Source organism: Dryocola clanedunensis subsp. sulfonylureivorans, assembly GCF_016756775.1.
GTDB lineage: Bacteria > Pseudomonadota > Gammaproteobacteria > Enterobacterales > Enterobacteriaceae > Dryocola > Dryocola clanedunensis.
Genome location: NZ_JAERMU010000001.1, coordinates 57672 through 287432 on the forward strand (window position 1 = coordinate 57672; position 229761 = coordinate 287432).

The 229761-nt window shown below is 54.3% G+C and carries 217 protein-coding genes, 3 tRNA genes, 4 pseudogenes and 1 riboswitch (2 of these 225 running past the window's edge); of the genes and pseudogenes, 97 read left to right on the forward strand and 127 right to left on the reverse strand.

What is annotated here, in order from left to right:
* The 4 genes in view from HYQ67_RS00230 to HYQ67_RS00245 are tightly spaced (at most 15 nt apart) and all read left to right on the forward strand, a layout consistent with a single transcriptional unit that may run on beyond the window.
* Positions 1-568: the 3' portion of an OPT/YSL family transporter gene (locus tag HYQ67_RS00230; protein ID WP_202300549.1), read on the forward strand. The gene continues 1070 nt to the left of window position 1, outside the view; only the last 568 of its 1638 coding nucleotides appear in the window; the start codon falls outside the window, past its left edge; the stop codon is at positions 566-568.
* 15 nt (positions 569-583) lie between these two features.
* A complete protein-coding gene (locus tag HYQ67_RS00235) occupies positions 584-1777 on the forward strand; it encodes an aminotransferase class V-fold PLP-dependent enzyme (protein ID WP_202300551.1) in 1194 nt (397 codons plus the stop codon).
* Positions 1774-2499: a dipeptidase PepE gene (gene pepE / locus HYQ67_RS00240; RefSeq protein ID WP_202300553.1), complete on the forward strand. Its 726-nt coding sequence runs from the start codon at positions 1774-1776 to the stop codon at positions 2497-2499. Before HYQ67_RS00235 ends, pepE begins: the two co-directional genes overlap by 4 nt.
* A gap of 1 nt (position 2500) precedes the next feature.
* Positions 2501-3469: a DUF1177 domain-containing protein gene (locus HYQ67_RS00245; RefSeq protein WP_202300555.1), complete on the forward strand. Its 969-nt coding sequence runs from the start codon at positions 2501-2503 to the stop codon at positions 3467-3469.
* Positions 3470-3555: 86 nt separating this feature from the next.
* Here the strand turns inward: HYQ67_RS00245 and HYQ67_RS00250 are convergent, their stop codons facing one another.
* Positions 3556-5028 carry a pyridoxal phosphate-dependent decarboxylase family protein gene (locus HYQ67_RS00250; RefSeq protein WP_202300557.1) on the reverse strand — a complete coding sequence of 491 codons (1473 nt, stop codon included), beginning with the start codon at positions 5026-5028 and terminating at the stop codon, positions 3556-3558.
* The gene (locus HYQ67_RS00255; protein ID WP_202301047.1) at positions 5028-6425 is read right to left on the reverse strand and encodes a diaminobutyrate--2-oxoglutarate transaminase; all 1398 of its coding nucleotides are present in this window, start codon (positions 6423-6425) and stop codon (positions 5028-5030) included. The genes HYQ67_RS00250 and HYQ67_RS00255 overlap by 1 nt, the downstream gene beginning before the upstream one ends.
* 787 nt (positions 6426-7212) lie before the next feature.
* On the opposite strand from HYQ67_RS00255, the gene HYQ67_RS00260 reads away from it, so the two are divergent.
* The 5 genes from HYQ67_RS00260 to HYQ67_RS00280 all read left to right on the forward strand — a co-directional run bounded on the left by HYQ67_RS00260 (position 7213) and on the right by HYQ67_RS00280 (position 14395).
* Positions 7213-7707, forward strand: a complete 495-nt coding sequence (locus HYQ67_RS00260; RefSeq protein ID WP_202300559.1) for an SH3 domain-containing protein — start codon at positions 7213-7215, stop codon at positions 7705-7707.
* 126 nt (positions 7708-7833) lie between these two features.
* Positions 7834-8784 carry a hypothetical protein gene (locus HYQ67_RS00265; protein WP_202300561.1) on the forward strand — a complete coding sequence of 317 codons (951 nt, stop codon included), beginning with the start codon at positions 7834-7836 and terminating at the stop codon, positions 8782-8784.
* A 36-nt stretch (positions 8785-8820) separates the two neighbouring features.
* Positions 8821-10194 carry a serine/threonine protein kinase gene (locus tag HYQ67_RS00270; protein ID WP_202300563.1) on the forward strand — a complete coding sequence of 458 codons (1374 nt, stop codon included), beginning with the start codon at positions 8821-8823 and terminating at the stop codon, positions 10192-10194.
* A 139-nt stretch (positions 10195-10333) separates the two neighbouring features.
* Positions 10334-12046, forward strand: a complete 1713-nt coding sequence (treA, locus tag HYQ67_RS00275; RefSeq protein WP_202300565.1) for an alpha,alpha-trehalase TreA — start codon at positions 10334-10336, stop codon at positions 12044-12046.
* Positions 12047-12217: 171 nt separating this feature from the next.
* On the forward strand, positions 12218-14395 hold the full coding sequence (locus tag HYQ67_RS00280) for a TonB-dependent siderophore receptor (protein ID WP_202300567.1): 2178 nt from the start codon (positions 12218-12220) through the stop codon (positions 14393-14395).
* Positions 14396-14410: 15 nt separating this feature from the next.
* Here the strand turns inward: HYQ67_RS00280 and HYQ67_RS00285 are convergent, their stop codons facing one another.
* The 4 genes from HYQ67_RS00285 to ebgR all read right to left on the reverse strand — a co-directional run bounded on the left by HYQ67_RS00285 (position 14411) and on the right by ebgR (position 20630).
* A complete protein-coding gene (locus tag HYQ67_RS00285; protein WP_202300569.1) occupies positions 14411-15910 on the reverse strand; it encodes an amino acid permease in 1500 nt (499 codons plus the stop codon).
* Between the two features lie 71 nt (positions 15911-15981).
* A complete protein-coding gene (locus tag HYQ67_RS00290) occupies positions 15982-16434 on the reverse strand; it encodes a beta-galactosidase subunit beta (protein WP_202300571.1) in 453 nt (150 codons plus the stop codon).
* Positions 16431-19481 (reverse strand): beta-galactosidase subunit alpha, encoded by a 3051-nt coding sequence (ebgA, locus tag HYQ67_RS00295; protein WP_202300573.1) that lies wholly within the window; start codon positions 19479-19481, stop codon positions 16431-16433. Before ebgA ends, HYQ67_RS00290 begins: the two co-directional genes overlap by 4 nt.
* A 174-nt stretch (positions 19482-19655) precedes the next feature.
* On the reverse strand, positions 19656-20630 hold the full coding sequence (gene ebgR, locus HYQ67_RS00300; RefSeq protein ID WP_202300575.1) for a transcriptional regulator EbgR: 975 nt from the start codon (positions 20628-20630) through the stop codon (positions 19656-19658).
* A 208-nt stretch (positions 20631-20838) separates the two neighbouring features.
* On the opposite strand from ebgR, the gene ygjJ reads away from it, so the two are divergent.
* Entirely contained in the window at positions 20839-21906 is a 1068-nt protein-coding gene (gene ygjJ / locus HYQ67_RS00305) for a protein YgjJ (protein ID WP_202300577.1), read from the forward strand.
* A gap of 9 nt (positions 21907-21915) precedes the next feature.
* On the forward strand, positions 21916-24285 hold the full coding sequence (gene ygjK / locus HYQ67_RS00310; protein ID WP_202300579.1) for an alpha-glucosidase: 2370 nt from the start codon (positions 21916-21918) through the stop codon (positions 24283-24285).
* Positions 24286-24421: 136 nt separating this feature from the next.
* Here ygjK and HYQ67_RS00315 read toward each other — a convergent pair whose 3' ends face one another.
* The gene (locus HYQ67_RS00315) at positions 24422-24673 is read right to left on the reverse strand and encodes a GlsB/YeaQ/YmgE family stress response membrane protein (RefSeq protein WP_202300581.1); all 252 of its coding nucleotides are present in this window, start codon (positions 24671-24673) and stop codon (positions 24422-24424) included.
* A 230-nt stretch (positions 24674-24903) separates the two neighbouring features.
* Here HYQ67_RS00315 and ycgR point away from each other — a divergent pair, with 230 nt between their 5' ends.
* Complete coding sequence (gene ycgR, locus HYQ67_RS00320) at positions 24904-25635, forward strand: flagellar brake protein YcgR (RefSeq protein WP_202300583.1); 732 nt, start codon at positions 24904-24906, stop codon at positions 25633-25635.
* Here ycgR and emtA read toward each other — a convergent pair whose 3' ends face one another.
* Positions 25636-26244 carry a membrane-bound lytic murein transglycosylase EmtA gene (gene emtA / locus HYQ67_RS00325; protein ID WP_202300585.1) on the reverse strand — a complete coding sequence of 203 codons (609 nt, stop codon included), beginning with the start codon at positions 26242-26244 and terminating at the stop codon, positions 25636-25638.
* Positions 26245-26361: 117 nt separating this feature from the next.
* Here emtA and ldcA point away from each other — a divergent pair, with 117 nt between their 5' ends.
* Together ldcA and HYQ67_RS00335 are read left to right on the forward strand one after the other, a co-directional pair.
* A complete protein-coding gene (gene ldcA / locus HYQ67_RS00330; RefSeq protein ID WP_202300587.1) occupies positions 26362-27273 on the forward strand; it encodes a muramoyltetrapeptide carboxypeptidase in 912 nt (303 codons plus the stop codon).
* 81 nt (positions 27274-27354) lie between these two features.
* Positions 27355-29076 (forward strand): annotated as a pseudogene (locus HYQ67_RS00335) (potassium/proton antiporter); the annotation flags it as partial.
* On the opposite strand, the pseudogene HYQ67_RS24335 reads toward HYQ67_RS00335, so the two are convergent.
* From HYQ67_RS24335 to HYQ67_RS00345, 3 genes and pseudogenes are all read right to left on the reverse strand, one after another.
* Positions 29032-29145, reverse strand: a pseudogene (locus tag HYQ67_RS24335) (hypothetical protein); the annotation flags it as partial. The pseudogenes HYQ67_RS00335 and HYQ67_RS24335 sit on opposite strands and share 45 nt — an antisense overlap.
* Before the next feature lie 54 nt (positions 29146-29199).
* Positions 29200-30270: a catabolic alanine racemase DadX gene (gene dadX, locus HYQ67_RS00340; protein WP_202300589.1), complete on the reverse strand. Its 1071-nt coding sequence runs from the start codon at positions 30268-30270 to the stop codon at positions 29200-29202.
* 29 nt (positions 30271-30299) lie between these two features.
* A complete protein-coding gene (locus HYQ67_RS00345) occupies positions 30300-31598 on the reverse strand; it encodes a D-amino acid dehydrogenase (protein WP_202300591.1) in 1299 nt (432 codons plus the stop codon).
* Positions 31599-31923: 325 nt separating this feature from the next.
* Between HYQ67_RS00345 and HYQ67_RS00350 the strand changes: the two genes are divergently transcribed.
* Positions 31924-33459 carry a SpoVR family protein gene (locus tag HYQ67_RS00350; protein WP_202300593.1) on the forward strand — a complete coding sequence of 512 codons (1536 nt, stop codon included), beginning with the start codon at positions 31924-31926 and terminating at the stop codon, positions 33457-33459.
* A 116-nt stretch (positions 33460-33575) separates the two neighbouring features.
* On the opposite strand, the gene fadR is transcribed toward HYQ67_RS00350, so the two are convergent.
* Positions 33576-34295: a fatty acid metabolism transcriptional regulator FadR gene (fadR, locus tag HYQ67_RS00355; protein ID WP_202300595.1), complete on the reverse strand. Its 720-nt coding sequence runs from the start codon at positions 34293-34295 to the stop codon at positions 33576-33578.
* Between the two features lie 224 nt (positions 34296-34519).
* On the opposite strand from fadR, the gene nhaB reads away from it, so the two are divergent.
* Together nhaB and dsbB are read left to right on the forward strand one after the other, a co-directional pair.
* Positions 34520-36085, forward strand: coding sequence for a Na(+)/H(+) antiporter NhaB (gene nhaB, locus HYQ67_RS00360; RefSeq protein ID WP_202300597.1), 1566 nt, complete (start codon positions 34520-34522; stop codon positions 36083-36085).
* 311 nt (positions 36086-36396) lie between these two features.
* Complete coding sequence (gene dsbB, locus HYQ67_RS00365) at positions 36397-36927, forward strand: disulfide bond formation protein DsbB (RefSeq protein WP_202300599.1); 531 nt, start codon at positions 36397-36399, stop codon at positions 36925-36927.
* 49 nt (positions 36928-36976) lie between these two features.
* On the opposite strand, the gene HYQ67_RS00370 is transcribed toward dsbB, so the two are convergent.
* The 6 genes from HYQ67_RS00370 to HYQ67_RS00390 all read right to left on the reverse strand — a co-directional run bounded on the left by HYQ67_RS00370 (position 36977) and on the right by HYQ67_RS00390 (position 40280).
* Positions 36977-37213, reverse strand: a complete 237-nt coding sequence (locus HYQ67_RS00370) for a putative hemolysin (RefSeq protein WP_202300601.1) — start codon at positions 37211-37213, stop codon at positions 36977-36979.
* A 73-nt stretch (positions 37214-37286) separates the two neighbouring features.
* The gene (gene ymcF, locus HYQ67_RS23925; protein WP_408626203.1) at positions 37287-37463 is read right to left on the reverse strand and encodes a cold shock small protein YmcF; all 177 of its coding nucleotides are present in this window, start codon (positions 37461-37463) and stop codon (positions 37287-37289) included.
* 95 nt (positions 37464-37558) lie between these two features.
* Complete coding sequence (ycgN, locus tag HYQ67_RS00375) at positions 37559-38005, reverse strand: cysteine cluster protein YcgN (RefSeq protein WP_202300603.1); 447 nt, start codon at positions 38003-38005, stop codon at positions 37559-37561.
* An 88-nt stretch (positions 38006-38093) separates the two neighbouring features.
* A complete protein-coding gene (locus HYQ67_RS00380) occupies positions 38094-38753 on the reverse strand; it encodes a fumarylacetoacetate hydrolase family protein (protein ID WP_202300605.1) in 660 nt (219 codons plus the stop codon).
* A 93-nt stretch (positions 38754-38846) separates the two neighbouring features.
* Positions 38847-39923: a lytic murein transglycosylase gene (locus HYQ67_RS00385; protein WP_202300607.1), complete on the reverse strand. Its 1077-nt coding sequence runs from the start codon at positions 39921-39923 to the stop codon at positions 38847-38849.
* An 81-nt stretch (positions 39924-40004) separates the two neighbouring features.
* Entirely contained in the window at positions 40005-40280 is a 276-nt protein-coding gene (locus tag HYQ67_RS00390; RefSeq protein WP_202301050.1) for a YcgL domain-containing protein, read from the reverse strand.
* A 127-nt stretch (positions 40281-40407) separates the two neighbouring features.
* On the opposite strand from HYQ67_RS00390, the gene minC reads away from it, so the two are divergent.
* Genes minC through minE form a run of 3 tightly spaced genes read left to right on the forward strand, consistent with a single transcriptional unit; the run spans position 40408 to position 42234 of the window.
* Positions 40408-41118: a septum site-determining protein MinC gene (gene minC / locus HYQ67_RS00395; RefSeq protein ID WP_202300609.1), complete on the forward strand. Its 711-nt coding sequence runs from the start codon at positions 40408-40410 to the stop codon at positions 41116-41118.
* A 24-nt stretch (positions 41119-41142) separates the two neighbouring features.
* On the forward strand, positions 41143-41955 hold the full coding sequence (minD, locus tag HYQ67_RS00400; protein WP_202300611.1) for a septum site-determining protein MinD: 813 nt from the start codon (positions 41143-41145) through the stop codon (positions 41953-41955).
* Between the two features lie 3 nt (positions 41956-41958).
* On the forward strand, positions 41959-42234 hold the full coding sequence (minE, locus tag HYQ67_RS00405) for a cell division topological specificity factor MinE (protein ID WP_202300613.1): 276 nt from the start codon (positions 41959-41961) through the stop codon (positions 42232-42234).
* A gap of 147 nt (positions 42235-42381) precedes the next feature.
* Here minE and rnd read toward each other — a convergent pair whose 3' ends face one another.
* From rnd to yoaA, 5 genes are all read right to left on the reverse strand, one after another.
* On the reverse strand, positions 42382-43503 hold the full coding sequence (rnd, locus tag HYQ67_RS00410) for a ribonuclease D (protein ID WP_202300615.1): 1122 nt from the start codon (positions 43501-43503) through the stop codon (positions 42382-42384).
* A 76-nt stretch (positions 43504-43579) separates the two neighbouring features.
* Positions 43580-45259, reverse strand: a complete 1680-nt coding sequence (gene fadD, locus HYQ67_RS00415) for a long-chain-fatty-acid--CoA ligase FadD (RefSeq protein ID WP_202300617.1) — start codon at positions 45257-45259, stop codon at positions 43580-43582.
* A gap of 203 nt (positions 45260-45462) precedes the next feature.
* Positions 45463-46059, reverse strand: a complete 597-nt coding sequence (locus HYQ67_RS00420; RefSeq protein ID WP_202300619.1) for a Slp family lipoprotein — start codon at positions 46057-46059, stop codon at positions 45463-45465.
* 45 nt (positions 46060-46104) lie between these two features.
* The gene (gene tsaB / locus HYQ67_RS00425; RefSeq protein WP_202300621.1) at positions 46105-46800 is read right to left on the reverse strand and encodes a tRNA (adenosine(37)-N6)-threonylcarbamoyltransferase complex dimerization subunit type 1 TsaB; all 696 of its coding nucleotides are present in this window, start codon (positions 46798-46800) and stop codon (positions 46105-46107) included.
* A gap of 82 nt (positions 46801-46882) precedes the next feature.
* Positions 46883-48793, reverse strand: coding sequence for a DNA repair helicase YoaA (gene yoaA, locus HYQ67_RS00430; protein ID WP_202300623.1), 1911 nt, complete (start codon positions 48791-48793; stop codon positions 46883-46885).
* A gap of 128 nt (positions 48794-48921) precedes the next feature.
* Here yoaA and HYQ67_RS00435 point away from each other — a divergent pair, with 128 nt between their 5' ends.
* Positions 48922-49266, forward strand: a complete 345-nt coding sequence (locus HYQ67_RS00435) for a RidA family protein (protein ID WP_202300625.1) — start codon at positions 48922-48924, stop codon at positions 49264-49266.
* An 88-nt stretch (positions 49267-49354) separates the two neighbouring features.
* Here the strand turns inward: HYQ67_RS00435 and HYQ67_RS00440 are convergent, their stop codons facing one another.
* The gene (locus HYQ67_RS00440) at positions 49355-49600 is read right to left on the reverse strand and encodes a YoaH family protein (protein WP_202300626.1); all 246 of its coding nucleotides are present in this window, start codon (positions 49598-49600) and stop codon (positions 49355-49357) included.
* An 82-nt stretch (positions 49601-49682) separates the two neighbouring features.
* On the opposite strand from HYQ67_RS00440, the gene pabB reads away from it, so the two are divergent.
* The 3 genes from pabB to sdaA all read left to right on the forward strand — a co-directional run bounded on the left by pabB (position 49683) and on the right by sdaA (position 53192).
* Complete coding sequence (gene pabB / locus HYQ67_RS00445; RefSeq protein ID WP_202300627.1) at positions 49683-51044, forward strand: aminodeoxychorismate synthase component 1; 1362 nt, start codon at positions 49683-49685, stop codon at positions 51042-51044.
* Between the two features lie 3 nt (positions 51045-51047).
* Entirely contained in the window at positions 51048-51626 is a 579-nt protein-coding gene (locus HYQ67_RS00450; RefSeq protein WP_202300628.1) for a CoA pyrophosphatase, read from the forward strand.
* Between the two features lie 201 nt (positions 51627-51827).
* The gene (gene sdaA, locus HYQ67_RS00455) at positions 51828-53192 is read left to right on the forward strand and encodes an L-serine ammonia-lyase (protein ID WP_202300629.1); all 1365 of its coding nucleotides are present in this window, start codon (positions 51828-51830) and stop codon (positions 53190-53192) included.
* Positions 53193-53312: 120 nt separating this feature from the next.
* Here sdaA and HYQ67_RS00460 read toward each other — a convergent pair whose 3' ends face one another.
* Positions 53313-54221 (reverse strand): LysR substrate-binding domain-containing protein, encoded by a 909-nt coding sequence (locus tag HYQ67_RS00460; RefSeq protein ID WP_202300630.1) that lies wholly within the window; start codon positions 54219-54221, stop codon positions 53313-53315.
* Positions 54222-54376: 155 nt separating this feature from the next.
* Here HYQ67_RS00460 and HYQ67_RS00465 point away from each other — a divergent pair, with 155 nt between their 5' ends.
* The 3 genes from HYQ67_RS00465 to HYQ67_RS00475 all read left to right on the forward strand — a co-directional run bounded on the left by HYQ67_RS00465 (position 54377) and on the right by HYQ67_RS00475 (position 58490).
* Positions 54377-55567, forward strand: coding sequence for an MFS transporter (locus tag HYQ67_RS00465; protein WP_202300631.1), 1191 nt, complete (start codon positions 54377-54379; stop codon positions 55565-55567).
* A gap of 11 nt (positions 55568-55578) precedes the next feature.
* Positions 55579-56763 carry an amidohydrolase gene (locus tag HYQ67_RS00470; RefSeq protein WP_431355422.1) on the forward strand — a complete coding sequence of 395 codons (1185 nt, stop codon included), beginning with the start codon at positions 55579-55581 and terminating at the stop codon, positions 56761-56763.
* Positions 56764-56891: 128 nt separating this feature from the next.
* Positions 56892-58490 carry an EAL domain-containing protein gene (locus HYQ67_RS00475; protein WP_202300632.1) on the forward strand — a complete coding sequence of 533 codons (1599 nt, stop codon included), beginning with the start codon at positions 56892-56894 and terminating at the stop codon, positions 58488-58490.
* Here the strand turns inward: HYQ67_RS00475 and yoaE are convergent, their stop codons facing one another.
* Complete coding sequence (yoaE, locus tag HYQ67_RS00480) at positions 58491-60050, reverse strand: CNNM family cation transport protein YoaE (protein WP_202300634.1); 1560 nt, start codon at positions 60048-60050, stop codon at positions 58491-58493.
* Between the two features lie 471 nt (positions 60051-60521).
* Here yoaE and manX point away from each other — a divergent pair, with 471 nt between their 5' ends.
* The 5 genes from manX to mntP all read left to right on the forward strand — a co-directional run bounded on the left by manX (position 60522) and on the right by mntP (position 64866).
* Positions 60522-61484, forward strand: a complete 963-nt coding sequence (gene manX, locus HYQ67_RS00485; protein WP_202300636.1) for a PTS mannose transporter subunit IIAB — start codon at positions 60522-60524, stop codon at positions 61482-61484.
* A 75-nt stretch (positions 61485-61559) separates the two neighbouring features.
* Positions 61560-62360, forward strand: coding sequence for a PTS mannose/fructose/sorbose transporter subunit IIC (locus tag HYQ67_RS00490; RefSeq protein ID WP_202300638.1), 801 nt, complete (start codon positions 61560-61562; stop codon positions 62358-62360).
* 12 nt (positions 62361-62372) lie between these two features.
* Positions 62373-63227, forward strand: coding sequence for a PTS mannose transporter subunit IID (locus HYQ67_RS00495; protein WP_202300640.1), 855 nt, complete (start codon positions 62373-62375; stop codon positions 63225-63227).
* Positions 63228-63452: 225 nt separating this feature from the next.
* Complete coding sequence (locus HYQ67_RS00500) at positions 63453-63911, forward strand: DUF986 family protein (protein WP_202300642.1); 459 nt, start codon at positions 63453-63455, stop codon at positions 63909-63911.
* Positions 63912-64108: 197 nt separating this feature from the next.
* Positions 64109-64290, forward strand: a riboswitch (yybP-ykoY riboswitch).
* A 9-nt stretch (positions 64291-64299) separates the two neighbouring features.
* Positions 64300-64866, forward strand: a complete 567-nt coding sequence (gene mntP, locus HYQ67_RS00505; RefSeq protein ID WP_202300644.1) for a manganese efflux pump MntP — start codon at positions 64300-64302, stop codon at positions 64864-64866.
* Here mntP and rlmA read toward each other — a convergent pair.
* From rlmA to mgrB, 7 genes are all read right to left on the reverse strand, one after another.
* Positions 64863-65675, reverse strand: a complete 813-nt coding sequence (gene rlmA, locus HYQ67_RS00510; RefSeq protein ID WP_202300646.1) for a 23S rRNA (guanine(745)-N(1))-methyltransferase — start codon at positions 65673-65675, stop codon at positions 64863-64865. The two genes, mntP and rlmA, sit on opposite strands and share 4 nt — an antisense overlap.
* An 87-nt stretch (positions 65676-65762) precedes the next feature.
* On the reverse strand, positions 65763-67484 hold the full coding sequence (gene ftsI, locus HYQ67_RS00515) for a peptidoglycan glycosyltransferase FtsI (protein WP_202300648.1): 1722 nt from the start codon (positions 67482-67484) through the stop codon (positions 65763-65765).
* Positions 67485-67714: 230 nt separating this feature from the next.
* Positions 67715-67924: a transcription antiterminator/RNA stability regulator CspE gene (cspE, locus tag HYQ67_RS00520; protein WP_001062678.1), complete on the reverse strand. Its 210-nt coding sequence runs from the start codon at positions 67922-67924 to the stop codon at positions 67715-67717.
* Positions 67925-67936: 12 nt separating this feature from the next.
* Entirely contained in the window at positions 67937-68080 is a 144-nt protein-coding gene (locus HYQ67_RS00525) for a DUF2627 domain-containing protein (RefSeq protein ID WP_202301054.1), read from the reverse strand.
* 534 nt (positions 68081-68614) lie between these two features.
* Positions 68615-69619 carry an MBL fold metallo-hydrolase gene (locus HYQ67_RS00530; protein WP_202300649.1) on the reverse strand — a complete coding sequence of 335 codons (1005 nt, stop codon included), beginning with the start codon at positions 69617-69619 and terminating at the stop codon, positions 68615-68617.
* 42 nt (positions 69620-69661) lie between these two features.
* Positions 69662-69946 carry a YebO family protein gene (locus tag HYQ67_RS00535; RefSeq protein ID WP_202300650.1) on the reverse strand — a complete coding sequence of 95 codons (285 nt, stop codon included), beginning with the start codon at positions 69944-69946 and terminating at the stop codon, positions 69662-69664.
* A gap of 73 nt (positions 69947-70019) precedes the next feature.
* Positions 70020-70163, reverse strand: coding sequence for a PhoP/PhoQ regulatory lipoprotein MgrB (mgrB, locus tag HYQ67_RS00540; RefSeq protein WP_202300651.1), 144 nt, complete (start codon positions 70161-70163; stop codon positions 70020-70022).
* A gap of 159 nt (positions 70164-70322) precedes the next feature.
* On the opposite strand from mgrB, the gene HYQ67_RS00545 reads away from it, so the two are divergent.
* Positions 70323-70562: a YobH family protein gene (locus HYQ67_RS00545; protein ID WP_202300652.1), complete on the forward strand. Its 240-nt coding sequence runs from the start codon at positions 70323-70325 to the stop codon at positions 70560-70562.
* Positions 70563-70631: 69 nt separating this feature from the next.
* Here HYQ67_RS00545 and kdgR read toward each other — a convergent pair whose 3' ends face one another.
* Positions 70632-71423, reverse strand: coding sequence for a DNA-binding transcriptional regulator KdgR (kdgR, locus tag HYQ67_RS00550; protein ID WP_202300653.1), 792 nt, complete (start codon positions 71421-71423; stop codon positions 70632-70634).
* Between the two features lie 177 nt (positions 71424-71600).
* Here kdgR and HYQ67_RS00555 point away from each other — a divergent pair, with 177 nt between their 5' ends.
* On the forward strand, positions 71601-72974 hold the full coding sequence (locus tag HYQ67_RS00555) for an MFS transporter (RefSeq protein ID WP_202300654.1): 1374 nt from the start codon (positions 71601-71603) through the stop codon (positions 72972-72974).
* A 205-nt stretch (positions 72975-73179) separates the two neighbouring features.
* Here HYQ67_RS00555 and htpX read toward each other — a convergent pair whose 3' ends face one another.
* The 4 genes from htpX to HYQ67_RS00575 all read right to left on the reverse strand — a co-directional run bounded on the left by htpX (position 73180) and on the right by HYQ67_RS00575 (position 77603).
* Positions 73180-74061 (reverse strand): protease HtpX, encoded by an 882-nt coding sequence (gene htpX, locus HYQ67_RS00560; RefSeq protein WP_202300655.1) that lies wholly within the window; start codon positions 74059-74061, stop codon positions 73180-73182.
* 194 nt (positions 74062-74255) lie between these two features.
* Positions 74256-76304 (reverse strand): carboxy terminal-processing peptidase, encoded by a 2049-nt coding sequence (gene prc / locus HYQ67_RS00565; protein WP_202300656.1) that lies wholly within the window; start codon positions 76302-76304, stop codon positions 74256-74258.
* Between the two features lie 19 nt (positions 76305-76323).
* Entirely contained in the window at positions 76324-77010 is a 687-nt protein-coding gene (gene proQ, locus HYQ67_RS00570) for an RNA chaperone ProQ (RefSeq protein WP_202300657.1), read from the reverse strand.
* Positions 77011-77114: 104 nt separating this feature from the next.
* Positions 77115-77603, reverse strand: coding sequence for a GAF domain-containing protein (locus HYQ67_RS00575; protein WP_202300658.1), 489 nt, complete (start codon positions 77601-77603; stop codon positions 77115-77117).
* A 168-nt stretch (positions 77604-77771) separates the two neighbouring features.
* Between HYQ67_RS00575 and yebS the strand changes: the two genes are divergently transcribed.
* The 5 genes from yebS to HYQ67_RS00600 all read left to right on the forward strand — a co-directional run bounded on the left by yebS (position 77772) and on the right by HYQ67_RS00600 (position 83952).
* Positions 77772-79016 (forward strand): membrane integrity lipid transport subunit YebS, encoded by a 1245-nt coding sequence (gene yebS, locus HYQ67_RS00580; protein ID WP_202300659.1) that lies wholly within the window; start codon positions 77772-77774, stop codon positions 79014-79016.
* Positions 78985-81618, forward strand: a complete 2634-nt coding sequence (locus HYQ67_RS00585; RefSeq protein ID WP_202300661.1) for a PqiB family protein — start codon at positions 78985-78987, stop codon at positions 81616-81618. Before yebS ends, HYQ67_RS00585 begins: the two co-directional genes overlap by 32 nt.
* A gap of 258 nt (positions 81619-81876) precedes the next feature.
* Positions 81877-83319, forward strand: coding sequence for a 16S rRNA (cytosine(1407)-C(5))-methyltransferase RsmF (rsmF, locus tag HYQ67_RS00590; protein ID WP_202300663.1), 1443 nt, complete (start codon positions 81877-81879; stop codon positions 83317-83319).
* A 110-nt stretch (positions 83320-83429) separates the two neighbouring features.
* The gene (locus HYQ67_RS00595; protein WP_202300664.1) at positions 83430-83669 is read left to right on the forward strand and encodes a YebV family protein; all 240 of its coding nucleotides are present in this window, start codon (positions 83430-83432) and stop codon (positions 83667-83669) included.
* 91 nt (positions 83670-83760) lie between these two features.
* Complete coding sequence (locus HYQ67_RS00600; RefSeq protein ID WP_202300665.1) at positions 83761-83952, forward strand: YdfD/YebW family protein; 192 nt, start codon at positions 83761-83763, stop codon at positions 83950-83952.
* Positions 83953-83955: 3 nt separating this feature from the next.
* On the opposite strand, the gene HYQ67_RS00605 is transcribed toward HYQ67_RS00600, so the two are convergent.
* The 9 genes from HYQ67_RS00605 to yobA all read right to left on the reverse strand — a co-directional run bounded on the left by HYQ67_RS00605 (position 83956) and on the right by yobA (position 90461).
* Entirely contained in the window at positions 83956-84600 is a 645-nt protein-coding gene (locus tag HYQ67_RS00605; RefSeq protein WP_202300666.1) for a metallophosphoesterase, read from the reverse strand.
* A 54-nt stretch (positions 84601-84654) separates the two neighbouring features.
* Positions 84655-85185, reverse strand: coding sequence for a GNAT family N-acetyltransferase (locus tag HYQ67_RS00610; protein ID WP_202300667.1), 531 nt, complete (start codon positions 85183-85185; stop codon positions 84655-84657).
* 177 nt (positions 85186-85362) lie between these two features.
* Complete coding sequence (locus HYQ67_RS00615) at positions 85363-85599, reverse strand: hypothetical protein (RefSeq protein WP_237391024.1); 237 nt, start codon at positions 85597-85599, stop codon at positions 85363-85365.
* Between the two features lie 248 nt (positions 85600-85847).
* Positions 85848-87338 carry a SulP family inorganic anion transporter gene (locus tag HYQ67_RS00620; RefSeq protein WP_202300668.1) on the reverse strand — a complete coding sequence of 497 codons (1491 nt, stop codon included), beginning with the start codon at positions 87336-87338 and terminating at the stop codon, positions 85848-85850.
* A 157-nt stretch (positions 87339-87495) separates the two neighbouring features.
* Positions 87496-87927 (reverse strand): glycine zipper 2TM domain-containing protein, encoded by a 432-nt coding sequence (locus tag HYQ67_RS00625; RefSeq protein WP_202300669.1) that lies wholly within the window; start codon positions 87925-87927, stop codon positions 87496-87498.
* Between the two features lie 79 nt (positions 87928-88006).
* Entirely contained in the window at positions 88007-88288 is a 282-nt protein-coding gene (locus tag HYQ67_RS00630; protein WP_202300670.1) for a hypothetical protein, read from the reverse strand.
* 550 nt (positions 88289-88838) lie between these two features.
* A complete protein-coding gene (locus HYQ67_RS00635) occupies positions 88839-89180 on the reverse strand; it encodes a YebY family protein (protein ID WP_202300672.1) in 342 nt (113 codons plus the stop codon).
* Between the two features lie 24 nt (positions 89181-89204).
* Entirely contained in the window at positions 89205-90080 is an 876-nt protein-coding gene (gene copD, locus HYQ67_RS00640) for a copper homeostasis membrane protein CopD (protein ID WP_202300674.1), read from the reverse strand.
* 6 nt (positions 90081-90086) lie between these two features.
* Positions 90087-90461 (reverse strand): CopC domain-containing protein YobA, encoded by a 375-nt coding sequence (gene yobA / locus HYQ67_RS00645; RefSeq protein WP_202300676.1) that lies wholly within the window; start codon positions 90459-90461, stop codon positions 90087-90089.
* A 150-nt stretch (positions 90462-90611) separates the two neighbouring features.
* Here yobA and HYQ67_RS00650 point away from each other — a divergent pair, with 150 nt between their 5' ends.
* From HYQ67_RS00650 to exoX, 3 genes are all read left to right on the forward strand, one after another.
* On the forward strand, positions 90612-90842 hold the full coding sequence (locus HYQ67_RS00650) for a DNA polymerase III subunit theta (protein WP_202300678.1): 231 nt from the start codon (positions 90612-90614) through the stop codon (positions 90840-90842).
* A 130-nt stretch (positions 90843-90972) separates the two neighbouring features.
* Entirely contained in the window at positions 90973-91707 is a 735-nt protein-coding gene (locus HYQ67_RS00655; protein ID WP_202300680.1) for a carbon-nitrogen hydrolase family protein, read from the forward strand.
* Between the two features lie 37 nt (positions 91708-91744).
* Positions 91745-92407, forward strand: a complete 663-nt coding sequence (gene exoX / locus HYQ67_RS00660; RefSeq protein ID WP_202300682.1) for an exodeoxyribonuclease X — start codon at positions 91745-91747, stop codon at positions 92405-92407.
* Positions 92408-92410: 3 nt separating this feature from the next.
* On the opposite strand, the gene ptrB is transcribed toward exoX, so the two are convergent.
* From ptrB to HYQ67_RS00680, 4 genes are all read right to left on the reverse strand, one after another.
* Positions 92411-94471, reverse strand: coding sequence for an oligopeptidase B (ptrB, locus tag HYQ67_RS00665; RefSeq protein ID WP_202301056.1), 2061 nt, complete (start codon positions 94469-94471; stop codon positions 92411-92413).
* A gap of 92 nt (positions 94472-94563) precedes the next feature.
* Positions 94564-95247: a tellurite resistance TerB family protein gene (locus HYQ67_RS00670; protein ID WP_202300685.1), complete on the reverse strand. Its 684-nt coding sequence runs from the start codon at positions 95245-95247 to the stop codon at positions 94564-94566.
* A 117-nt stretch (positions 95248-95364) separates the two neighbouring features.
* Positions 95365-95709 (reverse strand): protein YebF, encoded by a 345-nt coding sequence (yebF, locus tag HYQ67_RS00675; RefSeq protein ID WP_202300687.1) that lies wholly within the window; start codon positions 95707-95709, stop codon positions 95365-95367.
* Between the two features lie 73 nt (positions 95710-95782).
* Positions 95783-96142, reverse strand: coding sequence for a YebG family protein (locus HYQ67_RS00680; protein ID WP_202300688.1), 360 nt, complete (start codon positions 96140-96142; stop codon positions 95783-95785).
* Between the two features lie 137 nt (positions 96143-96279).
* Between HYQ67_RS00680 and purT the strand changes: the two genes are divergently transcribed.
* Complete coding sequence (purT, locus tag HYQ67_RS00685; RefSeq protein ID WP_202300690.1) at positions 96280-97458, forward strand: formate-dependent phosphoribosylglycinamide formyltransferase; 1179 nt, start codon at positions 96280-96282, stop codon at positions 97456-97458.
* Positions 97459-97508: 50 nt separating this feature from the next.
* On the opposite strand, the gene HYQ67_RS00690 is transcribed toward purT, so the two are convergent.
* The 3 genes from HYQ67_RS00690 to zwf all read right to left on the reverse strand — a co-directional run bounded on the left by HYQ67_RS00690 (position 97509) and on the right by zwf (position 101745).
* A complete protein-coding gene (locus HYQ67_RS00690; protein ID WP_202300691.1) occupies positions 97509-98150 on the reverse strand; it encodes a bifunctional 4-hydroxy-2-oxoglutarate aldolase/2-dehydro-3-deoxy-phosphogluconate aldolase in 642 nt (213 codons plus the stop codon).
* Between the two features lie 63 nt (positions 98151-98213).
* Positions 98214-100025, reverse strand: coding sequence for a phosphogluconate dehydratase (gene edd, locus HYQ67_RS00695; RefSeq protein WP_202300693.1), 1812 nt, complete (start codon positions 100023-100025; stop codon positions 98214-98216).
* Between the two features lie 244 nt (positions 100026-100269).
* Positions 100270-101745 carry a glucose-6-phosphate dehydrogenase gene (gene zwf, locus HYQ67_RS00700; RefSeq protein WP_202300695.1) on the reverse strand — a complete coding sequence of 492 codons (1476 nt, stop codon included), beginning with the start codon at positions 101743-101745 and terminating at the stop codon, positions 100270-100272.
* A 351-nt stretch (positions 101746-102096) separates the two neighbouring features.
* On the opposite strand from zwf, the gene HYQ67_RS00705 reads away from it, so the two are divergent.
* Both HYQ67_RS00705 and pyk read left to right on the forward strand, forming a co-directional pair.
* Complete coding sequence (locus HYQ67_RS00705) at positions 102097-102972, forward strand: MurR/RpiR family transcriptional regulator (RefSeq protein ID WP_202300697.1); 876 nt, start codon at positions 102097-102099, stop codon at positions 102970-102972.
* A gap of 132 nt (positions 102973-103104) precedes the next feature.
* Complete coding sequence (pyk, locus tag HYQ67_RS00710; protein ID WP_202300699.1) at positions 103105-104547, forward strand: pyruvate kinase; 1443 nt, start codon at positions 103105-103107, stop codon at positions 104545-104547.
* Positions 104548-104853: 306 nt separating this feature from the next.
* On the opposite strand, the gene lpxM is transcribed toward pyk, so the two are convergent.
* The 3 genes from lpxM to znuA form a co-directional block, all read right to left on the reverse strand.
* The gene (gene lpxM / locus HYQ67_RS00715) at positions 104854-105828 is read right to left on the reverse strand and encodes a lauroyl-Kdo(2)-lipid IV(A) myristoyltransferase (protein WP_202300701.1); all 975 of its coding nucleotides are present in this window, start codon (positions 105826-105828) and stop codon (positions 104854-104856) included.
* A gap of 130 nt (positions 105829-105958) precedes the next feature.
* Entirely contained in the window at positions 105959-107284 is a 1326-nt protein-coding gene (gene mepM / locus HYQ67_RS00720) for a murein DD-endopeptidase MepM (RefSeq protein ID WP_202300703.1), read from the reverse strand.
* A gap of 15 nt (positions 107285-107299) precedes the next feature.
* Positions 107300-108244, reverse strand: a complete 945-nt coding sequence (gene znuA / locus HYQ67_RS00725) for a zinc ABC transporter substrate-binding protein ZnuA (protein ID WP_202300705.1) — start codon at positions 108242-108244, stop codon at positions 107300-107302.
* Positions 108245-108323: 79 nt separating this feature from the next.
* Here znuA and znuC point away from each other — a divergent pair, with 79 nt between their 5' ends.
* The 6 genes from znuC to HYQ67_RS00755 all read left to right on the forward strand — a co-directional run bounded on the left by znuC (position 108324) and on the right by HYQ67_RS00755 (position 114125).
* On the forward strand, positions 108324-109079 hold the full coding sequence (gene znuC, locus HYQ67_RS00730) for a zinc ABC transporter ATP-binding protein ZnuC (RefSeq protein ID WP_202300707.1): 756 nt from the start codon (positions 108324-108326) through the stop codon (positions 109077-109079).
* A complete protein-coding gene (znuB, locus tag HYQ67_RS00735; RefSeq protein WP_202300709.1) occupies positions 109076-109861 on the forward strand; it encodes a zinc ABC transporter permease subunit ZnuB in 786 nt (261 codons plus the stop codon). Before znuC ends, znuB begins: the two co-directional genes overlap by 4 nt.
* A 315-nt stretch (positions 109862-110176) precedes the next feature.
* Entirely contained in the window at positions 110177-112864 is a 2688-nt protein-coding gene (hpdB, locus tag HYQ67_RS00740) for a 4-hydroxyphenylacetate decarboxylase large subunit (protein WP_202300711.1), read from the forward strand.
* A gap of 1 nt (position 112865) precedes the next feature.
* Positions 112866-113120 (forward strand): 4-hydroxyphenylacetate decarboxylase small subunit, encoded by a 255-nt coding sequence (gene hpdC / locus HYQ67_RS24340; protein WP_202300713.1) that lies wholly within the window; start codon positions 112866-112868, stop codon positions 113118-113120.
* Positions 113121-113186: 66 nt separating this feature from the next.
* Entirely contained in the window at positions 113187-113318 is a 132-nt protein-coding gene (locus HYQ67_RS00750) for a 4Fe-4S cluster-binding domain-containing protein (RefSeq protein WP_202300715.1), read from the forward strand.
* Positions 113319-113336: 18 nt separating this feature from the next.
* Positions 113337-114125, forward strand: a complete 789-nt coding sequence (locus HYQ67_RS00755; protein WP_202300716.1) for a glycyl-radical enzyme activating protein — start codon at positions 113337-113339, stop codon at positions 114123-114125.
* 45 nt (positions 114126-114170) lie between these two features.
* On the opposite strand, the gene ruvB is transcribed toward HYQ67_RS00755, so the two are convergent.
* The 6 genes from ruvB to aspS all read right to left on the reverse strand — a co-directional run bounded on the left by ruvB (position 114171) and on the right by aspS (position 119436).
* Positions 114171-115181 (reverse strand): Holliday junction branch migration DNA helicase RuvB, encoded by a 1011-nt coding sequence (gene ruvB / locus HYQ67_RS00760; RefSeq protein WP_202300717.1) that lies wholly within the window; start codon positions 115179-115181, stop codon positions 114171-114173.
* A 21-nt stretch (positions 115182-115202) separates the two neighbouring features.
* Positions 115203-115814: a Holliday junction branch migration protein RuvA gene (gene ruvA, locus HYQ67_RS00765; RefSeq protein ID WP_202300718.1), complete on the reverse strand. Its 612-nt coding sequence runs from the start codon at positions 115812-115814 to the stop codon at positions 115203-115205.
* Between the two features lie 72 nt (positions 115815-115886).
* On the reverse strand, positions 115887-116408 hold the full coding sequence (gene ruvC / locus HYQ67_RS00770) for a crossover junction endodeoxyribonuclease RuvC (protein ID WP_202300719.1): 522 nt from the start codon (positions 116406-116408) through the stop codon (positions 115887-115889).
* Between the two features lie 43 nt (positions 116409-116451).
* Positions 116452-117195, reverse strand: coding sequence for a YebC/PmpR family DNA-binding transcriptional regulator (locus tag HYQ67_RS00775; RefSeq protein WP_202300720.1), 744 nt, complete (start codon positions 117193-117195; stop codon positions 116452-116454).
* A 23-nt stretch (positions 117196-117218) separates the two neighbouring features.
* A complete protein-coding gene (gene nudB, locus HYQ67_RS00780) occupies positions 117219-117662 on the reverse strand; it encodes a dihydroneopterin triphosphate diphosphatase (RefSeq protein WP_202300721.1) in 444 nt (147 codons plus the stop codon).
* A 1-nt stretch (position 117663) separates the two neighbouring features.
* Positions 117664-119436, reverse strand: a complete 1773-nt coding sequence (aspS, locus tag HYQ67_RS00785) for an aspartate--tRNA ligase (protein WP_202300723.1) — start codon at positions 119434-119436, stop codon at positions 117664-117666.
* 286 nt (positions 119437-119722) lie between these two features.
* On the opposite strand from aspS, the gene HYQ67_RS00790 reads away from it, so the two are divergent.
* From HYQ67_RS00790 to cmoB, 5 genes are all read left to right on the forward strand, one after another.
* The gene (locus HYQ67_RS00790) at positions 119723-120289 is read left to right on the forward strand and encodes a hydrolase (RefSeq protein ID WP_202301058.1); all 567 of its coding nucleotides are present in this window, start codon (positions 119723-119725) and stop codon (positions 120287-120289) included.
* A gap of 130 nt (positions 120290-120419) precedes the next feature.
* The gene (locus HYQ67_RS00795; protein WP_202300725.1) at positions 120420-121238 is read left to right on the forward strand and encodes a DUF72 domain-containing protein; all 819 of its coding nucleotides are present in this window, start codon (positions 120420-120422) and stop codon (positions 121236-121238) included.
* Between the two features lie 68 nt (positions 121239-121306).
* The gene (locus tag HYQ67_RS00800) at positions 121307-121702 is read left to right on the forward strand and encodes an MAPEG family protein (protein WP_202300727.1); all 396 of its coding nucleotides are present in this window, start codon (positions 121307-121309) and stop codon (positions 121700-121702) included.
* Positions 121703-121740: 38 nt separating this feature from the next.
* Positions 121741-122484, forward strand: coding sequence for a carboxy-S-adenosyl-L-methionine synthase CmoA (gene cmoA / locus HYQ67_RS00805; RefSeq protein WP_202300728.1), 744 nt, complete (start codon positions 121741-121743; stop codon positions 122482-122484).
* On the forward strand, positions 122481-123452 hold the full coding sequence (gene cmoB, locus HYQ67_RS00810; RefSeq protein WP_202300729.1) for a tRNA 5-methoxyuridine(34)/uridine 5-oxyacetic acid(34) synthase CmoB: 972 nt from the start codon (positions 122481-122483) through the stop codon (positions 123450-123452). Before cmoA ends, cmoB begins: the two co-directional genes overlap by 4 nt.
* 39 nt (positions 123453-123491) lie before the next feature.
* Here the strand turns inward: cmoB and HYQ67_RS00815 are convergent, their stop codons facing one another.
* A complete protein-coding gene (locus HYQ67_RS00815; protein WP_202300730.1) occupies positions 123492-124910 on the reverse strand; it encodes a DUF1996 domain-containing protein in 1419 nt (472 codons plus the stop codon).
* Positions 124911-125088: 178 nt separating this feature from the next.
* Here HYQ67_RS00815 and HYQ67_RS00820 point away from each other — a divergent pair, with 178 nt between their 5' ends.
* Positions 125089-125784: an XRE family transcriptional regulator gene (locus HYQ67_RS00820; protein WP_202300731.1), complete on the forward strand. Its 696-nt coding sequence runs from the start codon at positions 125089-125091 to the stop codon at positions 125782-125784.
* A 114-nt stretch (positions 125785-125898) separates the two neighbouring features.
* Here HYQ67_RS00820 and cutC read toward each other — a convergent pair whose 3' ends face one another.
* Positions 125899-126654, reverse strand: coding sequence for a copper homeostasis protein CutC (gene cutC, locus HYQ67_RS00825; protein WP_202300732.1), 756 nt, complete (start codon positions 126652-126654; stop codon positions 125899-125901).
* Between the two features lie 90 nt (positions 126655-126744).
* Between cutC and HYQ67_RS00830 the strand changes: the two genes are divergently transcribed.
* Complete coding sequence (locus HYQ67_RS00830) at positions 126745-127884, forward strand: MalY/PatB family protein (protein ID WP_202300733.1); 1140 nt, start codon at positions 126745-126747, stop codon at positions 127882-127884.
* On the opposite strand, the gene HYQ67_RS00835 is transcribed toward HYQ67_RS00830, so the two are convergent.
* A complete protein-coding gene (locus tag HYQ67_RS00835; RefSeq protein ID WP_202300734.1) occupies positions 127879-128448 on the reverse strand; it encodes a VOC family protein in 570 nt (189 codons plus the stop codon). The two genes, HYQ67_RS00830 and HYQ67_RS00835, sit on opposite strands and share 6 nt — an antisense overlap.
* Before the next feature lie 247 nt (positions 128449-128695).
* Between HYQ67_RS00835 and argS the strand changes: the two genes are divergently transcribed.
* The 3 genes from argS (at position 128696) to torA (ending at position 134364) form a co-directional block, all read left to right on the forward strand.
* Positions 128696-130429, forward strand: a complete 1734-nt coding sequence (gene argS / locus HYQ67_RS00840) for an arginine--tRNA ligase (RefSeq protein ID WP_202300735.1) — start codon at positions 128696-128698, stop codon at positions 130427-130429.
* 297 nt (positions 130430-130726) lie between these two features.
* Positions 130727-131884 (forward strand): NapC/NirT family cytochrome c, encoded by a 1158-nt coding sequence (locus HYQ67_RS00845; protein ID WP_202300736.1) that lies wholly within the window; start codon positions 130727-130729, stop codon positions 131882-131884.
* Entirely contained in the window at positions 131884-134364 is a 2481-nt protein-coding gene (torA, locus tag HYQ67_RS00850; protein ID WP_202300738.1) for a trimethylamine-N-oxide reductase TorA, read from the forward strand. The genes HYQ67_RS00845 and torA overlap by 1 nt, the downstream gene beginning before the upstream one ends.
* Positions 134365-134421: 57 nt before the next feature.
* On the opposite strand, the gene lpxA is transcribed toward torA, so the two are convergent.
* The 3 genes from lpxA to HYQ67_RS00865 form a co-directional block, all read right to left on the reverse strand.
* Positions 134422-135213, reverse strand: a complete 792-nt coding sequence (lpxA, locus tag HYQ67_RS00855; protein WP_202300740.1) for an acyl-ACP--UDP-N-acetylglucosamine O-acyltransferase — start codon at positions 135211-135213, stop codon at positions 134422-134424.
* A gap of 224 nt (positions 135214-135437) precedes the next feature.
* Positions 135438-136577, reverse strand: coding sequence for a beta-galactosidase BglB (gene bglB / locus HYQ67_RS00860; RefSeq protein WP_202300742.1), 1140 nt, complete (start codon positions 136575-136577; stop codon positions 135438-135440).
* Positions 136577-138172: an MFS transporter gene (locus HYQ67_RS00865; RefSeq protein ID WP_202300744.1), complete on the reverse strand. Its 1596-nt coding sequence runs from the start codon at positions 138170-138172 to the stop codon at positions 136577-136579. The genes bglB and HYQ67_RS00865 overlap by 1 nt, the downstream gene beginning before the upstream one ends.
* Positions 138173-138637: 465 nt before the next feature.
* Between HYQ67_RS00865 and HYQ67_RS00870 the strand changes: the two genes are divergently transcribed.
* On the forward strand, positions 138638-138988 hold the full coding sequence (locus HYQ67_RS00870; RefSeq protein WP_202300746.1) for a type II toxin-antitoxin system RelE/ParE family toxin: 351 nt from the start codon (positions 138638-138640) through the stop codon (positions 138986-138988).
* A 1-nt stretch (position 138989) separates the two neighbouring features.
* Positions 138990-139289 (forward strand): helix-turn-helix domain-containing protein, encoded by a 300-nt coding sequence (locus tag HYQ67_RS00875; RefSeq protein ID WP_202300748.1) that lies wholly within the window; start codon positions 138990-138992, stop codon positions 139287-139289.
* Between the two features lie 13 nt (positions 139290-139302).
* On the opposite strand, the gene flhE is transcribed toward HYQ67_RS00875, so the two are convergent.
* The 4 genes from flhE to arsH form a co-directional block, all read right to left on the reverse strand.
* Positions 139303-139695 carry a flagellar protein FlhE gene (gene flhE / locus HYQ67_RS00880; RefSeq protein WP_202300750.1) on the reverse strand — a complete coding sequence of 131 codons (393 nt, stop codon included), beginning with the start codon at positions 139693-139695 and terminating at the stop codon, positions 139303-139305.
* The gene (flhA, locus tag HYQ67_RS00885; RefSeq protein ID WP_202300751.1) at positions 139695-141776 is read right to left on the reverse strand and encodes a flagellar biosynthesis protein FlhA; all 2082 of its coding nucleotides are present in this window, start codon (positions 141774-141776) and stop codon (positions 139695-139697) included. The genes flhE and flhA overlap by 1 nt, the downstream gene beginning before the upstream one ends.
* Positions 141769-142920, reverse strand: coding sequence for a flagellar biosynthesis protein FlhB (gene flhB, locus HYQ67_RS00890; protein WP_202300753.1), 1152 nt, complete (start codon positions 142918-142920; stop codon positions 141769-141771). The genes flhA and flhB overlap by 8 nt, the downstream gene beginning before the upstream one ends.
* Positions 142921-143304: 384 nt before the next feature.
* A complete protein-coding gene (arsH, locus tag HYQ67_RS00895) occupies positions 143305-144003 on the reverse strand; it encodes an arsenical resistance protein ArsH (protein WP_202300763.1) in 699 nt (232 codons plus the stop codon).
* A gap of 85 nt (positions 144004-144088) precedes the next feature.
* On the opposite strand from arsH, the gene HYQ67_RS00900 reads away from it, so the two are divergent.
* From HYQ67_RS00900 to arsC, 3 genes are read left to right on the forward strand one after another with little or no spacing between them, the layout of a single operon-like run.
* The gene (locus tag HYQ67_RS00900; protein WP_202300765.1) at positions 144089-144409 is read left to right on the forward strand and encodes a transcriptional regulator; all 321 of its coding nucleotides are present in this window, start codon (positions 144089-144091) and stop codon (positions 144407-144409) included.
* A gap of 43 nt (positions 144410-144452) precedes the next feature.
* A complete protein-coding gene (locus tag HYQ67_RS00905) occupies positions 144453-145742 on the forward strand; it encodes an arsenic transporter (RefSeq protein ID WP_202300767.1) in 1290 nt (429 codons plus the stop codon).
* A gap of 12 nt (positions 145743-145754) precedes the next feature.
* Positions 145755-146180, forward strand: a complete 426-nt coding sequence (gene arsC / locus HYQ67_RS00910) for a glutaredoxin-dependent arsenate reductase (protein WP_202300769.1) — start codon at positions 145755-145757, stop codon at positions 146178-146180.
* A 389-nt stretch (positions 146181-146569) separates the two neighbouring features.
* On the opposite strand, the gene HYQ67_RS00915 is transcribed toward arsC, so the two are convergent.
* A complete protein-coding gene (locus HYQ67_RS00915; protein ID WP_202300771.1) occupies positions 146570-147478 on the reverse strand; it encodes a LysR family transcriptional regulator in 909 nt (302 codons plus the stop codon).
* 128 nt (positions 147479-147606) lie between these two features.
* On the opposite strand from HYQ67_RS00915, the gene HYQ67_RS00920 reads away from it, so the two are divergent.
* The 6 genes from HYQ67_RS00920 (at position 147607) to HYQ67_RS00945 (ending at position 154049) form a co-directional block, all read left to right on the forward strand.
* Positions 147607-148917, forward strand: coding sequence for an MFS transporter (locus tag HYQ67_RS00920; RefSeq protein ID WP_202300773.1), 1311 nt, complete (start codon positions 147607-147609; stop codon positions 148915-148917).
* A gap of 14 nt (positions 148918-148931) precedes the next feature.
* Positions 148932-150020: a tartrate dehydrogenase gene (locus HYQ67_RS00925; RefSeq protein WP_202300775.1), complete on the forward strand. Its 1089-nt coding sequence runs from the start codon at positions 148932-148934 to the stop codon at positions 150018-150020.
* Positions 150021-150022: 2 nt separating this feature from the next.
* Positions 150023-151282, forward strand: a complete 1260-nt coding sequence (locus HYQ67_RS00930; protein ID WP_202300777.1) for a glycerate kinase type-2 family protein — start codon at positions 150023-150025, stop codon at positions 151280-151282.
* 349 nt (positions 151283-151631) lie between these two features.
* Positions 151632-152264 (forward strand): Vat family streptogramin A O-acetyltransferase, encoded by a 633-nt coding sequence (locus HYQ67_RS00935; RefSeq protein WP_202300779.1) that lies wholly within the window; start codon positions 151632-151634, stop codon positions 152262-152264.
* 153 nt (positions 152265-152417) lie between these two features.
* Positions 152418-153008, forward strand: coding sequence for a GrpB family protein (locus HYQ67_RS00940; protein ID WP_237391026.1), 591 nt, complete (start codon positions 152418-152420; stop codon positions 153006-153008).
* A gap of 213 nt (positions 153009-153221) precedes the next feature.
* Positions 153222-154049 (forward strand): aminoglycoside phosphotransferase family protein, encoded by an 828-nt coding sequence (locus tag HYQ67_RS00945; protein WP_202300781.1) that lies wholly within the window; start codon positions 153222-153224, stop codon positions 154047-154049.
* 185 nt (positions 154050-154234) lie between these two features.
* Here HYQ67_RS00945 and HYQ67_RS00950 read toward each other — a convergent pair whose 3' ends face one another.
* Together HYQ67_RS00950 and HYQ67_RS00955 are read right to left on the reverse strand one after the other, a co-directional pair.
* A complete protein-coding gene (locus HYQ67_RS00950; protein WP_115631906.1) occupies positions 154235-154735 on the reverse strand; it encodes a P-loop nucleotide/nucleoside kinase family protein in 501 nt (166 codons plus the stop codon).
* A gap of 233 nt (positions 154736-154968) precedes the next feature.
* On the reverse strand, positions 154969-155655 hold the full coding sequence (locus tag HYQ67_RS00955; protein ID WP_202300783.1) for a class I SAM-dependent methyltransferase: 687 nt from the start codon (positions 155653-155655) through the stop codon (positions 154969-154971).
* A gap of 245 nt (positions 155656-155900) precedes the next feature.
* Between HYQ67_RS00955 and HYQ67_RS00960 the strand changes: the two genes are divergently transcribed.
* The 4 genes from HYQ67_RS00960 to HYQ67_RS00975 all read left to right on the forward strand — a co-directional run bounded on the left by HYQ67_RS00960 (position 155901) and on the right by HYQ67_RS00975 (position 160404).
* On the forward strand, positions 155901-156689 hold the full coding sequence (locus HYQ67_RS00960) for an aminoglycoside phosphotransferase family protein (protein WP_202300785.1): 789 nt from the start codon (positions 155901-155903) through the stop codon (positions 156687-156689).
* Between the two features lie 307 nt (positions 156690-156996).
* Positions 156997-158034 (forward strand): extracellular solute-binding protein, encoded by a 1038-nt coding sequence (locus HYQ67_RS00965; protein WP_202301061.1) that lies wholly within the window; start codon positions 156997-156999, stop codon positions 158032-158034.
* Positions 158018-159706 (forward strand): ABC transporter permease, encoded by a 1689-nt coding sequence (locus HYQ67_RS00970; protein ID WP_202300787.1) that lies wholly within the window; start codon positions 158018-158020, stop codon positions 159704-159706. The genes HYQ67_RS00965 and HYQ67_RS00970 overlap by 17 nt, the downstream gene beginning before the upstream one ends.
* 11 nt (positions 159707-159717) lie before the next feature.
* Positions 159718-160404, forward strand: coding sequence for an ABC transporter ATP-binding protein (locus HYQ67_RS00975; protein WP_202300789.1), 687 nt, complete (start codon positions 159718-159720; stop codon positions 160402-160404).
* Between the two features lie 52 nt (positions 160405-160456).
* Here the strand turns inward: HYQ67_RS00975 and cheZ are convergent, their stop codons facing one another.
* The 7 genes from cheZ to HYQ67_RS01010 all read right to left on the reverse strand — a co-directional run bounded on the left by cheZ (position 160457) and on the right by HYQ67_RS01010 (position 168083).
* Positions 160457-161104 (reverse strand): protein phosphatase CheZ, encoded by a 648-nt coding sequence (cheZ, locus tag HYQ67_RS00980; RefSeq protein WP_431355423.1) that lies wholly within the window; start codon positions 161102-161104, stop codon positions 160457-160459.
* A 12-nt stretch (positions 161105-161116) separates the two neighbouring features.
* Positions 161117-161506: a chemotaxis response regulator CheY gene (gene cheY, locus HYQ67_RS00985; protein WP_202300790.1), complete on the reverse strand. Its 390-nt coding sequence runs from the start codon at positions 161504-161506 to the stop codon at positions 161117-161119.
* Positions 161507-161524: 18 nt separating this feature from the next.
* The gene (locus HYQ67_RS00990) at positions 161525-162574 is read right to left on the reverse strand and encodes a protein-glutamate methylesterase/protein-glutamine glutaminase (RefSeq protein ID WP_202300792.1); all 1050 of its coding nucleotides are present in this window, start codon (positions 162572-162574) and stop codon (positions 161525-161527) included.
* On the reverse strand, positions 162571-163437 hold the full coding sequence (cheR, locus tag HYQ67_RS00995) for a protein-glutamate O-methyltransferase CheR (RefSeq protein ID WP_202300793.1): 867 nt from the start codon (positions 163435-163437) through the stop codon (positions 162571-162573). Before cheR ends, HYQ67_RS00990 begins: the two co-directional genes overlap by 4 nt.
* 20 nt (positions 163438-163457) lie before the next feature.
* Positions 163458-165062 (reverse strand): methyl-accepting chemotaxis protein, encoded by a 1605-nt coding sequence (locus HYQ67_RS01000; protein WP_202300794.1) that lies wholly within the window; start codon positions 165060-165062, stop codon positions 163458-163460.
* Positions 165063-165116: 54 nt separating this feature from the next.
* Positions 165117-166793: a methyl-accepting chemotaxis protein gene (locus HYQ67_RS01005; protein WP_202300795.1), complete on the reverse strand. Its 1677-nt coding sequence runs from the start codon at positions 166791-166793 to the stop codon at positions 165117-165119.
* 123 nt (positions 166794-166916) lie between these two features.
* Positions 166917-168083, reverse strand: coding sequence for an aminotransferase class I/II-fold pyridoxal phosphate-dependent enzyme (locus HYQ67_RS01010; RefSeq protein WP_202300796.1), 1167 nt, complete (start codon positions 168081-168083; stop codon positions 166917-166919).
* Between the two features lie 135 nt (positions 168084-168218).
* Here HYQ67_RS01010 and HYQ67_RS01015 point away from each other — a divergent pair, with 135 nt between their 5' ends.
* The 5 genes from HYQ67_RS01015 to iadA are packed head-to-tail and all read left to right on the forward strand — an operon-like array spanning position 168219 to position 172870.
* Positions 168219-168467: a hypothetical protein gene (locus tag HYQ67_RS01015; protein ID WP_202300797.1), complete on the forward strand. Its 249-nt coding sequence runs from the start codon at positions 168219-168221 to the stop codon at positions 168465-168467.
* Positions 168464-170002, forward strand: a complete 1539-nt coding sequence (locus HYQ67_RS01020; RefSeq protein WP_202300798.1) for a sodium:solute symporter family protein — start codon at positions 168464-168466, stop codon at positions 170000-170002. The genes HYQ67_RS01015 and HYQ67_RS01020 overlap by 4 nt, the downstream gene beginning before the upstream one ends.
* 16 nt (positions 170003-170018) lie before the next feature.
* A complete protein-coding gene (locus tag HYQ67_RS01025) occupies positions 170019-170981 on the forward strand; it encodes a GntR family transcriptional regulator (protein WP_202300799.1) in 963 nt (320 codons plus the stop codon).
* Between the two features lie 13 nt (positions 170982-170994).
* Positions 170995-171696 (forward strand): creatininase family protein, encoded by a 702-nt coding sequence (locus HYQ67_RS01030; RefSeq protein ID WP_202300800.1) that lies wholly within the window; start codon positions 170995-170997, stop codon positions 171694-171696.
* Between the two features lies 1 nt (position 171697).
* Positions 171698-172870: a beta-aspartyl-peptidase gene (gene iadA, locus HYQ67_RS01035; RefSeq protein ID WP_237391027.1), complete on the forward strand. Its 1173-nt coding sequence runs from the start codon at positions 171698-171700 to the stop codon at positions 172868-172870.
* A gap of 59 nt (positions 172871-172929) precedes the next feature.
* Here the strand turns inward: iadA and HYQ67_RS01040 are convergent, their stop codons facing one another.
* From HYQ67_RS01040 to HYQ67_RS01060, 5 genes are all read right to left on the reverse strand, one after another.
* Complete coding sequence (locus HYQ67_RS01040; RefSeq protein WP_237391028.1) at positions 172930-173931, reverse strand: Csu type fimbrial protein; 1002 nt, start codon at positions 173929-173931, stop codon at positions 172930-172932.
* Positions 173931-176288, reverse strand: a complete 2358-nt coding sequence (locus HYQ67_RS01045; RefSeq protein ID WP_431355424.1) for a fimbria/pilus outer membrane usher protein — start codon at positions 176286-176288, stop codon at positions 173931-173933. Before HYQ67_RS01045 ends, HYQ67_RS01040 begins: the two co-directional genes overlap by 1 nt.
* Before the next feature lie 14 nt (positions 176289-176302).
* Positions 176303-177052, reverse strand: a complete 750-nt coding sequence (locus tag HYQ67_RS01050) for a fimbrial biogenesis chaperone (RefSeq protein WP_202300804.1) — start codon at positions 177050-177052, stop codon at positions 176303-176305.
* A gap of 14 nt (positions 177053-177066) precedes the next feature.
* A complete protein-coding gene (locus tag HYQ67_RS01055; protein ID WP_202301065.1) occupies positions 177067-177564 on the reverse strand; it encodes a Csu type fimbrial protein in 498 nt (165 codons plus the stop codon).
* Between the two features lie 86 nt (positions 177565-177650).
* A complete protein-coding gene (locus tag HYQ67_RS01060; protein ID WP_202300806.1) occupies positions 177651-178220 on the reverse strand; it encodes a Csu type fimbrial protein in 570 nt (189 codons plus the stop codon).
* Positions 178221-178628: 408 nt separating this feature from the next.
* Here HYQ67_RS01060 and HYQ67_RS01065 point away from each other — a divergent pair, with 408 nt between their 5' ends.
* The gene (locus HYQ67_RS01065) at positions 178629-179900 is read left to right on the forward strand and encodes a cation:dicarboxylate symporter family transporter (RefSeq protein WP_202300808.1); all 1272 of its coding nucleotides are present in this window, start codon (positions 178629-178631) and stop codon (positions 179898-179900) included.
* A 68-nt stretch (positions 179901-179968) separates the two neighbouring features.
* On the opposite strand, the gene cheW is transcribed toward HYQ67_RS01065, so the two are convergent.
* The 6 genes from cheW to flhD form a co-directional block, all read right to left on the reverse strand.
* Positions 179969-180475, reverse strand: a complete 507-nt coding sequence (cheW, locus tag HYQ67_RS01070) for a chemotaxis protein CheW (RefSeq protein ID WP_202300810.1) — start codon at positions 180473-180475, stop codon at positions 179969-179971.
* 16 nt (positions 180476-180491) lie between these two features.
* Complete coding sequence (gene cheA, locus HYQ67_RS01075; protein WP_202301066.1) at positions 180492-182486, reverse strand: chemotaxis protein CheA; 1995 nt, start codon at positions 182484-182486, stop codon at positions 180492-180494.
* Between the two features lie 10 nt (positions 182487-182496).
* Positions 182497-183429: a flagellar motor protein MotB gene (gene motB / locus HYQ67_RS01080; RefSeq protein ID WP_202300812.1), complete on the reverse strand. Its 933-nt coding sequence runs from the start codon at positions 183427-183429 to the stop codon at positions 182497-182499.
* Positions 183426-184313: a flagellar motor stator protein MotA gene (gene motA / locus HYQ67_RS01085; RefSeq protein ID WP_202300814.1), complete on the reverse strand. Its 888-nt coding sequence runs from the start codon at positions 184311-184313 to the stop codon at positions 183426-183428. The genes motB and motA overlap by 4 nt, the downstream gene beginning before the upstream one ends.
* Before the next feature lie 125 nt (positions 184314-184438).
* Positions 184439-185017, reverse strand: a complete 579-nt coding sequence (gene flhC / locus HYQ67_RS01090) for a flagellar transcriptional regulator FlhC (RefSeq protein WP_202300819.1) — start codon at positions 185015-185017, stop codon at positions 184439-184441.
* A gap of 4 nt (positions 185018-185021) precedes the next feature.
* Complete coding sequence (gene flhD / locus HYQ67_RS01095; RefSeq protein WP_202300821.1) at positions 185022-185372, reverse strand: flagellar transcriptional regulator FlhD; 351 nt, start codon at positions 185370-185372, stop codon at positions 185022-185024.
* Positions 185373-186186: 814 nt separating this feature from the next.
* Here flhD and uspC point away from each other — a divergent pair.
* Positions 186187-186609 carry a universal stress protein UspC gene (gene uspC, locus HYQ67_RS01100; RefSeq protein ID WP_202300823.1) on the forward strand — a complete coding sequence of 141 codons (423 nt, stop codon included), beginning with the start codon at positions 186187-186189 and terminating at the stop codon, positions 186607-186609.
* 89 nt (positions 186610-186698) lie between these two features.
* Here the strand turns inward: uspC and otsA are convergent, their stop codons facing one another.
* The 10 genes from otsA to HYQ67_RS01150 form a co-directional block, all read right to left on the reverse strand.
* On the reverse strand, positions 186699-188123 hold the full coding sequence (gene otsA, locus HYQ67_RS01105; RefSeq protein WP_202300824.1) for an alpha,alpha-trehalose-phosphate synthase: 1425 nt from the start codon (positions 188121-188123) through the stop codon (positions 186699-186701).
* Positions 188098-188904, reverse strand: a complete 807-nt coding sequence (gene otsB / locus HYQ67_RS01110) for a trehalose-phosphatase (protein WP_202300825.1) — start codon at positions 188902-188904, stop codon at positions 188098-188100. The genes otsA and otsB overlap by 26 nt, the downstream gene beginning before the upstream one ends.
* Before the next feature lie 177 nt (positions 188905-189081).
* Positions 189082-190080, reverse strand: coding sequence for an L-arabinose ABC transporter permease AraH (gene araH, locus HYQ67_RS01115; protein WP_202300826.1), 999 nt, complete (start codon positions 190078-190080; stop codon positions 189082-189084).
* A gap of 14 nt (positions 190081-190094) precedes the next feature.
* Entirely contained in the window at positions 190095-191609 is a 1515-nt protein-coding gene (araG, locus tag HYQ67_RS01120; protein ID WP_202300828.1) for an L-arabinose ABC transporter ATP-binding protein AraG, read from the reverse strand.
* Between the two features lie 68 nt (positions 191610-191677).
* Positions 191678-192667, reverse strand: coding sequence for an arabinose ABC transporter substrate-binding protein (locus HYQ67_RS01125; protein ID WP_202300834.1), 990 nt, complete (start codon positions 192665-192667; stop codon positions 191678-191680).
* A gap of 994 nt (positions 192668-193661) precedes the next feature.
* Entirely contained in the window at positions 193662-194165 is a 504-nt protein-coding gene (locus HYQ67_RS01130; RefSeq protein WP_202300836.1) for a cupin, read from the reverse strand.
* A 59-nt stretch (positions 194166-194224) separates the two neighbouring features.
* Positions 194225-194782: a DJ-1 family glyoxalase III gene (locus HYQ67_RS01135; RefSeq protein WP_202300838.1), complete on the reverse strand. Its 558-nt coding sequence runs from the start codon at positions 194780-194782 to the stop codon at positions 194225-194227.
* Positions 194783-194805: 23 nt separating this feature from the next.
* Positions 194806-195996 (reverse strand): glycoside hydrolase family 88 protein, encoded by a 1191-nt coding sequence (locus tag HYQ67_RS01140; RefSeq protein WP_202300839.1) that lies wholly within the window; start codon positions 195994-195996, stop codon positions 194806-194808.
* Between the two features lie 13 nt (positions 195997-196009).
* Entirely contained in the window at positions 196010-197290 is a 1281-nt protein-coding gene (locus HYQ67_RS01145) for an oligosaccharide MFS transporter (RefSeq protein WP_202300840.1), read from the reverse strand.
* Entirely contained in the window at positions 197287-199125 is a 1839-nt protein-coding gene (locus HYQ67_RS01150) for a DUF2264 domain-containing protein (RefSeq protein WP_202300841.1), read from the reverse strand. Before HYQ67_RS01150 ends, HYQ67_RS01145 begins: the two co-directional genes overlap by 4 nt.
* A gap of 228 nt (positions 199126-199353) precedes the next feature.
* On the opposite strand from HYQ67_RS01150, the gene HYQ67_RS01155 reads away from it, so the two are divergent.
* Together HYQ67_RS01155 and HYQ67_RS01160 are read left to right on the forward strand one after the other, a co-directional pair.
* On the forward strand, positions 199354-200208 hold the full coding sequence (locus tag HYQ67_RS01155) for an AraC family transcriptional regulator (protein WP_202300842.1): 855 nt from the start codon (positions 199354-199356) through the stop codon (positions 200206-200208).
* A 124-nt stretch (positions 200209-200332) separates the two neighbouring features.
* A complete protein-coding gene (locus HYQ67_RS01160) occupies positions 200333-201676 on the forward strand; it encodes an anaerobic C4-dicarboxylate transporter (RefSeq protein WP_202300843.1) in 1344 nt (447 codons plus the stop codon).
* Between the two features lie 66 nt (positions 201677-201742).
* Here HYQ67_RS01160 and HYQ67_RS01165 read toward each other — a convergent pair whose 3' ends face one another.
* Complete coding sequence (locus HYQ67_RS01165) at positions 201743-201994, reverse strand: DUF2766 family protein (RefSeq protein WP_202300844.1); 252 nt, start codon at positions 201992-201994, stop codon at positions 201743-201745.
* 206 nt (positions 201995-202200) lie between these two features.
* Between HYQ67_RS01165 and HYQ67_RS01170 the strand changes: the two genes are divergently transcribed.
* Complete coding sequence (locus tag HYQ67_RS01170) at positions 202201-202512, forward strand: type II toxin-antitoxin system RelE/ParE family toxin (RefSeq protein WP_202300845.1); 312 nt, start codon at positions 202201-202203, stop codon at positions 202510-202512.
* A complete protein-coding gene (gene nadS / locus HYQ67_RS01175; RefSeq protein ID WP_202300846.1) occupies positions 202513-202806 on the forward strand; it encodes a NadS family protein in 294 nt (97 codons plus the stop codon).
* 81 nt (positions 202807-202887) lie between these two features.
* Here nadS and azuC read toward each other — a convergent pair whose 3' ends face one another.
* The gene (gene azuC / locus HYQ67_RS01180) at positions 202888-202971 is read right to left on the reverse strand and encodes a stress response protein AzuC (RefSeq protein ID WP_004136622.1); all 84 of its coding nucleotides are present in this window, start codon (positions 202969-202971) and stop codon (positions 202888-202890) included.
* 214 nt (positions 202972-203185) lie between these two features.
* Between azuC and HYQ67_RS01185 the strand changes: the two genes are divergently transcribed.
* Entirely contained in the window at positions 203186-204604 is a 1419-nt protein-coding gene (locus HYQ67_RS01185; protein WP_202300847.1) for an MFS transporter, read from the forward strand.
* Between the two features lie 34 nt (positions 204605-204638).
* Here the strand turns inward: HYQ67_RS01185 and HYQ67_RS01190 are convergent, their stop codons facing one another.
* On the reverse strand, positions 204639-205277 hold the full coding sequence (locus HYQ67_RS01190) for an RpiB/LacA/LacB family sugar-phosphate isomerase (protein ID WP_202300849.1): 639 nt from the start codon (positions 205275-205277) through the stop codon (positions 204639-204641).
* A gap of 327 nt (positions 205278-205604) precedes the next feature.
* Between HYQ67_RS01190 and yecR the strand changes: the two genes are divergently transcribed.
* Positions 205605-205949 (forward strand): YecR family lipoprotein, encoded by a 345-nt coding sequence (yecR, locus tag HYQ67_RS01195; protein WP_202300851.1) that lies wholly within the window; start codon positions 205605-205607, stop codon positions 205947-205949.
* A gap of 184 nt (positions 205950-206133) precedes the next feature.
* Positions 206134-206631 (forward strand): non-heme ferritin, encoded by a 498-nt coding sequence (gene ftnA / locus HYQ67_RS01200; protein ID WP_202300853.1) that lies wholly within the window; start codon positions 206134-206136, stop codon positions 206629-206631.
* 57 nt (positions 206632-206688) lie between these two features.
* Here the strand turns inward: ftnA and HYQ67_RS01205 are convergent, their stop codons facing one another.
* From HYQ67_RS01205 to HYQ67_RS01230, 6 genes are all read right to left on the reverse strand, one after another.
* On the reverse strand, positions 206689-207267 hold the full coding sequence (locus HYQ67_RS01205; RefSeq protein ID WP_237391030.1) for a UPF0149 family protein: 579 nt from the start codon (positions 207265-207267) through the stop codon (positions 206689-206691).
* A gap of 110 nt (positions 207268-207377) precedes the next feature.
* Positions 207378-207908, reverse strand: coding sequence for a fimbrial protein (locus tag HYQ67_RS01210; protein ID WP_202300855.1), 531 nt, complete (start codon positions 207906-207908; stop codon positions 207378-207380).
* A gap of 10 nt (positions 207909-207918) precedes the next feature.
* Positions 207919-208905, reverse strand: a complete 987-nt coding sequence (locus tag HYQ67_RS01215) for a fimbrial protein (protein WP_202300857.1) — start codon at positions 208903-208905, stop codon at positions 207919-207921.
* 9 nt (positions 208906-208914) lie between these two features.
* The gene (locus tag HYQ67_RS01220; protein WP_237391031.1) at positions 208915-211503 is read right to left on the reverse strand and encodes a fimbria/pilus outer membrane usher protein; all 2589 of its coding nucleotides are present in this window, start codon (positions 211501-211503) and stop codon (positions 208915-208917) included.
* 143 nt (positions 211504-211646) lie between these two features.
* Positions 211647-212339: a fimbrial biogenesis chaperone gene (locus HYQ67_RS01225; protein ID WP_202300858.1), complete on the reverse strand. Its 693-nt coding sequence runs from the start codon at positions 212337-212339 to the stop codon at positions 211647-211649.
* Between the two features lie 94 nt (positions 212340-212433).
* Positions 212434-212958 (reverse strand): fimbrial protein, encoded by a 525-nt coding sequence (locus HYQ67_RS01230; RefSeq protein WP_202300859.1) that lies wholly within the window; start codon positions 212956-212958, stop codon positions 212434-212436.
* A 713-nt stretch (positions 212959-213671) separates the two neighbouring features.
* Here HYQ67_RS01230 and HYQ67_RS01235 point away from each other — a divergent pair.
* Positions 213672-213848: pseudogene (locus tag HYQ67_RS01235) on the forward strand (PDDEXK family nuclease); the annotation flags it as partial.
* Positions 213849-214117: 269 nt separating this feature from the next.
* Positions 214118-214541 (forward strand): annotated as a pseudogene (locus tag HYQ67_RS01240) (site-specific integrase); the annotation flags it as partial.
* Between the two features lie 63 nt (positions 214542-214604).
* Here HYQ67_RS01240 and HYQ67_RS01245 read toward each other — a convergent pair.
* The 6 genes from HYQ67_RS01245 to uvrY form a co-directional block, all read right to left on the reverse strand.
* Positions 214605-214690, reverse strand: a tRNA-Leu gene (locus tag HYQ67_RS01245).
* Positions 214691-214701: 11 nt separating this feature from the next.
* A tRNA-Cys gene (locus tag HYQ67_RS01250) sits at positions 214702-214775 on the reverse strand.
* A 51-nt stretch (positions 214776-214826) separates the two neighbouring features.
* A tRNA-Gly gene (locus HYQ67_RS01255) sits at positions 214827-214902 on the reverse strand.
* A gap of 159 nt (positions 214903-215061) precedes the next feature.
* On the reverse strand, positions 215062-215610 hold the full coding sequence (gene pgsA, locus HYQ67_RS01260) for a CDP-diacylglycerol--glycerol-3-phosphate 3-phosphatidyltransferase (RefSeq protein WP_202300860.1): 549 nt from the start codon (positions 215608-215610) through the stop codon (positions 215062-215064).
* Positions 215611-215668: 58 nt separating this feature from the next.
* Positions 215669-217501, reverse strand: coding sequence for an excinuclease ABC subunit UvrC (gene uvrC / locus HYQ67_RS01265; protein WP_202300861.1), 1833 nt, complete (start codon positions 217499-217501; stop codon positions 215669-215671).
* Positions 217494-218153, reverse strand: coding sequence for a UvrY/SirA/GacA family response regulator transcription factor (gene uvrY / locus HYQ67_RS01270; RefSeq protein ID WP_202300862.1), 660 nt, complete (start codon positions 218151-218153; stop codon positions 217494-217496). The genes uvrC and uvrY overlap by 8 nt, the downstream gene beginning before the upstream one ends.
* A gap of 477 nt (positions 218154-218630) precedes the next feature.
* Between uvrY and HYQ67_RS01275 the strand changes: the two genes are divergently transcribed.
* On the forward strand, positions 218631-218855 hold the full coding sequence (locus tag HYQ67_RS01275; protein WP_202300863.1) for a DUF2594 family protein: 225 nt from the start codon (positions 218631-218633) through the stop codon (positions 218853-218855).
* A 62-nt stretch (positions 218856-218917) separates the two neighbouring features.
* Here the strand turns inward: HYQ67_RS01275 and sdiA are convergent, their stop codons facing one another.
* From sdiA to HYQ67_RS01315, 8 genes are all read right to left on the reverse strand, one after another.
* On the reverse strand, positions 218918-219640 hold the full coding sequence (gene sdiA / locus HYQ67_RS01280) for a quorum-sensing transcriptional regulator SdiA (protein ID WP_202300864.1): 723 nt from the start codon (positions 219638-219640) through the stop codon (positions 218918-218920).
* A 228-nt stretch (positions 219641-219868) separates the two neighbouring features.
* Positions 219869-220621 (reverse strand): L-cystine ABC transporter ATP-binding protein TcyN, encoded by a 753-nt coding sequence (gene tcyN / locus HYQ67_RS01285; RefSeq protein WP_202300866.1) that lies wholly within the window; start codon positions 220619-220621, stop codon positions 219869-219871.
* Entirely contained in the window at positions 220618-221286 is a 669-nt protein-coding gene (gene tcyL, locus HYQ67_RS01290) for a cystine ABC transporter permease (protein ID WP_202300868.1), read from the reverse strand. The genes tcyN and tcyL overlap by 4 nt, the downstream gene beginning before the upstream one ends.
* Positions 221287-221367: 81 nt before the next feature.
* Entirely contained in the window at positions 221368-222354 is a 987-nt protein-coding gene (gene dcyD, locus HYQ67_RS01295; protein ID WP_202300870.1) for a D-cysteine desulfhydrase, read from the reverse strand.
* A 131-nt stretch (positions 222355-222485) separates the two neighbouring features.
* Entirely contained in the window at positions 222486-223286 is an 801-nt protein-coding gene (gene tcyJ, locus HYQ67_RS01300) for a cystine ABC transporter substrate-binding protein (protein WP_202300871.1), read from the reverse strand.
* 86 nt (positions 223287-223372) lie between these two features.
* Positions 223373-223924: a flagella biosynthesis regulatory protein FliZ gene (gene fliZ / locus HYQ67_RS01305; protein ID WP_202300873.1), complete on the reverse strand. Its 552-nt coding sequence runs from the start codon at positions 223922-223924 to the stop codon at positions 223373-223375.
* A 38-nt stretch (positions 223925-223962) separates the two neighbouring features.
* On the reverse strand, positions 223963-224682 hold the full coding sequence (locus HYQ67_RS01310; RefSeq protein WP_202300875.1) for an RNA polymerase sigma factor FliA: 720 nt from the start codon (positions 224680-224682) through the stop codon (positions 223963-223965).
* Positions 224683-225007: 325 nt separating this feature from the next.
* Positions 225008-226192: a FliC/FljB family flagellin gene (locus tag HYQ67_RS01315; RefSeq protein ID WP_202300877.1), complete on the reverse strand. Its 1185-nt coding sequence runs from the start codon at positions 226190-226192 to the stop codon at positions 225008-225010.
* 268 nt (positions 226193-226460) lie between these two features.
* Between HYQ67_RS01315 and fliD the strand changes: the two genes are divergently transcribed.
* The 4 genes from fliD to amyA all read left to right on the forward strand — a co-directional run.
* Positions 226461-227873, forward strand: coding sequence for a flagellar filament capping protein FliD (fliD, locus tag HYQ67_RS01320; protein ID WP_202300879.1), 1413 nt, complete (start codon positions 226461-226463; stop codon positions 227871-227873).
* Positions 227874-227890: 17 nt separating this feature from the next.
* The gene (fliS, locus tag HYQ67_RS01325; RefSeq protein ID WP_202300881.1) at positions 227891-228301 is read left to right on the forward strand and encodes a flagellar export chaperone FliS; all 411 of its coding nucleotides are present in this window, start codon (positions 227891-227893) and stop codon (positions 228299-228301) included.
* Positions 228301-228678 carry a flagella biosynthesis regulatory protein FliT gene (gene fliT, locus HYQ67_RS01330; RefSeq protein ID WP_202300883.1) on the forward strand — a complete coding sequence of 126 codons (378 nt, stop codon included), beginning with the start codon at positions 228301-228303 and terminating at the stop codon, positions 228676-228678. Before fliS ends, fliT begins: the two co-directional genes overlap by 1 nt.
* A gap of 94 nt (positions 228679-228772) precedes the next feature.
* Positions 228773-229761 carry the 5' portion of an alpha-amylase gene (gene amyA / locus HYQ67_RS01335; RefSeq protein WP_202300884.1) on the forward strand. It continues 499 nt past the right edge of the window, so only the first 989 of its 1488 coding nucleotides appear in the window; it begins with the start codon at positions 228773-228775; its stop codon lies beyond the right edge, outside the window.

Consider the following 229761-nt stretch of genomic DNA (forward strand, 5'->3'; position numbering starts at 1 on the left):
CGTGCTGGTTGGCTTTTGCACGGCCACTGGCCCGGCGTTTGCAGACATGGGCTTTGATTTAAAAACCGGGTTTATGGTTCGTGGCTACGGCAAAGATCCGCAGGCTGAAATTTACGGCCGCAAACAGCAGTATTTCGCCGCCATGACCGGATTTGCCTGCGCGATGATCGTCGTGGCGCTGGTTTATCCGTTCTATTTTTCGCAGGACAAAATCGTGCCCGCCTCCCGCCTCTACGCCGCCACCATCGAAGCTGGCCGCTCCACGGATATCGCCATGATGCTGATGCTCTGGGCTGTCCCCGGTGCGCTTTTGCAATGGATTGGCGGCGCACGTAACCAGATTGGCGTGCTCTTTTCCACCGGGCTGATGATCCACTATCCCATCGCTGGCTGGACGGTTCTTGCCGCCCTGGCCGTGCGCCTGGTGCTGGAGAAAATCTTCGCCGTCGGCAGCGACAGAATCTCCACGCTGGCCGGTGGCCTGATTGCAGGCGATGCGCTCAGCTCGGCGGCCACGGCACTGTTCCCGGCGGTAAAAGCGAAATTTCTGACACTCATTGGTCACTAACAGTAAGGACTGAACATGACAGACTGGGCAAAAATTTATCAGGACACCCGCGTATCGCAAAGCTACGCCTATTTTGATACCGGAGCCGCCGCTCCGCCTCCGGCACCGGTGATTGCGGCGGTTAACGACTATCTGAATAAAACGGCCGAGCTGGGGACCTATCTCCCTGCCTTTCGCAAAGCGGTGTACCAGGGTATTGAGGTCACGCGTCAGAAGCTGGCCGCATTTATAAATGCCTCTCCCACGGAGATTGCCTTTACTCGTAACGGTACGGAAGCCATCTGCCTTGCGGCGCGCGGTATCGACTGGCAGGAAGGCGATGAAATCATCCTGCCCGACACCGAAATGCTCAGCAACGTCTCCATCTGGCACCTGTTAGCGAAAGAAAAAAAGATCCGTCTCGTTTCCCTGAAGGCAAGCGCGGAGGGGGTGATTGACCCCCAGCAGGTGCGCAATCTCATCACGTCAAAAACGCGGATGATTAGCTTTGTTGCGCTTTCCAACGTCACGGGCGCGGTGCAATCCGTCGCGGAGATCTGCCAGATTGCCCGCCAGCAGGGTGTATTAAGCCACGTTAGCGCCTCACAGGCTCTGGGACTGCTGCGTGTCGACGTGCAGGCCTGGCAATGTGATTTTCTCTCTGCCTGCGGGCGTAAGGGGCTACGGGCTATTGAAGGCTCCGGCCTGCTTTACGTTCGCGAATCGCTGATTTCATCCCTCTCTCCTGCGCTGGTCGGGTGGTGGAACTCCAGTATGGATGAAGCGGGAAACGTGGTGCTCCCTGAAACCGCAAAGCGTTTTGAAGCCGGCTGCCCGAATGTGCCCGCCATTATCAGCATGGACAGCGCGCTTGATTACGCTAACGCTATCGGCATCAACGTCGTTGAGCAGCGCTGCCGCGAACTGACCCACTACGCGCTGGAAAAACTGGCGCAGATCCCCGGATTTGAAGCCTATGGCCCGGCAGACGCCTCCGGCAGGCTGGGAATCATTCCGTTCAATATCAGTGGTGTTAAACCCGACAAACTGACCGAATGGCTGGAAGCTCAGCACATCATTATTGAATCAGGTCACTTTATGGCGAGCGCCATTCTGAAAAACTATCAGATAGAAAAAATGGGCCGTATTTCCCTGCACTACTTTAATCAGTTCTCTGAAATCGACCGTCTTGCCCTTTGCATTACGCAATTTATCAAGGAGTCAGTATGAAAAAAGCATTGTTAATGAGCAGCTCCCGCATGGGAAACCGTGGCTATCTCGAACATGCAGATGAGCAGCTGCATACCCTGTTCCAGCAGCAGCCGCTGGAGGTGCTCTTCATCCCGTACGCCGCCGTGACCAACAGCTTTGATAAGTTTGAAGAGATTGTAAAACCGGCGTTCCAGCGTCTGGGTTACGGCCTGAAATCTATCCACCATTTCAGCGACCCGGTTGCCGCCGTTAAAAACGCGAAAGCAATTGCCGTGGGCGGGGGAAACACCTTTGCCCTGCTCAGCCGCCTGTATGACAGCAAAATTGTTGAGCTGATTTCACAGCGTGTGAACGGCGGTGAGCTGCCGTACGTAGGCTGGAGCGCGGGCAGCAACGTCGCCACGCCGACCATCCGTACCACTAACGACATGCCTATAGTACAGCCGCCAAGCTTTAACGCGCTGCGCCTCGTCCCCTTCCAGATGAACCCTCATTTTATCTCCGGCAAGCCAGCAGGCCATAACGGTGAAAGTCGCGAAGAGCGTCTGAACGAATTTTTAACGTTCAATAAAGGAGAAGAGCTGCTGGCGCTGTATGAAGGCTCCGCCCTCTATGTAGAAGGTGATAAGGGGACAATCCTCGGTGAGAAAGAGGGTCTGTGGTTCCACGCGCCCGACCAGATTGAAACCATCGCCCCAAACCAAAGCTTCGCCTTAGAGACGATCAAAGGAGTGAAATAATATGTCATCCAAATTTGTCAGCATGGTATACGAGGCGCTGGATAATCCGGCGGTCAATGGGGCAACCGTCGTTGCGCTGCTGGAGAGCCTGGGCGCTGCGGAAGAATATGCCAGTATTACCTCCACAGCGGTAAACTACGAACCGCCGGAAGATACCACGCAGATCTGCGACTTCATTAAAGTCGTGATCAAAGGGAAAACGGGCAAGAAGTCAGGCGGCAGCTCGCCGACCATGGGCATCATTGGCCGCCTGGGTGCGCAGCAGGCGCAGCCCGATCGTATGGGGATTGTTTCCGACGCGGACGGCTCCATCGTTGCGCTGGCCAGCGCGATGAAACTGCTGGATATGTCTGCCAAAGGCGCGCGTCTGGAAGGGGATGTGATTATTACGACCCATATCGCCACGCACGTTTCCATCACGCCGCACGATCCGGTGGACTTTATGGGCATGCCGGTGTCATCCACCACGATGAACAAATACGAGGTGGATGACGACATGGATGCCATTCTTTCCGTGGATACCTCTAAAGGCAACAGCATCATCAAGAAGCGCGGCATAGCGCTCTCCGCGACGGCGAAAGAAGGTTACATTCTGCGCGTCGCGCCGGACCTGGTGAGCCTGATGGAGCTGGCAACCGGTAATCCGGCGGTCACCTTTCCTGTCACCACCCAGGACATCACGCCTTACGACAACGGCATTTACCACTTCAACTCCATTATGCAGCCGCACGTTGCCACCACCGCCCCGGTTGTCGGCCTGGCGATTACGGCAAAATCCGTTGTTCCGGGATGCGATACAGGCGCGAGCTACGAAAGCGAACTGGTTGATGCCACGGTATTCAGCGTTGAGGTCGCTAAGCAGTTCACGTGGGGCAAAATTGCTTTCTACGATGAAACGGAGTACCAGAAGCTGCTCGATCTGTACGGCAGCATGGCGGTGCTACAGGGGGATGGCGCTGCGAATAAATAATGGCGGATGACGCTACGCCTGTCTGCCCTACGTAAAAGGGTTCTCGTAGGGCAGATAAGCGACTGCGCTATCCACCTTAATAAACGCTATGCCACCCTTACCTGCTGCGCTGTTTTCTCTACCAGCGCCAGCAGGGTTTTAATATCCCCCAACGTGACGGTTGGATTAAGCAGCGTCAGTTTCAGGCAGGTCACTCCGCCGTGCTCGGTAACCCCAACGTTGGCGCGGCCTGACTCCAGCAGCGCATCGCCAATTTTCTGATTGAGCAATCCCACCTCTGCATCCTTCTGTGCTCCGCGGTCAAGCGGGCGATAGCGGAACAGCACGCTTGCCAGCTGCGGCTGCATCACCAGTTCAAGGGCGGCCTGCTCATGGACATAGTGCGCTACGTCCTGCGCAAGGCTTACCCCGTGGTCGATGATAGCCGCATACTGTTTCTGGCCTAATGCTTCCAGGCCCATCCACAGCTTTAGCGCATCGAAGCGACGCGTGGTTTGTAACGACTTCGACACCAGGTTCGGCACGCCCTGCTCCTCATCAAATTCGGAGTTGAGGTACGCCGCCTGATAACGCATCAGCTCATAGTGGCGGGCTTCTTTTAACAGGAAGGCACCGCAGCTGATGGTCTGGAAGAACTGCTTGTGGAAGTCGAGCGTGATGGAGTCCACCAGCTCGATGCCGTCCAGATAGTCGCGATACTGCTCAGAAAGCAGCAGCGCACCGCCCCATGCCGCATCCACATGCACCCAGATATTGTTTTCGGCGGCCAGGCACGCGATATCGCGCAGGGGATCGATAGCGCCGGCATCCGTGGTGCCCGCCGTCGCCACAATGGCCATGACCTGCTCGCCGTTGGCCTTCGCCTGCTCCAGCTTCTGGGCAAGGTCGCTTACGTCCATGCGCGCGAAGCGGTCAGTTTTGACCAGCGTGACGGACTGGTAGCCCAGCCCCAGCAGCGCCATATTCTTCTGCACGGAGAAGTGGGCGTGCTCAGAACAGAACACTTTTATCTTTTTCAGGTTGCCGGTCAGTCCGTCCTGCTGGACGGAGTGCCCCTGGCGCGCAAAGAAAGCGTCGCGCGCCAGCATCAGCCCCATCAGATTACTTTGGGTACCGCCGCTGGTGAAAACGCCGGCATCGCCCGGCTGATAGCCAACCAGGGTGCGCAACCACTCCACCAGCTTCATCTCAATAATGGTGGCCGACGGGCTTTGATCCCAGGAGTCCATGCTCTGGTTGGTGGCGTTAATCAGCACTTCTGCGGCCTGGCCAATCACCAGGCTCGGGCAATGCAAATGCGCCACGCACTGCGGGTGGTGCACCGACAGGCTGTCTTTTAAAAAGTATTCAACGGCGCGTTCGATGGCGGCCTGGTTGCCCAGGCCCTGCGGGTTAAAGTCCAGCCGGATACGTTCGCGCAGTTCGGCAACGCTCTTGCCCTGATACATTTCAGGCTGCTTAAGCCACTGCACAACGGCTTCGCTGCTTTGTGCGATAGCCCGCTGATAGGCCTCAATGCTCTGCAGCGAGGAGGACAGAATTGGGTTTCCCTCAGACATTACGCGTACTCCATGCTTACAGACTTCACGCCCGCGCCGACCAGCGCCTGCTCAAATTTGCTGAGGAAAATTCCCAGCTCTTCATGGGTAATGAGCAAGGACGGCAGCAGACGCAGCACGCTACCGTGACGGCCGCCGCGCTCCAGAATCAGCCCGGCTTCAAAGCATTTTTTCTGCAACAGCGCTGAAAGCTCACCATCTGCCGGATAACAGCCCATATGATCCTGCGGCTCATTCGGCTTAACGATTTCAATACCAATCATTAAGCCCAGGCCACGTACCTGCCCGATAACCGGATAGCGCAGCTGGAGTTCACCAAGTTTCCCCTTCAGCCATTCGCCCTGCGCCGCGACCTTGCTGGCAACGTCGTTATCTTTCAGCAGCTGGAGCGTTTTAAGCCCGGTCGCCATTGCCAGCTGGTTGCCGCGGAATGTCCCGGTGTGGTGGCCCGGCTCCCAGGCGTCGAACGTCTTCTTGATGCCCAGTACCGCCAGCGGCAAACCTCCCCCCACGGCCTTGGACATCACGATAATATCTGGCTCAATGCCCGCGTGTTCGAAGGCAAAGAATTTGCCCGTACGCGCGAAGCCAGCCTGCACCTCATCCAGAATCAACAGGATGCCGTGCTCCTGAGTCACCTTGCGGATGCGTTGTAACCATTCGACCGGTGCCGGGTTGACGCCCCCCTCTCCCTGCACCGCTTCCAGGATCACCGCCGCAGGTTTGCGCACGCCGCTTTCAACGTCGTTTATCAGGTTTTCGAAATAGTAAGTCAGCGCTTTCACGCCAGCCTCACCGCCAATGCCCAGCGGACAACGGTACTGGTGCGGATAGGGCATGAACTGTACTTCCGGCATCATGCCGTTGATAGCTTCTTTTGGTGACAGGTTGCCGGTGACGGACAGCGCGCCGTGCGTCATGCCGTGGTAAGCGCCAGAGAAGCTAATAATCCCGCTTCTGCCGGTGACTTTTTTCGCGAGTTTTAAAGCCGCTTCTACCGCATCCGCGCCGCTTGGGCCGGTGAACTGCAGGCAGTACTCTTTCCCCTGGCCGGGTAATAAAGAGAGTAAGTAGGCGGAAAACTGGTCTTTCAGGGGGGTAGTCAGGTCCAGTGTATGTAACGGCAAGCCGCTGGTAAGGACATTTTGGATGCTTTGCAGTACGTCAGGGTGATTGTGGCCCAGCGCCAGCGTTCCCGCGCCGGCCAGACAGTCAAGATAGTGATTGTTCTCAACGTCGGTTATCCACACGCCTTCGGCTTTTGCTATAGCCAGCGGCAGCTTACGCGGATAACTCCTGACATTCGATTCATATTCAGCCTGTCTTGCTAAATAAGCCTCGTTGTTACCATTTAATGAATTTGCACCTAAAGTATCAATACGGACTTTATCCGTCATCATATCACTCCTACAACTGGGGTTATTTGTAGCGCCACAGTTGAATAATTGAAATAGAAAAGTAACGAGCATGGGAAAAACGCGGCCAATATAGAGCCTTTTCGCCCGTGGCTCAATCATTAATTTCACTCCGAAATGATTTATTTATTACTTAAAGATCAATGGATTAATTTGTTTTTGGCCTTTCGTGCTGCGATAAGACCCTTACGTGGCTATTAATTTCAAATGTAAAATTTTCTTCACGTAACCTGTTGCCTTGCGTAAGGTGAGCAATGTCTTAAGTCTGCATTTAATTATCAGACGATGACGTGGCGTTATCGGAACCTATATTTTAAACTTATTTAGCGAGGGGATAATAAAGCCAGCCTTTATAGTTTAAGGCGCTTTAATCTGGTGCCGTTATGAAATTCGAAACAGCGAAATTCTGAATTAAGAATATCCTCAGCTCAAATTTTTAAAAGTACTATAGATGGAATTTTCATCGCCGTGACCAGGCAGAGAACAAACCTTTTATCTAATTGATATTAAACAAGATAAAAACTGCACACGCCCAATAGCAGACATTTCAATCCTGACAAAACAGAGCATTTAAACAGCATTCATTTTGTCAGATTTCGGTTCAGTTGGATGACTGCCTCGTTTAATGTTGAAGCGACGTTATCTCACCATTGAATTGTTAATCAGGCTATGTAAAATCACCGCTACTATGTTTATTCTACAGGCTTAATTTTCTATCCCGGGTCAGGACTTCCCTGCCCAGACGATAAAATTTTCAGGGAAAGTCACGATGAAATTGCGAAATCTGTTAGCCCTTCTTGTCGTCACCAGCATTGTTGGCTGCAAAGCCCCGGCTCCCACCATGACGGATGACACTATTGTAACTAGCGTGGTGAACGGCGTGACGCTCACACACCGCTATGCCGTCGCTGCACCAGGCGAATTTACGCCTGTTAACGCTGATTACCGCGCTATGTATGCAGGTTCGATTCTGAGTAAACCAGATTTCGGCGGCAAGGTTATCGGCCAGCTCGAAAATGGCCAGACCTATACTGTTCTGGGCCAGGTTGAACACTCGTGGCTCGCCGTAGCGGAAAAGGATAAGCAGATCATGGTGGGTTACGTCCCTATGCGTGCGCTGGTCAAGAGCGAACTCTACGCCCAGACGCTGAAAAAAGATCGCCCTCGCCCTCGCAAAGCGGCTAAAAAAACGACCTGTGTTGCCGTAGATGACGCAAGTAAAGCCTGCCAGAACGCCAACAGCGGCACCTGGATCATTGACTAGCCAGCTCATCTCGCAGAAAAGAAAGATTTAAAACAAAAAGTTACCATGAGAATATAGGCGCGCGCCCGGCAACCTTTTTGCCCTGTTCGCGCGCTACTCATCATTCACTTTGGCTCAAGGATTACTATGAAACTCTGGCTTTCAGGCGTTGCGTTGCTGCTGGCATCAACCACCGTGTGGGCAGGGAATTATCGTCTTGTGCAGTCCCCTTCCCAGAAGCTGGACGTCTGGATCGACAACATAAAAAATAACTCGCCGCAAAGCTGGTGCGATACTGAGCTTCCTCTGCGTATTGTTGCCCATGGTGATAAAACCCCCTCGATCCTGAACAACTTTATGCCCCGCCTGGGGACTTTGCTGGAAAGCCAGTGCGGAAAAATAGAGCTGGTTAACTGGCGTATGGAAGATGAGCATGGCGATACCCTTGCTTTTGGCACCGCCACTAAAAACAGCGACTGGGCGGTCACCGTTGCGCCAGTGATTACAGAAAACACGACCTCCGCCGAGCAGGCTAAAGAGATGTCTCCCCCGGCGGATCGGACGCCATGGCAGGAATTCACCTTGCAGGATGGTTGCCACCTTCGCACCTTCTGGGAAGGGAATGAAAACGCCTCCGCGCTGTTTATCCCCGACGGGAAATGTGAAAAAGGCGGCTGGCTTAACGGCCGTAGTGAAGTTATCCAGAGCGGTAAGAACGGTGAAAAACGCCTTGAGATGACCTTCGTGCATGGCTTCCCGGTCAGCGGTTTAAGCAATAACGCCAATGCCGATACCCTGCTGATCACCAGCCTGAACAACGAGCGCATGGTAGTGAGCAACGAGCACGCGCCGCTTAGCTGGATGATCCTGCCCTATAAGCCCGAGCTGAACGGCTGGCAAACGACCGGCACCATCGCCGTAGAAGTTCCGCGTGAAATGGCACTCGATGAGTCACGCCTGCAAACCCGGCTAAACGAGATCCGTAAAGTGTGGTCTGCCTGGCTTGAACCGGACACCACCATTACGCTTTTGTTGATTGACTCCCTGCATCCGCAGCTGCGGGACCCGGCAGTCGGCGCATGGCGCGCCCAGAAATAGTCCGAAAACTTTTTAATTTTGAGCAGAGAAAGCATCATGATAGTTAACGACTACACACCAGGGATCCCCGACGCTCTGCCGCCCGGTTATCGCTTTGACGACTTTGAAATTCAGGAGGTCCTCGACTCGAGTAACACAGGTATTGTCTACCGTGCCTGGGACCATCAGCTGGAACGTGCGATTGCCATTCGCGAATTCATGCCCCGCGCCCTCACCGTGCGCAGCGACGATATGCGCCTGGTGCTGCGCAGCAAACAGGACAGTGTGGAGTTCACCACCGGCCTGAACCGCTTTATTCAGGAAGCGCGGCAGCTCGCACACTTCAACCATCCAAACCTACTCCAGGTGCTGCGCTTCTGGTCGCTGAATGACACGGCCTACACGGCGACGCTGTTTTACAGCGGCATCTCCCTTGCGGAACTGCTTCAGCAGCAGCCCGATATCATCGATGAAAGCTGGCTGCGACGCATGCTGCCCATGTTGTGCAGTGCTCTGGCTGCGCTACACAGCGGCGGTTACATCCATCGCGACCTGTCATTAAAAAGCGTGCAGATCCAGGATAACGGCACGCCTTTGCTGCTCAACTTTGCCGCCTCCCGGCGCAATGCCAGCGGGATGAGCGACGAAAGCAAAACCTTGCTGCACCCGGGCTTTGCACCGCTGGAACAATACACCGAAGACCTTGAGAATCAGCTTGGCCCGTGGACGGATATCTATGCCCTCGGCGCCATTCTCTATACGCTGATAACAGGCAATACGCCGCAGGCGAGCGTGGCGCGCAGCATTCAGGATACCTGCATACCTCTTGTGCAAAGTGAGATTCAGGGCTATTCCACCAGCCTCCTGCAGGCAATAGATCAGGCGCTGTCGCTTAAACCGGAAGATCGCCCGCAATCTATCGAAGAGTTTGCCGCCATAGCCGACATTCCGTCAGATGAACCGGGCGAGTTCGCGTACGCAAAAAAGCCCGGGACGATGCTGGTCGCAGTGGACGAAGAGGTGGACTCTGCCACCCTGCCTGTCTGGAAGAAATATCAGGCACCGTTACAGATAGCCGCAGGCGTCGTGGTCGGCGTGATTGTTGGCGCTTTGCTGTTTGGCCGCTCCACGCCATCGGGGACGGAACCCACAGTAGCAAACGTAGCTGAACCAGCAAAAACGACGCTGAAAGCAAAAGCCGCGCCCGCAGCAGGTGAGCTGCTCGCACGCGTTTACGTACGTGTTCAGGAAGGCGATGATATGGAAATCAACGGCAAACCCCAGAAAAGTGTCCCAACAACCAACGGCTACGGCATCCTGCAACTCCCGGCGGGCAAGTACGACATTATGCTCCGCAATCAGAGCGGCAACCGCTCCATGTCGCTTACCGTCGACAAACCAGGGACCTGGCTGCTGAATCCTCAGGGTTAAAACAGGTATGGAAGGTAAATACTCTGCTTTCTTCATTTTTGCTGGCGGGCAGCATACGGTGAAGCAGAAATTCGTCTAAGGTTTTCATATGGTTGATCGCGACAACCTTTCGCCGCGGTCCTGCAAAGGAGAACAATAGATGATAAATCCTGTTTTGCGCCGTCCTCGTACGTTGCTGCTTGCTATACAGATGGCGCTGGGCTGCGCCTTCATCACCTTCACCCTCCCGGCCGTTGCCGACGAGACGCCTCAGCTTCGCACACAGCCTCAGCCGCCCGATGTGCTGCTTGGGCCGCTGTTTACCGACGTACAAACTGCGAAGCTGTTCCCGGATCAGAAAACTTTCGCCGATGCTGTGCCTAATGGCGACCCGCTGATGATTCTTGCCGACTATCGCATGCAGAGAAATCAGTCTGGCTTCGACCTGAAGCATTTTGTGAAAGTGAATTTCATCCTGCCGAAAGAAGCCGAAAAATATGTCCCGCCGAAGGGGCAAACCCTGCGCGAGCACATAGACGACTTATGGCCGGTGCTGACCCGTACCACCGACAGCGTGGGCAAATGGGACTCCCTGCTGCCGCTGCCGAAGCCTTACGTCGTGCCGGGTGGACGCTTCCGCGAGGTCTATTACTGGGACAGTTACTTCACCATGCTGGGCCTGGCGGAAAGTGGTCACTGGGACAAAGTGCAGGATATGACCGATAACTTTGCCAGCGAAATAGACACGTGGGGACACATTCCTAATGGCAACCGTAGTTATTACCTTAGCCGCTCGCAGCCGCCGTTCTTCGCGTTTATGGTTGAGCTGCTCGCCAGCCACGATGGCAATGAGGTCTACAGTAAATACCTGCCGCAGCTTAAGCAGGAGTACGCATACTGGATGGAGGGAAGCGATACGCTGAGCGCAGGCCAGACGAACAAGCGCGTGGTGAAACTCAAAGACGGGGCAATTCTCAACCGCTACTGGGACGATCGGGATACTCCGCGTACCGAATCGTATCTGGACGATGTGACGACCGCGAAAAACAATCCGAACCGCCCTGCTACTGAGATCTACCGTGACCTGCGTGCCGGCGCGGCATCCGGCTGGGACTTCAGCTCGCGCTGGATGGACAACCCTGAACAGCTTGGTTCAATTCGCACCACGTCTATCGTGCCGGTCGATTTGAATGCTCTGATGTACCAGCTCGAGAAAACGCTGGCCCATGCCAGCCAGGTAGCGAAGGATGAAACAGGGGCCGCACAATATCAAAAACTGGCGGAAGACCGCCAGAAGGCTATCGAAGCTAATATGTGGAACGCCAGAGAGGGCTGGTATGCGGATTACGATCTTAAACGTAACGCCGTGCGCAGCCAGCTGACCGCCGCCGCGCTGTTCCCGCTCTATGTGCACGTGGCCTCGAAAGAGCGCGCCGATAAAATGGCGACGGCGACGCGCGCTCAGCTCCTCAAAGCGGGCGGTCTTGCCACCACCAACGTGAAGTCAGGTCAACAATGGGATGCACCAAATGGATGGGCGCCGCTGCAATGGGTGGCCAGCGAAGGGCTGCAAAACTACGGCCACAAAGACCTGGCCATGGAAGTCACCTGGCGCTTCCTGACCAACGTTCAGCACACCTATAACCGCGAGCAAAAACTGGTGGAGAAATATGATGTCTCAACCACCGGGACAGGCGGTGGCGGGGGTGAATATCCGCTGCAGGACGGCTTCGGCTGGACGAACGGCGTGACGCTGAAAATGCTGGATATGCTGTGCGGGACGGAAAAACCGTGTGATTCCACGCCGGATAAACTGCCTTCGGCAACAGCCGGACCGGTGACGGAAACCGCGCCCGTGAAAGTTACGCAATAGCGATAGCGTTCGAAAAACCGCAGCGTCATCCAATACTTCCCGAAGGATGACGCTGCCGGCTCCCCCCTCTCAGCATCCCTTTCCCGTCAAAATTCGCACTTGTTTCGCGTAACAATAACGATAATAATTCGCATTCCTTAAATTCAATACCTTCTCGGAACTACGAAAACAATGAAACTGGGATTCACCGTAAAGCGCTCTGCTTTACTTTGCGCGCTTGCCCTTGCCGCTCCGGCATACGTTATGGCAGAGGAAACCATCGTCGTTACCGCAAAACCGGCGGAAACATCCACCAGCCCGACTGAGGGTTACACCGCGACCGTTAGCCGTGGCGCAACCAAAACCGATGAGCCGCTGATCACCACCGGGCAATCCGTTTCCGTCGTCACGCGCCAGCAGATGGACGACCAGGGTGCACTTTCCGTGAACAGCGCGCTGAACTACACCCCGGGTGCTTTCACAGGTTTTGCGGGTGGCGCAACCCGTTACGACACCGTCGCCCTGCGCGGCTTCCACGGCGGCGATGTCAATAATACCTTCCTCGACGGCCTGCGCCTGATGAGCGACGGCGGCAGCTATAACGTGATTCAGGTGGATCCGTGGTTCCTGGAGCGTATTGACGTGATTAAGGGCCCCTCCTCGGCGCTTTACGGGCAAACCATCCCGGGCGGCCTGGTGATGGAAACCTCCAAACGCCCGCAGTTCAGTGAAGAGGGCCACGTGCGTGCGATGTACGGCAACAACGCTACCACCGGTACGGGGTTCGATTACACCAACGCCATTAACAACGAGTGGGCATACCGCATTACCGGGATGACGAAGAATTCCGACACCCAGTATGAAAATACCCGGGAAGAGAGCTATGCCATCTCCCCTTCCGTGCTTTGGCAGCCCGATGAGAATACCTCGCTGCTGCTGCGCGCCTATCTGCAGAAAGATCCCTCCGGCGGCTTCCACGGTTCGGTTCCTGCGGACGGCAGCATTTACTCCACTACGGGCCGTAAAATCAGCACCGGCTTGTCTGACGTCGAGCCCGGCAACGATGAGTTCAAGCGCCACGAGCAGATTTACAGCTACGAATTCGCCCACAGCTTCAACGACGTCTGGGCTTTCCGCTCCAACGCCAGCTATACGCACTCCAACGTTGGTCTGAAACAGGCCTACCAGATTGGCTGGGCGGACGCGGCGCACAATGAACTGTCCCGTTATTACAGCGGAGAAACCTCCTCGCTTGACGCGTGGGCGATAGATAACCAGCTGGAGGCAGATTTTGCTACCGGCGAGTTGGATCATAAGGTCGTACTGGGCGCTGAATACCATAAGTTCACCAACGATCTGACCGATGACTCGGCCTACACCACTAACCTCAACCCGTGGACGGGCGAGTCCGGCGGTCCTGGCGGCTTCTACTATTACGATCCGCGCGACCCGACCTACGCCACCATCAACCAGGGGCTGTTGACCAAATCCGGCAGACGCCAGTATGAACAAAGCGGCGTTTATCTGCAGGACGACATGGCCTGGAACAGGTGGCACATGACCCTTTCCGGGCGCTATGACCATATCGTGACGAAAAGCCATATCGTCGCACCGGCCATTGAGAGCGACGTCACCGACAACCGCACGGACGACCACTTCAGCGGCAGAGCCTCCTTACTCTACGCCTTCGAGAATGGGATCTCCCCGTACGTCAGCTACAGCCAGGCCATTACCCCGCAGGTGCTGCCGGATGCTCAGGGCAAGCTTCTTAAGCCAACTACCGCCGAGCAGTACGAAGCTGGGGTGAAGTATCAGCCTGTTGGCACGGCCGATATGTACACCGTCGCGCTGTATGACCTGACGCAAAAAGATGTCGGCAACCGCGTGGTTCAGGGCAGCTACTACGAGCCAGCCGGTAAGGTTCACTCGCAGGGTATCGAGCTGGAAGCCCGCTCGAACTGGACCGAGCGTTTCTCTACCATCGCGGGTTATACATACAACAAGGTGCGCTTCAAGGATGCCATCGACGGCAACGACGGCAATACGCCGTACGTCACGCCAGACCAGATGGCGAGCCTGTGGGGCCTGTTCAAAGCAGACCTGGGCATCAGCATGGGCGCGGGCGTGCGCTACATCGGCAAGCAGTGGGCGGATAACGAAAACACCCTGCGCGTGCCGTCCGTCACGCTGTTTGACGCAATGGTACGTGCCGATATGGGCGCGTGGACGCCAGCGTTGAAAGGCGCTTTCGTGCAGGTTAACGCCACCAACCTGACGGGCCGCGATTACGTTGCGGGCTGCTACGGCACCGGCTACTGCTACTGGGGTGCCGAGCGCTCCGTCATTGCCACCGTGGGGTACGATTTCTAAAACTGTCGGACGGCGCTACTGCACCATAGGGTTTTTTAAGGATGCAGTAGCGTCAGCATCAACCACCCCATCCTGCCGCTCCAGCGCTATCTGCGCGAGCGGCGTATCCGCCTCGTAGCGCGCCCCTGCATCCAGCGTTTTCTCATACTTATTGTATTTCCACCACGCGTAGCCAAGGAAAATCACCAGCCCGCCGACGTTATAGAACACAATCGTCATAATGCTTGCCCCCGTCGGGAAGGTGGAGGCGATAAACCCAACTGTGAAAATCACTATCAGCACGCTGACGATTGTAATCCCCTGCATCCTTGTCCCCATGCGGAAATCGCGGTCGACCCGGTCATACTTCAGGCGCAGGTTCAGGTAGGCCAGCATGATAAACAGCGGCGGCAGCATCGAGGCGGCGGCGGTCATATTAATCAGGGTATTCATCAGCTCCTGCACGCTGCCGGAACCAATCGTTGGGATGAGCATCAGCGGAATAACAATCAGGAACTGGATCCATGCAGCCCGGGTCGGTACGCCGTGCTGGTTCAGACGCACGGTTTTCTCGCCAAAAATCCCCTTTGGAATTTCGGTAAAGAAGATTTTTACCGGCGCTGCCGTCCACATCAGCAGCGAGCCAAACATCGCGGTAAACGATACGATGCCGACAAAACGGTTCATGACAATCGTCGGCAGGCCGAAGTGGCGGGCTAACCCTTCAAACACCTGCACCGTCCCACCGGTGAAGTGCAAATCTGTTTTATGCACGAAGACGTTAATCAGCAGCGACGACACGGTGTACAGGCCGCCGATAAACAGGCCGGACAGGATAATAACCTTCACGAAAGCCTTGCTGCCGCCCTTCACATCGTTAACGTAAACCGCCACGGACTCCGCGCCGCCCGCGGCCTGGAAGATCCACGCAATAATCCCGAGGAAGGCCCAGCTGAACTGCGGCGTAATAGCCTGCACGTTAATCGGATCGGCGGGTTCAACCCCGCCCACCACCGCAGCGCCCGCCAGAATAATGTAGGAGAAGGTCAGCAGCAGCATCAGCGTTGAGGTCACCGACGTCATCGGCCCGAGCAGCTTTGCCCCGTGGTTGGAAATCCACGTTGAAAATGCAAATAAACAGATGCTGATTAGCGATGTGGTAAGCGGCGTGAAGATGTAGTCATAGCCAAGAAACGCGTAAGAAGCGTAGGCGATGACCCTGGGCAGGAGCGCGGTGAAGAAAAACAGATTCACGAACCAGTAGGTGTAGGCCGTGATAAAGGCCCAGCGTCCGCCCAGCGCGCTTTTCACCCAGGCATAAACCCCCGCCTCCGAGTTACGGTTGAGGGAGACGAACTCCGCGATAATCAGGCAGAACGGGATAAAGTAAATCAGCGTCGCCACCAGGAAGACCGGCGCCGAGGCAATACCCAGCTGAATATTATTATTGATGACGTTATTGAAGCTGAATACCGCCGCAAAGGTCATGGATAATAACCCGAACTTGCCAATTGTATTTCTGCTAACTGAAGCCATGGACACACTCCACGTTTTGTAGGGTTTTTTATAGTTTTAATAAGCCGGGAGGCATCCCCCGGCTTCGGTAATTACTTATTCAGAAAATAGGTTTCTTCGACGGTGACCTTCAGGATCACCTTTCTGACGCCAGCGCCTTCCTGGAAGCGGTAAGCCTCATGCTTTTCACAGATGATGACGTTGCCAGCCCTGATCCGCAGGGTTTCACCCGCGCCGCTGAAGAACTCGCGATCGCTTTCGTCTTTGTAGGGCACCTCTGCCAGCAGCCGGCATTTGTCGGCGTACTCCACGGTTTCTTCACCGGCCAGGTAATAATGGACGTCGAAATAGCGGCGGTTCCCTTCAAATAGCCCGTTGCCAGGGGAGTCCCCCTCGCTCAGGCGATAAACCAGCGAATCGCCGACGGAATAAAAAACGGCTGGCTGAATATTGCCGACGTTATTAATTGCTTCCATGCAGCGCAGCCATTTTTTTCCGGCGTGATAAATGCGCTGGAATTCTTCCAGAGTTTGCAGAACGATCATTGCGCTTCCTCCTTAACAAACTCGCGCGGCTGGATGTCATATTTCGCAAGCGTGACGGCCTTAATATGCTGTTCGCGGAACGGCAGCATGGCAAAACCGTAGCTGAACGGCTGGAGATAGACCCGCCAGGAATCCAGCACTTCGGAACCCCATGAGTTCGAGCCGAGGCCGAGGATCTGGTCGTCCAGGTTCAGCGTCAGGCAGCCGCTGCGCTCGAGTTCGTTAATGTGCTGCGCCTGCTGGATCATGTCGGCATCGTAGGGCCAGAGGCTAAAGTTGACTGGCCTGCGCGGCTGGATGAACATTCCCCTGCCCCACTCGTCCGTCAGCGCCAGCCAGCGCACCTGCTGGCGGTTACCGTTGTCCTGCGGGAAGGGATAATTTTCAAACAGGCTGTCAGCAGGCTGCGCGTAATGGCCGATAAGGTTGCTCTGAGCGCTGTCCGGATAGTTTTCCCCCGGCCCCCGTCCGTAGTATTCAACCTTGCTGAAGCGCTGGCTAAGCCCGAAATCGAGGCCAATTTTCGGGATGATGGCCTGATAGTTACCATACGGCGCACCGCTTAAATCCAGCATCACGAGGCCCGCTGGGGTGATTCGCCAGCGGTAGGTACAGCGCATACCGAAATCGAAGACCGGCGGCGCGATTACCGTATCCACCTCAACAACCCAGTCGCCCCCCTGCCGCTGCTGGCGCAGCTCGCGGAAATGATGCTGCATCAGGTGCAGATGGAAGGGCTCCCAAAGTCCTTCAAACTCCTGCTTGTGGTTGTCGATAACCGGCTTAAAGAAGGTGAGATGCGGCGCTCGCCCGACAATTTCCTCCCCGTCAGCCAGCCAGGAGAGCAGCTCGCCGCTGAGCTGGCAGAAAGTCAAAGCGAAACCGTCGCCGCTGATAACCAGCTGATGCGATTTGATCTCCCCGCGCAGCGCAGCCCGGGCGGCCTGTGGCAAAGGCTCACGCACGCAGGCCGACTGGCGCAGGAACTGATAGTGCCCAAGCGGATGCATGGCATCGCTGTACGCCGTGGCGCTGCGCCTGAAGATTTCAACGTTGATAAAGACTTCACCCGCCGGTAGCTCAGGCGCGCAAAGATGCAGTTCACCCGTTTCTCCTGGCTCAATCTCCGGCAGCGCAAGGGTTTGCCGGGCCAGCGTTTCGCCGTCCAGCTGATAGCTAACCAGCAGCTCAATGTCGTCCAGCGTGCTGAACCAGTAGCGGTTTTCCACCAGCAGCACGTCGTCCCGGGCGGTCGTCCGCACGGCTACCGGGCACAGCACCTGCTTATATTCGCGCAGCCCCGGCCCCGGGCGCTGGTCCGGATAAATCAGCCCGTCCATGCAGAAGTTGTAATTGTTCGGATAGTCGCCGTAGTCGCCGCCGTACTGATAGCGATCCCGGCCCTGCTCGTCCTGCGCCAGCAGCCCGTGGTCGCACCATTCCCAGACGTAATGGCCCTGCAGGCTTTTGTGCTGGTTGAACACGTTCTGATACTCACTCAGCCCGCCCGGCCCGTTCCCCATCGCATGGGCGTATTCGCAGATAATGCGGGGTTTCGGATGAGGATATTCCCCGAAGGCGTTCATCATCGACACGCGGGAATACATGGTGCTGATAACGTCCACCACTTCCGCATCCCGGTCTTCTTCATAGTGAATGAGCCGGGTCGGGTCCATCGCCCTACAGCGCGCGGCCATCGCGCGGATGTTGCAGCCGTAGCCGGACTCGTTGCCCAGCGACCAGATGATAATGGAGGGATGGTTTTTCTGCGCCGCAACGTGGCGCTCAATACGTTCTACGTAGGCCTTCTCCCACGCGGGGTCGTCCGTAATGCGGCTGAGATCGCCCACGTTGGCAAAACCATGGCTTTCGAGGTCCGTTTCGGCCATCACAAACAGGCCGTACCGGTCGCAAAGCGCGTAGAAGCGCGGGTCGTTTGGATAGTGCGCCGTGCGTACAGAGTTGATGTTGTGCTGCTTCATCAGGACGATATCGCGCTCGGCGCGGGCCATATCGATAGCGCGGCCCTTGTGATGATCGTGATCGTGACGGTTCACGCCGTGCAGCTTCAGGTACTTGCCGTTCACGTAGAACAACCCGTCGCGAACTTTAATATCGCGGAAGCCAACCTGCTGCGGTACGACGGAAATGGTGTTTCCGCCGCCGTCGCGCAGCGTCAGCAGGAGCAGATACAGGTGCGGATGCTCCGCGCTCCACTGCTTCGGCTGTGTTATCGGCATTGCAAAATGGCAGTTTTGGACGTCCTGCCGTTGCTCCGCTACGCACTCGCTGCCGTCAAAAAGCTGCGCCTGAAGCTGATAGCCATCCTGGTTTTCGCCGGAAATACTGCAGCGAACGGCTAGCTCAGCATCACGGTAATTTTCATCAAACTCGGTGACGACGGTAAAATCCTGCACGTGGACCTGCGGCTGGCCCAGAAGGTAAACGTCGCGGAAGATTCCCGCCATCCACCACATATCCTGATCTTCGATGTAGGTAGAATCTGCCCACTGCATGACGCGAACGGAAAGCAGGTTATCTCCCGCCTGCACGTAGGGGCTGATATCAAATTCGGCGCTCAGGCGGCTGCCCTTGCTGAAACCAACGTACCGGCCGTTGAGGTAGATCTCGAAGTAGGTCTCGACGCCGTCGAACCTGATGATGACCTGGCGCTGCAGCCACTCCTCGGGCAGCGAGAACTGGCGCTGGTAGGCCCCCGTTGGGTTATTCGTCGGCACAAAAGGCACGTCGATGGGGAATGGAAACCCTTCATCGGTGTACTGCAGACTGCCGTGCCCTTCCATCTGCCACATGCCGGGAACCGTTATCTCGCCCCACTCCGCCATCGGCTGCCGATAAAACTCAGCGGGCACTTTGTCCGGATGGTCGAAAAAGCTAAATGTCCACCTGCCGCTCAGCAGCTTAAAGCCCTGGCTCTGGGCGCGGTCCAGCGTGCGCGCCTGCGCTTCGCTGTCGTAGCCGTGGAACCACGCGCGGGGCGGTAATCGGTTCTCTGACAGCTTGTCTATGTTTTCCCAGTTTTTCACGTCGACTTCCTCATTACGTGTGTTCTGGGGCAACCATAAGTAAATGTTTAGTAAACTTATAGTTTATATTTTACTAAATGACGCAGGGATCACATAAATCCTGCCGGAGGCAAAAGCAGAGGATGGCCCACCGGAAACGTTGTCCGGCGGGAAAAATCAGGGCTGGAGCGGGGATTACTTTGTGGAGTCGCGCAGCTGCAAAGAGCTGGGAACGTAGACGGAGAGCGGGATTGTGCGCTCGTCACGCAGACGATCGCTCAGCAGGTTGACCGCCTGCGCGCCCATCGTCTCTGAGTGAATGCGTACGGTAGAGAGCGCGGGGAAAACAAAGCGCGCGGTTGGGATATCGTTGACGCTGATCAGCGCCATTTGCTCGGGTACTTTTATCCCGTGCTCGTGCAGAGCGCGCAGCACGCCAATGGCGATGGAGTCCGTGGCGACAAATAAAGCCGGAGGATAATCCTCAGAAGAGGCGAGCATTTTCATTGCGCACTGATAGCCGGACTGGCTGGTGAAATCCCCGTAAAAAATATCCTGCGTTTTCACGACCTTTTTACCCCGGCCATATTCCACAAACGCCAGCTCCCGCTGGTCCGGCCACGCCGGGTCATCACGGCCGCCAATAAAGCCGATGCGCAGATAGCCGCGCGAAATGAAGTAGTCGATAACCTTCTGGCTTATTTTGTACAGGTCGACATTGACGCAGTCGAAGCGGGGGTCGTCGGTAACGCCGTCCAGATAGACCAGCGGCAGCTCCTGCTGCTCAAGCCACGCCTGAGCAAGCGGCTGCGGCTTGCCGATAACCAGCAGACCGTCTGCGGCGACGGGCCTTTCATCCTTGAAGTCATAGCAGGACATCAGCGTAATGCCGAGCTTTTCGCATTGAGTTTCAATGCCGTAGCGCATCGCCAGATAATAGGGATCGTTAATCTCCAGCTCCTGGCCATAGGTGTAAAGCGCGGCAAAGGTAAGACGCTGGCTGGCCTGCCGTCTGGCGCTGTGAACCTTGTATTCCAGGCGCTCCGCGGCTTCGAGGATTTTCTGCCGCGTCTGGCTCTTCACGCTCAGCGTGGGATCGTCATTCAGCACCCGCGAAACCGTCGCCACGGATACCTGAGCCGCCTGGGCGATCTCCTTCAAAGTAGCCATAACATCCTAATAATCATCTGAAGAAAACAGTAGCTTAATGGCATCTCAGGTGTATGTATACCCCGGTGTTTACCCCGCTGACAGACGATGCAAAGTTGTGATCCGCTTATCGCTTTATCACATGAGGTATATTTTTTAGTAAAACTTTAACTAATATAGGCCCCGTTCCGCTGACTGTATAAATTTAAAACGACAAGGATGGGACTCGATGAAACACATTATAACTATGGCACCTCTGGCTTTACTGTTCGCGCCAGCGGCGTCGCTGCTGGCGGCCGAAGCCGTTGTACCGGCAGAACGACAGACCCCCGCTCCCCCGCCGCTTAACGCCAGCAGCTCCGCAACCGCCTTCCGCTTTTACGGTGAGCTGGGGCTTGGCGGCAGCGTTTACCTGAACGGTGATGACAAACACAAGTACAGCGACGGCACCTATATCGAGGGCGGCCTGGAGATCAAACACGGCAGCTGGTTCGGGCTGGTGTACGGCGAAGGCTGGACGGTACAGGCGGATCATCAGGGAAATGCCTGGGTGCCGGACCATAGCTGGGGCGGCTTCGAAGGCGGCATTAACCGTTTTTACGGCGGCTACCGCACGGACAAGGGGACCGAGTGGATCCTCAGCGCCCGCAACGACTCTTCCCTCGATGACCTGCAGTGGTGGGGCGACTTCACCCCGGAGTACGGCTACGTTATCCCCAACACCCGCGACCTGACGTACGCGGCCAAAGTCCAGAACCTGACCGGCGACCTGCGTTACAGTGTCACGGCCACGCCGGAAAGCCGCGTCGACGAAAGCAAAGCCTGGCTGCATTTTGGAAAGTACGACCGCTACTCCGACAAATACACCTACCGGGCGATGATCAACGGCTATCTGCAGTACGATATCCAGCAGGGGCTGACGCTGCTGAACGGGCTGGAAATCACCGACGGCACGGGGCAGCTCTATCTGCTGGGCCTGAAAGGCGAGCATCTTGCGGGACGAGTGTGGCACCACACGGGGAAAGGCGACGGAGCCAGTCCCGGGAGCGAAAGCGGGATGATGGTCAGCGGCATGGTCGAACCCGCTAAGGGGCTTTATTTATCCACCGCCTGGAGCTACGCCCGGCACCTGCTCGACGAAGCTGAAGACCAGACCACCTCCTTCGCGCAGTTCGGCATCTGGTATGAATACTTCGGCGGCAAGTTCGCCACCGCGCTGGACAGCCGCTTTTATCTGCATAACGACACCACCGGGGCCAGCAACTCGGTCTTCCTGATGCAATATTTCTACTGGTAAGGACACAGCATGAAACCTCTCTTCCGTCTTGCCCCGCTCGCAGCCCTCATTCTGCTGGCCGGATGTAAAACCAGCCATCACGGCGCCGCGCCGTTAAAAGCGGCTGAATTCCAGAACGTCATCGACAGGACCGGCGCCCCGCAGGCGATGCAGGATTTCGATTTTGACGAGCACCAGCGGTTTAACCCGCTCTTCGACGACGGTGCCTGGCACGGGCACCTGCTGCCCGGTAACAGCGACGGCATGGGCGGCTTTCCCGGCCCGGCGCTGCTCACCGAAGAGTACATCAACTTTATGGCGAACAATTTTGACCGCCTGAGCGTCTATAAAAACGGACAGAAAATCGCGTTTACCATGAAAGCCTGGAGCATACCCGGAGCGCTGAACCAGACGCTGACAGCGCCAGGTATTACGGTGAAGATGACGCTGCGATTTGTCAGCTCCCGCACCTCGCTGCTGGAAACAGAAATCACCACTGATTCGCCGCTGGAGCTGGTCTGGGACGGTGAGCTGCTGGAGAAATATCACGCGCAGGAAAAAAAACCCGTATCCGATAAAACCATCGGCCAGGCTTTCCCGGATTATCACCGTACGCTTAACGCCACGCCTGATGGCCTGACGGTAGCCTTTGGCAAAGTCCGCGCTGACTCAGAGCTGATGACCTCGGGCGAATCTCAGTACCAGATCCATAAAACGCTGCCGATGAGAACCCGGATCGACGGTCATCGCTTCGTAGCGAAGGCCGATATACAAGGCTCAACGACAATCTACACAACTTATTCTCATCTGCTGACCTCCCGGGAAGCGCAAAATGAGCAGGGTAAAATCGCCGATATTCTGCGTCATCCGCAGCCGTACCTGACGGCCTCGGAGCAGCGCTGGGAAGGCTACCTGAAGAAAGGGCTGAACAACCCACGTGCGACGCCGGTGCAGACCCGCGTGGCCGTAAAGGCCATTGAAACGCTGAGCGGCAACTGGCGCAGCGCGGCGGGCGCCATGAAGTTTGATTCGGTAACCCCTTCGGTGACCGGACGCTGGTTCTCCGGCAACCAGACCTGGCCGTGGGATACATGGAAACAGGCCTACGCGATGGCGCACTTCAATCCGAACGTGGCGAAAGATAACATTCGCGCGGTATTTGCCTGGCAAATTCCACCGGACGACCCGGTTCGCCCGTGGGACGCAGGTTTCGTTCCGGACCTGCTCGCGTATAACACCAGCCCGGAACGCGGCGGCGACGGCAGCAACTGGAACGAACGCAACACCAAACCAAGCCTCGCGGCCTGGTCGGTAATGGAGGTTTATAAAACAACGGGCGACAAGGCCTGGCTTGAAGAGATGTATCCGCCTCTGGTGGCCTATCACGACTGGTGGCTGCGCAACCGCGACCATAACCACAACGGCGTGCCGGAGTATGGCGCAACCCGCGATAAAGCCCACAACACGCCAGATGGCAAAATGATCTTCACCGTCAGGCGCGGCGACAAAGAGCAGAAAATGACGGGGCTGGATAACTACAGCCGCGTTTTGCGCAGCGGACGCTATGACAGCATTGATATTCCTGCTCAGGTCGCTGCGTCCTGGGAGTCCGGGCGTGACGACGCGTCGGTGTTTGGTTTTATCGATCCGGATCAGCTCCAGCGCTATATCGACAAGGGCGGCAAGCGGGAAGACTGGCAGGTGCTGTTCGCCGAAAACCGGGCCGCCGATGGTACGCTGCTGGGGTACTCGCTGCTGCAAGAATCAGTGGACCAGGCGAGCTATATGTACAGCGACAGCAGCTATCTGGCCCAAATGGCGGACCTTCTTGGCAAACAGGAAGATGCGAAGAAATTCCGCGACCATGCGAAGCATCTGGCTGACTACATCAACACCTGTATGTACGATGATAAAACAGGCTTCTTCTACGACATCCGCATTGCAGACAAGCCGCTGGCCAACGGCTGCGCCGGGAAACCTATAGTAGAAAGAGGCAGAGGGCCGGAGGGCTGGTCGCCGCTGTTTAACGGCGCGGCAACCCAGCAGCACGCCGATGCCGTCGTGAAAGTGATGAAAGATCCGCAAGAATTTAATACCTGGGTGCCGCTGGGTACGGCATCCCTCACTAACCCGGCCTTTGGGGCCGACATTTACTGGCGAGGCCGCGTCTGGGTAGATCAGTTCTGGTTTGGCCTGAAGGGCATGGAGCGCTACGGCTACCGGGACGACGCCGTTGAAATGGCCAACCGCTTCCTGGCCCATGCGAACGGCCTGACAGGCGACGGGCCAATCCGCGAAAACTACAACCCGCTTAATGGCGATCAGCAGGGCGCGCCGAACTTCTCGTGGAGCGCGGCTCATCTGTACATGTTGTACAACGATTTCTTTACCCGCCCTTAAACGACAAACCATATTTGTAGATCGGATAAGCGTAAGCGTCATCCGACACGGCAATCGTCAATGGTTGATAAGGCTTACCCACCCTTAAACGACAAACGGCCCCAAAAGGGGCCGTTTAGATTCAGAGCGACGCTGCTTAGCGGCGAACCATACGGAAGATGGCCAGCACGACAATCGCACCGACAACGGCAACCAGGAAGCTAGGCAGGTTAAAGCCCGTTACGTTGCCACCGATGTGGAAAAATGTTGCTAACCATCCGCCAACCACGGCACCGATGATCCCTAAAATACAGGTCAGGAAAAAGCCGCCGCCGTCTTTACCAGGCATGATAAATTTCGCGATGATACCCGCAATCAGACCAAATATAATCCAGGCAATAATACCCATTTTCGAAAATCCTCTTCTTAGTTGTGTTGGAACACAGTCCCTGAGCGCCGCGTTATGCATTGCCCGAACTGTCGGTACGCTAAGTATAATCAACCATTTGAAAAACGTGACCGACGTCACTAGTTTACCTGAAATATTTATCTGAAATCCTGCGATTATTCTTAAGTTTATAATATCTCTGCCGATAATCTGGCTTACTACTATTTGCAAACGCAACAAGGGCCAGGGCCTTGAATAACTATAACGAGCAGTTTCTGAAACAAAGTCCGCTGGCGGTATCAGGTGTGCTTCGCGATCTGCAAAGCAGCCAGGTACCCGTTTGTCTCTCATGGGGCAAGGGACAATTTATCAGTAAGATTCTGGATGTCTCGCAAGGGCAACTGATTATCGATTTTGGCAGCCAACAGCAGGAAAACCAGGCCGTTCAGCTGGCCGAGAATATACTTTTCACCGCCGAAACCCAGGGGGCGAAGGTCGAGTTTACGCTGCCGAAAATCAAGGCTACGGAGTATCTCAACCTGCCGGCGTTCAGCTCTCCCCTGCCCGCAACGCTTTGGTTTGTGCAACGTCGCGAATATTTCCGCATCAACGCACCGGTAAACCCCTTTTATTTCTGTCATACAAAATTGCCTGACGGTACGCTGTTTGATTTCAGGCTGTGCGATTTATCGCTGGGCGGCATGGGCGCGCTGGTTGATGGGCCACTGCCGGAAGGATTGACCGCCGGGATGGTATTTAAAAAGGTGGAGATTGATTTGGTCGAATGGGGGATCTTCCACTTCGACATGCAGCTTGTCACCCTGTCAGAGCGTAAGGTGGTGGACAGCAAAAATCAGACCGTCAGCACGCCTCGCCTGAGCTTTCGTTTCATGAACATCAACCCTGCGGTTGAACGGGAGCTGCAACGGATCATCTTTTCGCTGGAGCGGTCAGCCAGAGCGAAGGCCGACCGCGTGCGGTAACTACATTTCGTCCAGCGCGCGTGAGACTTTATACAGGTAACGCGGTGCCTGAGGGGAAGGATGGTGCTTTGCGACATAGTCCCAGAACTCCTGCGGGCTGAGATCGTTGATCTCATCAATGGCCTTAGCCCGATTGGACGAAAACGTCCTGAGCAGCGCGCCCGCTCCGTTCGCATACGAGACTAACAGGGCATATTGCATGGTCTGGGGATCCTCAATACCGGCGAGCGGGCCGTGTTCAAGAATGTTGAGATAGGCCGTACCTATGTCGATATTCCGTGCAGGGTCTTTCAGTTCGCTGGTTGACGGCTGTCCGCTCAGGCCCTGGTGGCGATAAACTTCGGCTCCCGCCGTTGAGGCTTTAATCTGCATCAGCCCGACAGCATTGGATTTACTGACCAGCGTAGGGTTACCCCCGGTTTCTACTGCGATGATAGCGGTAATCACTCGCGGGCTCACGCCCCACTCCTGCGCTGCCTGCTCGGTAATCGGCATCCAGGTCAGAGCGCCCTGAACTGGTTTAGCCGGGTTCCATTCAGCTTGTTTCGTGGTGTGGCTGGAACAGCCAGCAAGGAACAGGACCAAAACAATCAGCCATCTCATATTCACGCGTTCTATCCTTATAGATACTTTGCTCGTTATTACGGCGGTTAGCCGCCGCCGGGAGAGTGACAACCGCCCGCGATAGCGGCATCATAACCAATTCACTTTACGCAAGGAAATGCCATGTCTCTGATTAGTTTGATTGCCCCTTCGGGATACTGTGTAAACCAGGCTGCGGCGGCTCGCGGTATTGAGCGGCTGGAACAGGTGGGACACCAGGTCGCGAACCAGCAGGCAGTCACCCGGCGTTTTCAGCGTTTTGCAGGCACCGACGAGCAGCGAGCGGCGGAAATCAACCAGCTCACCACGCTGTCACCGGAATGCGACATCGTTCTGGCGGTGCGCGGCGGCTACGGCGCAACGCGTCTGCTTGAGCACATCGATTTCTCACGGCTCGGACGCGCTTTCCGTTCTCGCACGCCGGTAATTTGTGGCCACAGCGACTTTACCGCCATCCAGCTGGCCCTGCTGGCCCAGTGTGGAACCATCACTTTCAGCGGGCCGATGCTGGCCGGAAATTTTGGGGCCGAAACGCTTGATGACTATACCTGGCAGCACTTCTGGAAAGCCATCACGCAGGCTGAATACGCGGTCAGCTGGAATAACAGCGCCGAGGCCTGTTCGGCCAGCGGCACAATCTGGGGCGGCAACCTCGCCATGCTGGTATCGCTGCTGGGTTCGCCATGGCTCCCCGCCGTTGACGGCGGTATTCTGGTGGTCGAGGATATCAACGAGCATCCTTTCCGCGTTGAACGAATGCTGTTACAGCTCCACCACGCGGGGATCCTCAAACGTCAGAAGGCGCTTATCCTCGGGAGTTTTAATGGCGCAACGGTGAGTGATTACGACGCCGGCTACGATTTCAATGAAATGTGCCAGATGCTTTCGGCACGTCTTGATATCCCCGTTCTGCCGGGTTTGCCATTCGGTCATGAGCCGCAGACGGTGACGCTGCCGCTGGGCGCCTTTGGCGAATTGCAGCACGATGGGCAGCAGAGCGTGCTGACGATCAGCGGTCACCAGGTCATTGCGTAAAAAAGACGGTATTTCGGGCCGTTAGCCGGCCCGATCCGTGATAACATTTAGTAATAACTACAGCGGCTCTTATAAAGGAGAATGATAATTTTGGACGCGGGTGCGATAATTAGTCTGTTCATTTTAGGTTCCGTACTGGTAACTTGTAGCATCTTATTAAGCTCATTTTCCTCCCGTCTTGGTATTCCCATCCTGGTTATCTTCCTCGCTATCGGCATGCTGGCCGGAGTGGATGGTATCGGTGGTATCCCGTTTGATAATTATCCTCTTGCTTATTTAATCAGTAACCTTGCGCTGGCCGTGATCCTGCTCGATGGCGGCATGCGCACCCAGGCCAGCTCCTTCCGGGTTGCGCTGGGCCCCGCCCTTTCACTGGCCACCGTTGGCGTACTTGTCACCTCGGGATTAACGGGGCTGGCCGCAGCGTGGCTGTTTAATCTGGATTTGATTCAGGGCCTGCTGATTGGCGCTATCGTTGGCTCCACGGATGCCGCAGCGGTGTTCTCACTGCTCGGCGGCAAGGGCCTGAACGAACGCGTGGGCGCAACGCTTGAGATTGAGTCCGGCAGCAACGACCCGATGGCGGTGTTCCTGACCATCACGCTGATTGAGATGATCCAGCAGGGGCAAACCGGCCTGAGCTGGATGTTCCTCGTGCATATCATTCAGCAGTTCGGCCTGGGCATCCTGTTCGGCCTCGGCGGCGGCTACCTGCTGCTGCAGATGATTAACCGCATCACGCTGCCGCAGGGGCTTTATCCGCTGCTGGCGCTGAGCGGCGGCATCATGGTCTTCGCTATCACCACCGCGCTCGAAGGCAGCGGTATTCTTGCCGTCTACCTGTGCGGCTTTTTACTCGGCAATAAACCTATTCGCAGCCGCTTTGGCATCCTGCAAACCTTCGATGGTCTGGCCTGGCTGGCGCAAATTGGCATGTTCCTGGTGCTCGGCCTGCTGGTGAATCCGAAAGATTTGCTGGCAATAGCTATCCCGGCGCTGGCGCTGTCGGCGTGGATGATCTTCTTTGCCCGCCCGCTGTCGGTGCTGATTGGGCTGATCCCTTTCCGCGGCTTCAACGGCCGCGAACGTATTTTTATCAGCTGGGTTGGCCTGCGCGGCGCGGTGCCCATCATCCTCGCGGTCTTCCCGATGATGGCGGGCCTGGATAATGCGCGGCTGTTCTTCAACGTGGCCTTCTTTGTGGTGCTGGTCTCGCTGCTGCTGCAAGGCTCATCGCTGGGCTGGGCGGCAAAAAAAGCGAAAGTTGTGGTGCCGCCGGTGGGCTGGCCGGTCTCCCGCGTTGGGCTGGATATTCATCCGGAAAACCCGTGGGAGCAGTTTGTCTATCAGCTGAGCGAAGATAAGTGGTGCGTGGGTGCAGCACTTCGTGACCTGCATATGCCGACAGAAACCCGCATTGCCGCCCTCTTCCGTGATAATGCACTGTTGCATCCAACGGGCAGTACTCGCCTGCGTGAAGGGGACGTTTTGTGTGTCATTGGCCGGGAGCGGGATTTACCTGCACTGGGTAAACTGTTCAGCCAGTCGCCGCCGGTCGCCCTCGACCAGCGTTTCTTCGGCGACTTTATTCTGGAAGCCAGCGCGCAGTTCTCGGACGTGGCGACCATCTATGGCCTGGATCTGGATGATGAGGTCAACAAGCAGCAGACGCTGGGTGAGTTCGTGCTCGGCATGCTGGGCGGCGCGCCGGTGGTAGGTGACCAGGTGGAGTACGCCGGGATGATCTGGACTGTGGCAGAGAAAGAGAATAATCAGGTACGCAAGATTGGCGTTCGCGTCGCTGAGGAAGAGGCAGAATAATATTCGCGCGGATTGGGTGGATGACGACAGGTGGATGACGCTGTCGCTTATCCACCCTACGTTCTAGTATTCGTAGGTCGGATAAGCGCAGCGTCATCCGACACATCAAACCGTCACTACCGGCACGCGCGGTGCCAGTGCGCACATCAGCTCATAGCCTACCGTACCCGCCGCCGAGGCAACATCATCAATCTTCACTTCGTTGCCCCATAGCTCGACCGGGCTGCCGATCCCCGCATGCGGACACGGCGTTAGATCCACCGCAATCATATCCATCGAAATAGCCCCGATAGTGGATGTCATCACGCCATCGACGTGAACCGGCGTACCGGTTGGCGCGTGGCGGGGATAGCCATCCGCATAGCCACAGGCCACTATCCCGATCCGCTGTTCGCCGGACGCCCGGTAGCGGCTACCGTAGCCTACTGCGTCCCCTGCCTTAAGATTCTGGATGCCGATAATTTCGCTGCGCAAGGTCATCACCGGGCGCAGGCCGCTGTTGGCAATATCGCACCACTGGCCGCTCGGCGAAGCGCCGTAAAGTATAATCCCCGGACGCACCCAGTCGAAATGGGCTTCCGGGTGCCACATCGTGGCCGCCGAGTTTGACAGGGAGCGGGCGCAGTCCAGCCCTTCCGCCGCCTGCTCAATGCGCGCCAGCGGCTCGACGATGCCTTCAGGCTGTTCCGCATCGGCAAAGTGCGCCATCAGCGTCAGCTGCCCGACGTTGGGAATGGCGCGCAGCTGCTGCCAGATAGAATGCACCCGCTCCGGGGTAAAACCGAGGCGGTTCATGCCGCTGTTCACCTTCAGATAAATATCCAGCGGCGCGTTAAGACGCGCGTTCGCCAGCGCCTTCACCTGCCAGTTGCTGTGCAGGCTCGTGGTGAGGCGATATTTATCAAACAGCTCAAGATCGCCGGCGTGGAAGAAGCCTTCCAGCATCAGAATCGGCCCTTTCCAGCCGCGCTCACGCAGCAATATGGCTTCTTCAACATTGAGCAGGGCGAAACCGTCGGTGCCACCCAGCGCCGACCAGACGCGATCGATACCGTGGCCGTAGGCGTTTGCTTTCACGACAGACCACACCCGGGAATTCGGGGCAGCCTGACGGGCGATTTGCAGATTATTGCGCAGCGCGCTCAAATCGAGCGTCGCTGTAACAGGACGGGACATAGCCGCTCCTTGTTTTCGTTATTGGTCTGTCAATTATGGGCGCTGTGCAGGCGTTGTGAACCTGAAGGTGTAAATCCCGGTGAATAGCGGGCCACCGCAAGATCGTCAAACGGAATTGCTGGCGTTCTGCCGGAGATTAAGTCGCTGAGCATCTGCCCCGATCCGCAGGCCATCGTCCAGCCAAGCGTGCCGTGGCCGGTATTGAGCCAGAGGTTTTTAAACGGCGTTTTACCGACGATGGGCGTGCCGTCCGGCGTCATCGGACGCAGGCCCGTCCAGAACGTTGCCTGTTCGACGTGACCACCGCGTGGATAGAGATCGCGCACCACCATCTCCAGCGTTTCACGACGCGGCTGCAGCAGATCGGTATTGTAACCCACGATTTCCGCCATGCCGCCGACGCGGATACGGTTGTCAAAGCGGGTGATGGCGATTTTGTAGGTTTCATCGAGGATGGTTGAAACCGGCGCGCCCTGCTCGTCGGCAATCGGAATTGTCAACGAGTAGCCTTTAAGCGGATAGACCGGAATATCGACGATATTTTTCAGTAAACCAGTCGAGTACGAACCAAAGGCGACCACGTAGGTGTCAGCCTTAATCACCTCTTTGCCGCACTGCACGCCATAGATGCTGTGGCCTTCATAAAGCAGGCGATCGACGGGCGTGTTGAAGCGAAATTCTACGCCAGCCTCCGCCGCCATCCGCGCCAGGTTCTGGGTGAAAAGCTGGCAGTCGCCGGTTTCATCATTTGGCAAACGCAGGCCGCCGGTGAGTTTGTGGGCGACGTCCGCAAGCGCGGGCTCCACGCGGTTTAGCTGGCTGGCCTCCAGCAGTTCATAAGGCACGCCCGCATCCTGCAGGACGGCGATATCTTTTGCCGCATTTTCATACTGCTGCGCGGTGCGGAAGAGCTGGAGCGTACCGCCCTGGCGTCCTTCGTACTGGATCCCGGTGCTGTGGCGCAGCTCTTTGAGGCAGTCGCGGCTGTACTCTGCCAGACGCACCATGCGCCCTTTGTTCTCCTGGTAATGCCGCATGTCGCAGTTGCGCAGCATCTGCATCATCCATTTGAGCTGGAAGCGCGTGCCGTCGAGACTGATGGCCAGCGGCGCATGGCGCTGGAACATCCATTTAATGGCCTTCAGCGGCACGCCGGGGGCGGCCCAGGGGGCCGCATAGCCCGGAGAGATTTGCCCGGCGTTGGCGGCGCTGGTTTCAAGCGCAGGCCCGGCTTCCCTGTCAATCACCGTCACCTCGTGACCCGCCTGACGTAAATACCAGGCGCTCGCGACACCGACCACGCCACTTCCCAGCACCACAACACGCATAACGCTTCCTCGTTCCGCTAAAAGAATAATCTTCTGATTACAAATTGATAACCCAGATGAAAATATTATTCAACATACGGCTTTATTATGGTGAAGCCTCTCACATCCTGGCCTATGTCCGCTGGGGTGACGCAATTAGGATCTCCTGCGACATAAAATATTATCGACAGAATAAAACTCCAGCCAGCACGCAAAATCCGGGTCATTGAAATCCGTAAATCGCGCAGAAAAAAGTTTGCCGGCGGGCACTAAGTTTGCGGAGTGTTCTATCCTTTGAGGTGAGGCTTTCCATTCAGAGAGGGCCGACAACAATGAGGGTGCGCTGATGGCTACTGTTGACCTTTCCGCCACAAAGGATTCCAGACGACTGAGTGATGGTCCCGACTGGACGTTCGAACTGTTGGACGTCTACCTCGCTGAGATCGACCGTGTTGCTAAGCTTTACCGCTTAGACACTTATCCGCATCAGATTGAGGTCATCACCTCTGAACAGATGATGGATGCCTACTCCAGCGTCGGGATGCCCATAAATTACCCGCACTGGTCGTTCGGCAAAAAATTCATCGAGACCGAGCGGCTGTACAAGCACGGGCAGCAGGGGCTGGCCTACGAGATTGTGATTAACTCCAATCCCTGCATCGCCTATTTGATGGAAGAAAATACCATCACCATGCAGGCGCTGGTGATTGCCCACGCCTGCTACGGACACAACTCGTTCTTCAAAAATAACTACTTGTTCCGCAGCTGGACGGACGCCAGCTCAATCATCGATTACCTGATCTTCGCCCGCAAATACATCAGCGAGTGCGAGGAGCGTTATGGCGTGGACGAAGTGGAGCGACTGCTCGACTCGTGCCATGCGCTGATGAACTACGGCGTTGACCGCTATAAACGCCCGCAGAAGATTTCGCTGCAGGAAGAGAAAGCGCGGCAGAAAAGCCGCGAAGAGTATCTGCAAAGCCAGGTAAATACCCTCTGGCGCACCCTGCCTCGCCGCGAAGAAGAGAAAACGGTAGCCGAAGCGCGTCGCTACCCTTCCGAGCCGCAGGAAAACCTGCTCTATTTCATGGAGAAGAACGCGCCGCTGCTGGAGCCGTGGCAGCGTGAAATCCTGCGCATCGTGCGTAAGGTGAGCCAGTATTTTTATCCGCAAAAGCAGACCCAGGTGATGAACGAGGGCTGGGCGACCTTCTGGCACTACACCATCCTTAACCATCTGTACGATGAAGGAAAAGTGACGGAACGCTTCATGCTGGAGTTCCTGCACAGCCATACCAACGTGGTGTTCCAGCCACCGTATAACAGCCCGTGGTACAACGGCATCAACCCTTATGCTCTGGGCTTTGCCATGTTCCAGGACATCAAGCGTATCTGTCAGAATCCGACAGAGGAAGACAAATACTGGTTCCCGGATATCGCCGGGAAAGACTGGCTGGATACCCTGCACTTTGCGATGCGCGACTTCAAGGACGAGAGCTTTATCAGCCAGTTCCTGTCGCCGAAGCTGATGCGTGACTTCCGTCTGTTTACCGTGCTGGATGACGACCACAATAATTACCTGGAAATTTCGGCTATTCATAACGAGGAAGGCTACCGTGAAATTCGCGCCCAGCTTTCCGCCCAGTACAACCTGAGCAACCTGGAGCCGAACATTCAGGTATGGAACGTGGATTTACGCGGCGACCGTTCGCTGACGCTACGCTATATCCCGCAGAACCGCGCGCCGCTGGATAAAGGTCGTCGTGAGGTGCTCAAGCATGTGCACCGCCTGTGGGGCTTTGACGTGACGCTGGAGCAGCAGAACGAGGACGGCAGCGTTGAGCTGCTGGATCGGTGTCCGCCGAGGATAAACAGCTTATAAAGCGCTGGCCGAGCTTGCGCTTATCCAACCTGCACAGGTCTGTTGTGGGATGGATAAGCATTTTGCACCGATCAAAAAAGGCTTCCGGATGGAAGCCTTTTTTTACAGCGGCGCTATCAGCGGCTGTGCATTGCCAGATCGCCCGGCAGGTTTTTCTGCATACGGTGCCAGATTTCCCCACTTTCGCGGCCGTAGGTACGAACGGTATCGAATACCTGATCGTGCAGACCTTCCTCGCAGATTTTTGCCAGGCGATGGTAGAAACCTAACGCCAGGCTACGCGCTTCAGGATTGGAGAAGTAGTGACGCCCGATGCGGGTGTACAGCCCTTTCATGCCGTTAAGGATCAGCCCGTAAATTGGGTTGCCGGAGGCAAACGCCAGGCCGCGGAAAATGCTGTAGTCCAGGTGCGCGAAGGCATCCGCGTGGTCTTCAACGCTGTCCGCCGTGGCCAGAACTTCCTGCGCTTTGTCCGGGTGCTGACGCATCGCCGTACGGATAAAAATGGTGGCGATGTTGGTGCGCACGGACAGCAGATTATCTATCAGCTGAGGCACGCTGTCGTGATCTAAACGCGCCAGTGTTTCCAGGATATTCAGGCCTGAAGTTTCCCAGAAATTGTTCACTTTTGTCGGTTTGCCATGCTGAATGGTTAGCCAACCGTCCCGGGCCAGACGCTGCAAGACTTCACGCAGCGTGGTACGGGTAACACCAATAAGTTCAGAAAGCTCACGCTCGGCAGGTAAAATAGAACCAGGAGGGAAACGGCTATTCCAGATACTTTCAATAATATATTCTTCCGCGAAACCCGCAGGGCTCTGCGCCTTAATGACCATAGTACGATTTCCATTACACAGGTTTGGCAATTTGGACTCATCATACCAGATGCGACGGACGCCAGATAGGTTGCCGCATGGCCATTTACGGGATCAATGTTTAATTTCTTTCATAATAGTTACGGGGCGAACAATCGTCGCACCTTGCCAGTCCGGCCCTGCGCGAGTACCCTCGAAGCTATTAATAACCGCGATAATAATCACAGGAGTAAGGTCCTATCACAATGGAAATGTCCACAGGTCGTGCGCTATATCGGAACTTTCTTGGCCAGTCACCTGACTGGTACAAAATGGCAATTGTTGCTTTTCTGATCGTCAACCCACTGGTGTTCTGGTACGTCAGCCCTTTCGTTGCCGGATGGATGCTGGTTGCCGAGTTTATCTTCACCCTTGCGATGGCGCTGAAGTGTTATCCACTGCTGCCCGGCGGCCTGCTCGCTATTGAGGCGGTACTTGTCGGCATGACCAGTGCGGAAAACGTCCGCCATGAAGTGGCTAACAATCTTGAGGTGCTGCTGCTGCTGATCTTTATGGTTGCCGGCATCTACTTTATGAAACAGCTCCTGCTGCTGGTGTTCACCAAGCTACTGCTGGGCATTCGCTCAAAAATGCTGCTTTCGCTGGCATTCTGTGTCGCCGCGGCTTTTCTTTCCGCCTTCCTGGATGCGCTGACGGTTGTCGCCGTAGTGATAAGCGTGGCGGTCGGCTTTTACGGTATCTATCACCGTGTAGCTTCCAATAACGGTGATGACGGCGATATCCTGGATGACAGCCAGCTGGAAACTGACGGCCGCTCCATCCTTGAACAATTTCGGGCCTTTTTACGCAGCCTGATGATGCACGCGGGGGTAGGAACGGCTTTAGGTGGCGTTATGACGATGGTGGGAGAGCCGCAGAATTTGATCATCGCCAAGAACGCTGGCTGGCATTTTGGCGAGTTCCTGCTGCGCATGGCTCCGGTCACCCTCCCGGTACTGGTTTGTGGCCTGCTGACCTGCCTGCTGCTCGAATACACCAAAATTCTGGGATATGGCGCGGAGCTGCCGGAAAAAGTACGCACCATTCTGAAAGATTACGACACCCAAAGCGCCAAAAAACGCAGCAAGCAGGAGACGGTCAGGCTGGTGATTCAGGCGCTGATCGGCATCTGGCTGGTCATTGCGCTGGCATTGCATCTGGCGGAAGTGGGTCTGATTGGCCTGTCAGTGATTATTTTCGCCACCGCGTTATGTGGGGTGACGGATGAACATGCTATTGGTAAAGCGTTTACCGAAGCCCTGCCTTTCACGGCCTTGCTGACCGTGTTCTTCGCGGTGGTCGCCGTTATTATCGATCAGCATCTCTTCACTCCTGTTATCCACTTCGTATTACAGGCCGAGCCTCATGCTCAGCTCTCGCTCTTTTATCTGTTTAACGGCGTGCTGTCGTCCATTTCTGACAATGTCTTTGTCGGCACGGTGTACATCAACGAGACGAGAAATGCACTGCAAAGCGGCATCATCGACCTTAAACAGTTTGAGCTGCTGGCGGTGGCGATTAATACCGGTACTAACCTGCCCTCCGTTGCGACACCGAACGGTCAGGCCGCGTTTCTGTTCCTGTTGACCTCCGCGCTGGCACCGCTTATCAGGCTCTCTTATGGCCGTATGGTGTTAATGGCGCTGCCTTACACTATTGTGCTGACGCTGGTCGGCCTGCTGTGCGTTGAGTACACCTTGCAGCCTGCTACCGAGTGGATGCTGCATGCGGGATGGATTACCCCTTCCACGCTTAGCGAGCTGACACACTAAGATCGCGCAGAGGACAGTGAACTGTCCTCTGCAGACTGATGACAGACCTAAAGCGAATGCGTTTCGCAAAGATCTCACCGAATAAATAACAAGGAAAATCAATTCATTGATTTTCGCCTGCTTATCACAAAGAAGGAAAAACCACGCTTTTTCCTTCTTTGTCAGCAATCTGAGAGGACAGTGAATTGTCCTCTGTCACTCAGTTGCCTGATTACTATCCTAAATAACCGATATTTTTTCCGCTTCTACTGGCGCAAAAATCGAATTGGTTTACACTGCCGAATCACCGCAAGTTGTAGGGAAAACAGATTATGTTGCGATATTTAAACCAATGCTCCCGTGGGCGTGGTGCCTGGCTGCTGCTGGCTTTCACCGCTTTTGCTCTGGAGATGGTGGCGCTATGGTTCCAGCATGTCATGATGCTGAAGCCGTGTGTAATGTGTATTTACGAGCGCTGTGCCCTGTTTGGGATTATGGGCGCAGGGTTGGTAGGCGCGATGGCACCCAAATCGCCTCTGCGCTACGGCGCGCTGGCCATCTGGCTTTATAGCGCAGGGAAAGGCGTACAGCTGACCTGGGAACATACGATGCTGCAGCTGCATCCGTCCCCGTTCGTCACCTGTGATTTTGCAGCTCGTTTCCCGTCGTGGCTACCGCTGAATAAATGGCTGCCGCAGGTCTTCGTGGCCACGGGCGACTGCTCCGTTCGCCAGTGGGAGTTTCTCTCCCTGGATATGGTGCAGTGGCTGTTAGGGATCTTCGCCGTCTTCCTGGTTATCGCCGTGCTGGTGCTGATTGCGCAGCCTTTAAAACCAAAACGTCGCGATCTGTTTGGCCGCTAAGGGCTGAACCGCAGGCATAAAAAAACCCGCTTCGGCGGGTTTTTTATTATTAGTGGTCGCGACGATAGAGCATCCATTCGTCGATTCGTTCACCGCTCGGCAGCAAACAATCTGCGCGCTCACCTGTATCTGTTTTCACTCGCATTAGCTTGCCGCCCCGATCCTGGCAGTAAACCGCGGCTGGGTTCGGCTTGCCGATAACCTCAGGGGGTTTTGGCGCATAGGGTTCAGGCGACGAGCAGCCGCTGAGTATTAGCGTTCCGAGCAGTAATGTTAGTTTATTCATCATCCCTCCGTTAAGGAGGTCGATGTTAACAGTGCAGGCGCAGGAAAAGCAAAACCAGCGGGATTTGGGACGTTTAGCGAGCAGCTACGTTATGTTGATGAATCGCACTCATCGGACGATGAAGAAGATGCATCCCTGTTTTACAGAAGATACAAACAGCGCCATAGGGATTTGTTTCTCGGACGTCGTACGGGGAGGTGCGATACTGTGAACCGCCACAAGACGGACACTTAAATGTTAAGTACTGGATAAAGACCTACTTTTATTTGTTATTGAAAGAACACCGTATCACAAAATTTGTGTTTTGTACTATTTATTTTGGCGTTCTTTTACGACTCTGGCGGCTTAGTCTGCCCACTCAGGTTTGTTGAGGATATGATCCTGCCAGTCCTGCACTTCCGTCTCTTTTACCGCGATATGTCGCACCGAAATGCGTTCGCCGTGCATGGCTGCTTTTGACCCGGTCAGCAGCGGATGCCACTGCGGCAAGTCTTTTCCTTCAGCCAGCAAACGGTACGCGCAGGTGTGCGGCAACCATTCGAAGGTCGGCAGGTTGTCACGGGTGAGCTTGATGCAGTCTGGTTCATATTCGAAGCGACGGGCATAATTCCGGCACTGGCAGGTCTTAATATTCAGCTGTTTGCACGCGACGTTGGTGAAATAGATTTCATCCGTATCTTCGTCCATCAGCTTGTGCAGGCAGCACTGGCCACAGCCATCACAAAGTGATTCCCACTCTGTATCGCTCATTTCATCGAGTGTTTTACTCTGCCAGAAAGGTACCTGTGTCATGATTGTGCCCGCATTTAAAATAAGCTGCACCTTATAAACGCTGTGGGATAAAGATGCAAGTAATGCCGCCTTAGGGCGGCAAATTTCATTATAGTACGCGGGTGGAGAGACTCCGGCCGTCGAAGCTCAGTTCGAGGTTATCACCGCTTGCCAGCGGTCCTACGCCTTCCGGGGTACCGGTCAGGATGACATCGCCAGCTCGCAGGGTGAAGAAGCGGCTCATGTAAGCAATCAGCGGCGCAATTTTGTGGATCATGTCAGAGGTTGAACCCTGCTGACGGATCTCACCGTTGATTTTCAGGGAGAGCTCGGTGTTTTGCGCATCGGCGGTAAACTCTGCGGCGGGAATAAAACCTGAAATCGGGCAGGAGTTATCAAAGCCTTTTGCTTTTTCCCACGGCTGCCCTGCTTTCTTGAGCTTGCCCTGCAGGTCACGCAGGGTGAGATCGAGCGCCACACCGTAGCCAGCAATCGCCTTGACCACATGCTCCTCGCTTGCCTGCCTGAGGGTGGCACCGATCAGGATTGCCAGCTCGACTTCGTGATGCACGGAACCCAGCCCCTGCGGCAGCGCCAGCGGCTGGCGAATATCGCACAGCGCGCTCTCGGGCTTGATGAACAGCACCGGCTCTTCCGGCGTTGCGCTGCCCATCTCTTTAATATGCTTCGCGTAGTTACTGCCCACGCACACTACTTTGCTGACCGGAAAATCCAGCAGCGCACCCTGCCAGTTATGATGTTGATACATGCCTTTCCTCTGCGTCGTTGTGTTAACTGCATCTGATACTAGATAAAAAAATCCCCGGTGCATACCGGGGAGTGTTTGTTGTTGTGTGGGGGTTTACTTAACGATGGCGTCTGCCATGGTGCCGATGCTAATCGCGAAGTAGTACGAACGGTTCCAGCGCATGATGGTGCGGAAATTGTTGTAGACCAGGAACGAGCGGGCCTGATTGTCGTCCGGCGTGATAATCCATGCGCGTTCTGTAGACGCAGGCAGCAATAAACCATCCGGGAGCGTTACGCCAAGCTTCTGCCATTGCGACACGGTTTTACCCTGCGACGTTTTCGTTCCGGCAAGGCCTGAATTAAATCCTGCTGGCAGTTTCACTTCCATGCCCCAGGTTCCACCTGCCTGCCACCCTTCTTTTGCCAGATAGTTGGCCGTAGAGGCAAACACATCGCTGGTGTTGTTCCAGATATCAATCTTGCCATCGCCGTCGCCGTCTTTGCCGTAGCGCAGATAGGAGCTTGGCATGAACTGGTTCTGGCCCATAGCGCCGGCCCACGACCCTTTCAGCTGGTCGGCGGCGGCATGGCCCTGGTCGATAATTTTCAGCGATGCCATCAGCTCTTTAGTAAAGAAAGCCTCGCGTCGCCCTTCGAAGGCCAGAGTAGAAAGCGCGGAGACAATATCTTCTTTGCCCTGAATTTTGCCAAACTGACTCTCCATCGCCCACAGCGCAACGATGTAGTTGGCCTGCACGCCAGTTTGCGCGCTGACCGAGGCCAGTTCCGCCTGGTGCTGTTTATACAGCTCTCTTGCCCTATCTATCTTCGCCTGGGTAATGACACGAGAGAGGTAATCATCAAGGGTCACTTTTTTCTCAAGCTGGTTCTGGTCAGATTTGATGACCCGGTCAACAAAATGCACGTTGGCAAAGGCGGCAGTGATAGTCGCATCGCTGATGCCCTGGGCTTTCGCCTGCTGCTTAAGCTGTTCTACATAGCCCGGAAACTCCGCCGGATCCCGGCCCTGAGCGGCAAGTGTAGAAGCACTACTGTTGGTTGAGGAAGCCTGCGGCTGTGCGGCAACGGTCTGCGCGGCGGGAGCTACCGCCTCCGCGTTGGGGGATTTTGCCGCGCAGCTGGCAAGCAATAACGTACTGGCGGTTAAACAGATTGCTGAATTTTTCATCTACCCTCTCGGATGAATCTGAAGTTACTGCTGTTATCTTCACCTTTTAGGTATAGAAAAGATTTGCCGCGAATCCGAAAGTTATTTTTTCGGATCTTTCTCGAGATGCATTTTTAACAAACTTTCCGGCGGCGGAGGCAGCTGTAAATAATAGCCCTCTTCTTTAAGTGCCAGCTTCACTTTATCAAAGTCTGCATTCGCGAGTTTTTTACTCCCATCAAGGGGTAATACCATCACAAGAGTCGGCAGGCCAAACCCTTTCATCAATTCTTCGGGCACCCTGGAGAAATCGTCTTTTTTTTCGACATAAAGATAAGTCTGGTCACGTTTGCTACTTCTGTAGATCACACAAAACATTTTTTTTACTCTATTTTCGCCGGATGGTGGCTTGCCTGAATATAACACTGACTATACCATGCTTAATGTACTTCGGAATATCGTCCCACAAGCCGTGGGGATTGAAACTGAATTGAGTAAGGCCAGGATGTCAAACACGCCAATCGAGTTAAAAGGCAGCAGTTTTACCTTGTCAGTGGTTCACTTGCATGATGCACAACCCGAAATCATCCGCCAGGCTTTGCAGGATAAAATAGCCCAGGCGCCGGCCTTTTTAAAAAACGCCCCGGTTGTCGTCAACGTAGCCAGCCTCGATGGGTCCGTGAACTGGAAAAAAGTCCAGCAGGCGGTCATTTCAACGGGTTTACGCGTTGTGGGCATCAGCGGCTGTAAAGATGAAGCGCTGAAAGCTGAAATTGAACGTGCAGGTCTGCCGCTGCTGTCTGAAGGGAAAGAGAAAGCCCCTCGTTCGGCGAAGGTCATTGCCCCTGAACCGGTAGTGATTGAAGCGCCAATTGCAACGCCGGTCACAAAAACGCGTTTGATTGATACCCCGGTTCGTTCCGGACAGCGCATTTATGCACCACACTGTGATTTGATTGTCACCAATCACGTCAGTGCCGGTGCAGAACTTATCGCCGATGGTAATATTCACATCTACGGCATGATGCGTGGCCGTGCACTGGCGGGTGCCGATGGCTCTCGTGATGCACAAATATTTTGCACAAACCTGGTAGCTGAGCTGGTCTCAATAGCCGGTGTTTACTGGCTGAGCGATCAAATACCAGCCGACTATTATGGGAAAGCGGCGCGTCTGAGTCTTGCAGGCGGAGCGCTCTCCGTTCAACCTTTGAATTAAGCCCTTTTAACAAGGAAATCCTTTATGGCACGCATTATTGTTGTTACATCGGGTAAAGGGGGCGTCGGTAAGACCACGTCCAGCGCGGCCATCGCTACGGGCCTCGCCCAGAAGGGAAGGAAAACTGTCGTTATCGATTTCGACATCGGCCTGCGTAACCTGGATCTGATCATGGGCTGTGAACGCCGCGTGGTGTACGATTTCGTTAACGTCATTCAGGGCGATGCCACATTAAACCAGGCTTTGATTCGTGATAAGCGCACCGAGCAGCTCTATATTCTGCCCGCTTCGCAGACCCGCGATAAAGACGCATTAACACGTGATGGCGTGGCAAAAGTGCTCGAAGACCTGAAAAATATGGACTTCGAGTTTATCGTTTGTGACTCCCCGGCCGGTATTGAAACGGGTGCCCTGATGGCGCTCTATTTTGCCGATGAAGCCATTATTACCACCAACCCGGAAGTCTCGTCCGTCCGTGACTCTGACCGTATCCTCGGCATTCTGTCTTCGAAGTCTCGCCGCGCTGAAAATGGTGAAGATCCGATTAAAGAACATCTGCTGCTCACCCGCTACAACCCGGGACGTGTTACCCGTGGTGATATGCTGAGCATGGAAGACGTGCTGGAGATCCTGCGTATTCCGCTGGTTGGCGTGATCCCGGAAGATCAGTCTGTTCTTCGTGCCTCAAACCAGGGTGAGCCAGTGATCCTCGATGCGGAAGCAGACGCGGGCCAGGCCTATGCAGATACCGTTGAACGCCTTCTCGGAGAAGAACGTCCTTTCCGCTTCATAGAAGAAGAGAAGAAAGGTTTCCTCAAACGCCTGTTCGGAGGATAAGTTATGGCATTATTAGACTTTTTTCTCTCACGGAAAAAGAACACCGCGAATATCGCGAAAGAACGCCTGCAGATCATCGTCGCGGAGCGCCGCCGCGGTGACCGTGAGCCTCATTATCTGCCGCAGCTGAAGCGCGATATCCTCGAGGTCATTTGCAAATATGTGCAAATTGACCCGGAAATGTTAACCGTCGTGCTGGATCAAAAAGGTGACGATATTTCCGTTCTGGAACTTAACGTCACGTTGCCAGAGGCGCAGGAAGCACCAAAGTCGGCCTGATAAAAACAAAAACCCCCTGCTAAGCTCAGGGGGTTTTGATTGCTGACAAAGAAGGAAAATAGTTATTTCCTGACCGTTGTTTAGCAAATCTTTACTATTATTAAAGCAACGAAACACCCTGTAATTATATACAGCCTTCACGGCAATTTAATAATCCGCCAGCAGCGTTTTTAACTTATCGCTTAATAGCTCTCCACGCCAGCCGCTGACTAATTCAGGTAATGACGACGAGGTCTTTAATTTCCAGTGCCAGTTCAGCAACTGGTTAATTTGACGACGTGAGGCTAACAGCTCCGCGCTTAATCCGCTGGTTTCGCTGACTTCCTGTACCAGGGCTTTTATCGCCTTGAAGACTTTGCGGTAACCCGGCATGTCGACCAGATTGCTTAACGGCGCCGGCCACAGCTCTTCAGGAATGGCCTGAGCTTCCTCAACCAGAGCCACCAGCGTTTTGCCATGGTAACGAATTTCGCTGCCGCTCAACCCAAGCTTATCCAGCTCAGCCAGCGAGCCTGGCATGTAACGCGCTACCTGCCAGAGGTGCTCTTCGCGAACCACAAAGTTGACCGCCATGTCGCGCTCACGCGCCGTGCGCAGACGCCATGACGCCAGCTTTTTCAGACAGGCTAGCTGGCGGGTACGCAGCTGCCAGGCGTTGCCAATTTCGCGCCATGCTTCTTCCGGGTCCAGTACCTCTGTACGACGGCCAGCCATCAGTTTACATTCGTCCAGCGCCGCCTTCATCCACCCTGCCGCTTCCGTTTCAGCCATCAGCTTATGAGCAATTGGCAGCAAATAGAGCACGTCAGCCGCCGCATATTCGCACTGCCGTTCGGTCAACGGGCGGGCCAGCCAGTCGGTGCGGGATTCACTCTTATCCAGAGCGATGCCGGTATAGGACTCAACGATAGTTGCAAAGCCGCAGGAGAGCGGGCGACCGCTAAATGCGGCAAGGATCTGTGTATCGATGAAAGGGTCCGGCAGCGCACCAAATGTGTTCATAAAGACTTCCAGGTCTTCACTACCGGCATGCAGGAACTTAGTGACGCTGCGATCGGTAATCAGCGCTTTGAACGGCGACCAGTCGGTGATGGTCAGCGGATCGATAAGCGACGCTTTTTCGCCGTCATAGAGCTGGATGAGGCCAAGCTGAGGATAGTAAGTTCGCGTGCGGACAAATTCGGTGTCCAGCGCCAGCGCGGAAACCTGGCTTGCAGCGTGGCAGACTTCAGCGAGCTGCTCATCAGTAGTAATCATATGGTATGTCAAATTCGGTTCTCTTTAGTTTGCGCCAAAAAAAACGCCGGTAACCCGGCGTTATGGCGGCTGACACGGAGCTCAGACGTTATTGTTGATCGGCCTTAGCTGCTTCGTCACGTAGTTCTCGTCGTAAAATTTTACCAACGTTAGATTTTGGCAGTTCATCGCGGAATTCCACCAGTTTCGGCACTTTATATGCCGTCAGATGACGGCGGCAGAAGGTGGTCAGCGCTTCCTCGCTCAGGGACGGGTCTTTTTTCACCACGAAGATCTTCACGGTTTCCCCTCCGGCCCCGCCCGGTACGCCAACTGCAGCCACTTCCAGCACGCCGGGATGCTCCATCACGACGTCTTCGATTTCGTTCGGATAAACGTTAAAGCCGGAGACCAGTATCATGTCTTTTTTACGGTCGACGATGCGCATGAAGCCCTCTTCGTCCATCGTGGCGATATCCCCCGTGCGCAGCCAGCCGTCGTGCATAATTTCATCGGTGGCGTCCGGGCGCTGCCAGTAACCCAACATCACCTGCGGCCCTTTGACGCACAGCTCACCAGGCTCGCCCGGCGGCACTTCGTCACCGTCATCGTTAATGAGTTTCACGTCCGTAGACGGTACGGGCAGTCCAATGCTGCCGGTGTGACGGTCGATATCGTGCGGGTTCGCACTGACCAGTGGTGCGCACTCCGTCAGGCCGTAGCCCTCCAGCAGATAGCGGCCTGTCAGTTTCACCCAGCGTTCCGCCACGGCGTGCTGTACCGGCATCCCGCCACCGGCCGAAAGATGCAGGCTGGAGAAGTCGAGCTGCTGGAACTCTTTATTATTAAGCAGGGCATTGAACAGCGTGTTGACGCCGGTCATCGCCGTAAACGGGTATTTCGCCAGCTCTTTGACCAGGCCTGGAATATCGCGCGGGTTGGTGATTAACAGGTTTTGACCGCCCAGCTCGATAAACAGCAGGCAGTTCATGGTTAACGCAAAGATGTGATAGAGCGGCAGCGCCGTGACCACCAGTTCTTTACGTTCAAACAGCAGCGGGCTATATGCCGCCCTCACCTGTTCGAGGTTAGCAAGCATGTTGCGATGGGTAAGCATCGCGCCTTTCGCCACCCCCGTTGTCCCGCCGGTATATTGCAGGAAGGCCAGATCCGTTGAGATGACTTCAGGTTTGACGTACTGCATCCGGTAGCCGTTGTGCAACGCGCTACGGAAGGAGATCGCATCCGGCAGGTGATATTTCGGCACCAGGCGTTTGATGTATTTGACGACAAAGTTAACCACCGTGCCTTTCGCGGCCGAAAGCTGGTCACCCATGCGGGTAAGAATAACGTGCTTCACCTGGGTCTTATCGACTACTTTCTCCAGGGTATGGGCAAAGTTTGAAACGATGATAATCGCGCTCGCGCCGCTGTCGTTAAGCTGATGTTCCAGCTCGCGCGGGGTATAAAGCGGGTTCACGTTTACCACCACCATGCCCGCACGCAAAATACCAAACAAGGCTATCGGGTATTGCAGCAGGTTGGGCATCATCAGCGCCACGCGGTCGCCCTTTTGTAGCCCAAGCCCCTCCTGCAGGTAAGCTGCGAAGGCACGGCTGCGTTCTTCGAGCTTGCGGAAGGTCATGACCTCGCCCATGTTCACAAACGCAGGCTGATCGGCGTAGCGCGCCGTGGCCTGTTCAAACATATCAACCAGGGATTGATAACGATCGGGATTAATCTCGGCCGCAACGTCGGCCGGGTAGCGGTTAAGCCAAACCTTCTTCAAGGATTCACCTCTGAATGTATTATTTGTCGTCATCACAACCCCAATCAGGATACACGCTGTTAACATAATATTAACTCAGCGTACCAGTTTAAGAATTAAGCTGATTTAAGGTTGCGAAGCGCATCACTCTTTTTTTTCATCCGTGCTGGATAAAAACAAACAGCGGCAGAGCCGCTGTTTATAAATTACGGTAAAACAGTGAGTTACTCGGTTACGATGGTTTGTACCTGTGCGGGTCCTGGCGCATACCAACCTGCGCCACCCCACGCGCCATAGCGTCCGCGATACGGATAAGGCCCGCCCCAGAACCAGGGATCCATCGGCTGCGGCGGCATCACAATCTGCTGGGTGACATGCCAGCGCTTGTAACCCGTTGCCTGCATGACCATAAATTTATACGGCGTCTCTCCGACTTTGCCCTCTATCGTTCCGGTGATGGGGCCAACAACGGTGACCAGCTGGCCACGGAAATCGACCGGGTCGAGAAAGCCGTTAACGTCCGCATAAATTCTGCCTTTCGACGGCTCGCCAAGCTGAGGGCGTGCGCCTTCATCCAGGCTGACCGTGGCGATTTCCAGACGAGTACGCCCTTCGCGATTATCAATATTAACCACTCGACCGCCAAAGCGGGCTTCCTGGCCAACATAGAGCTGCGGCGCATTCATTACCCGTACAAGATCCTGCTGAGGTGTGGGGCTGGTGCCCTTAATGGCATCCGGCACCGTCACACAGCCGCTTAACAGCAGCGTAGCGACAACGGCAAGCGCTCCACCGTACTTCCTGACTTTATAACCGGCCATACCCCATCTCCTTAATCTACGTTACCCTGCTGGCAACGCGGTGTATCACTCTTTTCCGGGAAGTTTCTTCCATGTCACTTCGTTTCGCAAATAGACAGGTTCGGCGTGCTCAACGGCAACCGTACGATCGGCTGTCAATGCCTGTATCGCCAGCGGCAGCATATCTTCAGCGGCAGGCAGCGAAGTCTTACCGTCGCGCACGACAACGTGACTGTTCAGGGCCATATCCGGCCAGGCCTGCCAGCCCGTACCGACTGTAGCCCACTCGCCGTCCAGCTGCTTCAACCGTTCGGCAACCGCTTCTGGTTTCAGCACGGCTTCGGTCTCTTCACCGTGCCAGACGCCCTGCTCGTCACGCTGGTATTCAGCCCAATAGACCTCACCCATGCGGGCGTCGATGGCGGCCAGCACCCGGGTTGCCCCCGTCTGACGCCAGGCGCCCTGGGCCATTGTTGCAAGGGTTGAAACGCCGATCATCGGCAGATCAGCGCCAAGCGCCAGACCCTGCGCAATACCAATACCAATTCGCACGCCGGTAAAACTGCCAGGCCCTCGTCCATAGGCCAGCGCGTTTAATTCAGACAAGGAAAGGCCGCTCTGGTTCAGGATGTCCCGCACCATGGGTAAAATACGTTGGGTATGCTCGCGTGGGCACAGCTCGAAATGGGCACAGGAAGTGCCTTCATGGTACAGGGCAACCGAACAAGCTTCTGTTGCGGTATCGATGGCTAAAATTCGCATGGACTGGCCAACCTCTGGCGAGAATCTAAGGGAATAAATAAGGTCAAAAATCGGCGCGCATCATACCATAGCCTGGCACAAATTACCGCGCCGGTGGGGTATTAAGGAACTCGACTGCCCGATTTATATCCCGCGTACGCGGCGTCGGCGGCAGGCTGTTCAGGAAGACGGCACCATAAGGACGCATCACCAGGCGGTTGTCACAGATGACCAGCACGCCCCGATCGTCAACATCGCGGATCAGGCGGCCCACGCCCTGCTTAAGGGTGATGACCGCGTCCGGGAGCTGCACGTCGTCGAAGGGTTCCCCGCCCCGCAGACGGCAGTCTTCCATTCGTGCTTTGAGCAGCGGATCGTCCGGTGAGGTAAACGGCAGTTTGTCGATGATGACCAGAGACAGCGCATCGCCGCGCACGTCCACCCCTTCCCAGAAGCTGCTGGTTGCCACCAGCAGCGCATTTCCGGCGCTGACAAACTGCTCAAGTAGCTGGCCTTTGCTGGTTTCACCCTGTAACAGCACCGGCAGGGTCATGTTTGCTCTGAACTGTTCGGCAAGCTCCCGCATCATGGCGTGGGAGGTGCAAAGCATAAAGCAGCGGCCATTATTGGCCTCGATGAGCGGCTGGAGCATTTTTGCCAGATGGCGGGCCGCATGGGGCTGGTTCGGCGTCGGCAGGCCACGCGGCACGCAGAGCAGCGCCTGGGTGGCGTAGTCAAACGGGCTGGCCAGCAGCATCGTCTCGGCGTTATCAATGCCCAGGCGGTCGGTGAAGTGGCTAAGCTGATCGTTCACCGAAAGCGTCGCGGAGGTGAATATCCACGTGCCTTTTTTCTGGGCGATCACCTCTTTAAATTTATCCGCGACCGACAGCGGCGTGAGCGCCAGCGTGAAGTTACGCGAGTTGCATTCGTACCAGTAGCTGTAGCCGGGCTGATTGACGTCTTTCAGGCGCTTGATGCGGCCCCGGTAGATAACCGCCCGCTCAAACGCAGCGTCAAGCAACGCGGATCTGCCCAAAGACAGTTTGGCGACGTCGTAGCAAAGCTCCAGCGCATCGTCGAGCAGCAGCAGAGCACGCTGAATGGCGGGCTGGGCAAGCAGTTCGCGCAGGTTACCGCGGTAGCCCGGATCGCCAAGCTGGAGGCGGAAGTCCTGAGTGCTTTGCGCCAGGCGATCGGCGCTTTTTTGCAGCTGCTGGGCATCGCGCACCTCGGTGCGGTAGGCGATGGAGATATCTTTGGCTAAATCGAGCAGCTGGCGGCTGGAGACGGACTGGCCGAAATACTGGCTGGCAATGTCGGGGATCTGATGGGCTTCATCGAAGATCATCACTTCAGCCTCGGGGATCAGCTCCGCAAAGCCGCTCTCTTTGACCACCATGTCGGCCAGGAACAGGTGATGGTTAACGACCACCACGTCGGCATCCATCGCTTTTTTACGTGCTTTGACGACAAAACAGTCTTTATACAGCGGGCAGTCCTGGCCCAGGCAGTTGTCGTTGGTGCTGGTGACCAGCGGCCAGACGGTGGAGTCTTCCGCGACGTCGGTGCAGGTGCTGATGTCGCCGTCAACGGCTTCGATGGCCCAGCCGCGCAGCTTGACGACCTCGCTCAGGGTTTGTACCGGCAGATCGCCTCCGGCCAGCGCCTGCTGTTCGAGGCGCTCAATACAGAGGTAGTTGGAACGCCCTTTCAGCAGCGCCAGACGCCCTTTAAATTCCAGCGCCTTCGCGACGGTTGGCAAATCTCGGGAGTAAAGCTGGTCCTGGAGCGCTTTCGACCCGGTGGAGATAATAACTTTTTTACCCGAACGCAGCGCGGGAGCAAGGTAGGCATAGGTTTTCCCCGTGCCGGTCCCTGCTTCAACCACCAGCTCACGCCCGTCTTCAATGGCCTTTGCGACGGCATGAGCCATCTCGCGCTGCGGTTCGCGTGGTTTAAAGCCTGGTATCGCTAAAGCGAGCTGACCGTCTGCTGCAAAATCGTCCGTCACATTACCCCCTGGATATAAGCCCGCGATTATGTCAGCCCGAGCGCGGTTAATCCAGCAAGCAGGTAGCCGCGAGCGTGGGTTAATGGCAGACTGTTGGGCACTTTTAGAAAGCCGATAAGGAAAATGTCATGAGTCTTGTGCGTATTAAACCAGAAGCGCGTATGTCCGATGCAATCATCCACAACCAGACCGTTTACTACACTGGCGTGCCAGAAAATCTGGATGCAGACGCTTACGAGCAGACCGCCAATACGCTGGCGCAGATCGATGCCCTGCTGGCCGAGCTGGACAGCGATAAAACCCGCATTCTGGATGTGACCATCTTTTTGCCGGACAGCAATGACTTCGCGGCCATGAATAAAGCATGGGATGAGTGGGTTGTAGCGGGTCAGGCTCCGGTACGCTGCACCGTACAGGCCCAGCTAATGAACCCGCGCTATAAGATTGAAATTAAAATTATCGCGGCGGTTTAATCTTTTCGTCGGATGACGCTTCGCTTTTCCGGGCTACGGTACGGTGGATAAGCGGCAGCGTCATCCACCGCTAATCGAACGCCAGAACTTAATCGTCTTCCTGGTCGCTGTCCGGGCCGTGCCCATAGTCAGTGTGCTCTTCCGGCGTCTGCTCTTCTTCATCTTCATCTTCGAAACGGGCAACCACCATTTCACCGGTATGCGTTGCACGGATCTCCGCCGCAACAACAGTAATGGCTTCACCGCTGCTCATGCCCTGCGCCATCAGTTCCTGAATGCGCTCGACAGCTTTCTGCTGCTGCTCGTGAGAGAGTGCTGGTAAACCTGAAATCATCGGAAACTCCTGTTACATTGCTAACGTTAATTATATTCACGCTGCACGACTTGCGCGGCAGCTTTCGTTTCAGGTTGTGGTAATGACGTCAAAGACTCTCGCTATACATCCCCTTCCCTGGCAGCCAGACGCTGTTCAACACTTTTTTTCCGCGCTGTCCCATGAGCCATGGGCCATGCTGCTGCATTCGGGGTTCGCCGACCATCCCCACAACCGTTTTGATATTCTCGTCGCCCGCCCCTGCGTCACCCTGGAAACCCGCGGCCTGCGCACGACACAAACGGTCGATGGCATCGCGGCTGAGCACGAAGGCGATCCGCTGACGTTACTGCAACAGGCGCTGGATAGTTTTGGCATGAAGCCAGAGCCACAGGCGGATTTACCCTTTGTGGGGGGCGCGCTGGGGCTGTTTGGTTACGATCTGGGGCGACATTTTGAAAAAATCCCGCGCCTGGCGCAAGCCTCTGTCCACACGCCGGACATGGCGGTGGGGATTTATGACTGGGCGTTAATTGCCGACCACCAGAAAAAGCAGCTTACCCTGCTGTGCTGGAACGATGTTGCCGCTCGTCTGGTCTGGCTGGAGTCACTTGTCGTGCCCGCCCGCGAGCCGTTCCGGCTGACCTCAGGCTGGCAATCCAACATGACGCGCGAGCAGTATGGACGTAAATTCCGGCAAATACAGGAATATCTTCTTAGCGGCGACTGTTACCAGGTCAATCTTGCGCAACGTTTCAGCGCCTCTTATACGGGGGATGAGTGGCAGGCGTTCAGAAAACTCAACGCTGCCAACCGTGCTCCGTTCAGCGCCTTTATTCGTTTAGCTGACAGCGCCATTCTTAGCCTCTCGCCGGAACGGTTTATTTTGCTGGAAGGAAAGGAGATTCAGACCAGGCCCATCAAGGGGACTTTACCGCGCATGGAGGATGCCGTTGAAGACGCGAAGCAGGCGGAAAAGCTGGCGAACTCTGCAAAAGATCGCGCAGAGAACCTGATGATCGTCGATCTGCTGCGCAATGATATTGGCCGTGTCGCCGTGCCGGGCAGCGTGCGCGTGCCCGAGCTGTTTGTGGTCGAACCTTTCCCGGCGGTGCACCATCTGGTCAGCACTATTACCGCTAAACTTCCTGATAGTTTACAGGCAACTGACCTGCTGCGAGCCAGTTTCCCCGGCGGTTCAATCACCGGCGCGCCCAAAGTACGGGCCATGGAAATTATTGAAGAGCTGGAGCCGGACCGTCGCAACGCGTGGTGCGGCAGCATCGGCTATATCAGCTTCTGCGGCAATATGGATACCAGTATTACCATCCGCACGCTCACCGCCGAGAAGGGCAAACTGTATTGCTCCGCGGGCGGGGGTGTCGTGGCGGACAGCACGGAAGCGGCCGAATATCAGGAAACTTTTGATAAAGTGAATCGTATCCTCCCCCAACTGGAGAACTGATGCATGTCTGGCTCGACCCTGACGTTAAGTGACTTTTTATCCCGTTTTCAGATGCTGCAGCCGGCAACGAGAGATCCGAGCGGTAACAAACGTCAGGCTGCGGTACTGGTGCCCATAGTGCGCCGCCCTCAGCCTGGCCTGCTGCTGACCCAGCGCTCTCCGCTGCTGCGCAAACATCCGGGCCAGGTCGCCTTTCCCGGTGGCGCGGTAGACAGCACGGATGCTTCGCTGATTGCCGCCGCGCTACGAGAAGCGCAGGAAGAGGTTGCCATCCCTCCCGAGTCGGTGGAAATTATCGGCACCCTGCCGCCGGTAGACAGCGTCACGGGTTTCCAGGTCACTCCCGTCGTTGGGGTCATTCCGCCAGATTTGCCCTACCGGGCATGTGAAGCTGAAGTTGCTGCCGTTTTCGAGATGCCTCTGGTGGAGGCTTTACGCCTGGGTCGTTATCATCCGCTTGATATTCATCGCCGCGGCAATGCCCATCGCGTATGGCTTTCGTGGTATCAGCACTATTTTGTCTGGGGAATGACGGCGGGCATCATCCGCGAGCTGGCTTTACAGATAGGTGTGGAAGCTTGATCACCCTTTTTTTCTACCAGCTAGCCTATATTTAGCAGCGTGTCTTGCTGCATCAGGACTGATATTAGGCGTTTTATCGTTAATCATTAGTTTAATTCATGTGAATAGTTTACTACTGGTAGCAATAAATTTTTACACTAGCGTCCGGACGATTTGCAGCATCAAATTTCATGAAAACGGTGTTCTTTAAGGAGTTATCAAGTGATTAGCATATTCGACATGTTCAAAGTCGGCATTGGACCTTCCAGTTCCCATACCGTCGGGCCGATGAAGGCCGGCAAACTGTTTGTCGATGACCTGGTCGAAAAAGGCTTGCTTGAGAGCACCACGCGCATCGCCGTGGACGTTTACGGCTCGCTCTCCCTGACCGGTAAAGGACACCATACCGATATCGCCATTATCATGGGCCTGGCGGGTAACCAGCCGGACAACGTGGACATCGACTCAATCCCAGGCTTCATTCGCGACGTTGAAACGCGGGAAAAGCTGTGGCTGGCGCAGGGTCGTCATGAAGTGGATTTCCCGAAAGCGGGCGGCATGAATTTCAGCAACGACAACCTGTCGCTGCACGAAAACGGCATGACCATCCATGCCTTTAACGGTGAGAAAGCGATCTATACCAAAACCTATTACTCCATCGGCGGCGGCTTTATCGTTGACGAAGAGAACTTTGGTAAAGAAGCGACCAACGAAATCGACGTTCCCTACGCTTTTAATTCCGCCCAGCAGATGCTTCAGCACTGTAAGGATACGGGCATGTCCCTGTCCGGCGTGATTATGCAAAACGAGCTGGCGCTGCACAGCCGCAAAGAGATTGAAGAGTACTTTGCCAACGTCTGGAGCACCATGCGCGCCTGCATCGATCGCGGAGTGAACACCGAGGGCGTGTTGCCTGGGCCACTGCGCGTGCCGCGCCGGGCTTCTGCTCTGCGCCGCATGCTGGTTTCCAGCGACAAGCTATCCAACGACCCGATGAACGTCGTGGACTGGGTGAACATGTTCGCGCTGGCAGTGAATGAAGAGAACGCCGCTGGCGGACGCGTGGTCACTGCGCCAACCAACGGTGCCTGCGGCATTGTTCCGGCAGTACTGGCCTACTACGATCACTTTATCGAATCGGTAAGCCCTGATACCTATATCCGCTATTTCCTCGCCTCCGGTGCCATTGGCGCGCTCTACAAAATGAACGCTTCTATTTCCGGGGCTGAAGTGGGCTGCCAGGGCGAAGTGGGCGTGGCCTGCTCAATGGCGGCGGCAGGTCTGGCCGAAATTCTGGGTGCAAGCCCGGAGCAAGTCTGCGTGGCGGCGGAAATCGGCATGGAACACAACCTTGGCCTGACGTGCGATCCGGTTGCGGGCCAGGTACAGGTTCCTTGTATTGAACGTAACGCTATCGCCTCCGTTAAGGCAATCAACGCCACCCGCATGGCGATGCGCCGCACCAGCGAGCCGCGCGTCTCCCTCGATAAAGTTATCGAAACAATGTACGAAACGGGTAAAGACATGAACGCTAAATACCGCGAAACCTCCCGTGGGGGGCTGGCGATCAAAGTTCAGTGTGACTGATTTTTGCAGGGTGGATAAGCGACAGCCGCAATCCACCGCCTGTTTCAGCTAATCAATGTCGGAAGACGCTGCGCTTTTCCGACCTACAAGACAAGTTAAGCCCTTCCCCGGAAGGGCTTTTTACCAGTTATACTCCTGGCACGCCTGCCTCAGCGAGAGCAAAAACTGACGGGCCGTTTCGGTCAGCGCGGATTTTTGCGACCACGCCACGCAGTATTGCGCGGACGGCAGCGTCGTGATCGGCAGAACGCTTATTTTATCCTGTAAATTCAGCGGCATACTCATCGCCCTCGCCACCACGGTCAGATAATCTGATTGCAATACCATGTTCAGCCCGCAGACGATAGATTCTGTCCAGACCGGCTGCTCGTGTATCTGACCATAGAACTCGTTAAGCTCATCCTGTAGCTGCTGGTAATAGCCAACGTTTGTCTCCGGCAACAGCCATTTTGCGCGCCGCAAGTCATTTAAGGATGTTGCCTGCTCAAGAGGATGTCCACGGCGGGCAATAATACAAAACGGCGCGACAAACAGGGGTTCGATGACGACATCATCGGGTACTTTGCGCGGGTTGATGGTCCCGATAGCCAGATCCAGTTCCCCCTGCCGCAACAGCGGCAACAGCGTAGCGAGCTGCCCTTCTTTGAGATTAAGACGTGCGTGAGGCCAGCGGGCCTTAAAATTATCGATTAGCGCAGGAAAGATGGTTAGCGCCAGCAGCGACGAAAAGCCGACGGCGAGTTTCCCCTGTGAATAGTGGCTGATCTGCTCGACTTCATCTGCCGCTCGCTGAAGCTCCTCAAGTATCCATTCCGTACGCCGTAAAAAAGCCTCCCCTGCCTCAGTTAGCGTGATGCCGATTTGTCCCCGCAGGAATAGTTGCACGCCTAAAGTTTGCTCCAGCTCCCGCAAAGTGCGGCTCAGCGCGGGTTGCGAAAGCCCCATTTCCCGGGCAGCGGCGCGTATGCTGCGGCTGCGTACAACCTGCCGGAAAGTATTCAGATGCTGCATTTTCGGCAGATGTTTCATCGCCAGCCCCTATCAAATAAAAGTATCACCCGGCAAAAAATCGCATCTTATCGCGATCCCAAAAACTGATTACTTTGGCTAAACGCGTTCAACGAATGTCAGGCGCCATCATAAAGAAAATCCCCTAACGGATCTGCATCAGAGGAATCAACATTATGAAAAATCATTCAAGGATGATTTTCTTGCTGTTTCTGGGTTATGTCATTGTCTATATAGATAAAACGGTGATGGGGTTTGCGCTTTTGCCCATTGAAAAAGAGTTCTCGCTCTCCACCGAGGAGCTGGGCTACATCACCGGCATTTTCTTTCTCTCCTATTCGCTGTTTCAAATCCCGGCAGGCTGGCTAAATGACCGGCTGGGCTATAAAGCCATGCTGGTTATCTCGCTGTGCCTGCTGGGCGGCTTTGCATTCTCCTTCGGCGTGCTGGGGCTGAGCTTCGGCCTGCTGATCGCGTTTCGCTTCCTGTCCGGCATGGGGCACTCGGGGTATCCCTGCTCCTGCGCCAAAGCCGTAGTCAGTAATTTCACGCTGGAGAAGCGAACCTTCGCCCAGTCTATTTTGCTCTCTTCTGCAGGTCTGGCGATGACCGCCGGCCCTTTGGTTGCCGTCTATGCTCTGGCAAATTTTGGCTGGCGCGGGTCTTTTGCCGGGCTGGGCGTGATGGCATGCGTCATCGCCATCGTCATTATTTTTCTGGTACCAAAAGCCCTGAGCGGCGCGCGGCAAAAATCCACGCTGAGCTACCGCCAGCTGCTGAAAAGCCCAACCGTTATCCTGCTGTTTGTCGCCATCTTCTGTATCAACATTCCCAGCTACGGGCTGATGGCGTGGCTGCCTAAATTCCTCGTGCAGCAGCGCGGAATGCCGATGGATACCTCCGGCTACGTCATCGCTATTGGCGGTCTTGGTATCTGGATCTCGTCTTTATGCACCGGCTGGCTGGTCGGTAAATATTTCCAGGACAGAGAGCCGATGGTGATCATGATTTGCTCGCTGCTCAGCGCGATGTGTATTTATACGGTTTACGTCATGCCTTCACCTGTTACAGCCAGCCTGTTCCTCTTCCTGGGCCAGGTGTTCCTGATGGGCGCTTTTGTGACCACTTTCACCCTGCCGATGAAACGTATCCCCGTTGATAACATGGGGGCGGCCATGGGCATTATTAACACCGGCGGTACGCTTGGCGGCTTCGTGTCGCCGATTGTGATGGGGTATCTGATTGGCTCCTCAGGCGGTTACTACAGCACCTTTATTTTTCTCTCTGTCGCCATGATCTGCGCCGCACTGGCCGTAGTGCCGCTGATGGTGAAGAGAACGCATTCTGACTTTACCGTGACGGAATAATGGAGTGATTTATGTCTATGCATTTTGATGAGCTGATTGCTGAGGTTGCGCCGGATGTCCTGCGCTGGCGGCAGTATATGCATGCTAATCCGCAGCTCTCTTTCCACGAGCAGCCAACGGCGGATTATATCGCCAGTGAACTGGCGAATTTTGGCCCCCTTGAGATCGTCCGTTTAACCGATAACAGCGTAGTGGCTAATCTGCAGGGCAAGTATCCGGGCCCGACATGGGCGTTGCGTGCAGATATCGACGCCCTGCCGATTCAGGAAGACAGCGGTGTTCCCTTCTCATCACGCAATAAAGGCGTGATGCACGCCTGCGGCCACGATGCCCATGCGGCTATGCTGCTGGGTGCGGCAAAATTGCTCTGCCAGTTTCAGGATCGTTTGCAAGGTTCGGTGCGGTTTATTTTCCAGCATGCGGAAGAAGTCCCGCCGGGCGGCGCACAGGAGCTGGTTAAACTTGGCGTGCTCGACGGCGTCGAATATATTTTTGGCCTGCACGTGATGCCCGATCGCCCTACCGGCACGCTGTCGCTGAAAGAAGGTGTTTTCTGCGCCTCCAGCGATAACTTTGATATCGTCATCAAGGGCAAAGGCGGGCATGGTTCCATGCCTCAGCTATGTATCGACCCGGTGGTCATTGGGGCAGAAGTGGTGACAAGTTTGCAGCAGATTGTGGCCCGCAAGCTGGATCCGCTTCACGTACCGGTGCTGACCATCGCTTCTTTCCAGTCAGGTGAACCAAGTTATAACGTCATACCTGACAGCGTTCGTTTGTCAGGCACGCTTCGTACCCATAACAAAGACATCAGAGAACGGGTTCCCCAGCTGATGGCGCAGACGGTACAGGGCATCGCCCAGGCTCACGGCGCGGAGTGTGAAGTTATCTGGCAAAAGGGATATGAAGTTGGTATTAACCATGCCGATGCCTGCACCATTGCGCGAGATGTCATCCATCAGCATTTCCCGCAGGGCACGCTGCATGAAGTCACCACGCCGCTGTTTGGCGGTGAAGATTTCTCCTCTTATCAGGCTCATATACCGGGAGCCTTCCTGTTCGTTGGTTCACGCAATGAAGAGATGGGCGCGGTGTGGAACGTGCATAACCCGCATTTCCTGCTGGATGAAAAGGCGATGCTGACGGGCGTTAAAATGCATCTTGGCTTGATAAGCAAATTGTTCAAACCTCAGTAAGTCTTCATGCCCTCCCCCTTTTCAGAGCAAGGGGGAGGAATTCCTCGTCGTGAGTCCATTCCCCCACTACACTTTGAGTGTTCTGCGCAGCAACAATGACCGCAGCTCCGAAACAAAGGTGACCAGGGATGCAGACCGCGCAGCGTATCATTAAAGGTTATCGTCGCAGGCGATTCATCGTGTGCGCGGCTTTAGCTTTGCTGGTCCTGATCCTGACGCTGAGCCTGCGCTTTATCGCCGAACGCAATCTCAATGAGCAGCGGCTGCTGGATTTTAACTCCCGAGCCATCACGACTCTCGAAAGTATTCTTACTCCCCTTGATGCGGTCAGCAATGATGTTCTGAAATTTGTCGGGGCAAGCTGTGAGGCCGTGCAATTTAAATTACGGGAGCATGCGGCGCGCATGCAAACAGTGCGATCGATAGCCCTGATCAAAGACGGTATTTTGTACTGCTCGAGTATTTTTGGCGCCCGCAATGTCCCTGTTAATCTGCTGCAACCCAGGCTTCCCGCCCCAACCCCTTTGTTGCTGCTCTCGACCGACCACTCCCTGCTGAAAGGCTCCCCAATTCTGGTTTACTGGCATCCGTCAGCAAGCGGCAGCCGTGACGGCGTGATGGAGGTCGTCAACATTGAAATGCTCACCGGGCTGCTGCTTGAGCCAGAACGGCCATGGGTATTTCGCGCCATCCTTAACGTCGGCGATTCACACCTCGAATATGGTAAAGGTTTGCTGGCTCGAGTCACGGTAGAAGAGGGGCTCTCCAGCCATGAAATGGTCTCCGGGCAGTTCCCTTTTTCGATTACCACCATCGGCCCTTCCGCCAGTGATTTAGCGTTAAAAAAACTGCCCACCCAGCTTCCCCTTGCGCTCATACTCAGCATGTTGATTGGCTACATCACCTGGCTTGCCACAGCAAACCGCATGAGCTTTTCCTGGGAGATCAACCTTGGCCTGGCGTCGCGGGAGTTTGAGGTGTTCTGCCAGCCGCTGTTGAACGCGCGCAACCAGCAATGTGTTGGCGTCGAGCTGCTGTTGCGCTGGAACAACCCGCGTCAGGGCTGGATCTCACCGGAGGTGTTCATTCCCCTCGCCGAACAGCAAAATCTTATCGCGCCTTTAACCCGCTTTGTCATGACCGAAGCCGTGAAGCACCTGGATATGTTTCCGCCGTCTCGTGATTTTCACATTGGGCTAAACGTCGCGGCAAGCCATTTCCGTGACGGGGAGATCATCGATGACCTGCGACGCTACTGGTTCCCCGCCCATGCGATTCAGCCGCTGACGCTTGAGTTAACCGAACGTGATGCCCTGCCCGAGGTCGATCATCGTATAGTGCGCGACCTGCGCAGGCTGGGGGTTGCTCTGGCGATTGATGATTTTGGTACGGGACAGAGTTCGCTGGCTTATCTGGAAACGCTTAATCCAAACGTGCTGAAAATCGATAAGTCCTTTACCGCCGCTATCGGCACCGATGCCGTGAATTCGACGGTGACGGATATTATTATTGCGCTGGCGCAGCGTCTGGGGATCGATCTTGTTGCGGAGGGAGTGGAAACGCAGGAGCAGGCTGACTATTTGTCCCGCCACGGCGTGAACGTACTGCAAGGCTTTTTGTTTGCGCGGCCAATGCCGCTGAAAGATTTTCCGCGCTGGCTTGAGGGCCGCTCACCGCCGCCCCCTCGCCATAATGGTCACGCTATGCCAGCGATCCCATTGCGCTAATTACTCTTCTTCGTTCTCGTGCGGCTGACGTTCTTTCGTGACCCGAACTAAATCGACGCGATAGTCATTCGCTTCCACAATCTGGATGCTCAGCGGCGCAAACTCGATAATCTCTCCAGGCTTCGGGATACGCCCGCTGACGGAAATCACCAGACCGGCTATGGAGGCAATATCCTCTTCGTCGTTCACCAGCGTGTTGATATCAAGATGCTGCTGGATCGCATGGAGATCCGTGCCTCCTTTGACCAGCCAGCTATCGCCGTCGCGCACGATTTCAGGCGTTTCATCTGCATCCGGGAACTCCCCGGCAATGGCTTCAAGAACGTCCAGCGGTGTCACGAGCCCCTGCACCACGCCAAACTCATCGTTAACGATGACGAAGCTGCCACGCGCACGACGCAGCACCCCCAGCAGGTTGATAGGATCCAGCGTTTCCGGCACAACGATAGCCGGCGTCCTGGCGGCGATGGCTTCCACATCCCCTCCTTTGTCGAGCACCACCAGCAGCTCTTTAGCACGCACAATACCGATGATCTCATCCAGCTCGCCACGACAGACAGGAAAAAGGCTGTGCGGGGACTCAAGGAGCTGTTCGCGAATTTCTGACACAGTTTTGTGCGCATCTACCCAGGAGATTTCACCGCGTGGCGTCATGATGCTGCGGAGTGAACGAGAGGCCAGCGTCAGCACCCCATTGATCATATATCGCTCTTCGGCAGCAAAAGCCTCGGCTTCAATGGGCGTAATGGTTTTGCTTTCATCACGCTCAACGCGCTCCTGACGTTTCCCGTTCATCAGGCGCAGAATCGCATCAGCCGTGCGGGCGCGAAGCGGCACGTTGGACTGGTGACGAATAAAGTTACGACGCGCGATCTGATTAAACAGCTCAATGATTATCGAGAAGCCAATGGCGGCGTACAGATAGCCTTTAGGGATATGGAAACCAAATCCTTCCGCCACCAGACTCAGACCGATCATTAACAGGAAGCTAAGACAGAGCACCACCACCGTAGGATGCTGATTGACGAAGTTCGTCAGCGGCTTTGAAGCCAGCAGCATCACGCCCATGGCAATAATTACCGCCGCCATCATCACCGGCAGATGGTTCACCATCCCTACCGCAGTAATCACCGCATCGAGTGAGAATACCGCGTCCAGTATGACAATTTGCAGCACCACGACCCAGAAGCTGGCGTACCCCTTACCGTGTCCATCATCATGCTGACGGTTTTCCAGCCTTTCATGCAGCTCCGTTGTCGCTTTGAACAGCAGGAATATCCCCCCGAGCAGCATGATCAAATCACGGCCGGAGAAAACTTTGTCCATAATGGTAAACAGCGGTTGGGTGAGCGTGACCATCCATGAAATTAACGACAGCAGGCCCAGACGCATGAACAAAGCGAGGGATAAACCGATCAGTCGGGCTTTATCCCGCTGTTTTGGCGGAAGTTTGTCGGCAAGGATGGCGATAAACACCAGGTTATCGATGCCCAGGACGATTTCCAGCACCACCAGCGTCAATAAGCCGATCCAAATCTGCGGATCCATTAAGAATTCCATGACAGACTCCGACCGCTTAAATAGCGAAACGGCACACCGTGACTTACGGGCGCAACATGTTGAATTGAAAGGTTAAACGGACGGGAAGCGTCGCGTGGCAGGACGGCAAATTGCGTCCGGGAAATGAAAAGACGTCGGTGACGATCCATACGGTGGGCTACTGCCCTCTACTCCTGGTCATTAAACGAGAAGCAAACATTATCAGAGCAAATATGCCTTTGGCAAAGATTTACCAGAATTTGCATTTTCACCGCGCTCTGAAAGCCCCTGATTTTTGCTTCAATTTATTGAAAACGTAACAAAGTTAAATAGCAGAGCTTCATCACATAAATTATTTTTTTCACTGACTAAAATAATTCGCGCAAATGGTTCGACTTTTCATAATCCCTTATCTGAATCGATTCATTCCAGACGAACAGATAGTTAAGACTTTCGTAAGGATGTTGAGATGACTAACACAGGAGGTAGCAAGTGACTATTGCTATTGTCATAGGCACGCATGGCTGGGCAGCAGAACAATTGCTGAAGACCGCCGAAATGCTATTAGGTGAGCAGGAAAACGTTGGCTGGATCGATTTCGTTCCCGGCGAAAACGCCGAAACGCTCATTGAAAAATACAACGCGCAGCTCACGAATCTGGACACCAGCAACGGTGTGCTGTTTCTCGTCGATACCTGGGGCGGCAGCCCTTTCAATGCGGCCAGCCGTATTGTCGTCGATAAAGAGCATTACGAAGTCGTCGCTGGGGTTAACATTCCGATGCTGGTCGAGACGTTTATGGCTCGCGATGACAATCCTTCTTTCGACGAGCTGGTTGCGCTGGCGGTAGAAACAGGCCGCGAAGGGGTGAAAGCCCTCAAAGCTCAGCCTGTAGAAAAAGCAGCGCCGGTTGCAGCCGCGCCAAAAGCTGCCGCACCGCTGAAACCAATGGGTCCGAACGATTACATGAACATCGGCCTTGCGCGTATCGATGACCGCCTTATTCATGGTCAGGTTGCAACCCGCTGGACAAAAGAGACCAACGTGACCCGTATTATCGTCGTCAGCGATGAAGTGGCTGCCGATACCGTACGTAAAACGCTGCTCACTCAGGTCGCACCTCCAGGCGTCACCGCACACGTGGTGGACGTTGCGAAGATGATTCGCGTCTACAACAACCCGAAATATGCCGGCGATCGCGTCATGCTGCTGTTCACCAACCCGACCGACGTTGAGCGGATCGTGGAAGGTGGCGTGAAGATCACTTCCGTCAACATCGGTGGTATGGCTTTCCGCCAGGGGAAAACCCAGGTCAACAACGCCATTTCCGTTGATGAAAAAGATATCGAAGCCTTTAAGAAACTGAACGAGCGCGGCATTGAGCTGGAAGCCCGTAAAGTTTCTACCGATCAAAAATTGAAAATGATGGATCTGATCGCGAAGGTGAAAAGTTAATTGCTACGGTAATTGGCTGAACGCTACGTTTTGCTCAGTTTTTATACTTAAGTCATACGTTATAGGAGAAGTACAATGGAGATTACCACTCTTCAAATTGTGCTGGTGTTCATCGTAGCCTGTATTGCCGGTATGGAATCAGTCCTTGATGAATTTCAGTTTCACCGCCCGCTTGTTGCTTGTACGCTGATCGGTCTGGTTCTGGGTGACATGAAAACCGGTATTATTATCGGTGGTACCCTTGAAATGATCGCCCTGGGCTGGATGAACATCGGTGCGGCAGTTGCGCCCGATGCGGCACTCGCCTCAATTATCTCAACCATTCTGGTTATCGCCGGACATCAGGGCATCGGCTCTGGTATCGCTCTGGCCATCCCGCTGGCAGCAGCAGGCCAGGTTCTGACCATTATCGTTCGTACTATCACCGTGGGCTTCCAGCACGCGGCGGATAAAGCAGCGGACAATGGCAACCTGACTGCCCTGTCCTGGCTCCACGTTTCTTCCCTGTTCCTGCAGGCGATGCGTATCGCTATCCCTGCCGTTATCGTTGCTATCTCTGTTGGCACCAGCGAAGTACAGAACATGCTGAATGCCATTCCGGAAGTGGTCACCAGCGGTCTGAACATTGCTGGCGGCATGATCGTGGTTGTGGGTTACGCGATGGTCATTAACATGATGCGTGCCGGCTACCTGATGCCGTTCTTCTACCTCGGCTTCGTCACCGCCGCGTTCACCAACTTCAACCTGGTTGCGCTGGGTGTGATTGGTGCGGTGATGGCGATTCTGTATATCCAGCTGAGCCCGAAATACAACCGTTCCGCTGGTACCGCGGCGCCGGCTGCTGGTGCTAACGATCTTGATAACGAATTAGATTAATAGGTGAGCGAAATGGTTGATACCACCAAAACTACGACTACCGAGAAGAAACTCACCCAGGGTGATATTCGCGCCGTCTTCCTGCGTTCCAATATTTTCCAGGGTTCATGGAACTTCGAACGTATGCAGGCGCTGGGCTTCTGCTTCTCCATGGTTCCGGCGATTAAGCGCCTTTATCCAGAGAATAACGATGCGCGTAAACAGGCGATCAAACGTCACCTGGAGTTCTTCAACACCCATCCATACGTAGCGGCGCCAGTACTGGGCGTGACGCTGGCGATGGAAGAGCAGCGTGCAAACGGCGCAGAGATTGACGATGGTGCCATAAACGGTATCAAAGTTGGTCTGATGGGGCCGCTGGCCGGTGTAGGTGACCCAATCTTCTGGGGTACCGTACGTCCGGTATTTGCAGCGTTGGGTGCGGGGATTGCCATGAGCGGCAGCCTGCTGGGTCCTCTGCTGTTCTTCATCCTTTTCAACGCCGTGCGTTTGCTGACCCGTTACTACGGCGTGGCTTACGGCTACCGTAAAGGGATCGATATCGTTAAGGATATGGGCGGCGGCTTCCTGCAGAAATTGACCGAGGGGGCGTCTATTCTCGGCCTCTTTGTCATGGGGGCGCTGGTCAACAAGTGGACGCACGTTAACATACCGCTGGTGGTGTCGAAGATAACCGACCAGACCGGCGCGGTTAAAGTGACCACCGTGCAGACTATCCTCGATCAGCTGATGCCGGGCCTTGTGCCGCTGCTGTTGACCTTCGCCTGTATGTGGCTGCTGCGTAAGAAAGTTAACGCGCTGTGGATAATCATGGGCTTCTTCGTCATCGGTATTGTCGGTTATGCTATCGGCCTGCTGGGTCTGTAAGTAAGCAGTACTACAAACCGGGGCCAGTTTGCCCCGGTTAACCGTAGAAAAAGAAGGACAAAACGTGGTTTTTCCTTCTTTTTGATTAGCAGACGAAAATCAATGAATTGATTTTCCTTGTTATTTATTCAGTGAGATCTTTGCGAAACTCATTCGCTTTAGGTTTCTCATCAGTCTGGCCGGGGCCCTGCCCCGGTTTTTTATTTTTAAGCGTGGGGGAAAGTGATGTCGTTAACGGATGTTGTACTGGTGGTGTTTATCGTGCTGCTGCTCGGCTGGGCAATTTACGACGAATTCGTCATGGACAGGCTCAAGGGAAAAACCCGGCTCGCTATCCCCCTGCTGCGCCGCAACCGCATCGACAGCACCATCTTCGTTTTCCTGGTTGGCATCCTTATCTACAACAATGTCACCCACCACGGCACCGCTGTCACGACCTGGTTATTATCTGCGCTGGCGTTACTGGCAATATATATCTCATGGATCCGTCAGCCAAAGCTACTGTTCAAAAATGAGGGCTTTTTCTTGGCTGGCGTGTGGATCCTCTATTCAAGAATCAAAGAAATGAATTTATCGGAGGATGGTGTACTGGTCATGCAATTAGAACAGCGCCGCCTGCTCATTCGCGTGAAAAATATAGATGATCTGGAAAAAATATATAAACTTCTCGTTTCTTCTCAGTAAGTTACAAACTTAGCATTGTCTATATCTCTTATGCATCTGGCTATACTACAAATATAGCCACTGCTATTACTGGCGATTCCTTGTTCTTATTTATTAACATTTCCATTACTTTATTTTTTAAATGAAAATCGTTATCATTCAAGCAATTGTTTTTTAATATCAATTCTTGTTTTGTTTTAAAAAAATATGTTAAGGTTGCGCCCGTCGTTGGGGAGTAGCCGATTTTCACGTTGTGAAAATGTACATGTCAACATACTCGTTAGGGTCCAGAAAGGGATTAAACGTGGCATGTACGACTCAGTCATGAGTAGGCGAGACCATAGGCACGTAACCATCGTTAGTTGGGGATGGCTGCGTGTATATGGATATCCCCAACTGAGGCGCTGTCATGAATCTCTCTGCAACTATTCTCCTCGCATTTGGCATGTCGATGGATGCCTTCGCTGCATCAATCGGTAAAGGTGCCTCGCTGCACAAACCTAAGTTCTCTGAAGCGCTCCGCACAGGCCTGATTTTTGGCGTCATTGAAACCATCACCCCGCTGATTGGCTGGTGTCTTGGCCTGTTGGCAAGTCAGGTGGTCCTGGAGTGGAACCATTGGGTAGCCTTTATTCTGCTGGTCTTTCTCGGCGGGAGAATGCTGATAGAAGGCTTCCGGGGAGGAGAGGATGAAGACGCGCCGAAGTTACAGCGTCACGGCTTCTGGCTGCTGGTCACCACGGCGATTGCCACAAGCCTGGATGCCATGGCGGTTGGGGTGGGCCTGGCCTTTCTGAAGGTGAATATCATCGAAACGGCACTGGCCATCGGCTGCGCAACCATGATCATGTCCACCCTGGGGATGATGGTAGGCCGTTTTATCGGCCCGATGCTGGGCAAACGCGCCGAGATCCTCGGCGGGCTTGTGTTGATTGGTATCGGCTGTCAAATCCTCTACAGCCATTTCCATCCCTAAGCGTCATCTTCGCGTCGCCAGACGCGAACGATAAAATCAGTTTCACAGGCAAATGCCGTTTCCGCCTTTAACTGCTGCCAGATCTCCGGCCGGGCGCGCCAGGCGAACGGCGTCATCTGCAACAGCGCCACCGCCTCTTCTCCTTTCAACGTCATTGGCCAGCCGGTCTGCTCCGTCTGAACCGCGGCAAAGCCAGGCAGGGCTTCCACCTCTTCGGAATGCAGCATCACTTCGTCATAAATCAGTCCCTTAAGCTGCATAAGATGACGCGGCCCCGGCGTTGCGGTAACCACAATGCCGCCGGGCTTCACGACACGCGCCAGCTCCTCCGCTTTGCAGGGGGCAAAAATCCGCACTACGGCGTCAAGGCTGTTGTCAGCAAAAGGTAGTCGATGGCTTGAGGCTACGCAGAACTGCACCTGCGGGTAGCGTTTTGCCGCGTAACGAATGGCGACTTTCGACACGTCCAGACCCCAGATGTTCTTCACCTCGCACGGTATAACGTCGGCAAAACCAGCGGTGTAATACCCTTCCCCACAGCCAATATCCAGCAACGCTTCGGGCGCGGCCGCTGCCAGCAGCTGGCAAATCGCGTCACGCAAAGGCTGATAGTGTCCGGCATCCAGAAATGCCCGGCGCGCCTGCATCATTTCACTGCTGTCACCCGGATCTTTTGAACGCTTATGCTGTACGGGCAGCAAATTGACGTAACCCTCTTTCGCTTTATCAAACTGATGCCCCTGCGGGCAGACAAAGCTTTTCTCTTTCAGGGCTAACGGCGAATGGCAAAGTGGGCAAAGGTAGGACATGGTGGCTCCGGGTCACGATTAAGGGCGCAAGTGTAACGCTTACGCCCCGTCGCGAAAAGCGCTCAAGGCGCGGGAGGGATGGCGTTTTTACTTGCTCAGGACCATCAGGTTGGCATCTCCCGGTGCCAGGCCGTCCGGCTTAATGTTTTCCAGACGCAGCACGTCCCCCATGATCTGGCTGAATACAGGAGCCGCTACCGCACCGCCATAGTAGGCACCGTTGGAAGGATTATTCAGGACAACCACCAGTGCAAAACGAGGATTACTCGCCGGGGCAACCCCTGCCGTATAGGCGATGTATTTATTCACGTACTTACCGTCATCACCAATCTTCTTCGCCGTTCCGGTTTTAATCGCCACGCGGTAACCATGCACCGCCGCTTTGATTCCCCCGCCTCCCGGCAGGGCCACGCTTTCCATCATATGTTCAACTTCGTGGGTGATCTCCGAGGACATCACGCGTTTGCCTTCAACCGGTGGATCGACACGGGTGATAGAAAGGGGTCTGGCGATCCCGAAGCTGCCAATAGTCGCGTAAACGTGTGCCAGCTGAAGCGGCGTGACCATCAGACCGTAGCCAAAGGAGAATGTTGCGCGGTCAAGCTGGCCCCAACGCTGGCGGTTTGGCATCAGCCCGCTGCTCTCCCCCGTCAGGCCCAGCCCGGTAGGTGAACCAAAGCCGAAGCCTTTGTAGGTATCGATAAGCGCCTGGATAGGCATTGCCAGCGACAGATGTGAGACACCGGTATCGCTCGATTTTTGCAGGATGCCGGTCAGCGTTAATTGCGGATAATAGCCCACATCGCGGATGCGGTGGCCGTCGATGGTGTAAGGATGGGTATCCACCACGCTGTCCGGGCGCACGATGCCCTTTTTCAACGCCGTCATGATGACCATTGGCTTCACAGTTGAGCCAGGTTCAAAGGTGTCGCTGATTGCACGGTTACGGAAATCATCGAGCGTCGCGCCTTCCCGATTATTAGGGTTGTACGTCGGGCAGCTCGCCATAGCCAGCACCTCGCCGGTGTTGACGTCGATAATAACTGCCGCGCCCGCCTCCGCTTTATTCCATGAGACGGCGTTGCTTAATGCGTCTTCCGTCACCGTCTGGAGGCGTTCATCGATGCTGAGGATAATATTGTGCGCCGGGCTGGCAGGGGTTTCGGTAATATTTTCTATGACGTGCCCATGGCGGTCTTTACGCACCAGACGTTCGCCGGACACGCCGGTGAGCTGGCGGTTAAAGCTTTTTTCAACGCCTTCAATGCCCTGGTCATCGATATTCGTAAAACCAAGCAGATTAGAGGCCACATGACCTGCGGGATAAAAGCGGCGGGACTCTTCCCGGGTCGCGATACCCGGAATGTTCAGCTTATCAATCCATGCGGCCTGCTGCGGATCGAGCTGGCGGGCCAGGTAAATAAAGCGGCTGCGATCGTTTTGATGAATCCGCGCGGCGATTTCACTTAATGGGGTATGAAGCGCGTTGGCCAGCGCCTGCCAGCGGCGATCGACCTGCACCCCGCCCTTTTCCATAATCGTTTTAGGATCGGCCCAGATAGCTTCTACCGGCACGCTAACGGCCAGCGGGCGGCCGTCACGGTCTTCGATCATCCCACGCGGAACGATAATGGATTTCTCGCGCAGGGAGCGCATATCTTCCTGTTTTACCAGATTGTCCGGGGAGATAATCTGCAGCCAGGCCACACGCCCTAATAAGAAGAGCAGGCAGAGCAAAATCGCCAGACAAAGCAGGCCAAATCGCCACTGAATAAAATTGCCCGGCTGCGGCGCACTCTCTTTCCTCACAATCAATCCTTAGCAAAACTTAAGTGATTGAAAATTTAAACAGATATACGCGCATTTTGTGCGGGAACAGTGCTACATCCTTCACAGGATTGCAACAAGAGGCAACACGGAAGGGCTTTTAGTCACACTTTGAAAGAAGTTGACCTTATTTCAACCATTAAAAAGCCCCGCTACCAGAGCGAGGCTTTTAACTCAATTAGGCGTTTCACGCCCGGCCTAATTCAGCAGAATTAGATGGCAGTCACGTTAACTGCAGCAGGGCCTTTCTGGCCGTCCTGGATTTCGAACTCAACGTTCTGGCCTTCAGCCAGAGTTTTGAAGCCGTTACCCTGGATTGCAGAGAAGTGTACGAACACGTCTTTGCTGCCGTCAGCAGGAGTAATGAAGCCAAAACCTTTAGACTCGTTGAACCACTTAACTTGACCTTTAATCTTTGCCATTTTGCAAATTCCTTAGATTGTTTTCTTCGCCCGCAGGCATAACTTAGATAAAACAGAGACGTTACTGCTTAAGGCACTAATATAAGGCTCGGCAGAGAAGCGGTATTCAACGACAACGTGTTTACTCAGGACTTCTTTACTGAAAATGCCACACATAAACAGAACTGTACCTCGTTTGACCCAAAGTGTTATCACATACAACGTAAACAATGGCAAGCCATTTTTAAGCATGTATCGATCCGCTGCACAAATCCGAAAAGTCAGTGATTTGCAGATAAAAAAACAAATACAAACTTTTTGAATAAAACGCTTAGCAAACTCACGTTCACCTCTGCGCCCTTGCCAGCACTGTCTCGATAACTTTTTTACATTAGCTCAAAGACTTCACTTCGTCCAGGCGAAGTCTTAAAAACGCTCCAGCCACCCCATTTTGCTTATGAACAATGATGCATATCTATGCAAAAAATGAGCAATAGAACAGCCATTTTCATCCTTTCAAAGGCTGCCATTTTGGGCCAGCCGGATAAAGAGAATAAAGCTTGAGCAGTCAGGCCATTATATTGCACTAATATAATGAAAGTTTAATGACGGTGCGCCATCCCAGGGCAATAAAAACGTTTCGCTATAATATATCGCCCACTCCCGAAACAGGGGTTTTCAGGAAAAATAAAACAACCTTCGTCAATCGAGTTATTCATGGCGTGATTTAAATAAGGATGAACTTTGTCCAATACGTAACGGCATAAACCGCGCTTCCCCCTCTCCGGCAGCAGATAACGCCGCGCTTAGCTCCTGAGGTGGCATATCTAACGACTCATCCGCCAGCTCAAAGACCCCCCAATGGACGGGGACAGCCAGCGGACGGCCTATCTGCTGCCAGAGCGCGACGGCCTGCTGGGGATCCATATGGTGGGTGCCCATGAACCAACGGGGTGCATAGGCACCAATGGGGATTGCCGCCGCGTCCAGCGGGCCGAGCCGTAACGCAATATCGGCAAGATCGCTGGTATAGCCGGTGTCACCGCTAAACCAGAAGCGAAAATCTGCACATTCAATAATCCAGCCGCACCATAAAGAACGGTTGCGATCCCAGAATGAACGCATGCTCCAGTGCTGAGCGGGAACGGCGGTAAACGCCATGCCTTGCCAGGTCACCGCCTGCCACCAGTCCAGTTCGGTAACCTGCCTGGCTCCTCTTTTCATGAACCATTGCTTAAGGCCCAGCGGGACAAAAAAATGCACCGCAGGAAAGCGGCGGATGATTTGCCGCACCGTTCGGTCATCGAGATGATCGTAGTGATTGTGTGAAATGAACACGGCATCAAGCTGGGGCAGTTCTGCGATGCTGAGGGTCACCGGCGTTTTACGCCGCGGGCCAGCGAAAGAGAGGGGCGAGGCGCGATGGGAGAAAACGGGGTCGGTAAGCAGATATTTGCCCTGTAACCGCAGCAGCAGGCTGGCATGTCCCAACCACCAGAGGCGGTCGTCATCCCCCGAGACGCTGGCTTTTTGCCACCAGCGTTCAGTAAAGGCGGCATACCCTCCGTCTGGCGGGAGAGGCAATCCCTGCGCTTTTCGCTCTTCACGCCAGCGCTTTACATCGCCAGCGTGGCGTTCCAGAGGCTGCAGGTTTCGAAAACCATCGGGCTGATGGTGTGGTTGCAGTGGGTCAAACCAGGGGTTCTTAAACGGCATACAGGTTCCTTAACGACAACGCAGTAACCGCCAGGTAAAGGGTTACCGTTCGGCCACCAGACGAACGAAATCATCCTCTTCGTCATCTTCAGCTGTTAGCACAGTTTCTTTCTTTTCGACTTCCGGCTCATTAGCTTCACACAGACGGCGCAGCAGCGCATTCTGACGCTTTTGCTGATCGAGAAGTTCTTCAAGCAGCGCCACCTGCTCATTCGCACGGCTGCTGGCGCGGTTGACAAAGAACCACAATACCAGCCCCACAACCAGTAAAACCAGAGAGATCGCGAGAGACGCGATATTCAGTACGCCAACGTTCAGTTCGTTCATCTTACCACCTCAACAAAACGCGCTATTCTACACCTGCCCGCAGACAAGGAAATCTCTCTGATGCCGAAAAAAGCTACCAGGGGATAAATTTATTTATCGTGCAGATGCCGCTGAAAAATTGCACATCCTGATCGCACATCACGTTAACCATTTGGGTCCATAATAGCAGGCAGGTGACGACAATCCCCGCAATGATAACCCACCGGTACTTTTTCACTCATTTCTCCCATTCAGCTTCTTACCCCAAGCGTAACACTGTTAACTTAAACCTGACTTAACCGTCCTTGTTTTAGATAATTAGGAATCTTGTCATTGTTTGTTAAGCATAATCCACTAGTCTTAGATGCAGAATACACAGCAAAAAAATGAGGCTCCTATGCGTTTTGTGATCCGCGCGATTATAGTCATTGCGCTTTTGTGGATCGGTTTACTTCTGTCGGGTTATGGCGTGCTGATTGGCAGCAACGAGAATGCGGCAGGTCTGGGTTTACAGTGCAAGTATTTGACGGCACGGGATGTCGTTACCGCACAGTTTGTTCACACTGACAGCGGCATCATCGGCTTAACGAACTGCCCTATTCTGCGTAAGAGTGAAATAGTTGTCGATAACGGGTAATCTCTCCAGCAATAAAAAACGCCGCTTATGCTTAATGCGGCGTTTTTTTATTGCTTAACTACTTAACTATCAGAACGGATAGTCGTGATAACCCATTTGCTTCGAAATGGTACGTGCTGCATTGTGCAGCATCTCGACATACTCGTGCAGACGATCTTCAGAGAAGCGCAGCGTTGGGAATGAGATGCTCAGCCCGGCGATCACCACGCCAAAACGGTCGAACACGGGAACGCCGATACAGCGTAGCCCTTCTTCCTGTTCTTCGTTATCTTCCCCATATCCCTGCTCGCGAACCTGATCCAGCATCGGCATCAGCTCTTCGGTGCTCATAATGGTGCGTTCGGTACTGCGTTTGTACTCCACTTCCGAGAGGATCTCTTTCACTTCCTCCTGGTCGCGCCACGCCAGCAACACTTTGCCAATTGCCGTGCTGTATAGCGGATTACGGCGACCTACGCGCGAATACATGCGCAGGTTGTACATAGAGTCGATTTTGTGGATGTAGACAATGCTGTCTTCATCCAGCGCCCCCAGGTGGATAGTCTCTTTCGTCAGGCGTGACAGCTCACGCATCTGAATATCTGCGCTGCGAATCAAATCAACATTTTGTAGCGCACGTGCGCCCAGCTCAAACAGTTTCAGCGTCAGAGAGTATTTCTCCGACTCCCCTTCCTGGGCAACATATCCCAACGACTTCATCGTTTGTAAAAAGCGATAGACGGTGCTTTTCGACATCATGACGCGCTGCGACAGCTCAGTAATACCGATTTCGCGTTCTTCGCCAAGCGCCTGCAGAATGCCAAAAACTTTCAGGACAGATGAGACAGAATCAGGTTGTTTATCCAGATCTGCGATTGCCATTAATCACCTCGATCGCACTTGTTTTATAAAAATCAGAACTGGTTTTTAGTATAAATTGCGCAACGGACCATCGCAACGTAACAATCCGATTTCGTTACAAATCTGCGACCTGTCGCGGAAATAATGGTGCTAAAATTACAGCTCGCCAAATGACATCGACTAAGTTGTACATTCCCTATGGACAAACCCTTCTCTGATGGGCTGCCAGTGCCCCAGCGTTATGGCGCCATCATCGCCATCGCGCTTGGTATTACCATGGCCGTGCTGGATGGCGCTATCGCCAACGTTGCATTGCCAACCATTGCCCGCGACCTCAGCGCCAGCCCTGCTGAATCGATCTGGGTCGTTAACAGCTATCAGATAGCCATTATCGTTTCGTTGCTCTCCATGTCTTTCCTGGGCGATCTTTTTGGCTACCGGCGGGTCTATCAGTGCGGCCTGGTGCTGTTCTGTATGACCTCACTGTTCTGCGCCACCTCGACTTCGTTGCCGATGTTGACCGTTGCACGTGTGTTGCAGGGCTTTGGAGGGGCTGCATTGATGAGCGTTAACACCGCGCTTATCCGGCTTATCTATCCGCAGCGCTTCCTTGGCCGTGGCATGGGGATTAACTCATTTATCGTCGCGGTCTCTTCTGCCGCGGGGCCAACCGTTGCGGCCGCTATCCTCTCCGTCGCGTCATGGCAGTGGCTCTTTTTAATCAACGTGCCTGTCGGCATCGTGGCGCTGTTCTTTGCGCTGCGCTATCTGCCAGCTAATCAGCAGAAATCCCAGGGCCAGCGGTTTGATATTCCCAGCGCAGTGATGAATGCCTTGACCTTTGGCCTGTTGATTTCGGCCATCAGCGGCTTTTCGCAGGGGCAATCCAGCACGCTGATCCTGAGCGAACTGGCTGCGCTGCTGATTATTGGCTATTTCTTTATCCGCCGTCAGCTTGCCCTGCCGTTCCCAATATTGCCTGTCGACCTGCTACGCATCCCGATTTTTTCACTTTCGATTGGCACATCGGTTTGTTCTTTTGCCGCGCAGATGCTGGCCTTTGTCGCTTTGCCTTTCTTCCTGCAAACCACGCTGGGACGCAGCGAGGTGGAAACCGGGCTGCTGCTGACGCCGTGGCCGCTGGCAACGATGGTCATGGCGCCGCTCGCCGGCTACATGATTGAACGTTTTCATGCAGGATTATTAGGAGGGATTGGTCTTGCGGTGATGGCAGTGGGATTGTTCGCGCTGGCGATGCTGCCGCATAATCCGAGCGATATCGACATTGTCTGGCGAATGATCCTCTGCGGTGCTGGTTTTGGCCTTTTCCAGTCGCCAAATAATCACACCATTATCTCTTCTGCGCCACGTCATCGCAGCGGGGGTGCCAGCGGTATGCTCGGCACTGCACGCCTGCTGGGACAAAGCACCGGAGCCGCACTTGTGGCGCTAATGTTCAACATGTTCCATGAATACGGCACCCATGCGTCCCTGATTCTGGCCGGTAGCTTCGCGACCCTTGCCGCAATCGTCAGCAGCCTGCGGATGTCACAGCCCAGAGTTCAGGCATAAAAAAAGCGAGCCATCCGGCTCGCTTCAGACTAATGACAAATCTAAAGCGAATGCACTTCGCAAAGATCTCACCGAACAAATAACAAGGAAAATCAATTCATTGATTTTCGCCTGCTTATCACAAAGAAGGAAAAACCACGCTTTTTCCTTCTTTGTCAGCAATCTAAAGCGAGCCAACCGGCTCGCTTTTTCACTTCTGCATCGCTTACTTTAGATAATCGCCGTTACGCAGCGCTTCGATACGTTTGTCCAGCGGTGGGTGGGTCATGAACAGCTCGCTCATCGACTTCGCCTTACCGTTGATGCAAAACGCCATCATGCTGCTGGCTTCCTGAGGCTCATAGCTGGTTTTCAGACGCTGCAGCGCAGCAATCATTTTTTCACGGCCCACTAATTTTGCAGAGCCCGCATCGGCGTGGAATTCGCGATGACGCGAGAACCACATAGTAATGATGCTCGCCAGAATGCCGAACACAATTTCCAGTACCGTTGCGACAGCAAAATAGACTAACGGGTTACCGTTGCTGCTCTCGCCTTCGTCACGGTTGCCGGACAGGAAGCCGGAAGCCACCTGCGCGATAATACGGGAGATAAAGATAACGAAAGTGTTCACCACGCCCTGAATCAGCGTCATGGTGACCATATCCCCGTTGGCGACGTGGCTGATTTCGTGAGCGATCACGGCCTCAGCCTCATCGCGACTCATGTTTTGTAATAACCCGGTGCTGACGGCGACCAGCGAAGCATCACGGCGGGCACCTGTCGCAAATGCGTTGATGTCCGGCGCGTGATAAACCGCCACCTGTGGCATGGCGATACCCGCTTGCTGCGACTGGCGGCGAACGGTTTCAAGCAGCCAGCGTTCTGTTTCGTTACGCGGTTGTTCAATCACTTCCCCACCCACCGAGCGCAATGCCATCCATTTCGACATCAGCAGTGAGACGATTGAACCACCAAAGCCAAACAATACGGCCATGATCATCAGTCCGGAAACGCTGCTTGACTGGATCCCCGTCAGGCTTAGCACCAGCCCGAAAACGACCATAACCGCAAGGTTGGTCAGCAGGAAAAGCCCGATACGCATCATAATTTTCTTTTTACCTCGGTTTGCAAAATACGCACTGCGCGTTACCCCACATCGTAGGGGCAAGTCCGCCATTTTCAAGCATTGCGGCTTCACAAGTGATTAATAATACATAACTTTACATTATACAGAGAGAGGGCTGACGTGGCTTGAGAGAGGTAGAAAAATGGGCCCGGTTTAATGGGCCCATTGGGGGATTACCTGGTCGCTGCCGGTTGTTCCGCCGGCTTGTCCTTTTCCATCTTCGAGAGGTCGAGGGCGATGTGAACCGTTTCATCAAGATACGGATCGGGTTCCTGATAATCCTTCGGCAAATCGTCCAGCTTTTTCAGCGGCGCTTTGCCTTCACGCTTATAGCGATCGTTGATGCGTGCCAGCCGCGTCGCATCATCTTCCTGGTTTTCTTTCTCACGCTGAGCGAGATTCAGGGAAACAATGTTGCGCTTCTCTTTCAGGGCATTGAATCGTGCAATGTCCTTTGAGATGTACTGGAATTCAGGATCCACGGCGATGCGGTCCTGGTGCATTTTCAACAGCTGAGGTTCGAACGGTTTCAGATCGCCAGACTTCACATACGTGGCAGCGTTGACGCTGTCCCACGGAAGCGCGTTATCCTCGAACTTCTCACCGGTTTCAGTCTCTTGCGTGCCGGTTGGCATCATGATATCCGGCGTAACACCTTTACGTTGGGTACTGCCGCCGTTAATGCGGTAGAACTTCTGAATGGTGTACTGCACGGAGCCAAGAGCAGGCCATTCCGGGCGCAGCATCTGATCGTAAATACGATTCAGTGAACGATACTGCTGCACGGTGCCTTTACCAAAGGTTGGTTCGCCAACGATCAGCGCACGACCGTAATCCTGCATTGCCGCAGCAAAAATTTCGGATGCTGAAGCGCTGAAGCGATCAACCATGACCACGAGCGGACCTTTGTAATAGACAACGCCATCGGTATCGCTGTCTTCGCGAACTTTACCGTTGTTATCACGAACCTGGACTACCGGGCCGCTTGGGATAAACAGACCCGACAAGGAGACCGCTTCAGTCAGCGCGCCGCCGCCGTTAGAACGCAGATCGATGATCACACTCTTCACGTTCTGTTTTTCCATTTTCTGCAGCTGAACTTTGACGTCATCCGTCAGGCCCACGTAGAAACCAGGAATATCCAGCACGCCAACTTTATCTTTGCCTACGGTTTTTACCGTCAGCTTCACGGCACGATCTTCAAGGCGAATGCGTTCACGCGTTAGCGTGATGGTCCGGGTTTTGGTGCCCTTACCAGCAGGCAGGATCTCAAGGCGCACTTTGCTGCCCTTCGGCCCTTTGATTAACGCAACCACGTCATCTAAACGCCAGCCGATCACATCGACCATGCCTTTACCTGTCTGACCAACGCCAACAATACGATCGCCCACGGTGATCGCTTTGCTTTTCGCAGCCGGGCCGCCCGCGACCATGGAGTTGATCACCGTGTAGTCATCATCCATTTGCAGCACGGCACCGATCCCTTCCAGAGAAAGGCTCATTTCGGTGTTGAACTGCTCGGTATTGCGAGGAGAGAGGTAGTTAGTGTGCGGGTCGATTTCGTGGGCAAAGGCGGTCATGGCCAGAGAGAAGACGTCTTCGCTGTTGCTCTGCGCCAGGCGGCGGATGGCGAACTGATAACGCTTGGTCAGCGTTTCACGAATTTCCTTCTCGTCTTTACCGGTCAGCTTCAGGCTAAGTTCATCGTACTTCACCTTGCCATCCCAGAGTTTGTTTAACTCATCGACGCTGGTCGGCCACGGGGATTTGCTGCGATCGAGATTAAAGGTGTCGTTGCCGGTGAAATCCATCGGCCGCTCTAACACCTTCAGCGCGTACTGGTAACGTTCAAAGCGGCGCTTCTGACCCAGATTGTACAAATCGTAGAAGACATCCAGCTTACCGGAACGGAACTCATCGCCAATCTGACCTTTCTTCGCCGCGTACTGCTCTACGTCGCTGGCAAGCAGCACGTTATGGCTGTAGTCGAGCAAGTTGAGGTAGCGGTCAAAGATTTTTGCCGAGAAGTTTTGATCGAGGTCGAACTGGCGGTAATGCGAGCGAGTAAAGCGCGAGGTTACGCGCTCACTCACCGTTGCGTGCTGAGTTTCTTCCTTAAGGACGGGAATCTGATCGGCACGCGTGATGTTCTCAACGGCAAGCGCGCTGCCTGCAACAAATAGCAGGCTAGCGACGGCCGTAAGCTTAAAGAGTTTGTTCATGCCGGGTCTGGCCTCCGTTTCAGAACGACAAATGTTCTGCGCGTACAATCATAGCCATACCAGAAGTCAGCTGTACACGGACGCCATCTTTGGTAATTTCCAGTACGGTGGCATCCATCGCGTTGTTACCCGCTTTGACTTTAATTGCCTGGCCAACCTGCAGAGCCGTAATATCCGTAACTGGCGTGCGTTTCTCTTCACGCGGCGCAGGTGCAGCCGGTTTTTCAGCGCGTGGTTTACGCTCTGAAGTTTCCTTACGACGTGGAGCCTGAGTCGGACGAGGTTTGCGCTCACGACGAGGTTTGTCTTCGACTGTCTCACCGTTGGCAATGGCGGCTTCACGTTTTTTCGCTTGCTGTTCAGCGCGCTGAGCCTGAACGCGAGCTTTTGCTTCTTCGAGCTGCTTACGGGCATGCTCTACGTGTTGCTCGTCCAGCTCCCCGCAAGGGTTGCCGTCGAGGTCGACGCGAACCGCACCGACTTTGATACCGTACAGGTAGCGCCAGCTTGAAGTATAAAGACGTAACGCGGAGCGAAGCTGAGTCTTACTGAGGCTCATTTCGCCTTCAACACGCGCGACCAGATCCTGGAAGATTCCAATCTTCAGGGGGCGAGCTTCACCTTCAGCACTAAAACACTGTGGGAAACGCTCAGCCAAAAAGGCGATAACTTCTTTGCTGCTATTCAACTTGGGTTGATTTTCCATGAAATTTCCTGATTACAACGGAGTAGCCAATAATCCGCGGGCATGAACAGGCGACATTATAATGACGCTACCGGCAAATGCCACGTTATCCGTCGCTTATCATGCTATCGAGTGAAGAATTTTTTATAATCCGTTGCGGCAAGCAGCTCCGAAAGCTGCAAAACCAGTTTGGACAGGCCTTGTTGGTCTTCCGGGGTAAAACGCCCGTAGTCGGTGCTGTCGATGTCCAGAACCCCGATGACCTCGTCATTCACCACCAGCGGGAAGACAATTTCGGAATTACTTGAGGCATCACAGGCGATGTGGCCGTCAAAGGCGTGCACATCTTCCACCCGCTGTACGTCACCGGTTGAAACCGCTGTGCCGCACACCCCTTTACCGACAGGAATGCGCACGCAAGCGATTTTGCCCTGAAACGGGCCCAGCACCAGCGTATTGGATTCAAGAAGATAGAAGCCTGCCCAGTTCACCGCCTCCAGCCGTTCGAAGAGCAGCGCGCTGGTATTGGCCAGCGTCGCCAAAAAACTTGTTTCACCTGCCATTAATGCACTGAAATCGCGATTTAAATCCGCGTAAAATTGTTCTTTGTTCATTAAATAACCATTTATTGTCTGACTCGCCTGCATAGCATACTAAAATAAGCACTAAATGCGTTGCGCCACAAGGTGTATCATTTTATGAATTACTATAGGCTAAATGAATAATTCATAACTAATTGAGAGGCGACATGCTGCATTGCTCTTCCTGGCCGACGACGAAACATGAAAATACACGCCATTAGTCAGGCTTTGCCGCAGGCACGTTATCAGCGTTGTTCCCAATGCGATACCCTTTTCTCGTTGCCCCAGGTTAAATCCACCCAGAGTGCGTACTGCCCTTGCTGCGATGCCAAAGTGCATCACGGGCGGGACTGGTCGCTGACCCGCTTAGCCGCGATGGCCGTTGCCATGCTGCTACTGATGCCGGTGGCCTTTTCCGAGCCGCTGGTGCGCATCTATTTACTGGGCGCAAAGATCGACGCCAATGTCTTCCAGGGTATCTGGCAGATGACGCACCAGGGCGACCCGATAACGGCCGCCATGGTGCTCTTTTGCGCCGTCGGCGCGCCAGCCACCCTCGTGGCGGCCATTATCTATCTTTATTTCGGCAATAAATTGGGCATGAACTTGCGTCCCGTGTTGCTGATGCTCGATAAACTCAAAGAGTGGGTAATGCTCGATATCTACCTGGTCGGCATTGGCGTGGCGTCCATCAAGGTCAAAGAGTATGCCTTTATGCAGCCAGGGGTAGGCCTTGTCGCATTTGTCGCGCTGGTGGTACTCAGTCTGATGACGATGATTCACCTGAATGTGGAGCAACTCTGGGAACGTTTCTATCCCCAGCGCCCTCCCCGTGTCTGTAACGCTCAGCTTCGCGTTTGCCTTGGCTGCGATTTCACCGGTATTCCGGACAAACGTGGACGCTGTCCGCGCTGTCATGTGCCCCTACGCAATCGCCGTCGGCACAGTTTGCAAAAATCATGGGCTGCGCTTATTGCTTCCATCGTGTTTCTTTTGCCTGCAAACCTGCTGCCAATCTCGATTATTTACGTCAATGGCTCACGTCAGGAAGATACCATCCTGTCCGGGATTATTTCTTTAGCCAGCGGTAATATTCCGGTTGCCATTGTGGTTTTCATCGCCAGTATTCTCGTCCCGTTCACCAAAGTGATTGTGATGCTTACGCTGTTACTCAGCATTCACTTCAAATGCGAGAGGGGTCTGCGAACACGTATTCTTCTGCTGCGCTTTATTACCTGGATTGGCCGCTGGTCAATGCTCGATCTCTTTGTCATTGCACTTACGATGTCATTGGTCAATCGCGATCAGCTGCTGGCATTTACTATGGGACCGGCCGCGTTTTATTTTGGCGCGGCGGTCATTTTGACTATTCTTGCAGTCGAATGGCTGGATAGCCGACTACTTTGGGACGCACATGAGTCAGGAAACGCCCGCTTCGCCGACTGAAGCGCGAATTAAAACTAAACGCCGGATCTCTCCTTTCTGGTTATTGCCGATTATCGCCTTGCTGATTGCGAGCTGGCTTATCTGGACAACGTATCAGGAGCGAGGGACCACTGCGACTATCGATTTTGTGTCGGCAGACGGCATCGTCGCCGGACGCACCCCCGTGCGCTTCCAGGGTGTGGAAGTGGGCACCGTGCAAAGCATCAGTCTGGGAAAGAACCTCAATAAAATTGAGGTCAAAGTCAGCATCAAAAGCGACATGAAAGATGCGCTGCGTGACCAAACTCAGTTCTGGCTGGTTACCCCTAGAGCTTCACTGGCCGGCGTTTCCGGCCTTGATGCGCTGGTCGGCGGTAACTACATCGGCATGATGCCGGGGAAAGGCGAACCCAAAAAACATTTCACCGCGCTGGACACCCAGCCGAAATACCGCCTGAACAACGGCGAGCTGATGATCCACCTGCACGCTCCTGACCTTGGCTCACTCAACAGCGGATCGCTGGTCTACTTCCGTAAAATTCCGGTTGGCCGAGTCTATGACTACACCATCAATCAGAACAAACAGGGCGTGACCATTGACGTACTGATTGACCGCCGCTTCGCAAACCTGGTGAAAAAAGGCAGCCGTTTCTGGAATGTCTCAGGGGTGAAAACTGACATCAGCCTCAGCGGGGCGCACGTGCAGCTTGAAAGCCTTGCCGCACTGGTCAACGGCGCCATTGCGTTCGACTCCCCGGACAAATCGGCTCAGGCGAAAGCTGACGACGAATTTGGCCTCTACGAAGACCTGGCGCACAGCCAGCGAGGCGTGCTGGTGAAACTGGATCTGCCCGACGGTGCCGGACTGAAAGCTGACTCCACGCCGCTCATGTATCAGGGGCTTGAAGTGGGGACGCTGACCAGGCTGGATCTGAATCCTGGCGGCGCGGTCACGGGGGAAATGACCGTAGACCCAGGCGTGGTTAACCTACTGCGAACTGGTACGCGAATTGAACTGCGCAGCCCGAAAGTGTCACTCAGCAACCCTAATATCAGCAGTCTGCTGACGGGTAAAACCTTCGAGCTGGTGCCCGGTGAGGGTGAGCCACAAAACCACTTTGTGATCCTGCCAAGTGACAAAACGCCGTTGCAGCAGCCTGATGTGCTTACCCTGACGCTGACCGCACCGGAGAGCTACGGCATTGACGCGGGCCAGCCCGTGATCCTCCACGGCATCCAGATAGGTCAGGTGCTGGAACGCTCGCTGAGTAAAAAAGGCGTCAGCTTCGCGGTGGCCATTGAGCCGCAATATCGTCACCTGCTACAGGGTGACAGCAAGTTTGTGGTCAACAGCCGTCTTGACGTGAAGTTAGGCATGGACGGCGTCGAGTTTCTCGGGGCCAGCGCCGGAGAGTGGCTAAGCGGCGGCATTCGCGTACTGCCGGGCGAAAAAGGAGCGATGAAATCCACCTACCCGCTTTACGCCAATCTGGAAAAGGCGGTTGAAAATAGCCTCAGCGATTTGCCAACAACAACGCTGACGCTAACCGCCGCAAGCCTGCCGGATATTCAGACGGGTTCCGTAGTGCTTTACCGCAAGTTCCAGGTGGGTGAAATCATCACCGTACGACCAAAGAGCAACAGCTTTGATATCGACGTGCATATTAAACCTGAGTTCCGTCATCTGCTGACCGCCAACAGCGTTTTCTGGGCCGAAGGCGGCGCTCGCGTTCAGCTTAACGGTAACGGGTTGACCGTGCAGGCCTCCCCGCTCTCCCGGGCGCTGAAAGGGGCAATCAGTTTTGATAATCTTAGCGGTGCTGGTGCAGGCCTGACGAAAGCAGATAAACGCGTTCTCTATGCTTCCGAAACGGCCGCCCGTGCGGTTGGTAGCCAGATAACCTTACACACCTTCGATGCGAACAAGCTCTCTGCAGGTATGCCAATTCGCTATCTGGGGATTGATATTGGCCAGCTGGAAACGATTAACCTCACCGCGTCACGCAGCGAGGTAGAAGCAAAAGCCGTTCTCTATCCAGAGTATGTTAAGACATTTGCGCGCGGTGGCACCCGGTTCTCCGTTGTCACGCCGAAGATTTCCGCGGCGGGCATCGACAATCTGGATACTATTTTGCAGCCCTACATCAACGTGGAGCCAGGCCGGGGGTCTGCTCGCCGGGACTTTGAGCTACAGGAAGCCACGATTACCGATTCGCGTTATTCCGACGGCCTGAACATCGTACTTGAAGTGCCTGAAGCAGGTTCATTAAGCATCGGCACGCCGGTTCTGTTCCGTGGTGTCGAAGTCGGTACGGTCACCGGGCTGACGCTGGGTAACTTATCCGATCGCGTCATGGTAGGTCTGCGAATCAGTAAACGCTTCCAGCATCTTGTGCGGGACAGCTCGGTGTTCTGGCTGGCTTCGGGCTACAGCCTCGATTTCGGGCTGACCGGTGGCGTAGTCAAAACGGGAACCTTCAAACAGTTCATCCGCGGCGGCGTCGCCTTCGCCACGCCGCCTGGCACGCCGCTGGCACCTAAAGCAGGGACTGGTAAACACTTCCTGCTGTTGGAAAGTGAACCAAAAGAGTGGCGTCAATGGGGCACCGCCCTGCCGCGCTAAGCAATCACTGGCCCCGGTATTGACCGGGGCCGTAGATTACTGACAAAGAAGGAAAAAGCGTGGTTTTTCCTTCTTTGTGGTAAGCAGGCGAAAATCAATGAATTGATTTTCCTTATTATTTATTCGGTGAGATCTTTTCGAATTCCATTCGGTTTGGGTTTGTCATCCGTTTGAGGCCCCGGTCAATACCGGGGCCGGTCCGCTGAGCCGCATTTTTATGCTACACTGCGCGCCTTATTTTTCTCTGGAACTCCCTTCGTGGCTCAATCTCACTCCGCTTTCCTCCCGCAGGCTTTTCTTGACGTAATACGTGATGCGCTACCGGCTAATCTCACGCTTGAAGATTTCATCGAGTACAGCCGGCGTCCGCTGCGCCGTAGCCTGCGCGTCAATACCCTGAAGATTTCGGTTGCCGATTTTCTTGCGCTGGTCGAACCGTATAACTGGCAGCTGACGCCGATTCCATGGTGTGCGGAAGGATTCTGGATTGAACGAGAGGACGAAGACAGCCTGCCTCTTGGCAGCACCGCCGAACATCTGAGCGGCATGTTTTATATTCAGGAGGCGAGTTCCATGCTGCCCGTGACGGCCCTGTTCGCCGACGGCCGTGAACCACAGCGCATTATGGATGTTGCCGCAGCCCCTGGCTCTAAGACCACACAAATCGCGGCACGGATGGGTAACCAGGGGGCGATCCTTGCTAACGAATACTCCGCCAGCCGGGTGAAAGTGCTGCATGCCAATATCAGCCGCTGCGGCATCAGCAATGTTGCCCTGACCCATTTTGATGGCCGGGTATTTGGGGCGGCGCTCCCGGAGTGCTTTGATGCCATTCTGCTGGATGCTCCCTGCTCTGGCGAAGGCGTGGTACGTAAAGATCCCGACGCGCTGCGTAACTGGACGCCAGAAAGCACTTCCGGCATCGCCAATACCCAGCGCGAGCTCATCGCCAGCGCATTTCACGCCCTCAAACCAGGCGGCACGCTGATCTACTCCACCTGTACGTTGAACCGTGAAGAGAATCAGCAAATCTGCCAGTGGCTGCTTGATGAGTGGCCGGAGGCGGTGGAAATTGAGCCTTTAAACGATCTCTTCCCGGAGGCCGATAAGGCGATTACGCCAGAAGGCTTCCTGCATGTTTTCCCGCAAATTTATGACTGCGAAGGATTTTTCGTCGCTCGCCTGCGTAAAACGGCTTCTGTCGAACCGCTTCCCGCGCCGGGTTACAAAGTGGGCAAGTTCCCGTTTGCTCCGCTGCATGGCCGCCAGGCCGCCGATGTGATCGCCTCCGCCGCGAAGGTGGGTATCCGCTGGGGCGATAATCTCAAACTGTGGCAGCGTGATAAAGAAGTCTGGCTGTTCCCTGAGGAGATTATTCCGCTGTTTGGCAAAGTCCGCTTCTCCCGCATTGGTCTGCGCCTGGCTGAACAGTACAACAAGGGATACCGCTGGCAGCACGAAGCGGTGATCTCTCTTGTCAGTGGCGATTCACCGTTGGCCTTCGCTCTGACGGAGCAGGAAGCAGACGAGTGGTATCACGGACGTGACGTTTATCCGGAGTCTTCACCGGGCAGCGATGACGTTGTGGTGACTTATCAGGGCCAACCTGTTGGTCTGGCAAAAAAAATAGGATCGCGCCTGAAAAATAGCTATCCGCGCGAGCTGGTGCGTGATGGCAAGCTGTTTGCCGGCAGCCGTTAATTTGCCTGAAAAGGAGCGCTTTTTTGTTGGCACTTTTTGCACGTTTGACTACGCTCAAGACTGGGCGATTAAACTGGTCATACCACACTAAGTGCACAAAGGAGAGCGAGATGACGAAGACAAACGTACGAATAGGCATCTTCGAGATCGACGATGCCGAACTGCAAGGCGAGCAGCAAGGGGAACGAACGTTAACCATTCCCTGTAAATCCGACCCTGACCTGTGCATGCAGCTAGATGCCTGGGATGATGAAACCAGCATTCCTGCCGTTCTCGACGGCGAACACTCCGTGCTATACCGCCAGCGTTACGATCAGCAGTCCGATGCCTGGGTCATGCGTCTTGCCTGACCCAAGATGAACCCGTCGCGCAGACGGGTTATTTCCCCCTTTCCGCCATATCCCCTACAATAGAACTAAACGGAGCGGTTAAGAGGCGCTAATGTTTGCTTTGGTTTTATTTGTTTGTTACCTGGACGGTGGCTGTGACGATATCGTGATTGACGTGTTTAATACCGAGCAGCAGTGCCTCTCGGCTATGGATGAACAGCGGATGCGTCACGGAGGGTGTTACCCGGTGGAAGAGTTTATCGACAGCTTCTGGCGTCCGGCGCAGGAGTACAGCGATCTGTAACGCTTACTGCACCTGGACCAGCGTCAGCCTGTTGCCGAATACCGCCCCGGTATCGATATAGTGCTGGTTGTGGTAGTGCGCGGCTTCTTTTAGCGGTGTATGTCCGAAATAAAACTCATCGGCCCCGGTGATGTTCTCCCCCTTCCCCTGCATATGGCGATTCAGCCGCTCGCGGCTCCACACCAGGCGATGCTTATCCACCTGCTTATTCCATGCGTAATGGGACGAAGGGTAATCCGCATGGGCAACAACCAGCGTTTTCCTCCCGGTATGCAGCTCAATAATGAGCGGCAGCTCGCTGCAATGGCGCAGCCTCTCACTCACCCTTGCCTGACATGGTTCAGATAGCCCGCGAAACCAGTCTCCTCCGTTCATCACCCACAGCATTCTGTCGCCCTGCTCTAAAGCGTCTACCGCCATCTCTTCGTGATTACCACGTACAGCTCTGAACCAGCGCTTGTCCAGCAATGCCAGGCAGCCGGGGCTGTCCGGGCCGCGATCGATAACGTCGCCCACAGAGATAATCAGATCCTGCCAGGGGTCGAAATGATGGGCCTTCAGCTGCGTGACCATTTTCGACAGGCACCCGTGCAGGTCGCCCACAATGTAGATATGCCGCCATCCGTCACCGTCGATACGCTGATACATATGGCCTCCTTCAGCCCGTACCTGATTAACAAGTATAGGCCAGAGGGTTCAACGCTATCTGGCAGGCCTGCGGACAAACATACGCACCTGTTTACCGTGGTAGCTCACAAGGTGCTGAAACCGAAAGCCCGAACTCTCAGCAAGATGGATAGAGCGATGATTATCGTCATCAATAATGCAGCAGACCGGGCCGTCAAACGCGCTGTCCGCCCACTTGAGAATAGCGGCCAGCGCTTCCTTTGCGTATCCCTTCCCGTGTACGGCAGGAATTAAAGACCAGCCGGCCTCCGGGTATTCCAGCGCGGGAGTAAGATCGCGATGGGCGTCCTGAAAGCCGAACGAGCCGATATAGCGCCCCGTCGCTTTCTCAAATATGGCCCAGTAGCCGTAACCGAATGCGTGCCAGTGGCCGATATAACGGAGCAAACGTCCCCATGTCAACTCTGCGCTTTGCGGCATACCGCTGCCGATAAACTTCACCATCTCCGGGTCGGCCCAGCAGGCGGCCAGTGCATCAAAATCACCCGGCGTTATCTGACGCAGCGTCAGCCGCTGGGTTTCTATATCTGGTGCTTCGGTGATCATTTTCATTCCCCATTTATTATTATGAGTCCTGCAAGCGTGACAGCATGCTGACCCTGCAGGCGTAGATAATCGCGCACAACAGCAGGCTGAGCAACGCGGTGGAGATAAATACCCCTGCGCCGGTCAAGGCCAGCATCACGCCGCCAATCAGCGGCCCAATCGCAATGCCAAGCGTCGTCAGCGTAGAGGCACCAGGATAGGCACCGCGATGCTGGTCATTGCCAGGCCGATAGCAATCGGTGACATATGGTAATTTTGCGTCATGATCACGGCGATAAACGGCCATGCCATGAAATAGTTAAAGCGAATGACAAGCGTAAAAAAGAGCAGCGCGTGAACGGTTGCCGGGAAGGTTTTTAACGTCTGGAACAAGCTCGCTTGCGCAAAAGTCTCGGCGACGGGTTTTGTCGTCATACATCGTCCTGTTCATTATTGTCATCAAGATGCGGGGCCGCCCTGAAAAGTAAGCGGTTAAATAGTAATAAGTTTATTCCGCCGCAGCCGCAACGATAATGTTAAAGAAATGTTTAATTCGCCAGCTTATGATTTGAACACTGTCGACGGCAGAGATTTATAGGGAAAAGTGTGATGCAGACCCCAAAGGGCGGTGATAAACACTGGAGATGCCAGCACCCCATTGCGGAATGCTGGCCGTTAGAGAGTTACAGCTTGCCGGTGAGCCGTTCGTGGAAGTCCGCGCTGCGAATATCCAGCCCAACGATCTCAACTTTGGCATCATAACGCTGGTAACGCGTTTCGATAGCGTCCAGTACCGCCACGGTTGACGCATCCCATATTTGCGCATGGGACAGATCGATAACCACCTTCTGCGGGTCATCTGCGTAGTGGAAATGTTCAAACAGATCGTTACTGCTGGCGAAGAACAGCGGCCCGGTGACCGTATAGCGGACAGACTGTCCGTCAACGGCAAGCTGACGATCCGCTCGCACGACGTGCGCAATACGGCGGGCAAAAAGCATCATGGCGAAAATCACGCCGCCTAACACGCCCATAGCCAGATTGCCGGTGTAAACGGTTACGGCGACGGTGACAATCATCACCAGCGTCTCCGGAACAGGCATGCGTCTGAGCGTCGCAGGCTTGACGCTATGCCAGTTGAGCGTTTTCACCGCCACAATCATCATAATGCCCGCCAGAACCACCATCGGGATTTTCGCCATCATATTGCTTAGTCCGGTCACCAGCAGCAGCAGAACCAGGCCGGCCGCCAGGGTCGATACTCTTGTGCGGCCCCTGCCGAGTTCAACGTTAACAATCGTCTGCCCAATCATCGCACAGCCGGCAATCCCACCGTAGAAACCAGCAAAAATGTTAGCCACGCCCAGGCCCCAGCATTCACGACGCTTGCTTGAAGGCGTATCGGTCAGCTCATCCACCAGCTTCGCGGTCAGTAAAGACTCCATCAGGCCAACGAAAGCGATGCTCAGCGCGCAGGGCCAGATGATACGCAACGTCTCCAGATTTGCGGGCACCAGCAGTTCGGTCAGCCCAGGCAGACCTGCTTTCATCGGGCCGGTATCGCCAACGGTCGGCGTGTTCCAGCCCATCGCGACACTCGCCACGGTGATGACCACAATGGCCACCAGCGGCGACGGAACGGTTTTCAGGACGCGTGGAAGTAGCAGAACAATGGCAAGGGTCGCCGCAAATAATCCCCAGACCAGCGGGTTATTTCCCCAGACGTGAGGTACCTGGGCAAAGAAAATCAGGATCCCCAGCGCGTTGACAAATCCCGTCATCACCGACAACGGAATGTAACGCATCATCCGCGCAAGGCCAGTGACGCCGAACAGAATCTGGATAAGCCCCGCCAGCACAACGGCGGGTAAAATATATCCTACGCCGTATTGATGAACCATCGGCCCGATGACTAACGCAACTGAGCCCGCCGCTGCGGTCACCATGGCCGGGCGGCCGCCTAATACCGACATCGCAAGGCAAAGCACAATGGATGCCACCAGGCTGACTTTAGGATCGACCCCGGCAATAACGGAAAAAGAGATAACTTCCGGGATCAGCGCCAGGGCGGTAATCACCCCCGCCAGGGTCTCGCGCACAAGCAGGCGCGGAGAACGTAGGACATACCTGAGGGAGTTTTCCCTGGCATGTATCTGTGTTTGAGTGATTGTCATAGATTCGTCTTTGCAGGTTTATTATTTTATGACCGCGCCGTCAGGGCGGTTGTGGCCAGGCCGGGCGTGATTGTACTGGCAGAATCATGAGGATGCTAATGAATGTAAAAAACCCCGGCGAATGCCAGGGCTCATCAGTTCGTTTTACGGCAAGGCCTTAAACAGATTTATCGACGCTGGTATTAGATCCCTGGGTCAAAATACGCACCTTATCTCCAGGATTGAAGACAAGGTTGCCATCAAGCGTCTGCACGACATCAATGGTTTGCCCATTATCAGTCTTGATAAGCAGATCAACCTTCTGAACCCCGCGTTGCTGACCCTGATGATAGCGAGAGGCAGAAGCGCCGGCGATAGCGCCAGCGGCAGTCATAGCCGTTTTACCTTTACCGTTACCAAACTGGTGTCCAACCACACCGCCCAGCGCGCCTGCAGCTACGCTACGCAGCGGATGGTAAACACCCTGCGAGCCAGCAATAATATGGCTTTGCTGTACAACGCCATACTCGACAAGGGTTTTGGTCCCGGCAAGAGTGCTATGACTCGCCAGCATGAGAAAACTGGTCGCGATAAGTACGATTTTTTTCATGATGATCATTCTCCCTTTTCTGAGAAGTCCGTGAATTTGCCAGTCAGAATTTGTCGCCTTTCAGGCAATAAAACAGGGTTTAATCTGTAACGACATTTTTTACTTCGTTCGCGGTGTTGCGAGCATCGTTTGCCGTATTTTTCACGTTCTGGGTTTTATTGTTCAGGTTGCTTTTCTTCTCATCGAGATTGGTATTGTCCCGCAACGCATCTTTAGTGACATTTTTCGGCGTGCAGTGCCCGGACACACCTACTGTCGCGTTCATCGCAGCATTACGTGCCGCTTTTTGAGCATCACAATCCGCATGGGCAGCAACAGCGGTAAAAAGGAGAATAGAGGTTAAAGCGACTTTTAATTTCATGAGGTTTTTATACGTTGAGTTATCAGACCCGCTACGTTACAAAACGTACTTTTTATCAGCAACACGGTCTTTGTAAGAAGTTTTTTTATAAATAAACACCGCTCACCCCCGCACAGGCGCAAATTCGATTAAAGCTGAGGGTTATAGCAAATCATTATTCAAACAGTATGAGCGAGAACGCATGGCTTAAAAAAGTAGCAAAAATGTTAAAAAACTGCTGGACTTCACCCTTCCCGGCGATATGATAAAAATGCTGCGGCGAGAAGCCAGGATGGCGGTAAATCGCTATGATGCAGACAAAAAAAAGACCGAATACGATTCCTATATTCGGTCCAGGGAAATGGCTCCTGGGAGAGAGCCGTGCGCTAAAAGTTGGCATTAATGCAGGCTTAGTCGCCTTGCCTATTAAGAATAGATGACCGACGCAGGTTTGCCAGTCCGGCACTTAAGTGTTCGGAAAAAAACCTTTCGTCAGGTTATTATTGCAATGAAAACAGCAATAACCGGTCATCGGCTATTGCTGTTTTTTTTGGAGTTAGCGCGGGGCGGGTTATTTACACAGCTTCTCTGCGCGGTCGATAAACGGTGCCAGGCTCATTTTTTGGCCCGGTGCACTGGGATCGTCAACCTGAATGACGCTTATCGGCTGCCCGGTTGTTTTGCCGCTTTTAACCATTTGTTCGGCTTTATCATTCAGCGGGTACTGCATCAGCGTGCTCGGATTGATAGCAAACAAGGCATGGTCTCCCCGGCAGCTCAGCATCACCTCTTCACGATTAAACGCCCACTTGTCTTTGCCTACTTCAAAACGGCTTACCGTGATGATTTGCGGGGCCGCAAGCGCCGTCCCGCTAACGGCCAGTAATAACAGCGTCAAAATGCTCTTTTTCATCAATTTCTCTCAGACCAGCTGCCGCTAAAACGGCTCCCAGGTGGCGAAGATGCTCACCGCAAGGAGAACCGCCACCGACATAATGACTTCCAGCCAGGTCAGCTGGACGAAACGAATTTGTGCTGCTTCCTGCGCCTCATTCATACGTGGCACCAGGAGATAGCGATTCACCAGCGCTATTGTCACCATTACGGCAACAAGGGCAACTTTTACCAGCAACAATTGCACATAATGGCTCTCCAGCGGTAGCGACCAGCCGAGGATCAATACCCCGTTCACGCCCCCCGTCACGAGTACTGCAGCAACGGCAAGGTGCCCGTAGCGTGAAAAGCGCATCATCGCGGTGATGGCCGCATGCCGCCAGCGGGGTTTGCGCGCCATGTGCATACACATCAACAGCGGGAGTAGTCCCCCCACCCACCATGCCGCGCTTAGCAGATGGATGGCGTGGTTGATACGCTGTACCCCACCCAGCAGCCCTTCATGCATTGCGGCATGACCTACGCCCGCCAGTAAAATCAGCTGGGATGCGGCAAGCAGCATGAGTACGCTTTGCAGCACACGGGGTTTGAGGAGGAAGACAACGACGGTCACTACGCCCAGCACTATCTGCCATATCCAGACTGAGCCGAACCGGGTGCCCAATACCGCTTCCAGAACCTGAGGGCTAACGGTATCCACCCAGCCGTTGCCCATCAATCCAGCCTGCACTGACAGCATGGCCGCCGCGCTAATAAGGGCCAGCCAGATAGCCGTGCGCCATTGTTTAGCAAGCCGCGCAACCAGAACGGGTTTAAACGTCTGGGGGGCAAGGAATACGCTGCAAATGGTGCTGCCCAGCAGCACCATTAACGAGGCGAAATGCACGAACCGCAGCGCGATAAATAGCGTCGAAAGCATCGCGCTTTATTTCACTGAAAAGTGGTAGTTCCCTTTGGTTTTGTGCCCGTCAACGGACACCACATGCCAGTCAACCTGGTAATCCCCCGGCTTCAGAGACTCTTCCAGCGGAACGATCAGCTGTTTATTGTCTTTCTCGTTACGCTTAACCGCCCCCGTTTTTACCGCAGCCTGTTCTGGTCCGGTAACGGTAACGCCACTGAAATTCGGTTCAATCCCTTCTGAGAAATCGAGCGTTAGAGCCTGAGGTGCAGCGGTGACCGCAGCATCCGCAGCGGGATACTGGTGCTTAAGGTGCGCATGCGCAATAGCAGCAGGGGATACGGAAATCACAGCAAAAAAGAGGGCTGCGGCGGTGACACGAGGGGTGATGAAAGCCATATCAACTATTCCTTTTTCTTATACCAGACCGCAAAAGGATAACCCTGGGCGCCGGGCAAGTCGAGATGAGAACAGCTATCAATGCGTGTAAAGACTTGTCATTACTTTCATCAGCAAGTACCTTCTGCCATGACCAAGAAGGAGAAGCCCATGAATTACAATCTCGCGGATTTACCCCTGGACGAAATGGACAAGGTGAATGTCGATCTCGCTGCTGCAGGCGTTGCTTTCAAAGAGCGTTATAACATGCCGGTGATTGCCGAGGTGGTCGAGCGCGAACAGCCAGAGGCTCTGCGCGCCTGGTTCCGGGAACGGCTGATTGCCCATCGTTTAGCCTCCGTTCATCTATCGCGGCTACCCTATGAGCCAAAAGTTAAGTAAAAATTAACTTGTTTAAACTTCCTTACATTACTAATGCTATGCTTTTTTCCGTTCAGTTGACCAGGAGCTAAAGCTCGCCTGTCACGGCCCGCGGATGGGCCGGCGAGGTGAATTGATTAAGGAAGAAGCGATGCCACTATGGAACGTTGCAGCAGCGCAATACGGTACCCGGCCTGGTGATTTACATGCCAATATTCTTCACCATTTAGATTTTATTTATCAGGCCGCCACAGAAAAAATCGACCTGCTGGTTTTCCCGGAGCTATCACTAACCGGGTTCCAGCCCATTCAAAACACTCCCCTCGCCCTTCACTTTACCGATGAACGTCTGGCCCCCCTTCATAGCGCATCCGTTACGCATCAAATGACGATTATCGTCGGGATATTATTAGTCTGCGAAAAGGGCATATCGGTAGGTTCCATTGGCTTCTTACCCGATGGTTCAAGAGTTTCCTGCTGTAAGCCAGGCTCTTGCACTGAAGAGGATGCCCATGAGCGAAACACCCCTTTACTGGGCAAATACAACCGTAGCGTGGCTATGGGGCATTGCGTTGCCAGCAATGAAGAGATCTGGCCGCGCACGGCAGCCGCATCAGGTGCAGATCTCTACGCAACAGGTACCTTTGTTAACGAGGCTAACTGCCAGCACGATGAGATGTATTTGCAGCGCTGGGCGCATAAATACACGATGCCGGTGCTGTTTGCGAACCATGCTTTTTCAGCAGGTCCATATCGCAGCGCCGGACGCAGCGCCTGCTGGGATGAGCGTGGGCAGCTTGTTGTGCGAGCGGATCAAGGTGAGCTGCTGGCTGTGGGTCGGCGTGATGAGAAGGGTTGGCATGGCGAGGTCATTCCTTTACGCTAGCGCTTAAACTGCAAACGTAAGCTCAAAAGGAGTCATTATGCTGCGCGTTATCGATACGGAGACCTGCGGATTGCAGGGAGGCGTAGTGGAAGTCGCGTCCGTCGATATTGAAGGCGGAAGAATTGTTAATCCGATGAGCGATTTAGTTCGTCCGGACCGCCCAATCAGCCATCAGGCCATGGCCATTCATAAAATCACCGAAGCGATGGTGGCCGATAAACCATGGATTGAAGATGTGATCCCTCGCTACCACGGCAGCCCCTATTACGTTGCGCACAACGCCAGTTTTGACCAGCGCATGCTGCCCGATATGCCCGGCGACTGGATTTGTACCGTTAAGCTCGCCCGTCGTCTTTGGCCCGGGATTAAATACAGCAATATGGCTTTGTACAAGTCACTGAAACTCGAGGTGGAGCTTCCCCCCGACCTGCATCACCACCGGGCATTGTACGACTGTTACATCACTGCCGCGCTGCTGATGCGGATTATGGATGAATCCGGCTGGACGCCGGAGCAAATGGTGACCATCACCGGACGCCCCGCGCTGGTCAGCACCATGATGTTTGGTAAATACCGCGGCCGGAAAATCGAAGAAATCGCCCAGGACGATCCGGGTTATCTGCGCTGGATGTTAAACAACATCAAGGAATTAACGCCGGATCTGCGCATGACGCTAAAACATTTCCTGGAAGCCGAATAGGCGCTACTCCCCTTCCCGCCCTGGCAATGTTCCCTGCGCCAGGGCAATCATAAAGGCATATTCCAGCGCCACACCCTCATAAGACTTGAAGCGTCCGGACTTCCCTCCGTGGCCGGAATCCATATCCGTGCAGAGCAGCAGAAGGTTGTCGTCGCGTTTGACGTCGCGCAGCCTGGCGACCCATTTCGCAGGTTCCCAGTACTGCACCTGAGAGTCATGCAGGCCGGTGGTGACCAGCATGTGCGGATACGCCTGCTCTCTGACCCCATCATAAGGGCTGTATTGCTTCATGTAGAAGTAGTACTCCTCGTTCTGCGGATTGCCCCATTCTTCAAACTCACCGGTGGTCAAAGGAATAGACTCATCCAGCATGGTCGTCACCACATCCACGAAAGGAACCTGAGCGACAACGCCGTGGAACAGCTCTGGCCGCATATTGATCGCGGCCCCCATCAGCATGCCCCCGGCGCTTCCTCCCATGCCGTACAGGAGTGCCGGGTCACCGTAACCTTTTTGCAAAAGTGCATCGCACACGTCCAGGTAGTCGTTGAAGGTGTTCATCTTTTTGAGGTATTTGCCGTCTTCATACCATTGCTGGCCCAGTTCTCCCCCGCCGCGAACGTGGGCGATAGCATAGACAAATCCCCTGTCCAGCAGGCTCAGACGACTGGCGCTGAAATCAGCATCCATGCTGCTGCCGTAGGAGCCATAGCCATAAACCAGCAGAGGATTTTTACCGTGCTGGAAATGCTGACGATGATAAACCAGTGAAACTGGCACCTGCACTCCGTCCCGCACGGTGATCCATAGGTGTTCGCTTCGGTAGTCATCGGCGTCAAAGCCCGGCACTTTCGTTTGTTTAATGACGCGACGTTCGCCGGTATTCATATCCAGCTCAAAAAGCGTGTCCGGCGTGGTCATTGACGAGTAGCCATAGCGCAGCCGCGAAGACTCCGGTTCCGGGTTATAGCCAAGCCAGGTGACATAGGCGGGATCGTCGAAGGCGATACCCGTGACTTCCCGTGTTTTACGGTTAATTTGCCGCAGGCTGGTCAACCCGTACTGACGCTCCTCCACCACCAGCCAGTCGGTAAAGAGCGTGAAGCCTTCCAGCATGATGTTCTCACGCGGCGGAATGAGGCCTTCCCACTGCTTCTCATCCCGCACCTTACTGCGATAAAGCCCAAAGTTTTTACCCTCCCGGTTGGAGCGCAAATAGAAGTTATGCTGGTAATGGTCGAGCGTATACTCGTGATCTTTACGGCGAGGCAGGAAGCACAGCGGCTCCGCATCCACCAGTTCGGCATCCAGCAGCAGCACTTCGCTCGTTGTGGCGCTCCCCAGGTGGATGAGGATATAGCGGCGGGAGGTCGTGATGTGCACGCTGACGTAAAACGTCTCGTCTTTCTCTTCGTAGACCAGCCGGTCATCCGTCGTCGGGTGCCCGACGGTATGCTGCCAGACCTGATAGGGCAGCAGCGTTTTGGGGTGTTTACGAACGTAGTAAAGCGTGGCGGAGTCATTGGCCCAGACAAAACTCGGTGTGACGTTGGTCAGCACTTCGGGATACCAGTTCCCGGTTTCCAGATTACGAAAGCGTAAGCCGTACTGGCGGCGCGACAGATAATCTTCCGCCAGCGCCATGATCGTATTGTCCAGCGTAATGGCCATGCCGCCCATGGTGTAGAATTCGCTGTGGGCGGCACGCCGGTTGGCATCGAGCAGGGTTTCCCACTCATCCCACTCCTCGCGCATGACCGATTGCCGCTGATAGATGGCATACTCATTGCCCGTCTCATAGACGTGCCGGTAGCGGTAGCCGTTATGGGTGTAGGGAGCCGAGACATCATGCTGAGGAATACGGTCGACCATCTCTTTTAACAGGCGCTCCTGGAGCGCCTGCTGCGAGGTCATAATCCGTCGCCCGTAATCGTTCTCCTGATGTAAATAATCAAGCACGTCCGGGTTGTCGCGGTCGTCATCGCGCAGCCAATAATAGTTGTCGATGCGGGTGTCGCCATGCAGCTGCATGGTATGAGGGATCTTTTGCGCTTTAGGTGGCATGTCATTATTCATTTTGAGTTAACACCCTGTAAGGGTGGCAAATTCAGACAGGCTTGCAAGCGAAACGAGAGATTTTGAGGAAAAAGCCGGGGTTAACCCGGCAGGCTTAACTTCTGCTGTTTGATGTCCTGCTCGATGCCGTCACGCACGTCCTGCGGGATTTTCAGCTCGTCGCCTAGCGCGCTGAGATAGCTGCGCTCCATGAAATGATCGACGTCGATTGCCGCACAGCTCAGGAAATAAAGCTCCAGGGCTTCTTCTTCGTTTTTCACGTCCGCGGCCAGACGTTTAGGATCCAGCGGCTGGTCGATGGCTTCCTGTATGAGCGCACGCCCCGGCCCTTCGATATTGGCATCCCGCAGCTGTTGTTCGATGACCTGCCGCTCTTTGTCATCAATGTGTCCGTCGCTTTTGGCGGCAAACACCAGCGCCATCACCAGACGGCGGGTGCGGACATCCACCGGTGATTGTTGCTGGCCAAACTGCGGCTCGTCCTGATGCGTCTGGCGCACGCGATCTTTGTATTTGTTCCACAGCACGCTGCCTGCAACTGCCCCGCCACCAACCAGCAGAGCGCTGGTACCATATTTAGTGAGTAACTTACGGGAGGATTTGCTCGCCAGCAGCAGCCCGGCAAGACCACCCAGCGCGCCCGGCACCAGCAGCTTGCTTAGCCCCTGCTCGTTGCCGCCGGCACCGTTAGAGGATGGAGATGCCTGGCCGGTCAGGCCGGTTTGTCCAAGCATTGACTGAATCTGTTGTAACCAATTACTCATGAGAGGCACCCTTAATCTGTGGCTTAACCCATTGAGAGTAAGCGAAGGGGTGTCAAGAACTGTCTGATAAGACTAAAGATGAGAAAATAGTCGCGCCGGGAGGCCCGGCGCAGAGGGTCACGACTGGTAGTCAGCTGTGCCTTTTTTACAGTCAACCACCACCGTGTAGTGAATATCCGTATTCATACCGCGAACGGTGAGCGGAATTTTCCAGCTGTCATCTTTGCCGGTGATTTCTTTGCTGTTGATCCAGATAACCGGATCGGCCTGACCAAGCTTTTTTTGATCGTCAGGCCAGCTCACAATCCGGTTTTGCTGGTAATCACCTTTGATGACGGCGGCAATACCGTCGGCGTCCAGTCCTTCGCAGGGGGCGATGTTGACTTGATGCGGATCTTTGGCCAAAGCGGCAAAGCTGCTCAGGCAAAGAGCCATACACAGCGCAATTCCAGTTTTATTCATGACGTTCTCCTGATGCACATTGCACAGCAAAAGCCTGGTACAAAACCGTTATTGCGCAAGCGTGTGTGATGACTTAAGCGGCTTTCGTCCGTTTCCGAACGGGATGCTCTGTGACGTTATCGACTTCCAGGGCGACCGCGCTGTGTTCAGCCTCTTCCGTCTCTTCCGCGACCTCAGCTGACACGACAGCTTCGGTTTCCGGCAACCTGCCGCTTTTCAGCACGCTGGAAAGCACGTCTTTATTCTCTGCCAACCACATGGCCAGCACGTCGCTCTGCCCGTCTTCGAAGCTTACCGGGCTGTGCTGCAGCCAGTCGCCCAGCACTTCAGCCAGGTCGAGCATTTTGTCATACGCATCGGCATCTTTTTTACTGGCGAAAGCCATCTTTTCTAGCCCCTCTCGCACTACCACATATTTAATTTCAACCGCCATTTTGCAGCTCCGTTTAACTGTTTATTTATACAGTATAGATGTATTACCCAGACTCCGCAAGCGGGAAAGGCGCTGCGTGCGCAAACGTTTTCGTATATACTGCGGCCGTTTATTTTATCACAACGGGTAAGCAGATTATGTCAATGTTGGGAACGGCCCTGCGTCCAGCGGCCACGCGGGTTATGCTGTTAGGTTCTGGTGAACTGGGTAAAGAAGTGGCGATTGAATGCCAGCGTTTAGGGCTGGAAGTCATCGCCGTCGACCGCTATGCCGATGCGCCCGCCATGCAGGTGGCTCATCGCAGTCACGTTATCAATATGCTCGACGCCGCTCAGCTCAACGCGCTGGTGCTTGCCGAGAAGCCCGATTTTATCGTTCCTGAAATTGAAGCCATCGCCACCGACATGCTGATTGAACTTGAGCAACTGGGTCAGCACGTTGTGCCCTGTGCTCGCGCCACAAAGTTGACCATGAACCGCGAAGGCATTCGCCGCCTGGCCGCCGAAGAGCTTGCGCTGCCGACCTCCCGCTACCGTTTTGCCGATACCGAAGCAGATTTTCTGCACGCCGTTGAGGAAATTGGCCTGCCGTGCATCATCAAACCGGTGATGAGTTCCTCCGGCAAAGGCCAGAGCTTTGTGAAAACTCGCGAGCAGCTTGCCAAGGCCTGGGAATACGCCCAACAGGGCGGTCGAGCCGGAAAAGGTAAAGTTATCGTTGAAGGCGTGGTGAATTTCGATTTTGAAATCACCCTGCTGACCATTAACGCTGTCGACGGCGTCCATTTCTGCGCGCCGATTGGCCATCGTCAGGAAGACGGCGATTATCGCGAATCCTGGCAGCCGCAGCAGATGAGCGATACCGCACTTGCCCGCGCGCAGGAAATTGCCGAAAAAGTCGTCGTTTCGCTGGGTGGCTATGGCCTGTTTGGCGTGGAGCTGTTTGTGTGTGGTGACGAAGTGATTTTCAGCGAAGTCTCCCCTCGCCCGCATGATACCGGCATGGTGACGCTTATCTCGCAGGATCTCTCTGAGTTTGCCCTGCACGTTCGCGCTTTCCTCGGTCTGCCGATTGGCGAAATCCGCCAGTACGGCCCGGCGGCTTCCGCCGTGATTCTCCCGGAGCTGGACAGCAATAACGTGCAGTTCGGCAACGTTGCAGCCGCGCTGGGCGCAGGTTTGCAGGTTCGCCTGTTTGGCAAGCCGGAGATTAACGGTAAACGCAGGATGGGCGTGGCCCTGGCAATGGGCAGCAGCGTGGATAATGCGGTCGGGCGCGCAATAACATCTGCGGCAGCGATAAAAGTCGAAGGATAAACAAACTATCCCTCCCCGCAAGGAGAGGGATATTCTTCAGCGGGTTCGGATTACGCTTTCGCGCCTTCCACCGCTTCGCGGGCAAGCTTAGTGATGCGGTCGTAATCACCCGCTTCCAGCGCGTCCGCAGGGACCAGCCATGAACCACCGAGACACAGCACGCTTTTCAGCGCCAGGTAATCACGGTAGTTAGCGGGCGAGATGCCGCCGGTCGGGCAGAAACGCACATTAGCAAAGGGGCCTGCGATAGCCTGCAGCGCTTTGGTGCCGCCGTTCGCTTCCGCCGGGAAGAATTTGAACTCTTTCAGGCCGTAATCCATGCCCAGCATCAGCTCGGATACAGTGCTGATACCGGGGATCAGCGGAATGGTGCCTTCGGTTGCCGCTTTCAGCAGCGGCTCGGTCAGGCCAGGGCTGATAGCGAACTGCGCCCCAGCTTCGGTCACTTCGGCCAGCTGCTTAGCGTTCAGCACGGTGCCCGCACCGATAATCGCTTCCGGCACTTCTTTGGCAATCGCGCGGATAGCATCCATCGCGCACGGCGTACGCAGGGTCACTTCCAGCACGCGCACACCGCCGGCTACCAGCGCTTTCGCCATTGGCACAGCGTGTTCCAGCTTGTTCAGTACGATAACAGGAACGACCGGACCCGTTTTCAGGATCTGTTCCGCGGTTGTTTTCCAGTTTTTCATCAGAGAGCCTCTTAAGCCAACTTTATCATTTCGTTACCGCTGCGGCACCCGCCGCAACGGTCCTTAAAATTTAATGCAGGTTGCGCCCTGCTCCGCGCCGGACAGCTGCTCACGCAGCGCGCCGAACAACTCGCGGCCGGTGCCCACGCGTTCAGCGCTCAAATCAGGATGGAACGCCGTACGTTTTGCCAGCTCTGCTTCATTCACCAGCAGCGTCAGTTCACCCGTCTGCCCGTTCACGCGGATCATATCGCCTTCCTGAACCTTCGCCAGCAGGCCGCCGTCGTAGGCTTCCGGGGTAACATGGATAGCGGACGGCACTTTGCCAGATGCGCCAGAAAGTCGCCCGTCGGTGACCAATGCAATTTTGAAACAGCGGTCCAATAATACCCCAAGTGGCGGCATAAGTTTATGTAATTCTGGCATACCGTTCGCTTTTGGTCCCTGATGGCGCACCACCACTACGCAGTCTCTATCCAGCAGTCCGGCTTCGAAAGCGGGCAGCACGTCGTGCTGGCTTTCGAAAATAACCGCCGGAGCCTCGATGACCTGGTTCTCTACCGGTACGGCTGAAGTTTTCATTACCGCGCGCCCCAGATTACCGCTAAGCACTTTTGTCCCACCGTGTTTCGAGAATGGTTTGTCGAAGGTAGCGATAACGTCATTATCCAGCGCGCTCAGCGCCCCTTCTCGCCAGGCGAGCTGGCCGTTATCCAGCCATGGTTCCATGGTGTAGTGGTGCAGACCGAAACCAGCTACGGTATTCACATCTTCGTGCAGCAAACCACCTTTCAACAGCTCGCGGATAAGCACGGGCACGCCGCCTGCCGCCTGGAAGTGGTTGATGTCCGCCGGGCCGTTTGGATACAGGCGAGCCAGCAACGGCACGACATCAGACAGATCGGAGAAGTCATTCCAGTTGATGATAATGCCCGCGGCGCGAGCCATGGCAACGAGGTGCATCGTGTGGTTGGTGGAGCCGCCGGTTGCCAGCAGTGCAACGATGCCGTTCACCACAACCTTTTCGTCAATCATCTTGCCCAACGGCATCCATTCGTTGCCGTTGCCGGTAAGACGCGTAACCTGGCGCGCCGCCGCTGCGGTCAATTCCTGACGCAGCGGTGCATCAGGATGAACGAACGAAGAGCCGGGCAGCTGCATCCCCATAAACTCGACAACCATCTGGTTGGTATTCGCGGTGCCATAGAAAGTACAGGTGCCTGGTGCATGATAGGACGCAGCTTCCGATTCCAGCAGCGCGTTGCGATCCAGTTTGCCCTCCGCATAGAGCTGACGAATACGGACTTTCTCTTTATTGGCCAGGCCGCTCACCATCGGCCCTGAGGGAACAAACACCGCAGGCAGATGACCGAACGACAATGCCGCCATGGTCAAACCCGGGACAATTTTGTCGCACACGCCAAGATACAACGCGCCGTCGAACATATTATGGGACAGGCCGATAGCAGCAGACATGGCGATAACTTCGCGGCTCAGCAGTGACAGCTCCATACCGTCCTGTCCCTGAGTGACACCGTCGCACATTGCCGGAACGCCGCCCGCGACCTGGCCTACCGCGCCAACGGAATGCAGGGCTTTACGGATCTGCTCAGGGTAGTCCTCGTACGGCTGATGTGCGGAGAGCATGTCGTTATAGGAGGTGACAATCGCGATATTGTTACGCAACATGCTTTTCAATGCTGCCTTGTCTTCTGGCTGGCAGGCTGCAAAACCGTGGGCCAGGTTACCGCACGCCAGCTCGGAGCGATGCACGGTATTGCTCTTCGCTTTTTCGATGCGGGCCAGATAAGCGCTACGGGTCGCTGTCGAGCGTTCAACGATGCGCTGTGTTACGCGTAACAAATTCGGATTCATAGAGGTACCTCATAAAGTGGCTGCCGTCGCAGTATGCACGGAGGAGTTTGATGGCCATGGTTTTTATATTCCGACCGCCAGTCCCGGTGCTCTTAGGGCAAAATCGCTTCAGCTAGTGTAAATAAAAAAGCCCTGCTGGTGAATCCAGTCAGGGCCATTAATTACAAAAAACGCGACCACGTATGAGTGAGATCATGTTACCGGTAAAACAAACCGCCTTTGCGGCCGATTTTTACCGTATTGATTACTCGAACTCGTTCCAGGAGTGACCGTCACGGGTAATCATCGCGACGGAAGCCACCGGCCCCCACGTCCCCGCCTGGTATGGCTTAGGCGCGTCGTTATCCGCAGCCCAGGCTTCGGTGATGGAGTCCACCCACTTCCATGCCTCTTCCACTTCGTCGCGGCGGACGAACAGCGCCTGGATACCGCGCATGGTTTCCAGCAGCAGGCGCTCGTAAGCGTCTGCCAGGTGCGATTCGTTAAAGGTTTCTGAATAGCTCAGATCCAGTTTGGTGGTCTGCAGATTGTGTTTATGCTCCAGACCCGGAACTTTATTGAGGATCTGGATATCCACGCCTTCATCCGGCTGTAAACGAATCGTCAGCTTGTTCTGCGGCAGATCCTGCCAGGAGTCCTTGAACAGGTTCAGCGCAGGGTTTTTAAAGTAAACCACAACCTCTGAACACTTGGTCGGCAGACGCTTACCGGTACGCAGATAGAACGGCACGCCCGCCCAGCGCCAGTTGTCGATATCCACACGGATGGCGACAAATGTCTCTGTGCAGCTGGCTTTATTCGCCCCCTCTTCCTCCAGGTAGCCCGGCACTTTTTTGCCCTGAGCAAAGCCTGCCGTGTACTGGCCGCGCACGGTTTTTTCACGCACGTTGCTGCGGTCAATGCGACGCAGGGACTGCAGGACCTTCACTTTCTCATCGCGGATATGATCGGCAGTGAGGTCAGAAGGGGGAGACATGGCAATCATGCACAGGATTTGCAGAAGGTGGTTCTGGATCATATCGCGCATCTGTCCGGCCTGGTCAAAGTAACCCCAGCGCCCTTCGATACCCACCTCTTCGGCGACGGTGATTTCCACGTGATCGATGGTTTTGTTATCCCAGTTGTTGGCAAACAGGGAGTTAGCAAAACGCAGCGCCAGCAGGTTAAGGACCGTCTCTTTACCTAAATAGTGGTCGATGCGGTAGACCTGGCACTCTTCAAAGTACTCGCCAACCTGGTCATTGATTTCCTGAGAGGTGGCAAGAGAGGTGCCCAGCGGTTTTTCCATCACTACGCGTGCTGGCTTGGCGTTCAGCTTCGCTTTGCCCAGCCCCTTACAGATGGCGCCGAAAGTGCTCGGCGGCATGGCAAAATAGTTGATCGTGACGCGATTCTGCTGATCGAGCATTTTACCCAGCTTGCTGAAGGCGGCAGTATCATTGACGTCCAGGTTGCAGAAATCGAGACGGCTGCTGAGCTTGTCCCACAGACTTTCATCGATCTTCTCTTTCATGAACGTTTCGAGCGCTTCACGTACCACTTTGGTGTACGCCTCTTTGCTCCAGTCTGCACGGCCAACACCCAGAATGCGGGTATCTGCATGGATCTGACCAGCTTTTTCCAGCTGATACAGGGATGGCAGCAGTTTTCGACGCGCAAGGTCGCCTTTTGCACCGAAAATCACCAGGTCGCATGCCTGTGCTGTCTGCGTTACCGCCATGTTGTTCTCCTCGTTTCGGGTACCTGGTACCAGGTCACTCTTGTAATTAAATTACAAAGCAATGTAGCGCTTTTTAATTGTTATCTAAACCATCCCAGGTTGTCCGATTGTGCTCAGGCGGAAATCCCCCCAACTGACACCGCTCAGCGCGGACTTAACTGAAATTTTATGACGCTTATTTGTTCATTTTCATCATGTCTAAAGTTAGAGGTCGATCATGTAATGAAAAAAAACAACAATCTCAATTCGATTTACCTGCCCTTAAGGGGTAAGGCGGGCGTATATTCTTGCTAAAACCTGTCGCGATTTCTCCACTGACTGAAATCGATAAAATCCATGGGCGCCTGTCATATGAATATGCTGGAAAAAATCCAGACACAACTGGAACACCTTAGCAAATCAGAGCGTAAAGTAGCAGAAGTGATTCTCGCTACGCCGCAGGAAGCCATTCATTCAAGCATCGCTACCCTCGCCCGCCATGCTGACGTCAGCGAACCCACGGTCAACCGTTTTTGCCGTCGCCTGGAAACCAAGGGCTTCCCGGATTTTAAATTACATCTGGCACAAAGTCTGGCGAATGGAACGCCTTATGTAAACCGGAATGTTGACGAGGATGACAATGTTGATTCCTACACCGGTAAAATCTTCGAATCCGCGATGGCCAGTCTGGACCAGGTCAGACAGTCTCTGGATATTGCCGCGGTTAATCGCGCGGTGGATTTACTGACCCAGGCAAAAAAAATCGCGTTCTTTGGGCTGGGCGCATCCGCGGCTGTCGCTCATGACGCCATGAATAAATTTTTCCGCTTTAACGTGCCGGTGTTTTATTCCGACGACGTTGTCATGCAGCGAATGAGCTGCATGAACTGCAGCGCGGAGGATGTGATTGTCCTTATCTCCCACACCGGACGGACGAAAAATCTGGTCGAACTGGCGAGACTGGCCCGTGAAAATGATGCCATGGTGCTGGCGATTACCTCTGAGGGCTCCCCGCTGGCCCATGAGGCGACGCTGGCCCTCCTACTTGATGTCCCGGAAGATACGGATGTCTATATGCCGATGGTGTCGCGCCTGGCGCAGCTAACGGTTATTGATGTGCTGGCGACGGGCTTCACGCTGCGCCGTGGCGCAAAATTCAGAGATAACTTGAAGCGAGTCAAAGAAGCGCTCAAGGAATCGCGTTTTGATAAAGAGGCTCTCGTCCCCGACGATAATCTGCAGACATAAAGATTTTATAACAAAGCTGTAACTTTTCAGGTCATTCGGTTAAGTTGTCTTTTCGCGCTTTTTGGCGCCCCCCGACATACCGAGTTTTTTGTTCACGCAACACCAAAGTTGTTTCAGTCAACGGAGTAATACATGTCCAGACGGCTACGCAGAACCAAAATCGTTACCACCTTAGGCCCAGCAACAGACCGCGACAATAATCTGGAAAAGATTATCGCCGCCGGTGCCAACGTGGTACGCATGAACTTCTCCCACGGCTCAGCTGAAGATCATCAGCTGCGGGCGGATAAAGTTCGTGAAATTGCCGCAAAACTGGGTCGTCATGTCGCTATTCTGGGCGATTTGCAGGGTCCAAAAATTCGTGTCTCCACCTTCAAAGAAGGCAAAGTCTTCCTCAATATTGGCGACAAGTTCCTGCTCGATGCCAACCTGGGTAAAGGTGAAGGCGATAAAGAACGCGTTGGCATCGACTATAAAGGTCTGCCCGCCGACGTGGTCACCGGTGACATCCTGCTGCTGGATGATGGCCGCGTGCAGTTAAAAGTGCTGGAAGTTCAGGGCATGAAAGTGTTTACCGAAGTGACCGTCGGTGGCCCGCTTTCCAACAATAAAGGCATCAACAAACTCGGTGGTGGCCTCTCCGCAGAAGCGCTGACCGAAAAAGACAAAGCCGATATCCTGACCGCAGCAAAAATTGGCGTCGACTATCTGGCCGTCTCCTTCCCACGCTGTGGTGAAGACCTGAACTATGCTCGTCGTCTGGCGCGTGACGCAGGCTGCGATGCAAAAATTGTCGCAAAAGTAGAGCGTGCGGAAGCCGTCTGCGACGAAGCGGCGATGGACGATGTGATTCTGGCCTCTGACGTTGTCATGGTGGCCCGCGGTGATCTGGGCGTTGAGATTGGCGACCCTGAGCTGGTTGGCATTCAGAAAACACTTATCCGCCGCGCGCGTAAGCTCAACCGTGCGGTGATCACCGCGACCCAGATGATGGAGTCGATGATCACTAACCCAATGCCAACCCGTGCAGAAGTTATGGACGTGGCGAACGCCGTGCTGGACGGCACCGATGCGGTAATGCTGTCAGCGGAAACCGCTGCGGGCCAGTACCCGGCTGAAACCGTGGCCGCCATGGCTCGCGTTTGCCTGGGTGCGGAAAAAATCCCAAGTATCAACGTTTCCAAACACCGTCTGGACGTGCAGTTCGACAACGTTGAGGAAGCGATAGCCATGTCGGCGATGTACGCGGCAAACCACCTTAAAGGGGTTACCGCCATCATCACAATGACCGAATCTGGGCGCACCGCACTGATGACCTCCCGTATCAGCTCCGGCCTGCCAATTTTCGCTATGTCCCGCCATGAGCGCACGCTGAACCTGACTTCGCTGTATCGTGGCGTCACGCCGGTACATTTTGACAGCGCAAGCGACGGCGTTGCCGCAGCCAGCGACGCGGTGAACCTGCTGCGTGATAAAGGCTATCTGATGTCCGGCGATCTGGTTATTGTTACCCAGGGTGACGTCATGAGCACCATCGGCACCACCAATACCACGCGTATTCTTTGCGTCGAGTAACGAATTGTGTCGCAAAAAAAGGGGCCTTTCGGCCCCTTTCTTATTTCTGGTTTTGTAGGGTGGATAAGCGAAGCGCCATCCACCATTAATAGCTGCCGTGTCGGATGACGCTACGCTTATCCGACCTACAAGAGATGTTTGTCATCCATTTAGGGTGCTTCCGGCCCCTTTCTTATTTCTGGTTTTGTAGGGTGGATAAGCGAAAGCGCTATCCACCATCGATAGCTGCTGTGTCGGATGACTCTACGCTTATCCGATCTACAAGAGATGTTTGTCATCCATTTAGAGAGCTTTCGGCCCCGTTTCTTATTTCTTAGGGTAGAGCTCTTGACGCTTATAGGGTTGAATCTCACCCTCTTTCCGCGTCTTCAGCAGCTTCAGTATCCAGGTGTACTGTTCCGGATTCGGGCGGACAAAAATTTCCACCTCCTCGTTCATCCGGCGCGCTATACGGTTGTCGTCAGCGTCTGCTAAATCATCCATTGGCGGGCGGATAAAGATATCCAGCCGATGCGTTTTGCTGTTATAGACCGGGAAGAGCGGGACAACGCGCGCGCGACAGACCTTCATCAGGCGGCCAATAGCGGGCAGCGTCGCTTTATAGGTCGCAAAGAAATCCACGAACTCGCTGTGTTCCGCACCATGATCCTGGTCCGGGAGATAGTAGCCCCAGTAACCCTGACGCACTGAACTGATAAACGGTTTGATGCCGTCGTTACGGGCGTGCAGCCGGCCACCAAAGCGGCGGCGAACGGTGTTCCACACATAATCAAAAAGGGGGTTGCCCTGATTATGGAACATTGCCGCCATTTTCTGCCCTTCAGAGGCCAGCAGCATGGCAGGAATATCCACGCCCCAGCCGTGCGGCACCAGGAAGATCACATTCTCCCCGTTGGCCTTCAGCTCATCGATAATCTCTTTGCCGTGCCAGTCCACACGCTGCATGACTTTTTTCGGGTCGCGCAGCCCCAGCTCGGCCATCATCACCATCGCCTGAGGGGCGGTGGCAAACATGTCGTCAATAAGCGCTTCGCGTTCCGCTTCCGACATGTCAGGGAAGCAATAAAGCAAATTGATCTGTGCGCGGCGGCGCGCGCTTTTACCAAAGCGGCCGGCAATTCGCCCTGCTTTGCCCAGTAACGGGTCACGCAACGAAGGAGGCAGCAGCGCAAGCCCTGCAAAAGCACCGACGCCAAGCCAGGCTCCCCAGAAGCGCGGGTGCCAGAATGCTTTCTGAAACTCAGGAATGAATTCGCTGTGACTTTTTTTTGCTTTTTCCATGCAGATTCTCAGTACGCATCAAATCATTGATGTATGAATGTAGAAGTAGTTTAGCGGTGCAAGTGCCGCCAGACAAAAGAAAAAGCCGGTTACGCTGAACCGGCTTTCATATTATGCAAATCGAGAAGGGTTAATCGAAACGCAGCTGCGGGGTCACTTCGCGTACCTGAGCCAGGTACTCACGACGATCTTTACCCGTTAACCCTTCTGTACGTGGCAGCTTCGCCGTCAGCGGATTAACCGCCTGCTTATTGATCCACACTTCATAGTGCAGATGCGGGCCAGTAGAACGACCTGTGTTGCCAGAAAGCGCGACACGGTCACCGCGCTTCACCTTCTGACCGGGTTTCACCAGCAGCTTTTTGAGGTGCATATAGCGAGTGGTGTAAGTACGGCCATGGCGGATTGCTACGAAATAACCTGCCGCTCCGCTACGTTTCGCGACGACCACCTCACCATCGCCCACGGCCAGTACAGGTGTACCCTGCGGCATGGCAAAATCGACACCCTTATGCGGCGCTATACGTCCGGTTACCGGGTTTAGACGACGCGGGTTGAAGTTAGAGGAGATACGGAACTGCTTCACGGTAGGGAAACGCATAAAGCCTTTCGCAAGCCCTGAGCCGCTGCGGTCGTAGAATTTACCGTCTTCCGCGCGGATAGCGTAATAATCTTTGCCGCTGCTGCGCAGGCGTACACCCATCAGCTGGCTTTGCTCACGTTTACCGTCCAGCATTTCGCGGGACATCAGAACGGAGAACTCATCGCCTTTTTTCAGCTTGCGGAAATCCATCTGCCACTGCATGGCTTTAATGACAGAGCTGATTTCAGCGCTGGTCAGGCCCGCATTTTTCGCACTGCTGACAAAGCTGCCGCCAACGGTGCCTTTCAGCACGCTGTTCACCCAGTCGCCCTGCTGCATTTCGCTGCTGAACTTGAAGGTATTGCCGGAACGGTCGTAGGTACGAGTTTCACGACGTGACATTTCCCAGGTCAGACGCTGTAGCTGGCCTTCGTCGGTCAATGTCCAGGAGATTTGCTGGCCGATTTTCAGGTTACGCAGGTCTTTATCAACCGCTGCAAGCTGGCTGATTTCGCCCATGTCGATACCATACTGATTCAGAATGCTGCTCAGCGTATCGCCCGTTGAAACGACGTACTCATGCACGCCAGCTTCACCGGCGGTTTTGTCATCCAGTTCATCCTGTGGGATGGCGTCATCGTCACCATCAGGCGTGGCCTGATCGATAGGCTCACTGGCCTCCGGCAGCAGTGAATGAATCTCACTTTTTTTCAGCTCGATGGTTTTAATGACGGGACTGGCTTCGTGGTGGTAGACATAGGGCCGCCAGACGGCGACCGCTAAAGTAAGAACTGTAAGCGACCCCAGCATAACGCGATGGGGTCGGGACAGATTATCAAACGCCAGAGCGACAGAGCGGGCTATCTGTTGCACGTATTCACTTCCTCGTTAATCTCCTTTCAGGCAGCTCGCATACTGGTTCGCAAGGCCGGTCAAAAACTGCATGTAGCTGTCTTTGCCAGGCGCGACCTCGATTCCCAGAGGATCTAACGTGCCGGAGCGAACGCTGGTACCTCTGGCTACGGCATGGATGACCGCTGGCCTGAACTGTGGCTCAGCAAAAACGCAGACCGCTTTGTGCTCAACCAACTGTGTTCTGATCTCATGTAAACGCTGCGCACCAGGCTGGATTTCAGGGTTAACGGTAAAATGGCCTGACGGCGTCAATCCGTAATGTTTTTCAAAGTAGCCATAGGCGTCGTGAAAAACGAAATACCCTTTACCTTTCAGCGGTGCGAGCACGGTACCAACCTGCTTGTCGGTGCGGGATAAAGCGGACTCGAAATGCTGCAGGTTGGCGTCTAATTGGGCTTTCTTCGCGGGGATAAGTTCCACTAATTTATCGTGGATTGCAACCGCCGACAGGCGCGCTATCTCAGGGCTAAGCCAAATATGCATGTTGTATTCACCATGATGGTGATCGTCGTCACGTTTTTGCTCCGAAGCGTCATGGCCACCGTGGTCGTGGTCATCCTCATCGCTGCCTTTCATGAGCAGCGGTTTCACGCCATTGAGCATGGCCAGCGTCAGCTGCTTCTGTGCCGGTAACTGGCCGACAGACTTTTGCATAAAGGCCTCCATTTCAGGCCCTACCCAGACAACTAAGTCCGCGCCCTGTAAGCGTTTTACATCCGAAGGACGCAGTGAATAATCATGCTCAGATGCGCCATCAGGAAGCAAAACCTCGGTAGGCGTCACGCCGTCAGCAATAGCTGAAGCGATAAAGCCCAGTGGTTTAATAGAAGCCACGACCGCCGCCTGGGCGGGTAAGATTGCCATGCCCCAGAGCGCAGCAGAAAGTCCAGCGAAAAGAAATATTTTTTTATGTAACATAATGCGACTTATCATCGTAGTGGTTGCGAGGAGTGTGATATTATAACATTCGCTAACTTCTGCAACCCCTGAAATTGCCATGACAAATTTAGTCTCACTGGAAAATATCTCCGTTTCGTTCGGGCAGCGCCGCGTGCTGTCTGATATTTCGCTGGACCTGAAACCAGGCCGCATCCTCACCCTGCTGGGCCCTAACGGCGCAGGGAAATCTACGCTCGTTCGCGTGGTGCTGGGTCTGGTAGCTCCTGATGAAGGGGTGATCAAGCGGGACCGCGATCTGCGTATCGGCTACGTACCGCAAAAGCTACATCTCGACGCTACGCTGCCGCTAACGGTCAACCGTTTTATGCGGCTGCGTCCGGGCGTGAAGAAAAGCGATATTTTGCCCGCGCTGAAACGCGTGCAGGCGGCACATCTGGTTGATGCTCCGATGCAAAAGCTCTCCGGCGGTGAAAACCAGCGCGTCCTGCTGGCCCGCGCGTTGCTGAACAGCCCGCAGCTGCTGGTGCTGGATGAGCCGACCCAGGGCGTTGACGTCAACGGCCAGCTGGCGTTGTATAACCTGATTGACCAGCTTCGCCATGAGTTGGACTGCGCCGTGCTGATGGTCTCGCACGATTTACATCTGGTGATGGCAAAAACGGACGATGTGCTGTGCCTCAACCATCATATCTGCTGTTCCGGCACGCCTGAAGTTGTCTCTATGCACCCTGAGTTTATCTCGATGTTTGGCCAGCGCGGTGCCGAACAGCTGGGGATATATCGCCACCACCATAACCACCGTCACGATCTAACCGGACGCATTATTCTGCGCAGAGGGAATGGCCAGCCATGATTGAACTGTTATTACCCGGCTGGCTTGCCGGCATGCTGCTTGCCTGTGCGGCAGGCCCCTTAGGCTCGTTCGTCGTCTGGCGTCGTATGTCCTATTTTGGCGATACCCTCTCCCATGCCTCGCTGCTCGGCGTGGCATTTGGCCTGTTGCTGAACGTCAACCCTTTCTATGCGGTCATCGCGGTGACGCTGCTGCTGGCAATCGGACTGGTATGGCTGGAGAAGCGCCCTCACCTTGCGATTGATACGCTGCTGGGAATTATGGCGCACAGTGCGCTGTCGCTGGGTCTGGTGGTCGTTAGCCTGATGAAGAACGTGCGTGTCGATCTGATGGCGTACCTGTTTGGCGACCTGCTGTCGGTCACCATGCCGGATCTGATTTCCATAGGCCTTGGCGTGGTGGTTGTGGTGGGCGTGCTGCTCTGGCAGTGGCGTAATTTATTGTCGATGACCATCAGCCAGGATCTGGCCCACGTTGACGGCGTAAACCTGCAGCGGACAAAAATGCTGCTGATGCTGGTCACGGCGCTGACCATTGGCGTGGCGATGAAGTTTGTCGGGGCATTAATTATCACTTCCCTGCTGATCATCCCGGCCGCCGCCGCCAGAAGATTTGCCCGTACGCCGGAGCAAATGGCAGGCATTGCGGTCATTGTTGGCATGCTGGCAGTCACCGGCGGGCTGACCTTCTCGGCGTTTTACGACACGCCTGCGGGTCCTTCGGTCGTGCTGTGCGCTGCGGCATTGTTCGTGGTGAGTATGATGAAGAAGACGGCGGCATAACGGCTGCGCGACCGGTCAGTTTAGATCGCTTTCCCCCTCTCCCAAGGTTCCCGGCGTATTTGTCGGGAACTTATATATAAAAAATAAAGTCACCCTTTGTAAATGAGAATGTAAATACAAATGATTTACGGCTACGGAACAACTCTCATTAACTCATCCTATTGATATAAAACAAAAATATAGACAATTCAATTTTGCTTTTTCAGCAAACGGGAGGAACATGCTTAGCAGGCTATCTAATTTACCAGCAGATAGACTGAGGGATTATTACGAGGGACGAGGGCCGCAGGCCAATCTAGCAAAAAGGCATATTTCATGGACGCCAGTAAACTGCACGTGGTGGAAGACCACGATTTATCTGTACCCCCATTAAGCAACAACGCTTCAGCAAATAAAGACAATCCTCATCCGCGTGCGAAGGCACTGCGCGATATCTATTTTAAAACCCTGTCATCCGTAGATACGGAATTCCCCTACTGGTACACCCGCAGGTGGGATGAACTAGCCGATGACGTCACTATCGTTCGGCGGGCGGAAGCGCTGAAATGCGCCTTCTCACATCTGACCCCCAATATCTTTCCGGGTGAAAAACTGGTCATGCAGAAGACCGCTTATTATCGCGGCTCTTTCCCAATGCCCTGGCTTTCCGAGAGCTTTTTCCTCGCGAACTCGGATTCGTTAACCGCTCGCGTTGATAACGGTTCGGACAGTGCTGGCAAGCTCTCTCAGTTTGGCGGTGGCGGCGGCAATGTCACCAAAAGCGAAGGAAATATCATTTCTATCGCCGGCAAGTTTGGTATTCGGGCAGAGGAAACGGCATCGCTGATTACCCTTGCGAAGGCATGGGCAGGCCGTTCGATAGAAGCTCTGGGACACAAGTACGAAATGCATCTCCCGGATTACCAGACCAAAGAAAACATCATGAAGTCCGTCATCTGCATGTTTGATTCGGGGTATACCATTCCGCAGGGGCACGAAGTCGTTAACTACTATTACCCGTTGCAGTTTGGCCTGGATGGTATCAAAGACATCGCCGGACAGCGCCATGACCAGACCGCCGGTAATGCAGACGGCGACGGCATTATCGGTATGGATCGGCTCTATTATTACGACGCCGTACGAATACTTATCGAAGGATTGCAGAGCTGGATCCACAACTACGAACACCATGCGCGCGAACTGGCGGTGCAGAGTAAATCCGCGCACCAGTCTCAGGAATATCTGGAAATTGCGGACTGCCTGGCATGGGTTGCCCATCACCAGCCCCGCACGTTCCGTGAAGCCCTGCAGCTTAGCTATATTCTGCATCTGGCAACGTTAAATGAGGATGCGGCATCGGGTATGTCGCCCGGTCGCCTCGGACAAATCCTCTGGCCGTGGTATGAACAGGATATTGCCGCGGGACGGCTGGACGAAGACGAAGCGCTGGAGCTCTTACAGCTCTACAGGGTTAAGCTTACCTGCGTTGACTGCTTCGCCTCAACCGGCGTTGTAGGCGGTGTCCTTTCGGGAAACACCTTTAATAACGTGGTGCTGGGCGGCCTGAAAAAGGATGGGTCCTCCGCTGTAAACCGCCTTGAGGAGTTAATCATAGAGGCGGGGATACGCTGTCAGACTCCGCAACCAACCCTCAGCGTGCTTTACGATGAAAAACTCCCCGAATCTTTCCTGCTGCAAGCCATCGAATGCACCAAAACCGGGACCGGCTACCCCGCCTGGATAAACAATCAGGTTGGGATGCAGTTCTTATTAAATCAGTATGCCGCGGAAGGCATGGATCTTCAGGAAGCCCGCGCTATTGCCATTGGTGGCTGCCTGGAAACTTCCCCCGGATCTTTCCTGCCACTGACGCTAAACGGCAAAGCTTATGATATCCCCGGTGGTTCTGGGCAGACCGCAGCGACGGGCGTTCACTTCCTTGCCAACCCGAAAATACTCGAACTTGTACTCACCAACGGCCTGGATAAACGTACCGGTATCCAGGTTTATGCCCCGCACAACCAACAGCTGGAAACCTTTGAGCAGCTCTGGCAGCAGTTCACCCGTTATTACGAGTTAACCTGCGATGTGGTAGCGAAAGCCAATAATATCCAGATGGATATCTGGCGGAAAAATAACATGTCGGTGGTGAACTCCATCCTGAAGCCCGACTGTCTGCAAAGCGGCAGACATATTGGTCAGATGGGCTATCGCTACAACGCGACCTACAACATTGAAAGCTGCGGCACCATTACGTTGATTAACTCCCTTGCGGCGATCAAACAAGTCGTTTACGACGCGCAGAACTATTCGCTGGAAGAACTAACTGACGCACTGATCAACAACTTCGGTTATCAGACCGCGGAGGAAAGCGGCTGTTACTCAATGGCTGAGCAACGTAAAGCGAATACTTCCGGCTGCTACGAGGACATTTATGCCGCCTGTCTCGGCGCGCCAAAGTATGGCAATAACGATGCTTTCGCCGACGACATTCTTAAATTGTACGAAGAGTGGTTCTGCTCTATGGCCCGGACATTCGAATCGCTTTACGGCAAAAAAATGTACGGCTGCCAGATATCCGTTTCCACCCACGGGCCGCAGGGCGCAAGTACGCTGGCTAGTGCAGATGGCCGACTGGCAGGGACAACCTACTCTGACGGCTCCATGTCCTCGTATCCGGGCACAGACCGCAACGGCCCTTATGCCCTGTTCCGCTCGGCAACGGTCTGGGATCACAGCCAGTCGCAAAACTCGCAGATGAACCTCAAGCTTCATCCAACGCTGGTTAGCGGCAACGCGGGCTCCCGCAAGCTGCTTGAGCTGACCCGCAATTATCTGCGTAAGGGGGGATTCCACATTCAGTACAACGTGGTCGATTCCCGGACGTTGCGTGACGCCCAACAGCATCCTGACAACTATCGCGAGCTGATGGTTCGGGTTGCCGGATTTACCCAGTACTGGTGCGAAATTGGCAAGCCTATTCAGGACGAAGTTATTGCCAGAACAGAATATGAGGAGCTCTAAAATGACACAATCTAACCACGCTCAATGCAACCATTTTTGTCCTGTCGATGTGGCAAAAGGCCTCTGCCGGTTAAGTGGCGAAATGGTCATGACGGACTCGCCAACATGCAGCGATTTTTCGGAAAAGCCCCGCTGCGCCCACTGTAGCCATTTTTCTGTCCAGGCAGCAACAGGCCACTGCGCGGGTCGCCCAAGACCTTATTGGGTAGATGCCAATACCAATGCCGCTTTGTGCGAAACCTTTAAACACCGCTAGGCGTTAGCGTATCTTAAAGCCCGCGCGCCTCATCCTGCGGGCTTTTTCACGCGCGGAGGAGTCCTTATGGATCATTCATCTGGTCTTATTTTTGATATTCAAAGCCACTCTATTCACGACGGCCCCGGTAATCGGACAACCATTTTTATGAAGGGTTGCCGCCTGGCCTGCCTCTGGTGCGCCAACCCGGAAAGCTGACAGGCACACGAGCAGCTGATGTTCAGCGAAACACGCTGTCAAGCAGACCGGGGATGCACGCGCTGTCTGGATCGCTGCCCGCATCAGGCACTCACTATCAGCGATGGAAAAGTAACGCTGGCGCATGCCCATTGCCGGGTTTGCAAAGAACTCAGCTGTACCGACTCCTGTTATCAGGAAGCGCTGAAACGCTGCGGAAAACGGATGACCGTCGGCCAGCTGCTTCAGCGCCTCGAAGATGACCGGGACTTCTGGGGAGAAAACGGCGGCGTCACCTTCAGCGGCGGCGATCCTTTCGCACAGCATAACTTTCTCGAAACGCTGGCTCAGCGCTGCCAGAAACTCGGAATTCATACCGCCATCGAGACAGCGGCGTTTATTCGTACGGACATTTTTTTGCAGGTTATGCAGTGTATCGATTTCGCCTTTGTGGACGTTAAGCATATGGATAGCCAGCGTCATCATCAGTGTACCGGCGTTGAAAATGAGCTGATCCTGCACAACATCCAGACGCTTCTCCGCAGCAGCTGGTCGGGGAGGCTGGTGCTACGTGGCCCCGTCATTGCCGGTTTTAACGACGATGAGGAAAATATGCAAAAACTGGCGGCTTTTATGAAGCAGGCTGGCGCGCAGGAGATTAATCTGCTGCCCTTCCACCGTCTGGGCGAATCCAAGTGGCAGCAGACGGGGAAAGACTATCCGGTGCGGGAGTGGCATGCGCCTGATGAACAAAAAATGGCAGGCTTAGCCGCGCTGTTTTCAGGCAGAGGTTTGCGCTGCTACGTTGGCAGCGAAACGCCATTTTGAAGTGTTAGCCACCGGGGCAAGGGAATATTCCCCGGTGAGCCGAATTCAGGGCAGCGCCGGCGGCACAATGCCGAAGTGGCTCCAGGCGCGAGGCGTTGCCATGCGGCCACGCGGAGTACGCTGTAAAAAGCCCTGCTGGATGAGGAACGGTTCCAGCACGTCCTCGATGGTTTCACGCTCTTCACCGATGGCTGCCGCCAGGTTATCCAGCCCTACCGGGCCGCCGAGAAACTTATCGATCACCGCCAGCAGCAGCTTGCGGTCCATATAGTCAAAGCCTTCGGTATCCACGTTCAGCATATCCAGCGCCTGGGCGGCGATTTCTGCGCTGATGGTGCCGTCGTGACGGACTTCCGCAAAGTCACGCACACGGCGCAGCAGGCGGTTGGCGATACGCGGCGTGCCGCGCGCGCGTTTAGCCACTTCGAACGCGCCGTCTTCGCTCATCTCAAGCCCCAGCACGCTGGCGCTGCGCCCGACGATGTGCTGGAGATCTTTGACCTGATAAAACTCCAGCCGCTGCACTATGCCGAAGCGGTCGCGAAGCGGGGATGTCAGGGAGCCTGCGCGCGTGGTTGCGCCAATCAGCGTGAACGGAGGGAGATCGATTTTGATGGAGCGGGCCGCCGGGCCTTCGCCGATCATGATATCCAGCTGGTAGTCTTCCATTGCCGGATAGAGCACTTCCTCTACGACCGGCGAAAGACGGTGGATCTCATCGATGAACAGCACGTCGTGCGGTTCAAGGTTGGTGAGCATTGCGGCCAGGTCCCCTGCTTTCTCCAGCACCGGGCCGGAAGTGGTACGCAGGTTAACGCCCATTTCGTTAGCGACGATGTTGGCCAGGGTCGTTTTACCCAGCCCCGGCGGACCAAATATCAGCAGATGATCGAGCGCATCCCCGCGCAGCTTCGCCGCCTCAATGAAGATTTCCATCTGCGAGGTGACCTGCGGCTGGCCGACGTAATCCGCCAGCATTCGCGGACGGATCGCCCGGTCAATCAGCTCGTCCGGGGTGATGGTGTCCGGGGATACCAGACGGTCTGCTTCAATCATCCTTTATCTACCTCAGGAGCGCTACAGTGCGGCACGGAGTGCTTCGCGGATCAGGGTTTCGCAATCGGCACCGGCGCGGCCCACTTTGCTGACCATACGGCTTGCTTCCTGAGGTTTATAGCCCAGAGACACCAGCGCGGCAACCGCTTCCTGCTCGGCGTCGTCCGTCGCCCCGCTTTCAGGCGAGGTCAGCACCAGATCGGCCGCCGGAGTAAAGAGGTCGCCGTGCATGCCTTTGAAGCGGTCTTTCATTTCGACAATCAGGCGCTCGGCGGTTTTCTTACCCACGCCAGGCAGCTTGACCAGCGAGCCAATTTCTTCACGCTCAACGGCGTTCACGAACTGCTGCGCGGACATGCCGGACAGGATGGCTAACGCCAGCTTCGGGCCAACGCCGTTCACCTTAATCAGCTCGCGGAACAGGGTTCGTTCCTGCTTGTTGTTGAAGCCGTACAGCAACTGGGCGTCTTCACGCACCACGAACTGGGTAAACACCACCGCTTCGTTGCCGGTTTCCGGCAGCTCATAGAAGCAGGTCATCGGCATATGGACTTCATACCCTACGCCACCGACTTCCATTAAAACTAAAGGCGGCTGTTTTTCAAGGATGATGCCTCTGAGTCGACCAATCACGTTATGCTCCTGCGGTTGTGCAAAAAATTAGGCTTATCATATAAGAAAGGCTGGATGAATATCCAGCCCTGGTTATTTTAATCTTCCTCGCGACAGATTCAACCTCGTATCACTCATCTGCATTGAGTTCTGCGTCACGTGGCAGTGCGTGATGGCAATCGCCAGCGCATCCGCCGCATCCGCCTGCGGGTTGGCAGAGAGTTTCAGCAGCGTGCGCACCATGTGCTGCACCTGGCTCTTCTCTGCGCTACCGATGCCGACCACCGTCTGTTTCACCTGGCGGGCGGCATACTCAAATACCGGCAGATCCTGATTTACCGCCGCCACAATCGCAGCGCCGCGGGCCTGGCCTAACTTGAGCGCCGAGTCGGCGTTCTTCGCCATAAAAACGGATTCAATGGCGAAGTATTCCGGCTGAAACTGGGTAATGATTTCGCTCACCCCCGCGTAGATTAGCTTCAGACGCGAGGGTAAGTCGGTTACCTGAGTACGAATACAGCCGCTACCGAGGTAGGTCAGCTGACGGCCGGTCTGGCGGATAACGCCGTAACCGGTGACGCGCGATCCCGGGTCAATGCCGAGAATAATCGCCATCACGCGTCTCCCGTAAACAGGTTAACGGTCACGGACAACGCCATTAAAGGGTTGCCGCCACCTCGTCGGAGATCTCACCGTTGTGGTAAACCTCCTGCACGTCATCGCAGTCTTCCAGCATGTCGATCAGGCGCATCAGCTTAGGCGCAGTCTCTGCATCCATGTCCGCTTTGGTGGACGGGATCATCGAGATTTCTGCTTCGTCGGCTTTCAGGCCAGCGGCTTCCAGCGCGTCGCGCACCGCACCCATATCTTCCCAGGCGGTGAAGACGTCGATTGCGCCGTCGTCGTAGGTCACAACGTCGTCGGCACCGGCTTCCAGCGCGGCTTCCATCACGGTGTCTTCATCTTTGCCAGGGGCATAAGAGATGACGCCTTTTTTGGTGAACAGATAGGCCACAGAGCCGTCAGTTCCCAGGTTACCGCCACACTTGTTGAACGCGTGACGCACTTCCGCCACGGTACGGTTGCGGTTGTCGCTCAGGCATTCCACCATCACCGCAGAACCGCCGGGACCGTAACCTTCATAAATGATGGTTTCCATGTTCGCGTCTTCATCGCCGCCCACGCCACGTGCGATGGCACGGTTCAGGGTGTCGCGCGTCATGTTGTTGGATAACGCTTTATCGATAGCTGCACGCAGACGCGGGTTGGAACCTGCATCCCCGCCGCCCAGACGGGCCGCTGTCACCAGCTCACGGATAATTTTGGTGAAAATCTTACCGCGCTTGGCATCCTGTGCCGCTTTGCGGTGCTTCGTGTTGGCCCACTTACTATGACCTGCCATAACAATCTCCAAAAGCGCCTTTTTCAGGCGGCATCAATGACAAACTCTTCAATCGCCTGCCGGTTGCTCCATGATTTGGTCATGGCCGCCGCCGCTTTGGCGTCGGTCCACTTCCAGGCCAGATGTTCCGTAATGGTTATCTGGCGTTCATGAGGCAGCGCAAGGCAGAACCAGTATTCTGTATTGCGCGTAACGCCCGGCGCGTAGCGATGACGCAAATGTGTAAAAATTTCAAACTCCACACAACGCTGACAGTCGACCATGGCGATCTGCTCGTGAGCAGCATCGATGGCGACCTCTTCATTGACTTCGCGAAGTGCAGCCTGCAGCGCGCTTTCCCCCTCTTCTATGCTGCCGGTAACCGACTGCCAGAAATCAGGGTCGTCGCGCCGCTGTAGCATCAGCACCCGTCCGGTATCCTGCGCGAAAATCACTACCAGTACCGAGACGGGACGCTTAAAGGCCATCTTATTCTTTCTCAGCCTTTTTGATTACCGCCACGCCCAGCTCGGCCAGCGCCGTTGGGTTAGCGAAGCTTGGGGCTTCGGTCATCAGACACGCCGCAGCGGTAGTTTTCGGGAAGGCGATAACATCACGGATGTTGTCGGTTCCGGTCAGCAGCATGGTCAGACGGTCCAGGCCAAACGCCAGGCCCGCGTGCGGCGGGGTACCGTATTTCAGCGCGTCCAGCAGGAAGCCAAACTTCTCGCGTTGGTCTTCCTCATTAATACCCAGGATGCCGAACACGGTCTGCTGCATCTGGCCGTTGTGGATACGCACCGAGCCGCCACCCACTTCGTAACCGTTGATAACCATGTCGTAGGCGTTAGCCACGGCGGCCTCAGGGTCGGCAGCCAGCTGCTCTGGCGTCATGTCCTTCGGCGCGGTGAACGGATGGTGCATCGCGGTCAGGCCGCCTTCACCGTTGTCTTCAAACATAGGGAAATCGATAACCCACAGCGGCGCCCACATGTTCTCGTTGGTGATGCTCAGGTCTTTACCAATTTTCAGACGCAGTGCGCCCAGCGCGTCAGCAACCACTTTCTTGCTGTCTGCGCCGAAGAAGATCATATCGCCATCCTGCGCGCCGGTGCGGGCCAGAATCTCTTCCACGATGGAAGCATTCAGGAACTTGGCTACCGGGCTGGTGATGCCTTCAATGCCCTTAGCGCGTTCGTTCACCTTGATGTAAGCCAGCCCTTTCGCGCCGTAAATCTCAATGAACTTGCCGTAATCGTCAATCTGTTTACGGCTTAACTGCGCGCCACCCGGCACTCGCAGTGCGGCTACGCGGCCTTTTGCGTCGTTCGCCGGGCCGGAGAAGACTTTGAACTCAACGTCTTTCACCAGATCGGCTACGTCCACCAGCTCCATCGGGTTACGCAGGTCCGGCTTGTCGGAACCGTAGCGGCGCTCGGCTTCGGCGAAGGTCATCACCGGGAAGTCGCCCAGGTCAACGTTCTGCACGTCCAGCCACAGTTTACGCACCAGCTCTTCCATCACCTCACGCACCTGTGGCGCGGTCATGAAGGAAGTTTCGACGTCGATTTGGGTGAATTCAGGCTGGCGGTCGGCGCGCAGGTCTTCGTCACGGAAACATTTTACGATCTGATAGTAGCGGTCGAAGCCGGACATCATCAGCAGCTGTTTGAACAGCTGCGGGGACTGCGGCAGCGCGTAGAATTTGCCTTTATGAACGCGGCTCGGCACCAGGTAGTCGCGCGCGCCTTCCGGCGTGGCTTTGGTCAGCATTGGGGTTTCGATATCCAGGAAACCGTGGTCGTCCATAAAGCGGCGCACGAAGCTGGTGATCTTCGCGCGGGTTTTCAGGCGGTTAGCCATTTCCGGGCGACGCAGATCCAGATAGCGGAATTTCAGACGCGCTTCTTCGGTGTTGACGTGGTTGGAGTCAAGCGGCAGCGATTCGGAACGGTTGATGATGGTCAAATCGGTGGCGAAGACTTCCACCGCACCGGTAGCCATATCTTTGTTGATGTTTTTCTCATCACGCGGACGCACGGTACCGGTAATTTGAATGCAGAACTCATTGCGCAGTTCGGATGCCAGCTTGAACGCGTCCTGACGGTCCGGGTCGAAAAACACCTGCACGATGCCTTCACGATCGCGCATATCAATAAAGATAAGGCTACCGAGGTCGCGGCGACGGTTGACCCAGCCACACAGCGTGACCTGTTGCCCAACATGGGATTGATTGAGCTGCCCGCAATATACTGTACGCATGAGATGTCCCTTAAATTAGCCGCACACGGGTTGTTGCCTGCATGGCCTGGCACCCCGGTGGCCGCTATTTTGTCTGTCTGATATGGATGAAAAAAGGGGGCTATTATACTGGAAATAATGCCCGGCGATAAGCCCGAAGCGAGCGACTGGTGCGTTTGAAAGCGTCAGGAATTGCCAATTCTCACAAAAATTAACAAAAATTGTAAACTGTGTAACGCAGATTACAGCGTAAGGTATTCACCGCAAACCCATTTTGAACCGGAGTCACCGCATGTCTCAGAGCAATATTTTAGAACTGAATCCTTCCCGCACCGCGCTGGTCGTCATTGATTTACAGGAAGGGATCTTACCGTTTGCCGGTGGTCCGTATACCGCCCGGGATGTGGTGACTCGCTCCGCAAAACTGGCTGACAAATTCCGTGCTAACGGCTCGCCGGTGATCATGGTGCGCGTCGGCTGGTCAAAAGACTTTGCCGAAGCGCTGAAGCAGCCTGTTGATGCCCAGGCCGGCGCGCATGCTCTGCCGGAAAACTGGTGGCAATACCCGGCTGCGCTGGGCAAAAAAGACAGCGATCTGGAAGTCACCAAACGCCAGTGGGGCGCGTTCTACGGCACCGACCTTGAGCTGCAGCTGCGCCGTCGCGGCATCGATACCATCGTGCTAACCGGTATCTCCACCAACATTGGCGTGGAATCCACCGCGCGTAACGCATGGGAGCTTGGCTTTAATCTGGTCGTTGTTGAGGATGCCTGTGCCGCAGCGGACGCCGCCCAGCACCAGGGCAGCATGACCAACATCTTCCCGCGTATTGGCCGCGTTCGTTCTACAGAAGAAGTAATGGCTGCATTGTAAACGGGTGCCTTCTACCCTATAGCCTTCGAGCTGTAGGTAGGCGGCAAGGGAAAGAGTCCCCGGGAGCTTACTTTAACTGGGGTGAAGGACTGCAGCCTACACCCCTACAGCCTGAAGGATGACGAGTAGAATGATGTACATTGGCCTTCCACAATGGTCGCATCCTAAGTGGGTGCGGCTGGGCATAACCTCCCTTGAGGATTACGCCCGTCATTTTAACTGCGTGGAGGGCAACACCACGCTCTATGCCCTGCCGAAAGCCGAAATCGTACTGCGCTGGCGCGAACAGACCAGCGACGATTTCCGCTTTTGCTTTAAATTCCCGGCCACGATTTCCCACCATGCGGCGTTACGCCAGTGTGGCGATCTCACCGCCGAGTTTTTTGACAGGCTTTCTCCATTAGCAAATCGTATCGGGCAGTATTGGTTACAGCTTCCCGCTACCTTTGGCCCAAAAGACCTTCCGGCGCTGTGGCACTTTCTGGATACATTGCCGAAGGATTTCACCTACGGCGTGGAAGTGCGTCATCCATCATTTTTTGATAAAAGCGCCGATGAGCAAGCGCTGAACCGGGGCCTGCACGAGCGAGGCGTTAACCGCGCGATTCTGGACAGCCGCCCGGTGCACAGCGCAACGCCCCACAGCGAAGCGATTCGTGAAGCGCAGCGCAAAAAACCGAAGGTGCCGGTGCATGCCCTGGTCACCGCCGCCAGCCCGCTGGTGCGTTTTATCGGCAGCGACGATATGCAGCAAAATCTGCAAATGTTTCAGGTGTGGCTCAAAACTCTGCCTGAATGGACGGAAAAATCGACGCCGTTTCTCTTTTTACACACCCCGGATATAGGTAACGTGCATGAACTGGTGCATATCCTGTGGCCTGGCTTGCAGCGCGCCTTTCCGCAGATCGGTGATGAACCGTCCATTCCTGGCCAGGAGTCTCTCTTTTAGGGGTAGCGACAGCTAATTTCAGCGCTGCTATCATAAGGGCCACGCTGTGGCTCTAAAGGATATTGAGTATGGTATGCGCGCTCTACGCTGTGCTGGGTGCTTTGCTACTGATTAAGTTTTCTTACGATGTCGTTCGCATGCGCCTGCAGTATCGCGTCTCTTATGGTGACGGCGGATTCAGCGAGCTTCAAAATGCCATTCGCGTGCACGGCAACGCGGTGGAGTACATTCCCGTCGCGCTGGTCCTGTTATTGCTGATGGAAATGAACGGCGCGGAGACCTGGATGGTACACGTGTGCGGGATCCTTCTTATCGCTGGCCGCCTGATGCACTACTACGGATTTCATCACCGCCTGGTCCGCTGGCGTCGTTCCGGTATGAGCGCAACCTGGTGCTCGCTGTTGCTAATGGTGCTGGCTAATCTGTGGTATATGCCGTGGGAGTTGGTTTTCTCGCTGCATTAACGCAAAATACGCCTTTTCGAATTTCCCGGATATAAGTGATGTCTGACCGCGATATGCTGTTTTCCGCACCTATCGCCCAGCTGGGCGACTGGACCTTTGATGAACGCGTGGCGGAAGTGTTCCCCGATATGATCCAGCGCTCGGTGCCGGGTTATTCCAACATCATCTCGATGATTGGTATGTTGGCCGAACGCTTCGTCACGCCCGCAAGCCAGGTTTACGACCTGGGCTGCTCGCTGGGTGCGGCAACATTGTCGGTGCGTCGTAATATTCAGCACGACGGCTGCAAAATTATCGCCGTAGATAACTCCCCGGCGATGGTCGAACGCTGTCGTCGCCATCTGAACGCCTTTAAGGCGCAGACGCCGGTAGATGTTATCGAAGGTGATATCCGCGATATCCATATCGAAAACGCCTCTATGGTCGTGCTGAACTTCACGCTTCAATTCCTCGAACCAGACGACCGCCAGCTGCTGCTGGAAAAAATTTATCAGGGCCTGAACCCTGGCGGCGCGCTGGTGCTGTCAGAAAAATTCAGCTTTGAGGATGACGAAGTTGGCGAGCTGCTGTTTAACATGCACCACGACTTCAAGCGTGCCAACGGCTACAGCGAGCTGGAGATCAGCCAGAAGCGCAGCATGCTGGAAAACGTCATGCTCACCGACTCTGTAGAAACCCATAAAAAACGCCTCAAGCAAGCCGGTTTTGACCACGCGGAACTGTGGTTCCAGTGCTTTAACTTTGGCTCTTTAGTCGCACTGAAATCTGGAACCCCGGCATGATCGACTTTGGTAATTTTTATCAGCTTATTGCAAAAAGCCCGCTGGCCCCGTGGCTGGAAACCCTGCCCGCGCAAATTGCCACCTGGCAACGCGAGAATCTTCACGGCCAGTTTAAGCACTGGTACAACACGGTTGAGTATCTGCCGGAGCTGGCTCCGTACCGCCTGGATCTGCTGCACAGCGTCACCGCCGAATCGCAGACGCCGCTGAGCGAAGGTCAGCGTCTGGGCATTGAGAAACTGCTGCGCAACCTGATGCCGTGGCGCAAAGGCCCCTACTCGCTGTACGGCGTGGACATCGATACCGAGTGGCGCTCCGACCTGAAATGGGATCGCGTTCTGCCGCATATCTCCCCGCTTGCTGGCCGGACTATTCTTGATGTCGGCTGTGGCAGCGGCTATCACCTGTGGCGCATGATTGGCGCGGGCGCGCATCTGGCCGTGGGTATCGACCCGATGCAGCTGTTTGTCTGCCAGTTTGAAGCGGTGCGCAAGCTGCTGGGCAACGACCAGCGCGCTCACGTGCTGCCGCTGGGCATCGAACAGCTTCCCGAGCTGAATATCTTCGACACGGTATTTTCAATGGGCGTGCTCTATCACCGCCGCTCGCCGCTGGACCATCTTTATCAGCTAAAAAATCAGCTGGCGAAAGAGGGCGAGCTGGTGCTGGAAACGCTGGTGGTGGAAGGTGACGAGAACACGGTGCTGGTGCCTGGGGAACGATATGCGCAGATGCGCAACGTCTACTTCATCCCATCGGCGCTGGCGTTAAAAAACTGGCTGGAGAAGTGCGGCTTTGTCGATGTGAAAATCGTCGACCACTGCTACACCACAAGCGAAGAACAGCGCCGCACCAGCTGGCTGACCACTGAATCCCTGGCCGACTTCCTCGACCCGAACGATCCTACCAAAACGATCGAAGGCTACCCTGCCCCGCTGCGCGCCGTACTGGTGGCCCGCAAGCCATAAAAAATTAAGGGCAGCGCCTGCTGCCCTTTTTCACTTTGCTCAGACACCAAACTCATTATACGAAATAAGTGAAAGTACCGGCTTATGGCCACTTTCGCGGCTGCCGATATCGAACTTAAAGTTATTGTCCGTACCGTCTTTCACGCATAGCGAGATTGTCTTTTTACCCGCATCAATTGCTGACTGCACCAGTGGCGTAATGTCATAAGAGTTATACATTTCGGTGCTGCTCATCCAGAAAAGAGTGGCTTTTGAGCAGTCAGGCGCGTTATCCATGGTTATCTTATTTTCATCCCAGTCATCGCTGGTGGCGTAGATATAAATCCCAACCCCGGAGACACCATCCGGCTGCGCGCGGCCATGAAGACTCAGCTTGTAAACCGGCGTAAACCCTTTAGGGAAATTGCTCGCCCCCTCTGGAATTTTAAAACGGATATAACTGTTAGTCTGGGAGTACCCCTCGCCGCCGTTCTGCAGCGTTAATGTTTTGTCGCGGCCGAAGTTGGTAGCATGGGCATCGCCGTCGGTCACAGACGCATCGGCCAGCGCTTCCGTATAGCTATAGGCCACCTCTTTACCGCAGTCGATAGCATTGTTCATGCAGAAATCAGCCATATACTTTGCCGCTTCAGGCCTCCAGCCGTTGAAGAAATCTGCGTGTGCGGTATATAACGAGCCCCAGTTTTCGTGCACTACGTTGCCTTTGTCATCCAGGGTAGGATCCAGCGACAGCTGTGCGCCGCTTAGATCGGTCACGTTACCCAGCATATAGGCCACGTTAATACTGATATGCGGAATACGTTTCGGATACCCCGCCGGGCAGGTGCCACTTTTGTCCGCATAGGCCGCATTGTTCGGCCCGCCGCTCATCACCAGAGGAGCATAATTCTTGCCGTCCCAGCAGGTCGGGAAGCTAATTCCGATATTAAACTGCGTTCCCTTGACCGGATCGGGCTTACATTGCGTAGGAATGTCATTCATGTAGTCCGTGCCGGTACAGATGAAGCTGATATTCGAGTTTGCAGCGCTGCCGTGGTGGTCACCGGCGAGAAGCTGAATACCGTTCGGCAGCGGGTTCACCTTATAGCGATTTTCGCCGGGTATTGCCTGGTTGGTATAGTAGGTCTTCTGGTAGCTTGGTTTAATGATCCGTCCGTCCGCCAGGCGCAACGACGGTGCCCAGTAGGCCGTTGCGTCCGCCACGTTTTCACAGGTGCTCGCAGATTTGGTCAGCAGGCTTTCCGCCGTTGAATTGCCGTTAGCCGCCTCATTGCCAAAGAAATCGTGGGACATGGCAACCCCCGGTTTCCCCGGATAGAGAATGGGGTCGTCGGCCAGCGTGTGAGAATATTTGCAAACTACGTTTGCCGCCCCTTCCGGTAAGGTCTCTTCGGCCAGTGCCGAATGACATGCCGCCATGCCGATAAGCATGATTGCTGCACTTAAAAGTCTTTTCATTTCATTGTTCCTCGATGCGTTAATTTAGGTTTTGCGCAAATTAACTTGTTAACCGACAACGATGAAGACGCGAGTTGCGTAAAAGACAAATTAATTTGCGTAATTCACACATTAAAAGCATTTTGTCATTTGCGCAATTAAATTTGCAAAAATCGCAAAAGTGATTTGTAATTAAGCTATGAACATAGGAAAACGCATTCGGGACCTCCGCCAGGCGCGGAACATGACCATCACAGATCTTGCGGCGGCAATAGGCAGCGACGCGGGGAATATCTCTCGCCTTGAAACCGGCAAGCAAAAATCCTTTACCGAGGCGTCGCTGGCCAAAATTGCCCAGGCGCTTGCGGTACCGGTCTACGATCTTTTTGCTCAGGCAGAGCCAGGCTTCGCTGTGCAAAAGCACAGCGAAGCTGATAGTGCAGAAATGGAGGCAGAAGAGGGATATCGCGTTGATATTCTGGACGTCAGCGCCAGCGCGGGCGAAGGCTATGTCAACAGCAGCGATATCGTTGAAACCATCCACGCTATCGTCTACAACAGCGAGCACGCTCTCGCCCTGTTCGGCGGCAGGCCGGAGTCGGCGATAAAAGTCATTAACGTGCGCGGTGACAGCATGTCCGGCACGCTTGAGCCCGGTGATTTGCTCTTCGTCGACGTGACCGTCCGTCAGTTAGAAAGCGACGGCATATACGTGTTCGGCTTTGATGAGAAGATCCACGTAAAGCGCCTACAGCTGGTGCCGGACCGCATTCTGGTCCTTTCAGACAATCCTAAGTACCGGGAATGGGCAATAGATAAGAGCAATGAGAGCCGCTTCCGCATTTTCGGCAGGGTATTAATAAGCCAGTCACAAGAATTTCGCCGACACGGCTAAGCCAGACCAGACCATTTGCGCCACTCGCAAATTGCATAAAAAAAGCCCCGGCAAAACACCGGGGCCTGGTACGAGCAACATCATATGGGCGACATGATGCGCGGTTAAAATCGTTCAGCCACTGACTGCGGTTTTCCCGGCAGCCAGTACGGCTTTCATTGCTGCCACCACATCACCATCGACGCAGTAGCGGTTAAACTCATCGGCTTCCGCATCGGCACTCATCGATACGCCCGCTTTACGGTAGCGCATCACGGAGGCAACGCTCTGTCCTGCTGAACTGTGCACCTCATCAATGCCCTGTTCGATAAACTTTTGCAGGTTGCCCAGGCGCACGCCAGCACCGGCCATAATGATTGGAGCGCGGGAACGCTGCTTTAGTTCCCTGAGTAGCGAAAGTCCTGATTCTGCATTCTCCTGCTGCCCGGAAGTCAGTATGCGCGCCACCCCCAAATCGCTTAGCTGTTCCAGCGCCTGCACGGGGTTATGGCACATATCAAAAGCGCGATGGAAGGTTACCGCCATGCCGCGACTGGCGGCCATCACCTGTTCCATGCGAAGCCGATCGACATGGCCTTCTTCATCCAGCATCCCAATGACCAGGCCAGGATAGCCAAGCTCACGCACGTAGGCGATATCCTCCAGCATGGTGGCGAACTCGGCCTCGGAGTAGCAGAAATCCCCGCCGCGCGGTCGAATAATGGGGTGCACGGGGATGGAAACTAATTGCTTCACTTTGCGCAGAACGCCGGCGGAAGCGGTTAGCCCCCCTTCTTTCGGTGCGGCGCATAATTCAATGCGGTCCGCACCGGCCTGTTCGGCGGTGAGCGCGCAATCTATCCCATAGCAACAAATTTCCAGCAAAGCCATTGATTACTCCTTAAAAATCTTCAGGCCGGCAGTTGTGTCAGTTACCCAGAATGGTAATCTGAAACGACGATCACAACGGGGTAAATTATCATGGCATTCAATTTCGACGAAGGGATCGACCGCCGTCACAGCGACTGCAAGAAATGGCACAAATTTGGTGAGGAAGTTTTGCCGATGTGGGTTGCCGATATGGATTTCCGCTCGCCGGACTGCATTATCGAAGCCCTCCACCAGCGGGTGGCACACGGTGTCTTCGGCTACGGCGACGTTCCACGTGATTTAATTGCAGCCGTAGCAGAACGCATGGCTTGCCGCTACCAGTGGGATATCAAACCGGAATGGATTGTTGTGCTACCCGGCATCGTTGCGGGCCTGAATCTCTGCGTGCGGGCTTTCACCGCTGCGGATGAAAGTGCCATTACTCCAACGCCAGTTTACCCTCCGTTCAAAAGGTCTGCCGTGCTTGCCGATCGTGCCCAGCTGAATGCCCCGCTGCGCCTTGAGAATAGCCGCTGGATAATGGATCTGCCCTCCCTTGCGCCCCAGCTTACCGGCAAAGAAAAGCTGCTGATGCTGTGCAACCCGCAAAATCCTGGCGGCACCGCGTACCGTCGGGAAGAGTTACAGCAGCAGCTGGCCTTCGCGCAGAAGAATGACATGATTGTCTGCTCTGATGAAATTCACTGCGATTTGATTCTGGAACCGGGAGTGAAACATATCCCGTTTGCGACCCTAAGCGAGGATGCGGCGCAGCGTTCGGTCACGCTTATCACTCCTTCTAAAACCTACAATATTGCGGGTCTCGGAGCCTCCATCGCTATTATTCCTAATCCCGAACTGCGTAAACGCTTTAATAAAACCCGCGAAGGGATTGTGCCGAGCGTGGATATTCTCGCGCTAACGGCGGCCAATGCGGCCTGGCGCGAAGGGGATGCATGGCTGGAAGCGTTGCTGCCGTATTTGCGCCACAACCGCGACCGGCTGGTGCAGGCCGTTAACGGAATAAAAGGGCTGGAGATGGTTTCGCCGGAGGCGACCTATCTTGCCTGGGTGGATGCCAGTCAACTGGAGGTTGATAACCCGGCGCTTCTCTTCCAGAAGGCCGGGCTTGGCTTCTCACCGGGCCATGAATTTGGCGACAGCAAGTTCGTCAGAATCAACTTCGGCTGCCCTGCTTTCCTGTTGGAAGAAGCCATTAGCCGCATGGAAACGGCGGTCAACGGGCTATAGTTCGGCCTGTTCGCTGGCGACAATCTCCTCAATACTCCAGGGATGGAATTTGAGGGTAACTTTGCCGTCCGTCACCGCAAGGGTTGGATTAGGTAAACGTTCATTCTCCCCTTTCGGCGAGCTGGTTTTTACCGAAATCCCCGTCTGACGCAGGCCAGCGTCGGAAAACAGCTCCAGCGCACGAGCATTGAGCGTTTCAGGCTCACCCGGCAGCACTATCTCAACGTGCTCCCAGCCTTCATGCGGGTAGCGCTTCTCACCCGGCCACGGCAGCTCCACAATCGTAAACTTCCAGTGTTCCACGCACACCGGTTCATCCAGTCGAAACAGGCAGATAGGCCGATCGTTGATAATATTTTCCGACAGTAACGTCCCGCACTGCTCCAGCCCCTTCCGCCAGCGCTCCGCTGTCGTATTCTGATGGCAGCGCAATGAAATGTGATCGGCATCAAGCGGCGAGATATCCAGATCGAGCCGCGTGGCAAGTTCCGTTAACGCTTTTGTAAAACGCGGGAGATCCGCTGAAATATCATTCAGTTCTGCAATTGTCTGCCAGTGGGCCATTGTCATATCCTCGGGAACCTGAAGGGCGCTAATCTACCTTTTAAAACCGCCGCGACCAACCCTGCGAACGCCGCTTCGCTGCTGAATGGTTATTCACTATACCGTTGAGTTTAGTTCAGGGCGCACGGGGCAAGGCTTTTGCTGACGGAGGGGTTTAAATACAGTTATACTTAGCGCCTTATTTTATCCCCCACGATACGGCTGCCGTGACATTCCGGCGGCCCAAAGCAAAATGTAAGGTATCCCGGTGAATATTCAGGCTCTTCTTTCAGATAAAGTCAGTCAGGCACTGATTGCCGCAGGCGCGCCTGCGGATTGCGAACCACAGGTTCGTCAGTCAGCTAAAGTCCAGTTCGGTGACTATCAGGCCAATGGCGTGATGTCGGTTGCGAAATCTCTGGGCAAGCCACCACGACAAGTCGCAGAGTCCGTTATCGCTAATTTGGATCTGACCGGGATCGCCAGCAAAGTTGAGATTGCAGGCCCTGGCTTTATCAATATTTTCCTCGACCCGCAGTTCCTTGCGAAAAACATCGATGCCGCCGTCTCCTCTGACCGTGCTGGCGTCAATACCGTGGCTCCGCAAACTATTGTTGTCGATTACTCCGCGCCAAACGTGGCGAAAGAGATGCACGTCGGCCATATTCGCTCCACGATCATCGGCGATGCCGCGGTGCGCACTCTGGAGTTCCTCGGTCATAAAGTTATCCGCGCCAACCACGTAGGCGACTGGGGCACCCAGTTTGGCATGCTGATTGCGTATCTGGAAAAGCAGCAGCAGGAAAACGCCGGTGAAATGGCCCTGTCTGACCTTGAGGAGTTCTACCGCGCCGCCAAAAAGCATTACGACGAAGACGAAGCCTTCGCTGAACGTGCCCGTGCTTACGTGGTGAAGCTTCAGGGTGGCGATGAATACTGCCGTCAGATGTGGCGTAAGCTGGTGGATATCACCATGGCGCAGAACCAGAAAACGTATGACCGTCTTAACGTGACGCTGACTCGCGACGACGTCATGGGTGAAAGCCTCTATAACCCGATGCTGCCGGGCATCGTTGCAGACCTGAAGGCGAAAGGTCTGGCGGTGGAAAGCGAAGGCGCGACCGTGGTCTATCTGGACGAATATAAAAACAAAGATGGCGACCCGATGGGCGTGATCATCCAGAAAAAAGATGGCGGTTACCTTTACACCACCACCGACATCGCCTGTGCTAAATACCGCTATGAAACCCTGCATGCCGATCGCGTGCTCTATTTCATCGACTCCCGCCAGCACCAGCACCTGATGCAGGCATGGACCATCGTGCGCAAAGCGGGCTACGTACCAGATTCCGTTCCGCTGGAACATGAGATGTTCGGCATGATGCTGGGTAAAGACGGCAAGCCGTTTAAAACCCGTTCCGGCGGCACCGTTAAGCTGACGGATCTGCTGGATGAAGCAATGGAGCGTGCCCGCACGCTGGTCGGTGCGAAAAACCCGGACATGCCTGCCGATGAGCTGGAAGCCCTGGCAAAGGCGGTGGGTATTGGCGCCGTGAAATACGCCGACCTGTCGAAAAGCCGTACCACTGACTACATCTTCGACTGGGACAACATGCTGGCCTTCGAAGGCAACACCGCGCCGTATATGCAGTACGCCTATACCCGCGTGCTGTCCGTCTTCCGTAAAGCCGGCATCGATGAGGCGGAACTGCTGAAATCGCCTGTTGTGCTAACCGAAGATCGCGAAGCACAGCTGGCCGCTCGCCTGCTGCAGTTTGAAGAAACGCTCAGCGTAGTGGCTCGCGACGGTACGCCGCACGTGATGTGTTCTTACCTGTACGACGTGGCCGGGCTGTTCTCTGGCTTCTACGAGCATTGCCCGATCCTCACCGCAGACACGCAGGAAGCCCGCAACAGCCGCCTGAAGCTGGCGCTGCTGACGGCGAAAACGCTGAAGCTGGGCCTGGATACCCTGGGCATCCAGACCGTAGAGCGTATGTAAGCCTTAAGCGTCATCCGCTATCAATTGTCGGATGACGCTTCGCTTATCCGGCCTACGGCTCGGTGTGGTAGGGTGGATAAGCGGCAGCGTCATCCACCGTGTTTTCTGGATGACGCCTCTCTATTCCCCACTTGCACACCCCATTTACTCCCCTCGCGTTGTGCAGCATCAACGAAGTTGTAATTTATCTTACTCATAATGAGGTAAGTTTCTAAATATCCCTTATAATTCATGCGTAATTTTTATCGCCACCAAGAGCGATATTTCTGCGTTGATTTTTCTTCTAAGGGATTTTCTATGAATCAATCAAAACGTTCGCCCAAACGGCGTCTGACATGGCTGTGGTTACTGCTGATCGGCATTGTGATTGGCGCGGCTCTGCTTGCAGGCGGTGCTACGGTGATGCACAAAACCAGCGACACGGCTTTCTGCGTCTCCTGCCACTCTATGGAGCGGCCGCTGGCTGAATACCAGGGCAGCGTACACTTCCAGAACACCAAAGGTATCCGCGCCGAGTGCGCCGACTGTCACGTCCCTCATCAGCCCATTGACTACCTGACCACCAAAGTCATGGCGCTGAAAGATGTCTGGGGCGAAATGACCGGTAAAATCGATACGCCTGAAAAATACGATGCCCATAAGCTGGAAATGGCCCAAAGCGTCTGGGAGACCATGAAAAAGAACGACTCGGCTACCTGCCGTTCATGCCACAGCTACGAAGCGATGGACGTGTTAGCCCAGCGCCCTGAAGCGCAGCATGAACATCCTGTCGCCATCAAAAACGGTGAAACCTGTATCGACTGCCATAAAGGGGTGGCCCATATCCTGCCGGATATGAGCGAACTCTCTGCCGCTGGCGCAAACGAACTTTCCGCCGCTGCGGCGAAAGTCCCGGCCAACGCCAGCACGCTCTGGTCAATCTCCACCCAGCCTTTCTGGCTGAGCGCCGACAGCAAGCAGCATAATGCCGGCAACCTGATGCCCGGCACCGAAGTCAGCGTCGTGAAGCGTGAAAACAACATGATTCTCGCAGAAGTGGACGGCTGGCAGCAGGACGGCGTCAACGAAGTCTTCTATGCCGCCGCGGGCAAACGCATCCTGAGCGTCCTGCTTGGCGAAGAGGCTCGCGCACAGGTTAAACACGTAAGCGACTTTACCGACCCGGAAACCAAACTGGTATGGCATAAGAGTGCGCTCCAGGTCTGGCTGCCTGCGGGTCAGCTTATCGACAATCAGAAGAAAATCTGGGACTACGCAGCAACGATGATGTCCACCAACTGTACCGGTTGCCACGGTCTGACATCGCTTGACCGCTTTAACGCAAACCAGTGGATTGGCGTGATCAAGGGGATGGCTCCACGCACCTCTCTGGATCAGGAACAGCTGCGAGTTCTGACTCGCTATGTACAACAGCACGCAAGCGATATGCCGGCTGCCAGCAAGGAGGCTAACTAATGAAAAATAACCGCGAAGAGATGCAACTAACCCGCCGTCGTTTTCTGACCGGTGCCGCGGCTCTGGGTGGCGCTTCTTTACTGGGTGGCCTGTTCCCTCGCTCCGCAATGGCCGAGGCGGTAAGCCAGGCACTGCCGCAGTTTGTGGTGCTTCGTCAGGCCCAAAAGGGCATTCTGACCAGCGCCCACTGGGGAGCATTCGAAGCCATTGTCCGCGACGGAAAAATGGTAGAGACTCGCCCGATTCAGGACGACCCGTTCCCTAACGAGCTGATAACCATGGCGCCGCATCAGGTTCACGCGCCAAACCGCGTGAAATACCCGATGGTGCGTAAGAGCTGGCTGGAAGGCGGTTCCCGCAATTGCCACCCTGAGCTGCGCGGCCGTGACGAGTGGGTGCGGGTGAGCTGGGATAAAGCACTGACGCTGGTCAGCGATGAAATTCGCCGTCTGCAAAGTGAACATGGTCCGCAGTCTATCTATGCCGGTTCTTACGGCTGGAAAAGCGTGGGGATGCTGCACAACAGCCGTACCCTGCTGCAACGCATGATGAACCTGTCCGGCGGCTTCCTGGGCTACGCGGGGGATTACTCCACCGGGGCGGCTCAGGTCATTATGTCCCACGTTGTGGGTTCCATGGAGGTCTACGAACAGCAGACCGCCTGGCCAAACGTGCTGGATAACAGCCAGCTGGTGGTGATGTGGGGCTGTAACCCTGTCGTCACGCTAAAAAACAGCTGGAACGTGCCGGACCACGTGGGCCTTGCCGGTTTCGATGCCCTGAAGAAAAAAGGTGTGCGCGTCATCGGCGTTGACCCGGTGAAAAGTGACAGCATCGACTACATGAACGCCGAATGGCTGGCTCCGCATCCTTACACCGACAGCGCGATGCTGGTGGGGATCGCCCACACGTTACTGGCCGAAAAGCTGCACAACGCGGACTTCCTGAAAACCTATACCGTCGGCTTTGATAAATTCGCCGCTTACCTTAACGGTGAACAAGACGGCGTAGTGAAAGATGCCGACTGGGCCGCGTCTGTCTGCGGTGTCGAAGCCGACACCCTGCGCCAGCTGGCTCGCGACATGGCGAAGAATCGCACCATGATCATGGGCGGCTGGGGCATTCAGCGTCAGCACCACGGCGAACAGCTGCACTGGCTGCTGGTGACCGTGGCGGCGATGCTTGGGCAAATTGGTTTGCCGGGCGGTGGTTTTGGCTTCAGCTACCACTACTCCTCCGGCGGCAGCCCAACGGCTCGCGGTGGGATTCTGGCCGGTATCTCTGCGGGCGAATCACCGAAGAATGGCCCGACGCCAATCCCGGTGGCACGTATTGCCGAATGTCTGGCGAATCCGGGCAAAACCATCGACTTTAACGGGGCGAAGGTCACCTACCCTGACGTGAAGATGGTGTACGTCGCGGGTGGTAACACCTTCCACCAGCATCAGGACACCAACAACCTGATCAAGGCCTGGCAGCATCCGGAAACTATCGTGGTCAACGAGCCTTACTGGACCGCTACCGCGAAGTACGCTGATATCGTCCTGCCGGCCACCACCAGCTATGAACGTAACGATCTCGAGATGGGCGGCGATTACTCCCAGCTCTATGTCTTCCCTATGCACCAGTGCGTGCCGCCTCAGCACGAATCGCGCAGCGACTTTGAAATTTTCTCAGGCATTGCCGCAAAACTGGGCGTGCAGGATGCCTTCACCGAAGGCAAGAACGAGATGCAGTGGCTGAAAGGGATGTACGACAGCATGAAGGCGCAGGCCCGCAACGCCCGCGTCGCCCTGCCGCCGTTCGATATGTTCTGGGCGTCGAACAACTATGTGCGCTTCCCGGTGCCGGAGAAAAACAAACAGTGGGTTCGCTTCGCCGACTTCCGCGACAATCCGCTGCTTAATCCATTGGGTACGCCGTCAGGTAAGATTGAAATTTACTCTGAAGCGGTGGCGAAGATGGGTTATGAAGATTGTCCGGGACTGCCGGGCTGGCTGCCGCCGCACGAGTGGTATAAAGGGCCAGAGGCGAGCAAGTATCCACTGTCGCTCAACACCGCGCACCCGATTAACCGCCTGCACTCCCAGCTGGACAACACGCCGCTGCGCAAGAAGTATGCCGTAGCCGACCGTGAAGCCATCTGGATACACCCGGAGGACGCGAAAGCGCGCGGCATTGCTGACAACGAATTAGTGCGTGCGTTTAACGACCGTGGACAGATTCTGGTAGGGGCAGTTGTCACCGACCGAGTACGCCAGGGCGTAGTGCGTATCAGCGAAGGTGCCTGGTTCGATCCGGCAGATCCGAACGAATCCGGGTCGCTGTGTAAGAACGGCAACGTCAACTGTCTGACGTTCGACATTGGCTCCTCAAACCTGGCTCAGGGCAACTGCGGACAGATGGCCCAGCTGGACATCGAGAAATACCAGGGACCGGTGCTCAATAACACCGCCCATGATGTACCAGCCGGCGCCTGATAAGCGGCTGTGATGTAAAAGGCTCGTCGTCATGACGGGCCTTTTTTTTGCCTTCGGCTAACGAATGATCCCCCGCGCCGAACGCGCAAAGAACTCGTTATAGACCGTAATGATGGGATAATCGCTCTCCCCGGCTTTTAGCGTCGCTTTCACTTCGTCTATGCTCAGCGCCTGATGGTAGAACCGTTCGTACAGCTGGAGAATCAAAAGCTGCTGATACAGCTCCAGCGCGAGAAAGGCCTTCGCCGCCTCGTTAATGCCCGCGGGGGCAGCCCGGTTTCCACTGGCGATAACAAAGGGGGGAACGTCCTGCACCACGGCAGATTGATCGATAATCTTCGCCGCCATCCCCAGCATGCAGAACTGATGGATTGCGCACATGAAACCAATTTCAACCCCGTCGGCCAGCTCGACGTGCCCCGCCAGGCCGCTGTTATCGCCAATCCGCGTGCGATCGCCCACCACGCAATCATGTCCAATATGCACGTTGTTCAGAAAGTGGTTGTCGCTGCCAACAATCGTCGAGCTAATGCCCTGCACCGTTCCACGGTGGAAAGTAGCGTGTTTGCCGACATGATTACGGTCACCGATAACCAGCGTCGTGGGCTCCCCGGCATACTTAAGATCCTGATTCACTTCACCAATAGAGGCATACTGGCCAAAGGTATTGTTGCGGCCAATGGTCGTCAGGCCGGTTATCACCGAGTGGGAGGCAATCACCGTGCCCTCTCCGATAACCACGCCTGCGGTAATCACACAATAAGGGCCAATCGTCACGTGTGCGCCGAGCACAACGCCCGGCTCAACCACGCTGTTGCCGGCCACCCAGGCAAGCGGAGAAATAGACATCAAATTATCCTGAAGAAGGTGCTGAAGAGAGGGGAAATAACCGGGAAGAGGCTTATCGACTGCGGTGAGCATAATGAAATCTCAGCCGCATTACGCCTTTTATATTTTTTCTATTTTTTGAACTATTTGGGAAGGGTGGATGAGCGGCTGCGTCATCCACCACAAACAGAGAAAAATGCCGGATGGCGCTTCGCTTATCCGGCCTGCAAGGAATGCCCCGGCGGCTACAAATAAATGCGCAGATACTCACCCAGGCAAAGGATCGCCATCGCCTGGCCGTAAGGCATAGAGGTCAGCGGGATCTGGCGATAAAAATCCAGATTGCTGCCCATCCCGGTGCCAAAGGAGGTTTGCAGCAGCTCTCCCTGCGGCGAAATATTCTTCACAATCCCCTTCATCGCCTTCTCGGCCACTTCGCTGTACTGCTTGCCGATATAGCGCTTACGAATGCCTTTCAGGATCCCGTAGGCGAAACCTGCCGTCGCGGAGGCTTCGAGATAAGAGTGCGGATCGTCGAGCAGCGTATGCCACAGGCCGCTGTCATCCTGGCACTTCGCCAGCGCAGCCACCTGATTTTCCAGCACCTGAACCAGGTAGCGGCGCACCGCGTTATTCTCCGGTAAATCCACCAGTTCGAGGAAGTCAGGGATCACGATAGTCAGCCAGCTATTGCCACGCGCCCAGCGAGCGTTAGCAAAGTTATGGTTGCCTTCATAGCTCCAGCCGTGGAACCACAGGCCGGTCTCTTTATCCATCAGGTTCTGCACGTGGAGCAGGAACTGATAGGTCGCCTCCTCAACGTATTCCGGGCGCTTCAGCAGCTTGCCGATTTTCGCCAGCGGCAGGACCGTCATCATCAGCGTGTCATCCCACATCTGCTGGTGGTTCTCTTCTGCCAGCGTAATGTGCTGCATGCCGCCGTGCTCGGTGCGCGGCATCTCATACATTGCCCATTCAGCCCAGCTCTCGAGCCACGGCAAATACGTCGGGTTGCGGGTCTCTTCGTAGCGGTAGGCCAGCGTCAGGAATGGCGCCATAGTATTGACGTTTTTGGTGGTTGCGCCCTCGGCAAAGCGGTCGGTAAACCAGCCGTCGATAATATTGCGCATTTTGGCATCGCCGGTCTGGCGGAAATACTGATACATGCCGTACAGGCCAACGCCGTGCGTCCACTCCCAGCCAGCCCATCCTTTCGTGTCGATAACTCGTCCATCGTCCAGCCGCAGCAGGAACTGCCCGGACTCATCTTTAATATTAATAAGATTGTCCGTCACCTTATGGATCAGGCTGTTCAGCTCATCCCGGGCGATAAAGCGCTCCGGCTGGCACAGTAACGGGCTGTGTTTGACGGGATAAATAATCATTAACTTAACCTCTGAGTAGCGTTGGTATGCGAATTCATGGCCGCAGCCTCTTTCAGGCTCGGCGCCGCAGGCTTCCTGTGGTTGAGGTAACCAATGTTGTTGTTACCCCAAAGATTCTCGTAAGGCATACCCGCGAGCATTTCGACGGTGGCGCGGGCCTGCGGTGTAATCGCTTCCGGCACGGCGCGGTTAGCCGTACGCATCTTCGCGGTTTCATCACGTAAGACGCTATGGGTTTGCAGGTTGAGCTTAAAGCGCAGTGAGATCAGGAACCCGCAGGCCAGTACCGCGACGGTACCGAAGCTTAAGATCATCAAAATAGTGTGGCTGACCGCTGGCGGCTGAACCGTCTGGCCGGAGACGAAGCCCGACAGCTGCATCACAATGCCCACCAGCATCACCGCCCCGGCCTGAGAGGCTTTACGGGTCAGGGTCATAATACCGGCAAAAATACCTTCCCGACGCTGTCCGGTAATCACTTCATCGACATCCGCAATGTAGGTGTAAGTGTTCCAGGGCACATAGTTGATACCGCCACGGCCCAGACCGGCGATAGCCGAAACCAGCAACAGCAGCGAGAAGCCGTCGCTCAAGCCCGCATAGAACAGCACGGCGTAGGAGATCGAGCTGAGGCCGAACAGCACAACGACCATCCGGTAAGAAGGGGCAGGCCCAAATTTGATGCACAGCGGGATCATGCCGATGACCGCGATAAACTGCATAATCGCCATCGTCCCCAGCAGGTTAGAGGCAACCGATGCGCTCTGCATCAGCACGAACACCACATAATAAGTGAACACCGCGTTAAACACGTCCTGAGCGATATAACCGCCCAGATACATACCAAGATGCTGACGGAAGATTTTAATGCGTAGCGTAGAGGTGAGTTCAAGGTGCAGGCGTTTCATGCTCTGCTTAAAGGTCAGCGATTTCTTCTCTTCTTCCGCTCGCAGCGCAGCTTCCGTCCATTCAGATCGTGGGCGCTCCCAGGTAAACAGCCAGACAAAGGTTAAGACGACGGCGCACAGCGTGGCGAAGACCAGGCTTGCATAGAAAAAGGAAACGGCATTGTCTTTACCGAAGTGGTTTAGCAGGATGCCCGGCAGGAAGGCTGCCAGAATAGCGGAGAGCTGGGCCATAGAAATGCGCGCGCCGGAGAACTTCGTTTTCTGCTTAAAGTCATCCGTCATTTCCGGCACCAGCGTTTCGTACGGCACCAGAATCATGGTGTAAACCACGTCGAAGATCAGGTAGGTCACCAGGTAATACCAGTAGCTCATCTCCCCTACCCACATGAAGCTGTAGCTGAACACCAGCGGAATACCCAGCAAAATAAAGAACTTACGACGACCAAAGCGCTTACCCAGCCAGGTTGAGCCAAAGTTATCCGTCAGAAAGCCCATCAGCGGGCTGACTACCGCATCCAGCACGCGAGCCAGCGCGAAGATAAAGGTTGCTTCGATGGGCGAGAGCCCGCAAAAAGTGGTGTAGAAATAGAGCAGCCAGGCTGCGGTCAACGCCGTCGTGCCAGCGCCCAGAAAATCACCTGCGCCATAGGCAAGATAGTTCTTCAGCCCAATCGTACGTTTCTTCATTGCCGTCAACCCCGTTGCTTTTGTTTTAGGAGATTGCAAATCAGGCCAGTCAATGGCCGAAAAGAAATCCATAGGGGTAAAGTAAAAGTATAGGGGCGATGAAACCTTTCCATTTTTGCCACGCCTTGCGGGATGCTGGCAAAAATGCAAAGAGTGTCAGCATCCGCATCCCGTTTATAAAACATGGGTTCGTTTTTATCAAAAGCGAGGGTTAAAAATGAGAAGTCACGACAGAATGGGCCTGCGGGGATGAGGGATTAGCGGCCGGGGACTCAATCCCTCCGTAAAAATATTCTCTCTGCGAGACATCCCGCAAACCGTAAAGGTTGATGCGGCAAATGAAAGTCCATGCCATAGAATCGGAGCCGCTGTTTCTGCTGGCTGGATAAAAATTCAGCTTCGTCTTTTCATTTTATAGCTAACAAGCTATGATAGGTTATAGCCATAAGGCTATGGGATAAGGATATGTGGGAAGTCAATACAACGGATGTGTTTGATAGATGGTTTTTGGCGCAGGATGAATCACTCAGAGAAAGCGTGCTGGCAGCTATGCGTGTCCTGAAGACCCTGGGTCCCCATTTAGGTCGCCCCTACGTCGATACGCTTAAGGGCGTTGCTTATCCCAATATGAAAGAACTCAGGGTGCAACATTCAGGCGCGCCTGTCAGAGCCTTTTTCGCGTTCGACCCTGTTCGCCAGGCTATTATTTTATGCGCCGGAGACAAGACCGGTGTGAACGAAAAGCGATTTTATCAGGCCATGATAAACCTCGCCGAAAAGGAATATCGCCACCACATAGCCAGTATGGAGAAGTAGTATGTCATCCTATGAAGAGCTGCTCGCTAAGCAAAGCCCGGAAAGCCAGAAACGTATCGCGGAAAAAGCCGACATTCTGCTCCGGGAGGTCGTTCTCAGCAAGCTTCGTGATGAGCTAAACATGACGCAAACCGAACTGGCTCGCGTCATCGGTATCTCTCAGCCTACGCTCGCTAAAATGGAGAGTCCCGGCAATGACCTTCGCATATCCACGTTAAAACGCTATGTTACGGCTCTCGGCGGCGAAGTGAGCATTGACGTCAGGTTGCCTGGCGGGAAAAGCATAGCGTTTCAGCTGTGAATAAAAACCCGGCCTACTTATAGTTCACAATGACCTGATTGCTGCGCACGCGCAGCGCGGGGAACATTCTGCCGCCGCCGGGAACCTCCCAGACAAAGCGCAGCGGCTCATTGGCCGGAACATTGGTTAACCCGCGCGTGGTTCCACTCTGGCCTTCAATGGGCACGCAGCGCGTCTGCGAACACAGCCGCACCAGCAGCCTGGCAGGCGTCGGGCCAATCAGCTCGTAGCGCCATGCAACCAGCGTCATCATGCCGCTCACCGGCTGCGATGGAGCCAGCGCCCGGGACGAAGCAACGACGCCGCGCGTATTGAGCGTCGCCCCCATGCCGCTTGCCTGCCAGCTGCCGCCACCGGCGGCGCAGGCAAACAGCGGCAGCATTAACAACAATAACAGCGCTCGCATTACTTAGCGCCTATCGTGGCCGTCATGCGGATGTTGCGGTTATCCGACAGTTCCAGGCTGGAGAGCACCACCAGCTGCGGCAAGTTACGACGCAGGAAGCGGGCCAGCAGCGGACGCAGAGCATGATTCACCAGCAGCACTGGCGGCGCGCCCAGCATCTCCTGACGCTGTACCGCTTCCTGAGACTGCTCAAGCAGTCGGTCGGCCAGACCCGGCTCGAGGCCGCTTCCCCCTTGCAGGGCCTGCAGCAGCAGGCGTTCCAGCGCCGTATCCAGTCCAATAACCTGGACCTCTCCCGTACCCGGGAACCACTGTTGAGTAATGGCGCGGCCTAATGCCACACGCACTACGGAGGTTAACTCCTGCGGATCGGTCTGGATTGGCGCGTGTTCCGCCAGCGTCTCCAGAATGGTTCGCATATCTTTAATCGGCACTTTTTCCGCCAGCAGATTCTGCAATACCTTATGCAGCGTGGTCAGCGTCACAACGCCTGGCACAAGGTCTTCCGTCAGTTTCGGCATCTCCTGCGTGACCCGGTCAAGCAGCTGCTGCGCCTCCTGGCGACCAAACAGTTCAGGGGCAAACTGACCGATCAGATGGTTAAGATGCGTGGCAACGACCGTACTGGCCTCTACCACCGTAAAGCCCTGAATCTGCGCCTGCTCTTTGAGGGCGCTTTCAATCCACGTGGCTTCCAGGCCAAACGCTGGATCGATGGTTGTCTCGCCGGGTAGCGACCCGGCGGCAGTACCCGGGTTAATAGCCAGCCAGCGTCCCGGATAGGCATCCCCCGCTCCGACCTCAACCCCCTTCATCAGAATGCGATAGCGGGCAGGTGGCAAATCCATGTTGTCACGGATATGCACCACCGGCGGCAGGAAGCCCATGTCCTGAGCGAATTTTTTGCGGATACTGCGAATACGGCCCAGCAGCTCGCCATCCTGCTGGAAATCGACCATCGGGATCAATCGATAGCCCACCTCCATGCCCAGTGAGTCTTCCAGCTGGACATCGTTCCAGGTCGCTTCCACAGCCTGCGGGTTCTCCTGAGTTTTATTAACCGGTGCCGGCGGCGGCGGTGCAGTCATCTGACGGCCGCGCATCCACCAGGCAAGACCCAGCAGCCCGGCGGTAAACAGCAGGAAGACAAAGTTCGGCATCCCCGGGACCAAACCGAGTAAACCCAGTACCGCGGCGCTCAACAGCATGACGCGGGGGTTATTGAACAGCTGGGTGACCATCTGCTCGCCAACGTCCTGGTCCGTCGCCACGCGGGTAACAATAACGCCCGCCGCAGTAGAGATAACCAGCGCCGGGATCTGTGCGACCAGACCATCACCGATGGTCAGCAGCGTGTAGCTCTCCGCCGCCGCGCCAACGGCCATATCATGCTGTACGACACCCACCAGCAGTCCGCCGATGACGTTAATCGCCATGATCATCAAACCGGCTACGGCATCACCGCGCACAAACTTACTGGCACCGTCCATCGAGCCGTAAAAATCGGCTTCCTGCGTCACTTCCGAACGGCGTTTTTTTGCCTCTTCTTCAGCAATCAAACCGGCATTCAGATCCGCATCGATTGCCATCTGCTTGCCCGGCATCCCGTCCAGCACAAAACGCGCGCCCACTTCGGCGATACGCCCTGCCCCTTTGGTGATAACCATAAAGTTGATAATGACGAGGATGATAAACACCACGATACCAATGGCGAAGTTACCGCCCACCAGGAAGTGGCCAAAGGCTTCAACAACCTTTCCCGCCGCCGCTCCGCCGGTATGACCTTCCATCAGGATGATACGCGTGGAGGCAACGTTCAGCGCCAGGCGCAGCAGCGTGGTAAACAGCAGCACGGTCGGGAACGCGGCAAACTCCAGGGTGCGCTGGGTAAACATCGCCACCAGCAGGACCATGATCGACAGCGCGATGTTAAAGGTGAACAGCAAATCCAGCACGAATGCGGGCAGCGGCAGCACCATCATCGACAGGATCAGCATGATGAGCACCGGTCCGGCAAGTATTTTCCATTGCCCGGATTTCATATTACTGGGCAGTCGCAGCGTCGCGAGCAGATTAGCCATCGGAGTCCTTCTCATTCGCAAAGTCCAGTGCTTCAGGCACCGGCAGGTTTTCAGGTTTTTTCGGGATCAGGCCGCCCGCGACGCGCCAGCGTCTGAGCTGCCACACCCAGGCCAGCACTTCCGCTACCGCGGAGTAGAGCTGGCCTGGTATTTGTTGGCCGATTTCAGCGTGGCGATAAAGCGCACGAGCAAGCGGCGGTGCTTCAAGCATCGGAATTCGGTTCTCTTTGCCGATTTCACGAATACGTAACGCCACAAGGCCAGCCCCTTTGGCCAGCACTTTCGGCGCATTCATTTTTTTCTCGTCGTACTGCAGTGCCACGGAATAGTGCGTCGGGTTAGTGACAATCACATCCGCCTTCGGCACATCGGACATCATGCGACGACGGGCAACCGCACGCTGCTGCTGACGAATACGGTTCTTAACGTGCGGGTCCCCTTCCTGCTGCTTGTACTCATCGCGAATATCCTGACGGCTCATGCGCAGCTTTTTCAGGTTGCTGAAGATCTGGAACATGACGTCAAATCCCACCATCGGGATAAGCCCAACAATGATGAACAGCCCGCATTTAGCCACGATATTCAGCGCGTGGCTAAGGGCGGCAATCGGCGGTTCGCTCATCAAACGCATCATGTCCGGCAGGTTATGTACCAAATAGACGGTGGTAACCGCCCCGACGGTAATCGCCTTCAGGAACGCCTTCAGCAGCTCAGCGCCAGACTGGGCGGAGATAAAACGTTTAAGGCCCGGCAGCGGGTTGAGCTTGCTGAATTTGGGTGCCATAGACTTACCGCTAAACAGCAGGCCGCCCAGCAGCATCGGCGCGGCTATCGCTACAATCACCAGTCCCCCCATCAGAGGCAGCAGCGCCCAGACAGCCTGTTTGAGCAGCAGGCTTATCTGATTCACGGTCAGGTGCGGGTCGTTGATGATTTTGTGATCGAAATGCAAACCGGCCGCAAGCATCGCGGCCAGCTGTCTGGCGAGCGGCTCACCGCCCGCCCAGATAATGCTCAGGCCAACCAGCACCATCAATAAAGAGGTTAACTCGCGGGAACGCGGGATCTGCCCATCCTCACGCGCTTTTTCAAGTCGGTGGGCTGTGGGGTCTTCTGTTTTATCCTCGTCGCTATCTTCAGACACCGCTTCTATCTCGTGGCCGCAATTTCTATCACAGCATGCCAGAGGCGTAACGGGCTAATGGGGGGAAAATAGGGGGAAAACTGCGTTTGTTTGCGGTGTTAGAATTTGTAGAGCTGACAAGCGCCACGGCGCGTCATCCTCCATAAACGCACCACAAGCTCATCATCTATGTGGTGCAGACCCCCATTTCTTCATCTTAGGGCCTGGACAACCGACAATGACCGACCGTGTGTACCTGCCAGTTAGGACAGCATTGAAACTGCAATGTGTTATTAACAGTGTTAGCGCAGATTTAATCTGACACTATTTCTGCCCTGAACTAAACCTACTCTAACAGGCTGCTCTGTGCCAGAAGCGGACGTTTGAGCTCAATAAGCAACGACGTTATATTTTGTCCTGATTGACGCGAGATGAAAGCTCCTGATGGCTCTCTTTTCGTTCACTGTAGCGATCGGCAAGGTAACCGGTTTGCCCCTTGAGCAACAGTGTGATTTTAAACAACTCCTCGGCGACATCGACGATACGATCATACCAGGACGAAGGTTTCATTCGCCCGTTCTCATCGAATTCCTGCCAGGCTTTGGCTACTGAAGATTGGTTGGGAATAGTGAACATCCTCATCCAGCGTCCAAGAATACGCATCTGGTTCACGGCATTAAAGGACTGCGAGCCGCCACATACTTGCATTACCGCAAGAGTTTTGCCCTGCGAAGGGCGTACCGCACCTTCACTTAAGGGTATCCAGTCGATCTGTGCCTTCATAACTGCGCTCATAGCCCCGTGCCGTTCCGGAGAACTCCAAACCATCCCGTCACACCATCTGACCAGACCACGCAGCTCGGTGACCTTAGGATGCGTGTCTGGCGCATCATCCGGCAGGGGTAAACCGGAGGGGTTAAAGAGTTTCACCTCCGCGCCCATCGCTGTCAGCAGGCGGCCTGCTTCCTCCGCCGCAAAGCGGCTGTAAGAGCGCTCTCTTACTGAGCCATACAGGATCAGAATCCGTGGCGGCTCCTGCAGGTGTAATTGTTCAGCGATGTGTTGATCAAAGCAGTCAGCGTTTAGTGCAGGAAAGTGTTCCATTTTTTCTCCTCCGGGATACTTTGGTGTTTTATAATACACATATATGATTTACTATATGTGTATTATGATGGGAACGGAGTGAAAAATGCTACAACCTGTTCAGCTTTTCAAAATCCTGTCGGATGAAACACGGCTCGCCATCGTCATGCTTCTGCGGGAGTCCGGAGAACTGTGCGTGTGCGATATCTGTGCGGCCACCACTGAGTCACAGCCCAAGATTTCTCGCCACATGGCGATTCTTCGTGAAGCAGAACTGGTACTTGACCGCCGGGAAGGCAAATGGATTCACTACCGCCTGTCTCCCCACATGCCAGCATGGGCGGCAGAGACGGTCACGACGTCCTGGCAATGTATGCGAGAGGATGTGCGTAAATGGCTGGACAAATCAGCTTTCGCCTCCTGCTGAGATAGAATACATATTTACATAATCATATATAACGGAGTCTGAGATGCTTTTGGCAGGGAGTATATTTTTACTGACGCTGGTACTGGTGATCTGGCAACCCAGAGGTCTGAGTATTGGCTGGAGCGCGAGTATCGGGGCTGTGCTGGCGCTGGTAACCGGTGTCATCCATATCACTGATATTCCCGTGGTCTGGAATATAGTCTGGAATGCGACAGCGGCATTTATTGCGGTCATCATCATCAGCCTGCTGCTCGATGAGTCCGGCTTCTTTGAATGGGCAGCATTGCACGTCTCCCGCTGGGGTAACGGACGTGGCCGCCTGCTGTTCACCTGGATAGTACTGCTTGGCGCTGCTGTTGCTGCGCTGTTTGCTAACGACGGGGCAGCTCTGATTCTGACGCCGATTGTGATTGCGATGCTGCTCGCACTGGGGTTCAGCCAGGCGACGACTCTGGCCTTTATCATGGCAGCAGGGTTCATTGCTGATACCGCCAGCCTGCCACTGATAGTTTCCAACCTGGTCAATATTGTCTCAGCGGATTTCTTCGGACTGGGCTTTACGCAGTACGCCTCCGTGATGGTCCCTGTGAACCTGGCGGCTATAGCTGCCACGCTGGTCATGCTCCATATATTCTTCCGCCGCGATATCCCCGCCAAATATGACGTTTCGCTACTCAAGATGCCTGGCAATGCGATTAAAGATCCTACTACGTTCAGGGCGGGCTGGGTTGTTCTGCTGCTCCTGTTGGTCGGTTTCTTTGTTCTGGAGCCGCTGGGGATCCCTGTTAGTACGATAGCAGCTGTTGGGGCTGCGGTGCTTTTCGTGGTAGCAAAGCGTGGTCATGCCATAAATACCGGGAAAGTGCTGCGCGGTGCGCCCTGGCAAATCGTAATTTTCTCGCTGGGTATGTATCTGGTCGTCTACGGTCTGCGTAACGCAGGACTGACTGAGTATCTTTCAGCCGTACTCAATTTACTGGCAGACAAAGGTTTATGGGCTGCCACGTTCGGTACCGGCTTCCTGACAGCGTTCCTGTCGTCTGTGATGAACAATATGCCGACGGTACTTATTGGTGCATTGTCTATAGACGGGAGCACTGCGACCGGCATCGTCAGAGAGGCAATGATTTATGCCAATGTGATTGGCTGCGATTTAGGTCCTAAAATCACCCCGATAGGTAGTCTGGCAACCCTACTGTGGCTTCATGTGCTGGCACAGAAAAATATGACCATCACCTGGGGATATTACTTTCGCACCGGAATAATTATGACCCTGCCCGTGCTTTTCGTCACTCTGGCCGCGCTGGCGTGGCGGCTCTCTATCACTTTGTAATGAGATACTGATATGAGCAACATTACCATCTATCACAATCCAGCCTGTGGCACTTCACGTAACACGCTGGAGATGATCCGTAACAGCGGTAACGAACCAACCATTATTTATTATCTCGATACGCCCCCGACTCGTGATGAACTTGGCAAACTGATTTCAGATATGGGTATTTCAGTACGTGCATTGCTGCGTAAGAACGTCGAACCTTATGAGCAGTTGGGTCTTGAGGAAGACAAATTTTCTGATGAGCAGTTGATTGATTTTATGCTTCAGCATCCGATCTTGATTAATCGACCGGTTGTAGTAACGCCGCTTGGTACGCGTCTTTGCCGCCCTTCAGAAATCGTGCTGGATATTCTTCCGGAAGATCAGAAAGGAGCGTTTACCAAAGAGGATGGTGAGAGGATCATTGACGAAACGGGGAAGCGAGTTAAGTAATCTGTCCCTATTCAAAGTAACGGATGCCTGTTTACGCAATGCGGGCGTCCGATTTTCGCTCATTGCGGACCGTGCAGCGATCAAGTCCGCTCCGTGCCAGGAGCGGACGTTTAGGATGGCTCTGGAAAACTTCGAACTTGTCCGTTAAATGCATGAGCGGACTTTATTGAGATTTTGGGATGTTAATCAACCGGTGGCAGAGCGGTGAGGAACGTTGAGAGTATCGTGGTATTTTATGTTTCATAAATTTATGCGCCCTGATTCTTTTTGATGCTTCCCCTTCTTTCGCTAATCAAAGAGCCGCATGAAATCCCACGCCGACCTGGCGGTTATTTCAGCACGTATGCGCAGGGCAAATGGATAGTCAGTCTCCACCGTTCTGTAATCAGTCAAAGGTTATAAGTAAGCTCTTCAATGTTGTCAGAAAGTATATCCAGCAGAGAACTCACATGAATATTATTATTTCCCTGATGCCACATCACACTCAGTGGAAGCCCTTCAACATGTTCCATCGACGAGAGATCAAGGTATTTAACCCCGTCAGCATTCATGTTTTTATAGGATGAGGGAACCAGAGCAATGCCCAGTCCGGCGGCGACTAAACTCAGGATGGTCTGTTTCTCCTCAGCATACTGAGCAATGACAGGAGATCTGCCGCCAGCTTTGAAGAAATTCATCGTCAGATCATGGCTGTGAGGTCTTGTGCGTCTTTCCGGCATGATAACGGGTTCATTAAAGAAATCATCAATACTGACTTCGTCATAACTGACCAGCCGGTGATGGGCAGGTACAGCGAGTACACAGCTTTCATTAGCGATAAACCGCGTCGTCAGCATTGCGTTAACATCTTCTGGTGGACGAACAAAAACAATATCCAGCCACCCTGAAATGAGCCGCGGAATAAGACTGTGAGATTTATCTTCAGTAATATGGATATCCGCATCAGGATACTGCTGCACGAAAAGATTAAGTAATTCTGGTAATAACCCTCTGGCCGCGCTGTCAATTGCACCGATCCGCAATGTCCTTTTATGCGACGGTGTATGTTTTCGAAACCGCAACCGCAACGCATCGAAGTCAGCAATGACGACCTTGGCCTCATTTAAGAACTCTGCCCCCTCAGGTGTCAGCGACACGTTCCTGGTCGAACGATTCAGCAACCTTACAGCCAGATCTTCCTCCAGTAGCTTGATGAAACGACTGAGTGACGCAGGCATCATTTCGAGTTTACGGGCTGCCCGGCCAAAGTGAAGCTCATCACCTAACACCACAAAACAACGTAGCTGATTTATATCCATTTTTTCACCAGAAACAGATTATATAAATTATTTGTATAAAGTAGTGCTGATGATAAAACCGCACATATCTCCATACTGGGATTATTACAAAACGATAACAACCCTACACAACAATGGAGCATCCCGAAATGAATAACGACCTCGAAAAAAAGGTTATGCGCAAGGTTACCCTGCGTATTATTCCTTTTATCATGCTGCTATATTTCATCGCTTTTCTCGATCGGGTAAACATTGGTTTTGCCGCCCTGACCATGAATGAGGATTTGGGATTTTCGCCCACGGTTTTCGGGCTGGGAGCCGGCATTTTCTTTCTCGGTTACTTTCTGTTTGAAGTCCCTTCAAACTTAATCCTCCATAAAGTTGGTGCCCGTATCTGGATAGCCCGCGTGATGATCACCTGGGGCATGGTCTCTGGCTGCATGGCTTTTGTTCAGGGGACAACTAGTTTCTATACCCTGCGTTTTCTGCTCGGCGTAGCGGAAGCGGGTTTCTTTCCTGGCATCATTCTTTATCTCAGCTACTGGTTCCCGGCGGCGAAACGTGCGCAGGTCACTGCCATCTTTATGGCCGCAGCACCGCTTTCAACCGCGCTGGGATCGCCTATTTCAGCCGCCTTGCTCGAGATGCATGGTTTCTTCGGCTATGCGGGATGGCAGTGGATGTTTGTGCTGGAAGCCCTGCCAGCACTGGTGCTTGGGATTGTGGTTCTTTTCTTCCTCACCGATCGCCCCGCCAAAGCCAAATGGCTGACTGACGAAGAGCGTGCGTGGCTGGAAAACACCATGCAGGCCGAGGAACTGGCTCGGGCTGCAAAACAAAGCCACAGCAGCGCATGGAAAGGACTTGCGGATAAGCGGGTACTGGCACTCGCGCTGGTTTATTTTGGTACATCTGCCGGATTGTACACACTTGGCATCTGGTCACCGCAAATCATCCGCAGCTTTGGTGCTACCTCGCTGGAGATTGGTTTCCTCAACGCTTTCCCGGCTGTCATCGGTGTCATCGCCATGATCCTGTGGGCACAGCATTCCGACCGTACCAAAGAGCGCAGCTGGCATGTGATTGGTGCCTGCCTGCTGGCGGCAGCCGGTCTGATTTACGCGGGTAACGTCAGCACACTATTTACGGTGATCGTCGCCTTAACACTAGTCACCGTAGGCATCAGCGCATCGAAACCGCCTCTCTGGAGTATGCCTACAGTGTTCCTGAGCGGCCCGGCAGCGGCAGCGGGTATTGCCACGATTAACTCCATCGGCAACCTCGGCGGCTTTGTTGGCCCGATGATGATTGGCGTGATCCGCCAGCAAACAGGTAGCTACACCTGGGGCCTGTACTTCGTCGCCGGACTGCTGACTATTTCGGCCCTCATTGTCCTGATTCTTTCTGCCAGGGCAGACAAGCCGCAAACGGCAGAGCTCACTCATCCTCATACTCATTAACCGGAGAATTAACTATGCGTAACTACAAAATTGCCGCCATACCTGCCGACGGTATCGGTCCGGAAGTCATTTCTGCAGGTGTTGAAGTACTGCATGCGCTGACACGCCTCGATCCGCAGCTGAAGTTTAATGTAGAGACCTTTGACTGGGGGTCGGACTATTACAAAAAACATGGCGTGATGATGCCGGAAGAAGGGCTGAATACGCTGAAATCGTTTGATGCTATTTACTTCGGCGCAGTGGGCGCGCCAGATGTGCCTGACCATATTACTCTCTGGGGTCTGCGCCTGCCAATTTGCCAGGGCTTTGACCAGTACGCCAATGTGCGTCCAACCAAAATCCTGCCGGGTGTCACCTCTCCGTTGCGGAACCGCGGGCCGGGCGATCTGGACTGGGTCATTGTGCGTGAAAACTCCGAGGGGGAATACTCTGGCAACGGCGGCCGTGCACACCGTGGCTTACCGGAAGAAGTAGGCACCGAGGTGGCCATCTTCACCCGCGTCGGCGTTACGCGCATTATGCGCTATGCCTTCAGACTGGCGCAGTCTCGTCCACGCAAACTGCTGACCGTGGTGACCAAATCCAATGCCCAGCGTCACGGAATGGTGATGTGGGATGAGATTGCCGCCGAAGTGGCGAAGGAATTCCCGGATGTGCAGTGGGACAAGATGCTGGTCGATGCCATGACACACCGCATGACGCTGCATCCCCAGACGCTGGATACCATCGTGGCCACTAATCTGCACGCCGATATCCTTTCTGATCTGGCCGGCGCGTTGGCTGGCAGTCTGGGCGTAGCGCCGACCGCCAATATTGATCCGGAACGCCGCTTCCCTTCCATGTTCGAACCTATCCATGGTTCAGCTTTCGATATCACCGGCAAAGGTATTGCTAACCCGATAGCAACCTTCTGGACTGCGGTACAGATGCTTGAACATCTGGGCGAACGTAACGCCGCGGCGCTGATTATGGAAAGTATCGAATATGTTTGTGAGAAAGGCATTCTGACGCCAGATGTTGGTGGAACAGCCAGTACCGCGGACGTAACTCGCGCTGTAGTGGAATTTATCGAAGCCAGAGCAAATATCGCCGAGAACGTATAATCATGAAAAATGAACAGTCTGCAGAGATCCTGCAGGATATCTTTCAGCATGCAATCGACAGCGCTCGTGCCGGACCTGCGATCCTGTCTAATTTGCCGGAAAAACCGCGGGGCCGCTGCGTGGTGATCGGTGCCGGTAAAGCCTCGGCGGCGATGGCTGCGGCTGTGGATGCAGCCTGGCCGGATGTGGATGTTTCTGGCGTGGTGGTGACGCGTTACGGTTACGCTGTGCCTGCTGGCCGCATCCGGATCATCGAGGCGGCTCATCCGGTATCCGATTCGATGAGCGAAGTTGCCGCAATGCTAATTGTGGAAGCGCTACGCGGTTTGACTTCTGATGACCTGGTGCTGGCGCTAATTTCAGGTGGCGGGTCGGCGCTGATGGCGCTACCCGCTCCAGGTTTAACATTGAAAGATAAGCAGGCCATCACCCGCGCGCTACTGCACAGCGGTGCCAACATCAAAGAGATGAATCTGGTACGTCGTCATCTCTCCGCGGTGAAAGGCGGCAAGCTGGCAAGAATGGTACAACCGGCTCGTATTGTGTCACTGATTATCAGCGATGTGCCGGGCGATAACCCGGCAGATGTTGCTTCCGGCCCTACTGTCGCGGATGACAGCACGCCGCTTGATGCGCTTCAGGTACTCCAGCGTTACGGTATTCCGACCCCGGAACCTGTTCATAACCTGCTAAGCCAGCCGGCAGGTCCGGTTGAAAGTGTAGCGAACAGTGAAGTCAAACTCATTGCCACGCCGCAGTTGGCTTTGCGGGCTGCCGCGTTGGCTGTGCGCAGACATGGACTGACGCCGCTTATTCTGGGCGATGCGATAGAAGGCGAAAGCCGTGAAGTGGCCATTGTTATGGCCGGGATTGCTAAATCCGTGAAGCAGTATGGTCATCCGGTTTCCGGTCCGGCAGTACTGTTGTCGGGTGGTGAAACCACCGTGACGGTAAGCAATGGCCAGCACGGAAAGGGGGGGCGTAATACTGAATTTTCGCTCAGTCTGGCCTGTGCATTGCAGGGAGAGAGCGGCATATGGGCAATCGCCGGCGACAGTGATGGTATCGACGGAACGGAAGATGCAGCAGGAGCATTGGTATTTCCGGACACGTTAACACGTGGCAAGATAGGCGGCCTGAATGCGGCTAATTATCTTGATATACATGACAGTTACAGCTATTTTCACGCGCTCGATGATCTGGTGATAACCGGTCCGACGTTAACAAACGTGAATGACATTCGGGCAATATTGATTGCCTGAGCCTGTTGCTCTCCTGCGGCCCGGGAGAGCAATATTTATGCTTAGCGTCGTTCAGCCTAAGCCAGTTTGTCACAGTTCTACCTGCTTCCTCTGATGCTCTATCCAGGAAAACTACAACCTGTCGCGTCCAGTTTGCGCGGTTGAAAATCTATTCTCCCTATTAAAGCCAGTCAAGCCCCTGGGTTTAGTCCGCTGTTCGCTCATTGCGGATCGTGCAGCGAGCAAGTCCGCTCCGTGCCAGGAGCGGACGTTACTGGGGTGCTGAAAAGCACCTTTGTAATAGCCTGATTAGCTTGCCCCTTTATGTATGTTAATCTGAATCCAATAAAACAATTACGTCGGAGAGCGTATGCAAGGTCCAGATCCACTAAATAAGCATCCAATGCTGGGGTTTCCTCAGGTTTGTTTCATCAAAAATACTGTGACGAATCCAAACATTATCATTGGCGATTTCACATATTACGATGACACAGAAGACTCTGAGAATTTTGAACGGAATGTTCTGTATCACTTCCCTTTCATCGGTGACAGACTGGTTATCGGTAAATTTTGCGCTATAGCAAAAGGTGTCCAGTTCATTATGAACGGTGCGAACCACAAGTTATCAGGCTTCTCTACGTTTCCATTTTATATTTTCGGAAATGGATGGGAAAAGGCGATGCCAAAGCCTGAAGATTTGCCGTACAAAGGCGATACGATAATCGGAAATGATGTCTGGATAGGTTACAAAGCGCTGATCATGCCTGGCGTGAAGATCGGCAACGGCGCGATTATTTCCTCCCTGGCTGTTGTTACCACCGACGTGCCTGCTTATACCATTGTCGGTGGAAACCCTGCAAAAGTGATTAAATCACGATTTTCCGATGAAATAGTAATCGAACTGGAAAAATTAGCGTGGTGGGATTGGTCTGTAGAAAAGATAACTAAACACCTCCCGGCAATAATGTCTAATGACATTAATACGCTTCTTACAATCGAGTAATCTGAATTGGTACGGCCAGTCGACATCTCGTTTAAAGCAGCTACTGGATCGTCTCACTGGCCGTTCTTGCCATGAGCGGACGTTTGAGAGACATCCAAACCCATCTCATGTACGCTATTGTTCATGATTTTTATAGTCTATAGGTGTCGGTTTATGGTGAGCCCGAAAGAAATAATGGAGCATTATGTCATTAATCCTCAGGATAGCTATTTTGTTAATGGTGTACCGCCGGTTGAGAATGTAGTGGTCGTTGCTTATGATCCTTTGTGGCCGGAAATATATTCAACACTGGCATCTAAAATTAAGAATAAATTAGGTTCGCATCTACTAAAAATTGATCATGTGGGTTCTACGGCAGTACCTGGTCTTGCTGCCAAACCTGTCATTGATATTGACTTGACGGTTGCTGATGCTGCTGATGAAAAAACATATGTATTAGCGCTTGAAGGTCTTGGGTATAGACTCATTGTTCGTGAGCCCCGCTTCCATGGCCATCGTCTTTTCCATTATGATAATCCAAGAGTTAATCTGCATGTTTTTACTCGGGATACCCCTGAAACAGCCCGGCATTTGCTTTTCCGTGATTGGCTTAGACAGTCTGAGAAGGACTGCAAGATTTATGCTGATGCCAAATTCGAGGCAATTAAAGATTGCAACTTAGATATTGAGAAATATCATGAAAATAAAAGTAAAGTGGTACGTGATATCTATCAGGAAATTTTTAAACAGTTAGGCTACTTTTGATATGTTGTTTGGTTTTATTGTCTGTTTTAAAAAAATTAGTGCCGCTCCTCGCTCACAGCTGCCTTTGGATCTTCCCATTGGCGACTGTATTCCAGGAGAGGACGTTTTCAATCCAGATGTTAATTTCAGGGAATATCTGAAGCCATAGGTTAAGATAGTTCGGATGCATCCCTCAGTACGCTCGGTGGCAATAAGGATTTTAAAGGAATCACTATGGATTCAGATAAGTTAAGTTTTTGGTTAAATCGTTGGTTACTCACTCCGGATGGAGATAAATTTATAACTCATACATCAACGTTGCTTCCGGTAAAAACAGCAACACATGGTATTAAGGCTATGCTGAAAGTGACTGATGATGCGGATGAGCAAACCGGAAACGCAATGATGGCATGGTGGGAAGGTAACGGCGCAGCACAGGTTATTGCTTATGATAAAGAAGCCATTCTACTCGCTCGCGCTACAGGAATTGCATCACTGTCAACGATGTCCAAAAATGGTCAAGACAATGAAGCCTGTCGCATTTTGTGTGCAACTGCGAACAGGCTTCACAGCAAGCTAGGTAAACCATTGCAAAAATTCACACCTCTACATCGTTGGTTTTCTTCGTTAAAGCCCGCAGCCCTTGAGCATGGAGGTATTCTGGCGCATTGCGCAGAGATCTCTCAGCAGTTGCTCTCCTCTCCGCAAGACGTCGTTGTATTACATGGTGACTTGCATCACGATAACGTGCTTGATTTCGCATCATCTGGCTGGCTGGCCATTGATCCCAAAGGTCTACTAGGCGAACGAGGATTCGACTTTGCTAATATTTTCACCAATCCGGATCTTGGTAATCCTGAGCATTATGTTGCAAGAGTACCGAGTATTTTTAAACAGCGACTTGAGATCGTTACTGAGATATCGGGAATAAATAGAGAGCGACTTCTGCAGTGGATAATTGCATGGTGCGGGCTCTCAGCGACTTGGTCGCTTGAATGCAATGATCGTATATCAGTCCAGATTGAGATTGCTGAGTTGGCTATTGCTGAACTGAGCGTATGAGATGCAGGCAACGCCGGGCATCTGAGTAATCATCCCACTTCTAATTTGCTGTTCAATTACAATCTGAATGACTATACCTCGTTCTTAGCGGACCTTCTGCTCAGTTAGTTAATCCGCCTTGTGCCAAGAGCGGACATTGCTAACTACCCACCATAATAATTGTTGGGGTGCCTCTCAAGACCAAGTCATCGCGAAAGAAGTTTGATGATCCTTGATACACATTCATCGCTGGATAAACTGTACGAGTCTAAAATGAGGTGTTCTCTGTTCCATGGTTCATAAGTCAAATCGGTAACATATTTCCAATCTGGCAGGGTTAACCCCTCGACTTGTGACACCCTTGTTTCCACTCGTTTACGATGCTCAATCATATCGGAACATACGATCTCAATTTCTAAAAAATCGGTTCTTGCCGATAAAGCTATTTCTCGATAGGCATCACGGGTTAACGCCAGTGGGTTCACTGAGTCAGTGATTACTGTTGCTCCTAATAGCAGGTTTTCTCTGGCGAGTGAGTAAGCGACAAAATAACCAGTAGGCCCCATTTCACGACCATCTTCTTCGGCTTTAAGTATGGCCTGCTCAATCGTGTCGATTCGCAAGTAAAGAGCATTTAACTGCTTTGTCAAAGCCTGAGCGATAGTGCTTTTCCCGCTTCCAGGCAAACCACTGAAGATGATTAGCATAACTTGTCCTGGAACGATGAAATCCAACAGTATTAAAACACACTGGGCCATGAATTGTGGGAATTCATTCCGCAGCGATATGACAACTGAAGAGTATTACTGCTACTGCTAGTGTTAATACTTGGCGTGTCCGCTCCTCGCTCACAGCGGACCTCCAGCTCTGTTAGCTTGTCCGCTGCGTGCCAACTGCGGACTTTGAACGCCACGCATCTATCTAATCTTATTAACGAAACTCAGGAACCTTCCAGTGATCCGTTAACCGTACATACGATTGTGGCATGATCCCACCACGCATTATTATTCACTCTTGTTGCAAGCACATTAAAATACTCTTCCTGTATTTCATTTATTAGGTTTTCAAGCGGTTTCAAAGTACGCCAGGGTTTACCTTCTTTCAGTAAATGATATCTGACCGGATCATAGGCATTCATATCGTTATCAAGCCGGGGGGTTCCGCACATAGAACTAATCACAAATCGCCCTCCGGGTTTAAGTAACCTTTTCACCTCAGTAAAAAAAAGGTTCCGTTCATCCTCTATCAGGCAATGCAAACAGCTGCCATCAATAATAAATTCAAACTTTGCATCCTCACACTGACCAATATGGCAAACATTTCCAACAATAAAATGTGCAGACAGGCGTGCCTGATAGAAATGATTTTCTGCCCATCTGATGGCTGTTTCGGAGAAATCCACACCCCATACGGAATACCCTCTCTCAGCCAGACTCTGAGATGCCATTGCTCCGTTTCCACATCCCATTTCTAGTACTGGTGCTCCAGGCTGGGGTAAATGATTATTAAAGCTAAGCCAATGAAAGATTTTTTCTTGTTGTGTTTTTGCCCTGAGAAAATCTTCCCCAGCCCATGCGGCATACCCTTTAGCTAATAGCTTCCTGTACTGCTTTTCATAGACATTCATAATTAAGATACCTTCACAAACAATTAACCCTTCAATTTATACGTCATTTCTTGCTGGGATAAAGAGGGGGGGTGATAAAAACCTTGTAAACAGGCGCAAAAAAGTCCGCCCTGTGCCAAATACAGACGTTCTGTACTTCACAATTTGCTCACTACAGAAAGGCTATCTGGCTACATGATTTGTAGATTGCGCTAAACTCAAACACCTCTGGATTAACCTGCCGACCAACGTAAAAGGCAAGATGTATGTCTGTCGATAATTTATCACGCATGGGTACCGCCAAAGTGACGCTTTTGGTGGATGAAGCAGGTCATCGGGTAATCGAAAAATGTCCTGTGAGTGATGTCGAGTTTAGTTTTTATCAACACGCAGCCAGGCATCTCACTCAAGTAGGCATTTCCACGCCAAAGGTTTTGTTTGCCGATCCGAACACACGCAAGTTAAGGCTGGAGTTTATCCCACACCAGGTTAGTCAGGACGAAGTTGGACGAGATGAGGTGTTGTCTATTCTGTCTGGGTTACATGGCTATCGACCTGACTCTTCTTGGGTTTATCACCCTCACACCTGGTCAGAAACAGCCCTCGAAAAATCTCTCATGCTGTTGGCATTACCGAGCAGAGCAGCAAAACAGTTACGGTGCTTTCAACAGGCAAGTGATGTGCTGTTTAGTGGTCAGTGCTTAATATCAGGCGACAGTAATGCGGGTAATTGGGGAAAAAGGGACAGGGGTGATTTCGTTCTTTTTGACTGGGAAAGATTCGGCACTGGTAGCCCAGCAATTGACCTTGCCCCACTGATCAAGGGAATGGGTTCTAAACAAAAATTTATTGAGTTTGCTGAACGCTATACCTGTATATCGCGTCATTATAATCCAAATGATTTAGCTAAAGAAATTGCGATTGTAAAAGCATGGATTGTGACAGAGGTAGTCCTACTGCTTAATGAACGGCAGAAGAGTGATTTTCAATTCTATCTCAGCTGGTACAGAGAAAATCTTCCTGCCTGGCTAAATGACACTTTAAAAATGCTTTGATCTTTTCAGCCTCAGTTATCTTCTAATAATGACGATTCTGCTATGAGTCGCAACATCCGTTTCTGGCCTAAATCACTCCCAGCTTCAGGCAGCTTTTATTTTCCGTTTCCCACGCCGCCATCAACGTACAAAGCACTATTGGCGTCGAGAGCATCCTCACAACGCTGTTTAAAGTTATGTAAATGTGAATCATTTGCATTTCGAGGTGATTGTAACCGATGGTGATTATCACTTATCGTTCATCCGCGTCGGGAAAGCTTCCTGGCGACTCTCAAAAGTTGTGCTAACTACTCTGGGATATAAAATGATGAATGTTCTGCCCCGCACCGGATTGCGCCGTATCACGCTGGCATCGGCTCTGGTTCTCTCCGCAAGCCTCCCGGCTTTCGCTCAGGATAATTTAACTCTGTACACCACTCGCGAGCCTGGCCTGATTCAGCCCTTGCTGGATAGCTGGACGCAAACCAGCGGCGTAAAAGTGAACACGGTTTATATCAAGGATGGCATGCTGGAGCGTGTCAAAGCAGAAGGCAAGAACTCCCCTGCCGACCTGCTGATGACCGTCGATGCTGGCAATCTCATCGATTTAGTTGAAGCCGGCGTGACGCAACCCGTGGATTCAGCAGCGCTGAAATCAGCCATTCCGGTCAATCTGCGTGGGGAAGATAATCAGTGGTTTGCATTATCGATGCGTGCACGCGTGCTGTACGCTGATAAATCTCTGCCGATTGATAACTGGCATTACGAACAGCTTTCCAGCCCGGATTACAAAGGTAAAGTCTGTATCCGCTCCGGTCAGCATCCGTACAACACCGCGCTGATTGCCGCCATGATTGCCCATCACGGTGAAACGAAAACCGAAGAGTGGCTGCGTGGTGTGAAAGCTAATCTGGCGCGTAAAGCAACCGGAGGAGACCGTGATGTGGCCCGCGATATTCTGGGCGGCATCTGTGATATTGGCCTTGCCAACTCCTACTACATCGGCCATATGAAAAATGCCAAAGAGGGCAGCGACGCACGCAAATGGGGTGATGCAATTAAAGTGGTGAAACCTACCTTTGAGCAAGGTGGCACTCACGTGAATATCAGCGGTGCTGCGGTGGCTCGCTTCGCGCCGAATAAAGCCGATGCCGTTAAGCTGATGGAATATCTGGTTTCCGCGCCAGCTCAGCAGCTGTATGCCAAAGCAAACTTTGAATACCCGGTGCTGAAAGGCGTCGCACTTGACCCGGTTATCAGCGCAACCATTGGTGAAATTGACGTGGATAAAGTGCCATTAACCGAGATCGTGAAGCACCGTAAGCAAGCAAGCTTGCTGGTAGATAAAGTTGGATTCGATCAATAAGTCACTTCGTCTGCCGACGTTACGCGGCCTGGTTTCCGGGCCGAAGGCATTATTAACGCCACTGCATCTTGGCGCGTTGAGTGTTGCACTTGGCGTGCTTATGCCGATCGTTGCGCTTATCTGGCAGGCGACCCAGGCCGATTTATCTCACTGGGATAACCTCATCACCTTTGTTTTGCCATCGGTGCTGAAAAATACCGTACTGCTACTGGTAGGTGTCGCCGCTATCGTAGGCGTAATCGGTGTAGGGAGCGCATGGGCTGTCACAGTCTGGGATTTCCCAGGGCGGAAAATGCTCAGCTGGGCCCTGCTGTTACCGCTCGCTATGCCGACCTATATCGTTGCCTTTGCCTGGCTCGATCTGCTGCACCCCATCGGCCCGCTGCAAACCTTTATCCGTTTTTTGTTGGGTTTTGATAGCCCGCGACAGTTCCGTCTCCCTGATTTACGCTCGCTCCCCGGCGCGATAACCCTGCTCGGTTTGGTGCTGTATCCGTATGTTTACCTGACCACCCGCGCCATGTTTATCAGCCAACCTGCGCATCTGCTGGAAGCGGCACGCACTCTGGGGTGCAGTGCTGCCGGAACATTTTTTCGCGTAGCGCTGCCAATGGCCCGTCCGGCCCTGGCTGTGGGAATTAGTCTGGCGCTGCTGGAAACGCTTAACGACATTGGTGCCTCGGAGTTTCTTGGCGTACAAACCCTGACCGTGACAGTCTACACAACCTGGATTTCACGCTCCGATTTAGCCTCTGCCGCCCAAATCGCCTGCATGATGCTGATGTTCATCTTCTGCATCCTGACGCTGGAATTTTATGGCCGCAAAAAGCAGGGTTTCAGCAGCCGGAGTTTACGTGAGATCCAGCCAACGCGGGTACACGGCTGGCGTGGCTGGCTGCTGGGCCTGGTTATTGCCCTGCCCGTCGTTCTGGGGTTTTTAGCCCCCGTGCTGTTTTTGGCCTGGGAAAGTGCTAAACGCATCGGTGAAGAAAATCCATTGTCGCAAGCGTTGCTTTCAGCACTGCAAAATACGCTGTCACTGGCCGCGGGAACCACGTTGGTGGTGATTTGCGTCAGTTTACTGGTTGCCTGGAGCGCGCGTCACAGTGCTGCAAATAACGCAATGTCAGGTTTTCGCCGCGGGGTAATGCGACTGGCATCCCTCGGTTACGCCGTTCCCGGCACCATTCTGGCGATAGGCTTTTTGCCCCCGGCATTGGCCGTCGACAGCTGGCTGGCGGATGCGATGGGCGTTCGCGGTTTACCGCTGATGTCAGCCGGTATTTTACTGGTCATCTGCTGTGCGATGCGTTTTCAGGCAATTGCCATTGGGGCGCTGGACTCAGGTCTCAGCCGCATCCCCCCTTCCCTTGAGCAAGCCTCGCGCCTGCTTGGAGAGAACGGCACCGGCACCTTTGCACGCATCCACTTCCCCTTGCTGCGCCCGGCGCTGGTCAGCAGTGCGTTGCTGGTATTTGCCGATGCCATGAAAGAGCTGCCAACCACATTGCTGTTGCGGCCGGTCAATTTTGAAACGCTGGCGACGCTGCTGTATGCCGAGGCGGCCCGTGGAACCTATGAAGAAGGGGCGATTGCTGCCCTGATGATTGTGCTCGCCGGTACGCTGCCGGTGATTTTACTGGTGCGTCATCAAATGTCTCGCCAGGGCTAGAGGAACGACTCATGTTAGAAATTGCCTTACGCCTTCAGGATGTGCATGTTGCTTACGGCAACAGCCAGCAGCCGGTTCTGAACGGGTTTTCTATGTCTGTACGCAAAGGGGAACTGGCCTGTCTGCTGGGCGCTTCGGGCTGCGGGAAAACCACCGTATTACGCGCCGTGGCCGGTTTTGAGCGCCTGCAAAGCGGCGAGATTTTTGTTTCGCAACAGCGTGTTGCAGGGACGGGTTTACATCTCCCCCCGGAGAAACGCCAGGTAGGGATGGTGTTTCAGGAGTACGCATTATTCCCGCATCTGACCGCGCAACAAAACGTGGCCTTTGGTCTGCGCCGGTTGCCGCGCGAAGAGCAACGTGCACGTGCCACGTCACTGCTTAAAATGGTCGAGCTGCACAACCATGCCGGACGTTATCCCCATGAGCTTTCTGGGGGGCAGCAGCAGCGCATTGCATTAGCACGCGCCCTGGCCCCGCATCCGGCAATCCTGCTTTTGGACGAACCTTTTTCCAGTCTCGATAAGAAGACGCGCGAGCGTCTGGGGCGGGAAGTGCGCGATATTTTACGCGAAGCCGGGCAAACAGCGCTGCTGGTCACCCATAGCGAGCATGAAGCGCAGCTCATGGCTGACCATATCGGCTATGTGCAATATGGTGAGTATCGCAAGGGAAATGACCTGCTCCCCGTTGATTGATATACAGAAACCGGTGAATGCGCCATAGCTGTCGCTATGGCGCATGGTCAAATCAGAACCCTAAACTGTCCAGCAGGTCGTCAACCTGATCCTGGCTTGCGACGACGCCTGCCGCGGTGGTATCCAGCTGAGGGCCGTTAAGCAGGCTCTCGCTGACACGTTTGCTGCGTGCATCCGTCTCCGGCATGTTTTCCAGCAGCACCATCAGCAGCTGGCGCTCTATCTCCTGGATAACGTCCATCATGCGCTTGATAACCTGACCGGTAAGGTCCTGGAAGTCTTGCGCCATCATAATTTCCAGCAGCTGGGCATTAGTGAAGCTGGTATGCCCAGGCACCTCGGCCAGATAGCTGCGCGTTTCGCTGACCAGCTCTTTGGCGTCACTTAGCTCAATCGGATTTTCAAACCAGGCATCCCAGCGTCCGCTTAACGCTTTCGCCCCGGACTCCATTTTATTCTGATGAGGCTGAGAAAGCTCAACGCAGTTCAGGGCGCGTTCGGCGGCCTGCGCAGTCATCTGCACTACGTAGTCCAGACGGTCGCGGGCATCGGGAATCGCTTCCGCCGCGTCGGCAATCGCCTGGTCCAGTCCCAGCTCGCGCAGGCTGTCACGCAGCATGCGGGTCAGGCTACCAATACGAGAAATAATTTCGTTTGGCGACTGATCTAACTCCATCGCCGGGTTTGTCGATGAGTGCATATCCGCCTCCTTTTACATACCAAGCTTTTCGAAGATCTTGCCCAGTTTGTCCTCAAGAATTGCTGCGGTGAACGGTTTAACAACATAACCGCTCGCCCCAGCCTGTGCTGCTGCAATAATGTTCTCTTTCTTGGCTTCTGCCGTCACCATCAGTACCGGCATTTTGGCCATCACGCCGTCGGCACGAATCGTTTTCAGCAGTTCCAGGCCATCCATGTTCGGCATATTCCAGTCGGAAATGACGAAGCCAAAGCCGCCGGTCTGCAGTTTATGCAGGGCGTCCACGCCGTCCTCTGCCTCTTCGACATTGTTAAAACCCAGCTCTTTGAGCAGGTTACGGACGATACGACGCATGGTAGAGAAATCGTCCACCACCAAAAACTTAAGCTCTTTGTCTGCCATAAAATTCGGGCTCCATTGTTAGATACGTATTGCCTGTCCGGCACTAATTTTCGCCAGCATCTGCTGGCTGACCTGACTTAAATCGACCACTTCGCTGACGCCACCTCGGTTGATGGCCTCGCGCGGCATGCCGAACACCACACAACTTGCTTCGTTCTGGGCGATTGTCCACGCCCCTGCCTTGTGCATCGCCAGCATTCCGGCGGCACCGTCATTACCCATTCCGGTGAGGATCACGCCCACGGCGTTACGTCCGGCAAACTTCGCCACCGAATGGAACAGCTCGTCCACCGCCGGTCGATGCCGGTTTACGGGCGGGCCGTCATGTAATTTGATTTGATAGTTTGCCCCGCTGCGTGACAGCACCATGTGCCGATCACCGGGCGCAATGTATGCGTGTCCTGGCAATACACGCTCTCCGTCTTCTGCTTCTTTCACCGTTATCTGGCATAACTTGTTCAGTCGTTCAGCAAACGAGCGGGTGAAACCTGCGGGCATATGCTGGGTGATCAGCACCGCCGGGCTTGAGAGCGGCAGGGGTTGCAGGACGTGGCGGATGGCTTCTGTGCCGCCGGTTGACGCACCAATCGCGATTAACTTCTCAGAACTGAGTAACGGGCCGGCTTTCAGACTCGCTGGCGCGACTTCCGGTGCGCGAGCGGTAAGCTTTGCGCGGGAGGCCGTGCGCACTTTTTCAGCGATCATCTCGCTGTAAGCCAGCATCCCTTCCCGAATGCCCAGCTGTGGCTTGGTGACGAAATCAATCGCCCCCAGCTCCAGGGCGCGCAGCGTGACCTCAGATCCTTTACCGGTCAGTGAAGAGACCATCACCACGGGCATAGGGCGCAGGCGCATCAGCTTTTCGAGGAAATCCAGGCCGTCCATACGCGGCATCTCAACGTCCAGCGTCAGGACGTCCGGGTTAAACTTTTTGATCAGATCGCGGGCGACCAGCGGGTCCGGCGCGGTAGCGACCATTTCCATATCACTATGACTATTAATGATTTCTGTCATGATCTGTCGCATCAGGGCGGAGTCATCGACAGAGAGCACTCTTATTTTTGTCATGATCTTTCCTTACTCAGGCCGTAAACCGTTTGTCCCCGCAGCCAGAACTCGCGGCTGAGGTTACTGAAATTTTCTGAGTGTCCCGCAAACACCAGCCCGCCGGGTTTTAGCAGGGGAACAAAGCGGCTTAAAATCTCCTGCTGCGTCGTTTTGTCAAAATAGATCATCACATTGCGACAGAAGATGGCATCAAACTGGCCGGGTATCGGCGCCTGCTTGTCGAGCAGGTTGATCGGCGCAAACTCGATGTGATTCGCCAGATCGCTACGCACCCGAACCAGCCCGTCATGGGGTCCGGTGCCGCGCATGAAATAACGCTGCGTCTGCTGGGGGGAGAGCGTTTTCAGCTCTTCCTGGCGATAGACGCCGCTTTGCGCCTTTTCCAGTACCTGTGTGTCGATATCACTGGCAAAAACTTTCCAGCGCCCCGGCGCCATGCCTAACTCATCGGCAAGGGTAATGGCGATGGAGTAAGGCTCCTCTCCTGTCGACGCCGCCGCGCTCCACACCCGAAACTCGCCGCTACTTTTGCGGGCATGCTCCGCCAGCACCGGAAAGTGGTGGCCTTCGCGAAAGAAGGCCGTCAGATTGGTGGTCAGCGAATTAATAAAGGCCTGCCATTCGGCACTGTTGGCATTCGCTTCAAGTAACCCCAGATAATCGCCAAAATCATCAAGGCCTAACGTACGCAGGCGGCGGACAAGGCGGTTGTAGACCATGTCCCTTTTGTGGTCTGCCAGCACAATCCCTGCGCGCTGGTATATCAATTGGCATATCCGACGGAAATGCGTGTCGGACAGCGGCAGACGCTGTGTCATCTGTAACATTAATGACGATTGTCCGGTGGACAGTGGTGAAGTCATAGCGCCTTCTTAATTACTTTCTAGGGGGTGGCGAGCACCCCGTTGGTTGCAAAATCTCCGGTTTCACGTTGACTCTCAACGTTGGCCAGCTTAAATACGCTGACGACGCCAGACAGATGCTCTGCCTGATTTGCCAGCGCATCGGTTGCGCTTGCCGCCTCTTCTACCAGCGCGGCGTTTTGCTGCGTAACCTGGTCCATCTGGCTAACGGCCAGTGCGACCTGTTCAATACCCCGACGCTGCTCATCCGACGCCGACGCAATTTCGCCCATGATGTCGTTAACCTGCGTCACCGAACGGACAATTTCCGCCATGGTCGAGGCCGCGGTATCGACCAGATGCGAACCTTGCGCAGCGCGGTTCACCGACTCATCAATCAGCACTTTTATCTCTTTTGCCGCCTGCGCGCTGCGCTGAGCAAGGTTGCGAACTTCCCCGGCGACCACCGCAAATCCACGCCCCTGTTCGCCTGCCCGCGCGGCTTCTACCGCCGCGTTCAGCGCCAGAATATTGGTCTGGAAAGCAATGCCGTCGATAACGCTGGTGATATCGCTGATTTTCTGCGAACTCCCCGCGATGGCATGCATGGTGCGCGCCACGTTTGCCGCCTGCTCTCCCCCCTGCTTCGCCGTATTGGCTGCGCTGAGCGAAAGCCCGGCCGCCTGACGTGCATTTTCAGCATTTTGCCCCACCGTCGCGGTCAGCTGTTCCATGCTGGCAGCCGTTTGCGCAAGCGAGGCGGCCTGCTCCTCGGTGCGGGCAGAAAGATCGTTATTTCCTGCGGCTATTTCGGCAATACCGGTATGCATGGCGTTGCTGCCTTGCCGTACCTCGCTGACCGTTTCTTTCAGCGCCAACTGCATATTTTTGAGGCCCTGGAAAATCTCTGAGATCTCATTGCGTCCAAAAACCATGACGGGCCGGGCTAAATCTCCTGCCGCAATGCGCTCAAAGTGGCTGCGCACGATGGCAAGCGGCTGCACAATCATCTTGCGTGACCAGACAATGGAGCCCAGCAGCAGCAGGATGGCAGCGACGGTCACGGTGGCGAAAAGCACCGCCGAAATTTGATAGTTCTTCTTGCTGTCTGCCCCTGCCTCCACCACCACGTCGTTGATGTTTTGCTGCCAGGCATTGAAGTTGGCGTCAAAAATCGCCTGCGTTTTCTGCACCGGCGCGCTGAGGAAATCAGACAGCTGGTTGCTCTCAAGCCACGTTAACTGGTGCTGTAAATCTTCACGATATCTGGCGTAGCTTTCTTTTGTGGAAGACAGCATCTCCTCACCGTCTTTCGTCGTCGCCGGGATAGCTTCAAACTGGTTAAACAGCATGTCGGCCTGCTTCAGACTGCCGCGAGCGGTAGCCATCAGAAGCCTTATCTCTTCCGGCGGATAGCTCAGGGCGGTCAGCGTACCGGCGCGGCTTAATGCGCTGCTGGCCTGCAACAGGGCGGCGCGACTTTGCGTTAACGTATCTCGCTGCTGGTTACCCGCATCCACCCTCCTGAGGTTCTGATAATCATCATGAAAAGCCCAGAACGACAAACCATTACTGCCAATCTGCAGCACGCCGCAGAGGATCAAAATCAGAATCAAGCTGGTCGACAAACGAAGACGGTTTAACATCAAAGCTTTCCTCGGCCGGCATGCCTGCCGGCATGATTAACGATCAAGAGTCAGTCAGAAAGTTTCCCAATTATCATCGCCGCCGGCAGCAGGTGCCGGTTTACGCGGGCTTAGCGCAGGGGCGCTATAAACCTCACGAGGTGCGGTTACTGTGGCAGTCCGTTGCGCGCTGTTTACCTTTTTCAGACGGAAAGCAGCGACAGATTGTGTCAGCAGGCTAGCCTGCTCTTCGAGCGCGGCGGCGGCAGAGGCGGACTCTTCCACCAGCGAGGCGTTTTGCTGTGTGACGCGATCCATTTCGGAGACGGCGAGCGCCACCTGTTCGATACCGCGACTTTGTTCGTCAGAAGCAGAAGCGATTTCCCCCATGATGTCCGTCACGCGAGTCACCGCGCTGACGATATCGCTCATGGTTTCCCCGGCGCTTTCCACCAGCGCGGAGCCGGTATCTACACGGGAAACGGAGTCTTCTATCAGGGATTTGATCTCTTTCGCGGCCTGGGCGCTGCGCTGCGCCAGGTTACGAACCTCTCCGGCAACCACGGCGAATCCACGCCCCTGTTCCCCTGCCCGCGCAGCTTCAACCGCGGCGTTCAGCGCAAGGATATTGGTCTGGAAGGCGATGCCGTCGATCACGCTGGTGATATCGGCGATTTTTCTGGAGGAGCCAGCAATGTCATGCATGGTTTTCACCACGCCATCAACCACCTTTCCGCCGTGTGAAGCCGTATCGGAAGCGTTCAACGCCAGCTGTGAGGCCTGACGAGCGTTTTCGGCATTCTGCTTAACGGTGGCGGTAAGCTGCTCCATGCTGGCGGCAGTCTCTTCAAGAGAAGCGGCCTGCTGTTCGGTACGGGATGAGAGGTCGTTATTGCCCGCGGCAATTTCGCTCGCGCCGCTGTAGATCGCATCCGAGCCTTCGCGCACGCTGCCAACGGTGATGATCAGCTCCTGTTGCATGTGGCTGACGCTGGCTGCCAGCTCGCTGATTTCGTTGCGCCCGCTGCTGTCGATGGCTTCGGTCAGATTGCCGTTGGCAATTTCGCGAATATGGCCGATAACCACCGAAAGTGGCTTAAGGAGAACGGCGCGCATCCCTTGCCACACCAGTAAGATGATGGCTGCCAGCACGAGTGCCAGACCGGTGACTTCCCATTTGGCAGAGCTATAGCCGTTAGTACTGTCAACGTAGGACTGCTCATACATGCGGTCGTTAAGGGCAATGTACTTTTTATAGATGGCTTCCAGAGCGTTTTGTTTGTCCTGGGTAGGCTGGGCGAAATAGGCGTCGAGATTGCCATTGTCCAGGTAGCCAATCAGCTCTCCCAGCGCCTGGCTGTAGTTTTTAAAGTCATCATCAATGTCTTTGACCAGCACTTCCATTTCCGGAGAAATCGGCTCGATCTGTTTGAAGGCGTCATAATGTTTTTGCGCGTCTGCAAGGGTGACCTTCGCGTTATTCAGCAGTTCTGTTTTCACAGCCCCCTGGCCCCCGGCGGCTTCCGCCATACTGCGTGCTGAAGAGCGGCTAAGGTTGACGCGGGTTTGCAGCATCAGGTTCCAGGTCTGAGTAAGCTCAGACTGCTGTACACGCAGTTCACGGGAGATTTTGAAACCGTCGTTATTATCTTTTAAAACATTTAAAAACATACCGCCCGAGATGAGCTGCAGCAATGCGAACACTACCAGCACCAGCATCAGCATGGTGACAACGCGAATACGGTTCAACATATAACACCCAATGAATGACTTGATATCGGTGTTATCGGCATTCCCTGACGGAACTTTACGTGAAATTAGGGGAGACAATTTTACTGCTGCGGGCGGAGAGTTAACGCCGCTGCCGCACGTAATTTAGTCATCCCACAGCCAGGTCGGCAAATTGACACAGCAGCGTGCGGCGGCCATTCCTACCGGGCAATCCGGTAAGGTCAGCGGCTGGGGATGCACAGGGGTAGTAAACCAGACCCCAATTTCAATATTCAGCAGCTCTTCGAGCTCCCTGCGCTGCGTTTTTTGCGAGGCGCTTAGCATGACCGGATAGCGCAGCCAGGTGTTCTGCGCCCCCTCGCGGGACAAAAGTGGCTCAATGCCCTGCCTGGATGCCCAGTCCTGCCAGAATGACGCACCTTCGACTCTTTTTTGCACAAAGGTGTCAAGCTTCTCCAGCTGCAACAGCAGCAGTTCAGCAACAGGCTCCGCCATGCGCCAGCTATATTGCGGGGTAAACATCCCCGCCAGCTCGGCAGGCTGCATCTGTGGTATCAGGGCCACAGCAGGTGAAAAAGGACGGTTGTGCAGCTCGCCATAGGCTGCACGAAGCGTTTGTAGCAAAGCCGTAATAAACAGATTGTCCGCCTCGGGCGCCTGGTCATAAACCATCATCAGCCGCTCGCCAAGCTGTGGGTTTGCCGTGATAACCCATCCGCCATGAATCGTGTTAACTATCTTTGAACGCTCGCTGCTGAAGAAGGCGATATCGCCCAGCCTGCCAAGCAGCTGCCCCTGCCACTTCCCGCCGGTAGCATGCGCGCAGTCTTCGATGACCCAGAGATGATTTTCCCTTGCAACAGCGATCAGCTGTTCGATATCCCGGCAAACAAGCCCAAATGAATACTGGATTAACACTGCGCGAGTTCGCGGGGTGATTGCCTGTTTCAGCGCCCTGGCTGACATGCCGAAGGTGTTTATCTCAATGTCGGCAAAGCTAATTTCTATGCCGTTAAAAGTGATGGCATTCGCAACGCACTGACAGGTAAACGCTGGCACCACAATCCTGTCGCCAGGTTGCAGACCCAGCGTGCGGATAACCGCAAACAGTGCCGCCCTTCCCCCCATAAAACTGGCAGCCCAGGGCGTTTGCCAGTGCCGGGCGATGTGCTGGTGTAACGCGTTGCGTGCGCTGTTTTCCTCACGGGCCTCATCTGCTTGTTCTAACCAGCTGGCAGCACACGAGTCCTCCTGCTGGCTGAGGCTCATATTCAGTAGCGGTACACGGCGATTAAAGGATCTGGTGCGCATTTTTTAAACTCTCCGCTGCCCGGTTATTGTTGAAATTTAGATCAGCTGTTATAAGTTGTTATAACACACAACAGAAAGGCGTATTTACGCGCCGCGTCACAACACAACAATAATTCAACCGTTACAGGGGATTTTATGAACCTATTAACTAGCTGTTTTGAAAGAAGATGGTTTACCATCTTTATGGCAATGTATCTGTTTATTATGCTGCCATTGCCTTTCTTTTATAACACCCATTATGTCGCCGGATGGCTCGGCGTGCCCATTTTCATTTATGGATGGATCGCTCACGGTATAACAGTTCTGGCATTGATCATTCTTTATGCCTTTCAGTGTCTCAAACGCCCTGAATATCAGGACGAAGCGCTGGAGGAAACGCCATGAACCAACTGACTGATATATTGCGTCCCGAACCCATTCCGTTTTACACCACCCTGGCATTGTTTTTAGTGATCCTTGGTCTGATAGGCTGGCGCGCGGCTCGCTCCACCCGTTCGTTAAGTGACTTCCTGGTTATGGGGGGAAAAGCCGGTGCGATTGTGGGTGGCTTTGCCTATTTTGCCAGCCAGTACAGCATGAGCACCTTTATGGGCGTACCGGCGATGACTTACGGCACTGGCTTTGCCGGTATGAGCGTCTCCGTACCCGGCCTTGCCTTTTCCATGATCGTTCCGGTGCTGTTTGTCGGGCGCAAGCTTATGCTGCTGGGTCGGCGCTACAATATGTTGACCATGAGTGATTACCTGGCCGATCGCTACGAATCCAAATCCATACGCGGCATTCATGCCGTGATGTCGGTGCTGTTCCTGCTGGCCATGATGGGTGCCCAGACCGTAGGGGCAGGCGTAATACTCAACACCTTCACCGGGTTGCCGGAATGGATTGGCGTGGTCGCCATGGGGGTGATCGTTATCCTGTACTGTATGACCGGGGGGATGACAGGTGCGATGATGACCGATGTCCTACAGGGAGCGTTGATGGTCGCCACCGCAGTGGTGACTTTTGTTGTCTCGGTTCATGCAGGCGGCGGCATGGAGGCGATAACCAGTAAGCTTGCCCAAACCCTGCCAGGGCACCTCAGCCATCCGGGAACCAACAATAACTTCCCGTGGGCAACCTATGTCTCGATGATCGTGATGTGGAGTTTCTTCACCATCGGCCAGCCAACGCTGTTTACCAAATTTTTCACCATGAACAGCTATCGCACGATGTTCAAAGCGGTCATTCTTGGCACTCTCGGGATGCTCTTCTCCGCTACGCTGATTGAGTGGTCCGGCGTTAACGCGGCTACTTTTGTGCATGGTCTTACCGGGCAGGATGCTGATTTTATCGTCCCTGTCATCCTGCTGGAGAATGTCTCACCGTGGATATCAGCCCTGCTGATTACCGGTATTGTCTCCGCGGGAATGTCGACCATTTCAGCACTGCTGGTGGTCTGCACGGGGGGGATCACCCGCGACATCTATCAAAATATGTTTAATCCCCAGGCGTCACAGGAGAAAATCCTCAAACTCTCACGCTGGTTTACCGTAGCAGTGGGTATCGCCGCCGTGATAATAGGCATTATGAAACCCGCTGGCATCTTCTCGCTTATCCGTTTTGCATTTGGTGGGCTTGGGATATGGGTTGCCCCCGTTATTCTGGGCATGTACTGGAAACGAGCCAGCCGCAGCGGAGCCATTAGTGCGGTGATCCTCGGCGAAGTTGCCTATGTCGCCATGAAGCTCTGGGCGCCGCATCTGTCCTTTGGTTTTGATCCGCTGATTATTTGTTGGGCTTTCACCATGCTGGTGATGATTGCCGTCAGCCTGGTGACAAAGCCCGCCGGACAAGCCACTCTGCATCGCCATTTTGAAGCTCTGCAAAGTACAGCTACACGTCGACAACCGGCGTCAGTCGCACACGAAAACGCGCCATAATTACCTTGAGGAATGGATGAAAATCTCAATTGATAAAACATTACCTGTCGCATTGCAGGCACAGATCGTCGGCGCTATCGAGTACGGTATTATGGCGGGAGATTTTCGCCACGATGCGGCACTCCCCTCCGTGCGGGCGCTGGGCAAAGCGCTGGGGGTAGCGCAGCTTACCGTCAGCCACGCTTACGGTACGCTTAAGGCAATGGGATTAATTGAGACCATCCCCGGCAAAGGCACCTATGTCGTGCGCGAACATCAGGAGCAGGTGCTGGATAACGAGGTGGGGAAATTGCGTCAGCGTTTTCAGCAGCTCGTGGCGGATGCAGAAGCCCTGGGCCTTTCCTCCTCCTTTTTTGTCGGGCTGTTAAATCAGGAGAGCGCGCCGGGCATACTGAATCTGCCGTTCTGTCTGGCCATCGTCGGTAATTCGAATCGTATTAACCTCAGCTATATTGCCGCGGTTGAAGAGGCGCTGAACATCACGCTTGCGGCGGACAGCTATACCTTCAGCGAATTTAACGAGCTGCAGGATGAAAAACTGTCGGATTACGGTCTCTGGCTCACCATTCCTCACTGCATTCCCCGCCTCCGCCTGCGGCTGGCGGAAAGTATCCCGGTTTACGCGCCTTATCTGATCCCGGCGGAAAGTACGCGTACCCAACTGGCCTCGCTGCCGGCGGATATGCCGGTTTTGCTGATTTCACGCTTTGAAAACTTCATCCCCGCCATGCTCGAAGGGGTAAAGCGCTTTGCCCCTCATCTCGGGGAGATAAAAATCATCACTCTGGAAGACGAGAAGCTGGAGGCATTGCTGCTCAGCTATCGGGCGGTCATATACAGCACCGGCTGCCACAGCCGTCTGCAGCAGTTTAGTCAACCAGAGATCGTGTTCGAATATCGCCATACACCAGAACCTCGCTATCTGCGCGATATCCTGTTCCCCGCTTTACATCAGTACGCGCAGCGCAACAAAGAATAATAAGGATAACATCATGCAAATACAGAATATGAACTGGCTCCAGGTTGAAGCTCACCTGCAAAAAGACGATCGGGCGATCCTGCCGCTTGGCAGCACGGAACAGCATGCTTATCTCAGTTTGTGTACTGACCACATTCTTGCTTCCCGCCTGGCTTGTGAAGTGGGCGAACAGGCGGATGTCCCGGTCTACCCCGGTATTCCTTTCGGCATGGCACCCTATTTCACGGCCTTTCCAGGGACTGTCAATCTACAGCCAGCCACCTACAACGCGCTGGTCAACGATGTTTTAGACAGCCTGTACCACAGCGGTTTTCGCCGTATCATGCTGATCAATGGTCACGGCGGTAACAGCCCGGTACAGCCGCAAATCCACAACTGGCTTAATAAACATCCTGATGCCCGCGTACTGTTACACAACTGGTGGGCTGCCACAGAGACGATGAAGCAGGTAAAACATTTTTCCAGCAATGCGAGCCACGCCTCATGGATGGAGAATTTCTCGTGGACGCGGCTGGCTAACGTTGTCATGCCCGACCATGAAAAGCCTGCGCTTAAGCTGGCGGCCCTGGCGCAGCTGCCTGCTTCACAGGTGAAAGAGTACATTGGGGACGGCAATTACGGCGGGCAGTATCAGCGGGATGACGCCGATATGATGCAAATTTGGGAACAGGCCAGGCAGGAGACGCTGGCGCTGCTGAATGACGGGTGGGTCTAGCATGGAAACAATTCAGTTTACGCTGCTGAAAAATGCCAGGCTTCTGACCCCCACGGGTATTCGCCCTGGCTCCCTGCTGTTAGGCAACGGAAAAATTCTGGCTCTGGGCGAAGATCTTTCCCCCCCTTATCTGAGCCACTGCCACACGGTAAATATCAAAAATCAGCTCGTTTTGCCGGGTATGATTGACCAACACGTTCACCTGACCGGCGGCGGCGGTGAAGATGGTTTCCACACCCGGACGCCGGAAGTGACCCTGAGCCAGTTACTGAAAGCGGGGATCACAAGCGTTATGGGCCTGCTGGGGACAGACGGGACAACCCGCCATATCTCTTCGCTGTTCGCAAAAGTTATGGGGCTACGTCATGAAGGGATAAGCGCCTGGATGCTGACCGGATCCTACGAAGTGCCTACCGTGACGCTGACCGACTCCGTTAAAGAGGATATTGCCTTTCTGGAGCCGGTTCTGGGTGTTAAAACGGCGATTTCTGACCATCGTTCCTCCTTCCCTACCCTGCATGAACTGATCCGTCTGGGTACGCAGGCTCGCGCAGCCGCCCTCATGACGCGTAAACCAGGTCTGGTGGTAATGCATCTCGGTAATGCCAGCAGCGCCCTTCAACCGCTGGAAGAAGTGCTCAACCATTGTGATGTACCTGCAGGTCATTTTCTGCCCACGCACGTTAATCGTCAGCGACACTTATGGGATCACAGCCTGCAGCTTGCACGTAGTCATAAAGTTAATCTGGATATTACCTCGGGAATTAACCCGGAACTGGGTGCCAGAGGCGCGGTAAAACCTTCACAGGCAGTTATCGAAGCGCTGGATAATGGCATTGATTTGTCGCAGCTCACGCTCAGCTCCGACGGCAATGGCAGCATTCCGGCCTTTGATGCCCTGGGCAACTTAACCGGTTTAACCGTAGCTGGGTTCGACAGTTTATTGCAGGAGATACGCGATCTGCATGAACAGCTGCCGCTGGAAACAATCTGGCCGCTGGTTGCCGGGAACGTTGCGCACAGGCTTAAACTTTCTGGCAAAGGGGCCTTATTACCCGGTTACGACGCGGACCTGCTGATAGTCGACGATCGCCTTGAAATCCGCGCTGTATGGGCGAAGGGCCAGCTGATGCTGGACGGACAAGATCTGCTGGTAAAGGGGACGTTTGAATAACCGTAGAAATCTGCACTCGCTCATTCTGGCGCACGGAAAGGGAAGCGGTACGCACGGCATCAAAATGCAATATCCACCACCAGCGTATCCGTATAGGTCCCGGCAGGCGGCGTGTCCTGGCTGGTGAGAACTTTGGCGACATAGTTGTAGCTGCGTAGCAGACCGTCGGTGCTGACGGCAGAGGAGACGCCGCTGGCCCAACGCTCCGCACCGAGGATTCCCCAGCGGTCAGTCCCGTTGGACTTATAAACTTCATAGTTCATAAAGTTGCTGCCGCTGGCCATCCGTCTCACCGTGCCGTTGGGGTGGATACCGTTATCCAGCCCGACGGTGTAGGTACTGCCCTTGGTGCAGGTGATGCCTACGGTCTGGGAGACGCTTTTGAAGTTTTGCACCAGTGGCGCGCTGTCAAAGTTGACCGCCGGGGCGGAAATCGCCGTGCAGTCGTTGGTGACGGTCATGGAAAGCGTGGTGGTCGGCGAGCCATTCCCCGTCTGATACGCCAGGCAGAGCGCCACACCAAGGCTGCAAATATTCCAGTCGATGCGAAAGTTCAGCACCAGCCGATAAGGCCCGGCGCTGATGTTCTGCCCGGCGACGGTGCGAAAGTAAATCGGCAGGTCGTACCGTTTGCTGGATAACAGGCCAAGCAGCGTTGACCCGCTCCAGGTGTAGGTTCCTCCCACCTGCACTTCGCTGTTGTTGGCGCAGGCGGCCTGCCCGCAGACAACCACCGGAACGTTATCGGGGTTCGCTGGCGTATCCGTACGCCGCAACAGCCCGCGAGTCCCGCCCGGCGCGGGTGTCGCACTCACAAAGGTCAGCGTCACGTTATCAGAGGTCAGGAGATTCAGTACCGTATCGCAGCTCAGCGACAGGGTCGCCGAGGTAGACTGTACGGTGGTATTGACCACAAAAGAGCTTTGCGTACCGAACGATCCCGTATTCGAGCCGCTGAGCGTGCAGGCCGCCCGTACCGGCGCTGTGAAAAACAGCAGCAGCAATCCCAAAAGCAGACAGATTTTGGCCGGGCGGCTATTCGCCCATCTGCTGCGGGCCATCACGGTGCCTCCCGGCGGCAAACCAACGGGCCATAGGTATTGAGTTTGTGATCGCTTTTTGTCGACAGGGTAAGCGTTGTGCGACAGCGTTTACCGTCCGGCATGGTGACGATCAGCGGGTTAACGTCACTGAGATCCTCAAGATAGGCGATACCGTCATAGCCTACCGGAACCGGGGGTTGCAGCCTGCGGTAAACCTGGCTTGAAACGGGCAGCGGCCTGCCCTCCTCATCGTGCAGCACCACGCTTGCCACCCACTGCTGCTGCACAGGGAAATCGAGCAGATAACCCGAGCGGCGGCGCAGCGCAATGCGCTGTTCGGTATTTTTGAGTGCGGTATCCGCCGGCAGATTCAGCGTGTTAATACTGTAGTTAGCGGGATAGTAAGAAGAGACGCCGCTTATCAGCAGATAGCCGTCGTCGTCGGTGGTGCCCATCGGCTGGTTTTCATAATTCACCGTCACGCCGCGATGGCCGTCGGTACTGACCACCACAAAGGCATCGTTAACGCGGTTGGCGGCAAACAGCGTGCCGTCCATCATCACCAGCGAGCCGGTCAATTCCCCCCACTGGGTATAGCTGTTGCGCTGGCCGTAAGCCCCGCCCTGCAGCTCAACTTTGTTATTGCGCCAGCCCAGCGTCGCCTGCTGATAATCGTCGCTGTCACTCTGATTAGCGTAGGCCATGTTCCAGCTGAATCCACCGTCGCTCGGCATGGCATGGCTGTAGTTCACCCGCTGCGTGTTACCGGCATCCGGCGTGTTCTCAACGCTGAACGCTACGTTGTCCTGCGTGCCGAACGGCACCTGTAAGGACAGGGCCATCGTCCAGCCGCTGGTCGCTGGATCGTGGCTGGCAGCAAGATAAAAGCTGCTGTTGCCCCACAGGTTTTTGCTCCACGACAGATTGAGCAGCTGGGTTTTCTCGTCGTCGAAGCTGCGCACGTCGATCCACGCCGCGCCAATGTTGCCGTACTCGCCCATATTAAAGGAGAGCGAGTATTGATCGGTGCTGCGGCTCAGGCTGGCAATGGGCTGATGGTCATCGTCGTAAAGATCGGGGGAGTCGTAGAGCGCGAGATTGCCGAAGGTGCGATCGCGGTGGCTGTGCTGGGTGTCGATGTTAAACCAGTCGGTATTGTACTGGTAACCCCAGTTTATCTGCTGCCCTCCTTTGCCGCGCATTTCGCTGCGGGAGTACGCGCCGTTGACCACGCCGAAGCTGCCCAGTTTGACCAGCGTCCCCAGCCCGCCCAGCGCAAGTGATTCCGCCCCTTCCGCATGGCTCTCAACCGTCCAGTAGTCGTTCACGCCGTAGCGATACGAACCGCTGGCCGCCGCCGGGCCATAGGAGAAGTTTTCCAGCCCGTAGTCACGCCGCAAACTGCCGAGCGTGATCGCCCCGTCGCTGAGCCCGGGTTTGAGCAATTCACTGGCGACATAAAACGGCAAGGTGGTTGAAACCTGACGCCCAAGCGCGTCCGTGGTGACCAGCACCGCATCGCCGGAGCCATTAACGTACGGCAGGTTGGTGAGCGTGAACGGGCCGGGCTGCAGATTTGTGCTGCCGGTTCGGTAACCGTTGATAAAGACGTCAACGGTGGACGGCACCGCCGCCTCGCCGGAGAAGGCGGGAAGCGGATAGGTAATTAAATCCGGACGCAGGGTAAAGTCGCGCCCGAAAGAGACGCCCCCCATGCGCACGCTGCTGCTCCAGCTCAGGGCATCGCTGACCACGTCCCCCGCCGACCAGCTTAAAACATCGTCTTCGTCGGTGCCGGTCAGGGTGGTGTCATAGCGCAGGTAGCCGTCATTTTCGCTGTCGTAGCCGGAGAACTGCTGGCGAAACGTCCCGGTGCTGGAAAGACTGTAGCTGCCGCTGAAAATGCGCAGCTCGTGCCAGGCCGTGGTCTGGGAGCCGCTGTTCTGCGTGTTGCTGGCGTAGACGTCGTAATTAAGAAGCGCGCCGGTTCCGCCCAGGGCTTTTACGCGCGAATCGCGCTTGCCAAGCATCAGCGCCTGTTCGGGCAGCCAGTCGTTCGGCACGCTCAGCAGCAGCCGCTGGCCGGTGCTGTCATAGTTTGCCTGCACCCTGGATAAGGCAGAGACATTCACGTCCCCGGCAGGGAGTTTGTCTGCCGGCAGGCCCGCGCGCTGTAAATCGGCGCTGGAGACAAAATACTGTCCGTTGCGCCGGGTAACGGGTACCACCTGGCCGCTGTCCCATTGGTTAAAAACCAGGGAAAGATGAAAAACCGTTGCGGCATCCGCCTCCTGCGCCCGCGGCGGTGGAGGCAACAGATCATCCCCGTCTTCAGCGCCAGCGCCGGGTGACAGGGAGGAGAGTAAGATAGCCATCGGCAGTAACCGGGTTAGTTGACCGGTGCGGATTGCCATACATCGTCAGGCGCATTGATCGAGGCGGAAAGCTGCGTCGGACGCGTCATGGAGGCCGGCAGTGGCCAGGCGCGCTCGCTGTTGGGCAGCACATAGCCCATCAGCCCATCCGCTAATACCCGCTGCTGGCCGCCCTGCGCCAGCGTGACCTTGCTGAGGCGCACGTGAACGTTGCCTCGATTGGCGACCTGAAGGGCAGGTTTTCCACCGTCGTTGATGACCCGCCAGGAAAGCTGGCCGGGGTCAGTATTGGCGTGGTTGCTGGCCGCTGTCTTTGTCGCGATGCCCTGGCCGTAGGCGAACAGGGGAATGGAGTAGCGCATCTGCAGTTTCAGGCCCATCTGCGGCCTGCTGTTGTCCGTCGGCTGGGGGATTTCATCCACTACAATACGATAAGCCTGCTCCTGCCCTGCCGGTATGGTGCTCTGTTTTATCAGGCGGATCAGCTGTTTGCTGCCGCCTTTGATGTTCACAATCGGCGGGCTGGCCACCACGTCCTGCTGTTGCTGATAGCGTTCATGTCCCCCCTCCTGCTGCCAGCGCACCACCCTCACCTGCATGGTCGTGGCGCTGCTTCCCTGGTTCTGGATCCACAGTTCTGCCGCTTTGGCGTCGGCGGCGAGAAAAGGATCGATAGGCCAGATGAGAACGTTACTGGCGGCTCCCGCCTGCCAGACGGTCAATAACCCGAGCGCCGCGCAGGCTCCTCTTATCCACTGCTTCATTTTGTTCTCCCTGGTTACCATGACAGCGTCACGGTGAGTTGGTCGGTATAGGTCCCTGCCGGACTGAATCCCGTAAGCTGCGCCGCGCCAAACAGGGGCAGCGTAATGTTGTTACTGTTGCTGTACGCTACCGTCACCGCCTGATTAACAAGGATCTCACTGCCGGCCGTCAGCGAACTGCTGGTATACAGGCGATAAGGCACCGCATCCGTTCCACCGCTACGAACCATACGCCGCACGGTGGTGTAATTTCGTCCGCCGTCGATAGCCATACTCAGTACCACGCCCGGCGTGCAGGCAAGCGTTAGCGAGCCGTTTGGTACAAAAGCGGCGCTGGTGATACCGCTCTCCACTCCCGAATGGCTACCAAAGTTGAACGTCCCGAACACGCTGCCGGTGCCCGTCGTGACGGAGCAGCCCGGCGTTATCGTTGCGCCTACCTGAAACGACCTGCTGGTCACCGTCAACGCGCCGGCAGAAAGGGATATTCCCGAAAGCACGCCCGCCAGCAAGAATCCATGGAATTTGAGCAAAGCGAAGCCCTCAGCAGTCGCGGCTGCCTGTTCAGTTCCTTAACTGATTTCGGTTGAAGCGCGGGTTAGTAAGTCACACTCACGTTAATCGTGTCGGTGTAGGTGCCGGGTGCCACAGTCACGCTATTGCCCCCACCCTGAATACGCCCGTAGACAATATAGTTATCCACGCCTGCGGTTGTGGACGCTTTCGGAATAGCCGTATTGTTGGCGATCACATTCGCAAAAGCGTTATCGCTGTAGATGCTGTAGGCCACCCCCTGGGTCGCATCAGCCGTGTTAATCAGGTAGCGGGCTGGCGTTCCTGGCGTCCCCACGGCGGTGGCTGGCGCGCCGTTGGTGCTGCCCGTCACCTGCACGGTATAGGTTGCCCCGTTAGTACACTGGATGCCAAAACTGTTGCCTCCCGACGCACCGCTGAGCGTGGTGGTGAGCTGGCTAAACGTCGCCGGGCTGGTACCGAAGTTCAGCGTACCGAAGTTAATACCGTTCTGAGCCGGAGAGCCATTGATCAGACAGCCGTTGGTGAGAGTTAGCGTGGCGGCGATAGTCCCGCTGCTGGTGACGGCCTGAGCCGACGTGGTGCCAAGCAGCAGGCCGCTGGCGCAGAGCGTCAGAAGAAAAATTTTGTTCATTGTGTCGTCCTCAACGTAAATGAAACACCACCGCGAACGACCACCCGACGGTTGGCAAACCATTAACTCTCTAATAATTAGAAATTTAGTTTAGGGTGGGGAAATTAACCAGAGCAGCCGGTCAAAACCATGCTGAGGGCGTATTGACACAATTAATTATTTTAAATCATACGGTTAGAGCCTGTTTACGGCGTACTACTTGTAACGTGAACAAGATATATTCATTTATGTGTGATGTTCATCACAGTTCATCGTTTCATTAACAAAATCGATAAAGTATAAAAAATAGTTGTAAAAAGTGTCGCGCTGATTCAATTTATTACGCAAATATATGCTGAGTAATTATAACTATTACATATGATTCAGCAGGTTAATAAAGGGTTAATTACAGGCAGGGGTTACAGGCACGTGGCAAGTTCAAACAAACTTACGCTGTTTATCATTCTTTTTATGATGGCAGGGATCTTCTGCGGCGCGGCGATTCATGAGTACGCGTCTGCGGAGTCAGTCAAAACGTACGCAAATAACATCACCCTCTTCACCGATATCTTCCTGCGCTTAATTAAGATGGTCATTGCGCCGCTGGTCTTCAGCACGTTGACCGTGGGCATTATGAAGCTCGGGGAAACCTCAACCATTGGCCGCATCGGCGGCAAGGCGATGGTCTGGTTTATCTCCTCCTCCGTGCTGTCGATTCTGGTTGGCCTGTTTGTCGTCACGGTGACGCACCCGGGAAGCGGTATGAATCTGCAAGTCCCGGCAGGCGACGTACAGACGGGCCTGGCGGTCAGCGGTATGTCCCTGAAGGCCTTTGTTTCACACACTATCCCCACCAGCATTGCTGGCGCGATGTCCGATAACGAGATCCTGCAAATCGTGGTGTTCTCTCTGTTCTTCGGCATTGCCGGGGCGTCGCTGGGCGAGAAGTTTAATGCCCCGCTGGTTGCCGCACTGGATGTGGTTTCCCATATCATGCTGAAGGTCACCGGCTATGTGATGTACGCTGCGCCGCTGGCCATTTTCGCCGCCATTTCATCGGTCATTGCTACCGAAGGTTTAGGCATTTTGCTTAACTACGCTTCGTTTATCGGCGGCTACTATGTGGCCATCGTGCTTACCTGCGTGGTGCTGATTGGCGTGGGCTACATGGTGTTGAAAGGTGAAATTTTCCGGCTGCTGGCCATGCTCAAAGATCCGGTGCTGGTCGCCTTCACCACCAGCAGTTCCGAAGCGGCCTACCCGAAAACGCTCGACCAGCTAACGCGCTTTGGCTGTTCACGCAATATCGCGTCTTTTGTGCTGCCGATTGGCTATTCGTTCAATCTGGTCGGATCGATGGTCTACTGCTCTTTCGCCTCAATGTTTATCGCCCAGGCGTACAACATTCATCTCACCTTCTCGGAAATTGTCGTCCTGATGCTAACGCTGATGCTCGCCTCAAAAGGGATTGCCGGCGTGCCGCGTTCTGCACTGGTGGTACTGGCAGCAACCATCCCGAGCTTTAACATTCCGGTGGCGGGCATTCTGCTGCTGATGGGCATTGACCATTTCCTGGATATGGGCCGGTCGGCTATTAACGTGCTGGGGAACGGGGTCGCAACAGCGATGCTGTCGAAGAATGAAGGGAGGCGGGAAGAAGAGCATTCGGCTGGAGAAGAGGTCGCCGTAAACGGCGGATGACGCTGACGCTTATCCGCCCTACGCGATAAATTGTAGGGCGGATAAGCCTGCGTTATCCGCCACAAATATCAGGCTACGCGGCTGCTGGTGGCTAAGTCCACCAGCGCCATCTCTTCGCTGTTCAGCAGCTTCTCGATGTTCACCAGAATCAACATGCGATCGCCAAGCGCGCCGAGCCCCGTCAGGTATTCGGTAGACAGCGTGACCGCAAACTCCGGCGCCGGGCGAATCTGATCCGCTGCCAGCGACAGCACGTCAGACACGCCGTCGACCACGATACCTACAACGCGCTGACCCAGATTAAGCACGATAACCACGGTGTTTTCGTTGTACTCAACGCCCGTCTGGTCGAACTTGACCCGCAGATCGAGGATCGGCACGATAACGCCGCGCAGGTTGGTCACCCCTTTGATAAACGGCGGCGTGTTGGCAATGCGCGTCACCTGGTCGTAACCACGGATCTCCTGCACTTTCAGAATGTCGATGCCGTACTCTTCGTCACCCAGGGTGAACACCAGGAACTCCTGCCCGGATGGCTCCCCGGCAATTTTTGTCACATTAGTTAATCCGGTCATTGATATACCTATTCTCTTAACATGTTGGGAGAGCGAGCGTGCCCGACGTACGTTGCTCGCGATTTAAGTTTTGCAGTGCGGAGACATCCACGATCAGCGCAACGCTGCCGTCGCCCAGAATGGTTGCGGCGGAAATTCCCGGCACTTTGCGATAGTTGCTTTCAAGGTTTTTCACCACCACCTGATGCTGACCAATCAGCTGATCGACCAGCAGCGCATAGCGACGCCCCCCGCTTTGCAGGATCACCACGATGCCCTGCGTCGCTTCGGTTTTCGCCCCTTCGACATCAAAGAGCTGCCACATCTCCACCAGCGGCAGGTATTCGCCGCGCACTTCCAGCACACGTTCACCGCCCGCCAGAGGATGGAGTTCATCATCTTTAGGCTGGAGAGATTCCATCACGGCGTTCAGCGGCAGAATAAAGACTTCATCAGCGACTTTTACCGACATACCGTCAAGGATGGCCAGCGTCAGCGGCAGCAGAATGCGAATGGTTGTCCCTGCCCCGGCCCTGGACTGGATCTCAACGTGCCCCCCCATTTCCTGGATGTTTCTCTTCACCACGTCCATACCCACACCACGGCCTGAAACGTCCGTGACCTGCTCGGCGGTAGAGAAACCTGGGGCGAAGATCAGCATGCCAACTTCGTCGTCGGACATGTTTTCACTGACCGCCATACCCTGCGAAAGCGCTTTAGCAAGAATACGTTCACGGTTAAGTCCGGCACCATCATCAATCACTTCAATGCAGATGTTGCCCCCCTGATGCTCTGCGGAGAGCGTCAGGTTACCGACTTCAGATTTACCCGCGGCGCGGCGTTTTTCAGGGGTTTCGATGCCGTGATCGAGGCTGTTACGAACCAGGTGCGTCAGCGGATCGATAATGCGTTCGATAAGGCTTTTATCAAGTTCGGTGGAGCTGCCCTGGAGCGTCAGTTCAACCTGCTTGTCGAGTTTGCCCGCCAGATCGCGCACCAGGCGTGGGAAGCGGCTGAAGACATATTCCATCGGCATCATACGAATAGACATGACCGATTCTTGCAGATCGCGGGCGTTGCGCTGCAGCTGGCCCATACTGGTTATCAGCTCACCGTGATTGACCGGGTCAAGCTCGTGTGAACGCTGGGCCAGCATCGACTGGGTAATCACCAGTTCGCCGACCAGGTTAATCAGCTGATCCACTTTCTCAACGGCCACACGAATACTGGTTGATTCGCTCACGCGGGCTGGTTTTGATTCACGTGCAACGGTCGCCGGCGGCTTAGCCACCTCCGCAACGGCTTCAGATTTCTCTGCAACCACGGCAGGCGCTGTCTCCGGCACCACTTCCACCGCCGTTGTGCTTGCAGGCAATGGAAGGAATTGCAGCTGCTCTGGCTCAATCACAAAGCAGAGCACCGCGGTGATATCATCGGCGCTGACGCTGGTTTCAAGCGTGGCGAGGATGCCACCCTCGACTTTCTCGACGTCGCTCAGCGTGCCGAGATTGCCCAGCTCTTCAAGCAGCAGGTCGCGCTCATTCTCTTTTAGCCCATTAATGGCAACGCGCAGTTTCCCGTCGCCGGAATCAGGCACCTCTTTTTCAACCACGGTGAGTTTTGCGGGGGCCGCAGGCTGCTCGCCTTTGGCATCAAGCGCCAGCTGACGCAACGCTTTGCAGATATATTCAAAGCTTTCGGCATCCGGTACCTGCGAGCTTTTATAGGCGTCCAACTGCTCCTGCATAATATCTTTGGTTTCCAAAAACAGGTTGATGATATCGGTGTTGAGTTGCATTTCACCGCGTCGCGCTTCATCCAGCAGGTTCTCCATCAAATGCGTGGTTTCCTGCAATACGCTGAAGCCGAAAGTGCCCGCGCCACCTTTAATAGAGTGAGCGGCACGGAAAATGGCGTTCAGCTGCTCTGAATCTGGTGCCTCCGGCACAAGGCTCAGCAGATGCTGCTCCATATCGGCCAGTAGCTCATCGGCCTCGTCAAAAAATGTCTGATAAAAATCGCTGATATCCATACTCACGCTATCACCTCGTATCCGGTTGTGGCGGCAAAGTGCCCTGCGCCGGCGCCACGGCATCAGGTGCTTTCAGAGTGCTTAACGGCTGATTGTCGCTCTCTGCGTTCTCATGCACGATGGCCTGTTCGGCTTGTTTATTGAGCACCAGCAAACTGATGCGGCGGTTTACGGCGTCTTCCGCGCCGCTTTTTGCAACGCTCATCGTGGAGGCCATGCCTACCACGCGCAGCACTTTACCTTCGGTCAATCCACCGTACATCAACTCACGGCGGGAGGAGTTTGCCCGGTCGGCAGAAAGCTCCCAGTTGCTGTAGCCATGTTCACCTCTGGCGTACGGCATGTCATCGGTGTGCCCCGACAGACTGATCTTATTCGGGAGGTCATTGAGCAGCGGTGCAATACTGCGCAGGATGTCACGCATATAAGGCTCCACCTCGGCGCTGCCGGTTTTAAACATCGGGCGATTCTGGCTGTCGATAATCTGGATGCGCAGCCCTTCCTGCACCAGATCGATTTGCAGATGAGGTCGCAGCGCCCGCAGTTTCGGGTCGGCCTCAATCAAATCAAGTAGCTTGTCACGCAGGCGTTTTAAGCGACTCGTTTCCATGCGCTTTTTCAGCTCATCAAGTTCCGGGTTCTTCTTCACTTCCCCCTGCTGCTGGGTAACGTCATCGCCGCCGCCGGGAATCGGGCTTGAGCTATCGGCGATGCGATGCCCGCCGGTAATGGCGGAGGAGAGCGGGGTTTTGAAGTAATCGGCAATCTGGGTCAATTCTTTAGGGCTGGAGATGGAGACGAGCCACATCACCAGGAAGAAGGCCATCATGGCGGTCATAAAATCTGCGTAGGCAATCTTCCATGATCCGCCGTGGTGCCCGCCGCCATGCCCTTTATTTTTACGTCGTTTTACGACAACAATGGGATGGGCCTGATTCTTCATACTTCTTCTTCCGTCGCCTGGGCATTTGGCGAACGTACCGCACGCACGTGTTCTTCAAGCTCGACGAAGGACGGGCGCTCGCTGCTGTAAAGCGTTTTACGTCCAAACTCTACGGCGATCGGCGGCGCATAGCCGTTCAGGCTCGAGAGCAGCGTCACTTTCACACACTGCATCATTTTCGTGGTTTCGGCGCTCTTCTGGCGCAGAACCGTCGCCAGCGGCGAGACAAAGCCGTAGGCCAGCAAAATCCCCAGGAAAGTCCCCACCATCGCATGGGCAATCAATGCCCCAAGCTCTGCGGCCGGACGGTCGGCGGAGGCCAGGGCGTGAACCACCCCCATGACCGCGGCCACAATACCAAACGCGGGCAGCGAGTCCCCCATTAACGCAAGGCTGTTTGCGGGAATTTCCGTCTCGCTTTCGTGAGTTTCGATCTCTTCGTCCATCAGCGCTTCAATTTCAAAGGTGTTCATATTGCCGCTGATGATCAGGCGTAAATAATCGACGATGAATTCCAGCATGGCGGAGTCCGCTAAAATACGCGGATAGCTGGCAAAGATTTCGCTTTCGCCTGGGTTTTCGATATCGCGTTCAAGAGAAAACATCCCCTGCTGGCGGGATTTCGTCATCAGGCGATAAAGCAACGCCATCAAATCCATATACATGCTTTTGGTGTATTTAGAGCGGCGGAATAACAGCGGCAGCGCTTTGAGCGTCCCTTTGATAGCTTTGCCGTTGTTGCCAACTATAAACGCACCAACACCCGCGCCACCGATGATGATAAATTCTGCGGGCTGGTAGAGCGCCCCAAGTTCACCGCCGGTCATCATATAGCCGCCGAATACCGTCCCAAGTACGACCAGGTAACCTATTAATATCAGCACGAGTCAGTCCTTCTGCTGTGGTGTGTGGTGAGGATTTACAGGAGATGCCGTAAGCCATGTGCCGGGCAAAAAAAAGCAGCGGTAATTGCTTACCGCTGCTGGAGTGCTCGTACACACAGGGCCTGTTATATGGCCTGCTCTACCTGTTCATCCAGCAGTTGTGGAATAATATCGGCAGTACTGGCGGAAAGTTTACGTCTTTTTACCGCTCGTGATGGCGGCTGGCATAAACTGCAGGCAAAGCTGCCGACAGGCTGGTGGGCATGGGTGATGAAGTTGCCATCACAGCAGTTACAGCGGCTAAGCTGCAACATGCCACTTTCGACAAAGCGAACCAGTGTCCAGGCTCGGGTCAACGCCAGTAGCGGCCCCTCCGCCTGAGAAGGGCACTGTTCCAGATACAAACGATAGGCCTTAACAACGGCGTCAACGCCGCTGCATTGCCCACTACGCAAGAGAAATTGCCAGATGTTGCAAAACATGGAAGCGTGAATGTTTTGCTCCCAGGTCATGAACCAATCCGTGGAAAAAGGTAACATTCCTTTCGGGGGTGGACTCCCCCGCAGCTCTTTATACAGCTTGATTAGTCTTCCACGACTAAGCTGTGTTTCGCTCTCGAGCATCTGCAGCCTGGCACCCAAAGTGATGAGCTCCATCGCCAGCTGTATGTCGCGTGCTTCCTGAACAATGCTTTTCTCGCTCATTTTGTTATGCCCTTTTCTTCTTCGGTGCCTCGTCGCTGACTGGCACCTCATTTAATAATCGGGTTGATAACAAAATACCCGTATGAATTTGCTGCAAATCATCCACACGCGAGTCTTGCGTTAAACGAGTAATGGTTTGGTTATCGTTAAAGCGGAACTGACAAATCAACTGATTGGTCTCTGCTAATTTAACCATCTGCGGCAGTGTTAATTCGCGCAGTGTAGTCGCCATGTCTTCCGTAATCCCTAAGCGGAACATCGCCGATGCCTTATCCTGACTAATAAGGCGTTGTGCCAGCAATAAATAGGACAAATTAATGTCGTAAATATGTTTCAGCAACTCGGATGTATGCATTTTTCCCATCCTGGATGACTAACTATTATTTGTATGCGGTCAAACCGCACCCCGTGATGTCTCCGGGAAGAACCCGGTTAAAATAAAGCAAAAAAGTAATGCCAAAATGTGTATTAGTGGATGTTGCGAACCGCCCGTTCTCTTTGTTGCGCAAGCAATTTCCGCTTCGCTGACGACTCGCTAATCTCGCTCTTAATTTTCTTACAAAAAAACTAAGACTTTTCCTAATTCCGGCAAACTCTACTCGGAGGGCATAGCACATACAATGCAGGTATTGCCGAATTTGGGATTTATGTGACGCAGATCACATAAATTTATCGTATATATCACCCAAACCCATCAGTCTGGCTGTTCATTTGGATGTTTTCTAAACAAATTAGCCCTTTCCTCGCCATGTCGGCAGGAATAGCATTTCCACTTATTTACAACTTCATGACTTTTCAATGCTTTTCACCGCGTTTGCGGGGGCAAATCTGCCGACAGGATCACATCGCGGGGAGCAAAAAAAGAATAAAGTACTGAATATCATGGGGTTATCTTAAGTAAAATCAGACTTTTCAGGGGTATGATTCATTCCATACGGTTTAATATCATTGCGTTACTAATCAATTTACATGCCAAATATCCACCTAAAGTCGAATTGACCTTTGTGAATTAAATGCTACACAAAAAAGCGATTTATTCCTTTCATTAGAATAACTGAACTATTTTCCTGAGGAAGCTCACATTTACCATGGTTATCAAGTTTGCTTCATTGTTAAAAATGAGGTATGAGAAATGTTAAAAGCGTGTGTTTCGCGCCGCGGGAGGAAAAATGAGTTACAAACATGTACTGGTTGCTGTTGCCGTGACGCCCGAAAGCCATCACCTGGTTCAGAAAGCCGTCTCCATTGTTTCTCCCGTAAACGGGCGCATCACCCTGATTACGCTGGCCTCAGACCCGGAGATCTATAATCAATTCGCCGCGCCGATGCTGGAAAACATGCGCGAGCTGATGCTGGAGGAGACGCAGCTGTTTCTGGAGGAACTTAAAGCGAAAGCTGGCTATCCTGTTGAAAAAGCAGTGATTGCTACCGGAGAGTTGAGTGAGCACATTTTGGCACTGTGCGATAAGCATGATATTGATTTAGTCATCTGTGGAAATCATAACCAGGGGTTCTTCAGCAAAGTGATTTGTTCTGCGAAAGCCGTTGTTTCGTCGAGCAAAGTTGATGTCCTGCTGGTGCCGCTGAGATAAAAAAGGTGGATGACGCTTACGCTCATCCACCCCACAGTTTTGTAGGCCGGATAAGCCCGCGCCATCCGGCACACTTAGGGTCTAACGGCTTATGCTAGTTTCGGAAAGGTCGCCACTTTTTGCTGCATGCGGGATGCATCATCGACTGGCGTGACCTGCTTTAGATCTTCCACAAACCTCTCCTGCCAGTGATTTATATCGTTCTTACGGATGACATCCAGCATTTCGCCATGTCGGGAAATCCGTTCTGCCAGCGGCATGGTTAATGCCCTGTCGAGCGCGGCGGCAACATCGTCCCGGTCATAAGGATTGACGATCAGTGCTGAAGTCAATTCATTAGCCGCACCGGCAAATTTCGACAGGACCAGCACCCCCGGATTGGCCGGATCCTGAGCCGCGACATACTCTTTTGCAACAAGATTCATGCCGTCGCGCAGCGGAGTAACCAGCCCAACCTCCGCATAGCGAAAGACTTTCATTAACAGCTTGCGGTCAAAATGTTGATTGAGATAGTAGAGCGGCGTCCAGCCAAGCTGTCCAAATTTACCGTTAATGCGTCCGGCCTCGGTTTCCAGCTGGTGACGAATATCCTGATACGCCTGCACATCCCCACGAGAAGTAGGGGCTATCTGGGTGTAACGGATTTTGCCATGGTGCTGCGGATAATTTTCGAGCAGCGCCTCAAAGGCCAGGAATCGTTCCGGCAGCCCTTTGGAATAATCCAGCCGCTCGACGGAAAAGATGTTTTTAATCTCGCCCAGCTCTGCCTTCAGCTGCGCAAGTTTCGGAGGCAGCGGCCCCTGGGCATTTTTGGCGATTTCGTCAGGCTCAATCCCAATGGGATAGACCTCCGTGCGGAATGTCTTACCGAACGCCTGGTGCTGATGGTTGCCATCATGGTCAAGCCGCGTCACGCTCGCCACGCAGTCGAGGAAGGCCAGCCTGTCATTTTCCGTCTGGAAGCCAAGCAGGTCATAATCGCACAGCGCTTCAATAAGCTCCTCGTGGGGCGGCAGCGCGTTGAACACTTCCGGCGACGGGAACGGAATGTGTAAAAAGAAGCCAATACGGTTATTCAGCCCCTGCTTGCGGCACTCTGAGGCAAACGGCAACAGGTGATAATCATGGATCCATAAGATATCGTCTTTCTCCACCAGCGGCTTGAGCTTGTGGGCAAGCAGCTGGTTCACGCGCTCATAGCCATCCCAGGCTTCGCGCTGGAAATCGACCAGATCGAGACGATAGTGAAAGGCTGGCCACAGTACGGCATTAGAGAACTGCAGATAGTACTGTTCGTAATCTTCTTCGCAGAGGTTGAAGGTGGCCCAGGTGATATTGTCATGCGTCACTTTTTCTAGTGGCGCATCAGGATCCCCGACTTCCCCGCTCCAGCCAAACCATAACCCTCCGGCCGCTTTAAGCGCGCCAAGTATACCGACGGCAAGACCCCCCGCCTCCCCGTTCTTGTCATCCGGTGGTGCTACGCGATTAGAGACTACCACTAAGCGACTCATAATCTTCTCCCCGTAAAGTTTCTGTCTTTTGTTGTTGTTCTATGTGATGTGTCAGTTTGCCGAGCCAGTGATAAACCATCCTGACGTTCGCCAGCCGGTGCCTTGCCACGGTATCGCCCGCCCCTACCTTTATGGTCAGCCCCCCCATTGCATTGACCTGTTTAAAACCGGCTTCGTCAGTCAGATCGTCGCCAATAAACACGGGCGTGCGGCCTGAAAAAGGTGACTCCTGCATAAAGGCGCGGATAGCAGCACCTTTATTAATGCCCAGCGGCTTGAGCTCTACCACGCATTTACCTGGCTGTAACGCCAGCTCGGGGTAACGTGCGGTCATGGTCTTTGCCAGCATAAAAATGGCTTCTTCCGCCTCGGGTGCCTGACGGTAATGCAGTGCGAAAGCCATCCCTTTCGATTCAAGTTCGGTGCCCGGCAGCATGGCCAGCGTCCGTGAAAGCTCCTCTTGCAGCGCCTTCACCAGCGGTACCGGCAGCGTGACGACATGGGTTTTATCATTGATATCACGGCGCTCCGCCCCATGAACCCCCGCGAGAGGGAAATGGAATGGCGTGGCGAGCTTATCCAGCTCGGCCATGGAACGCCCTGAAATCAATGCCAGTGCCCCATCGCTCATGACGGACATTTTCTGCAGCAGCGTGCGCACCGCGGCCGGAATATAAACTTGATCCGGGTGCGGTTTGATTTCTGCCAGAGTGCCATCGAGGTCAAAGAAAAAGGCAAGATTGCCTGAAATTAGGGGCGGTGCAGAGACGACTTCAGCCACCTGTGGCTCCTCCTTAATGGGATAGTAAAATCAGCGAAACGGTAACCACTAATTATCATTAGCCATGTAAGTATAGACAGGGTGACGGGGGTCGCAATTTTATAAGAGAATTCGCCAGGCCGCGCACGGCCTGACGTTGCGCTTAGGATTACTCCTAAGCGGAGGGGGAAGGAGGGGTCAAACGGTGCGTTTGGCTTTCTGCTTGTAGCGGTCAAAGATAACCGCCGCCAATAGAATCAGACCGCGCACGACGTACTGGGAGAACGGGGAGATATTCAGCAGGTTCATGGCATTTTCCACCGTGCCGAGGATAAGCACCCCGGCGACCACATAGGAGATTTTGCCAATCCCGCCCTTGAGCGACACCCCACCCAGCACGCAGGCGGAGATAACAATCAGCTCGTAGCCAATGGAGGTCATCGGCTGGCCGCTCGTCATCCGCGAAGCAAGGATGATCCCCGCCGCCGCCGAGACCAGGCCGGAAAGCACGAAGATGATAATTTTGGTGCGCACCACGGGAACGCCTGCCAGACGCGCCGCCTCTTCGTTGCCGCCAATCGCCAGGGTATTGCGCCCGAACGTGGTTTTATTGAGCAGGAAGCCAAAGATAATCAGACAGCCTACCGTCAGCCAGATTGGCGCGGGCAGGCCAAACCAGTTGGCGTAGCCGAGGGTAAAGAAACGCTCGTCTTCGATGCCCACCGCTTTACCGTCAGAGATGATATAGGCCAGGCCGCGCACGATTTGCATGGTGGCAAGCGTGGTGATCAGCGCGTTGATTTTCAGGTGTGCAATCACGAAGCCGTTCACCAGCCCGCTCAGCATGCCCAGCAGCAGCCCCGCCGCTACGCCGATCCACAGGCTTTCGGTCATGTTAATGACCACCGCGGTAGTGACGCCCGCACAGGCAATAACCGATGCGACGGAGAGATCGAAATCCCCGGAGGCCAGGCAGAACAGCATGCCGCAGGCCACCATGCCGGACATGGAAATCGCCAGCCCCAGCCCCTTCATATTGACGAACGAGGAGAAGTTGGGCACGAAGATCGCGCAGCCGATGAACAGCACGGCGAAGACCACCAGCATGCCGTAGTGATCCCAGATACGGCCCAGGCTGAACGACGATTTTCGCGCCGCGCCTGATGCCGCACCCTCTGATTTAGTGAACGTAGACATTTTATTCCCCTTGCTCATACTGCGACTGCGCTGGTTTTCGGTATCGCCAGGCTCAGCGCCTGCTGCTCGCTGGCCTCGCCGTGCAACAGCTCGCCAGAAATCTCTCCCTCACGCATCACGATGACGCGATCCGCAAGGCCTAACACTTCGGGTAAATCGCTCGACGCAAACAGCACCGCCACGCCCTGCGCCGCCAGGGCATAAATCACGTTGTAAATTTCGTGCTTCGCCCCGACGTCAATGCCGCGGGTCGGCTCGTCGAGCAAAATCACTTTCATCTCTTCGGACAGCCAGCGGCCGAGAATCGCCTTCTGCTGGTTGCCGCCGGACAGGTTCATGATCAGCTGCTCCGCCGACGGCGTTTTGATATTCAGCGAACGGATATGCGAGGCGGCATTTTCGTTTTCCCACTGGTTGTTGATGAGGCAGCCCGCGCTGATGTGCCTGCGCCGGGCGCTGATGTTGATGTTGTCCTGTACCGAATGAACGGGAATGATGCCGTCCGCCTTGCGATCTTCCGGGCACAGCATCATGCCCGCACGAATGGCATCCGCAGGTTTACCGATGCTGATAGCTTTGCCATCGATCCAGACCTGCCCGCCGGTAATGCGCGTGCCGCCGAACAGCCCTTTCATTAATTCGCTGCGCCCGGCGCCGACCAGGCCAAACAGCCCGACGATTTCGCCGCTGCGGACGCTCAGGGAAACGGGCGTGCGGACGCCCGGCGCTTTTAGCTCCTCGATGCGCAGCCGCTCCGGGCCGTGCTCCCGTGGCTGCCAGCCGTAGATATCCCCCAGCTCGCGCCCGACCATCGCCTGCACCAGCGAGTCGTGGTTCACCTGCTGCATATCGTCGAACGTGCGCACGTAGCGCCCGTCCTTAAAGACGGTGATCGCATCGCTGAGGGCAAAAATTTCCTCCATGCGGTGCGAGACGTAAATAATTACCCGCCCTTCCGCACGCAGCTCGCGGATCACGCGGAACAGGTTGTCGATTTCACGCTTCGACAGCGAGCTGGTCGGCTCATCAAAGGCGATAACCTTGGCGTTGCGCGCCAGCGCCTTGGCAATTTCGACCATCTGCCACTGGCCGATGGAGAGATACTTAAGCGGCGTCTGCGGATCGATATCCAGACCCAGGTGCTGAAGCTGAAGCCCCGCCTCGTAGTTGAGCAGCGAGCGGTTCACGAACCCGGCCCGGTGCGGTATCTGCCCCAGATAGATGTTCTCGGCCACCGACATTTCAGGAACCAGATGCAGCTCCTGGTAAATAATCGCCACGCCAGCGTTCAGCGCCGCCGTGGTGTCGTTAAAGGCAACTTCTTCGCCCCGCAGAACAATGCTGCCCTGGGTGGGGGCATAGTTACCGCTGAGGATTTTCAGCAGCGTGGATTTCCCGGCGCCATTCTCACCCATCAGCGCGTGAACCTGCCCCGCATAGCAGTCGAAGCTGATGTCCTGGAGAGCTTTCACGCCGGGGAAGGTTTTGCCGATACCGCGAAACGAGAGATACGGTGTCTGTTGTTGCATGACATACCCCAAAGTTAGTGTTGGCGTTGGAGAGGTTTGGGTAAGGTGGATCCATCCACCACAGAAGATTACTTGCCGCCCAGCCCTTTCTTCGCCAGCTCTTCCTTAAAGTTATCGCGGGTGATCAGCACCACGTCGGTCACTTCGGTGAACTTCGGCGGCTCGGCACCTTTGGTCACCCAGTTGTAGAGCATTTCGCTGCTCTTATAGCCGTGAACATCCGGGCTTGGTAACAGGGAGCCGTAGAAGCCGGTCGGCTGCGCTTTCGACAGCTCGCTCACCGCATCCACGCCGTTGATGCCCACGCCAATCACGTCCGGCGCTTTGAAGCCCTGACCTTCGGTGGCGCGCACGCCGCCCAGCACGGTGTTGTCGTTCATGCCGACAATCAGCCAGTGTTTCACTTCAGGGTGCTGAACCAGCATGGAGTTGGCGGCGTCGAACGCGCCGGGGATATCGTTAGATTTGGTCGGCACCTTGTAGATTTGCTTTTCCGGGAAGCCGGCGGCCTTCAGGGCATCCATAGATCCGCTGGTACGGCGGCGCGCGGTGTCCAGCTCGTCGGCGGTAATCGCCATCACGGCTGACTCTTTCACGTCCCAGCCGCGCTTGCGCATCTCTTTATAAAGCTCCTGGCCCTGGCGCTCGCCGATTTTCGTAGCGGCCATCATCACCAGCGGCACGGTTTCCATCGGCTTGCCTTTCGCCGTCACAAACTGGTCATCCACGGCGATAACCTTCATATCGTAGCTTTTCGCCTTCGCAACGATGGCGGAACCCAGTTTTGGATCCGGGGTACAGATGACAAAGCCCTTAGCGCCGCTCGCCGCCAGGCTATCGATGGCGTTCAATGTCTTCTCCCCGTCCGGGACGGCAATTTTGATCACTTCAAAACCCAGGTCTTTGCCGGCTTTATCGGCAAATTTCCACTCCGTCTGGAACCAGGGCTCCTCCGGCTGCTTGACCAGAAAGCCCAGCTTCATGGTTTCCGCCCAGGCGGATTGTGACATCACCGCCGCCAGGCCAACGGCCGCCAACGTTTTAGTGAATATGTGCATGTGGACTCCAGCTTGATTTTATTATCTGTAGGGTAAGAACTATGCAAAACAAGGTTTTAGCGAAACCGTTTGTCAACCTGATGTTTGCGATAGTTTTAGCGGGAAATTAATCATCCATAGGAGAGCGGAATCACACGGCAGAATTACAGTAATTGCGTGCATATATTCAGCAAGTTAAGCCATAAAAATTGGGGTATATGTATGATGAATGTGTTACGGGTTAGCTGAATTGTCCATGAGGCCAGTTAAACGGGAAGGGGTCTCTTAGTCACAACTCATCCCGGTTATACGTCAGGGTGGGATCTGTTAACCGGCTGGTTTTCCGTTCACCCGACCGTCTGGCTATCTCTGCTACCGTTGCGAACGGTGAACGTGCCATGGGATTTACGCCAATCCCCTGGCGACCCCGGCGCCCGGCAAATAAATCGCCGCTGAAGCGGTAAACTCCGGTTTTTACCCAACATGCAGGGTCGTTCGCGATTCGTTCCAGACGATCGCTCTCTCACGTTGTTCCCGACAACGTGACCCTGCCTGAAGGGCAAAAACCGGAGCGATTTAAGCCGGGAACAGGGTGTCGCTTTAAGTGAAAATTCACATCAGATACTTCATCGCTTTAAAACCTACAGCGACACCGGAGTTGGGACATTCATGGAAGTTGAAGCGAGGGTGTTGGGTCCGGCTTAAATCGCCTCCATTTTTGGCTTCATGGCCGGGTCCAGCCGTCGGGAACGGCTGGAGGTTGTGATCGTCGGGAACGAATCGCAACCGACCCGGACAGGGAGCCAAAAATGGAGGTTTACCGCCGCAGGTGGCGATTTATTGCCGGGAGTCGGGAGCCCAGAGGGTGTGACGGCGAACACCCTCTGGTCGTTCACCGGTTCGGCAGCAACATATACCACCTGACGCAAAGTGAACGGAACCTTCTCGATCTCTTAAATTACTCTCGAAGATCTGTATAAGAGGTCGCCGGGGTAAGGACGCCCGGGCTAACATTTCACCCCCAAAACTCCTGTATTCCCCCTTTTTTCCCCGCAACCGGGTCACAGGCGGGCATGGCTACCTTTGCCATGTGGTCACGCGCTTCGACCGGCACTTCGCGCTGGTCGAGATATTTATCGGGCGAGCAGCCTTCCGGGTAGGCCCCCACGCACATAAAATCTTCTGACGCTTCTATTTGCTTGTGCCCTACTCCCGCCGGGATCAGCACCGCGTCACCGCGGGTGATATCAACTATCGGGCCGGATTCGCCGCCGAGCTGGATTCTGGCGTTACCGGCGAACACGCCCAGCACTTCATGGGTGTTGGAGTGGAAATGGGTGTAGGTAAAAACGGTATAGCGCCAGCGCGGCGGCCAGCCGTTGCTGGCGAACAGGCTTTCAAACGCCTCAGCCAACTGCTCTTCGTGAGAGACGTGATGATAAAGCAGAAGCGGCAGCGCGCTGTTGGGCACGCCGCCGCTGGGCTGGTTCAGGGCCAGAGTTTCCAGTTCGGTCGCCATCGCTTTCTCCTTGGGTAAAAGAGTAAGTATAGAAACGACCGGGCTGAATGGCTTACTCCTTACCAGGGATAGTAGATGTGCTCTGCGTGATCCCGGGCCGCAGCCTCACTTCCTTCAAGCCGCGCCGCCACCGTCAGCGCAAAATCAAACACCTTGCCTAATCCCCTGCCGCTGATGAGATTACCGTCCTCTACCACGTCCGCATCGACGTAAACGCCGTCTGTCACCTGCTGCCATAAGTCTCCGGAGCAGACGTAGCGGCGGCCCTTCAGCAGGCCGTTACCGGCCAGCACGCGGGCGGCAGCGGAACAGATTGGGCAGATGAATTTGCCCAGCTCGTCATGACGGCGCACAAATCCGACAACGCTGGCGTTTTTGGCCAGGTTCATGCTGCCGTCCGGCCCACCGGGCAGAACGACCGCATCGAACGTCGTGTCGAAGCTTTCTGCCAGGGTGGCGTCCGCCACCATCGGGATGTTGTGATAGCTGGTTACCGCGCGGGTATCAACACAGGATATCGTGGTCACCCCGATGTTCAGACGGCGTAAAATATCAATGGTGACAATGGCTTCCCCTTCTTCGAAGCCGGGGGCCAGCAATACTGCAACGTTTTTCATACCGCTTTCCTTTGCTTAATAAATTACCAGTAGGGATACCAGATCTGACGCAGGCGGGCCAGCGCTTCCAGATAGAAATAGTCGCCCCAGCTGCAGCACTGATCCACGCCCTTGCCGCTCGCCATGTGGTAAACGGAGTGCTTCAGCAGGCCTTCGGTTGGCTCATCGTCACCGGCCAGGTAGTTATCGGTCAGCGACTGGACGATGCGCAGCGCCATCTCTTCATAGTGGGCGCGATGCTCGTCCAGCGTCGGCAGCGCTTTAACCAGCTCCAGCAGGCCGCAGGCGGCAATGGCGCAGGCAGAGCTGTCTCGTATCGCATCCGTGCCGAGCAGGGCCAGATCCCAGTGGCAGACATCATCTTCCGGCAGGCGGTTGATAAAGTAGTGCGCCAGGCTGCGTGAAAGCTCCACCATACTGTGGTCGCCGGTGTGCTGGTAGCTGAGCAGGAAACCGTAGATGCCCCACGCCTGCCCGCGCGACCAGCAGGAGGTGTCGCTGTAGCCCTGGTGGGTATTACCAAAGCGCGGCTCGCCGGTGTTCACGTCCATATAGTAGGTGTGATAGGTCGACGAATCCTCGCGAACGATGTACTTCGCCGCCTGTTCAGCATGGGCCGTCGCCGCCTGCGCGTAGCGCTGGTCGCCGGTTTGTTCCGTCGCCCAGTAGAGCAGCGGCAGGTTCATGTTGCAGTCAATGATCATCCGCCCCTGCTGCTCCGGATCGTTCAAATCCCCCCACGCCTGAATGATTTTCGCCACCGGGTTAAAGCGCTCCATCAGCGTTTCGGCAGCCAGCAGCGCAGACTGGCGGGCGGCTTCATTACCCGTTAAGCGCCATGCGCTGACGCAGGAGAGCGAATAAAGGAAGCCCAGATCGTGGGTCGCCGTATCAATGCGTTTTTCGATGCGGTTGGCAAACGAAGGCAGATAGCGTTCGGCAGCGTCACGGTATTTTTGATTGCCGGTCATCTCCCACGCCAGCCACAGCTGGCCCGGCCAGAAGCTCGTCGTCCACTCCACGTTTTCAGAGCGCGGCCAGACGCCGTTTTCGCACGCTTCGCCCGGGAACTTGTCGCCAAAGGCGACGATGTTCTTATCCAGCTTGCGCGTCACGCGGGCCAGCGCATCATCCAGCTTCTGGCGAAGGCGAAGCCTGTCCACCTGGTGCAATTCCACGGGGCGCAGGGCTTCGGTGATCACTGTCTTGGTCATAACAACTCCTGAATTAATGTCTGGACGTTTCAACGGGGGCGGCGTCTAGGGCCGGAGAAAAAGTTCGCGATTCGTCCCGCGTTGACTGGCAGCGCGAGAGCGTAAAGGCGGAAATTAAGGTAAACAGCAGCGCGCAGCAGCCCATGATCAAATAGGTGTGCTCGAAGCCGATTTTGTCGTAGAGGTAGCCCGCGGGCGGCGCGACCACAATCGATCCCACGTAGATCATCGCCTGATAGCCCAGCAGGTACATGGTGGCGTTAACCCTTTTGTCGAAGTGTTCGGCGATGTACTTAAAGACGGAGATCAGCAGCAGCGCAATCTCCACGCCGTAGAAGGGTTTAATGATTGAAATAATGATCGGATCGTTGGTCAGGCCCGAGGCAATCAGCCTTGCGCCCACCACGCAGCCGCAGAACAGCAGGCCGCGTTTGGCACCGAAATGGTTAACCAGCAGCGGAATGAACATCATCATCACGAACTCCATGCCCGACTGCACCGTGCTCAGGTAGCCATACCAGGCGTTGCCCTGCTCTTTGGTGGAGAAGAACGAGACGAAGTAGCGCGGGAACTGCTGCTCAGCGATAAACATCATCCACGCCACGCCCGCCACATAGAGGCTGAACATCCAGAACTTGCGGTTTCTCAGCAGCATCAGCACGTCGGCAAAAACGATTTTATTGGCGGAGAGCACGCTGTTATTGCGCAGCTGCTCGTCACCGATTTTCAGGCTGATGAGCACCAGCAGCATCAGCACTGACGTGGTGCTGCTGACCAGGAAATTTGCCAGCGGCGTGAAGTTAAACAGCAGCCCGGAGACGGAGGCGGCGACGGCCCAGCCGAGCGATCCCCACATGCGGATGCGGCCAAACTCCAGCCCGTACAGGCGGCTGAAGCGATCGGCGTAAGATTCGGATGCCGCCACGCCCGCATACCAGCCCAGGCTCAAATAGAGCGCGCCGATGACAATGCCAATCGTGGTGTGGCTAAGCAGCAGCGGCTGATAGACGGTGACGAAGAACGGAGCCATTAACGCCGATACGGCACAGACAAAATAGAGCAGCCATTTGCTCATGCCTATCTTGTCCATGATGTAGCCGTAAACCGGCTTGAGGATCACCGCGAAGACGCCGTTAATGGCGAAAACGCTGCCGATGGTGATGCTGTCTAACCCTACTTTCTGGCTGAGCCACAGGGCGTAAAGCCCAAAGCTTGACGACCAGGTGAAGAAGTAGAGAAAGATAAAGGTGCTCATTTTGATCTGCGCGGTGCGCACGGTGGATGAAGCGGTCATTGGGTGTTCTCCGGGGCCAGCGTGAGAGTTCTTTCTTCCTGTGCCGTCACGAAGCGTACAGCGTCATCGCGGATGAGGGCCTGTGGGCAAGATTGCGCGTTGAAGTCGTCGGGGTTGCCTGCCCAGACGGCGCTTATCAGCAGATGTTTGCCAGGCGTTAATTCACCGTGAAGTACCGGAACGGCAGCGCGTTCGGCAAACAAAAGATTGCTGTTCGGTGGGGTTAGCACCTGCTCGCCGCGACGCGTCTGCGGACTTAAGCAGAAGATGGCGGATGCTTCCGTTGTGGTTGTGAGCTGGCAGCTGCCCTGCCCGCCCTGCGATTCGGGCAGCGGCCGGTTCGGGATGCTGAATCCGCCTTCTGCCGTATCCAGGCCGCGGGCCGTATCAACATGGTGAACGCGTATCTGCCAGTCGCCCAGCGGCATTAGCCAGGTATCGATAGTCACATCGTGCCACGCCTGCCAGCGGCAGTAAATCATGCCGTCCGCCGTGGTGACGTTCCTGCAGTCGCGGCGTCCGCGCCAGTAGCCGTCCTTCTCGGACAGCAGCAGCATAGAGTCCGCTGCCGCGTGGCTCAGCCCGAAGCGCCCGCGCTCTACGGTGAAACCGTAGCGGGTGGAGTAGGCAAACTTGCAGTATTTGGCTTCGGTATTGACGAAGTTATTCAGCTCGAGCTGCCCGGAAGTCAGCATCCACAGGTGATTGCGCTGATGAACAAGGATCTGATCGGCATGGGGAATACTGTGCTGCTTTGCCCGCTCGGGCAGAGGTAGCTCATCCGCCTGCCAGAAGGCGTCGTTCCCGGCCAGCGCCAGCACCAGCATGGTTTTCATGCCCCAGTAAGGGGAGCCGGGGGCGTTGTAATCCTCCGCCATAATCAGGTTCGGATAGCTGTAGCCGACGCTGAGCACGCCGTCGCGGTCGAACAGCGGCTGACTCAGCCACCAGCGCAGATGGCGCAGCACTATGCCTTTCACCACGCCGGGGGAATACACCTCCAGCCCGGCAAACGCGACGGCGCTCCAGAACGCCCCCTGAGCGAAGCGGTAGGTCAGGCTGCGGCCAAACGGAATGGCGGCTCCGTCATCGGCGAAGAAATGGATAAAATCAGCGGCAAACAGCGTGGCGCGCTGGCGCAGTTCAGCGCAGCGGTCCGGATCTATGTCAGCCATCAGCTTCAAGTAAATCAGGCCGTAGAAATGGAAGCCCATGGAAATGTAGTAATCCCGCGGCCTGCCCGGCCCGTCGGAATACCAGCCGTCGCCCAGGTAGTACGCCTCCATGGCGGCGAAATGCTTTTCCAGCGCCTGGAAATTGGTTTCCATGCCGGCATGATGAAAGCCGACCTGCACCAGAATCGGGAAGAAGTGCCAGTTGTTGTCCGGGATCGCCTGCTCTTCGCTCTGCTTCAGCCAGCGCCAGAGGTTCTCTTTCTCAGTCTCGCTGAAGTGGGCCAGCACGGTATCACCCGCCAGCGCCAGCAGCAGACCGTAGGCGGCCATTTCTACAATGCGCTGATCGTACGGCGCCACTTCGCCCCAGTAGTCCGCATGCTGTGGGCTGGTGCCGTTTTTGATCGCCTGAATATAGAAGGAGAACTGTTGCGGCTCGCTGCCGCCCGCCAGCAGCGGCGTAACGCCCCACAGCAGGCGTGAAAAGGTTTCCATATTCGCTATGTGCTGCCCGTAGTGGGCGGTGAAATTCGCCAGGTCCACGCGGCTGGCATCATTTTTAAAGAATGGCGTCACCGCGCCGAGCAGCTCCTGAACCAGCAGCTGAACATCGTTTCGGCTTTTCAGCGGGTTAAGCAGGGTAATATTTTCAGGTTGCACGAGGTCCTCCCGTCATTAAACGAGAATTAGATAAGTTATTGTTATTTGGCTTTTCTAAGGATATTTATGCGACATCGGGGCAAGAGTAGCTGCTTTTATGTCGCCCGCTGAGTGAGCAGGCTCACAAATTTAAACCGCCATTTCATTTTTAGTGGATATTTGCCCCTTTCGGGGCAATAAATTGCAAATGATGGCGTAAAAATTTAAATCTGTTGTCCTGGGGGATCGATGAACGAAGCGCAGCGTCTTGAGCGGATCAAGCTCGACAGCCGGGCGATTTCTTTTAACCGCATGTGGTCGACGAGCGCGGCCTATTACCACTGGCATCAGTGCGTGGAGCTGCTGTATATCTCCAGCGGCTACGGCATTGTGGTGGTCGATAACCAGCACTACACCGCGCGGCCGGGGCGCCTGTTTATCTTCCCGCCCTTCCGCCTGCATAAGGTCCAGGTGGATGACAGTGATAAAAACCGCTACCACCGCACCACCATGCACATTGAGCAGTCCGTAGTAGAAAGCGCGCTGGGCGAGTTTCCGCGTCACAAGGCGCAGTTTGCCGCGCTGGCCGCCAGCAACGTTCCCGCCCAGGTGTACGACCTGAGCGAACATGCGGCGTTCATGGAGCGCATACTCGGGCAGTTTCACGATTTAGGCCACGACGGCCAGACGCCAGCCTGCGAAGTGGCCTTTATGGTCATGCAAATCATGGAGTTCCTGCCCGCCCAGCCCCAGACGCTTGTCCCCGCCCCGCAGACCGTAGCCTCGCGCATCATGAGCTGGGTGGAGGCGAACTACGCCAGCAAATTCTCCCTCGACGACCTTGCCTCGGCGATGGGCCTGTCCCGTAGCTATACCTCCAGGGTTTTTCGCCAGCAGACCGGCGGCAGCATCCATGAGTACCTGCTGACGCGCAGAATCAAACGCAGCTGCGACCTGCTGCGCAATACCATGCTGAGCGTAGACGAGATTGCGGCGTCGGTTGGCTTCAGCGAGGTGACCTATTTTATTACCTGCTTCCGCAAGCTGCTGCGCCAGACGCCGCTGCAGTATCGCAAGGCAAGCCGCACGCGCAGCCCTGCCTGAATTGTTACGGTGATGTTATCAAGCAGCTGTTTTTATTGCGTTTTAACAAATCAGACGTGGGTCTCAAAGATAATCCTTACATTTTGTAATGCTTAGCGGCAGGGCAATTTTTTAAAGGATTATCATGATTACCATCGAGTTTATCGTCATCATTTTATGTCTGCTGGTCGGCACCCGCTTCGGCGGCATGGGGCTGGGGCTAATCAGCGGCATCGGCCTGTTTATCCTGACCTTTATCTTCGGGCTGGAGCCGGGCAAGCCGCCGGTCGACGTCATGCTGACCATCCTTGCGGTTATCGGCTGCGCCGCCACGCTGCAAACGGCGGGCGGCCTTAACGTCATGATGCAGTTTGCCGAACGCCTGCTGCGCAGGCACCCTCAGCACATCACCCTGCTCGCCCCCTTCACCACCTGGACGCTGACCTTCCTGTGCGGGACCGGGCACGTGGTGTACACCATGTTTCCGATAATCGGCGATATCGCGCTGAAAAAAGGCATTCGCCCGGAGCGCCCGATGGCCGTAGCGTCCATTGCCTCGCAGATGGCGATCACCGCCTCGCCGGTATCAGTGGCCGTTGTATCGCTGGTCTCTATTCTTGCTGCGGGACACGGGATCGGGCGGGTCTGGGGCATCCTGGAAATTCTTTCCGTGTCGGTTCCGGCCTCGCTATTTGGCGTGCTTATAGCCGCGCTCTGGAGCCTGCGCCGCGGTAAAGACCTGGCGGACGATGAAGAGTTTCAGGCCAAAATTGCCGACCCGAAACAGCGGGAGTTTATCTACGGCAGCAGCGAAACGCTGATGAACCAGACCTTCCCGAAGCAGGCGTACTGGTCAACGTGGATCTTCTTTGCGGGGATTCTGGTGGTGGTTCTGCTGGGTGCCGTGCCTCAGCTGCGCCCGGCCTTCGAGGTAAAAGGCGCGCTGAAGCCGCTGTCTATGAACCTGGTGATTCAGATGATGATGCTGATCGCCGGGGCGGTGATGCTAGTGGTGTGTAAGGTCAACGCGACAGCCATATCAAACGGCGCGGTCTTTAAAGCGGGGATGGTGGCGATTTTCTCGGTGTTCGGCGTGGCGTGGATGAGCGATACCTTCTTTCAGGCGCATCTGGACGAGCTGAAAATGGCGCTGGAAGGCGTGGTGAAAAGCCACCCGTGGACCTACGCGATAGTGCTGTTCCTGGTCTCGAAGCTGGTGAACAGCCAGGCCGCTGCGCTGACGGCAGTCGCCCCGATGGGGCTGATGCTGGGCGTGGAGCCGAAAATGCTGATTGCCTTCTTCCCGGCGTCCTACGGCTATTTTGTCCTGCCGACCTACCCAAGCGATCTCGCCTGTATCGGCTTTGACCGCTCGGGCACCACGCGAATCGGCAAGTTCATCATTAACCACAGCTTTATCCTGCCGGGGCTTATCGGCGTCAGCTGCGCCTGTGCGGTGAGCTATCTGCTGGTGATGACATTCTTCTGATGAGGGAAATGCGGCGGATGACGCTAACGCTTATCCGCCCTACGCCCCTGAATGGAGAGGGTGCTGCTAGTGTGCTTCGTTCTGGGGCGTGAATTTCAGCTCAATCAGCGAAATCGCTTTCTGAATAGCACGGCGGGTCACCGGGTCTGCCGCTGCGGGCTGGCTGGCAAAATCAATCGACTTCAGCTGCGCGGCCATTTTGTCGCGTACTTCCACCGGCGCTATCACATCAATAACGTCGAGGATCTGTTTAATAACCAGCTGGCAGGCCACCACGTCGGAAACCAGTTCCTGGTCGGCAGAGAGTTGTTCAGACATTTTTAATCTCCTGTTTCAGTATGCGCGCCATAGTACCCGCGGCAGCAATCGCGAGGCAAGATTCCATTCCGGAACCCAGCTCGTAAAACATCCATTCGCTTTGCGAAATCCCTTGTGAACTCGCCCCGCCCCGTATTTAAGTACGCCATTGACTTACCCATTAATCCTGTTAACCTGATTATGGCTATACGCCATTGGCGGATATTATGCTTTTTATTGAAACGCCTGTTTTTACAGAGGATGTATTGGCACTGCTGACGGATGAGGAATACGCGACGTTTCAGGCCTTCCTTACCCTTTCCCCCCTGAGCGGCGACGTGATTCCGCATACCGGCGGCCTGCGCAAAGTGCGCTGGCGGTCAAAGTACCAGGGGAAGCGAGGCGGCGTCAGAGTCATCTATTTCTATAAGGCTCAGAATGACATCATCAGGCTCCTGCTGATTTATGCCAAAGGTGTGAAAGATAATTTAAGCGAGTCCGAGAAGCGTTTTCTTCGGCAGATGAACGAGAGGTGGTAAATGGATAAGCAGCTGTTCGAGCGCCTGGCAAAAAGCATGGCGCAAATGAACGATATCGTTGAAGGCAAGGCCGCGCCCTCTCGTAAGACGGAGGTCACCGCATTGCAGGTTAAAGCAATCCGTCAGGCAACCGGGCTGTCGCAAACAGGATTCGCAAAACTGATATCGGTAAGCGTGGACACGCTGAAAAACTGGGAGCAGGGGCGACGTGAACCTACCGGCCCGGCAAGGGCGCTGTTAAGAGCAATCGAGAACGATCCCCTCCACGTTATTCCGGCGCTTGCCTCGCGTTAGGAGATGAATCCCACAGGCCACTTCGGGTTTACGGGCACAAAAAAACCTGCCGCAGCAGGTTTTTTTTATCTTTACGTCAACTCAGAACATGCCGCCCGGCGGTACGTCTTTGAAGGTTTTGCAGTAGTTTTCAAACATGCTTTTCAGGATTTTGCGCAATTTCATGGTCTACTCCGGTTTTTATTTTTGCAGGTGTTGCTCGTTATGTGCCCATAATATGACTTCCATCACACAAATCAACCATTTTGTGAGATGGGTCACATGTTTTGCCTGCCGGTTTTACAGCCCGTTCACATAAAACAGCTTGCAGATCCAACACTTAACGGGTTATTTGTAGCCATACATTTTTAAAACATTATTTTAATTTCGGGCGGCCATCATGTCTGACACTCCCACAGCGAGACAAAAACGCGGCATCTCCCCCACCGCCCTGCTGGTTGCCGGCGCTTTCTTTATGGAGTTCCTGGACGGGACGGTGATTGCCACGGCGCTGCCGGAAATGGCGCGAACCTTTGCCGTAGATGCTGTTGATCTGAATATCGGTATGAGTGCCTATCTGTTGACCCTGGCGGTGCTGATCCCGGCCAGCGGCTGGATAGCGGATCGCTTTGGTGCCAGGAAGGTGTTTACCCTCGCGCTGGCCATTTTCACCGCCGCCTCGGTGCTTTGCGGGCTGGCAAATAGCCTGGAGCAGTTTGTCGCCATGCGGGTTTTACAAGGTGTGGGCGGCGCGCTAATGGTCCCGGTGGGCCGCCTTGCCGTATTAAGAAGCACGCCTAAACACCAGTTAATTACCGCCATTGCCACGCTGACGTGGCCTGCCCTTGTCGCGCCAATTATCGGCCCGCCGTTGGGTGGCTTTATCACCAGCTACGCCTCATGGCGATGGATTTTCTATATCAACCTTCCGCTGGGTCTGGCCGCTATGGCGCTGGCGTGGCGGCTGATCCCGGATATTCACGACGATGAAAGGCGTCCGTTTGATGGCGTCGGCTTTGTCAGCACGGCTACCGCTATGATCTGTCTGGTTTACGGGCTGGAGCTGCTGGGCGGCGAGCATGTTGACCTGCTGGCTACCGGCGGTCTGCTGGCGCTGGGCGCTGCGGCGCTCTGGTTTTCTCTCCGCCATTTCAGGCATGCCGCCCATCCGATGGTCAGGCTGGATGCGCTAAAAGTACAGACCTTCGGGGTAACGATGTACGGCGGGTCGCTGTTCCGCATCTCCATCAGTGCGGTGCCGTTTTTACTGCCGCTGCTGTTTCAGGTGGGCTTCGGGATGGATGCATTCCATTCGGGGCTGCTGGTGCTGGCGGTCTTCGCGGGAAATCTGACGATGAAACCGGGCACGACCTGGCTTATCCGCAGGCTGGGGTTTAAAAAGCTGCTGCTTATCAACGGGCTGCTGAACGTTGCCGCCCTCCTCGCCTGCGCATTCCTGACGCCACAGACCGCAACGTGGGTCACCCTCGTCATTCTGTTTTTGGGCGGGATGTTCCGTTCAATGCAGTTTACCGGCATCAGCACGCTGGCCTTTGCGGATATTCCGGCGAATCAGATGAGCTACGCCAACACGCTGCTCAGCACGGCCACTCAGCTTTCGGTAGGTTTAGGCATTACGCTTGGGGCAATCGGTATTCGCCTGGGGGAGAAAATCAGCGGCTGGCTGGATTTGAGCACCATACCCGGCGTGAGCATCAAAATTTCGTTTGTGATGATTACGTTGATTTGTTTGCTGGGGCTGGTGGATTTACTGCGGCTGCCGCGAACGGCGGGGAGTGCGGTCTCAAATAAACGATAAAGAACGGCCAGCATCCGCTGGCCGGGTCTGTCCGTCAGGCCAGGATTTCGCGCACGAACGCTTCAATCTCTTTGTTCTGACAGTTTTCAAAGAAGCACTTCTGGAAACGCTCGCCTGTCACGGTGGTTTTAACCAGTTCAGGATCGATGGCGCGCAGCGTGTCGAGGTAGTTCTCTTTCACCACGGCAGCTTTAACCTGGTTGAGGATACCCGCGTTGCGAACCTGCGGCTCTTTACGGTCTGCCGGATAACCTTCGCCTTTGCGGCCGGTGAAGGCTTTCTCAAACATATAGCGGACGTTAAGCTCCGCCCCCCAGCCAAAACCTTTCGCAAAGGCAAGAGATAGCGCGTTACCGTTGTTGATCTGCGAGAACAGGAAGGCATCCGCAGGATCCAGGCAGTAGCCACAGACGACACCTGGATGAATATTCAGCGACATCATTGCGCCCTGGCCGGTACCACAGCCCGTCACGACAAAATCAACCGCTTTAGAATTGAGCAGAATGCTGGCCATGATCCCCAGGTGGATGTACGTCAGGTGGTGATCCTTTTCGTCACTCATCCCGACGTTGTAAACCGGGTACTCTTTTTGGGCAGCAACGGTCTGCAATTCGTTAAGGATGATGGCGTTCTTGCCTGCCTGACTGTTTTCCATCATCAGTGCAATTTTCATTCTTTCGTCTCCTGATTGGGCACGGGCTTTCCCGCGAACGATTACGACTGGATAGCAAAGTATGGCTCAACCATACTATCTCGCAAACAGACTTTCAAATTTAATGAAAAATAGTTTCATTAATTTAGTCTCGCTCACATTTCTGGCAAAGCCTGACGCGGCAGGGCCGTGCGGACTCAAAAAAAGCAGCCATTTTTCAGCATGAAATTTACCTTAAGGGTGCGTTTTTACGTGATTTAAACGGAAATTTTTTGGCTTTATGCTGTCGCCAATTCTCTGCGAGATGGGCGTGCTAGACTGGCCAAAAGTGCTAATCGAGACTTCATCATGTATCGTTCAACTGTATTCATTGCCGCCCTGTTATTAAGCGGCTGCACCGTCAATAAAACGCCCGTTCCGGTTAAAAGCAATGAAAATGCCGGTGTCGTCCGGCTGGGATTTGATAAATCACCGCTGCAAAATGCGAAGGTCGATACCTTTGTTGCTTTATCTGCCGCCAGCCACCAGTGCCAGCAGTGGGGCTATGTCTCTGCCCTGCCGTATGGGGAGCCAATCAAAACCTGTAGCGTAACCAGCGGTGCGCTGTGCCTGAGCCAGCATGTCACAATGGAGTATCAGTGCCAGGGTGCTGGCATGGAGAAATACGTGCGGGAAGAAATTGTGGTGGAGTAACCGCCGCCGCGTTATTTGCCATTAAGTCATTAATGGCAAATATTCAGCTAAATAATACAAGAAAGATAAATAACATTAACAACCATTCTCATTACGTTAAATTAATTAACATTCCATTTGCAATAAAGACATTATAAAAATAAAGTAGCGCCACTATTGGCCCTTATTAAAGATGGAGCACGCCATGTTAAAAGCAGAAATGGTTGAAAAACTAAATGAACAAATGAACCTTGAGCTGTATTCCTCCCTGCTGTACCAGCAGATGAGCGCATGGTGCAGCTACCACAGCTTTGAAGGTGCCGCCGCGTTCCTGCGCCGCCACGCTCAGGAAGAGATGGAACATATGCAGCGCCTGTTTGCCTATTTAACCGATACCGGAAATATGCCGCGCATTAACGCCGTTCCTGCACCAGTTAATGAATATGCTTCTCTGGACGCGCTGTTTAATGCCACCTATGAGCACGAGCAGTTAATTACCCGTCAGATTAACGAGCTGGCCCACGCCGCCATGACGTCGCAGGATTACCCAACCTTTAATTTCCTGCAGTGGTATGTTTCTGAGCAGCATGAAGAAGAAAAACTGTTTAAATCCGTGCTGGACAAACTGAGCCTGGTTGGCAAAAGCGGCGAAGGATTGTATTTCGTGGATAAAGAGCTTGCTACGCTGGATACGCAGGCCTGATATTTATAAATGCATGACCAAAAGGCCGGGGAGAGTCCCGGCCTTTTTCGTTTGTCATCAGTGCAGGCTTGCGTTCTGCTTGCTCTGCCAGTAGGCAAGGATGCTCAGCGCCGCTGGTTTGATCTTCTCAATGCTGTCTAAGAAATCCTCGTGGCTCAGGGTATCCAGCTCATCAAACTTATCTTCCAGACCGTGCAGGGCTATCGGCTCCATCATCGCCACTAATTCGGCCGGCAGCGGGTCGACGCCCCACAGCAGCACGCCGCGCATGTAGCCAAAGCACCACTCTTCAACGATGGTAAACTCCTGCTCTTCCACAAAGCTTGTGCCGAACAGCGGTTCGTACTGATCCGGGTAGCTGCTCAGACGTTCCGCAATATCGTTGACGTGCTTAAAGGTCAGCTCAACAAATTTCTTCAGCTCGTCTTCGGACTCCCACAGCGGTTGATCGCCCTCGCCGCCCCAGAATGCTGCGAATGTCGCTTCCGGCCCCACATCTTTTGGCCCGGAGAGAATGGCGGTCAGCATGCCGTCCATTTCCGCAACGTCCATCACGGAACGCTCGGTGGCGTGCTTCATCAGCACCTCGTCCAGCCACTCAATTTCTTCTTCGCTTAATGGTCCCTGGTTCATCATCTGGACTCCTTTTAGGGAAAATGTTGTCGCCTTTTCGGGCGACGCATGCCGGGGAGGATAGTAGGAAAGCGATGTTGCAGGCAATAAAAAACGCTAAACAGCGGATCCCGCTACTGATACGTAAGCGTAAATTGCGCCGTGGCGTTAGCAAGGCCGGTGGTTATCGTACTGCTGGTCTGGTAATAACGCGCCTTGTATCTCACCGCCAGCGGCCCCTCTACCGTGGTAGTTGTGTATTCCTTCGGCTGGCCGAAGACCACGGCCGTGTCCTGAGTATCCAGAAACAGCTGCACCCCAACGCCCGTTGCTACACCCGTACCGCTGTCGAGGCGCATTACGCCCGGCGTCCCGGACGCGTCCGCCGTGGCGTCGATTTGTGACTTCACGATGAGACCCGCCGGACAGTCCAGATTGATGGCAAAAGCGATCCACGGGCTGGCCGTGCCGACGCCAAAGAAATCAGTGTGTGCCTTGCGGCTGCCGAGCTGCACGTTAATCGGGGTCGTTGAGGCCAGGGTACAGCTGGTTGCCAGTACCCGTCCGGTAAAATTCATCGTCACGGCAGCTGCCAGAACATTTCCCGAATATCCCACTAACAGCGTCGCCAGTATTAGCAGACAGCTCTGAACGTTTTTTTGCATGGCGGCTCCATTATTGGTAGGTCAATGTCATCGTAGCGGTGGCGCTGGCATTACCGGGCGTGACTTTTTCCTGATACTGATAATAGCGCGCCCTCATCGGGATATTCACCGCCCCACCGTTGGTGGATGTCCCCAGCGCATATTGGGTACCTATATTCCAGGAAGCATTATTTTGATCGGTTATCCAGACGCCAATTCCTTTTGCCGTGGTACTGGCCGTAGGACTATCCAGCGCGATCACGCCGGTGGTTCCTGCAACGGCAGTACCGGTAATTTTGGCGCTATATTTGGTACCGGCGTTGCAGGTCAGAGCAATATTAAAATCTGCATATTCGGTGGTATAGCCGACCCGGACAAACTCATCATCTTTATGGTCTTTAAGCGGGATGCTAATGCTGGGCTGTGCGATGCTACAGGATGGTGAGATGATCATTCCCCCGGTAATATTCAGCGTCAGGACCGAGCCCAGTCCGGTCACCGACATAACATAAGAGCTGCTGCCTATATTGCCACTATTCTGAATGGTATATGTTTTGGTTAACCTGATTTGGAAACTCGTTCCCCAGTTAGAATAGCTCCAGCTGGCTCCGGAACTAGCCGTCGTTTTTGGGTTGGCATAATAGTATCCCGATGTGCCTGCTCCTACTTCAATACCTACCCCGCCAACGTTAGTCCGGTAAGTTTTAGAAAAATTTTTTATTGCTAATGCATTAACTGCATACCACGAGCCGCTGTCCTGACCTGATACACAATCGACGGCGAAAACCGTGCTCGCTAATTTATTTGTGGGGATACTTTTGGTCGTAATAATGGTACCTATACCTAAACCAGGAGATGCGTATATCGTTCCTAAATCGACTGATATCGTAGCGGCACTTTCACCGGGAGCCCATGCACAGGTCGCATGGGCAGTCCGTCCCATTGCCAGCAGCACGATGAATGTTAATAACAGAAAGTATGAGTGACACGTTAGCCAGCGCTTATTTTTGTTTTCCATTGTTCCCTCTTAACGACAGATACCCTGCATCATGCTAATTCCCTGTGCTACATCTTTTTGTTGTACGGCCAGGCTATAAGCCACCTTGCACTGCTGCCCGGCTGCTTTACCCCATTTCACGGATATCCCGCCGCTGTCTGGCACCCCTGTCAGATAAACTTCGCCGTCTTCTCCGACAATACCTGCCTCTGCATAGGTTCCATCCAGGGACGCCGTTGCGCCAAACGGTACGGGTTTTCCGCGGAAAAGCAGCGTCATCAGCACTCTGCGCCCTACTCGCGTCCTGAAGTCTGCCAGCACTACGGCTCCGCGAGTGGGGACCACCGTCTGGGCTTGCGTATCGACGTCTACGTCCTCACCCAATGTCGTGGTATCCAGCGCTATCCTGTTCTTCTTATAGGCATTCACATAGGGCACCAGCGCATAGCCTCGCCAGTCCGTCCTCACGCCGCTATTATTCTGAATTGCCGCCCCATCCGCTCCCGGAGCGCGGACCAAGGCTATGGCCTCTCCCAAAGGTTGTCCCAGCGTCACGCCGTACTGATGGGCGACAATACTGCCCTGCAGGCCATAATTAATCTGCCTTGAGCCGTCATCGTAGTTGTAGCCGGCATTCACCTCGCCATAGGTTCCCTTGTAGTCTGCCGACGCGTTGCCTGCAGCCCCCTGCCCTTGATTGCCGTGGCTTTGCTGTACCGCATAGGTCAGATTATTATTCGCCAGCGCCGTACCGCTTAGCCCCACCTGCTGCGAGGTTTTTCCATGGCGGTTGCTGTTTACGTTATAAGTCGCCCATGAATTGCTTAGCCAGCGATCCAGCGGGATCTGAACGTTAAAGGCAAGCTGCTGATCTGCCTGCTGATCGCTTTCCGGGTACTCGCTGTAGGTGTAGGTAATGCTATAGGTGATGCCGTTATAGCTGCCGTTATAGCCAGTACTCAGGGTGCGCTCGTACCCTTTTGTTTGCCAGTAGCTCTGCTGCCAGGCCGAGAAATACAGGGAGCCGTAATCATCCAGATTCTGACTCACATCAAGCTGCAGCTTCTGCTTCTTGTTGTAGGTCATGTTGTACGACTGCTGCTCGTCGTCAGGCCGTAGCTCATTAGCCTCCTGGAAGGTATAAAAGCCTTTTGTAGAATAGCGGTATGCCGCCAGGGTCAGCGTGGTACCGGTTGTCTGCAAGTCTTTGGCGTACTGCAGCCGGTACGACTGACCATTTTTTTGCTCGTCGTTGGTCAGCTCGGAGCGGGCGTAAGTGATATCTGCCGACAGAGAGCCCGCTTCCCCAAGCCCCAGTCCTCCCCCGCCAACGAGCGAGTGATAGGATTCCCCAGCCAGTACTCCGCCGTACAGCGTCACCAGATTGGAAAGCCCGTAGATCAGCGTTCCCTGGCCGAAATCTGGGACGCTGGCTGCGCTGTTTGGCGAGCGGTATTGTCCTGCTGTGACGGCAAACCTGGCCCCGCCTTCACGCTGCATAATGGGCACCGCCGAGAACGGCTGGACAAACGATCGCTCAGAGCCATCGGATTCGGTAATGGTGACATTCAGGTCACCGCTGGAGGACGTCGGGTAGAGATCCTTGATGGTGAAAGCGCCCGGAGCCACGTAGCTCTGATAGATGACGTAGCCATCCTGCTTCACGGTGACTTTGGCGTTGGAGTTAGCAATACCTCTTATCACCGGCGCAAAGCCACGCAGGCTGTCAGGCAGCATATTGTCGTCCGACTCCAGCTGCACGCCGGTAAACTGCACGCTGTCGAAGACCTCCGACGGAGTGCTGCTTTGCCCCAGCGTCAGCTGCGCCCTGACGGGCTGAATGTCCCGCTGCAGGTAAGTATTGATAGTGTCAAAATTGTTGCCGCCGCCTTTACCGCTGCTGTAGTTCCAGGTGGAATAGTTTCGCAGCCGCCAGGCACCAAAGTTGAGGCCGCTTTGCAGGTTGGAGTAGTAGCTCTCTGCATGACCACCGTGGTTATTGAGATAGCGAGTATTTGACCCGTTCATACTGTAATTCAGGAACATCGCCGGGATCCCCTGGTCCCAGGTTTTGGGATCCACCGCGCCTTGTATCTCGGTCTTTAATGCCGCCTGTGGGATGCTCACGTCCAGACGCAGGGTGTTGAAGGTTAATGTCGAGCTCAGGGCAGGAATATAGCTATCAATATCCTCAATCGGCTGCGTTTGTGGCAACGCGTTCAGCGCCGGAAAAGCTTCGAGGCGCACACCAAACGCCGCCAAATCTGCGGGCGTCAATTGTGCTTTCAGCTTGCCATCTTTATCGACAATAAAAGCCACATCCTGGCTATCCTGCTGTTCGCCGTTAACATACACCGCGACGCGGTAAATCCCCGGCGCCTGGCTGTAGGCTTCCGCAAATTGCGTAAGATCTACCGCCTGCTGGTTCGGATTGTCGATCTCCAGCGCATTAATATTAAATGTTTCACGCGCCATGACTGGTTCAGGCAGCCCGCTTATTCCCAGTAACAATTGCCCTGCTATCAGCATTGAAACCGGCGAACGACGTAATACCGGCTTGCCAACGTCTGAGGATCCATCGCAATGTGGCGATGTCTCATTAATGAGTAACTCTTTCATTCCCTGTCCGATTGTGCCGACTGGCGCAGCCCTGAAAGCGATCTTCAACTGGCGAGTGAGATTCCGCGCGCCTGACAACAGGCAACAGTTTCCCCTCCGAAATAGTTGGCTATTCCGGCTTTCACCTGCGTATTTAATTAATTTTAGAGCGGCTTCGTTTCCGGTTCGCTAATACCACCGTAGTCATTGATGGTCTGCCAGACGACCTTGCCTGCGCTATCCGACGGCAGAGGGTAAGTGACGCTGCCTTTCGGAGGGACAAGATCTGCCTCTTTAATTTCTGTTCCCCCCACCTTCAGACGGTAAAACGTCACGAAATAAGGGGTTGGATTAACCACTTTTAACCGACCGCCGCTGCGGCTAAAACTCAGCTGCTTGTAGGCTTCCACCGGTAACCCTGACAAACCTGCCGGTCTGTAAAACATCTTGAGTCTGGATTTCATGACAATTTGCAAAACGTTCTGGCTATTGTCGTCCGACGCCGGTATCGCTTTAACATTCAGCCAGAATATCGATTCCCGGTCAGCGGGCAGAGTGCCGCCGGTGCGCACAATACGCAGAATATTCTCCTGACTGGCATTAATACGAAACAGCGGTGGCGTCACAATAAACGGCGCCCTGCCGCCGCTTTCGTCCACTTCAACCCATGACTGCACCAGAAAAACACCCGATTTCCCCGCTTCCGTCGGATTGCTGATGGACACGGATGTCTCTTTCTTGCTGCCGTCATAAATGACTCGTGTACCGCCAATAATCACGCTTGCCTGCGAGAGCTGGGAGGTACATAAGAACAAAATACTTATCAGGCTATGCCATGCCCATGGTCTCAATCGCATAAATTGATGTCCTGTATTACGCAAAATTAGGGGGCCAGTCCGTGGCCAGACAGACTCCTTATGGGTGGGTATGTAACAGTAAGAGCACCAATTCTTACTTGTAGTTGAGGGTAAACTGCGACACGCCATTAGCGGTACCGTTCCCCACAACTGCCGACGTAGAGACATAACGCGCTGTAAATTGCAGTTTTGTCCCACCAGCCGCGAGCGGATAACTCATTGAGGCTGAGTGCAAAGGTACAACACCATTAACATCAGATATTTCGATCCCCACACCTGTCGCCACGCCCGTTCCTGAGGTAATTTTCAGCAGGTCACTGTTGGTCGCATCGGCTGTACCATCAAACTTCACCGTTGCGTTTGCCAGAGCAGCAGGACAGCTGGTTAAATTAATCTCGAAGGGTTGTGGCGCAGATTTGGTCCCTGCTGCGCCTGTTAACGACGATTTGGACACTTTTCCAAGATCCACATTCATCGTTGACGAGGTTGCGGAAATCGCGCAGGTCTGATCCAAAATTTCTCCACTGAAGTTGATAGTGCCATCGGCTGCCCTGGCGGCGTTTGTCATGCCCATCAATGCAACACCTGCGATTGCCATAGCCAATAATGTCTTTTTCATTGTTACTCTCTTATGTACATATTTTTTAAAAGGAGGAGCCATGAAATAAAACGCTCCCCACGTCCATTTTTGTTTGGTGAAAAAGACGACAAATTGTTACTGCTTTCATCCTTCAATTTGCCAGTTTGTACCAAACCGTCAAATACGCTTAACTCCCGCATAGCGGTAATTAAATATAACGACACACCTCGCGAAGCGTTATTAGCACCTGTGAAACAAGCGCGACCGTTAAAAGTATTCGACAGAGGCATGCTAAGTATAAAAAAAATCAATGTAAAGCAACCTGAAATAACGTAAGCAACAAGAATCACTTTAATTAAAACCAGAGCTTGATTTTAATTTAATTAATAATTACGGTGCAAAACCATAAGTTTAAGATGAAATAAAAACAATATTAACATTTTAAAATCAAATAGTTATGTGGATACTGTGAGCTTGACGCTCTTTTGTGATAGCTATCTCAACATTCAGGCGCCATCAATAAAACATCTTAATAAGCCATGCGGGAAATAATCCCCGCCACCTATAAAATATTTAGCGGCAAAATTTCATCATTTAGATTTATTTAAACAAAAAATAACACCCGCAGCGGTCAAAAAGTACAAGAGGTATATTTTTAGAACACAACGAGAAGAGGGAAGAGATGGAAATACCGAATGATATGGATGCCGTGTTAGCCCCACAGGGCGCATACGTGCTTTGTTAAATGCCGGTTACCGGACCGTATTGTGCTGCTTCCCGGCGGTCGTCTCGTTTTTGTTGAATGCAAATCACGCGGTAAACCACCGCGCGCCAACCAGTTGCGCGAGCACGAACGGCTTCGCGCGCTGGGCTTTACCGTGGTGGTGTTGGATAGCAAGATTCAGAGAAAAATATTGGAGCCGATTTAGCTCCAGTACATATTTTAACGTTTTTTAGGCGGGGGGTTTTCAACCTGGCTTGGTTGAGTCTGTCGAGGTGGCTGGTAACCATTGTTAACTGGAGCTCGTGGAATTTCAGTTGTTCTCGATGGCTGCCAACCGTCTTGATTAAATTCTTTACCATCTTTATCTGACACGTTTTCTCCGTTCTTTATCATGACGTACTAGACGCAGGTGCGTTGGTAATCTCGATAAACTCTACACTTTCAATGTCACTAGTCAAAATGATAATCCCAAGGTTATCTTCTGATGTTGTTCGTGTAGCAATGGAGCTGGCATATTTATGCTGTGCCAGGCAGAACGACGTTCTGGATATGAAAAAAAGCCAGCTGATGGAGGAAGGAATATTAATTAAGCAAAGCAAAACATCGGTGGCACAAATTAAAGGCTGGTCAGCTCGTTTAGCTGATGCTATCGGCATGGCTAAAACTTTACCTTTGATTCCTGGAATGAGTAGCCTGTATATCATCCATCAGCCGGCTGGGCATAAGTACACCAGGGACGGATTTAACAGGAAACCTTTACGAGAAACAGGCTATATCAGGGCATAAAAATGTTGAGCAGAGCGCTCGGTATGACAGGACAATTACGGTCGTTTCGGTTGTCGGTGGGCAGCAGGAGATGATGAAAAGGGAGGGTGAAACGGCAGATTTAAGGCAATAAAAAACCACCCGAAGGTGGTTTACACGACACTGCTTATCATTGATTTTATTCTTTTTATTCCCGTGGTGCCCGGGGTGGGACTTGAACCCACAAGGCCATAAGCCGAGGGATTTTAAATCCCTTGTGTATACCGATTTCACCACCCGGGCTCGGGGAAAAGTGGAGGCGCGTTCCGGAGTCGAACCGGACTAGACGGATTTGCAATCCGCTACATAACCGCTTTGCTAACGCGCCTTAATCTTTTACCTTCGCAGGCTGTAACAGCTGAAAGCTATTACATAAATCTGGAGCGGGAAACGAGACTCGAACTCGCGACCCCGACCTTGGCAAGGTCGTGCTCTACCAACTGAGCTATTCCCGCAAATTGCCAATCAGTGACTGAGTAGCTAATCACTTGATTTTATTATCTTCCGACAAGCTGTGCCGCCGTTCGATGCGTTGCATTCTACTTAGATGGCGCAGTGAGTCAATGAAATTTTCCGTCCTGGCGTTTCGTTTGCTGAATTTTGCGCCGCTTAGATCAAGGTTCGAGCAAATCACCGCGTGCAGCGGCTAAATACTGGAACATAGACCAGAAAGTCAGCACCGCAGCGACGAAGAATAAACCGATGCCCAGGTACTCAATCCACATGTTTGGATGCCACAGCATGCCAATAAGTGCCAGCATCTGCGCCATGGTTTTGGTTTTGCCAATCCACGAGACCGCCACGCTGCTGCGCTTGCCGATTTCCGCCATCCACTCGCGCAGGGCGGAGATGATGATTTCACGGGCGATCATGGTTGCCGCAGGTAGGGTCACCCACCAGGCATGGTAGTGCTCCGCTACCAACACCAGCGCCACCACCACCATCACTTTATCCGCGACGGGATCGAGGAAGGCGCCAAAGCGAGTGCTTTGGTTCCAGCGGCGCGCAAGAAAGCCATCAAACCAGTCTGTAATGGCTGCCAGCCAGAAGATGAAAGCGCAAAGGAACGGCGCCCAGGTGAACGGCAGATAAAAAGCCAGCACAAAGAATGGGATAAGGATGACACGGAACAGAGTAAGCAACGTTGGTATATTAAATTGCATAGTGCCGGATAACTGTCTGTCGTAAGTGGGAAATTGTCTCTATGTTGCTACAGAGACCTCAATGTTTCAACGAGTAGTAGATCTTTTCTGCCAACGCCTGCGAGATACCGGGCACTTTTGAGATTTCTTCAACGGTCGCGTTGATTAACGGTTGCAATCCGCCCATATATTTCAACAACATTTGGCGACGTTTTGGCCCAATGCCTTCAATTGTTTCCAGTGTGCTGGTGTTTTTCACTTTTGCCCGTTTTTTCCGGTGGCCGCCGATGGCGTGATCGTGAGACTCATCGCGAATGTGCTGGATGACGTGTAGCGCAGGTGAATCGGGTGGCAGTGAGAACCCCTCCCCCTCTGGTTCAAAGAACAACGTCTCAAGCCCTGCTTTGCGGTCTGTGCCCTTAGCCACGCCCAGCAGCAACGGATGATGCTTATCCCAGACCACGTCCAGCCCGGCAAAGACGGTTTTGGCCTGACTCAGCTGCCCTTTGCCGCCGTCAATAATGATAACGTCGGGAATTTTGCTCTCGTCAATATCTTTGCCGTAACGGCGGCTCAGCACCTGGTTCATGGCTGCATAGTCGTCCCCCGGGGTGATGCCCGCGATATTATAGCGGCGATATTCGGCACGCAGTGGACCATTGGCATCAAATACCACGCAGGAGGCGACGGTTTGCTCCCCCATTGTATGGCTGATGTCAAAGCACTCCATTCGCTTAATTTCCGGAAGTTCCAGAACCTGAGCAAGAGCGGTCAGCCGCTGGTGAATTGTTGACTGCTGGGCAAGCTTCGTCACCAGCGCCGTCGCAGCGTTAGTCCGCGCAAGTTTCAGATAACGAGCACGATCACCGCGCGGCCTGGTCTGCACGTTGATGCGACGCCCCGCGACTTCGGAAAGAGAGTCCGCAAGCAGGGTTTTATCCGGCAGCGTAAAGTCGAGAAGGATTTCGCCTGGCAGGGTTCGCATCTGGCTGCCCTGTAAATAAAACTGACCAACGAAGGTTTCGACAACTTCCGCAATCTCCGTACCGCCCGGCACCTTAGGGAAGTAGCTACGGCTGCCCAGCACTTTCCCCTGGCGGATAAACAACACGTGGACGCAGGCCATCCCCGAGTCGAAGGCAACGCCAATCACGTCGAGGTCGTCACCCGTGTTGGAGACAAACTGTTTCTCAGTAATGCGTCTTACCGCCTGAATTTGATCGCGGATGCGCGCCGCGGCTTCGAATTCAAGGTTTTTGCTCGCCTGCTCCATCTGCCCGATAAGCTGGGTGAGCACCTGGTCGTCTTTGCCCGCGAGGAACAGACGGACATATTCAACCTGCTGCGCGTAATCGTCTTCAGCCACCAGTCCCGCCACGCAGGGGCCAAGACACCGGCCAATCTGGTACTGCAGGCAAGGACGGGTGCGGTTGCGGTAAACGCCGTTTTCACACTGACGAACAGGAAACACCTTTTGCAGCAGCGCCAGCGTTTCTCTTACCGCGTAGCCGTTGGGAAAAGGGCCAAAATATTCACCCTTCGCGTGTTTTGCGCCGCGATGCATCGCCAGCCGCGGATGGGTATCCGCGCTGAGGAAAATAAAGGGATAGGATTTGTCATCGCGCAGCAGCACGTTGTAGCGCGGCTGATAGAGTTTGATGTAGTTGTGTTCGAGCAGCAGCGCTTCGGTTTCGGTGTGGGTGACGGTGACATCAATATGATGAATGAGCGCCACCAGCGCCTCGGTTTTGCGGCTCGACAGATTGCTTCTGAAGTAGCTTGCCAGACGTTTTTTAAGATCTTTGGCTTTACCAACATAGATAACCGTATTGCTGGCGTCATACATACGATAGACGCCAGGTTTGCTGGTTACCGTTTTGAGGAAGGCTGCTGGTTCAAAAATTTCACTCACTGCTGGATAACGTCTCCGCATTGAACAACCCGTGGCGTATCGCCAGGTGCGTCAGTTCTACATCGCCGCTGATATTCAGTTTACTAAACATGCGGTAACGATAGCTGTTCACCGTTTTCGGGCTCAGATTAAGCTGCTCAGAAATCTCATTGACCTTCTGACCTTTGGTAATCATTAGCATAATCTGTAATTCACGCTCGGACAAACTGGCAAAAGGCGTTTCGCTTTTTTCCGGTTCGATCTGGCTCAGCGCCATTTGCTGGGCGATATCCGAAGCGATATAGCGCTGACCAGCATTCACCGAACGGATGGCATTAACGACATCCTGTGGGGCTGCACCTTTGCTGAGGTAGCCGGAGGCTCCTGCCTGCATGACTTTAGCGGGGAGCGGGTTTTCCGTGTGAATGGTGAGCATGATGACTTTGATGTCAGAAGAGTAACGTGCAATTTTGCGCGTTGCTTCCAGTCCGCCAATGCCGGGCATGTTCATGTCCATTAAGACAACATCAACCGGATGAGTACGACACCATTTCACGGCGTCCTCACCACAATTTGCTTCACCTGATATCTTAATCCCTTTGATATCTTCAAGAATGCGTCGTATCCCTGCGCGCACCAGTTCGTGGTCATCAACAAGAAGAACGTTGATCAAAGGAGATTCTCCAGAAAAGGGATAACGCTGATAAATGCTCAGGCAGGTATATTAACAGGTTTTTCTTAGAATTTTAAAATGTAATAACTAAGAAAGCGGGATTGTACGCATTTCCGGAAGTCTATTTTTACAAGCCCCGTCCACTTCACACGCCTCTTTTAATACTTTGTACAAAGAAATATTAAAAATAGATGTTTAAGAAAGTCGATTAACTCGCTTATCTGAAACTCATTCCGGGCGTTAAGCTGTCAGATTTAACTTTTAATAAACAAACAGTAAACAAAATCGATTTAGGTTACGTTCTGTCGCGAATTAAATCCGCCTGCGCCATAAAGTGGCAAAAAACCTAAACATGGCTATAAAGTAAACGCTGGTATTAGCACTAATAATTCCGCGTTTCTGTGTGCTATACTCCGCCGCCTTACGAAAGCCGTTGCGCTGAATGACGGTGTACCAACCGAGACTTGAGGAAAGTAAATGAGCACTCCTGATTTTTCCACCGCTGACAACCATAGCGAACTGGCTATTGAAGTCACCTGCCTGAAGGCCATGTTAACCCAGATGCTCAAGGCAATGGGCCAGGCCGACGCAGGCAAAGTGATTATCAAAATGGAAAAGCAAATCGCTCAGATGGAAGACCCAGCGCACGCTGAAGTTTTTGGTCATACTGTTAAGCAAATTAAACAAGCCTATCGCAAGTAAGCGGCGGGTTACGGCGGTTTAAATCTGATTTGAACCGCCGTTTTGTCGTTTTCGCTAACCTCTCAGATCAACCCCATCGCTGCCGCATAGCAGGCTATCTGCGTTTTATTTGGCGCATTAAATTTCTTCTGCATATTCTTCTGATGAAAATTCACCGTGTTTTCAGAAATCGACAGGATTATCGCAATTTCCGCCGATGTCTTCCCCTCGCCTGTCCACTGTAAAATCTCTCTTTCTCGTTTGCTCATTTTGAGTGACATTGGCGCAACGGAGGGATCTTCGAGCCGTGCCAGCGTCATCAGGCTCAGTTCGGCAAGATACTGTAAACGCGCGTTCAGCTGGTCATCCGCCAGCAATTTTCCTTTCAGCCCCGACCGTGAAACCGATAGCAGACCAGCCGCTCTGTTCGGTGACATGACACACTGCGTTACGCCGCGCCGCAAGCCATGATCCTGGGCGGCAGCCCACAATTCTGGGGTGTCGGCAAACAGCTCATCACTCCAGGGAAGATAGCCACGCATGAAATTCACCGGCTGTAGCACCGGGTCAACGGCCAGATAATTTTCTGCCTGATAGTGCTGAAGCCAGGGCTGAGGATAGGTGGAAATGACCGAGGTTTTAGGGCGTGTAAAAGGCACCGGATGACGAACGCAGAAGGCGAAGTACTCAAACTCCAGCTGCTGCGTTTGTTGATGAATGGTGCTGGTTATTTCACTGGTCTCATTGATTGACTGGAAAGTCGTGAGTATTTCCCGTCGCCAGCTAAAGAAGTCGCAATCCCGCATTTTATCTGGCGTTTCTCCGTAATCGCAATCATTCAATTTTTGTATGTTTTACGCTAACACATTTAATTAAATTATTAATGTGATTTTCGAACGATTGGGCCGTTTATTTAAATATATAATTTAGTAAACATGAATAACGTTGGGAGGGATAACGGAATTTGTGTGAAAGTCGGACAGATCGCCCATTCAACCCGCAGCCAATAACACAGCAGGATGAATGGGATTCTTTTATTGCGTTAAAAATTTCTCGAGGAACTGCTTAGTTCTTGGCTGCTGAGGATCGGCAAACAGTGCTTTGGCCGGCCCCTGCTCCACGATGCGTCCCTGATCCATAAAAATAGCTCTGTCCGCCACGTCGCGGGCAAAACTCATTTCGTGAGTCACGATGACCATTGTCCGTTTCTCCTGTGCCAGCTGACGGATAGTGCTCAACACTTCCCCAACCAGTTCAGGATCCAGTGCAGAAGTTGGCTCATCGAACAGAATCACTTCCGGGCGCATTGCCAGCGCACGCGCTATAGCCACGCGCTGCTGCTGCCCGCCGGAAAGACGACGAGGATAGCTGGTCTCTTTACCCGTCAGCCCTACCTTCGCCAGCAGTTCGCGCGCGCGCGATGTCGCCTCTTCTTTCGATTCGCCTTTAACGATGACCGGCCCTTCAATAATATTTTCCAGCACCGTTCTGTGCGGGAACAGATTGAAGCTCTGGAAAACAAATCCGACGTGCTGGCGCAGCTCGCGGACGCGATTTTTCTGTTTACTGAGCGACTGCGCGGCGTCGATAGTAATCTCTCCCACCTGAATAGTGCCGGACTCCGGTTGTTCAAGCAGATTGATGCAGCGCAAGAGCGTGGTTTTGCCTGAGCCGCTTGGCCCAATAATGGCCACCACTTCGCCCTTCTCCACCGCCAGATCGATACCATGCAGCACCGTCTGACCGTGGAATTTTTTCACCAGTTGGTTAACGTTGATAGCACTCATTTCGGATCCCTGTCCTGACGGTTAAGCTGATTTTCGAAATAGTTTTGCAGCGCGGACAACACCGTCGCCATGACCCAGTAAATTAACGATGCAGCCAGATACATGGTGAACACTTCAAGCGTGCGTGAGGTGATCAGCTGCGCCTGACGGAACAGTTCCGGGACCTGGATAGTCGCGGCAAGAGAAGTATCTTTCACAAGGCTGATGAAGCTGTTGCTCAGCGGTGGCAGCGCGACACGGGCAGCCTGGGGTAAAATGGCACGACGCATCGTCTGCCAGCGTGTCATGCCTATGCTGGCTGCCGCCTCCCACTGTCCCTTCTCGATGGAGGAGATAGCGGCACGCAGTGTTTCTGAAGCATAGGCCGCGGTATTCAGCGACAGGCCAATCATCGCCGCCGGCACAGGATCCAGTTCGATGCCAAACTGCGGCAGGCCGTAATAGATCATAAACAGCTGGGCGATAAGCGGCGTGCCGCGGAAAATCGACACGTAAAAACGCGACAGCAGCGAAAAAGGCAGAAACGGCGACAAGCGCATCATCGCCAGTAAAAAGCCGAGTAGCAGGCCGAAGAACATACCGCCGATACTCAGCTGGAGCGTGAACACGGCCCCGCGGAGAAGGTACGGTGCCGACTCGATCACCAGTTGTAAACTTTCTTGCATACGTAAATCACACCCTGTCTTGCTTATTATTATTTATAAAAAAGGTGGATGACGCTCGCTTATCCACCCTACAAAAATCAGTTATACATGCGGATGGTAGGCGAACAGCGCAGGTGCCCCACCGGTGTGTACAAAAATGATAGGGCCATTATCTTTAAAGCGCTTTTGTTCAACGCCATCGATAAGCCCGGCCATCGCTTTACCGGTGTAAACCGGGTCAAGCAGGATGCCTTCCAGACGGGCAAGCAGCTTGATGGCCTCCAGCCCCTCGTCATTTGGCGTGCCATACCCCGGTGCGAAATAGTCATCCCACAGGGTAATGGGCGCATGGGCCGTTAAGTCGAGAGAGAGTGCTACGGCCTGCTGTAAGGCCTCCACTTTTGGCCGCTGCTGGGCAATAGTCCGGGAAACCGTCACGCCGATCAGCTCCACGTCCGGCATGACCTGCTCCAGCCCAACGGCCAGCCCCGCGTGCGTTCCCGCGCTGCCGGAAGCCACCACAACGGACGAGACGCTCACCGCGCTGTCGCACTGCTGGGCCATTTCCAGCGCGCTTTCTACATAGCCCAACGCACCCAGTGCGTTGGAGCCACCGACGGGGATCACGTAGGGACGGAATCCCTGAGCCTCAAGCCGTGTGGCAAGCTCTTCCAGCTGGGCATCCGGCGAGTGCAGCGCATCGCACATCTCGATTTCCGTATCAAAAAGATCCAGCAACAGCCGGTTGCCGTTGGAGAGATAGTTTTCGGCACGGGTCGCGATGGGATTTTCCAGCAGCGCCACACATTTCAGCCCGAGCTTTGCCGCAACCGCCGCCGTCTGGCGCACATGGTTTGACTGAATCGCGCCCGCCGTGACAAGCGTGTCGGCACCTTCACGCAGCGCATCGGCCGCCAGGAACTCAAGTTTGCGCAGCTTGTTACCCCCCATCGCCATCGGCGTGGTGTCATCACGTTTGATGAATATCTCCCGGCCAAGGTAGTCAGAGAAACGCGGCAGGTACTCAAGCGGCGTAGGCGCACCGATAAATTCCAGGCGCGGAAAGCGGGTCAGATTGTGCAACGACATGAGCTACTCCATTAAACCAAAAGGAAAATCCACATCCCTTTATTATGTACCAGCACGGGCAGCCGCCCGCAAATACAAATAAAAAAGGCGGATCACGCTTTCACGTATCCGCCCTGCGTTGTGCTTAACGCTTATTTAGTGACGTCAGCGCCAAACCATTTTTCAGACAGTTTTTTCATCGTGCCGTCTTTTTGCATGTCGGCGATGGCTTTGTCGATGGCGGTCACCAGGTCTTCGTTGCCTTTACGTACCGCAACGCCCGCTTCCTGACGGGAGAAGGCATCGCCGGCAACGGCCAGGGTATCTTTGGTTTTCTTCACCAGATCCAGCGCTGCCAGACGGTCAACCAAAATCGCATCGATACGGCCAACGCGCAGGTCCTGATATTTCGTTGGGTCATCGTCATAGGTACGAACATCGACGCCCTGGACGTTTTCACGCAGCCACTGTTCGTAGTTTGTCCCCAGACCGACACCCACTTTTTTGCCTTTCAGGTCGGCGGCAGATTTGACGCTACCTTCATTGCCTTTTTTCACCAGCGCCTGGATACCAGAAACGGTATACGGCGTAGAGAAGTCATATTTTTTCTTACGTTCGTCAGAGATGGTGACCTGGTTAATCACCACGTCAATACGCTTAGAGTCCAGCGAGGCCAGCATGCCATCCCATTTGGTTGGTTTCAGCGCAGCCTTGACGCCCAGGTGCTGAGCAAGCTGCTCGGCAAACTCCACTTCAAAACCGGTCAGCTTGCCGTCATTGCCCTGGAAGCTGAACGGAGGATAAGTTCCCTCCAGGCCGACCAGCAGCGTACCGCGCTCTTTCACTTTATGAAGCAGATTTTCTGCCGCGAAGGTTTTTACGCTTGCTCCGGCGACCAGCGCCACAGCCAGTACGCCCATTAGCGCCTGACGTCCTACCATTGCTATTTTCATTGTTACCCCAGCTATTCATCATTTTTGTCGTAGTGTAGCGGCTTACCATAACCGATCAAAATCAGTCTGCTACAACTTATTCCATATTAATATATATCTGAAGTTGCTTTATTTTCCTGCTGCGCAATGACCGGATTTGCGATCTGCGTCTGAAACTGCCAGTACTTGCGCAGCGCAATACGGTAATTATTGGTGCTGGTAGCAGGAAGCCATGCCTCGAGGGAATCATCCAGCAGCGCCTCAAGGGAATCAGGTCGAGGGATATTCTGTGCAACCAGATGGTTGCCCAGGCGACGCAGGCGCACAACATATTCACGGATGGTGCCGTGGCTCATATCAGTCTGTTCAAACAAAAATTGCTTAAAGCCGATGATATCGAAATAGTTGCCCTGCTCTTTGCAGTGCAGATCGCCGCAGAAGCGGCATAATGCCATCCACTCCTGTTGTTCGGTAAGCCAGGTTGCTTCGTCTATGGGCGTGTCGAGCTGCGCAATGGTCGCTTTATTGACAATTTCACCGTCGCGCGTCAGCGTAATGCGGTCAAGCAGCTTGCCGCAGTGCGCACAGTGAGTCTGTGTGTGTTTAAAATCTTTAAGATAGCGGCTTAAAGGCCGTCTTTTTGGCTGCTGCACCGTCATGATAATGTCCAGGTGGTCTGATAATCGTGCGGCACTCCCTATAATTTACCTAGCTTGATGCGTAAGCGTTTGATCGCCTGGCTATGCAGCTGACTGACCCGAGACTCCCCGACTTCCAGGACCGCCCCAATCTCTTTGAGATTGAGCTCTTCCTGATAGTAAAGCGTCAGCACCATTTTTTCGCGTTCCGGTAGCGCTTCAATCGCGTCCATCACCCGACCACGCAAATTATTTTCCAGCAGGTGCTGCAAAGGATTTGCCTGTTGGTGCTCTTCGGTTACCAGCTCAATACTGTCACCGTGCTCTTCCCGCCACTCATCATAAGAGAAGAGCTGGCTGTTGTTGGTGTCGAGCAACATCTGACGGTACTCTTCGAGCGGGATATCAAGACGCGCTGCGACCTCTGTTTCCGTCGCGTTACGCCCCAGCTCCTGTTCCAGTTGTCCAATCGCCTGTGCGACCCCGCGGGCATTGCGCCTGACGCTGCGCGGCACCCAGTCTCGGCTGCGCAATTCATCAAGCATTGCTCCACGGATGCGCTGCACCGCGTAGGTAGTAAATGCCGTTCCTTGCAGGGCATCATAACGATCGACTGCGTTTAATAAGCCGATACCACCCGCCTGTAGCAAATCGTCCAGTTCCACACTGGCCGGCAGGCGAACCTGCAGGCGCAATGCTTCATGACGTACCAGCGGTACATAACGCTGCCACAGCGAGTGCTTATCCATCGTACCTTCAGCGGTATACAGTGTATTCACGATAAACAGCCCTGCGTTAGTTGAGTTATCGGCATGATTATCCGTTTCTGCAGGGTTTTTAATCGTCAGAATAGTGGGTGAAACGAGGGGTTATTTGCAGGTATGGGAGGGGGAAGAATAAAAAAACCCTGGCGAAGCAGGGTTTACAGACTGATGATAAACCTAAAGCGAATGCGTTTCGCAAAGATCTCACCGAATAAATAAAGAGGAAAATCAATTCATTGATTTTCGCCTGCTTATCACAAAGAAGGAAAAACCACGCTTTTTCCTTCTTTGTCAGCAATCTAAAACCCTGCCGAAGCAGGGTTTATCAGGCAGAAGGCGATTAGCCCTGCAGCAGAGACAGAACCTGCTGTGGAACCTGGTTAGCTTTAGCCAGTACGGAGTTACCCGCCTGCTGAATGATCTGCGCTTTAGACATATTTGACACTTCGGTCGCATAGTCGGCGTCCTGAATACGGGACTGCGCTTCAGACAGGTTAGTGGTGGTGTTGTTCAGGTTAGTTACCGCAGAACCCAGACGGTTCTGGATAGCACCCAGGGAAGAACGGAACTGGTCAACAGACGCGATTGCATCGTCCAGTGCAGCCAGTGGGTCTGTGGAAGCAACAGTAGTCAGCTTACTCAGATCCATATTCTTAGTGTCGAGTGTAAAGGTAGCAGTACCAGCAGTCACGGTGGCATCAGCCTTCGGGTCAACAGCGATGAAGAATTCAGTGGTATCACCATTGGCAACATTGATGCCTTTTTCTTTCAGGCTCTGCGTCTCTGCATCGCTGGTGGATTTGATGCTAACTTTAGCAAACATGTTGCCGTTTTCATCTTTAACGAGGGCACCAGCTACTGCTGCGCCGCCATTAGCCAAACCCAGACGGGTGGACAGGTCATCAGTAGCACCTTCTGCAACGGTTGCAGCGGTAACAGAAGAATCAAATGCAGCAGCCAGGTCGGTTGCGTCTACTGGTGATGTAGTCTTAGGACCATCAACGTTGAAGTTGTCCAGCTTCAGGGTGCTGGAGTCAATTTTCTTCAGGTCGATATCGATGGTTTCACCGTCGTTTGCGCCAACCTGGATGGACATCTTCTGATCTTTAGCCAGCACGTTCACGCCGTTGAACTGAGTCTGACCGGATACGCGGTCAATTTCAGACAGACGGGATTTGATTTCGTCCTGGATTGAAGACAGGTCAGAATCGGAGTTAGTACCGGTAGAAGCCTGAACGGTCAGTTCACGTACACGCTGTAAGTTGTTGTTGATTTCAGACAAAGCGCCTTCAGTTGTCTGCGCAACTGAGATACCATCGTTGGCGTTACGTGCTGCCTGAGTCAGACCTTTGATGTTAGAAGTGAAACGGTTAGCAATCGCCTGGCCTGCCGCATCATCCTTTGCGCTGTTAATACGTAAACCAGAAGACAGACGCTCAATAGAACTGGACAGTGCAGACTGGTTCTTGTTGATGTTGTTCTGAGTGATCAGCGAGAGGCTGTTGGTATTAATTACTTGTGCCATGATTATGTTTTCCTGTGTTTCAATTCTAGGGTTTATGGGTTTGGGTTTCCACCCTCGGCTTCGTCGCCGTTAAAACTGTTATCGTCTGGTCACCCATAACCTTTAGATTTTTTTTCACCTCAGCCCATTTTTTTTCTAACCGTCCGAAATACTCTTTTCCTCTACCTTTATTCTCGCCATTAAAAAAACCGAATTAGTCGTAAACTTTGTGTTTTCCAGGCCGATAATCCCGGTAATCTTTTTATGCGTAATACATTAAGGAAATAATATGCCAAGTATTTCAACGCTGGGAATCGGGTCTGGTCTGGACCTCGCAAGTATTCTCGATAGTCTGGAGGCGGCGCAGAAAGCCACTTTAGCCCCTATCTCTACTCAGCAGAGTTCCTACACTGCCAAGCTAAGCGCTTATGGCACGCTGAAGAGCGCGCTGGAAACCTTCCAGACAGCTAACACCGCGTTAGGTAAAGCCGACCTGTTCTCTTCTACTACAACGAACAGCAGCAGTACGGCGTTCAGCGCGACCACCTCAGGCAGTGCGGTTGCCGGGAAATACAGCATTAACGTCACGCAGCTGGCGCAATCGCAAACGCTGACCACTAAAGCAAGCCAGACGGACACTAAAGCGGCGATCGCTACCAGCGACAGCGTGCTGACCATTCAGCAGGGCGGCGGTAAAGACCCGATCACCATCGATCTGAGCGCAGCCGACTCTTCGCTGAGCGGTATTCGCGACGCCATTAACGACTCAAAATCTGGCGTCAGCGCAAGTATCATCAATACAGGGGACGGATACCGTCTTGCTATCACTTCTGACGATACCGGCGTTGATAATGCGATGAGTATCAGCGTCAGCGGCGACAGCGACCTGCAGGCCTTTATGGGCTACAACGGCACCAGCACCGACGGCAACAACGGTATGGAAGAGAGCGTCACCGCTCAGGATGCCGAGCTGACCGTTAACAACATCAAAATTACCAACAGCAGCAACACCATCGACGATGCGCTGGAAGATATCACCCTGAACCTGAACGGTGTCACCACCGGCAGCCAGACGCTGACCATTACGAAAGATATTTCAAAGTCTGAAACTGCCGTCAAAGCATGGGTTGATGCTTATAACTCGCTGCAGGATACCTTCGGCAACCTGACCAAATACACCGCGGTAGACAGCGGTGCCGACGCGCAGGATACCAGCAATGGCGCCCTGCTGGGTGATTCGACGTTACGTACGATTCAGACCCAGCTCAAAGGCCTGCTCACCTCTACGCAAAGCACTTCGTCCTACAAGACGCTGACGCAGATCGGCATCACGACCGACCCAAGCAGCGGCAAGTTAGAACTTGATAGCGACAAACTGGAAACCGCGCTGCGCAAAGATTCTGCTGGCGTGAAAGAGATGCTAGTGGGCGACGGCGAGAAAACAGGCTTAACCACAACTGTCGGCACTAACCTGACCAGTTGGCTCTCCAGCACCGGGATTATTCAGGCCGCCAAAGACGGCGTCAGCAAAACGCTGAACAACCTGACCGATCAGTACAACGCGGCCAGCGATCGTATCGACGTAGAAATGGCTCGCTACAAAGCACAGTTTACCCAGCTGGACGTCATGATGAGTTCACTGAACTCCACCAGTAGCTACCTGACTCAGCAGTTCGCGTCAACCAGCGACTCCAAAAGCTAATTAAACCAGGAGAAGACATGTACGGCGCAAGAGGTACACAGGCTTACGCAAAAATGGAAGTCGAAAGCGCAGTCATGAGCGCCAGCCAGTCTCAGCTGGTGAGCATGTTATTCGACGGGGCGCTCAACGCCCTGGTTCGCGCTCGTCTGTTTTTGCAGGATGGTAACCTGGAGGGGAAAGGGCTTTCCCTCTCTAAGGCCATCAATATTATTGATAACGGCCTTAAGGCCGGGATTGATGAAGCAAGCAGTGATGAACTGACTCAGAATCTGCTCGCTCTTTATACTTACATGGTGCGACGTATTTTCGAGGCCAACATGCAAAATGATATCAGCGCGATCGAAGAGGTCGAGAACCTGCTGCGTAACATTGCTGATGCCTGGAAAGAAGTTGCTCAGTCGCCTAACCGGACCCAGGACGTAGTCTAATGAATCATGCACCGCAACTGTATGCCCTCTATCAGCAGCTGTTAGAGCAAAGTAAGGTGATGTTGCACAATGCCCGGGAGGGCATGTGGGATGAATTGATCGCCAGTGAAGTTGATTACGTGAAGGCGGTGCATGATTTAACTGAATCCATGCGCGATATCAGGCTATCGACGCAGATTCAGGACCAGCTTCGCCCGACGCTTCGTACCCTTCTGGAAAACGAAACTGAGGTCAAGCACCTGCTGAAAATGCGAATGGATGAGCTGTCAAAACTGGTTGGACAAACCTCTATACAACAATCGGTGCTTTCCGCCTACGGAAAACAGGGAGGTCAGATACTGGCACCGAGGGAGACCCTGGACCCCCTCTCCTCTTGATATCCTGAGGTGCGAAAAAGCCAAAACTTTTTCGCACCATGCAAATTCATGTAAATCATTCATAATTGGGATCCTTGCCTCATGGAGCCTGACTATGCGCAACCCGACTTTATTGCAATGTTTCCACTGGTACTACCCCGGCGGCGGTGAGCTGTGGCGTGAAGTTGAGGCGCTGGCCCCCAACCTCAATGAAATTGGCGTCAACATGATATGGCTGCCACCGGTTTATAAAGGCAGCTCGGGTGGTTACTCCGTAGGTTACGACGTTTACGATCTTTTCGATCTCGGAGAATTTGACCAGAAAGGCAGCGTTGCCACGAAATATGGCGATAAAGCTCAGCTGCTCAGCGCACTCAAAGCGCTGAAAGAAAATGATGTGGCGGTGCTGCTCGACGTGGTGGTCAACCACAAAATGGGCGCCGACGAAAAAGAAAAAATCCGCGTTAACCGCGTCAATCAAGAAAACCGTAACGAAATCTCCCCTGAAGTTATCGAATGTGAAGCCTGGACCCGCTACACCTTTCCTGCACGCGCGGGTCAATACTCACAGTTCATCTGGGACTACAAATGCTTCAGCGGCGTCGACCACATCGAAAATCCCACCGAAGACGGCATCTTTAAAATCATCAATGACTACACGGGCGACGGCTGGAATGAGCAGGTCGATGATGAGCTGGGTAACTTTGATTATCTGATGGGCGAAAACATCGATTTTCGTAACCAGGCGGTCACCGAAGAGATTAAATACTGGGCGCGGTGGGTGATGGAGCAAACCGGCTGCAGTGGTTTTCGTCTCGATGCGGTAAAACATATCCCCGCCTGGTTCTACAAAGAGTGGATTGAGCATGTCCAGGAAGTGGCTGAAAAACCGCTCTTTATCGTGGCGGAATACTGGTCCCACGAAGTCGATAAGCTGCAAGAGTATATCGAGCAGGTTGATGGTCAGACCCTGTTGTTCGATGCCCCGCTGCAAATGAAATTCCATCAGGCCTCCAAAGAGGGCCGTGACTATGATATGCGCCAGATCTTCACCGGCACATTAGTCGAGGCAGACCCGTTCCACGCCATGACGCTGGTCACTAA

Coding starts and splice junctions, on each gene's coding strand:
- HYQ67_RS00450 (WP_202300628.1), top strand. CDS start 51,048: ATGTCTGGCTCGACCCTGACGTTAAGTGACTTTTTATCCCGTTTTCAG.
- sdiA (WP_202300864.1), bottom strand. CDS start 219,640: ATGCGGGATTGCGACTTCTTTAGCTGGCGACGGGAAATACTCACGACT.
- HYQ67_RS00920 (WP_202300773.1), top strand. CDS start 147,607: ATGAATAACGACCTCGAAAAAAAGGTTATGCGCAAGGTTACCCTGCGT.
- tcyL (WP_202300868.1), bottom strand. CDS start 221,286: ATGCAAGAAAGTTTACAACTGGTGATCGAGTCGGCACCGTACCTTCTC.
- treA (WP_202300565.1), top strand. CDS start 10,334: ATGATAAATCCTGTTTTGCGCCGTCCTCGTACGTTGCTGCTTGCTATA.
- flhD (WP_202300821.1), bottom strand. CDS start 185,372: ATGCATACATCCGAGTTGCTGAAACATATTTACGACATTAATTTGTCC.
- HYQ67_RS01165 (WP_202300844.1), bottom strand. CDS start 201,994: ATGTCTGAACAACTCTCTGCCGACCAGGAACTGGTTTCCGACGTGGTG.
- HYQ67_RS00250 (WP_202300557.1), bottom strand. CDS start 5,028: ATGTCTGAGGGAAACCCAATTCTGTCCTCCTCGCTGCAGAGCATTGAG.
- HYQ67_RS01010 (WP_202300796.1), bottom strand. CDS start 168,083: ATGCGCACCAGATCCTTTAATCGCCGTGTACCGCTACTGAATATGAGC.
- HYQ67_RS00800 (WP_202300727.1), top strand. CDS start 121,307: ATGGTATGCGCGCTCTACGCTGTGCTGGGTGCTTTGCTACTGATTAAG.
- znuB (WP_202300709.1), top strand. CDS start 109,076: ATGATTGAACTGTTATTACCCGGCTGGCTTGCCGGCATGCTGCTTGCC.
- HYQ67_RS00600 (WP_202300665.1), top strand. CDS start 83,761: ATGTTTGCTTTGGTTTTATTTGTTTGTTACCTGGACGGTGGCTGTGAC.
- azuC (WP_004136622.1), bottom strand. CDS start 202,971: ATGAAATTGCGCAAAATCCTGAAAAGCATGTTTGAAAACTACTGCAAA.
- yebS (WP_202300659.1), top strand. CDS start 77,772: ATGAAAATACACGCCATTAGTCAGGCTTTGCCGCAGGCACGTTATCAG.
- HYQ67_RS00915 (WP_202300771.1), bottom strand. CDS start 147,478: ATGGATATAAATCAGCTACGTTGTTTTGTGGTGTTAGGTGATGAGCTT.
- dsbB (WP_202300599.1), top strand. CDS start 36,397: ATGTTGCGATATTTAAACCAATGCTCCCGTGGGCGTGGTGCCTGGCTG.
- HYQ67_RS00705 (WP_202300697.1), top strand. CDS start 102,097: ATGAATATGCTGGAAAAAATCCAGACACAACTGGAACACCTTAGCAAA.
- HYQ67_RS00500 (WP_202300642.1), top strand. CDS start 63,453: ATGTCGTTAACGGATGTTGTACTGGTGGTGTTTATCGTGCTGCTGCTC.
- HYQ67_RS00935 (WP_202300779.1), top strand. CDS start 151,632: ATGCAAGGTCCAGATCCACTAAATAAGCATCCAATGCTGGGGTTTCCT.
- tcyN (WP_202300866.1), bottom strand. CDS start 220,621: ATGAGTGCTATCAACGTTAACCAACTGGTGAAAAAATTCCACGGTCAG.
- HYQ67_RS01045 (WP_431355424.1), bottom strand. CDS start 176,288: ATGGCTATCTTACTCTCCTCCCTGTCACCCGGCGCTGGCGCTGAAGAC.
- HYQ67_RS01160 (WP_202300843.1), top strand. CDS start 200,333: ATGATTACCATCGAGTTTATCGTCATCATTTTATGTCTGCTGGTCGGC.
- HYQ67_RS00900 (WP_202300765.1), top strand. CDS start 144,089: ATGCTACAACCTGTTCAGCTTTTCAAAATCCTGTCGGATGAAACACGG.
- HYQ67_RS00795 (WP_202300725.1), top strand. CDS start 120,420: ATGATGTACATTGGCCTTCCACAATGGTCGCATCCTAAGTGGGTGCGG.
- HYQ67_RS00235 (WP_202300551.1), top strand. CDS start 584: ATGACAGACTGGGCAAAAATTTATCAGGACACCCGCGTATCGCAAAGC.
- tcyJ (WP_202300871.1), bottom strand. CDS start 223,286: ATGAAAATAGCAATGGTAGGACGTCAGGCGCTAATGGGCGTACTGGCT.
- HYQ67_RS00845 (WP_202300736.1), top strand. CDS start 130,727: ATGAATCAATCAAAACGTTCGCCCAAACGGCGTCTGACATGGCTGTGG.
- fliZ (WP_202300873.1), bottom strand. CDS start 223,924: ATGACGGTGCAGCAGCCAAAAAGACGGCCTTTAAGCCGCTATCTTAAA.
- cmoB (WP_202300729.1), top strand. CDS start 122,481: ATGATCGACTTTGGTAATTTTTATCAGCTTATTGCAAAAAGCCCGCTG.
- HYQ67_RS00990 (WP_202300792.1), bottom strand. CDS start 162,574: ATGACAAAAATAAGAGTGCTCTCTGTCGATGACTCCGCCCTGATGCGA.
- HYQ67_RS00605 (WP_202300666.1), bottom strand. CDS start 84,600: ATGTATCAGCGTATCGACGGTGACGGATGGCGGCATATCTACATTGTG.
- HYQ67_RS00940 (WP_237391026.1), top strand. CDS start 152,418: ATGGTGAGCCCGAAAGAAATAATGGAGCATTATGTCATTAATCCTCAG.
- HYQ67_RS00390 (WP_202301050.1), bottom strand. CDS start 40,280: ATGTTTTGTGTGATCTACAGAAGTAGCAAACGTGACCAGACTTATCTT.
- otsA (WP_202300824.1), bottom strand. CDS start 188,123: ATGAGTCGCTTAGTGGTAGTCTCTAATCGCGTAGCACCACCGGATGAC.
- HYQ67_RS00835 (WP_202300734.1), bottom strand. CDS start 128,448: ATGGCCCACTGGCAGACAATTGCAGAACTGAATGATATTTCAGCGGAT.
- HYQ67_RS01135 (WP_202300838.1), bottom strand. CDS start 194,782: ATGAAAAACGTTGCAGTATTGCTGGCCCCCGGCTTCGAAGAAGGGGAA.
- edd (WP_202300693.1), bottom strand. CDS start 100,025: ATGAATCCGAATTTGTTACGCGTAACACAGCGCATCGTTGAACGCTCG.
- arsH (WP_202300763.1), bottom strand. CDS start 144,003: ATGGAACACTTTCCTGCACTAAACGCTGACTGCTTTGATCAACACATC.
- HYQ67_RS00615 (WP_237391024.1), bottom strand. CDS start 85,599: ATGACGACAAAACCCGTCGCCGAGACTTTTGCGCAAGCGAGCTTGTTC.
- HYQ67_RS01050 (WP_202300804.1), bottom strand. CDS start 177,052: ATGAAGCAGTGGATAAGAGGAGCCTGCGCGGCGCTCGGGTTATTGACC.
- minE (WP_202300613.1), top strand. CDS start 41,959: ATGGCATTATTAGACTTTTTTCTCTCACGGAAAAAGAACACCGCGAAT.
- flhE (WP_202300750.1), bottom strand. CDS start 139,695: ATGCGAGCGCTGTTATTGTTGTTAATGCTGCCGCTGTTTGCCTGCGCC.
- nhaB (WP_202300597.1), top strand. CDS start 34,520: ATGGAAATGTCCACAGGTCGTGCGCTATATCGGAACTTTCTTGGCCAG.
- HYQ67_RS00820 (WP_202300731.1), top strand. CDS start 125,089: ATGAACATAGGAAAACGCATTCGGGACCTCCGCCAGGCGCGGAACATG.
- cspE (WP_001062678.1), bottom strand. CDS start 67,924: ATGGCAAAGATTAAAGGTCAAGTTAAGTGGTTCAACGAGTCTAAAGGT.
- HYQ67_RS00475 (WP_202300632.1), top strand. CDS start 56,892: ATGCAGACCGCGCAGCGTATCATTAAAGGTTATCGTCGCAGGCGATTC.
- ftnA (WP_202300853.1), top strand. CDS start 206,134: ATGTTAAAAGCAGAAATGGTTGAAAAACTAAATGAACAAATGAACCTT.
- HYQ67_RS00525 (WP_202301054.1), bottom strand. CDS start 68,080: ATGTGTGGCATTTTCAGTAAAGAAGTCCTGAGTAAACACGTTGTCGTT.
- HYQ67_RS00245 (WP_202300555.1), top strand. CDS start 2,501: ATGTCATCCAAATTTGTCAGCATGGTATACGAGGCGCTGGATAATCCG.
- HYQ67_RS00830 (WP_202300733.1), top strand. CDS start 126,745: ATGGCATTCAATTTCGACGAAGGGATCGACCGCCGTCACAGCGACTGC.
- uspC (WP_202300823.1), top strand. CDS start 186,187: ATGAGTTACAAACATGTACTGGTTGCTGTTGCCGTGACGCCCGAAAGC.
- HYQ67_RS00370 (WP_202300601.1), bottom strand. CDS start 37,213: ATGAATAAACTAACATTACTGCTCGGAACGCTAATACTCAGCGGCTGC.
- HYQ67_RS01275 (WP_202300863.1), top strand. CDS start 218,631: ATGAGCACTCCTGATTTTTCCACCGCTGACAACCATAGCGAACTGGCT.
- HYQ67_RS00555 (WP_202300654.1), top strand. CDS start 71,601: ATGGACAAACCCTTCTCTGATGGGCTGCCAGTGCCCCAGCGTTATGGC.
- fliD (WP_202300879.1), top strand. CDS start 226,461: ATGCCAAGTATTTCAACGCTGGGAATCGGGTCTGGTCTGGACCTCGCA.
- HYQ67_RS00460 (WP_202300630.1), bottom strand. CDS start 54,221: ATGAAACATCTGCCGAAAATGCAGCATCTGAATACTTTCCGGCAGGTT.
- HYQ67_RS00265 (WP_202300561.1), top strand. CDS start 7,834: ATGAAACTCTGGCTTTCAGGCGTTGCGTTGCTGCTGGCATCAACCACC.
- ycgN (WP_202300603.1), bottom strand. CDS start 38,005: ATGACACAGGTACCTTTCTGGCAGAGTAAAACACTCGATGAAATGAGC.
- HYQ67_RS00280 (WP_202300567.1), top strand. CDS start 12,218: ATGAAACTGGGATTCACCGTAAAGCGCTCTGCTTTACTTTGCGCGCTT.
- prc (WP_202300656.1), bottom strand. CDS start 76,304: ATGAACAAACTCTTTAAGCTTACGGCCGTCGCTAGCCTGCTATTTGTT.
- HYQ67_RS00670 (WP_202300685.1), bottom strand. CDS start 95,247: ATGAGTAATTGGTTACAACAGATTCAGTCAATGCTTGGACAAACCGGC.
- pabB (WP_202300627.1), top strand. CDS start 49,683: ATGACGTCAAAGACTCTCGCTATACATCCCCTTCCCTGGCAGCCAGAC.
- araG (WP_202300828.1), bottom strand. CDS start 191,609: ATGCAACAACAGACACCGTATCTCTCGTTTCGCGGTATCGGCAAAACC.
- flhC (WP_202300819.1), bottom strand. CDS start 185,017: ATGAGCGAGAAAAGCATTGTTCAGGAAGCACGCGACATACAGCTGGCG.
- HYQ67_RS00545 (WP_202300652.1), top strand. CDS start 70,323: ATGCGTTTTGTGATCCGCGCGATTATAGTCATTGCGCTTTTGTGGATC.
- HYQ67_RS01015 (WP_202300797.1), top strand. CDS start 168,219: ATGAACCTATTAACTAGCTGTTTTGAAAGAAGATGGTTTACCATCTTT.
- HYQ67_RS01005 (WP_202300795.1), bottom strand. CDS start 166,793: ATGTTGAACCGTATTCGCGTTGTCACCATGCTGATGCTGGTGCTGGTA.
- HYQ67_RS01030 (WP_202300800.1), top strand. CDS start 170,995: ATGCAAATACAGAATATGAACTGGCTCCAGGTTGAAGCTCACCTGCAA.
- HYQ67_RS01020 (WP_202300798.1), top strand. CDS start 168,464: ATGAACCAACTGACTGATATATTGCGTCCCGAACCCATTCCGTTTTAC.
- torA (WP_202300738.1), top strand. CDS start 131,884: ATGAAAAATAACCGCGAAGAGATGCAACTAACCCGCCGTCGTTTTCTG.
- HYQ67_RS00345 (WP_202300591.1), bottom strand. CDS start 31,598: ATGCGTGTTGTGGTGCTGGGAAGTGGCGTGGTCGGTGTCGCGAGCGCC.
- HYQ67_RS00680 (WP_202300688.1), bottom strand. CDS start 96,142: ATGGCGGTTGAAATTAAATATGTGGTAGTGCGAGAGGGGCTAGAAAAG.
- HYQ67_RS00755 (WP_202300716.1), top strand. CDS start 113,337: ATGTTCAGCGAAACACGCTGTCAAGCAGACCGGGGATGCACGCGCTGT.
- cutC (WP_202300732.1), bottom strand. CDS start 126,654: ATGGCTTTGCTGGAAATTTGTTGCTATGGGATAGATTGCGCGCTCACC.
- HYQ67_RS00925 (WP_202300775.1), top strand. CDS start 148,932: ATGCGTAACTACAAAATTGCCGCCATACCTGCCGACGGTATCGGTCCG.
- HYQ67_RS00625 (WP_202300669.1), bottom strand. CDS start 87,927: ATGAAAAAAATCGTACTTATCGCGACCAGTTTTCTCATGCTGGCGAGT.
- HYQ67_RS00635 (WP_202300672.1), bottom strand. CDS start 89,180: ATGAAAAAGAGCATTTTGACGCTGTTATTACTGGCCGTTAGCGGGACG.
- HYQ67_RS01140 (WP_202300839.1), bottom strand. CDS start 195,996: ATGACCAAGACAGTGATCACCGAAGCCCTGCGCCCCGTGGAATTGCAC.
- znuC (WP_202300707.1), top strand. CDS start 108,324: ATGACAAATTTAGTCTCACTGGAAAATATCTCCGTTTCGTTCGGGCAG.
- HYQ67_RS01170 (WP_202300845.1), top strand. CDS start 202,201: ATGCTTTTTATTGAAACGCCTGTTTTTACAGAGGATGTATTGGCACTG.
- ebgR (WP_202300575.1), bottom strand. CDS start 20,630: ATGGCTACTTTGAAGGAGATCGCCCAGGCGGCTCAGGTATCCGTGGCG.
- HYQ67_RS01185 (WP_202300847.1), top strand. CDS start 203,186: ATGTCTGACACTCCCACAGCGAGACAAAAACGCGGCATCTCCCCCACC.
- tsaB (WP_202300621.1), bottom strand. CDS start 46,800: ATGCGAATTTTAGCCATCGATACCGCAACAGAAGCTTGTTCGGTTGCC.
- lpxA (WP_202300740.1), bottom strand. CDS start 135,213: ATGTCTATTTCTCCGCTTGCCTGGGTGGCCGGCAACAGCGTGGTTGAG.
- cheR (WP_202300793.1), bottom strand. CDS start 163,437: ATGACTTCACCACTGTCCACCGGACAATCGTCATTAATGTTACAGATG.
- nudB (WP_202300721.1), bottom strand. CDS start 117,662: ATGGCCTTTAAGCGTCCCGTCTCGGTACTGGTAGTGATTTTCGCGCAG.
- HYQ67_RS01125 (WP_202300834.1), bottom strand. CDS start 192,667: ATGCACATATTCACTAAAACGTTGGCGGCCGTTGGCCTGGCGGCGGTG.
- HYQ67_RS00380 (WP_202300605.1), bottom strand. CDS start 38,753: ATGTATCAACATCATAACTGGCAGGGTGCGCTGCTGGATTTTCCGGTC.
- HYQ67_RS01130 (WP_202300836.1), bottom strand. CDS start 194,165: ATGGCGACCGAACTGGAAACTCTGGCCCTGAACCAGCCCAGCGGCGGC.
- cheA (WP_202301066.1), bottom strand. CDS start 182,486: ATGGATATCAGCGATTTTTATCAGACATTTTTTGACGAGGCCGATGAG.
- ldcA (WP_202300587.1), top strand. CDS start 26,362: ATGTCTCTGATTAGTTTGATTGCCCCTTCGGGATACTGTGTAAACCAG.
- HYQ67_RS00775 (WP_202300720.1), bottom strand. CDS start 117,195: ATGGCAGGTCATAGTAAGTGGGCCAACACGAAGCACCGCAAAGCGGCA.
- yoaE (WP_202300634.1), bottom strand. CDS start 60,050: ATGGAATTCTTAATGGATCCGCAGATTTGGATCGGCTTATTGACGCTG.
- HYQ67_RS00650 (WP_202300678.1), top strand. CDS start 90,612: ATGAATTACAATCTCGCGGATTTACCCCTGGACGAAATGGACAAGGTG.
- ptrB (WP_202301056.1), bottom strand. CDS start 94,471: ATGCCACCTAAAGCGCAAAAGATCCCTCATACCATGCAGCTGCATGGC.
- HYQ67_RS00495 (WP_202300640.1), top strand. CDS start 62,373: ATGGTTGATACCACCAAAACTACGACTACCGAGAAGAAACTCACCCAG.
- HYQ67_RS00470 (WP_431355422.1), top strand. CDS start 55,579: ATGTCTATGCATTTTGATGAGCTGATTGCTGAGGTTGCGCCGGATGTC.
- HYQ67_RS00490 (WP_202300638.1), top strand. CDS start 61,560: ATGGAGATTACCACTCTTCAAATTGTGCTGGTGTTCATCGTAGCCTGT.
- dadX (WP_202300589.1), bottom strand. CDS start 30,270: ATGTCCCGTCCTGTTACAGCGACGCTCGATTTGAGCGCGCTGCGCAAT.
- yobA (WP_202300676.1), bottom strand. CDS start 90,461: ATGGCTTTCATCACCCCTCGTGTCACCGCCGCAGCCCTCTTTTTTGCT.
- proQ (WP_202300657.1), bottom strand. CDS start 77,010: ATGGAAAATCAACCCAAGTTGAATAGCAGCAAAGAAGTTATCGCCTTT.
- HYQ67_RS00875 (WP_202300748.1), top strand. CDS start 138,990: ATGTCATCCTATGAAGAGCTGCTCGCTAAGCAAAGCCCGGAAAGCCAG.
- HYQ67_RS00315 (WP_202300581.1), bottom strand. CDS start 24,673: ATGGGTATTATTGCCTGGATTATATTTGGTCTGATTGCGGGTATCATC.
- HYQ67_RS00975 (WP_202300789.1), top strand. CDS start 159,718: ATGTTAGAAATTGCCTTACGCCTTCAGGATGTGCATGTTGCTTACGGC.
- nadS (WP_202300846.1), top strand. CDS start 202,513: ATGGATAAGCAGCTGTTCGAGCGCCTGGCAAAAAGCATGGCGCAAATG.
- HYQ67_RS00260 (WP_202300559.1), top strand. CDS start 7,213: ATGAAATTGCGAAATCTGTTAGCCCTTCTTGTCGTCACCAGCATTGTT.
- HYQ67_RS00530 (WP_202300649.1), bottom strand. CDS start 69,619: ATGCCGTTTAAGAACCCCTGGTTTGACCCACTGCAACCACACCATCAG.
- araH (WP_202300826.1), bottom strand. CDS start 190,080: ATGTCTACGTTCACTAAATCAGAGGGTGCGGCATCAGGCGCGGCGCGA.
- iadA (WP_237391027.1), top strand. CDS start 171,698: ATGGAAACAATTCAGTTTACGCTGCTGAAAAATGCCAGGCTTCTGACC.
- cheZ (WP_431355423.1), bottom strand. CDS start 161,104: ATGCACTCATCGACAAACCCGGCGATGGAGTTAGATCAGTCGCCAAAC.
- pepE (WP_202300553.1), top strand. CDS start 1,774: ATGAAAAAAGCATTGTTAATGAGCAGCTCCCGCATGGGAAACCGTGGC.
- HYQ67_RS00350 (WP_202300593.1), top strand. CDS start 31,924: ATGGCTACTGTTGACCTTTCCGCCACAAAGGATTCCAGACGACTGAGT.
- yecR (WP_202300851.1), top strand. CDS start 205,605: ATGTATCGTTCAACTGTATTCATTGCCGCCCTGTTATTAAGCGGCTGC.
- HYQ67_RS00435 (WP_202300625.1), top strand. CDS start 48,922: ATGAGTCTTGTGCGTATTAAACCAGAAGCGCGTATGTCCGATGCAATC.
- HYQ67_RS00255 (WP_202301047.1), bottom strand. CDS start 6,425: ATGACGGATAAAGTCCGTATTGATACTTTAGGTGCAAATTCATTAAAT.
- HYQ67_RS00950 (WP_115631906.1), bottom strand. CDS start 154,735: ATGCTAATCATCTTCAGTGGTTTGCCTGGAAGCGGGAAAAGCACTATC.
- HYQ67_RS00630 (WP_202300670.1), bottom strand. CDS start 88,288: ATGAAATTAAAAGTCGCTTTAACCTCTATTCTCCTTTTTACCGCTGTT.
- znuA (WP_202300705.1), bottom strand. CDS start 108,244: ATGTTACATAAAAAAATATTTCTTTTCGCTGGACTTTCTGCTGCGCTC.
- ygjJ (WP_202300577.1), top strand. CDS start 20,839: ATGAAACACATTATAACTATGGCACCTCTGGCTTTACTGTTCGCGCCA.
- zwf (WP_202300695.1), bottom strand. CDS start 101,745: ATGGCGGTAACGCAGACAGCACAGGCATGCGACCTGGTGATTTTCGGT.
- HYQ67_RS01190 (WP_202300849.1), bottom strand. CDS start 205,277: ATGAAAATTGCACTGATGATGGAAAACAGTCAGGCAGGCAAGAACGCC.
- HYQ67_RS00585 (WP_202300661.1), top strand. CDS start 78,985: ATGAGTCAGGAAACGCCCGCTTCGCCGACTGAAGCGCGAATTAAAACT.
- bglB (WP_202300742.1), bottom strand. CDS start 136,577: ATGATTATTTATCCCGTCAAACACAGCCCGTTACTGTGCCAGCCGGAG.
- fliT (WP_202300883.1), top strand. CDS start 228,301: ATGAATCATGCACCGCAACTGTATGCCCTCTATCAGCAGCTGTTAGAG.
- yebF (WP_202300687.1), bottom strand. CDS start 95,709: ATGAATAAAACTGGAATTGCGCTGTGTATGGCTCTTTGCCTGAGCAGC.
- HYQ67_RS00610 (WP_202300667.1), bottom strand. CDS start 85,185: ATGATCACCGAAGCACCAGATATAGAAACCCAGCGGCTGACGCTGCGT.
- HYQ67_RS01215 (WP_202300857.1), bottom strand. CDS start 208,905: ATGGAAAACAAAAATAAGCGCTGGCTAACGTGTCACTCATACTTTCTG.
- HYQ67_RS00575 (WP_202300658.1), bottom strand. CDS start 77,603: ATGAACAAAGAACAATTTTACGCGGATTTAAATCGCGATTTCAGTGCA.
- minC (WP_202300609.1), top strand. CDS start 40,408: ATGTCAAACACGCCAATCGAGTTAAAAGGCAGCAGTTTTACCTTGTCA.
- HYQ67_RS01025 (WP_202300799.1), top strand. CDS start 170,019: ATGAAAATCTCAATTGATAAAACATTACCTGTCGCATTGCAGGCACAG.
- fadR (WP_202300595.1), bottom strand. CDS start 34,295: ATGGTCATTAAGGCGCAGAGCCCTGCGGGTTTCGCGGAAGAATATATT.
- HYQ67_RS00750 (WP_202300715.1), top strand. CDS start 113,187: ATGGATCATTCATCTGGTCTTATTTTTGATATTCAAAGCCACTCTATT.
- ruvB (WP_202300717.1), bottom strand. CDS start 115,181: ATGATTGAAGCAGACCGTCTGGTATCCCCGGACACCATCACCCCGGAC.
- lpxM (WP_202300701.1), bottom strand. CDS start 105,828: ATGGAAAAAGCAAAAAAAAGTCACAGCGAATTCATTCCTGAGTTTCAG.
- HYQ67_RS01225 (WP_202300858.1), bottom strand. CDS start 212,339: ATGCGATTGAGACCATGGGCATGGCATAGCCTGATAAGTATTTTGTTC.
- HYQ67_RS01230 (WP_202300859.1), bottom strand. CDS start 212,958: ATGAAAAAGACATTATTGGCTATGGCAATCGCAGGTGTTGCATTGATG.
- purT (WP_202300690.1), top strand. CDS start 96,280: ATGTCAATGTTGGGAACGGCCCTGCGTCCAGCGGCCACGCGGGTTATG.
- HYQ67_RS00620 (WP_202300668.1), bottom strand. CDS start 87,338: ATGACAATCACTCAAACACAGATACATGCCAGGGAAAACTCCCTCAGG.
- ygjK (WP_202300579.1), top strand. CDS start 21,916: ATGAAACCTCTCTTCCGTCTTGCCCCGCTCGCAGCCCTCATTCTGCTG.
- HYQ67_RS00420 (WP_202300619.1), bottom strand. CDS start 46,059: ATGGCCGGTTATAAAGTCAGGAAGTACGGTGGAGCGCTTGCCGTTGTC.
- HYQ67_RS00905 (WP_202300767.1), top strand. CDS start 144,453: ATGCTTTTGGCAGGGAGTATATTTTTACTGACGCTGGTACTGGTGATC.
- cheW (WP_202300810.1), bottom strand. CDS start 180,475: ATGACCGGATTAACTAATGTGACAAAAATTGCCGGGGAGCCATCCGGG.
- HYQ67_RS00945 (WP_202300781.1), top strand. CDS start 153,222: ATGGATTCAGATAAGTTAAGTTTTTGGTTAAATCGTTGGTTACTCACT.
- motB (WP_202300812.1), bottom strand. CDS start 183,429: ATGAAGAATCAGGCCCATCCCATTGTTGTCGTAAAACGACGTAAAAAT.
- minD (WP_202300611.1), top strand. CDS start 41,143: ATGGCACGCATTATTGTTGTTACATCGGGTAAAGGGGGCGTCGGTAAG.
- HYQ67_RS00595 (WP_202300664.1), top strand. CDS start 83,430: ATGACGAAGACAAACGTACGAATAGGCATCTTCGAGATCGACGATGCC.
- aspS (WP_202300723.1), bottom strand. CDS start 119,436: ATGCGTACAGTATATTGCGGGCAGCTCAATCAATCCCATGTTGGGCAA.
- copD (WP_202300674.1), bottom strand. CDS start 90,080: ATGCTTTCGACGCTATTTATCGCGCTGCGGTTCGTGCATTTCGCCTCG.
- pgsA (WP_202300860.1), bottom strand. CDS start 215,610: ATGCAATTTAATATACCAACGTTGCTTACTCTGTTCCGTGTCATCCTT.
- HYQ67_RS01060 (WP_202300806.1), bottom strand. CDS start 178,220: ATGAACAAAATTTTTCTTCTGACGCTCTGCGCCAGCGGCCTGCTGCTT.
- htpX (WP_202300655.1), bottom strand. CDS start 74,061: ATGATGCGTATCGGGCTTTTCCTGCTGACCAACCTTGCGGTTATGGTC.
- HYQ67_RS00270 (WP_202300563.1), top strand. CDS start 8,821: ATGATAGTTAACGACTACACACCAGGGATCCCCGACGCTCTGCCGCCC.
- dcyD (WP_202300870.1), bottom strand. CDS start 222,354: ATGTCGTTGCACAATCTGACCCGCTTTCCGCGCCTGGAATTTATCGGT.
- HYQ67_RS00535 (WP_202300650.1), bottom strand. CDS start 69,946: ATGAACGAACTGAACGTTGGCGTACTGAATATCGCGTCTCTCGCGATC.
- HYQ67_RS01000 (WP_202300794.1), bottom strand. CDS start 165,062: ATGTTAAACCGTCTTCGTTTGTCGACCAGCTTGATTCTGATTTTGATC.
- HYQ67_RS00385 (WP_202300607.1), bottom strand. CDS start 39,923: ATGAAAAATTCAGCAATCTGTTTAACCGCCAGTACGTTATTGCTTGCC.
- HYQ67_RS00870 (WP_202300746.1), top strand. CDS start 138,638: ATGTGGGAAGTCAATACAACGGATGTGTTTGATAGATGGTTTTTGGCG.
- cmoA (WP_202300728.1), top strand. CDS start 121,741: ATGTCTGACCGCGATATGCTGTTTTCCGCACCTATCGCCCAGCTGGGC.
- HYQ67_RS00965 (WP_202301061.1), top strand. CDS start 156,997: ATGAATGTTCTGCCCCGCACCGGATTGCGCCGTATCACGCTGGCATCG.
- HYQ67_RS01210 (WP_202300855.1), bottom strand. CDS start 207,908: ATGCAAAAAAACGTTCAGAGCTGTCTGCTAATACTGGCGACGCTGTTA.
- mntP (WP_202300644.1), top strand. CDS start 64,300: ATGAATCTCTCTGCAACTATTCTCCTCGCATTTGGCATGTCGATGGAT.
- HYQ67_RS01155 (WP_202300842.1), top strand. CDS start 199,354: ATGAACGAAGCGCAGCGTCTTGAGCGGATCAAGCTCGACAGCCGGGCG.
- HYQ67_RS01315 (WP_202300877.1), bottom strand. CDS start 226,192: ATGGCACAAGTAATTAATACCAACAGCCTCTCGCTGATCACTCAGAAC.
- HYQ67_RS00960 (WP_202300785.1), top strand. CDS start 155,901: ATGTCTGTCGATAATTTATCACGCATGGGTACCGCCAAAGTGACGCTT.
- exoX (WP_202300682.1), top strand. CDS start 91,745: ATGCTGCGCGTTATCGATACGGAGACCTGCGGATTGCAGGGAGGCGTA.
- HYQ67_RS01205 (WP_237391030.1), bottom strand. CDS start 207,267: ATGATGAACCAGGGACCATTAAGCGAAGAAGAAATTGAGTGGCTGGAC.
- HYQ67_RS00930 (WP_202300777.1), top strand. CDS start 150,023: ATGAAAAATGAACAGTCTGCAGAGATCCTGCAGGATATCTTTCAGCAT.
- HYQ67_RS00690 (WP_202300691.1), bottom strand. CDS start 98,150: ATGAAAAACTGGAAAACAACCGCGGAACAGATCCTGAAAACGGGTCCG.
- HYQ67_RS01040 (WP_237391028.1), bottom strand. CDS start 173,931: ATGGCCCGCAGCAGATGGGCGAATAGCCGCCCGGCCAAAATCTGTCTG.
- arsC (WP_202300769.1), top strand. CDS start 145,755: ATGAGCAACATTACCATCTATCACAATCCAGCCTGTGGCACTTCACGT.
- pyk (WP_202300699.1), top strand. CDS start 103,105: ATGTCCAGACGGCTACGCAGAACCAAAATCGTTACCACCTTAGGCCCA.
- cheY (WP_202300790.1), bottom strand. CDS start 161,506: ATGGCAGACAAAGAGCTTAAGTTTTTGGTGGTGGACGATTTCTCTACC.
- HYQ67_RS00865 (WP_202300744.1), bottom strand. CDS start 138,172: ATGAAGAAACGTACGATTGGGCTGAAGAACTATCTTGCCTATGGCGCA.
- hpdC (WP_202300713.1), top strand. CDS start 112,866: ATGACACAATCTAACCACGCTCAATGCAACCATTTTTGTCCTGTCGAT.
- HYQ67_RS00955 (WP_202300783.1), bottom strand. CDS start 155,655: ATGAATGTCTATGAAAAGCAGTACAGGAAGCTATTAGCTAAAGGGTAT.
- HYQ67_RS00465 (WP_202300631.1), top strand. CDS start 54,377: ATGAAAAATCATTCAAGGATGATTTTCTTGCTGTTTCTGGGTTATGTC.
- flhA (WP_202300751.1), bottom strand. CDS start 141,776: ATGGCTAATCTGCTCGCGACGCTGCGACTGCCCAGTAATATGAAATCC.
- ruvC (WP_202300719.1), bottom strand. CDS start 116,408: ATGGCGATTATTCTCGGCATTGACCCGGGATCGCGCGTCACCGGTTAC.
- HYQ67_RS00285 (WP_202300569.1), bottom strand. CDS start 15,910: ATGGCTTCAGTTAGCAGAAATACAATTGGCAAGTTCGGGTTATTATCC.
- fliS (WP_202300881.1), top strand. CDS start 227,891: ATGTACGGCGCAAGAGGTACACAGGCTTACGCAAAAATGGAAGTCGAA.
- HYQ67_RS01220 (WP_237391031.1), bottom strand. CDS start 211,503: ATGAAAGAGTTACTCATTAATGAGACATCGCCACATTGCGATGGATCC.
- HYQ67_RS01145 (WP_202300840.1), bottom strand. CDS start 197,290: ATGACCGCTTCATCCACCGTGCGCACCGCGCAGATCAAAATGAGCACC.
- HYQ67_RS00655 (WP_202300680.1), top strand. CDS start 90,973: ATGCCACTATGGAACGTTGCAGCAGCGCAATACGGTACCCGGCCTGGT.
- hpdB (WP_202300711.1), top strand. CDS start 110,177: ATGGACGCCAGTAAACTGCACGTGGTGGAAGACCACGATTTATCTGTA.
- rlmA (WP_202300646.1), bottom strand. CDS start 65,675: ATGTCCTACCTTTGCCCACTTTGCCATTCGCCGTTAGCCCTGAAAGAG.
- kdgR (WP_202300653.1), bottom strand. CDS start 71,423: ATGGCAATCGCAGATCTGGATAAACAACCTGATTCTGTCTCATCTGTC.
- HYQ67_RS00815 (WP_202300730.1), bottom strand. CDS start 124,910: ATGAAAAGACTTTTAAGTGCAGCAATCATGCTTATCGGCATGGCGGCA.
- HYQ67_RS00290 (WP_202300571.1), bottom strand. CDS start 16,434: ATGATCGTTCTGCAAACTCTGGAAGAATTCCAGCGCATTTATCACGCC.
- HYQ67_RS00440 (WP_202300626.1), bottom strand. CDS start 49,600: ATGATTTCAGGTTTACCAGCACTCTCTCACGAGCAGCAGCAGAAAGCT.